The sequence below is a fragment of the Micromonospora sp. NPDC047527 genome (assembly GCF_040643015.1).
GTDB lineage: Bacteria > Actinomycetota > Actinomycetes > Mycobacteriales > Micromonosporaceae > Micromonospora.
On record NZ_JBEYTK010000006.1, the window covers coordinates 305,642 to 490,206 of the forward strand.

Below are 184,565 nucleotides of genomic sequence, written 5' to 3' on the forward strand. Positions count from 1 at the left end.
CCGCAGTCGCGAGCGAAGGTGGCAGTGTGAGCGACGAGAACCCGCTGCAGCCACCGTGGCTGAACGCGCCGCCGGTCGAGGAATACCCGTACGAGGAGAGCCACGACCTACGGGTCGGGCCGAAGCTGCACCCCGCGCTGGACGGACTGCTGCCCTACATCGGCCTCTGGCGTGGCCGGGGCAAGGGCGGCTACCCCACCATCGAGGACTTCGACTACGCCCAGGAAATCCGGATCAGCCACGACGGCCGGCCGTTCCTGCACTACGAGTCCCGCGCCTGGATCCTCGACGAGCAGAGCAGGCCGGTCCGCCCGGCCGGGCGTGAGGTCGGCTGGTGGCGGCCGGTGATGGTGGACGGCCGAGCCACCGACGAGCTGGAGGCCCTGATCACGACCCCCACCGGCGTGATGGAGCTGCACCTGGGCAAGCGCACCGGCACCCAGGTCGAGTTCGCCACCGACGCGGTCGTCCGGTCGCCGACCGCCAAGGAGGTCACCGGGGGGCACCGCCTCTTCGGCATCGTCGAGGGCGCGCTGCTCTACGCCCAGGAGTTGGCCGCGGTGGGGCAGCCGCTCAGCCCGCACCTCTCCGCCCGGCTCATCCGGGTCGGCGGCTGACTAGACGGGGAAACCCAGCAGGGCGTGTAGGGCGGGGGTGCGTGGGCAGGGAGCCCGACGCACCCCGTCCAGCGTGTGGACCTCGGCGGCCCCGCGTACCGACGAGGTGAGCCAGACGCCGTCCGCCGCGTGCAGCTCGGCCGTGGTGACCCTCCGCTCGGCGGCGCTCAGGCCCAGGTCGGCGGCGTGGGCGAGCAGCCAGGCCATGGTCGTGCCGGGCAGGATGCCGGTGGTGGCGGCCGGCACCGTGCAGAGCGTGTCGCCGGCGAGCCACACGACGTTGGCGGTCGGGCCCTCCAGCGCGTAGCCGTCGGAGGAGATCCAGAGCACGTCGTCCACGCCGGCACGGACGGCCCAGCGGCGGGCGGCGCTGTTGGCCGCGTACGACGTGGATTTGATCCCGGCCGGCAGCCAGCTCAGCCCGTTGCGGGCGTCGGCGGGCATCCCGAGTGGCAGGGTGGCGACACTGATCCCCTCCCGTCGGGCCGTCCGGGACGACGTCGGCACCTCGTCGAGCGTGGCGTAGATCGTCGGCGGGCCGCCGGCCGGGCCTCGGGTGCAGACCAGCCGAAGTGCCCCCTCCACCTGCGTTGGCCAGCCCGCGCGTACCTCGTCGAGCAGGTCGACCAGCTCGGCGGTGGGGGGCAGGGTCAGCTCGATGGTGGCGGCCGAGGCGGCCAGCCGGGCCAGGTGCTCGTCGCGCAGCCACGGCCGGCCCTGACGCAGGTGCATGGTCTCGAAGAGCCCGTCGCCGCGCAGGACGCCGAGGTCGTCGCCGCGCAGGACGGGCTCGGTGGCCGGGACCAGGCCGCGCCCGAGCACGGCGATCCGGGCGGCCGGATCGGCCACGATCTCCCCGTCGGACGACATCGCCATGACCGTGGAGCGTAGCGGTGGTCCGCCGCGCGGCGGAGACAGCCGTGACAACCGAACTATGATCGGACGGTGTCCGAATCTTCCCTCGCGGAAATGCTCCGGGCCCGTGGGCTGCGGCTGACGGCCCAGCGGCAGCTTGTCCTCCAGGCGGTGCTCGATCTGGGCCATGCCACGCCGGAGCAGGTGCACACCGCGGTCCGGGAGGTCGCCGCCGGCGTCAACATCACCACCATCTATCGCACGCTGGAGCTGCTGGAACGGCTCGGCCTGGTGACACACACCCACCTCTCGCACGGTTCGCCGACCTATCACGCCGCGGGTGAGCACCAACACGTCCACCTGGTCTGCCGTGAGTGCGGCGCGATCGACGAGATCGAACCTGAGCTGCTCCGCCCGCTGGCCGACCAGTTGGCCGCGCAGCGGGGTTTCCGGGTGGACATCGGGCACGTGTCACTCTTCGGCGTCTGCGGTCGCTGCGAGAACGGGGACCAGACATGATCGACATCGCGGGCGCGGTGGCCGTCGAAAGCATCGACGAGGCCAGCCGCGACCAGCCGGAGCCGGCGCACGCGGCGGCCGGGGTGCGGGGGGTGGCCGCGCACTACGGCGACCCGCTTCGTGAGCAGCGTGTCCTCGACACCGAGGTCGGCCTGGTCGACCGGTCGCACCGGGGGATCATCGCGGTGCCCGGCGAGGAACGGGCCGGTTGGCTGCACACGATCACCTCGCAGCACCTGGCGACGCTGGCCGCCGGAGAGGGCACCGAGTTGCTGGTGCTCTCCCCGCACGGTCACATCGAGCAGCACGCGCTGGTCGCCGAGGACGGCGAGACCACCTGGCTGGACACCGAACCAGGGGCGACCGAGGGCCTGCTCACCTATCTGGAGAAGATGCGGTTCTTCAGCAAGGTCGAGCCCCGGGACGCCACCGCCGAACGGGCGTTGCTGTCGCTGGTCGGGCCGGCGGCGCCGGAGGCCCTGGCCACGCTCGGGGTGACCGGGCTGGCCGCCCCGGATTTGATTCCCGTTCCCGGCCCGAAGTTCGCCGCCGGCGCCGTGCCGCCCCGGGCTGGCGTGCGGTACGACGTCCGACCGTTGCCGACGGGCGGCTGGGCCCGGCGCGGTCCGCTCGGGGTGGACCTGCTGGTGCCCCGGTCGGCGATGGAGCAGGTGGTGGCGGAGCTGCGCGGCGCGGGCGTGCCGGTCGCCGGCCTCTGGGCGTACGAGGCGATCCGGGTTGCCGCCCGGCAGCCTCGGGTCGGGGTGGACACCGACCACCGGACCATCCCGGCCGAGGTGGACCTCATCGGCCCGGCGGTGCACCTGGACAAGGGCTGCTATCGCGGCCAGGAGACGGTGGCCCGCGTGCACAACATGGGCCGGCCACCGCGCCGCCTGGTGCTGCTGCACCTGGACGGGGTGACCACCGACCAGCCGCCGGCCGCCGGTACGCCGGTGACCCTCGACGGCCGGGCGGTGGGTTTCGTGGGCTCCGCCGTGTTGCACCACGAGTTGGGTCAGGTCGCGCTCGCCGTGCTGAAGCGCAACGTCCCGGACGACGCCGCCTTGCTGATCAACGAGACCGCTGCGGCGATCGACCCGTCCTGAGCGGGCCGTCTAGGATCGCCGGCATGACGACAGGGACGTTGATCACGGTGGCTCCGACCGGCGCGGAGTCGGCCAAGGCGGAGGTGCCGGCGCTGCCGGTGACGCTGGACGAGCTGCTGCTCACCGCCAAGGAGTGCGAGGCGCTCGGCGCTGCCGTGATCCACGTCCACATCCGCGACGACGCGGCGCGGCCGACCCTCGACCCGGTGCGCCTGGCCGACACGGTGGCGGCGCTGCGGGAGAGCACCGACCTGATCGTGCAGCTCTCGTCCGGTGGCGCGGTGACCGACCCGGAGGCCTCGCGGCTCGCCGTGCTCGACGCCCGTCCGGACATGGCCTCCTGCACCATGGGCACGGTCAACTTCGGCGACGACGTCTTCCTCAACCGCTGGGAGTTCATCGTCGACCTGCACACCCGCATGCAGGAACGCGGGATCGTGCCGGAGTACGAGATCTTCGACCTCGGCCACCTGGCCGCGTTGCAGCGGCTTCTCGGCAAGTACGGGCTGCCGGCCGGTGGGCACGTGCACGTCGACTTCGTGATGGGCGTGCCGGGCGGCATGCCGGGCACCACCGAGACGCTTGTCGCGGCGCACCGGATGCTGCGGGACCTGCCCGAGGGCACCACGTTCGCGGCCACCGGCATCGGCCGCAGCACGATCCCGGTGCTGCTGGCCTCGCTGTCGGCCGGTGGGCACCTTCGGGTCGGCATGGAGGACACGGTGACGTACGCCAAGGGCCGCCCGGTGGAGTCCAACATGCAACTGGTGGCCCGCGCGGTCGCCTTCGCCCAGCTCGCCCAGCGTCCGCCGCTGACCACCGTCGAGGCCCGCGCGCTGCTCGGGTTGTAGGGCCCGCCACGCCCCGGCTGGTGTAAGGACGGCTCCGCCCTGGGCCCCTGTCACCCGGGCGGAGGACCTCCTGGTCACCCCGCCGCCGGGCGACCCCGGACCGTCGGTACCGTCCAGCCGTGACGAAGACGTACGAGGGCGGCGTGCCGCTCGCCGAGGTGGTCCGGTCCGGGTTCGTGGAGGGCGCACACCGCGGCTCGGTGGTGGTGCTGAACGCCGCCGGGGTGCCGGTGGCCGCCGCCGGAGATGTGACCGCACCGATCTTTCCCCGTTCGGCCAGCAAGCCGATGCAGGCGATCGGGATGGTCCGTGCCGGCCTGTCGCTGACCGACCCGGCCGACCTGGCGTTGGTCTCGGCCAGTCACGCGGGTGAGGCCTTCCACCTGGCCCGGGTCGACGCCCTGCTGGACCGGGCCGGGCTGGACTCCTCGGCCCTGCACTGCCCGCCCGATCTGCCGGTCGGCGCCGCGGCCCGGGAGGCGGTCCTGCGCGCCGGGGGCGGCCCGACCCGGGTGCAGATGAACTGCTCGGGCAAGCACAGCGGGATGATGCTGACCTGCCAGGCCGCCGGGTGGCCGCTGGACGGCTACTGGCGGCCGGAGCACCCGTTGCAGCAGAGCCTGCGGGCTGCCATCGAGGAGTTCACCGACGAGCCGGCGGCGGCGGTGGGGGTGGACGGCTGCGGCGCCCCGGTGCTCGCGGTGTCGCTGACCGGCCTGGCCGGCGCGTACCTCCGGCTGGTCGACGCCGAGCCCGGCTCGGTGCCGCGTGCGGTCGCCGAGGCGATGCGTGCCCATCCGGAGATCGTCGGCGGCACCCAGGCCGACGACACCCGGTTGATGCGTGGCGTCCCCGGTCTGCTCGCCAAGGTCGGCGCCGAGGGCGTGATCGCGGTGGGGGTGCCGGGCGTCGGCGCGGTGGCCCTGAAGATCGACGACGGAGCCGACCGGGCCCGGATGCCGGTGCTGGTCTCCGCGCTGCGCCGGCTCGGCGTGGACGCCCCCGTGCTGGCCGAGTACGCCGAGGTGCCGCTCTTCGGCGGCGGCGTCCCGGTCGGCGCGATCCGTCCGCTCTGGTGAGCGGCGGGTCCGGGCTGTCGGGGACGGTGGCTCGCGGATGAGCACCCGCCCCGTGGGCTCGGATTCGGGCCGGTCAGCAGGTCGAGCCGCTCCTGGTCGGCCGGGCCGGTCAGCTCAGGAAGTCGAGCAGGGCGGCGCTGACCGGCTCGGGGCGCTCCAGGGGCAGCAGGTGCGCGGCGTCCGGCACGTCGGGCAGCCGTACCGCGTCGGGCGCCTCGGCGGCGATCCGGTCGGCGAGCCGGCGGATGTCCGGCACGTCGGCCGCTCCTGCGGTGACCAGGACGGGCACCCGCAGTTCGCCGAGGCGGCCGATCGCGGGTGGCGCCAGCTCGCCCACCTCCACCGCGCCGAGCGCCAACTCGGCGGCGAGCGCGCGCTGATCCATCTCCTGCGCGAACGTGATCAGGTCGGGGTCGACGTCGGTCGGCTGGCGGGTCGGGCCGACCACCCAGAACCGCACCTCGCCGGCCGCTCCGGCGGCGAAGTCGTCGGGGTCGACCTCGCCGACGAGGTCGTCCCAGAGGTCGTTGGCCTCCTCGGACCACTCGTTGCCGGACACCGCCGTGCCGAAGAGCGCGAGCGCGCTCACCCGGTCCGGGTACGCCAGCGCGGTGTCGATGGCGACCGACCCGCCGAAGGAGCAGCCGACCAGGGCGGCCCGGGGCAGGTCGAGCGCGTCGAGCAGACCGGCCACGTCGTCGTGGTGCGCGAACGGCGTCGTCGGCAGCTCCGAGTCTCCGTACCCGCGCAGGTCGGGGACGATCACCCGGTGGTGGGCGGCGAGCGCGGGCAGCACGCCCCGCCACATCCGGCGGTCGGCGATACCGGCGTGCAGGAGTACGACGGGGGAGCCGGTGCCGGCCTCGTCGTAGGCGATGGCTGCTCCGTTGATTGTGATCTTGTCCACGGGACGGACCGTACGGAACGTGCGAGTGGCACGCAAACGGGATGTTGAGACGTTGCTAACTCTGGTTAGCATTTTGCTTGCAGGAGCTAGCAGGGCGGATTAGCGTCAGGGTCATGGCCACACCAAAGGACCTCCCCGACGTCGGCGGGTTCATTCGCGATCTGCGGCGCAACGCCAAGATTTCGCTACGGCAGCTCGCCGAGCAGGCGGGGGTCAGCAACCCGTACCTCAGTCAGATCGAGCGCGGCCTCCGCAAGCCCAGCGCCGAGGTGCTCCAGCAACTGGCCAACGCGCTGCGGGTCTCCACCCCGGCCATGTACCTGCGGGCCGGGCTGCTCGACGACAAGGAGGGCCACGGGGTGCTCGCCTCCATCGCGGTGGACCCCGACCTGACGATGGCCCAGAAGCAGTCACTCAGCCAGATCTACGAGACCTTCCGCCGGGAGAACGCCCGGCTGGCCGAGGCCCAGGCCGCCGCCGAGGGCGCCCGCGCGGAGGCCACCGCCGACGCGGCCCGGGCGACCACCCCGACCGACGTCGCCGACCAGCCGGCCGACGTGGCCAACCTGGCCGCCACCGGCCCCACCACCGCAGGCGGCACCCCGACCGAGGCCGTGCTCGAATCGGTCGCCGTCACCGAGGCGGGCACCGCCCCCGCCCCGACCCGCACCAACACCCCCGAGAAGAAGGCCGCCGAGACGGCCGAGGAGGAGACGTCATGACCGAGCCGAAGACCAACCGCATCCCCGCCCCGATCTACGCCGCCGCAGGCGCCGGTGAGCTGGCCCTGGAGCACCTGCGCAAGCTGCCGGCCGTGGTCGGTGTCCTCGGCACCCGGGTCGTCGCCGACCTGGGCGGCCGGGCCGTGCTGACCGGCTTCGAGCTGCGCCAGAGGGCCACCGAGACGCTGCGTACCGCCAACGAGACCGCGGAGACCCTGCGGGGTCGCGCGCAGGCCGAGCTGGACCTGGCCAAGCTCCGCGAGTCCGCCGACCTGGTCAAGCTGCGCGAGGTCGCCGACCTCGACAAGTTGCGTGCCGCCGCGACCCGCAACGCCGCCGTGGTCGTCGCCAGCGCCCAGGCCGCACAGGAGCGGGCGTTCGCCGCGTACGGCGCGCTCGTCGCCCGGGGTGAGCGGGTCGTCGGCGCAGGCGTGCTGGAGGCCGCCGAGACGGTCAACGCCGACATCGAGGCCACCGAGGGCGTGCCCGCGGCCACCACCCCGGCTGCTGTCGCCACCCTGGCCGAGGTGAAGGCCCCGGCCGAGGTGCCGACCCCGGCCGAGGTGGCCGAGATCGCCAACGCCAAGCCGGCCGTCGCCAAGAAGACCGTGGCCAAGCCGACCGTGGCCAAGAAGACCACTCGGGCGAAGGCCGTCAAGCCGGCCGAGACCCCGTCGGCGAAGCTTCCCCGGGCCACCAAGCGGACCCGCCCGGCCGCCGAGTAGTTCGTGGTGTCGACGACCCCGGCGGCGTCCTTGTCGGACGTAGCCGGGGTCCTCGACATAAGCTTGCCGGCATGGCAAACGCCGCGCCGCTCTTCGCGTTCGAAGTCCGTTACGTGATCGAGCTGATCCTGCTCGTCTTCGCGCTGATCATCCAGGGTGTCGCGCTGGTGCACGCCGTCACGCAGCGCTCCGACGGCTTCTCCGCCATCGGGACGCTGCCCAAGGGTGGCTGGATCGCCATCCTGGCGGTCTGCCTCGTGTTGACGCTGCTCGGCTTCGGCCCGATCAGCCTCTTCGGACTGATCGGCATCGCCGCCGCGCTCATCTACCTGCTCGACGTCCGGGTCGGTCTGCGCGACCTCAGTGACGGCAAAGGGTTCTGGTGAGAGGTTTCCGCTGGCCGCCACCGCCCGACGGTGGTCCCCGCACCTGGGGGCCCGGCCCGGGCGGGCCGCGTACCGGCCGACCGGCGTTGCCGGAGCCGGAGACCGAACTGGTCGCCACCCCGCACGGCGTCCGGCTGGAACGGCTGGTCACCGGCACCGGTGATCCGGTCACCGTGTTCGCGCACGGGCTGGGCAACGGCATCGCCACCACCCGACCGTTCGGCAGCGGGGTGACCGGCCGCAAGGTGTTCTTCCAGTTCCGTGGGCACGGCCGCTCCGAAGCGCCAGCCGGCCCGTGGAACTACCTCGACCTCGCCCGGGACCTGCGCGCCATCGCGGATCTGGGCAGCGCCAGCCGGGCGTTCGGGGCGAGCCTCGGCGCCGGTGCGCTCTGCCGGCTGCTGGCCGAGAGCCCGGAGCGCTTCGAGAAGCTGGTCTTCTTCCTGCCCGCGGTGCTCGACCAGCCGCGCGGCCCGGTCGCCTCCGAACGCCTCACCGCCCTGCTGGACGCCGTGGAGAGCGGGGACGCGTCGGCGGTCGCCGACGTCGTCTCGCTGGAGCTGCCCCCAGCGGTCCGCAACACCCCGGCCGGCTGGGCGTACCTGCGGCAGCGACTCGACCAACTGCTCCGCGACGGTCTGTCCGACGGCCTGGCCACGCTGCCCGAGCAGGCGCCGCTGCGCGACGCCGCCGCTCTGGCAGCCGTCACCGCGCCGGCGCTGGTGATCGGCTGCGCGGGCGACGACCTGCACCCGGTCGAGGTCGCCGAGCAGCTCGCCGCCGCGCTGCCCCAGGCCACCCTGCACGTGTACGACCGGCCGGGCGTGCTCTGGTCGGACCGCGCCGACCTGCGGGAGCGCGTGTCCGGCTTCCTGAACGAGTAACGCCGCCCGGTCATGTCATCAGGCGCGGCAATTCGGACGGCGGTTGTCAGGTATTGCTGACAACGTCGCTGGCATGACACAACCGCTAATCGGAAAGATCGCGCTCGTCGCCGGTGCCACCCGGGGTGCCGGGCGGCAGATCGCCGTCCAACTCGGCGCGGCCGGAGCCACCGTGTACGCCACCGGCCGCAGCACCCGGGCCGGCCGCTCGGAGATGGACCGGCCGGAGACCATCGAGGAGACCGCCGAGCTGGTCACCGCTGCCGGCGGCACGGGCATCGCCGTGCAGGTCGACCACCTGGTCCCCGAGCAGGTCCGCGACCTGGTCGCCCGGATCGACGCCGAGCAGGGCCAACTCGACGTGCTGGTCAACGACATCTGGGGCGGCGACCCGCTGGTCACCTGGGAGAAGCCGGTCTGGGAGCAGCCGCTGGACGCCGGCTTCCGTACCCTGCGGCTGGCCATCGACACGCACATCATCACCAGCCACTTCGCCCTGCCGCTGCTGATCCGCAAGCCCGGCGGGCTGGTGGTGGAGATGGGTGATGGCACCAAGGCGTACAACGACGACAACTACCGACTCTCGGTCTTCTACGACCTGGCAAAGGTCTCGGTCAACCGGCTCGCCTTCAGCCAGGCGCACGAGCTGAAGCCGCACGGCTGCACAGCGGTCGCGCTCACCCCCGGCTGGATCCGCTCCGAGGCGATGCTGGAGCACTTCGGCGTGACCGAGGAGACCTGGCGCGACGGGGCGGCCACCGACCCGAACTTCCTCATCTCGGAGACCCCGGCCTTCGTCGGCCGCGCGGTGGCCGCGCTCGCCGCCGACGAGGAGAAGGCCCGCTGGAACGGCAGGTCCGTCGACGCCGGCACGCTGTCCAAGGTGTACGGGTTCACCGACGTCGACGGCAGCCAGCCAGAGGCGATCCGGTACATCGTCGAGGTGGTCGACGCGGGCAAGCCGGCGGACGTCACCGGTTACCGGTAGAGCGCACGGAGCCGCTCGGCCGCCCCGGCGAACAGCTCCCGCAGCTCGGGTGGGTCGAGGACCTCCACCTCGGGGCCGAGCCCCAACAGTTGGTGGTACGCCACCCCGACGGACTCGACGGGCAACCGGGCCACCACCCAGCCCTGCCCGTCGGGTGCGCCGGCGGCGGCCACCACCTCGTCGTACACGAAGGGGGCATCGACCAGGTGCCGGAGCTGGCGCAGGCCGGCGGGGCTGAGCCGGACGGTGACCTCGGCCCGCAGCATGGTCCGCAGGAACGATCCGGCCTGCTCGCGCCAGTGCCCGGCCAGGTCGAAGCCCTCGTCGCGCTCGAACTGCTCCTCGCCCACCTCGACCCCGGTGACCCGGTCCACCCGGTAGGTGCGCGTGTCGTCGCCGACCCGGCCGACCAGATACCAGACGCCACTCTTGAGGATCAGCCCGTATGGCTGGACCCGGCGGGTCACCTCCCGGTCGCCGCGTCGGTAGCGCACCTCCACCACACGGTCTGCCCAGACCGCCCGGGCCAGCTCGGCCAACCACGGCGGCGGGCCGGTCTCCCGGAACCAGCCCGGCACGTCCAGGTGGAACCGCTGCCCGGCCCGGGCCGGGGCGTCCCGCAGGGCCGGCGGCAGCGCGGCGAGCACCTTCAGTTCGGCGGCGGCCACCGCGTCGGCGAGCCCCATGTCGCCGGCCGGTCCGGGCAGGCCGGCGAGGAAGAGTGCCTCCGCCTCGTCCCGGTTCAGCCCGGTCAGCCGGGTCCGGTAGCCGCCGAGCAGGCGGTAGCCACCGGCCCGACCCCGATCGGCGTAGACCGGCACGCCAGCGGCGGAGAGGGCCAACACGTCCCGGTAGACGGTCCGCTCGGAGACCTCCAGCTCCCGCGCCAGCTCGCCCGCGGTCATCGACCCACGCGCCTGTAGCAGCAACAACAGCGAGATCAGTCGGGACGCGCGCACCCGCCCATCCTGCCCGGCCCCGCTCAGCGTCCGCCGGGGGTCAGCAACCCCCTGTCGTAGGCGGCGGCCACCGCGGCGGCGCGGTCGTTGACGCCGAGCTTGGCGTACAGGTGCAGCAGGTGCGTCTTGACGGTGGCCTCGCTGATGAACAGTCGAGCCGCCGCCTCCCGGTTGGAGGCGCCGCGGGCCACCAGGGTGAGCACCTCCAGCTCACGCTGGCTGAGCGGCTCTTCGACCGGTGCGCGCAGCCGGCCCATCAGCCGGCCGGCGACGCTCGGCGCGAGCACCGACTCGCCCCGCGCGGCGGACCGGACGGCGCGGACCAGGTCCTCACGGGGCGTGTCCTTGAGCAGGTAGCCGGTGGCACCGGCCTCGATCGCCGGCAGCACGTCCGCGTCCGTGTCGTAGGTGGTGAGCACCAGCACCCGGGCGGCGCTGCCGGAGCGGGCCAACCGGCCGATGGCGGTCACCCCGTCCATCCCGGGCATCCGCAGGTCCATCAGCACCACGTCGGGCCGCAGCGTCGCGACCAGGGCCAACGCCTCGGCCCCGTCGGTGGCCTCGCCCACCACGTCGAACCCCGGGTCGCCGGTGAACATGCCGCGCAGCCCGTCCCGCACCACCGGATGGTCGTCGACGATCAGCAGTCGTATCGAGGTGGTCACCCGGCACCTCCGGGTAGCGCGGGGATGGACGCCGAGATGGCGGTGCCGCCGCCCGGCTCCGACTCGACGGCCAACTCGCCACCGACCCGGGTCACCCGCTGCCGCATGGCGGCCAGCCCGTAGCCGCCAGTCGGCATCCGGGGCGCCGGCTGGTCGGTGACCTCGAAGCCGGTCCCGTCGTCGCGCACGTCCAGGGTCACCACGTCCGCCATGTACGACAGGGTCAGCCCGACCCGTGAGGCGGAGGCGTGCCGGGCCACGTTGGCCAGCGCCTCCTGGGCGGCCCGGAGCAGGGTCACCTCGATCTCCGGGTGCAGCGGACGGGGCGTACCGGTGGTGGCGACCTCGGCGCGTACCCCGTGCAGGGCCGACCAGCGCCCGCCCAACTCGGCCAGCACGTCCGGCAGCCGGGCCGTCTCCAGCGACTCGGGGCGGACCGCCCGTACCGAGCGGCGGGCCTCGGTGAGGCTCTCCCGGGCCAGCGCGAGCGCGTTGTCGACGTGCCGATGCCAGTCGCCGGATCTGTCGCGGGTCTGCTCGGCCGCCTCCAGTTGAGTGATGATGCCGGCCAACCCCTGGGCCAGGGTGTCGTGGATCTCCCGCGCCATCCGTTGGCGTTCGTCCAGCACACCTGCCTCCCGTGCCTGGGTGAGCAGTTGGGCGTGCAGTCCAGCGTTCTCCCTGGCCGTCTCGGTGAGTTGGCTGTTGGCCTCGCCGAGTTCGGCCACCAACCGCTGGCGTTTGGCGTCCTCCTGTTCGGCGACCATCGCGAACCAGCTCACCGAGCCGGCCACCACCAGGTTGAAGAGCACCAGCAGCAGCCAGAGCAGCCAGTGCGACATCGCCACTGTCAGACCGCCGGCGTGGGAAGTGGCGATGAGGGCGGCCGTGGCGACCACCCCGGCGATCCGCCAACGCCTGGGCAGCACCGGAAAGGCGTGGATGTAACCGATCCAGGCGAAGAAGCCGTACCACGGGCTGACGGCCACCAGTGCGGCGGCGAAGGTGAGCAGCCCGACGTAGTAGACCGCCATCGGCCTGAGTCGGCTCTGCCAGCCGGGGTGCAGGGTGATGAACCAGGCGACCCAGCATCCGGCCGCCACGGTGACGGCGAGGGTGGGCATCACCCCGAGACTGCGGGGTGCCGGTGCGACGAGGGCCAGCAGGGTGCCCAGAGCCAGCCCACCGTAGGGAAACACCCGATAGAGGCTCGCCTCGTGCTTTCGCCAGTGGGTCAGGCGGTCGTGCCCACCGCTGCTGGTCATCGAATCCCCGCTCACTCCCAGCGGAACAGTTTCGCCGCGCCGGTGCCGGCGGCCACCGCGATCACCGCCATTATCCCCAGGTGCAACGGCTGCGGTGGAGTGCCCGTCCAGGCGTCGAGTAGCGCCTGCACACCCGGTGGCGTGTAGTCGCCGATCCGCGCCACGAAGTCCGGGAGCAGGAACCGGGGAAGGTAGACCCCGCCGAAGAACATGGTGATCAGGAACAGTGGCACGGCCAGGGCCTGTGCCGCTCTCGTCGTCCGGGCCACGGCGGCGACCAGAAGACCGAGTGCCAGCAGCGCCGCCGTGCCGAGCACGAAGGCCACGGTGAAGCCGAGCGGGTGCCGGGGGAGCGGCACCCCGAACGCCAGCCGGGCGACCAGCATGAGCAGCACCGCGCTGGCTAGGATGCCGGTCAGGGCCAGCGCCAGTTGAGCGGCGAGCAGGGCTGCCGGGTTCGCCGGGGTGGTCGCCAGCCGGCGCAGCACGCCGCGTTCCCGGTAGGTGGCCAGGACGGAGGGCAGGACGTTCACCCCGACCATGGCGAGCGTGACCACCAGCAGCGACGGAGCGAAGTAGCCGACGAAGGTCTGCCCGTCGAAGTTCGGATCCGGCTCACGGAGCGAGGGGATCAGGCCGATCACCACCAGGATCAGGGTGGGCAGCCCGACGGTGGTGAGCAGCGTCGGCAGGTCCCGCAGGTAGAGCCGCGCCTCGATCCTCAGGATCTGGCGGAAGGCGTGCATCCTGGTTCCCTCTCAGTCTGCGGGCCGGTGCCCGGTCAGCTCGACGAAGGCGTCGTCGAGGGTGGACTGCTCCAGCCGCAGGTCGGCGGCGACGATCTGGTTGCGGGCGAGCACCGAGGTGACCGCGTGCAGCAGCTCACCGGTGCCGGTCACCACCACCTGGCTGCCGGTGCGCCGCACCTCGGAAACCTCTGGCAGGTCGGTGAGGAGCCGGTCGTCGATCGGGGCGGACGGCCGGAACCGGACGTGCTGCTCCGGAGCGACACTCGACACCAGGCCCGCGGGGCTGTCCAGGGCCGCGACCCGTCCCCTGTCGATCACCGCGACCCGGTCGCAGAGCCGCTCGGCCTCCTCCATGAAGTGGGTGACCAGCACGATCGTCACCCCACTGTCGCGGACCTGCTCGATGAGGCCCCAGGTGTCCCGTCGGGCCTGCGGGTCCAGCCCCGTGGTCAGCTCGTCGAGGATGGCGATCTCCGGGTTGCCGACCAGCGCCAGCGCGATGGACAGTCGCTGCTTCTGACCGCCGGAGAGTTTCTTGTACGCGGTGTTCCGCTTGTCGCCGAGGCCCAGCTTCTCGATCAACGCGGCCGGATCGGCCGGGTCGCGGTAGAACGAGGCGTACAGCTCCAGGGCCTCAGCCACCCGGAGTCGGTCCGGCAGTTGGCTCTCCTGAAGCTGCACCCCGACCCGCTGCCGAAGCTGGGCCGCGTCCCGGCGGGGGTCGAGTCCGAGGACCGACACCCCGCCCCCGTCGGGGACGCGCAGCCCGGCGACACACTCCACGGTGGTGGTCTTGCCGGCACCGTTCGGGCCGAGGACGCCGAAGATCTCGCCGGCCTCCACGGTGAACGACACGTCGTCCACCGCCACCAGATCGCCGTACCGCTTGTGCAGTCTGGTCACCTCGATGACCGGCATCGCGCCGCCCTTCCGCCGCTGGCTTCGTACCCCCTCAAGGGTTGTCGGGGTGACCCGGCGGCGAATCGACCGGTCGGCGATGATCGCCGGCGTCCCCGGTTGATCGCGTCCGTCCGTCAACCGGTTGATGTGCACGGCGGGTGTCGCTGCTAGCGCTCCGCCCGGCGGATTCGATGACCGCTCGTTAGGCTGCTCGATCGTGGACGTCAGCAGAATCGCCAGCCCGGTGACCGGGGTCGTCGGACGCTTCCTCGGCGGGGCGGGGCTGCTCCTGCGAGGGCTGGGTCTCTACGTCCGCAGCCCCGGTCTCATGCTGCTCGGTGTCGTGCCGGCGCTGATCTCCGGCGTGCTGTTCCTCGGCGCGTTCGCCACCCTGGTGTACTTCGTGGACAACCTCGCCGCGCTGGTCACCCCGTTCGCCGACGACTGGTCGGGCACCGCACGCGGCCTGGCACGGGTGGTCGCCGGGCTGGCCATCCTCGGCCTCGGTGGGCTGGTCGGGGTGCTCACCTTCACGGCGGTCACCCTGGTCATCGGCGACCCGTTCTACGAGAAGATCTCCGAGCGGGTGGAGCAGCGGTACGGCGGCACGCCCAACGAGGTGGAGGTGCCGTTCTGGCCGTCGCTGCGCCGCAGCCTCGCCGACTCGGTACGCCTGGTCGCGCTCGCCGCGCTGATCGGCATCCCGCTCTTCCTGGCTGGTTTCATCCCGGTGGTGGGGCAGACCGTGGTGCCGGTGATCGGGGCGGCGGTGGGCGGCTGGTTCCTCGCCGTCGAGCTGGTCGGCGCGCCGTTCTACCGACGGGGCATGCGGCTGCCGCAGCGCCGGGCGATCCTCAAGGCCGACCGCCCCACCGCGCTGGGCTTCGGGGTGGCGGTCTTCCTCTGCTTCCTGATCCCGTTGGGTGCCGTGCTGGTCATGCCGGCGGCGGTGGCCGGCGCCGCCCTGCTGACCCGCCGTTCGCTCGGCCAGCCGATCGACGGCCCGCTGTCCGCGCCGCCCACCGGCCGGCCCGTCGAGGAGGGCTGACGTGGAGATCATCCTGGTCGAGGGGGCCCGCCTGGTGCTGTTCGGAACGGACATCCACGCCGTGGTCCGCCACGTCCTCGACGCCGCCTGATCACTGCGTCGGGCGGTGGTGCCGCCTGGTCACTACCGGCCTGTCGGGCGTCGGCGGCCGGCTGTTTCCGCAGGCTCTGGTGTGGTGGGGGTGACAGCGGGGGCGTCGTCTTTGCCGACAGCGTGTTGATAACATGCCGACATGATGTCGACAATCCACGAGGGCGGGCGCTGATGTTCCTCGCGATTCGTGAGCTGAACTTTGCCCGGATGCGGTTCGCTCTGATGGGCGCCGTGATCGCGCTGATAGCCGTGTTGATGGTGATGCTGTCGGGGCTGTCGGTCGGGCTGGTCCGCGATGGCGTGTCCGGGCTGCAGAACCTGCCGGTCACGTCATTCGCCTTCCAGCAGGACGTCCAGCGCGACTCCGCGTTCTCCCGCAGCGTCGTGGACCTGTCGGCGGTGGACGAGTGGGCTGCCCAGCCGGGCGTCGCGGACGCGACCCCCTTCGGCAACACGCTGGTGAACACGCGTACCGATCGGGGAACGGAGGCCGACCTGGCACTGTTCGGCGTCCAGCCCGACTCGTTCCTGTCGCCCTCGGTCAGTCAGGGTGAGCGGTTGGGCACGGCGGACGGCATCGTGGTGAGCCCCACCGCGCTGGACGCGGGGCTGCAGATGGGCGACGTCGTCACCATCGATCGGCTCGGCTCGCGGTTGCGGGTCGTCGGCGTCACCGAGCAGCAGGACACCTTCGGGCACGTGGACGTGGCGTACGTGCCGCTGGCGGCGTGGCAGGCCATCAAGTCCGGCACGGCCCCCGGCACGGAGCTGCCGCAGCGTGCCGCGACGGAGATCACGGCGGTGGCGGTCCGCGCGGATGACGGGAAGTCCGTCGACCTGGCCGCGGGCGACACCGCGGCAGGCACCGAGAGCCTGACCCTGAAGGAGTCCTACGGCGCCTCGCCGGGATACACCGCCGAGACGACGACCCTGCAGCTGATTCAGGGATTCCTGTACGCGATCTCGGCGCTGGTGGCCGGAGCGTTCTTCGCGGTGTGGGCGATCCAGCGCAAGCCCGAGGTGGCCGTCCTGCGGGCGCTGGGCGCCTCGACCGGCTGGGTGCTGCGGGACGCGCTGACGCAGGCGTTCGTGCTGTTGGCCGCCGCCGTCGCCGTCGGTGTGGGGGTCGGGCTCGCGCTCGGTGCCCTCATCACCGGCAGCGGTATCCCGTTCGCGTTGAGCATGCCGAGCATCTCCGCCGCCGGGGTCGGCCTCGTCGTTCTCGGCCTGGTCGGAGCCGGCGCGGCGGTCATCCGCATCACCTCTGTCGACCCGGCCACCGCTCTGGGAGGAAACCGATGAGCAGCCGTCCCGCTCCGACCGCTTCGACCACACCCGCCGACGACGCGCCCGAGCGGCTCGGATTGGTGATGCGCGCGGTGTTCCTGCGGCACGGCAACGCCGCCGAGACCGTGCAGGCGCTCGACGACGTCAACCTGACGGTGCGACCCGGTGAGCTCGCCGCGGTCGTCGGTCCGTCCGGTGCGGGCAAGTCCAGTCTGCTCGCCGTCGCCGGCGGCCTGGCCCGGCCCGACCAGGGGACCGTCACCGTGGCCGGTCAGGACATGACCGTGTCGAGTCGTCGCACGCGGACGGAGCTGCGCCGCCAGCATGTGGGGTTCGTGTTCCAGTCGGGCAACCTGCTGCCCGCGCTGACCGCCGCCGACCAGTTGCGGCTGCCCCTGCGGCTGGGGCCGCGGTCGGAGCGGTCCGGCCGTGACCCGCTGGAGCTGCTCGCGGACGTCGGCATGGCCGACAAGGCCGACCGGCGTCCGCACCAGATGTCGGGCGGCGAACGCCAACGTGTCGGGATCGCCCGGGCACTGGTCACCGAGCCCAGCGTGCTGTTGGTCGACGAACCGACGGCGGCGCTGGACCGGGCACGCAGCCACGAGATCGTGCAGTTGCTGGCCCGCGAGGCCCGGCAGCGGTCGGTCGCGGTGGTCATGGTCACTCACGACCACGATGTGCTGCAGTACTGTGACACCGTTTACGAGATGGTCGACGGCAAGCTCGCGGCCAGCGACTGACCACGACGGCAGGGTGCGGGCGCAGGACCAGGCAGGTCACGTCCGTCCGGAACAAGGGGGGGCGGCGTGCCGAAGATCCAGGCCTCGACCGTCGCCGAGCACCGGGCGTCCCAACGCGCCGCGCTGCTCGACGCCGCCCGCACCCTGCTGTCGCAACACCCCGAGCGGATCCCTGGCCTGGCCGAGGTCGCCCAGCACGCCGGTCTCGCCCGATCCAGCGTCTACTCGTACTTCAAGTCCCGCGCCGACATGTTCGACGCCCTGGTCACCGACACGTTTCCCCGCTGGTCGGCGTACGTCGAGAAGCGCATGGACGCCGCCACCACGCCCGGGCAGAAGATCCAGGCGTACGTGGATTCCAACTTGCAACTGGTTGCCCGAGGCGATCACGCGCTGGCTCGCGCGCTGGCGTCGGCTGGCAGCAGCGAGATCCTCGCCAGCTCCAGCCAACTCATGCACGACCGCCTGGAAGCCCCGCTGCGCGCCGCACTCACCGACCACGGCTCGTCGGACCCGGTCTGCATGGCCGAACTGGTCCAGTCGATCGTCTACGCCCTGAGCCGGATGATCGAGGGTGGGCTTCCCCTGCGCGCGGCGACCAGCCTCGCCCGCGAGTTCCTCACCCCGTACCTCGATCGCGACAGCGACTAAGGCCCGGTCAGGTCGGCCAGGCAGGACCACTCGGCCGCGACCGGCCGGTAGCCCAGGAGGGCGTTGATCGCCAGCATCGGCGCGTTCGCCTCGTCGTTCGAGGTGTACGCGACGCGGACACCCGCGGCGGCGGCCCGGTGCAGCGCCGCCGTCTTGGCCAGCCGGGCCAGACCGCGACCCCGGTACGCCGGGACGCTGCCGGTGTAGTCCGACCACATCCGGTCACCGTCCCGCTTGACCAGGCTGAAGGCGGCCACCTCGCCGTCGACCTCGGCGGCGGTGCTGGCCGTCCGGTCCAGCCCGAGGTTGTCCCAGACGTCGTTCTGCCAGATCTGGTAGCTGATCGCGTCGACAGGCACGTCGCCCGGCTCGTCAAGGGCCGAGACCACGTCGGCCGCGTAGAGCACGTGTGGGTCCAGTTCGGCGACCGGCCGCAGGCGTACGCCCGGGGGTGGGTCGGGAAACGAGGGCACCGGGTCCAGGTCGAGCGCGGAGTAGCGCATCCCGCGGCTGGGCTCGAAGCCGTGCTGGCGGGCGAACGGCAGCGCGTCCGGCTGTGCCATGGCGCGCACCCGGCGGACTCCCAGCGGGCGAAGGTGGTCGGTCGCTGCCGCCAGCAGCGCGTTGCCGATACCGCGTCGCCGGTGCTCCGGATGCACGTGCAGCAGGTTGATGTCACCGAAGTTCGCCGTCGAGGTTCGGCCGTTGGGTTCGGCGGACACCCAACCGACCACCCGGTCGTCGACCTCGGCCACCAACGCCGTCCAGCCCGGGGTGGGAGGCGGGTCGGCGATCATCTTGCGGGTGGACTCGACCCCGCGCACCAGGTACGGGTAGACCGTCGCCCGTAGCGCCACCACGGCCGGCGCGTCGTCGGGCCGTGCCACGCGGATCCGCATGTCAGACCCCCGTCCGTACGGCGGCTACGGCTTCGACCTCGACAAGTTTGTCACCGGCGGTGAAGGCCAGGCGGGCGGGTGGCGCGACGGTGGCCGCGTAGGCGTACTCGGCGACGTTGGAGAGGGCGGGGACGTGCAGCAACGCGACAGCATCCGGCATGTCGGCGAGGCTAACGACGACCGGCGAGCGACGCCATGGATTAACCGTCGCGCGGGCGTGCGGCACGAGGGCTCGCGCGGCGGCACTGTCCGTCACGTACGGGTCCAAGCCGCCCGACGTCACTCGGTGTAACGACCGTCAGCCGTCCTCGGCCGTCCCTCGCAGCCTTTGCTCTGCTTCAACCCACGCAACAGCGTGCTGAGCAGCGGGTTTTCTGGTGGAGGAGGTCGCCGCAGCGACAGCGGCGGTGACGATCCGTCTCTGTTGCGTCCGTTGAAGCAGAGCAAAGGCGGGGAAGGGGGTGGCCGGGCGGTGGACGAGCGTCACGCACAGTTGGCCTGCGCGCGTCGGGGGATGTGGGTGGGCGGTGTGGGTTGGCGGTGCGATGGCCGTGCGCGCCGAAGCGGTCAGGCGGAGTCGCGCAGGATCAGCTCGGTGGGGAGCATGATCGCCTGCTCGATGGTCTCGCCGGCGGCCAGCCGAAGCAGCTGCCGGGTCATCCGTCGGCCGAGCTCCACGATCGGCTGCCGGACGGTGGTCAGGGGCGGCTCGGTGTACGCGGCGGTTTCGATGTCGTCGAAGCCCACCACCGCCACGTCCTCGGGCACCCGCCGGCCGGCCTCGCGCAGTGCGCGCATGGCCGCGTGCGCCATCAGGTCGGAGGCGGCGAACACACCGTCCACGTCGGGGTGCTCGCTGAGCAGTCGGCGCATGGCTGCCGCACCGGATTCCCGGGTGAAGTCGCCGACGGCGACCAGCTCGGGCAGCCCGGCGGCGGTGACCGCCTCCCGGTAGCCGCTCAGCCGTTCGATGCCGGCGACCATGTCCTGTGGACCGGCGATGGTGGCGATCCGCCGGCGACCGTTGTCGATCATGTGGCGTACGGCGGCGGTGACACCGCCGACGTGGTCGACGTCCACGTACGGCACGGGCACGTCGCCGAGCGGTCGGCCGCTGCACACCACCGGAATGCCGAGCCGGGCCAGCGTCCCGGGCAGCGGGTCGGCGCCGTGCAGCGAGGCGAAGAGCACCCCGTCGACGTGCCGGCCGGTGGTGAACCGCTCGACCCGGTGGTGCCCGGCGGGGGAGCCGGCCAGCATCAGCACGAGCTGCTTGTCGGCGGCCTCCAACTCCTGGCTGACGCCGCGGATGATGCCGGGGAACACCTGGTCGTCGGAGAAGACCCGGGTGGCCGCCTCCGGCATGACCAGGGCGATGGAGTCGGTGCGCTGGGTGACCAGGCTGCGGGCGGCCAGGTTGGGCACGTACCCCAGCTCGGCGACGGCCCGGTTGACGGCCTCCCGGATGGGTTGGGCGACGGTGGTGGAGCCGTTGACCACCCGGGAGACGGTGGCCCGGGACACCCCGGCCCGTGCCGCCACCGCCTCGAGCGTCGGCCGTTGCGCCGTCGTCATCGCGACCCCACCCCCGCTCGTCACAGCCCGTTCCGGGAGATCACCTCCTGGTACCACCGGGCGCTGGCCTTCGGTGTGCGCCGCTGGGTCAGGTAGTCGACGTGCACGATCCCGAACCGCTTGCGGTAACCCTCCGCCCACTCGAAGTTGTCCAGGAACGACCATACGAGATAGCCGCGCAGGTCCACGCCCCGGGAGATCGCTTCGTGCGCAGCCCGCAGGTGCCCGTCGAGGTAGGCGATCCGGTCGGTGTCGATCACCTGTCCCGGCCCGTCGGCCTGGTCGGCGCCCGGCTTGTCGGGGAATGCGGCGCCGTTCTCGGTGATCAGGAGCGGCACCCCGGGGTAGTCGGTGGCGATCCGTTCGAGGAGCCGGGTCAGCCCGGCGGGCTCGATCATCCAACCCATGTCGGTGAGCGGCCCGGCCGGCGGCAGGAAGTGCACCGCGCCCTCGGTGCCCGGGTACGCGCCGTTGCCCTCGCCGTCGGGTCGACCGGCGACGTAGGTGGGTGCGTAGTAGTTGATCCCGAGCAGGTCGATCGGGGCGGCGATCAGCTTCTCGTCGCCGTCCCGGATGAACGTCGGCTCGACGATGCGGGCCACGTGCTCCCGTACGTCGTCCGGGTAGCCGCCGGCCAGCAGCGGGTCCAGGAAGATCCGGTTGTGCAGGCCGTCGACGAGGCGGACGGCGGCGGCGTCGGCCGCGCTCTGCGGGTCCGCCGGCCGTACGTCGGCCGGGTTGAGGGTGATGCCCACACTGCGTGCGCCGGCCGACCGCAGCGCCCGCGCCGCCAGGCCGTGCCCGAGCAGCAGATGGTGTACGGCGGTGAACGCCGCCGCCGGGTTCTGCTCGCCCGGGGCGTGCACCCCGTTGCCGTAGCCGAGGTACGCCGAGCACCACGGCTCGTTGAGCGTGGTCCACACGTCCACCCGGTCGCCGAGGCGGGCGTACACGGCGGTGGCGTACGTGGCGAAGTGCTCGGCGGTCTCCCGGTTGGTCCAGCCACCGCGGTCGCCGAGGGCCTGCGGCAGGTCCCAGTGGTAGAGGGTGACGATCGGGTCGATCCCCCGGGCGAGGAGGGTGTCGGTGAGCCGGTCGTAGAAGTCCAGCCCGCGCGGGTTGACCGGGCCGCTGCCGTCGGGCTGGATCCGGGGCCAGGCGACCGAGAACCGGTACGCCCGCAGCCCCAGCTCGGCCATGATCGCCACGTCGTCGACGTACCGGTGGTAGTGGTCGCAGGCGACGTCGCCGGTGTGACCCTGGTAGACCTTGCCGGGTGTGCGGCTGAAGGTGTCCCAGATGGACGGGCCGCGTCCGTCGTCGCGGGCCGCGCCCTCGATCTGGTAGGCGGCGGTGGCCGCTCCCCAGAGGAAATGCTCGGGAAACCGGAGTTCGTTCACGCCTTGACCGCACCTTCCATGATCCCACCGATGATCTGCCGGCCGAACAGCACGAAGACCAGCAGTAGGGGTAGCGTCGCGATGGCCGTCCCGGTGAACACCTGGGACATGTCCTGGTAGTAGCCGTCCGACAGCGCTCGCAGGGAGAGCTGCACGGTCGGGTTCGCCGGGTCGTTCAGCACAGCGTACGGCCACAGGAAGTCGTTCCAGGTGGTCATGAACGTGAGTAGACCGAGCACGGCGGCGGCCGGGCGCAGCGCGGGCACCACCACGTGCCACCAGACCCGGGCCGTGCCGCAGCCGTCCATTCGGGCGGCCTCGATCAGTTCGTCGCTGATCGCCTGGCCGGCGTACTGCCGCATCATGAACACGCCGAACCCGGTGACCAGCACCGGGACGATCACGGCGGGCAGCCGGTCGTTCCACTGGAGTTTGCTCATGAGCATGTAGAGCGGAATCACGCCGAGCTGGGTCGGCACCATCATCGTCGCGATGATGACCAGCAGCAGCGCGTTGCGACCCCGGAACCGCAGCTTCGCGAAGGCGAAACCGGCCAGGCTGGAGAAGAACACCACGGATACGGTCACGGTGGTGGCCACGACCGTCGAGTTGATCAGGCCGGTAAGGAAGTACGCGTCGGTGTTGTCGAAGAGGCGGGAGATGTTCGCGCCGAGGTTGCCGCCGGGGGTGATCGGGGGTGGGAGTTGGCCCATCGCGTCGTTGGTGCGGCTGGCGACGACGAACATCCACCAGATCGGAAAGATCGACAGGCCGGCGGCGACCACCAGGGCCAGGTAGGTGAGCGGGCTGGCCCGCCAGAGTCGGCTCATCGGGTGGTTCCCTTCCGGGCTCCCGGCCGGGAACCGCCCAGCCGGCGCAGCACCAGCACGTTGACCGCCGCGACGACCGCTATGAGCGCGAAGAGCAGCCAGGCGACCGCCGAGCCGTAGCCGAAGTTGTAGTGCGGCGCGAAGGCGTTCTCGAACATGTACATGGTCAGCGTCTGCGACTCCCGCAGTGGCCCACCGCGGATCGGGTTGGTGCCGGAGTTGAACATTCGGGGCTCCGTGAAGAGCTGCAACCCGCCGATGGTGGCGATGATGGTGCAGAAGAGGATCGTCGGTTTGAGCATCGGCACGGTGACCGACCAGAACTGTCGGGCCCGACTGGCGCCGTCGATCGCCGCCGCCTCGTACAGGTCGCGGGGGATGGCCTGCATCGCGGCGAGCAGGATCAGCGCGTTGTAGCCGGTCCACCGCCAGTCGACCATGGCGGAGATGGCCACCCAGGAGGCGAACCGGTTGGATTTCCACTCGATCGCGTCGATCCCGACCAGGTCGAGCATCCAGTTGATCATGCCGAACTCGCGGCCGAAGAGCACCCCGAAGACGATCGCCACGGCGGCGGTGGAGGTGACGTTCGGGACGAGCACCGCCATCCGCCAGCCGGTGCGGGCGCGCAGTCCCCGGTTCAGCAGGTTGGCCAGCCAGAGCGCGGCGAGCAACTGCGGGACGGTGGAGATCACGAAGATGCCCAGCGTGTTGACCAGCGCGTGCCAGAAGTCGACGTCGGCGAGCAGTCGGGTGTAGTTCTCCATGCCGACGAACGGGTGGTCGGAACCGAGCAGGTCCCAGTCGTGCAGCGACACCCAGAAGGTGTACGCCAGTGGGTAGACCCCGAAGACCGCGAAGAGCAGGAAGAACGGGGCGATGTAGAGGTACGGCGAGTAGCGGGTGTCGAGCCGGCTGAGCCGACCCGTCGATCGGCGGTGGGGCCCGGTTGCCGGTACGGCTGGCGGGCGGGGATCGAGCTGGACGGTCATGCCCGGGAACTCCTCTCACCGTGTGGGCGGGCCTCCGGCGGCCGGGGGCCCGCCCGCACGCTCGGGCTACTTGGCGGCGGCCTTCTTGGCGTTGGTCACCGCGTCCGTCCAGCCCTGCCCGGGGTTGCGCTGGCCCAGCTCCACGGTCCGCACGGCGTTCTCCACCTCGGTGCGGACGGCCTGGTTCTTGGGGCCCATGTAGACCGGCTTGAGGCTCTTCGCGCCGGCGCCGAAGATCGTGCCGACCGGAGCCCCGGAGAAGTACGCGTTGGTCGCGCCCGAGATCGCCGGGTCGTCGAGCGCCTGCGGCGAGGAGGGCAGCGGACCCTTGGCCTTGAACGCGCCGATCTGGCCCTTGGCGCTGGTCAGGAACTTGGCCAGCTCGATCGCCTCGGCCTGGTGCTTGCTCTGCTTGGGCACGGCGAGGTGCGAGCCGCCCCAGTTGCCGCCGTTGCCGGGCACCTGGGCGATGTCCCACTTGCCCTGGGCGCCCGCGCCGGCGTTGCTCTCGATGACCCCGGTCATCCAGGCGGGGCAGGCGATGGTGGCGAACTTCGACTGCTTGAAGGCGGAGACCCACTCCTCGGACCAGGAGCCGTACTTGCCGGAGAGGCCCGAGTCGACGATGTCCATGGTGGTGTCCCAGGCCTGCCGCACGGCCGGGTTGCTGTCGACGACCAGGTTGCCGCTGGTGTCGTAGTAGCTGTAGCCGGTGGTGTTACCGGCGGTCTGGAGCAGGATGGTGTTGAACGTGTTGGTCGCCGCGTCGAGGAAGGACGCCCCGGTCTTGGCCGCGACGAACCGTTCGCCGGTGGCGATGTAGTCCTGCCAGGTCGGCCAGAGCTTGGAGACCTCGTCCCGCGCGGTGGGCAGGCCGGCCTTTTCGAAGAGGTCCTTGCGGTAGCACATGGCGATGCCGCCGACGTCGGTGCCGAGGCCGATGAGCTGCTTGCCGTCGGCGGTCAGGCCGGCGTTCCACTTCCACTCCAGGAAGTTGCCCTTGAGGTCGGCGGCGCCGTGGTCCAGCAGGTTGACGAAGTTGTTGGGGTTGGCCTTGTACTCGACCAGGAGGCCCTCCTCGATGGCCACCACGTCACCGGCGCCCCGGCCGGCGGCGAGCCACTGGGTCAGCTTCGGTGAGTATTCGTCGAGGTTGGTGCCGGTGCCCCGCTCGACGATCTTCACGCCGGGGTTCGCGGCCATGTACTCCTGGTAGAGCTCTTCGTAGCCGAACTGGCCGAAGACGTCGACGGTCAGCGTGACCGGCCCGTCTCCTTCGGCGTCGTCGCCACCGCCGCAGCCGGCGGTGACGAGCAGGGCGGTTGCGGCGGCGACGGCCACCGCGGCGAGGCGGCGGCGTGGGAAGACAGCCATGGGATATGGACCTCTCTCAAGGTGGTCAGGTGATGGCAGATAGCCAAGAGAGCGCTCTCACGACAGGGTGGTGTCTCCTCGACCCCCTGTCAAGAGAGCGCTCTCTTGGCTTCTGACCAACCCCCGGATACGCGACGAGGGCGCCACCCCGTCGGGGTGACGCCCTCGTCGAGCCGGATCGGCCCGTTACCAGGTCAGCGGGTACGCAGGCCGTCGAGCAGAGCGCGATCGCCGGTCACGTCGAGCGTCTCGAAGCTGACCCGGCCCCAGAGCGCCAGCAGCAGGTCGCTCGCGGTGCCGCTGGCCTGCGCTCGGGCGTGGTGGTCGTCGTGGTCGAAGATGGTCGCCGTGTCGAGCAGCGCCACCCCCTCGCCGCGCAGCCGCAGGAACCACTGCTGGTCCGCGTCGGTCGACGCGAGCTGCACCACCCCGTGCCACTGGCCGCCCGGCACCCGACCCCGGCCCGACGGCAGCCAGGTGTCCAGCACCTCACTCACCCCGTCGGCCGCCAGCTTGGCCTCGATCGGGTCGCCAGCGCCGATGGCGAGCTGGGCGTCCCAGCGGTGCACCGCCGTCTCGTGCGCCATCCGGCGCGGCCAGAAGCCCGCCCTCTTCGGCTGCGGTGCCCAGTTCCACGCCGGCGCCTCCGGGTCGAGCCCGTCGAAGAGCGTCAGCAGCTTGTCGTACCCCTGCTGCCAGAACTGGAGAGGGCTCAGCCCCGGCGCCACCTCCGGCGGCTGCGGGCGGGCCGGCGGCGCGCTCGTCTCGCCGGACCCGGCAAACGAACACACCCAGTGGTAGATGCCGGCCAGGTGCAGAGTGAGATCATTGACCGTCCAGCCGGGACAGGACAGCACGGGTGTCTCCGGCGGTGCCTCGGCGACCGCCGCGGCGAAGGCCGGACCCTCGGTCCGGAGCGCCCCGATCCAGAAATCCTTGCTGCCCTGCAGTCTGCTCATCGCCATCCTCCCGGGGGTGCCGAGCGACCAGTGGGTGCTGCGGCTGCACATCAGCCTAAGGTGAGATACGTGTCAGACGCCCATGCCCAGCAGACAACCGAAGCCGATCGTGCCATCCCTGGTCCACTGGCCAACCACACCACGCTGCGGATGGGCGGCCCGGCCCGGCGGATCGTGGCAGCGAGCGACGCCGACGAGCTGGTGCGGGCGGTCCAGCTCGCGGGCGAGCCGGTCCTGATCCTGGCAGGCGGCAGCAACGTGGTGATCGGTGACGCCGGCTTTCCCGGCACCGTCGTGCTGGTGCGCTCCCGGGGCCTGCGGGTCGTCGCCGAGGACGCCGGGTCGGTCACGGTACGCGTCGAAGCCGGTGAGCCGTGGGACGACCTGGTCGCCGCGACCGTGGCCAACGGCTGGGCCGGTCTGGAATGCCTCTCCGGCATCCCCGGCTCGACCGGCGCCACCCCGATCCAGAACGTCGGCGCGTACGGCCAGGAGGTCGCCGAGACGATCACCGGGGTCGAGGTGTACGACCGGGTCGCCGGCACCCGTCAGGCAATCCCGGCCGTCGACTGCGGGTTCGCCTACCGGGGCAGCATCTTCAAGTACCAGACCCGCTGGGTCGTGCTGTCGGTCGACTTCCGGCTGGCCAGGTCACCGCTCTCCGGGCCGGTGCGCTACGCCGAGCTGGCTCGGGCGCTCGGTGTCGAGGTGGGCGACCAGGTGCCGCTGGCCGACGCTCGGGCGGCGGTGCTGCGACTGCGCGCCGGCAAGGGCATGGTGCTCGACGCGACCGATCCGGACGCCCGCTCGGTCGGCTCGTTCTTCACCAACCCGGTGCTCGACCGGGCGACGTACGAGCTGCTCCGGGAGCGCGCGACCGACCTGGGCGAGCCACCCGCCTGGCCCGGGCGCGACGACACGGTCAAGGTGAGCGCGGCCTGGCTGATCGACAAGGCCGGCTTCACGAAGGGGCACCCCGGCCCAGGCGGCGCGGCCATCTCCGGCAAGCACACCCTCGCCCTCACCAACCGCAGCGGCACGGCCAGCACCAGCGACCTACTCACCCTGGCCAACACCATCCGCGACACGGTGCACGCCCGCTTCGGCGTGACCCTGCACCCCGAGCCGGTCCTCATCAACTGCGCCCTCTGACCACCGCCGACCTGTGCCAGCGGGGCCGTACCAGCCGGCCTTTGCCAGCGGGACCGTCCGGTCAGCCGGACGGTGGCCAGGGGAGGGTCAGCTCGCCGTGACGCCAGCGGCGCGGGCCGTGGAGGATGGGCCAGCCCGTCTCGCGCAGGTGGGTCACCGATCTCAGCCAGCGTTGGCGCGGGCCGAAGGGGGCGTAGGGGGCGGCGGCCCGCCAGGCGTCGTCCAGCGCCCCGATCAGGTCGTACACCGGCTCACCGGGAACGTTGCGGTGGATCAGCGCCTTCGGCAGCCGTTCGGCCAGCTCGGCGGGGCTGCCCAGGGTGGGGAGCTTCGCGGCCAGGGTCAGCGTCCGAGGACCGTTGGCGTCGATCAGCAGCCAGCACGCGAGCCGGCCCAGCTCGTCACAGGTGCCCTCGACGAGCGCACCGCCCGGGGCGAGCGCGGCGGTCATCGTCCGCCACGCGTCGGGCACCTCGCGCTCGTCGTACTGTCGCAGGACGTTGAACGCGCGGACCAGCACCGGCCGGAGCCCGGCCAGCTCGAATCCACCCCGGGCGAAGGTCAGGCCCGGCGGGTCGGCGGCCGGTGTCGCGGCGGCCACCCGGGCCGGGTCGATCTCCAGCCCGACCAGGCGTACGTCCGGACGGACCCCGGCGGCCAACCGTGCCCGCAGCTCCACGGCGGTCACCGGGGTGGCACCGAAGCCGAGATCGACCACCAGCGGGTCCGCCGCGGCCCGCAGCCGGTCGGCGCATGTGGCGACGATCCAGTTGTCCACCCGGCGGAGCCGGTTCGGGTTGGTCGTGCCCCGGGTGACCACGCCGAGTGGCCGACGCCGCGCCGCCCCGCTCATCGTGGCCTCCCGTCCCGGCTCACAGCCCACGCCTCACGGGTTGACGCGGTGCACCTTGTGCTGCGCGGCCTGCGCCCGGGGGCGGACCACCAGCCGGTCCACGTTGACATGCTCGGGCCGGGTGGCGCACCAGGCGATGCAGTCCGCCACGTCCTCGGCGACCAGCGGATCGGGCACCCCGGCGTAGACGGCGGCGGCCCGGTCCGCGTCGCCCTCGAACCGGACCAGCCCGAACTCGTCGGTCTTCACCATGCCCGGGTCGATCTCGATCACCCGCAGTGGCCGGCCGCACAGCTCCAGCCGGAGCGTTCCCGCGATGGCGGTCTGCGCGTGCTTCGCCGCGGTGTAACCGCCGCCGCCCTCGTACACGGTCAGCCCGGCCGTGGAGGAGACCACCACGATGGTCCCCGAGCCGGACGCCTCCAGCGCGGGCAGCAGCGCCTGGGTCACCCGCAGCGTGCCGAGCACGTTGACGTCGTACATCCACTGCCAGTCGTCGATCGAACCGGACTCCACCGGGTCCAGGCCGCGAGCGCCGCCAGCGTTGTTGACCAGCAGGGTGACCGGCCCGGGTGCCCGCGCCGCCGCCTCGGCGAGCCCGGCCACCGACTCGTCCGAGGTGACGTCGCAGGTCACCGCGGTGGCCTGACCTCCGGCGGAGGTGATCTCGGAGACCAGATCGGCGAGCCGGTCGGTACGGCGGGCGGCGGCGAGTACGTGGAAACCGTCCGCGGCGAGCCGGCGAGCGGTGGCCGCCCCGATCCCGCTGGACGCTCCGGTGACGATGGCGACAGAGGTCATCGGATCATTGTCGCCTCGGCCGTCCGACTCGTTCCGGGCGGGCGTGGATGTGAGCGTGAACGGGCAGGACGGGGGCGGACGTGATGAGGTCCGTCACCCCGGCGGCCCGCGCCGACGAATTTCCGTGGTCCGGTGGGGAAGATGACACCCGGCGTACCGGTTGACCGAGAAGCGCCGGTCGTGCGGGACGGCATTAACCGTGGCAGAGGGAGCGGACGTGGCGGAAATGCACACCGGTGTCGGTCGTCAGCGAGGTATCCAACCGTGGCCCCGGCCCCGCCGCATCGCCACCCTGTCGGTGCACACGTCCCCGCTGCACCAGCCCGGCACGGGCGACGCCGGCGGGATGAACGTCTACATCCTGGAAGTCGCCCGGCGGCTCGCCGAGGCCAACGTCGAGGTGGAGATCTTCACCCGGGCCACCTCCGGTGACCTCCCCCCGGTGGTCGAGATGGCTCCCGGTGTGCAGGTTCGGCACATCACCTCCGGCCCCCTGGAAGGGCTGACCAAGGAGGAGTTGCCCGGCCAGCTCTGCGCCTTCACCGCCGGGGTGCTGCGCGCCGAGGCCTCCCGCCCGCCCGGTCACTACGACCTGATCCACTCCCACTACTGGCTCTCCGGCCAGGTCGGCTGGCTGGCCAAGGAGCGCTGGGGAGTGCCGCTGGTGCACACCGCGCACACCCTGGCGAAGGTCAAGAACGCCCAACTCGCGGCCGACGACCGACCGGAGCCCAAGGCCCGGGTGATCGGCGAGGAGCAGGTGGTCGCGGAGGCGGACCGGCTGGTCGCCAACACCCGGGTGGAGGCCCGCGACCTGGTCGAGCGGTACGACGCCGACCCCGCCCAGGTCACCGTCGTGCAGCCGGGCGTCGACCTGGCCCGGTTCCGGCCCGCGCCGGGTGACAGGTACGTGGCCGCCCGGTCCGCCCGTCGCCGGCTGGGGCTGCCGGTCGACGGGTACGTGGTGGCCTTCGTCGGCCGGATCCAGCCGCTGAAGGCGCCCGACGTGCTGATCCGCGCGGTCGCCGCGCTGCGCGAGCGTGACCCTGCCCTCGCCGACCGGGTGACCGTGGCGATCTGTGGTGGGCCGAGCGGCAGCGGCCTGGACCGGCCGACCGCACTGATCGAGCTGGCCGGCACGCTGGGGGTCTCCGACCGGGTCCGCTTCCTGCCGCCGCGCACCGGCGACGACCTGCCGGCCCTGTACCGGGCCGCCGACCTGGTCGCGGTGCCGTCGCACAACGAATCCTTCGGGCTGGTCGCGCTGGAGGCACAGGCCTGCGGTACGCCGGTGCTGGCCGCCGCCGTCGGCGGGCTGGTCACGGCCGTGCGGGACCAGGTGAGCGGGGTGCTCATCGACGGGCACGACCCGGTTGACTGGGCCCGGGCTCTGGGTCGCCTGCTTCCCGACCGAGCCCGCAGGGCCGTGCTGGCCCGGGGCGCCGAACAGCACGCCCGGCACTTCTCCTGGGACCGCACCGTCTCCGGCCTGCTCGACGTCTACGGCGAGGCGATCGCCACGCGCCGAGCACGGCTCGCCGCCGACCTGGCGGGCGACCCCGCGCTGTCCTGCTCCTGGTGACGACGGCACCGGTTTCTCATCCGGTGCGCCGACCGGACCGGTCGTAGAGTGGGGCCGGTGAGCCCGAAGAGTGATCTCGCGTCCCTGATCGAGTCGGTGTGTGCCGAGCGTGACCTGGCCTGGGAATCGACCGGCCCCGGCTCGTACGCGGTGACCCTTCCGGGCACTCACAAGCTCAAGACGATCTGCAATCTGATCGTCGGGGAGCACGCGCTGCGGATCGAGGCGTTCGTGATGCGCCAGCCCGACGAGCGGCGCGAGGAACTGTGGGCCTGGCTGTTGCAGCGCAACGCCCGGATGTACGGCGTCTCGTTCTCCACCGACGCGGTGGGCGACGTGTACCTGACCGGGCGGGTCAACCCGGCTGGTGTGGACGCCGACGAGCTGGACCGGTTGTTCGGTGCCGTTCTCACGTACGCCGACGAGTCCTTCGACACGATGCTGGAGATCGGCTTCGGCAGCTCGATCCGTCGGGAGTACGAGTGGCGGGTCAAGCGCGGCGAGTCGACCGCCAACCTGGCCGCCTTCGCCCACCTCTTCGAACCGTCCGGCACCGGTCCCGATCCGGCCTGAAGCCTGCCTCCGACCCTGCCTGACCGCTCAAATTCCAGCTGGTCGGTTGCCGGTGGTTCGGACTGCTCCTGACGGGTATGCCGCACCGCGCGGTGCGGCACAGGGACCCCCGCGCGCCGAGGACGGAGTGTCGAGGAGCGGAGCGTCCCATGGCTCAGCGGAACAGCTCAGGTCGCGGCGGGACTGCGACCACAACCAAGCGGCAGGCCGGCAATCAGACGCCGGGTACTCCCGGGGTCTCCGAGTCGGAGATCTCCCGGATGCGGGTGGACGACATCCGCGGTCAGTTGCGCAAACGCGGGGTCTCCGGGATCTCCGCACTGCGCAAGCCCGACCTGGTGAAACAGTTGGTGCGCTCGCTGCGGTCCGAGGGCGGTGGCGCGGGCCGGCGCAGCACGGGCCCGGCCGGTCGGGCCACCGGCAGCAGGGCGTCGGCCGGTCGTGCCGCCGCGACGAAGAAGTCGGCGTCGAGGGCCGCGCCGAGCCGCGCGAAGGCCGCGCCGGCCAACAAGAGCGCTCCCGCGAAGCGGGCCGCCGCGAAGAAGACGACCGCCGCGCGTAAGTCGACGGCGGCGCGCAAGACGGTCGCTGCCAGGAAGACGACGACGGCGGCGCGCAAGACGGCTCCTGCCCGGAAGACGACGACCGGGGCGAAGGCGACCGCCGCGCGCAAGACCACCGCCGCGAAGAAGACGGCCACCGCGCGTACGACGGCGACGGCCCGTACCGCGTCCGCGCGCAAGGCACCGGCGAAGAAGGCACCCGCGAAGAAGGCCCCGGCGCGGCCGGCGGCCAAGCGGGCGGCGCCCGCGAAGCGCGCTGCCGCGAGCCGTCCGGCCAGCGGTGGCACGGCGGCCGGTGGGATCCGGACCGGACGGGGCACCGGGCGATCGGTCAGCGGTTCGCAGGTGATTGCGTCGATCGCGGACCGGCCGGAGCGACCGGGGCGGAGTCTGATCACCGCGAACCACGAGGTGATCCAGCGCTGGGCTCGGGAGCGTGGCGCGAAGCCGGCCACCATCGCCGGCACCGAGCGGGACGGTCGGGCGGGTGTTTTGACCTTCAACATCCCCGGATATCGCGAAAGCAGCCGGATTCGTGAGATCACCTGGGATCAGTGGTTCCACACGTTCGATCTGCGGCGGCTGAACCTGATCTATCAGGAGCAGATGCGCGACGGCCGGCAGAGCAACTTCTTCCGGACCGAGTCACCCGATCGGGAGGACGGCTAGGTGTTTACGGGAATGCCGGAGGGGTACGCGCTTGTTGCCAACGACCGAGGCCCTGACTGGGGATACTCGCCAGTTGTGATCGGCAAGACAACCCATTTGGGTTGATCCCAGAATCCGGGCGAACTAACTTTATTGCACCGCGCCACGCTTGGAAACGTTCGGGGGAGCGGCGGATCGATCAGATCCGCGCACCAGGCGAGGCGCGAGGGAACGGGTGGATCAACCGTTGGGGGACGGTGCCCACCTGTTTGGACCGGCGGCGTGAGCGGGCGATGCTTACGGGGGTGAGTGTTGCCCGCCGCCGCCGGCCCCACCGGCGGGCGCCCACCATGACCTTAGGGACATGGTGGGCGCTTTGCGCGTGTCGTACCGCCTTGGTTACGCGGTCGGCACCCGGTCCAGGGCTGGTGCCGGCTCCCGGTCGGCGATCCGGCGCAGCGCGGCGACGTGCCGCTCCCGGGGCGGCCCGGCCAGCAGGTGCCCGAGCGCGGCGAGCAGGCCCAGGCCGCCCACGATCAGCCAGTGCCGGTGGCCGAGGTGTTGCAGGCTCACTCCGCCCAGCGTGGGTGCGACGAACGCCGCCGCCGGGAACGTCAGGTAGAAGACCGACTGGTACCGGGCGCGTAGCTGCGGCGGTGCCAGATCCGCGTTGATCTGCGCGTTGGGTGGGGCGGCGAGCATCGAACCGACCGTCCAGACCACTGCCGCGCCCAGATAGACGCCCAGCCCGTCGGCCACGGCCAGCACACCGAAGCCGATCGCGAGCAGAGCCGTGGAGACCGCCAGTACGACGTGCTTGCGGTGCCGGTCGATCAGCCGGGGCACGAACAGTTGCCCCAGCACGATCATCGCGCCTCCGAGCGCCACGACCACCCCGTACGCCGAGGGACCCAGACCGTCCGCCCGCATGGCCAGCGGCATGATCGTCGACGTCTGCATGGTGAGGACGGCCAGCACGAAGGTGAGCCCGACGAAGACCAGGAAGGTCCGGTCGGTGAGCGCGGTGTGCAGGCCTGGCCGGCGGGGCCGGATCGCCCTCGACGGGGTGGGCGGGCGCAGGTCAGCGGTGCGGCGAAGCGTCTCCGGAACCTTCCAGCCGATGACGGCGGCGGCGGTCAGTGTGGCGCCCGCGTCGACGAGGAACAGCGCGGTGAAGCTCGCCTGGGCCAGGACCCCGGCGAGCAGGGCGGCGACCGCCATGCCCAGGTTGAACGCCCAGAACTGGAGGTTGAACGCCCGCGAGCGACGCTCTGCGGGCACCACGTCGACGATCGCCGCGACAAAGGCCGGGCTGGGCATCGAGTGCACCACGCCGACCAGCGCGGAGAGCACCGCGATCAGCAGCAGGGGGCGGCTGAACGCGAGCGCCACCATCAGGGCGGCGGTGGCCAGGTGGGCGGCGAGCAGGGTGGCGCGTCGGCCCTAGCGGTCGGCCAGCACCCCGCCGAGCAGCACCCCGGCCGCGCCGCCCGCTCCGTACGCCCCGACCACCGTGCCGGCCAGCGACTCGCTGGCTCCCCGCGCGTCGGTGAGATAGAGCGGCAGGAAGAGCATCGCGAACGCGCCGGCCCGGTTGATGAGCAGGCCGGCCCAGAGGTACCAGAAGGTGGCGGGGAGCCCGCCTGCGGTGTCGTGCCACAAGTGCCGCAGGGCTCGCACCTGACCTCCCGACAGTTCAGTTTCCTAACCGTTTCCCCTGGACGGTAGGAAGTCAGGCCCGGTCGCGCCAGTCGGTTTCCTGATCATGGGCCGTTCGTCACAGCGCCGCACAGGATCAGGCTGCCGACTCGGCGGGCTGTGGTGCTGGTGGCCGGGCGCCGACCGGTGCCAGCGTCGCCCCGGAGTGGCGTAGCTCGGCGGCCCGACGCTCCCGGGCGGGGCCGGACACCAGGTGGGCCACCGCGGTCAGCACGCCGAGCGCGGCACAGCCGAACCAGAGGGCGGCGTTGCCGGCGTGCTCACGGACCAGGCCACCGAGGATCGGCGCGCCGGCCCCGGCGATCTGCCAGGACAGGGAGAACACGCCCTGGTATCGGCCGCGTAGCTCGGCCGGGGACAACTCGGCGATCAGGGTGGAGTTGGACGGCGAGTTCAGCATCTCGCCGACCGTCCAGATCAGCACGGTCAGCCCGTAGAACCAGGCGGTGCCGGCGAATGCGGTCAGCCCGAACCCGACCCCCATCACCACGGCGGCCAGCGCGAGCACGTGCGAGCGGCTCCGGCCCCGGATCAGCCGGGGCACGAAGAGTTGGCCGACGACGATCAGGACGCCGTTGAGCGCGATCACCGAGCCGTAGGTGGCCGGGCTCAGGCCGGACTCACCCATGGCGATCGGCAGCATCGAAATGTGCTGGAGGAAGACCAGCGCGGCGAACAGGTTCAGGGCCACGAAGCCGAGGAAGACCCGGTCGCTGAGGATCGTGCGCAGGGCGCCGCGCGGTGCCGTGACCGCCGCGACTGTCGCTCCGCCGTGGCGGGTCTCCGGCACCCGGACGAAGATGATCAGCGCGGTGACCAGCATGGTCCCCGCGTCGACCACGAACAGCAGCAGGTAGTTGGCCTGCGCGGCGAGACCGGCCAGGATGGCGGCGCAGGCGAAGCCCAGGTTGATCGCCCAGTAGTTGAGCGAGAACGCGCGCAGCCGGTCCTTCGCCGGCACCACGTCGATCATCATGGCCCCGAACGCGGGCCGGGCCGCCTCGGCGAACATGCCGAGCAGCAGCGCGCCCAGCGCCACCGCCCAGAGGTCCCGGGCCAACCCGAGGGCGACCATCATGACGGCCGCGCCGACATGTGCGGTGAGCAGCGTCGGCCGGCGACCCCACCGGTCGGCCAGGGTGCCACCGGCGGTGGTGCCGACCGCGCCGCCGACGCCCCACAACCCGAGCACCAGGCCAGCCTGGGAGGCGGAGAAGCCGCGCTCCTGGGTCAGGTAGATGGCGAGGAAGACGAGGACGAACGAGCCGAGCCGGTTGATCAGGGTGCCGGCCCACAGGTACCAGAAGGTGGTGGGGAGTCCGCCGGTGGTGTCCCGGAACCAGTTCCGCATCGTCCGCACGTCGTGCCCCCGCTTGCAAGTAATGACCGAAGTGACTGTTGCGCCTTACGACCCTAGTGGTGGCCCGATCGGCGGGTCACCTTCTTTTTCACGTGGCGGTCGTCACGACGGGTGCCCGCGTGTCCGGTGCCGGGTTGAGGCAGGATGATCCGCATGACTGCGAGCGAGGGGCCCACCATCGGGACGCTGGTCCTGCTGCGGCACGGCGAAAGTGACTGGAACGCCAAGAACCTCTTCACCGGCTGGGTCGACGTCGACCTGACCGAGAAGGGCGAGGGCGAGGCGCGGCGCGGCGGCGAGCTGCTGCGCGAGCACAGCCTGCTGCCGGACGTCGTGCACACCAGCGTGATGCGCCGGGCGATCCGCACCGCCGAGCTGGCGCTGAACGCCGCCGACCGGCACTGGATCGCCGTGCGCCGGTCGTGGCGGCTCAACGAGCGGCACTACGGCGCACTGCAGGGCAAGGACAAGAAGCAGACCCTGGAGGAGTACGGCGAGGAGCAGTTCATGCTCTGGCGCCGGTCGTACGACACCCCGCCGCCGCCGATCGCCGACGGCGACGAGTGGTCGCAGGTGGGCGACCCGCGCTACGCGCTGCTGCCGACCGAGCTGATGCCGCGCACCGAGTGCCTCAAGGACGTCGTCCACCGGATGCTGCCCTACTGGTACGACTCGATCGTGCCGGACATCCTGGCCGGCCGGACGGTGCTGGTGGCCGCGCACGGCAACTCGCTGCGCGCCCTGGTCAAGCACCTCGACCAGATCTCCGACGAGGCGATCGCCAAGCTGAACATCCCGACCGGCATCCCGCTGCGTTACGACCTCGACCCGCAGTTGCGTCCGCTCAGCCTGGGCGGCACCTACCTCGACCCCACAGCAGCGAAGGAAGCCGCCGCGGCGGTCGCCAACCAGGGCCGCTGACACGTCGGCAAAGGGCCCCCGGTCATCGCGTGACGCGTCGACCGGGGGCCCTTTCGCACGCGGATCAGCTGGTGGTGGTGCTCTGGCCGGTGATCAGGTAGATCACGTGCTCGCCGGCGTTGACCGCGTGGTCGGCGAAGCGCTCGTAGTAGCGGCCCAGCAGGGTGGCGTCGATCGCGGTCTCCACCCCGTACGGCCAGTCGTCGCCGAGCAGCACCGCGAACAGGTTCTTGTGCAGCTCGTCCATGGCGTCGTCGTCGTGGTCCAGTTCGCTGGCGAGGTCGGCGTCGGGCTTCGCCAGCACCGAACCGATCTTCACGGCCATCCGGTCGGCGATCTCGGACATCTCGGTGAAGACCGTCCGCAGCTCGGCCGGGACGGCGGGGGAGGGGTGCCGGCGCAGCGCGGTCTTCGCCACGTGCTCGGCGAGGTCGCCCATCCGCTCCAGGTCGGCCGCCACGTGCAGTGCGGTGATCATGGCACGCAGGTCGGAGGCGACCGGTGCCTGCCGGGCGAGCAGGTCACACACCCGCTCCTCGACGTGCCGGTAGAGGTCGTCGATCTCGGCGTCCCGCTCGATGACCGTCTCGGCGGCCTGCCGGTCGGCGGTGAGCAGGGCCCGGGTGGCCTGGCGCATGGCGGCGCGGACGCCCTCCGCCATGTCCACCAGCAGTTGGCTGACGATCTGGAGGTCGGCCCGGAACTCGTCGCGCATCATCACGTCCTGTGGTCGGTCGCCGCCGACGGGTGCCGGCGCAGGGGGCTGAGCAGGGAGGGCTGAGCAGGTGCGACGCCAACGGTAGGGGGCGTGGGCGGATCCCGGATGAACCACGATGAACGACGCCAGACGTGCGGGTGAACAGTTTCGGAAGTGAGGGTGGTTCGTCCCGTTATGTGTGGTAGCCAGGTTAACAATGACCCTACGATCGCCGGGTGGAGTGGGCAGTGGCGGTCGTGGTGGCGGTGGTGTTGGTGGCCGGACTGGTCGCCGGCCTCCTGCTGCCCCGGATCCGGCCGGCGCGTGACGCCCGGTCCACGTCGACGGGGAGCGTGAGCTCCCGCTGGAGCAGGGGGAGGCCCGCGATAACCGACGAGCAGCAGGCCGGGCTCGGTCGACGGACGATCGATTCGCTCCGCGCCGGTGTCGTGGTCCTGGACGACAACGACGTGCCCGTGCTGATCAACCCGGCGGCCCGTGCGATGGGTCTGCTGCGTGCCGGCGGCGCCCCCGGTTCGATCGCCGCTCACCCGCTGATCCGTACCCTCGCCGGCCAGGTGCGGCGCACGGGCGTGCGGCGCGAGATCGAGCTGGACCTGCCCCGGGGCCGCGACAGCGCGGGGGAGAACCCGCTCGGCGTGCACCTGCGGGCCATGGGCATCGGCAACGGCTTCATCGCGGTGGAAGCTGTCGACGTGACCGAGTCACACCGGCTGACCCGGGTACGCCGTGACTTCGTGGCAAACGTGAGCCACGAGTTGAAGACCCCCATCGGGGCGCTCCAACTGCTCGCCGAGGCGCTGCTGGACGCCACCGAGCCGGCCGGCGCCGCGGCGCCCGACCTCTCCGAGGACCTGGTCGCCGCCCGCCGGTTCGCCGAACGGATCCAGCACGAGTCGACCCGGCTGGGCCGACTGGTGCAGGAATTGCTGGAGCTGACCCGGCTCCAGGGCGCCGAGCCGCAGCCGCCTCCGGAGCCCGTCGCGCTCGACTGGGTGATCGCCGAGGTGGTCGACCGGACCCGCACCACGGCAGCCGCCCGGAACGTCGAGGTGACGGTGGACGGCGAGCGCGGGCTCACCGCCTACGGCAGCGACAGCCAACTCGCCACGGCCGTGGCGAACCTGGTGGACAACGCCATCAACTACTCGGAAGAGGGCACCACGGTGCGTGTCACCCTCCGCAGTGGCGACGAGCACGTCGAGATCGCGGTCGCCGACCAGGGCATCGGTATCGCCCCGACGGACGTGGGCCGGGTGTTCGAGCGGTTCTACCGGGCCGACCAGGCCCGCTCGCGTGCCACCGGCGGCACCGGGCTCGGCCTGGCCATCGTGAAACACATCGCGAGCAACCATGGCGGTCGGGTGGAGGTGTCGAGCACTCTTGGGGGTGGATCGACGTTCACCCTCTGGCTGCCCGCAAGTCCACCGGACGACCTGCTGGCGACACTGCCGCCGGCTGGGATCGAGGCCGGTCCGGCCGAGCTACGGCAGGTCTGACAGCAATGAAAGGAAACCCCCCGTTGAGCCGCGTTCTGGTGGTCGAGGACGAGGAGTCGTTCTCCGACGCCCTGTCGTACATGCTCCGCAAGGAGGGCTTCGAGGTTTCGGTCGCCGCGACCGGCACCGACGCCCTCACCGAGTTCGACCGGACCGGCGCCGACATCGTGCTGCTCGACCTGATGTTGCCCGAGATGTCCGGGACCGAGGTCTGCCGGCAGCTCCGGCAGCGTTCGGCCGTGCCGATCATCATGGTCACCGCGAGGGACAGCGAGATCGACAAGGTGGTCGGCCTGGAGATCGGTGCCGACGACTACGTCACCAAGCCGTACTCGCCCCGGGAGCTGGTCGCCCGGATCCGCGCGGTGCTGCGACGGCAGAGCCCGGAGGTGGCCGACTCCGGCACCCCGACGCTGGCCGCCGGCCCGGTGCGGATGGACATCGAGCGGCACGTGGTCACCGTCGAGGGCGGGACGGTGCAGCTGCCGCTGAAGGAGTTCGAGCTGCTGGAGCTGCTGCTGCGCAACGCGGGTCGGGTGCTGACCCGGGGCCAGCTCATCGACCGGGTCTGGGGTGCCGACTACGTCGGTGACACCAAGACGCTGGACGTGCACGTCAAGCGGCTGCGCTCCAAGATCGAGCCGGAGCCGTCCGCGCCGCGCTTCATCGTCACCGTCCGAGGGCTGGGCTACAAGTTCGAGCCGTGATCCGCAGGGGTCTCGTCCGTTCGTGTGCGACCGGCGGGGCGTGCGCTTGCGGGATGTCTTTGGAGCTGATGTCGCAGATGAATCATCCGTTGATGTCGTCAGCGATTCAGCTCCAAAGGCTCACGACCCCTACCTCCAGCCGCGCGCGGGCGGCCCTCAGCTGGGTTCGTCGGCGGGGTGCGGGGCGATCATGCCCTGCTTCACCCGGGCCGCGCACAGCTCGGCCAGCCGCTCGTACGCCGCCGCACCGATCAGCGCGGTCAACTCGGGCCCGTACGACAGGTACATCGGCTCGGCGCCCACGTGCGCGTCCGTCGAGGAGGTGCACCACCAGTCCAGGTCGTGCCCGCCGGCACCCCAGCCCCGCCGGTCGAACTCGGAGAGCGTGGAGACCAGCACCTTCGAGTTGTCCGGCCGCTTGACCCAGTCCTGGTCACGCCGGATCGGCAACTGCCAGCAGACGTCCGGCTTGTAGTCCAACGGGTGCACCCCGTCGCGCAGCGCCTGACCGTGCAGGGCGCAGCCACCGCCGCCGGGAAAGTCGGCGTCGTTGAGGAAGACACACGGCCCGTCCGCGCCCTGGGTGGCGGTGCGGCGCGCCGGGTTCTTGCCGTCGATCGTGTCCTCGTCGGTCCAGTTCTTGAACCCGCGCCGGAAATGCTGCCAGGTCGACGGGGTGAGCAGCTTGACGGCGGCGCGGACGCGCTTCTCGTCGTCGGAGTCGGTGAAGAACGCCCCGTGCGAGCAGCAGCCGTCGGCGGACCGGCCGGCGATGATGCCGTGGCAGCCCCGGCCGAAGATGCAGGTCCAGCGGGAGAGCAGCCAGGTCAGGTCGGCCCGGATCAGGTGGTTGTCGTCGGCCGGATCGGCGAACTCGATCCACTCCCGGGGAAAGTCCAGCGGCACCTCGCGGCTGCGCGGGTCGCCCGGATCGTCCACCAGCACGCGGAGCTCCATCGTCACCCGGCCCAGCGTACGCCCGGTGTCCCTGATGGGCCGGCGAGCCGCGCAAACATGTTGCACCTAGTGTCTTCACCATGCGACTGGGTGTCCTCGACGTCGGATCCAACACCGTGCACCTGCTGGTGGTCGACGCGCACCACGGCGCGCACCCCTGGCCGGCGCACTCCGAGAAGGTGGTGCTCCGCCTCGCCGAGCAGATCGGCCCGGACGGCGCGCTGACCGAGGCGGGTGCGGACGGCCTGGTCAAGGCGGTCGGCATGGCCAGGGCTGCGGCCACCGGTCTGGAGGCCGACGACCTGATCGCGTTCGCCACCTCCGCGGTCCGCGACGCCACCAACGCCGCCGACGTCCTGGCCCGGGTCCGCGACGAGGCCGGCGTACGCCTGGAGGTGCTCTCCGGCGCGGACGAGGCGCGGATGACCTTCCTGGCGGTGCGGCGTTGGTTCGGCTGGTCGGCCGGGCGTCTGCTGGTGCTCGACATCGGCGGCGGCTCCCTGGAGATCGCCGCCGGGATCGACGAGGACCCGGACGTCGCGATCTCGTTGCCGCTCGGGGCCGGCCGGTTGACCCGGGAGCGGCTCCGGGTCGACCCGGGCAGCGCGGCGCCGCCGACCACCGAGGCCGTCGACAAGCTGCGGGAGTACGTGGACGGCCGGCTGGACAAGGTGGTCGACCAGATGACCCAGGTGGGCTGGGAGCGGACGGCGGCCACCTCGAAGACGTTCCGCACCCTGGCCCGACTGGCCGGGGCGGCGCCGTCGGGGGCCGGGCTCTGGGCGCGGCGCAGCCTGACCCGCGCCGGGCTGCGGCAGGTCATCGGCTTCATCCGGCACATCCCGCCGGCCCAGTTGATGGAGCTGGAGGGGGTCAGCGCGGGTCGGGCCCATCAGTTGTTGGCCGGCGCGGTGGTCGCCGAGGCGGTGATGCGCAAGCTGGACCTGGACTCGCTGGACATCTGCCCGTGGGCCCTGCGCGAGGGCGTCATCCTCCGCCGGCTCGATCAACTCGCACCGATGTGAGGGCAGCGTCTGCTTACGGGCGTTTTGTCGATGCTCGTCCTGATGGTCCCGTGACAGCCGGGCTACCCTGGCTGATGTGACTTCCCGCGTTCCCGTGCTCCTGTCCAGCTCGTCGGTCTTTCCCGAGCCGACCGCAGCGGCGTTCCAACTGGCCGCGCAGCTCGGCTACGACGGCGTCGAGGTGATGGTCTGGACCGACGTGGTGAGCCAGGACGCGGGTGCGCTGCGCGGCCTCTCCGAGCACTACGGCGTGCCGGTGCTGTCGGTGCACGCGCCCTGCCTGCTGGTCACCCAGCGGGTGTGGAGCCCGGACCCGTGGGAGCGACTGCGTAAGGCCGCCGAGCTGGCCGAGACGTTGGAGGCGCCGACCGTCGTGGTGCACCCGCCGTTCACCTGGCAGCGCGACTACGCACGCGGGTTCGTCGACGGGCTCGCCACGGTCGCGGACCAGTTCACCGGGCTGCACCTCGCGGTGGAGAACATGTACCCGGTACGGATGGCGGGTCGTCAGTTCGTCCCGTACGTGCCGGGCTGGGATCCCACCGACGCCGGCTACGCGTCGTACACCCTGGATCTGTCGCACTGCGCGGCCTCGCACAGCGACCCGCTGGAGATGGCCGACCGGATGGGTGACGGTCTGGTCCACGTGCACCTCGGGGACGGCACCGGCGAGGGCCGCGACGAGCACCTGGTGCCCGGGCGTGGCACCCAGCCCTGCGGTGAGCTGCTCTCGTCCCTGGCCGGGCGGGGCTTCACCGGCTCGGTGGCGGTGGAGGTGGCGACGCGGGGCGCGAAGAGCCGCGCGGTGCGCGAGGCGGATCTGCGCGCCGCGCTGGAGTTCGCCCGCCAGCACCTGAGCACGCCGTCCCCGGTCGACGTCTGAGCGTCCGCGCGGTCGGCGCACCGACCCGGCGTAGGCCGGGGCGGGCAGCCGGCGGCTAGCTGATCGGGGTGAGCGAGTCGGCGCCGGCCGTCGGCTGCGGGGCGACCGTCACCTGCTCGCCGATCGCGGCCCGCTTCCGAGCCCGGTGCGCCGCCACGTGCGAGCGGGTGGCGCAGCGCTCGGAGCAGAACCGCCGGCAGCAGTTGGACGACGTGTCCAGATAGACGTTGCCGCACCGCTCGTCGGCGCAGACGCCGAACCGGGCGCTGCCGTACTCGCAGAGCCACACCGACAGCCCCCAGACCGCGCCGGCCAGGTATTCGGCGCTGACCGACGCGCCCCGGCTGGTCACGTGCATGTGCCAGTCGCTGGAGTCGTGCCCGGAGATGCGCGGCTGGACGGGGAACGCCTCCAGCAGCGCGTTCAGTTCGGTCACCGCCTGGGCGTCGCGCCCCGAGGTGCCGTACTCGAAGACGTCCCGGAGCCGCTTCTGCGCCCGCCGGAAGATCGCCACATCCCGTTCCACGACCTCGTCGCTCATCCAGGAATGGTCGTCGGTGAAGAGGGCCCGCAGGTCGTCGAGGTCGTCCAGGCGGGCGTTGACCAGGTCAACGCCGGTCCGGGCGTACGCGTCGAAGTTCACGCCCCCAACGGTAGACGACTCACGCGGTGCGCGGCGCGTCGATGTAGTGGGGCAGGAACCGCGCGTAACCGTCGGTGATCAGGCTGGCGCTTTCCCGCACCCCGACACCGGCCGACTCGCCGTCGACGATCCAGCTGCCCAGCACCATCCGATTACCGGCGAACTGCGGCAACGCGCGGAACTCCTGGTAGCACCAGCCCTCGTCGCCGTAGATCCCCGGGTTGGTGATCTCCTCTTCGGCCGTCACGATGCGTACCGATCCGCCCTCGCGGCCGAGCAGCGGTTTCGCCACGTACTCCGTCATGCCGCGCGGCGAGTCGAGGTACGCCGGGAGCAGGTAGTCGTGACCCGGGTACAGCTCCCAGAGGACCGCGAGCAGCGCCTTGTTGGACAGCAGCAGCTTCCAGGCCGGCTCGATCCAGGTGGTCGGGGTGCCCGGGGCAAGGGCCAGCGGCCCGTACGGCTCGGCCAGCATCCACTCCCACGGGTAGAGCTTGAAGCAGGTGGTCACCGGGCGGTCCGCGGCGTCGACGAAGCGCCGGCCGTCCCAGCCGATCTCCTGGATCGGCTGCAACTCGACGCTCAGGCCGGCCTGCCGGGCGGTCTCGGCGAGGTAACCGGCGGTCATGTGGTCCTCGCCGGACTCCTCCTCGTTCGACCAGAGCACGTGGACCCGGGGCTCGTGCAGCCCGGCCCCGATCTTCGCCCAGGCGCCGACCAGCCGCTCGTGCAGGCTGTTCCACTGGTCAAGCTCCGGGCGGGTCTGCTCCAGCCAGAACCACTGGATGATGCTCGCCTCGACCAGCGCGGTGGGGGTGTCGGCGTTGTACTCCAACATCTTCGGGGGCCAGGTGCCGTCGTACGCCAGGTCGAAACGGCCGTAGAGGGTGGGTGGCGCCTCGCGCAGGGACCGGGCCACCGCCTCGGCCGCCCACTGCGGGATGCCGAACTCGGCGTACCGGCGCTGCGCCACCACGTGCTCGGCGGCGGCCACCGACATCCGGTGCAGTTCCTCGGTGGCCTCCTCCAGGCGCAGCACCTCGTCGAGGTCGAAGGCGTACGCGGCGGTCTCGTCCCAGTACGACATGATCCCGCCGTCGGGCAGTTCGGTGTCGACGTAGACCAGCCCTTGCGCCCGGATGGTGGCGTCCCAGTCGGGCCGTGGCGTGACGGACACGCGCCGCACGTCAACCCCCGCAGGCGGCGAGGTGGGTGCCGAAGCCGCCGCGCTCGGGCACGGCCGTCGTGGTCGGCTCCGGGCCGGTGCGACCTGCGGCCGAGTCGGGGACGCGCATCGCCAGCGCGACCGTGCCGCCCCCGCCGACCGGGCCGAGGGCGCAGTCATCGTCATCGTCGTCGTCCGAGGTCATGTTGCAGCCGGAGAGGGCGAGCGCCAGGGCCGTGAGGGCGCCAAGCTGCACGGAGGCCGACCGGAGTCGGCGGCGGGGGCGTTGGTCCACGGCATCGTTGTAGCCGATCGACGCCAGCAGCGTCACCCCGCCCCGGCGTCGGATTGAGCACCCGGCTGTCGGATCGGCCGCGCGACGGCCCTCCCAACCTGGGAAACGGCGGCCTCGGCCGCCCCCCGGCGAGGGTGCTGGCAGGGGCGATACGCTCGGCTCATGCTCCGTTCCGTCATCCTCGCCGCCTCCCGGTCATCCCAGGTCGAGCGGCTCGTCGCGACCGCCCCGTACACCCGGGATGTCGTTCGCCGGTTCGTCGCCGGCGCCGCCACCGACGATGCGTTGCGCGCGACCCGCGGGCTCATCGACGACGGCCTGGCTGTCACCCTCGACCACCTCGGCGAGGACACCGTCACCCCCGAGCAGGCCATCGCCACCCGGGACGAATACCTCAAGCTGCTGAAGATGCTCGCCAGCGCGGGGCTCACCCCGGCCGCCGAGGTGAGCGTGAAGCTCTCCGCCCTCGGTCAGATGTTCGACGAGCAGTTGGCGTACGACAACGCGCGGGCGATCTGCGCGGCGGCCGACGCGGCGGGCACCACTGTCACCCTGGACATGGAGGACCACACCACCACCGACTCGACGTTGGAGGTGCTGGCCAAGCTGCGCAAGGACTTCCCGTCGACCGGCGCGGTCCTCCAGGCGTACCTGCGTCGCACCGAGTCGGACTGCCGGGAGCTGTCCTCGGCGGGGTCGCGGGTGCGGCTGTGCAAGGGCGCGTACAAGGAGCCGGAGTCGGTGGCGTACCAGTCGGCTCGCGAGGTGGACAAGTCCTACGTCCGCTGCATGAACATCCTGATGTCCGGCGACGGCTACCCGATGCTTGCCACCCACGACCCCCGGATGATCGCGATCGGCGAGGACCGGGCCCGCTGGTTCGACCGGGGGGCGGGGCGCTTCGAGTTCCAGATGCTCTTCGGCATCCGCCCGGAGGAGCAGGCCCGGTTGGCCGGCGAGGGCTACACCGTGCGCACGTACGTCCCGTACGGCGACCAGTGGTACGGCTACCTGATGCGCCGGCTCGCCGAGCGCCCGACCAACCTGGTCTTCTTCGGCCGTGCCCTGATCTCCAAGAAGTAACCCCCCCTCCACGGCTGTGACGACTAGCCGGGTTCGGCGCGACTAGGCGGGGTGGGGGGTCCACGGGTTGGGTCGGGGTTGGTGGCGGTTCGTTCGATCGGCCGAATGGTCGTAACCTTCGGCGGGTGACTGACGGGGTGCATCAGCCATCGTCGCGGCGGCTCTGGCCGCTGTGGACGGTGCTCGTGGTGGTCGTCCTGCTGCTGGGCTGCGGGCTGCCCGCGCTGCTGGTCGTCGGGGTGGTGCGGGAGTCCGGCGACCAGGCCACCGTCCGCCGGGCCGGCGCCTCGGCGACCGACGACCCGGCGACCGCTGTCGCCCGAGGGCTGTCCGACCGGATCACCGCGCAGCTTCAGCGGCAGTCCACGGCGCTGCTCGGTGGTGACCAGGATGCCTACCTCGCCATCGCCGACCCGGCCGCGCACACCGACCTGCGCCGCCGCTTCGGCGCGCTGCGCGCACTCAAGGTCACCGTCTGGCGGGCCGAGCCGAGCGGCCTGCCCGCACCGATCGTCGGCCGGCCGGGCGAGTGGCGGCTGCTGGTGCGCTTCCAGTACTGCTTCGTGGCGCCGGACTGCCGGCCGAGCCCTGTGTTGATCGGCACCCGCTGGCGGGAGAACGGCGACCAGCCCCGACTGGTCGCCCTGGAGGAGTCCAAGTCGGCCGAGACCGGCACCCGACCGTGGGAGATCAGCGACCTGGTCGTGGCGGTCGGCGAGCGGACCATCGTGGCCACCACACCGGCGCTGCGCGGCAAGCTGCCCGGCCTGCTGGCCCAGGCCGAGGCGGCAGCCAGGGTCGCCGACGGGTACGCGGTGGCAGGCTCGCCGCCGGACCGCTACCGCATCTTCTACGCCGGCCGCACCGAGTGGCAGCGCTGGTATGGCGGCGGCCGACCACAGTGGACCGGCGGTTACGCGGTGACCGTCGGCGGTGGTCACCACGAGGTGGTGCTCAGCGCCGACGGTCTGCCGAGCAGCGGCACCGACGACCTGCTCCGGCACGAGTTGACCCACGCCGCGTCGCTGCCGGAGCGTGGCTATCCGGGCAAGACGACCTGGTGGCTGGTCGAGGGCCTGGCCGAGTTCGCCGGTGCCGGTGGTCAACCGGTCGAGCGGTACGAGGGGCTCGCCGAGGTGCGCAAGCTGGTCCGTAGCAGCTGGGACGGCCGGTTGGAGGGGATCACCCCCACCGACGACGCCGCGGCCGAACGGGTCGGCGGCAGCTACGGCGTCGGCTATCTCGCCGTCCGGCACCTCGTCGACCGGTTCGGGCCGGACCAGTTGCTCGCCTTCTTCAAGGCCGTGGTGCACGAGCGCAAGGCCCTCGACGTCGCCGCCGAGCAGGTGTTCGACGAGCCGTGGTCGACGTTGCACGACGAGTGCGTGGCGTACGTGCGCGCTGTCGCCGCCTGAGACCGCCCGGCAGCGCCGCGAGCGGGCGGCGGCGGTCGCCGACGACCCCGCCGAGCTTCATGATCGACCGCTGTCCGTTGATCACGGTCGACCTGAGACACTGGTCCCCGCTCCCAGCGCGGAGCCCCGGTCCGTGTCCGGAAGCGGCCCGGGGCACCCGTCCGGTGGCTCTGGTGGCGCCGCCGGAGCCACCGGGCGCCTTCCGCGGCCCGCCGCTCGACACAGCGGCGACGGGAACGCCGGCCAGCGCCTTGGACGACTCTCCCGGGCGCAACCGGACGACGGACCCAGGCGGGGAGAATCCGGGAGCACGGATCGGGTGAACCGGCGAACCAAACATGATCAGTTGTAAGAAGGGATCGCGCCGGTCACAGCCGCCCCGCTACCGTACTGATAACACGCGCGTCGCCGCCCGGCCCGGAGCATCCGTCGGGTTGGCACGCGCCGGGCATGGGATTGGTCGGTGAGCCATGGCCGGGTCACAGTCCGACGGACGGCTGTCGGAGGTCAAGTTCCTGACCGTCGCAGAGGTCGCGACGGTCATGCGGGTGTCGAAGATGACGGTCTATCGCCTGGTGCACAGCGGTGAGCTCACCGCTGTCCGGGTCGGCCGGTCCTTCCGGGTGCCCGAGCACGCCGTGCACGAATATCTCCGGGGCGCGTTTCAGGAAACCGCCTGAGCCACCGGCTCCCTGATCGAGTGCGACGTAACGGGCGTCGACGGGGGCGCGTTGGTCCTGCTGACGCTCTCCCGCTACCCTGGAGCCCGACCGAGACCCACCGGTGCGCCCCGCCGCCCTGACTGGTCCGGTCCGTTGTCCGCATGCGGTCGCCGTCGCCACCTGCGTGGTGTCATCCGGCCCGCCCCGCACGTTGTATCGAAAGGCTGTCGTATGGGCTCGGTGGTCAAGAAGCGCCGTAAGCGCATGGCTAAGAAGAAGCACCGCAAGCTGCTGCGCAAGACCCGCGTCCAGCGTCGCCGTCTCGGCAAGTGATCGCCGCCGGGCTCACGGCCCGGCGTTCGGCGTCTCTTGCCTAACTGTCGACTTCCGGAGGCTCAGGTGATCAGGCCGTGGTCGTCCCGGCTCGATCCCCCCTGCCGGCGTAGGTGCGTCAGATGACCCCCGGTAGCACCCCAGGTGCTCCGGGGGTTGTCGTCGTCACCGGCGTCGGCCGGTACCTGGGCGCCCACGTGGCGGCGCGACTGGCGGCCGACCCGCGTATCGAGCGGGTCATCGGGGTGGACGTGCCGGAGCCCGGCGCCGAACTCACCGACCTGCTGGACCGGGTCGAACGGGTTCGCGTCGATCCCGGCTCACTCGGCGGGCTCCTCGCCGACCTGGACGTCGACGCGGTGGTGCACCTCGCGCTGGTCAGTTCCCCGGACCCGCAGCACGGTGGCCGGTCGGCCATGAAGGACCAGAACGTCATCGGCACCATGCAACTGCTCGCCGCCTGCCAGCGAGCGCCCCGGCTGCGCAAGCTCGTGGTCCGGTCGTCGACCGCCGCGTACGGGGTGTCGTTCCGGGACCCGGCCGTCTTCACCGAGGAGACCGAACCGCGCGAGGTGCCGCGCGGCGGTTTCGGCCGCGACATCCTCGACCTTGAGGGGTACGTCCGGGGCTTCCGGCGCCGCCGGCCCGACGTCACGGCGACGGTGCTGCGCTTCGCCCCGTTCATCGGCTCGACCGCCGACACGACGCTGACCCGCTACTTCTCGCAGCCGTTCGTGCCCACCGTCTTCGGCCGCGACCCCCGGTTGCAGTTCCTGCACTTCGACGACGCGTTGGAGGTGCTGCACCGGTCGATCGTCGAGGACCATCCGGGCACCTACAACGTCGCCGGTCCGGGTGTGCTGTCGCTGTCCCAGGCGATCCGGCGGGCCGGCCGGGTGGCCGTGCCGGTGCTGGAGCCGGGCCTATCCGGCGCCGCCGCGCTGGCCCGCAACATGGGCTTCGGCGGCTACGGCCTGGACCAGGTCGATCTCTTCGTGCACGGCCGGGTCGTCGACACCACCCGGCTTGAGCAGGAGTACGGCTTCACGCCCCGCTCCACGGCCGCCGCGTTCGACGACTTCATCCGCGCCCACCACGGCGGGGTGGTGCTCAGCCGGAATCAGTTGGCCGCCGCCGAGCAGTTCGTCCTGGACGGCATTCGGCAGGTCCGTGCCGCCGTGCGGGAGCGCTCGTCGTGACCGGGCCGGAGACGGGCCGCGAGCCGGCGGGCAACGGGCGTTTCGACGTACCCCCGGGGTTGGTGCCGGACGTGGAGCCGGCGCGGCGCAACGGGCACCGACCGGCGGCACAGCTCGCGCCGGCCTCGACGCCGGCCGACGAGGTCGACACCGCGGCCACCGACGAGCCCTCGGTCGAGAGCGGCACGACCGCCGGTGGCGCGCCGGGCACCGGTCCGGCGGTGCCGGACCGGCCGGGCGACCCGTGGGACCGCCGGGTCGCGAACGGCCTGGCGTTCCTGCGCCGCCGGCTGTCCGGGGAGTACGAGGTCGACGAGTTCGGCTTCGACCCGGAGCTGACCGACGCGGTCTTCCACCCGCTGCTGCGGCTGCTCTACCGGGACTGGTTCCGCACCGAGGTCAGCGGTGTGGAGCACGTGCCGGTCGACGGGCCGGGCCTGGTGGTCGGCAACCATTCGGGCACCGTGGCGCTGGACGCGTTGATCCTCTCTGCGGCGCTGCACGACAAGCACCCGGCGCACCGCTACCTGCGTCTGCTCGGCGCCGACCTGGTCTTCCGGATGCCGGTGGTGTCGGAGATCGCCCGCAAGACCGGCGGCACGGTGGCCTGCAACCCGGACGCCGAGCGGCTGCTCGGCGGCGGCGACCTGGTCGGCGTGTTCCCCGAGGGGTTCAAGGGCATCGGCAAGCTCTACGCCGACCGGTACAAGCTGCAACGGTTCGGTCGGGGCGGTTTCGTCTCGGCGGCGCTGCGGACGGGCACCCCGATCGTGCCGGTCGCCATCGTCGGCGGCGAGGAGATCTATCCGATGCTCGCCGACATCAAGCCCCTCGCGCGGCTGCTGAAGCTGCCCTACTTCCCGGTCACGCCGACCTTCCCGTGGCTCGGGCCGCTGGGCATGGTGCCGCTGCCCAGCAAGTGGCTGATCGAGTTCTGCCCGCCGATCCCGACCGCGCACCTGACCGACTCGGCGGACGACCCGCTGGTGGTCTTCAACCTCGCCGACCAGGTGCGGGAGACCATCCAGCAGACGCTGCACTCGCTGTTGGAGCGGCGGCCCGACCCGTTCGGCCCCTGAACCGACGCCTCAGCCGGCGCGACGGCGGCGCTGTAGCGCCAGGCCGGCGGTCACCGCCCCGGCGACCAGGCCGGCTGCCGCCGTCGACGGCACGGCGATCTTGACGGCTCGGCGGCCGGTGCGGAAGTCCCGTACCTCCCAGCCGTGCTGCCGGGCCTGCCGCAGCAGGGTGCCGTCCGGGTTGACCGCCACCGCCCGGCCCACCGCGGAGAGCAGGGGCAGGTCGTTCGCGGAGTCGCTGTAGGCCGCGCAGCGGGCCAGGTCCAGCCCCTCAACGGCGGCGAGCTGGGTGACCGCCTCGGCCTTCGCCGGCCCATGCATGAGGTCGCCCACCAACCGCCCGGTGTACGCCCCGTCCCGCACCTCGGCCACCGTGCCGATCGCACCGGTCAGGCCGAGCCGGGTGGCGATCACCCGGCCGATCTCCACCGGGGCGGCGCTGACCAGCCAGACGCGCTGACCAGCGTCCAGGTGGCGCTGGGCGAGCTGGTGGGTGCCGGTCCAGATCCGAGGTGCCATCAGCTCGTCGAAGATCTCCTCCGACAGCCGTTCGACGTCGTCGACCCGCCAGCCCTCGACGAAGGCCAGCGCGGCCTCCTTGGCCTGGGACATGTCACCGGCGTGTTCCCGGGCGAGCACCCGGAACCGGAGCTGCTGCCAGGCGAAGCGCGCCAGGTCGGCGGTGGTGAAGTAGTCCCGGGCGGCGAGCCCACGAGCGAACCAGTAGATCGACGCGCCCTGCATCATCGTGTTGTCGACGTCGAAGAAGGCGGCGGCGGTCGGGTCCGGAGCGGGTGGGGTCACCGGCGCCAGTTCGGTCTCCGCCCAACCCGCGGTGTGACCCTGGGCGTCGGTGCTGACCGTCACCTTGCGGCTGCGCGCCACGCGACTCCCCTCCTGACCAGGTGCAACGGATGCCTCCAGCGAGGGTATCCGGCGGGCACGGATGATCGACCACGCACACGGGGAACTGTGGCGTGGTCGGTCGGACGTGCGGTAGAGGGCTCCGGCGGATCAGCGGGCGCCGGGGCAGGTCGTCGGCGCGGGCCCGAGTGTGTCGCTGCCGGTCGGCGCCGGCAGGCCGCAGGCGATCGCGGCGCGCAGCGCGTCCGAGCGCTCCCGGGCGGTGTCCAGCAGCTCCAACGACCGCCGGGTCCGGACCCGGTCTGCCCGGGTAGCGCCGTCGAGGAGGTTGCTCACCGCGCGGCGCTGGCTGGCGACGAAGGCGTTGACGGTGTCCAGGCTGCTCGGCTCGGCGCGCTGCACGGCGGCGGTGGTGAGCAGGCGGATGCCCTGCCGGGTGTCGGCGTCCATGTCGTCGAGAACGGCGCTGTAGCCGATCGGGTCGCCACGCAGCTCGGCGGCCTCGCCGAGCCTGGTCCGGGCGAAGTCCAGGAAGAGCTGACCCCGGCTGATGTCCGAGCTGGCCAGGGCCAGCTGGGCTCGCTCGGTCGAGCGCTTCATGCCGTAGAGCGCGTCGCCGGGCACCGCGTTCTCGCTGGCGGCGGAGATCCCGGAGACGGCGACGGCGCCAGCGGCGATGCCGATCAGGATCGCGCCCCGGGCGCGGGCGCGTCGGGCGGTGACCGCCGGCAGCAGCGACCCGCGGGTCGTGGCGGCGGGACGCTTGGCGGCCGGCTCGGCGGTCGCCGGGGCGGTGGCCATCGCCTCGCGCTCGGCGGTGGCGAGCAGCATCGCTCGCAGGCCGGTGCGGAAGTCAGGGTCCACCTCGGTCGTGGGCGGATCGACGCTCAGCCGCTGGCCCACCGCGACGAGCGGTGCCAGTTGGCCGTCCACCCGGGACCGTACGTGGTGCCGCCGGCCGCCGTTGGCCTCGTCGAGAAGCTGCGCGAAGCGCTCGGCGCGCCGGCGGGAGAAGAGGATGTTGTCCACCGCTGGCACCTCCTCTCGCTGGTCACGGCCGGTCGGCCGCCGTCGTTGCCAGCGACCGGGCGGCAGTGTGACACCACGGAGGTGAGGTGCCGCCCGGTGTGCCGGTCGGACCTCGGTGACCCGGGCTTGCCGGGACAACCACCGGTCGCACCCGGAGAAACGCGGCGGACCGGGCACGGGTTACGGGCCGGGCGGGGCGGAAATCACGGAAAGTGATCGCCGTCACCGGACGAGACCGGCCCTGAGCTGCGCAAACGCCGATCAGTGCCGACCGCCCCGCCGAACAACCTATGGCTGGAAGCCGTCCGGCAGGAGCCGCGCCAGCGCCCGTACGGCCCGGTACTGGAGTGCCTTGATGGCGCCCTCGTTCTTGCCCATGGCACGTGCCGTCTCGGCGACCGAGAAGCCCTGGAGGAACCGCAGCACGATGCACTCCTGCTGCTCCGGGTTGAGCTGCTTCACGGCGGTGAGCAGCGCGACGTTGGTGATGTGTTCGACCACCGCCGCCTCCGGGCTGCCCTCCGGACCCCGGTCCTCCCGGTCGGCGTCGAGGACGTCGCCGGTGGTGACCTCCAGCCGGTACCGGCCGGACTTGAAGTGGTCCGCGACCAGGTTGCGGGCGATGGTCACCAGCCAGGCACCGAGGTCGCGGCCCTGCCAGGTGAAGCTGCCGATCCGCTTGAGAGCGCGCAGGAAGGTGTCCGAGGTGAGGTCCTCGGCGAGTTGGCGGTTGCCGACCCGGAAGTAGACGAACCGGAACACGGTGTCCACGTACCGGTCGTAGATGAGGCCGAACGCCTCGGACTCGCCGGCCTGGGCCCGCTCGATCAGCGTCCAGACCTCGGTGGCCGGGTCGGACGGGTCCGGTCGGCTGGGAAAGCCGGTCGGTGTGGTCGGGGTGGTCGTGGTGGTGGCCTGGACGGCGGGGATCACCGCGGTCTCGCCCGCCGCCGGATCGCTTGTCACCGCCGGTGTGTCACCGACGCGACGGCCCTGGGCCGGCATGGTCGGGCGGGCCGGCGCGGCGACCCGGCCACCGGTCGGCATCGCGTTGCCGCCGGGAACCGCCGGTCTCGGTGGCGGCTCGTTGGTGTGTGGACGATTGCGGGTCCGCTGGGCCGCGCTGTGCTGGTCGTCCGGCGGCGTGCGGGCCGCCGGACGTTCGTTGACCTGGGCGCGGGTCGTCTGACCGGTCAGGCCGACCGGGCGTTCCGCGTAACCGAAGGCGGTCATCGCACAGCCCCCGTCCCGTTGGTCGCCGGACGGGCCGGTCTGCGGGCCATCAGTGTGGACCGACCGGGCATCCGGTCGGGCAGGACGGTTCCGGGGTGTGCCGACAGGCGGCAGTTCCCCTTGAGGTGCTGGTCCAATGCGCTCACAGGCACGGGGGCCTCCTCGGGCTGAGGGGTGTCGACTCACGGCAAATGGGGTGAGCCGACCCGAGTGATAATAGGGCCAACGTCACCCGCGCGTGGCAAGTCCGTTACACAGGGCGGAAGTATTTCCGCCGGTGTCGCACCGGCGGCGGACCAGTTGTCCGTCGTGTGCGGTTGACTTTCCGTCGGGCCGGTGTTCCACGATGATCCCCTGCTCGAGGGCACATTGGCCGATCGCCTGACCCTCCGCGCCTGGCGGTGGCGAGGGCGTGGCCGAATCGTCGGGCGGAGTCGACGATCGTCCCATCAGGGGGACTTGATCGCATCGCCGGCGGCACAGTGGGTGGTCCCGCTGGCGGGACCTGAGCGGCACTCGCGACAGCCCTTCGCCCCACCTGTCGGGGCGTGGCCTGACACCGCCCGCTGTGCCAGACTCGACCACCGTGCAGGACGCAGCCCCAGACTCCGCGCCGAACCTCGCCGACCGGCTCCACCGGGCGGCCCACGACCACGGTGACCGGCCCGCGCTGCACTGGCGGGACCGGAGCATCAGTTGGTCCGAACTGGACGCCGCCGTGACCGCCGCCGCGCACGGCCTGGCCGCCGTCGCGCCGCACACCGAGCTGGGCGACACACCTCCCCGCGTCGCGATCGCGCTGCCCAACACCCCCGACTTCGTGATCGGCTGGCTCGGTGCCCTGCGGGCCGGGCTGGTCGCCGTCCCGGTCAACCCCGGCCTCACCGCCCCGGAGTTGCTCCACGTGCTGGCCGACTCCGGCGCGTCGGTGCTGATCGGCACCGACCGGGTCCGGAGCCTGGTCGCCGAGGTGGCCACCGAACTGCCCGCGCTCACCGCCGTGTACGGCACACCGCCCACCGCAGACGCGACCGCACCGCCGTCGCGCCCACACCGAGGCGGCGACGACCTGGCCGTACTGCTCTACACCTCCGGCACGGAGGGCCACCCGAAGGGGGCGATGCTCTCCCACGGCGCGCTGGTGGCCAACCACGAACAGGTCGACCGGATCGACCCGCCGGTCGTCGGCTCCACGGACACCGTGCTGCTGGCCCTGCCGCTGTTCCACGCGTACGGGCTCAACGCGGGGCTCGGCGCGGTCGTCCACCATGGCGCGACAGGTGTGCTGCTCGACGAGCCGGGGCCGGAGGCGGGGCTGGACGAGATCGCGCGACACCGAGTCAGCGTGCTGGTGGGCGTACCGTCGATGTTTCTGACCTGGGCCGACGCGCCGACGGTCCGCGCGGCGACCTCGTCGGTGCGGGTGGCGGTGTGCGGCGCGGCGCCGCTGGAGCCCGCGGTCGCGGCGCGCTTCGCCGAGGCCACCGGCCATCCGGTGCACATCGGGTACGGCCTCACCGAGACCGCGCCGGTGCTCACCTCGACCCTGGTCGGCGGGCAGGCCAAGGCCGGCTCGATCGGACGGCCGCTGCCCGGCGTGCGGCTGCGCCTGGTCGGCCCGGACGGGGTGGACCTGTGGCGCGACGGCCAGGCCGTCCTCGACGACGACCCGGATGAGCTGGACATCTCCGACGTCGCGCCGGGCACCGACCCGGGGCAGATCGTCGTGGGCGGCGCCAACCTCTTCGCCGGCTACTGGCCCGACGGTCGGGGTGGCCCGGACGCCGACGGCTGGTGGAGCACCGGCGACATCGCGTACGCCGACGAGGACGGAGACCTCTTCCTGGTCGACCGGCTCGGCGAGCTGATCCTGGTCAACGGGTTCAACGTCTATCCGCACGAGGTCGAGTTGGTGCTCACCGGGCACCCCGGGGTGGCCGAGTCGGCGGTACTGGGTGTGCCGCACCCGCGGACCGGCGAGACTGTGCGGGCGTACGTGGTGCCGGCACGGGGGCGACCGGTGACAAGCGAGGAGTTGCTCGCCCACTGCGCACGGAACCTGGCCCGGTTCAAGTGCCCGACCACCGTCGAGTTCGTCGATGCCCTGCCACACTCGGCGATCGGCAAGGTACGCAAGACCCAGCTCCGGCCGGCGACACCAGCCGGCCCGTCCGCATCCGCCGACACCCGCACGGAGGTAACCGATGGCCACTGACGCCCGGCTCGCCCTGATCACCCGGCCCGGCTGCCACCTGTGCGACGACGCCAAGGCGGCGCTCGACCGGGTGGTGGCGGTCACCGGGGACAAGTGGGTCGAGTGGGACGTGAGTGACGACCAGGAGCTGGAACGGGAGTACGGCGACCGGCTGCCGGTGGTGATGCTCGACGGCAAGGAGCACGGCTACTGGCGGGTGGAGGAGGACCGGCTGCTGCGGGACCTGACCACCCCTCAGCTCTGAATGGTGCCTATGGTGCTCGGATGAGCCCTGCGCACCCCCACCTGGTGTGGGACTGGAACGGCACCCTGCTCAACGACCTCAGCCTGGTGGTGGCCGCCACCAACGCCGCGTTCGCCAGCGTGGGCGGGCCGACGGTCACCCCCGAGGAGCACCGGACGCGGTTCCGCCGCCCGATCGCCGACTACTACGCCGACGTGCTCGGCAAGGCCGTGGACGACGAGGCGTTCGGCCGGCTGGACCGGATCTTCCACGACGCGTACCGCAACGGTCTGACCACCTGCGAGCTGGCCGCCGACGCGCAGACCGCGATGGCCACCTGGGAGGGCAGCCAGAGCCTGCTGTCCATGTGGTTCCACGAGGAGTTGGTGCCCACCGTGCACACCTACGGGCTGACCGGGCACTTCACCCGGGTGGACGGGCTGCGGGCCACGGTCGGCGGCGGACCCAAGGCCGAGTCGCTCCAGCGGCACCTGACCGAGCTGGGCGTCGACGGCGCATCGGTGGTGCTGATCGGCGACTCCATCGACGACGCGGACGCGGCCCTCGCGGTCGGCGGCCGGGCGGTGCTCTACACCGGCGGCTTCACCGACCCGGCGCGGCTGCGCGCCTCCGGCCACCCGGTCGCCGACACCCTCACCGACGCGGTGGCCCTGGCCGCCGGGAAGGTCAGTTCCGCAGGTAGGTGAGGACGGCCAGCACCCGCCGGTGCTGCTCGGTGTCCGGTGGGAGCGTGAGCTTGGTGAAGATGTTGCGCACGTGCTTCTCCACCGCGCCGTCGCTCACCACCAGGGCACGGGCGATGGCCGTGTTCGAACGCCCCTCGGCCATCAGGGAGAGCACCTCCCGCTCGCGCGGGGTCAGCTCGCGCAGCGGGTCGTCCCGGCGCCGTCGGGCGAAGAGCTGGCCGACCACCTCCGGGTCGAGCACCGTGCCGCCCGCCGCCACCCGCCGCAGCGCGTCCAGGAACTCGTCGATCGCGGCCACCCGGTCCTTGAGCAGGTAGCCGATCCCGCCGCCGGACCCGCCGGTGGTGTCCAGCAGGTCGTCGGCGTACGACACCTCGACGTACTGGGAGAGCACCAGGATCGGCGTACGCGGCACCAGCCGACGGGCCTCCACCGCCGCCCGCAGCCCCTCGTCGGTGTGGGTCGGCGGCATTCGGACGTCGACGATCGACACGTCCGGCCGGTGCTCCACCACCGCCTCGACCAGCGCCTCGCCATCCCCGACGGCGGCCACCACCTGATGCCCGCTCTCAGTCAGCAGCCGCACCAGCCCTTCCCGGAGGAGGACGGCGTCGTCGGCGATCACAATGCGCATGGTTGTGCTGTCTACCATGTCCGGCCTGTCGCGCAGGCTCGGTGCGGGCACGCTCACAGCGGCAGCTCCGCGCGGATCTCGGTGGGCCCCCCGGTCGGGCTGACCACGGCCAGCTCACCGCCGGCAGCCCGCACCCGGTCGGCGATTCCGGCCAGCCCGTGCCCCTTGGCCAGGTGCGCGCCACCCTGTCCGTCGTCACCCACCCGCACCTGGAGGTGGCTGCCCTGCCGGGTCACGGCGACCACGGCCTCGGTGGCCCGGCTGTGCTTGGCGATGTTGGTCAGCGCCTCGGCCACCACGAAGTACGCGGTGTTCTCCACCGCCGGGTCGAGCCGCCCGCCCGCCGTGCCGAGCTGCGGGTCCACCTCCAGCTCGATGGGGATCAGCCCGCGGCCGGCGAGCGCGGCCAGGGCGCTGGGCAGACCACGGTCGACCAGGATCGGCGGGGCGATGCCCCGGGACAACGCCCGCAGCTCGGCGAGGGTGTCCCGGGTCTGGGTGACCGCCTCGTCTATGGTCCGGCCGGCGGCCTCCGGGTCGGAGGCGAGCTGCATCCGAGCCCGGCTGAGGTCCATCGCCAGCCGGACCAGGCGCTGCTGGGGGCCGTCGTGGATGTCACGTTCCAGCCGGCGCAGCGCGGACGCCTCGGCGGACACGGCGGCCCGCTTCTGCTCCTCCAACACGGTGATCCGGTCGCGCATCTCGGCCACCCCGGTCAGCATGGCCTTGGCGAAGCTGGCCTGGAGCAGCGCGCAGCCCCGGACCACGATCGGCAAAGTGATCAGGAAGAACACCCCGAGCGCGGTGTGCAGCCCGATCCGGGCGGTGGTCGAGTCGCCCAGGCCGAGTAGTTGTGCCAGGTCCTGGTCGCCATCGGCGTCCGCCCGGGGCAGTGCCCAGTCGTAGGCCCAGTAGAGCGAGCCGGCGATTGCTCCGGCCCACCAGACCACGGTCACCACGAAGGTGCCCAACGCCGCGATCAGGCGCAGGATGCCGTGTGCCAGGTCGAGCCAGGACTGGGCGTCCCGGATCGGTACGAAGATCCGCCGCCAGGCGTTCGCTCCCGCCTCGGGCTGCCGGTAGTGCGGCCGGATCCGGGGCTGCCGGAGCACCGCGGACAGCCGCATTCGCTCGATGTCGGCCAGACCGCGGGCGGCGTACAGGGTGCCGGCGAGGATCGGCAGGCCGATCACGGTGACCACCAGGCCGACGCCGACCGCGAGGCCGACGACGAGGACGACGAAGCTGGCCAGGGCCAGGGGGAGACCGAGCAGCACGTACCGGGAGTCGACGAACAGCTGCCGGGGGATGCTGGGCGCCAGCATTTGTTGATCATTGGTGGCAGTAACGGTGGTCATGCCAAAAGGCTAGGCATCTGGGGTTCTCCCACCCATCCCGAAACCCCGCCTCTCTCCCGTAGTGCTGCCCCTACCCCAACCCCCCGCAACGCGTCGATCTTGCATTTGTGGTCGCCGAATCGCCCGGTATGGGAATGATGCGGGGGCGGCAACTGCAAGATCGACGCGTCCGAGCGGGTTGGCGACGCGCGGCGCGCGATTGGTCAGAGAAGTCGGGATTGAGCAATAATCGCCCCGGGCGGCCGAGGGTCGGACGGCTGCTGAATCGATCTTGTGAAAAGGAGGTGCTGGTGGGGTCGCGCCACGGAGCGACAAGATCGCGATTTGTGCACGTCTTCACAAGCGCCTACTCTGTAGTTCCGACGCGCCCTGCTAGCACAGCCGGCAATCTCGGTCGCCAGCGGGAGTCCACAAACGGCCGACCAGCGACGTTGGCCGAGGATCGCACCGCACGGAGTCTCATGAGTCAGCACCGTCACCCAGGCGCGTCCGGCCGCGCCGGTGCCGTACCGACGCTCCCGGACCTCCCCGAGGCGACCGTCGCTCGGCTCCCGGAGTACCTACGCGCGCTGCACAACCTCGCCGACGCCGGCCACGAGACGGTCTCCAGCGAGGGCCTCTCCGCCGCCGCCGGGGTCAACTCCGCCAAGCTCCGCAAGGACCTCTCACACCTCGGCTCGTACGGCACCCGGGGCGTCGGCTACGACGTCGCGCTGCTGATCGAGCAGATCGAGTATGTGCTCGGGCTCACCCAACGTCGTGCCGTCGCCCTGGTCGGCGTGGGTAATCTCGGTCACGCTCTGGCCGGCTACGACGGCTTCGCGGGCCGGGGTTTCCGGATCGTCGCGCTGCTCGACGCCGACCCCTCCCGCGTCGGCGAAGAGATCAACGGGCTGATTGTCCGACATGTCGACGAGTTGCCGGCGGTCGCCGCCGCGGAATCCGTCGCGATCGGCGTGATCGCCACCCCCGCCGCCGCCGCACAGAGCGTCGCCGACCAGCTGGTCGCGGTCGGCGTGACGAGCATCCTCAACTTCGCGCCGTGCGTACTCTCGGTGCCGGAGGGGGTCGACGTGCGCAAGGTCGACCTCGCCATCGAGCTGCAGATTTTGTCTTTCCACGAGCACCGCAAGGCGTCGCTGACCGCGCTGCCCGCCACCGGCGGGTCCGCTCTCACCGCCCTGCCGGGCGGGCTCGCGACCACCGACACCCAGGAGGCGATCGGCACGTGAAACTGCTCGTCGTCGGCGCGTCCTACCGGACCGCCCCGGTCGCCACGCTGGAGCAGCTGGCCGTGCCCCCCGCCGACCTCACCCGAACCCTCGACCGCCTGGTCGCCCAGCCGTACGTGAGCGAGGCGGTGCTCGTCTCCACCTGCAACCGGGTGGAGGTCTACGCCGCCGTGTCCGGTTTCCACGGTGGGCTCGGCGACATCTGCGCCGTCCTGGCCGAGCAGGCCGGCAGCGCGCCGTCGGCGCTCGCCAGCCACCTCTACGTGCACTACGACACCGCCGCCGTGGACCACGTCTTCCGGGTCGCCAGCGGGCTCGACTCGATGGTCGTGGGCGAGGCGCAGATCCTCGGCCAGTTGCGTGACGCGTACCACTGGGCCAGCGGCGCCGACTCGGCCGGCCGGCTGCTGCACGAGCTGATGCAGCAGGCGCTGCGCGTCGGCAAGCGGGCCCACTCCGAGACCGGCATCGACCGGGCCGGCCAGAGCGTGGTCACCGCCGCGCTGGAGTTGGCCGCCGGGCACTTCGACGGCGACCTCGCCGGCCGCCCCGCACTGGTGATCGGTGCCGGCGCGATGGGATCGCTCGGTGTGGCCACCCTGTCGCGACTGGGCGCCGGGCCGCTCACGGTCACCAACCGGGGTGCCGACCGGGCCGTCCGGCTCGCCGAGTCGTACGGGGCGGGCGCCGCGCCGATGGCCGAGCTGACCGACACCCTCTCCACAGTGGACATCGTAGTGGCCGCCACCGCGTCCACCGAACCGGTCCTCACCCGCGCGGTGGTCAGCGCCGCACTGGCCGAGCGGGACCCGGCCCGGGGCCCGCTGGTCCTGCTCGACCTGGCCGTCCCGCGTGACGTCGGGGAGGGCGTCGCCGAGCTGCCCGGCGTCGAGGTGATCGACATCGACCGGATGGCGGCGCTGCTCGCCGACGGTCCCGCCGCGGCCGACGCCGCCGCCGTCGAGCGGATCGTGCTCGGCGAGGTGGAGAGCTTCCTCACCTGGCTGCGCGGCGCCGACGTGGCACCCACCGTGGCCGCGCTGCGCGGCAGGGCCGACGACGTCGTCACCGCCGAGCTGCGCCGGCTGGCCCAGCGCCGCCCCGACCTCGGCGACGACCTGCGAGCCGAGGTGGCCCGCACGGTGCACCGGGTGGTGCAGCGGCTGCTGCACCAGCCCACCGTCAAGGTCCGCCAGCTCGCCGCCGAGCCCGGCGGCGACCAGTACGCGGCCCTGCTGCGTGAGCTGTTCGACCTCCAGGTGCCACAGACCTCACCGGTGGACACCGTCCCCGACGTGATGACCCCCGACCTCGGTGTGACGTTCGCCAACGCCGACCCGGCGGCCGGCGTGGACGCCGACGACCCCACCCCGCCCACCGGAGGTGCCCGATGACCGCCCCCCTGCGACTCGGCACCCGGGGCAGCGCCCTGGCGATGGCCCAGTCCGGCCAGGTCGCCGAGGCGTTGACCGCCGCCACCGGCCGCCCGGTCGAGCTGGTCGAGGTGATCACCGCCGGCGACCGGTCCAACGCGCCGGTGCACCGGCTCGGCGTCGGGGTGTTCGTCTCCGCGCTGCGCGACGCGCTCACCGCCCGGACCATCGACTTCGCGGTGCACTCCTACAAGGACCTGCCCACCGCGGTCCCCGGCGGGCTCCTCGTCGCGGCGGTGCCGGCCCGGCAGGATCCGCGCGACGCGCTTATCGCCCGGGACGGACGGACGCTCGCGGAGTTGCCCCCCGGGGCCACCGTGGGCACCGGCGCGCTGCGCCGCGTCGCCCAACTGCACGCCCTCGGCCTGCAGCTGGAGGTCACCCCGATCCGCGGCAACGTGGACACCCGCCTGGCCCGGGTGCTCGGCCCCGAAGCCGACCTCGACGCCGTCGTACTGGCGCGGGCCGGGCTGGCCCGCCTCGACCGGGCCGACGTGATCACCGAGACGTTGGACCCGATGCTCATGCTGCCCGCACCCGCCCAGGGCGCGCTGGCCGTGGAGTGCCGGGTCGACGATCAAGACCTGGTCGAGTTGCTCGCGCTGCTCGACCACGCACCGTCGCACGCCGCGGTCATCGCGGAGCGCGCGTTGCTGGCAACGCTGGAGGCCGGGTGCAGCGCACCCGTCGCCGCCTATGCGGAACTCGCCGAAGGTGACGCCGGCGATGAGATTTACCTGCGCGGGGCGGTGATCAGTCCGGATGGCACTCGTGACCTTCGGCTGTCCCGCACCGGAACGCCCGCCGACGCGGCGGAGATCGGTAAGGCACTCGCCGCCGAACTCCTCGAACTCGGCGCCGACTCGATCCTCGGCCACGAAGGACACACCGGCCCGGGGACCCAGCAATTTGGGAGCACAGAATGACCCGCACCCGTAAGCCCGTCGGCCGTATCGCATTCGTCGGGGCGGGCCCCGGTGACCCGGGCCTGCTGACCCGTCGGGCGCACGACGCCCTGGTCGACGCCGACCAGGTCATCTACGACCGGGGAGTCCCCGATTCCCTGCTCGCCGTCGTCCGCGCCGAGGCCAGGGAGGACGCCCAGTTCACGCCGGCCGAAGGCGCGCCGGGCGACGTGGCGAAGGTGCTGATCTCCGCCGCCCGGTCCGGGCTGAACGCGGTGCACCTGGTCGCCGGCGACCCGTTCGGCCACGACTCGGTGGTCAAGGAGGTGCAGGCCGTGGCCCGCACCGCCGCCCACTTCGAGGTGGTGCCCGGCGTCGGCCAGGCCGAGGGCGTGGCCACCTACGCGGGTGTTCCGCTGCCGGGCGTGCGTACCGCCGCCGACGTCGAGGACGTCTCCGCGCTGGACTTCGAGGCGCTGGCCGCAGCCGTCGGCCGGGGCTCGCTCGCGCTCGCGGTGGACGCCGGTGACCTTGCCGCCGTCCGGGACGGTCTGCTGGCCGCCGGGGTCGACGGCACCACGGGCGTCGGGGTGACCGGCGACGGCACCGGCGAGACCCAGTACACGACCACGTCGACCGTGGACAGCTTCGTGGCCGCCGCGCTCGGCTTCACCGGTCGGGTCGTGCTCACCGTGGGCGTGGGCGTGGGCCAGCGCGACAAGCTGAGCTGGTGGGAGAACCGCCCGCTGTACGGCTGGAAGGTGCTCGTACCGCGGACCAAGGAGCAGGCTGGCGCGATGAGCGCCCGGCTGCGGGCGTACGGGGCGATCCCGTGTGAGGTGCCGACCATCGCGGTCGAGCCGCCGCGCACCCCGGCGCAGATGGAGCGGGCCGTCAAGGGTCTGGTCGACGGCCGGTACGCCTGGGTGATCTTCACCTCGGTCAACGCGGTCCGCGCGGTCTGGGAGAAGTTCGCCGAGCACGGGCTGGACGCTCGGCACTTCGGTGGCGTCAAGATCGCCTGCATCGGTGAGGCCACGGCGGACGCGGTCCGCGCGTTCGGCATCCAACCGGAGCTGATCCCCGCCGGGGAGCAGTCCTCCGAGGGGCTGCTGGCCGAGTTCTCGCCGCACGACGAGATCCTCGACCCGGTGGGCCGGGTGCTGCTGCCGCGCGCCGACATCGCCACCGAGACGCTCGCGGCCGGGCTCACCGAGCGCGGCTGGGAGGTCGACGACGTGACCGCCTACCGGACGGTGCGGGCCGCGCCGCCGCCCGCCGAGATCCGGGACGCCATCAAGTCGGGCGGGTTCGACGCGGTGCTGTTCACGTCATCCTCCACCGTGCGGAACCTGGTCGGCATCGCCGGGAAGCCGCATGCGCGGACCGTTGTTGCCGTGATTGGGCCCAAGACGGCGGAGACCGCGACGGAGTTCGGCCTGCGGGTCGACGTCCAGCCGCCGCACGCCTCGGTGCCCGACCTGGTGGAGGCGCTCGCCGCCTACGCCGTCGAGTTGCGCGAGAAGCTGGCCGCCATGCCGGCCAAGCAGCGCCGTGGCTCGAAGGTGCAGGGGCCTACCGCCCTGCGCTTCCGGTAGCCGTCCGAGGAGGCCTCCCATGTCGTACCCCGAGATCCGGCCGCGCCGGCTGCGCCGCACCCCGGCGATCCGCCGGCTGGTCTCCGAGACCCGGGTCGACCCGGCCGAGCTGGTCGTGCCGATGTTCGTCAAGGAGGGGCTGACCGAGCCCCGGGCCATCGCATCGCTCCCGGGGGTGCTCCAGCACTCCCGGGACTCGCTGCGCAAGGCGGCGACCGAGGCGGTCCAGGCCGGTGTCGGCGGGATCATGCTCTTCGGGGTGCCCGAGCGGCGTGACCCGACCGGCTCCGGCGGCATCGACCCGAACGGCATCCTGAACGTCGCCATCCGCGACGTGGTGGCCGAGGTGGGCGACGCCACGGTGGTGATGAGCGACCTGTGTCTGGACGAGTTCACCTCGCACGGGCACTGCGGCCTGCTCACCCCCGGCGGTGAGGTGGACAACGACGCCACCCTGGCCGCGTACGCCGAGATGGCGGTGGCCCAGGCCGCCGCCGGGGTCGGCATGGTCGGGCCGTCCGGGATGATGGACGGCCAGGTCGGCGTGGTACGCCGGGCGCTCGACGCGGCCGGCCACCAGGACGTGGCAGTCCTGGCGTACGCCGCGAAGTACGCCTCGGCCTTCTACGGCCCGTTCCGTGAGGCGGTGGAGTCGGCGCTGGAGGGCGACCGGCGCACCTACCAGCAGGACCCGGCCAACCTGCGCGAGTCGCTGCGCGAGGTGGCGCTGGACGTCGCCGAGGGCGCCGACCTGGTGATGGTCAAGCCGGCGCTGCCGTACCTCGACGTGGTGTCGGCGGTGCGGGCCGCGGTGGACGTCCCGGTCGCCGCCTACCAGGTCTCCGGGGAGTACGCGATGGTCGAGGCAGCCGCCGCGAACGGCTGGATCGACCGGGAGCGGGTGATGCTGGAGACGCTCACCTCGATCAAGCGGGCCGGCGCACAGATCACCCTCACGTACTGGGCGGTCGAGGCCGCCGGTCTGCTCCGCCAGCGCTACTGAGCAGCCGGTAGAGGGCCGCACGGTTCGGCCCGGACTGCCGCTCACGAGTGGCCACCCCGCTAGACCCCGCTAGACCCCGGTACCCTGTTGCGCCCCCTTTGCTCTGCTTCAACGGACGCAACACTTTTGGGATCGGACTGTTGCGTCCGTTGAAGCAGAGCAAAGGACGCCAACTGTGGCACCGGCCCCGGGCCGGCGCGGCACCCCATGGACGTTGTCCACAGGTTTATCCACAGGGATTGAGCCCGGGTGGCGTCGCGGGCATGGTGGGCGGATGGCGTCGGCGCTCGATCCTCCTCCGTCCCCCGGTCCCACCGTCGGCCGGTCTCCCATCGCCGGTCTGGTTCGCCGGTCACGTCGAATCGTGGGGCTGAGTCAGCATCAGATGGCTCGTTTCGCCAAGGTCTCGCCCTCGACGGTGGGCCGGGTCGAAGCGGGCAGCCTGACGCCGAGCCTGGCCGTGCTGGAGCGCCTCCTCGGCGCGGCCGGGCTCTACCTGGTCGTCGTGGACCAGGAAGGCCGGATCATCCAACCAATGGCCGACCGTGAGGACGTTCATGATGGCGCGGGTCGCCGTTATCCCTCGCACCTCGACACCATCCTCGACCCCGAGCCGGGGGAGTGGTGGGGGGACATCTACGGGCTGGCCCGACCTCCGGAGACCTACCACCGCAGCTCGGCGGATCGCGAGGCGCGCCGCCGTCGCAGCCAGTGGGAGGTGCGGGTGGCGCAGCACCGCAGCGCACCACCTCCGCCGATAGTCCATGACTACTACTGACCGACATGGTTCACCTGGCACATGCGAGCGGCCCGTCGTGCAGGCGTCAACCTGGACGACGGGCCGCTGACACGGCGCCTGAGGGTCAGTCGTCGTTGGTGATGGTGCCGACCGCCAGCGGATCGGCCAGGCGCAACCCGGGCACACCCGCCACCAGCAGCGTCAGCTTCTCGTCCGACTCCCGCTTCCGGTCACCGCGCACGGTCACCGGGAACGTCAGCGAGGTCTGCCCGGCGGCCAGGGTCCGGCAACCGGCGTACGGGTCGAAGTCCGAGCCGATCTGCGCCGTGAGGCCGACGGTGGCGGCGCACAGCAGCACCGGCTGGGACAGCGGCCGGGACACGGTGGCGGTGAAATTGAGCTGCCGGGTGCCCTGGTTGCCCTCGACCACCGTCGCGTCGGCAACGGTCAACGACGCTCGGGACCGGAACCGGGCCACCTGCGGGTCGTGGTCACTGGAACCGCGCGACCCGTCGCCGGTGAACTCCGCCGGCCAGTCGGCGTTGATGTGCGCCGCCCGCACCTGCACCAGATCGCCGTAGAGCGCGTCGTTCACGAACAGGTGGTCGAGTGTCTGCGCCTGCCCCTCGAAGCTGTACGAGTACGCGGACGACGGCACGTCAGCGACGAGGTTGTCCCACAGGTTGTGCAGACCCGCCTCGTAAAGCGGGGCGAGTTGGTCCGACGGGGTGGGCTGGCTACCGGTGGCGATCGGATCATCCGGACGGGGGAAGACGTTCAGGTCCCCGCCGTACACCACCCGCGCGTGCGCGTCGGCCGCCTCGATGGCGGTGACGATCGCCGCACCGTACGCCGCCTGCTCCCGACGCTGCCCGATCCGGCTGTCCGGGCCGGATGAGTAGTGGTTGCTCAGCGCGTAGAGGGTGAACCGCTCGGTCGAGCCGGGCGTCGCCGCCACGCTGAACTTGCCCAACTGGGGAGCGCGGGTGAAGACGTTGTTGCCGTCCTTGCCGGTCGAGGTGTCCGCGTCGGAGGGGAGCACCGCGTTGAGCGCCTTCGGGTTCTGCACGTCGGCGTTGGCCGGCAGCCCCGCACTGCGGTACTGGACGGTCGGCGCCGACCCCAGCAGCGGGTCGCCCGCCGTCGCGGCCGCAAGCGAGAGCCTGTCGGTGCGGTACAGGAACGCGGCGGTGATACCGCGGGCGTCCGCGCCGGTCCGGTCATAGGCGGCGGCGTACGCCGGTCCGCCGGCCGCAGCCACCGCGAGCGCCAACTCCTGGATGCTGTCCGGCGCACCGTCGGCGTTGTTGGTGTCACCGCAGGCCAGCGCGGCCCCGGACACCGTGCAGATGTCCTGGTCCTCGGCCTCCTGCACAAGGATCAGGTCCGGTGCGTGCAGGTCCTTCACGATCTGGTCGGCGAGCGCGGCGAGCTGCTGCCGGTAGTCCGCCTCGCTGCCCGGCACGTAGTCGAACGGCGGGCTGACCCCGGTGCAGCCGGCGTTACCGGCGAAGTCGCAGCCGTCGAACGGGTCGTCGCGGTAGTCGTACAGGTTCTCCACGTTGTAGGTGGCGACCGCCACCTCCTGCGACCGGTCGGCCGGCTTCGGAGGGTTGTTCTTCGACGGGTCGGCCCCGGCGGCGAAGTCCGCCCGCTCGACCTGCACCCCGTACTTCTCGAACGAGTAGTAGACGCCGCCCACCACGTCGGCGCGCAGCGTGTCGAAGGTGTGCGCCGGCGGGAGCAGCGCGGTGCTGTCCCCGGTGGTGGCCTTCACGCCCATGCTGCCCAACAGCACGCGCTGGCCGTTGCCGTCGTCGAAGCGGCGGGTCGGGTCATTGTCCAGCGGGTGGGAGTCCCGGAAGACCCGCCGGGCGTACGGGTCGGTGCGGTCCAGCAGCGGGTCGTCCCGGTCGACGACCCACAGCTCCGCGTCGGCGGTGGACGAGAAGACGTCCCGGCCGCTCACCGCGCCGCTGCCCGCGCGTACGCGCATCCGGGAGCCCTCGTGCCGCTCCCAGAAGCGCTGCGCGTCGGCCAGCTCGACCGGCGGCACCGCGTCGGTCACCGCGACCGTGGAGTCCACGTCCAGGCCGGTGGCGACCCGGCGGACCAGCGAGGCCCCGGAGAGCTGGGTGAAGTTGAAATACTCCGACACCCGGGCCCGCAGCACCACCTCGTCGCCGACCGTCGGCACGTAGCCGCCGATCAACGACGTGAACGTGCCCATGAACACGAAGATGCCGTCGGAGCTGGTCGGGTCGCCGTCGGTGTCACCGGTGCGGCTCTGCAGGAAGAACCCGTGTTGCTCCGCCCCAGCCGACGTGCGCGCCAGGGTCAACTGGGTGACCACGCCGCGTACGTCGTACATGGTGCTGCTCGTGCCGTTGCCGCTCGCCGGCGCGAGCGGTGACCGGTCGGCCGGCCCGGACTCGGCGTCGGTGGTCGGGCCCTGCACCTCGCCGACGGTCAACTCCCGGGTCACCTGCACGGCCAGCGCGCAGCTCGCGCTGCCGCCGCCCGCGTCGGTCGCGGTGACGGTGACGGTGTACGCCCCGGCGGCGAGGTCGGCGCTCGCGCCGACCGTGGCGCGGGCGGTGCCGCCCACCCCGTCGGCCGGGGTGACCGCGGTACGGGTGATCGAGCCGGTGGCCGGGGTCGGGCTGACCGCGGTCACCGCCAGGTCGACGATCGTGTCGTCGGGGTCGGTGGCGGTGATCTCGCGGGTCGCGGCCGTCCCCGCAGCGGTCACCAGCGGCCCGCCGCAGGTCAGCGTGGCGGGCACGTCGACCGGCCCACCGCCGTCCACGGTGTGCGTGCCGAGCCCGTCGAACGTGTCGACCGGGAAGCCGGCCCACTGCGCGGCCGGGTCGAACGCGTCCGACGGGTCGGTGTCACCAGCGGTCACCGTCGGCAGCCGGCGCAGGGTGTTGTCGGCCGTGCTGGTGACGCCGGCACCCCATTCGGTGCCCGGGTCGACGCCCACCTGACCGATCGAGTCGAGCACGGTGGAGCCCCGCCGCAGCACGATCGCGTCGTCACCGTTGAACAGGCTCGCCCCGGTGGTCTGGTCGGCCTGGGCGAGGATGGCGGCGCCGGCCGAGGCGCTGGCGAACACGAACGCGTCCCCGGCGGCCACGCTGCCGGTCAACGCGATGGTCGTGGCCGTGGTGGAGCCGTTGAAGTAGAGCTGGAGCTGGTAGCCACCAGCGGTGAGGTCGACGGCGGCTCCGGTGCCGTTGAACAGCTCGATCGCCTTGTTGTTCGACGAGCCTTCGACGTACTCGGAGATGAAAAGGTCGGTGGGCGCGGCGCTGGCCGCGGTGGGTGCGACGCCGAGAGCCGAAACGGTCACAGCGGCGGTGGCGGTCGCGAGCACGGCTATGGTGCGGCGCGGGCGCATAGGGCCTCCACGATGGGTGGATGGGAGTCAACGCACGTTAAGGTGCGCGGCTGTCCACCGTCCATCCCTCATTGGACAGTTTCGTGAATTCCTCAGCGCGGCGGGTCGAGCCGATGCACCAGCTCCGCGACGTCGACGCTGTATTCACACCAGTCTCGGTCGGGCCGGTAGCCCAGCTCCGCGTTGACCTTGAGCATGGCCTCGTTGGCCTGCGCGTTCCAGGTCTGCACCTCGGCCAGCTCCGGCTCGGCGGAGCGCAGCTCCAGCAGCATCCGGGCCTTGATCGCCCGGTCGATGCCGTAGCCCCGGTGGCTCTGCACGACGATCGTGTCGTACTGGTCGGCGCGGGTCGGGTGCTGTGCCGGCACCACCACCTCGGTCAGGCCCGCCACCTCGCCGCTCTGCTCGTGCTGGGCCAGGACGATGTACGGCTTCATGCCGCGGCGGTGCAGGGTGTTCAGGCTGTCCCGCAGCCGCTCGGGGTCGTAGGAACTGGGGCGCAGCTCGCCGTCGTCCACGTCGCGCACCTCGGCCTTGGCCCGCGCGTACGACTCGATCAGGTCGTCCGGCGGCCCGCCGGGGAAGAACTCCAGCTGGTAGCCCGACCCGATCCCGGTGGCCATCTCGGTCAACTCGGCCCAGTCGACCGCAGCCAGGTCGAGCACGCTGCGCGTCTCCACGTACTCCCGGGTGAAGCCGAGCGACTCGTAGAAGCCCACCGCCGGCGTGTCACCGACCACCTCGACGCCGATCGACTGGAAGCCCTCCTGGTAGACCCGGCGGGCGGCGCGCAACACCAGGTCACGGCCGAGACCGCTGCGCCGCACGGACGGGTGCACCAGCACTTCGATCACGCCGATGTCACCCAGGAGCAGCACGTGGACCTGCCCGAGGACCGCGCCCGGATCGTCCGGGTCGGTCGGCTCGGCCTGGGCGATCCAGGAGATCCGCCGCTCACCGGGCATCACCTCGGCGAGGTATTCCCTCAGGGAGGTCTCCCGCCACGGCGGGTCCTGCGGAAGATCGGCCGCCAGAACCGCGTTCAGCGTGGACAGCAGCGACGCGATCTCGGCGGACGACGCCGTCCTAGGGTCCCACTCGCGCACCATCACTCGTCTAGCTTGCCGCTAACAGCTGCCGGGGGGAAGTGTCCAGACCTCCAATGTATGCGGACGATCACTTCACGTACGGCTTGCCTGTCCGTATCGGTTCGCTGTGTCGTAGACGGCCTGGGCGTACCGGCGCACGTCGTTGTACGACAGGATCGCGTTCCACCAGTCGCCCGGGATGCTGAGATTCCGGCCGCCCTTGCACAGGTAGTTGCCGGCCGCCAGCGCGGCGTCGTCCAGGTCGTGCGGGTCCTTGATGCCGTCGTTGTCCGCGTCCGCGCCGATTTCCTGCCAGGTGGTCGGAATGAACTGCATCGGGCCGATCGCCCGGTCGTAGGTGGTGTCCTTGTCGAGGGACCCGCGGTCGGTGTCGATGATCCGCATCCGGCCGCCGTTGCCGTCCAGCGGTAGACCGATGATTTCGGGCAGCGCCTTGCCGTCCTGTCCCAGCCGCGCGCCGTTGGCCGAGCCGTGCCCGGATTCGACCTGGCCGATCGCGGCGAGCGTGGTCCAACTCAGCGCGCAGCTGCGGTTGGTCTGGGCGAGCACCCACTCGGCGTACCCGTACGCCTGCATGGCGGCCGGGGGGATGCCGACCTTGGCGCCGACCTGCTGAGCCCAGCCGGCCAGGGCGTCCGAGGGGCGACCGCCGCCCGGCAGCCCGGCGCCCGGACCGGTGGGCAGCCCGCCGCCTGGCAGCGGGCCGGTGGGGAGCGGGGCGGTCGGCAGTGGCCCCGTCGGCAGTGGGCCGGTGGGCAGCGCGGACGGCATCGCCGGCGGTACGGGTGCGGTCGGCGTGACGGAGGCGTCGGCCGCCACGGGCCGGGGCGCGCGGATGGTCGCCGGGACGAGTAGCGCACCCGCCGCGGCGGTCGCCGCTACCAGGGCCAGCAGGAAGAGCCCGGGGAGGGTGAGCCGGCCGCTGGGTCGGCGGGACCAGTCGCGGGTCGCCCGGACGGCGGTCGCCGCTGCCTGACGCGGCGGTGGCAGGCGAACCGCGTGCGCGAACGGCACCCGCCGCCGCCGGCCGCCTGCGGGCGCTGCCGGGACGGCGACGCCGTCCACCTTGGTCACCGCAGGGTCCGCCACGGCGGCACCCGCCGCAGGCACAGCCCGCGCCTCGCCGGCCCCGTCGTCGGTCTCGGCGTCGGCGGCCTTCGCGTCTCCGTTCTCGGCGTCGGCGGCCTTGGCGTCGGCGGCCTTGGTATCGGCGGCCTTGGTGTCGGCGGCCTTGGTATCGGCCGTCTTGGCGTCACTGGCCTTCGTGTCGGCGGCCTTGGTGTCGGCGGCCTTGGTATCGGCCGTCTTGGCGTCACTGGCCTTCGTGTCGGTTGACGTCTCGGTGCTCGGATCGGTTGGCGGGGTCGCGGCGTCCGATCCGCTGTCGGGCGGGTCGGCCTTCGGGGCGTCGGCAGGGACGTCGGCCGTCGGGGAACCGGCCGCGCTGGCGTCGGTCGGGGCGGCCCCGCTGGTCGGGCCGGCCGCCGCGTCCTTTCTGCTGTCGCTCAACCAGGGTCGGCGAGGCCGGGGCAGCTTTCGGGTTGCCGGATCCGGTGCGGCTCCCGAACCGTGGAGCGGTCCGTCCAGCGGCGCGGCGGGTCGCAGCGGTTGCACACGCGTCTTGTCCTCGCCGTCCACCACCCGTCGAGTATCACTCATGTCACCGGTGGGCGTCAGGTCCACGTACCCTGGTTGTCATGCCCCGGTACGAGTTCCGCTGCCGCGCCTGCGGCGACACTTTCGAGGTCAACCGCCCGATGGCGGCGGCCAGCGCGCCGGCGACCTGCCCACAGGGTCACGCCGACACGGTCAAACTGCTCTCTGCTGTCTCGGTCACCGGCCGCGGTGCCGGCGGTCCCGCCGGTGGTGCACCGGCTTCAGCCGGTGGTGGCTGCTGCGGCGGCGCCTGCGGCTGCTGATCTCCCCCGATCGCGGCCGACAGGTGGGCCTGTCCTTGCCGGGATTGGGCCCGAGTGGCACCTTGAGGCGGCACGTGCCCGGCCGTTCTCACGATGCGTGACCGCTCGGACTCAGGCAGCATGAACCCGACGTCACGGGCGGAGGTTCCACGCATGTCGCCACGGATCCAGCTCCCGAGCGGTTGGGTGACCTTCGTGTTCACCGACATCGAGGGCTCGACCCGACTGGCCCAGCTGCTTGGCGCGGATTACCGCCCGGTGCTTGCCGAGCACCGCCGGCTGCTGCGCCGCACACTGGCCGCCACCGGTGGCGCGGAGCTGCTGACCGAGGGCGACTCGTTCTTCCTGGCCTTCGACGACGCGGCGGCGGCGCTGACCGCGTGCCTGACCGCCCAGCGAGCGTTGGCGAGTCACGACTGGCCCACCGAGGAGGCCGCCCCCCGGGTGCGGATGGGCCTGCACACCGGTTATGCCGAGCCGCGCGACGGTGAGTACGCCAGCCCCGAGGTGCACCGGGCTGCCCGGGTGGCCGCAGCCGCGCACGGTGGGCAGGTGCTCTGCTCGGCGTCGACCGCCCGCCGGGCCGACCCGCTGCCGCCCGGTGCCACCCTGCTCGACCTGGGCCTGCACCGGCTGCGCGGCTTCGACGACCGGGAACGGCTGTTCCAGCTCGTCGCGCCCGGCTTGGAGCGGCAGTTCCCCCGTCCTCGCACCGCCGACGCGGTGGCGCACAACCTGCCGACCCAGGTGACGTCGTTTGTTGGCCGGAGGGTCGAACGGGCCGAGCTGGGTCGGCTGGTGGAGCAGCACCGCCTGGTCACCGTGCTGGGTGCGGGCGGCGCGGGCAAGACCCGGCTCGCCGTGGAGGTCGCTGGTGGGGTGGTCGAGGCGTACCCGGACGGGGTCTGGTTCGTCGACATCGCCGCGGTGACCGACCCGGGGTTGGTGGCGTTCGCCGTCGCCGCGGTGCTCGGCCTGCGGCCCGAGCCGGGCCGGCCCATGCTGGACACCCTGGTCGAGTACGCGGCCGGTCGCCGGATGCTCGTCGTGCTGGACACCTGCGACACGCAGCCGTCCGCCTGCGCCGAGGTCATCTCGCGGTTGCTCTCCGGCGGGAGCGGCGTGCGGGTGCTGGCGACCAGCCGCGAGTCGTTCAGCCTGCCCGGCGAGGTCGTGTGGCGGATCCCGCCGCTCTCGGTCGACCCGCGGGCGGACGGCGCGGAGAGCGACGCGGTGGCGTTGTTGCTGGACCGTACGGCGGCGGCGCGTGGCGGCCGGCAGCCGGAGGCGTCCGAGTCGGCCGATCTGCGTCGGGTGGTGCAGCGGTTGGACGGGTTGCCGCTCGCCATCGAGTTGGCGGCGGCCCGGCTGCGGGTGCTCTCCGTGGGTCAGCTCGCCGAGCGGCTGGACGACGTGCTCGGAACGTTGGACGCGGGCCGTGCGGACCCGGAGCCGCCGCCGGTGGAGCGGGGTTGGTCGGGTAACCAGCAGGACACCGTGGATCTGGTGGCCGCGGCGATCGGGACTCCACCGCCCACCCCGGCGAGCAGGGCGGTGCACCGCTCCGCCACCGAACGGCACCTGACCATGCAGGCCACCGTCACCTGGTCGTACCGGACGTTGGGCCCTCGGGCCGCGCGGCTGCTGCGGTGGCTGGCGGTGTTCGCCGGGCCGGTGGATTTGCCGACGGTGGAGTGGCTGCTGGGCGACGACCCGCTGGATCCGCTGTCGGTGCTGGTGGACAAGTCGATGGTGTTGGCCGAGCCGCGCGCCGCCGGCAGCTCGTACCGGATGCTCGATCCGATCCGGGCGTACGCCGCGCGGCGGCTGGTCGAGGCGGGTGAGGAACAGGCTGCCCGGGACCGGCACGTGGCCTGGTCGGCGCACGCGGTGGAACGCGCGCACCTCGGGCCGGACGGTCGGCCGGTGACGCTGTCGCTGTACACCCTCGACCCGCTGGCCGACGAGCTGCGGGCCGCGCTGCGGTGGTGCGCCACCGGTGGCAGCGCCCGTGACGGTCTCCGGCTGGCCGGGGGCCTGGACCAGTGGTGGCGCGAGCGTGGGCTGGCCCGGGAGGGTCGGCTCTGGCTGTTCCGGCTGTACGGGCGGATCGCCGAGACGGGCGAGTGGATTCCGGAGTCGGAGCTGGCGGCGGCGTACCACATGCATTCGCTGCACGCGGGCGCCGACGGGGAGTTCGCCGAGGAACTGCGCTACTCACAGCGGGCGGAGGCGGCGGCCCGGCAGGCTGGTGACGCCGGGCTGCTGGCGAGGGTGCTCGCTGGCCGGGCGGCGCCGCTGGTCGACATGGGCCAGTTCGTCGAGGCCGAGCGGGTGTGCCGGGAGGTCATCGACTGGGCCCACGAGCAGGACGTGGTCGGCGAGGCGCTGTTCGCGGTGTTCGGCTTGGCGCAGCTGCTGTGGCGGCGCGGCGCGCTGGAGGAGGCCGCCGAGTTGCTGGGGGCGGCGCGCCCGGTGGAGGCGGCGCGGCCGGTGGAGCGGGGCCGGCGTTCGGTGGACATGCTGCTGGGGATGGTCGCGTTGGCCCGGGGCGACGTGATCGCCGCGCATGAGCACCTGCTGGTGGCGTTGCGTTCCCGTATGTACCACGGTTACCACGGTCGAGCCTGCGACACGTTGAACGCGATCGCGGTGCGCTGTGCGTTGAGCGGGGAACGGTCGACCGCCGCCCGGTTGTTCGGGGCGGCGCAGGCGACCCGGTCGAGCATGCGGGGGACGCCGGGAGTCTACGGCGAATACTGGGCTGACCAGCAGGCGGAGCTGCGTGGGGTGTTGGGTGACGCGGCGTTCGACGACGCGTACGGCGAGGGTGCCGAGTTGGGGTTGGACGAGGCGGTCACGCTGGCGCTCGACGTGGAACACCCGGACCTGGCGGCGGATTCGACCCGGTTCAGCACCGGTCTGTCCCAGCCCACACCGCGCCGCCCTGCCGACCCCGACCGCCACCCCGCCACCAGAACCGAGCGCGCCTAACAAACCCACCCCAACCCGGCCCATCCCCACCCGGCCCATCCCACCCGCCGTCGTTGACCATGAAGTTATTGCTGCGACACGCCGGGCGGACGGGCAATAACTTCATGATCAACGGACGAAGGGGGGTGGGGTTGGGGGTGGGTTGGGGTTAGGCGCGGGCTGCGGCTTCGGCCTTGGCCTTCATCCGGGCGGCACGGTCGATGTCGGCCTGCTGCACGGCAGCCACCGATCCGAAGATGTTGACCGCTTGGTAGTAGGTCCAGGCCAGGCTGTTGCAGGCCGGGCGGACGACCGCGTTGTAGGTGGCGCAGACCCGCTTCAGGTCCTCGTAGAAGGCGCTGTCCAGGCGGGACTTGTTGGCCGGGAACTGGCTGACCGCCTTGTAGTTGCGGTAGCCGAAGTCGTGTCGGTAGCAGCTCAGGTTGAAGGTGAACCCGAGCGGGTTGTCCGGGCTGGACGAGCAGTAGTCGGTGGACCAGTTGAAGTTGTACTCGGCCCACGGTGCCCGGTTGACCCGGGCGCTGTTCCACGAGTTGTAGCTGGACGCGCTGGTCTGCGTCCAGCTGGAGAGCACCGACAGCTTCTGCTGGGGGGTGACGGCTGCGGCGGCGGGGGAGGCGACGGCGATGGTGGCGAGCAGTGCGAGCGCGCCCGAGGCGAGCATGGTGGTGAGACGTCGGGGCACGGGTTACCTCCGCGGGGGTGAGCGGGGAAGTTACCGGCGGGTTACCGGGTGTCGATAAGTTTCGATCAACTGATCAACTGGTCGGTATGCGTCCCGCCAACTATTGGTGACATGCGTTGAAACAGACGAATGCCCCGGGTGCCGTGGCACCCGGGGCAGTCCGGCGAGGATCGGAACGGTCAGCGCAGAACGAAGGCCGGCGGGCTGGCCGGGCTCTCGTTGGCGGACCGGTCCAGCGCGGTCACCTGGTAGGTGTAGCGCCGGCCCGGCTCCGCCGAGGTGTCCACCCAGGACTGCGCCCCGGGCGTGGCCCGAACGGTGTCGATCAGGTGCGCGGCGTCGGCGATGCCGCACCGGCCCGCCAGCGTGGTGCCGTCGAACCGGTAGATCGCGTACGAGGTGGCCGTGCCCAGCGGGCCGGCGCCGTCGGCGGGCTGGCGCCAGGTCAGCCGTACGCCGTCAGCCTCCCGGGCGGCCTTGGTCACCACCGGGAAGAGCAGTGGCCGGGCCGGCAGGTGCGGCATGGTCGGCACCAGCGCCGGCCGGGAGTAGTGCTCGGCGGCGTAGATGTCGGTGGCGCCGAGCCGGTTGGCGCGTACCTGCACGGCGGAGAAGTGCACGTTGCCCTGCACCTCGGGGTACGACCGGTTGAGCGTCAGATGGTCGGACAGCTCGCGTGGGTTCTGCCAGAACGGCCCGTACGCCGGGTCGCCGCTCTTGTAGTCGGCCTGGCCGATGTAGAGCTGCACGCGGGTGCCGCGCACCGTCTCGGCCCACCACGGGACCAGTCGCGCGTAGTCGGCGGCCGGGTACTGGCCGATGTACCAGTAGAGCTGCGGCACCACGTAGTCGATCCACTCCTGCTTGATCCACTTACGGGTGTCGGCGGAGATGATGTCGTACGACTGGCTGCCGGTGGTGTCCGAACCGAGCGGGTCGGCGGTCTGGTTGCGCCAGATGCCGAACGGGCTGACCCCGAACTTCACCCACGGCTTCGCCGCCTTGATCTTGCCGTTCATCTCCTGAATCAGCAGGTTGATGTTGTCCCGCCGCCAGTCCGCCCGGTCGGTGAACCCCCGGTTGTACGCGGCGAACGTGGCATCGTCCGGCACCTGGTGAGTGCCGCTGGGGTAGGGGTAGAAGTAGTCGTCGAAGTGCACGCCGTCGATGTCGTACCGCTTGACCGCGTCCATCATCGCGGTCTGGACGAACTCGCGTACCTCGGGAATGCCGGGGTTGTAGTAGAGGCGGCTGCCGGCGACGCCGGCCGGCGGGTACGCGAAGGTCCAGTCCGGATGCTGTCGGGCCGGGTGGCCCGGGGCGAGTTGGGCGAGGTCCGCGCCGGCACCGCCGGGGGCCGGCATGGAGACGCGGTACGGGTTGAACCAGGCGTGGAACTCCAGGTTGCGGCGGTGTGCCTCGGCGACGAGGAAGGCCAGCGGGTCCCAGCCCGGGTCCTGTCCGCGTACGCCGGTCAGGTACTCCGACCAGGGCTCGTGGGGTGAGGGCCAGAGGGCGTCCGCGGTGGGCCGGACCTGGACCACGACGGCGTTGTGGTGCAGTCGCTCGGCGAGGTCGAGCAGTTCCCGGTACTCGGTCTGCTGGGCGGCGATCCGGTCCGGGCTGCTCTGAGATGCCTTGCTGGGCCAGTCGATGTTGACGACCGACGAGATCCACATCGCCCGGAACTGCCGTTTCGGCGTGGCCGGGTTGGTGACGCAGGCGGTGGAGGTCTCGGCGCTGGCGGGGGTGGCGGCGCTGGCGGGGGTGGCGGCGACGAGCGTGCCGAGCAGAGCCGCGACCAGCCCGGCGGCTCCGAGTCGAGGTGCCTTCATGCGGTGTGTCCCTTCGTTGGGGCTCCCGGTGTTCTGGGCGACAGGTCCGGCAAAATTCGCCGTTGCCTATTTGCCTCTGGTAGGAAATTTTCACACTCCGGGTTGCCGGCGCAAGAGGTTCTTGGGAGCCAGCCGTCGACAGCCGATCCCGACGGTCAGGAAAGGTGCCCGCGCAAGCGTCTTTCAACGTTGTAGGCAACGTTGTAAGAGGTTGGTGACCAGGTATGGTGCGCTGGGTCACAGTGGGGAGGTTGCGGAGTGCGACACAGGCTCAAGGACGTGGCCGAGCGGGCTGGCGTGTCGGTGAAGACCGTCTCGAACGTGGTGAACGGCTATGTCCACGTGCGGCCCGACACGCGGGCCAGGGTCGAGCAGGCCGTCGCCGAACTCAACTACCGGCCGAACCTCTCCGCTCGCCACCTGCGCAAGGGGCGCACGGGTGTCATCGCCCTGGCCGTGCCGGAGCTGGACATTCCGTACTTCGCCGAACTGGCCCGCCACGTCGTCACCGCCGCCGCCGACTACGGCTGGACGGTGCTGATCGACCAGACCGGCGGCCGGCGCGAGCAGGAACGGGTGGTCGCCTCCGGCATCACCGACCACCTCATCGACGGGCTCATCTTCAGCCCGCTGGCGCTCACCGCAGAGGACCTGACCGGCCTGGACGGCGCCCCGATGGTGCTGCTCGGCGAGCGGGTCGACCACGGCCCGGCCGATCGCGTGGTCATCGACAACGTGGCCGCCGCTCGGGAGATCACCAACCACCTGATCCAGCTCGGCCACCGCCGGATCGCGGCCATCGGCTCGCAGCGCACCGACGAGGGCGCCAGCGCCCGGCTGCGCCTCGCCGGCTACGCCGACGCGCTGCGCGCCGCCGGCCTCGACTTCGACGAAGCCCTGGTGGCGCCCGCGTCGGCCTGGCACCGCGCGGACGGCGCCGCCGCTATGCGCGGCCTGCTCACCTCGGGGGTACGCCCCGACGCCGTGTTCTGCTTCAACGACACGCTCGCCCTGGGGGCCCTGCGCGCCCTGCACGAGGCCGGTCTGCGGGTGCCCGGGGACGTGGCGGTGGTCGGCTTCGACGACATCGAGGACGGCCGGTTCTCGATTCCGACGCTGAGCACCATCGCGCCGGACAAGGAGCGGATCGCGCGTCTCGCCGTCGAACTGCTCGCCAACCGCCTCGACGGCGACCGAGCCGCCCCCGCCCGGGAGCTGTCAGCCCCGTACCGCCTGGAGATCCGCGAATCCACCCACCGCGCTGCCGGCGGTTAGTCGAAGAAGCGGGCCAGGTGGGACTGGGGTGCCGGGTCCTTGTCGGGGGGTAGCGGGGTCAGGTCGGCGAAGATGGAGGCGCCGTCGCAGCCGGCGTGCAGCGGATACCAGCGCGGGGTGCCCGGAGGCCTCAACTGGCAGATCCCCTTGAACGTCTGCACGTCCATCAGCCGGACGTGGGTCGGGTCCGCCACCGCGTTGACGTGCCCCCACCACGGGCTCATCACATGCAGTACGCCGCCCGGACGAAGCACCCGGTGGCACTCGTCCACGAGGGGCAGGAAGTCGATCAGGTGCTCCAGGATGTGCACGGCGAAGAGGACGTCCACCGAGTTGTCGGCCAGCGGCAGAGAGCCGGACAGGTCCGCCACCGCGTCCACGCCCGGCGCCGGGAAGATGTCCAGCCCCAGGTTGCCCTGCCACTGCTTCGTCGGCCCGCAGCCGAGGTCCACCACCACCGGCTCCCGCCCGCCGACGCCGACCCGACACCAGACGCCGTAGACGCCGGCCAGCCGGCCCACCAGATCCCGCACCAGCCGTAGGTCGTCGGGCTTGGCCACCTCACCACTGAGGTGGGCCACCCCCCGGTCGAACCGCACCTCGACCGCCAGAGGGCGCAGCCGGTCGTCGTTCCGGACCTGGTCCGCCCACGCCTGTGCGAGGAACTCGTCGATCGCCCGCAGCCGGTCGGCCGAGGGCGGAGTCTGTGCCAATGCAACCATTGGGGCCACCTCCCGCCGCGCGTTACCCGCATCCGCGCCCGGTATGCCCCACTCGTGCGCGGCGCCGGCGTGCCGGTCTGTCGGCGTGTCGCAGGGCCGAGGGGACACTGCGGCGAGCGTGATGTCTGAGAGTAATCAAAATGTCTCAGAGACATCACGCCCGACGATGACCCCCGACCCCCGACCCCCGACCCCCGACCCCCGACCCCCGACCCCCGACCCCCGACCCCCGAGCCCTGGGCGCGAGCCGTGAACCACGAGCCGCAAACCGTGAGCCGTGAGTCGCGTCCGGGTGCGGCGGATCGAGCCGGGGCGGCAGGGCGCTCGGCGGGCGGCCGGAACGGTGTGCGGCAGGTCAGCCGGAGAGGGTGCGGCGGCCCGATCGGCCCCCGGCGCGCATTCGCTGCCGGGGCGGCGGGTCGGCCGGCTTCGGCCGCTTGAGGTGGTAGCGGTGCAGTTCGTGGTTGCCGGGCAGGGACGGGTCCTCGCTCATGGCGACCAGTTCCCATCCCTGGTCGCCGGCCCGGTTCAGGTGGGCCAGCGAGGTGTCGCCGTAGGGCGTCACGTCGACCATCGAGCCGTCCGGGCCGTACCAGACGAAGACGACCTCCCAACCGAGGTCGGTGGTCGCGGCCTGACGGCGGCGGACCAGCAGCGCGTACTCCCACTTGAGCATGGCGTCATTCTCACCCCGGGCTGGCCCGCGGGCACGGATCAATCCTCGGCGATCCGCCCGGCGTCGACCCGCAGGCGGCGGTTCGTCTCGATGGCGGCCAGCATCCGCCGGTCGTGGGTGACCAACAGCAGCGTGCCGGGGTAGCTGGCCAGCGCCGATTCGAGCTGCTCGATGGCGGGCAGGTCCAGGTGGTTGGTGGGCTCGTCGAGCACCAGCAGGTTCACCCCACGGCCCTGGAGCAGGGCCAGCGCCGCCCGGGTCCGCTCGCCGGGGGAGAGGGTGGCCGCCGGGCGCGGCACGTGCGCCGCCCGCAGCCCGAACTTGGCCAGCAGGGTCCGCGCGTCCGCCGGCGACATGTGGGGTACGGCCGCGTGGAACGCGTCGATCAGTGGCGCGTCGCCGAGGAACAGGCCTCGGGCCTGGTCCACCTCGCCGACCACCACACCCGGCCCGAGCGAGGCGGTGCCCGCGTCCAGCGGCAGCCGGCCCAGCAGCGCGGCCAGCAGGGTGGACTTGCCCGAGCCGTTCGCCCCGGTCACCGCCACCCGGTCGGCCCAGTCGATCTGGAGGTCGATCGGGCCGAGGGTGAACCCGCCACGACGTACCACCGCACCTCGCAGCGTGGCCACGACGGCGCCGGCGCGGGGCGCGGCGGCGATCTCCATGCGCAGCTCCCACTCCTTGCGGGGCTCCTCGACCACGTCGAGCCGTTCGATCAGCCGCTCGGTCTGCTTCGCCTTGGAGGCCTGCTTCTCGGTGGCCTCGCTGCGGAACTTGCGGCCGATCTTGTCGTTGTCGGTGGCCTTGCGCCGGGCGTTCTTCACGCCCTTCTCCATCCAGCCACGCTGGGTGCGGGCCCGCGCCTCCAGACCGGCCTTGGTGTCGGCGTACTCCTCGAAGTCCGCGCGGGCGTGCCGGCGCGCCACCTCGCGCTCCTCCAGGTAGGCCGCGTAGCCGCCGCCGTACTGGTTGATCTGCTGCTGGGGCAGGTCCAGCTCCAGCACGCGGGTCACCGTGCGGGTCAGGAACTCCCGGTCGTGGCTGACCAGCACCGTGCCGGCGCGCAACCCGGTGACGAACTCCTCCAGCCGTTCCAGCCCGGCCAGGTCCAGGTCGTTGGTCGGCTCGTCGAGCAGGAACACGTCGTAGCGGCTGAGCAGCAGCGACGCGAGCCCGGCGCGGGCGGCCTGACCGCCGGAGAGCCCGGTCGTCGGGTGGTCCAGGTCCACCGCGAGCCCCAGGTCGGCGCTGACCTGCTCGGCGCGTTCGTCCAGATCCGCGCCGCCGAGGGCGAGCCAGCGCTCCAAGGCATCGGCGTACGCGTCATCGGCACCTGCGGCTCCGGCGGTCAGCGCCTCGGTCGCCGCGTCCAACGCGGCCTGCGCGGCGGTCACCCCGGTCCGCCGGGCCAGGAAGTCGCGTACCGTCTCGCCCGGTCGCCGTTCCGGCTCCTGCGGCAGGTGCCCGACGCTCGCGGTGGGCGGGCTGAGTCGGACGCTGCCGGCCTCCACCGGCAACAACCCGGCGAGGGTACGCAGCAGCGTCGACTTGCCAGCGCCGTTCGGCCCGACCAGGCCGACCACGTCGCCGGGGGCGACCACCAGGTCCAGTCCGGCGAAGAGTGGGCGGTCGCCGTGCCCGGCGGCCAGGTCCTTGACGATCATCGTGGCGCTCATCAGGACGGCAGCCTATCCGGCTGCCCGCATGAGGACCGACGGCAGCGGGCACACTCAACGGCGTGGTGACCACTCTGGCGATCGACTGCGGTGGCGGCGGCATCAAGGCGTCCGTACTCGACGAGGCCGGCACGATGCGCGCACGGCCGCTGCGGGTGCCGACCCCGTACCCGCTGCCGCCCGCGCTGTTCGTCCAGACGCTGCTGGACCTGGGCGGGCAGCTACCGACGGCGGACCGCCTGACCGTCGGCATGCCCGGCATGATCCGGCACGGAGTGGTGGTGGCCACCCCGCACTACGTCACCAGGAACGGGCCTCGCACCCGCGTCGACCCCGACCTGTTGGCCGAGTGGTCCGGCTGGGACGCGCGAGGGGCGCTGGCCGACGCGTTCGGGGTGCCGGCGCTGGTGCTCAACGACGCCGAGGTGCACGGCGCCGGGGTGGTCGCCGGCACCGGCTGCGAACTGGTGCTGACCCTGGGGACAGGGCTGGGCAGCGCCCTCTTCGACGGAGGATTGCTCGCGCCGCACCTGGAGCTGTCCCACGCGCCGGTGCGGTGGGGCACCACCTACGACACGTACGTGGGTGAGCCGGAGCGCCGGCGGCTCGGCGACGCCTTCTGGTCCCGCCGCATCCGGCAGGTGGTGGACGGGCTCCGCCCGGTGTTCCGCTGGGACCGGCTCTATCTGGGCGGGGGCAACTCGCGGCTGATCCGGCCCGAGCAGTTGACCCGGATGGGTGATGACGTGGTGGTGGTGCCGAACACCGCCGGGATCGTCGGCGGCGTCCGTGCCTGGGAGCTGTCCGCCGGCCGCCGCAACGCCCGCACCTGAGCCAAAGTGGCCTGGATCTCGACCCCGGGAACAGTCGCCAAACCTCCGGTGTTGTGCCAGCGTCGGGACAAGGTGACGGCGCGACCGAGGAGGCGGGCAGATGGATCTTCTGGCGGACTACCGGCGGGCGACCATGTTCTTCGAGACCGGTGACCCGAGCGGAGCGGCCCGACTGTTGGAGCCGATCGTGGACGCCGAACCCGGCAACGCGGCGGTCCGGCAGCTGCTGGCCCGGGCGTACTTCCAATCGGCCCAGCTCAACCGGGCCGAGGAGCACCTCCGGGAGCTGGTCGACCGGGACCCGAGCGACCACTACGCGCACCACGTGCTGGGCCGGACGCTGGAGCGGCTGAACCGGCACTCGGACGCGCTGCGGCACCTGCGGATCGCCGCCGCGATGCACGCGGCCAACGACGACTACCGGGTCGCGCTGGAGCGGGTGTCGACCCGCGTGGGCGGCACGCGCTGAGCGTGAAACGGTGACGACAAGGGCGGTCCTGCGGGGCCGCCCTTCGTCGTACGGCGGGCCACCCGCCGGGCATGCCTAGGATGGCGGGCATGGGACCTGACCGGCCGGGGGCTGCGGCATGAAGCTCAAGCTGGACCTGCACGAGATCTTCAACAAGGGCCAGGACATCGACCGCGCGCTGCGCGGGATCATGGACGAGGCGGTGGCGAAGAAGGCCACCCTCGTCGAGATCATCCCTGGCAAGGGGTCCGGCCAGCTCAAGAAGCGGGTGCTGCGGTTCCTCGACCAGAAGGACGTCAAGCAGCTCTACCACCGGGTGGAGAAGGATTCGAAGAACTTCGGCCGCCTCTTCGTCCACTTCCGCTGGAAGTAGCGAGCACACGGCCGCTGACCTGCGTCTCAAGGCTCTGCCAAGGCCGTCGAACCATGATCATGCCGTGTCCAGGCCGTCAAGGGCTCGCGGAGCGTCTGCGTCGGCCTGGTCTCCACCGAGTGCCTTGTCGATGGCCCGGCGGGTGCGATCCTCGCTGGCCGGCAGTAGGTGGGTGTAGGTCCGGAGGGTGAAGCCCGGGTCCGCGTGGCCCAGGTAGGCCGACAGAGCCTTGATGCTCTCCCCGGCGTCCAGGAGGACCGAGGCGTAGGTGTGGCGCAGAACGTGCATCCCGTTGTGTCGGTCATCGGGGATGCCGGTCGCCCGGATCGCGGGCTTCCAGACACCGGAGTTGAACATCGAGCGGGACAGCGCCAGACCGACGGGTGTCGTCAGGTACAGCTCGACGGTTCGCGGCTCGCCAGTCAATGTCTCCCACGGCAGGGTCACCGCCACCGGCGGGCAATCCCGCGCGTGTTGTCTCAGCCTGCCCGCGACCGAGTCCGGTAACGGAACCTCACGGGACTTGCCGCCCTTCGGCGGTGCGAAGATCAGCGAGCCACGAACGAGCTTGATCTGCCGAGTGATGTGCAGGACCGGGCGGTTCGGGTCGAGGTCCCCGGGGCTGACCGCGAAGATCTCTCCTTGCCGTAGGCCGCATCCCGCGCCCAGATCCACTGCGATCCGATACCGGGGGCGCACGTTCTCCCTGAACGCTGTCAACCGGGTGACCGGCCACGGCACGACCTTGGTCGGAGCGGGTTTCGGCCGGCGAATGCTCTTGACCGCGAACGGGTTGCTAACGATCATCTTGTCGTCCACCGCCGCGTTGAAAATCATCGACACGTCAGTGAAGAGGACCCGGCGGTACCCCACCGACAGCCCTTTCTCCTGGATCTTCCGCGCCCACTCCCGAATCGTCGTCGGCTGGATAGATGCGATCGGCCTGTGCCCGATGATCGGGTACACGTGCAGCCGAAGTTCGTACTCGATCCGGTCCCGGGTGAGTACGTCGGTGGTCGCGGCAGCGAGCCATTCGTCGGCGTACTGCTTGAAGGTCATGCGCCCGGCGTCGGGATCAACGTAGGTGCCCTTGAGGATGTCGGCCTGGACGTTGGTGAGGAACGCCTGTGCCTCGCGCTTCTTCTTGTCGGGGAACGACTGCGATTTCTCTTTCCCGTCCGGGGAGAGGTACCGAACGCGGTAGCGCATTCCCTGCCCGCACTCTGGCTTTGGTTCCTGCCGGGACTTCCCATCCGGACCGACAACCGTCTTGTACCAGCGGTCAACGATGTGCGCCATGTCAGGCCGCCGTCGACTGGTCGATGAACCAGGCCCGCACCGAAGCCGGGTCGTAGCGCAGATGGCGGCCGACCCTGGCAGCGGGTGGGCCGTACTTGCGTTTGCGCCACTGGTACAGCGTCTGCACCGGGACCCGCAGGTAAGCGGAGACATCCTCAACTTCCCAGAGCGGTTCGGGCGTAGGCGGTGCGGTCATCGGGGCTCCTTCCGACTGATGGTGATGTAGGTGCGGCTTTCGCCGCTGTAGCCGGCGGGGCGGGTGCTGGTGCGACAGGTGACCCGCTCGCGGCCGTAGTAGGCGGTGAGCTGAGCCGCGATGGTCGCGGCGTGGGCGGTGACGGTGGCGGTCGGCCCGATGAGTCGGACCGCGACCAGAGGGCGGGGGCGTGTGGGCATGGCTCTCCTTCCGAGGGCTGTGGGGTGGTGATGTTGCTTGCGCTGTGGAGTTGTCAAGGAACGGCTTCACGGGCGTTGACACGTACGTGTCAAGCGGCCAGGGGTTGGGCCGCGCGGGCGGCGGTGAGTTCGTCGGTCAGGGCGTCGATGCCCGCTTGGTGTTGTGCGCGGGCCATGGCGGCGGCGGTGTTGGCGAGTAGGGCGTCTCCGGTGGTGATCCAGCCGGTGGCTTGGTAGCCGAGTTCGTAGATGACCCGTTCGGTCTGCTCGTCGTCCCAGGTGTGGGGGTGGCCCTCGGTGCGCCGCCAGATGGTGCGCTGGAGGCGCAGGAAGCCGAGGGTGACGGAGAAGGCGCGGCTCTTGGTGGCGATGTGTCCGCCGTAGCCGAACTGGTGCGCCCACCGGCGAAGCCGGGCGTAGTCGGGGTGCTCGCCGAGGTCCCAGCAGGCGCGGATGAGCCGTCCGAGGTGGGTGGTCGGGTCGCCGTGGATTTCGACGGAGAGGTCGTCGACGCGGCGCAGGCTCAGGCCGGTTACCTCGGTGCTCTTGGTGACGTACTTGGCGATGTAGCCGGTGATCTGGGCGAGGTTGACTTCATGGCCGGGGGCGTTGACGTGCTTGAGGTCCAGGCCCTTGTCACCCCAGGCGATGTGCCAGCCCTGCCCGCCGATGGCCGGGTGGCCAGCGGAGGTGTAGGCGGTCTTGACGAATGCGGTCCGGACGGCGTGCTCGAACATGTCCCGGGTGATGACCCGGGGCGGCGGCACGATCGCCTCAGGGCAGTCGGGGTTGTAGCCGTCGAGGCGGATGAGGGCGTGGTAGTGGATGACGCCGCGTACCTGGAATTCGTAGACCTTGATGTAGCGGCGGCGCAGGTCCACGCCGAGACTGCGGCCGAGGCGGCGTAGCTCCCGGTCGGCTTGTTGGATGGTGCGGCGCCACAGCTCGGGTGCCTCGTGGTTCCAGACGACCTGTCCGGCGTGGTCGTAGCAGTCCAGGCACAACGGCTGCCCGAGGTGGGCGTCGGCGGCCTTGTGCCGAGCGCCGCAGCGCAGCTCGACGCCATGCGGGCAAGTCCGGCCAAAGGGGTGGCACACCGAGGCCCGGCAGGTGCAGCCGTCCTTCTTGCGGCAGTCCGCTGCGTGGACCTTTACCACCCGGTGGTGCACCGGCCCGAACGATGGGGCGGTGGCGGTCAGGAAGATGGCGATGTGCTCGTTGAGCGGCGGCAATCCCCACCGGTCGCCCTGCAAGCCCGCCTTGATCAGGTGGTAGGTGTCGCGGCGGTACAGCTCAGCGCACGACGGGCAGACCGCAGCGCGACGGTTGCCGCACGGCGTGTAGATCGCCCCATCGGGCATGTCCTCGGTGTCGACGGTGGCCATCCGGTTGCCGTCAGCGTCGTTGACGTGGATCTGCCCAGCGAGCCGGATCGGGTGCTTGCACGCCGAGGCCGCGCGGACGTGCCCGAGCCATTCCGGGTAGTCGGGGTCTTGGGCGCGGGCACGGCCGGACGCGACGGTGCGGGGGTCGTGGCCGCGTACCCACCCGTCGGCGGTCAGGTCGCGGGTGGTGCGGGTGGGGGTTGCCCAGGGCCAGTAGCCGGCGGACTCAGCGGAGGCTCCCGTGCCCGAAACCGTGGTGGTTTCGGGCGCGAGAGGCAACGTCGAGGACGTCACGCGGTGGCTCCCACAGCGGTGCCGTTGTGGGTCTTGTCGTTGATGGTCGGTTGGGTGTTGAGGGCCGTCAGGATGTCGGCGGCCGTGGCGGTGGGGACGCGCAGCCGCACAGCGAGTTGGCCGGGGGTGATCGGTTCACCGTGGGCTTTCTCGTGAGCCGTGGCGACGATGCGGGCGTTGGACAGCACTGCCGGCGGAGGGCCGGTGGTGACCGTCGCGGGTGCTGCTGGTGCCGGGATCGGGTCCTTCTCGGTGGTGTCCGGGGTGGGCTCGACCGTCGTCGGGGTGTCGGTGTCCTCGCCAGAGGTGGGCAGGGCGATGGGTTCGTGGACAGGCGTTGTGATCTCGGTTGTGGGGTTGGTGGCCGGGGTCGCGGCGGCCGGGCGGACCGTCGGCGAGGCGGGGATGTCGGGTGACGACGCCTCGGCGAGGGTGGCCGGCGCAGGTGCCGGGACGAGTTCGGTGGGCCGGGTGTTGGCGTGTTTGGCGGCGAGCAGGGCGGCGGTGGCCATGAGCATCAGGCCATCGACGGCGATGGGACCGAACCAGATGACGAGGGTTCCTTCGTCGTAGTGACGCAGGAGTCCGGACAGGTGTTGGTAGGACACGAACGCGGCGACCAGGGCGACGGGCGGCATTCCGACCCAGCGCAGGACGTCCCAGCCCCAGCCCGAAGGCCACGGGGTGCGGGCAAGGATCTCGATGGCGATGAACAGGAACAGCGGCCAGACGATCGCGGAGACAACCGCGCCGGGCTCAGGACTCCAGTCCTGCGGTGCGCCCTTGGGCGGGACGAAGGAGTGGGCGATGTTCGCGGCGACGGACACGAGTCCGCCGAGGACAAGGCCGAGGTAGGCCCAGCGGGTGGGACGAAGGTTCGTCGTGGTCATGGGGTCACCTCAGGGGTGCAGTCGAGGCAGGAGCCGGTGCGGCGGGGGATGTAGTAGGGCTTGACCTGCCGGCAGTCGGGGCAGGTGCGCCGGGCGGTGAGCGCCTTGGCGATGGCCGCCTGTTGGGCGGGGGTCGCGGTCCGCTTCGGAAGAGCGAGGTCAAGGCGGAACAGGTAGGCGACGCGCTTACCGCGCCGCCAGAGGATCTGCGCGGCGGGTTCCTGGCCGCCGGGGCGCAGGTTGCGCGTGCGCAGTTGCCGGCGGGTCAGCAGCCCGTCGGGGGCGAACTTGAACGGGTAGGTCGGCAGGCCGTAGCGCTCGCCGGTCGGGTCGTAGAACACCATCGGGTCCTCCGCGTCGGCGTCGTCCTGGTCCTGGTCGTCGTCACCGCCGGCAGGGGTGCCGGTGGTGAAGGTGGGATGTTCGTAGGTGTCGCGGTCGATGTCCTCGGGCAGGAACGCCGCCGAACACAGGGCGCAGACAATCGGCCCTTCCTCGAAGGCGGCCTTGGAGATGCGCAGCTTGCGCGGGCACTCGCACTCACACGAGACGCCGTTGTTGTTGTTCGTGCGGGCTTTGCCTTCCCCGGTCGGTTCCGGGTGGCGGTAGAAGCGCAGCGCCACGGACAGCCCTGCGATGGCGGCCTTGTAGCGGGCGCGGGTGAGGTCGGTCAGGGTGCAGGGCGAGTAGCCGAGCTTGTCGTCCTTGGTCGTGGACAGGCCGAGTTCAGCGGCGAGGGTGGCGAACTTCTTGTTGTGCCAGCGGCCCTGCCGGGACGTGTCCTGGATGCCTCGCACGTCGGCGAGGGCGTGGGTGGCTTCGTGCAGGAGCGTGGTGAACACGGCTTCCGGTTCGCGGGACAGGCCCTCACCGGAGATGAGGATCTCGGGCAGTTGCTGCTCGCCGGCTTGCCAGCGCAGGGCGGCGAAATGGCCCCACTTCATGCCCTGACTGGGCTTGGTAGGGGAGCCGGAGCCCACCACAAGGACGGCGGCCGGGACGTCGGCGTGCTGGTCGCGGATCGCAGACCAGGCGGCTTCCAGTGCGCCGACGAGTGCGGCGGTGGAGACGGAGTCTTGACACGTACGTGTCAGGTCGGGGGTGTGGGCGGCGGTGCTCATGCGGCCCTCCGGATGGTGTGTCGGCGGTAGGCGGTGGCGGCGGCGCACAGCGCCTCGATGACGTCGGCCGGCGTGCGGCCAGGGGTGCTCTCCCAGGCGAAGACCGGGGCGTGAAGGCCGGCGTGGCCGACCGCGATGAGGTAGGTGTTGAACCACTCGACGGCGGCCGAGTAGGTGCGCTGGTCGGCGTCGGTAATGCCGGTCAGGTACCAGCGGGGGCGGCCGAACACGGCGGCGCGGATCGCGCCGAGGATCGACGCCGGGTAGGTGCCGATGCGGTGACAGGCGCACTTAGCCGGGCAGGCGTCGTGGGCGTCGTAGAGGCCGGTCGGAGTCCAGCCGTAGCGGCCCAGGTAGAGGGCGGCGCGGTCGAGGACGGCGTGAACGTTGCCGGTCGGCAACGCGGCAACGGTGCTCATCGGGTAGCCCGCCAGACGAGGAACCCGGCGCGGGTGGGCAGCCGCTCTTGGCTGTACTCGTGGTCGGCGTAGGTTTCGAGCTGGTCTTCGGTGGCGTGGGTCCAGTCGTAGTCCTCGGCGCAGTCGCGCAGGACGTCGAGAATGCCGGGCAGGGTTTGGGTTGCGTCGTCGTTCCAGTCGGCGACGGTCTCCGTTGCCGAGGTCGAGGGCGTGTTGTCGTCGAAGTTGGGCGTGCGGCCGTCGTGCCGGAGGAAGTCCGCCAGGCAGGTGACGGTGGTGTCCCAGAGGTCGGCGGCGACACCGTCGCCGCAGTGCCGGTCCTCGATCGCGATGGGACGGCCGTAGACGGCCATGGCGATGGCACCGAGGGTGCAGGCCGGCGGGAACGAATCGTGCTCGCCCAACTCGTACGGATCGCCCTGAGTCCAGCCTCGGATCTCCAGGTAGCGGGCGGCGCAGCGCAGGGTGTCGGCCGGGGTCAGGTCGGCCAGCGCGCCGGGGGTGTGGATCGGTTTTTGGGTAGGGTTCATGGCGGCCACGTCCTTTCGTGGGCGGTGGTTGGGTCGGCGGTCCGGGTTCGCTTTCCAGGGCTTGGTCCGGGCCGTCGACCGCTTCTATCGGTGGTGCAGGTGGAGCCGGAGAATCACCCGCTGCCTGCCGTCACTGACAAGAGCGGGTGCGGAGCGAAAGACCAGGGCGCCCGCGTGTCGGGCGATAGCGGTCAGGGCGGCGATGTCCTCGCCGGTCCCGACGAGCACCAGGTCCAGGACGCGAGTCGGGGTAGCGGTCGTGGTCTTCATGCCGCTGTCCGCAGGTCAGCAGGGGCGACGAGCCCAGAGCGGCGGCGGGTCCAGGTGGCGTAGTCGGCGACGCGGATGATGTCGGCGTCGGTCATGTAGGCGGCTTTGACGCGGTTGGGGGTGCCGCCTTCGGCGATGAGGTAGCCCTCGCCCTGGTTGTTCGGGTCGATGCTGTTGGAGGAGAAGCCGCGGGCGTACCAGCCGTGGCCGAGGACGATGTCGGAGGACACGTCGTTGGTGCAGCGGCCGGCGAACCGCCACGCGAACAGGTCCCGCAGTGACGGCGGGATGATGTCCGACGAGGGTCGCTGGGTGGCGGCGGCGACGATGATGCCGACGGCGCGGCCCCGGGCGACGATGTCGCGTAGCAGGGCGGCGAACAGGTCCTGGTCTTTCTTGTCTCCGGCGGTGGCGGAGAAGTAGGCGATCTCGTCGCAGGCCACGAGGATCTGACCGAACAGGTCGTTGGGTCCGATCTTGCGGCGGCGGTGCGACAGCAGGAACGCGTACCGGTTGTCCATCACCGTCTGGACGCGGCGCAGGGTGCGGATGGCGTGGTCGATGTCGGGGCCGACGAACACGTCGGCGGCGTCCTTCCACAAACCCAGCTCGACCTGCTTGCCGTCGAGCAGGCACAACCTGACGTCCGGGCACAGGGCGGCGTGCCCGACGATGGTGTTCAACAGGCTGGATTTGCCCGCGCCGGGTTCACCGCCGATGAGGATGTTGCGGTAGATCATCGGCAGGTAGGCCGGGTGGCCGAACTCGTCGATGCCGAGGAAGACCGGGTCGAAGATGGACAGGCCCGCGCCGACCGGCACCGTCTGTGGCGCATCCGGTTGCGGGGGCAGTTCGATGGTGTCCGTGAGGTCCATGGCAGGGCTCCCGGGGTCGGTTGACACGTACGTGTCAAAGCGGGTGAGGGGGTGGGAAGGGCGCGGACGCTCGACCCGTCGTCGGGTGCTTGGTCCGCGCCGTCCCGGAGGTTGGTTAGGCGTAGTCAGAGGGGTCGAACCCGCTCGGGTTCGTGGTGTTGGTGGTGGGGTTGTTGCGCGGCTTGCGCTGGCGGGGAGTGTCGGCCGGTGCGGTGGCCGGCTGGTCGGGCACGTCGGGCAGGTCCAGGCCGACAGGCGGCATGCCCGGTGAGGTGGGGGCGTTGGCCGGGATGTCGGTGGGGACGTAGTCCGGCAGCGGCGACACGACCTTGCCCGCGAGGGGTTCGCGGCGGGTGATGTCGATGCGGATCAGTGCGGCGTACTTGCGGCCGGCGCGCATGACGCGGACCTCGTTGGCCCAGCACGCCACAGCGAGTTTCTGCATCTGGCCGTCCTGCTCCAGATCGCGCAGAGACAGGCCGGGGCGCAGCCACACCCAGACCCGCTCGCCGGCCGGGGTTGGCTTGGCGGGCAGGATCAGCGGGAGTGAGCCGTGCCGGTTGGTGGCGATGAACGCCGCGAAGCACATCCGCAGCCGATGCCGCACGGTCAGGCACCAGATCCAGGCCATGACCCGACGACGGATCGGGCTGATGGCGGCGGGGACGCCGACGACCAGGGCGACGACGAGCAGCGAGCCCCACAGCGGGGTCGACTGCATCACCGTGGTCCAGCCGTAGACGGCGGCCAGGCCGAGCAGGATCTCGGGCAGCCAGTGCCAGAAGACGCGCAGCACCGGCCACGCCACGATCAGCGCGAACACCACCGCGCCGAGCACCGCGCCGAGGACGACGCCGAGCAGTCCACCCACGATGGGGTGCGTGTAGTGCGAGGCCACGGTGGCGGCCAGGAGGCCGACCACGCCGAGGGTGACCCAGAACGCGATGATGGCCCGACGACGATACGAGCGGGCGATCGGCGCTTCGATGACAGTGACGTGACCCCCACGGTTCGACCAGCCGAACGGGGACCTCTGGCTAGACTTGGACACGACAAGTCCTCCCTAGTAGGGACCTTGTTGGACAGGACGCGGGGTCGCAGACGACGCCAATCAACGGCGACCCCGTGTCCACCTCTTCGCTTCTGTGGAGCCGATCTCGCACGTCCGCCGCTAGGCGGCGGCGGTGTCCAGCGCGGTCAGGGCCGAGGCCCGGAACGCGACACCCGAGCGGACCTTTCCGTCCCGGTCGTTGACCCAGGGCAGCGCCTCCAGGTTCACCGGCACGACCGGCTGACGAACCGTGACGGCCGGCATCACCGGGCTGACCACGGTCACGTTGATGACCTCGGCGCTACCGTCGGCGAGGGCGTAGAGCTGCACCGCCCACATCGGGGCCTTCGTCTCCCGGTCGAACTTCTGCTGACCCGACTGGTCCAGCTTCGGAACCGGGTTCACCGCGACCTCGTACGACACCCGCGAGGTGTCCAGCAGCAGACGTCCCATGACTGACTCCTTTTGCTCGTGAGCAGGGCCCCTACCGTCGGGCCAGTCGCGTCCTTCCTGGACGCCAGCTCTTCTGGAATCAGAATGCTTCGATCGGTAGTGACGAGTTCACCACGAGACATGGACGACTAGGGACGTCTTTGGTAAGGTAAGTCGTCCCTGTAAGTCGTCACCCCACGCGCCAAGGAGTCGAGATGCCGAACGACCGCCTACGCGACGGGATGTTCAAGAAGGGCCTGACGCCCACCGCCCTTGCCGAGAGGCTCAGCGTCGATCCGAAGACGGTCGAGCGTTGGGTAACCCAGAATCGGAATCCCTATCCGCGCTACCGCCACTCCATCGCGGAGCTGCTGGAGGAAAGCGAGTCGTACCTCTGGCCGGACGCGCTGCCGACGCAGCGGGCAGTGCAGGTCAGCCAGTCGGAGGTGGTCCACATTTACCCTCGCCGCGGAGCCGTGCCAACCGACCTCTGGCAACGGCTGTTGGACCAGGCGACTCGACAGGTCGGCGTCCTGGTCTACGGCGGGCTGTTCCTGCCCGAGTTCAACCACCGATGGGTGCCGACGCTGCGTGAGAAGGCGATGGCCGGGGCGCAGGTCGAGTTGTTGTTCGGTGATCCGGAGGGCAAGCACATCGCCGAGCGGGGAAACGACGAGGGCATAGGTTCGGCGATGTCCAGCAAGATCCTCAACTCTTTGGCGTTCTACAAGGAACTACGCGACTTGCAGAACGTAGGGATCTACTATCACGACACGATTCTCTACAACTCCATCTACCGGTTCGACGACGAGATGCTGGTCAACACCCACCTCTACGGCACGCCAGCGGCCTACGCGCCGGTCGTGCACCTGCGTCGCCTCGGTGGTGGAGAACTCTTCGACAGCTACCTCGCGAGCTTCAACCAGGTACTCGGCGTGAAGCGGGCTGTCTGGCCCGAGCACTAGCCCGCCGATGGTGAGAGGCTGATGACATGGCCCGGACCGAACACTTCAACAACCCCGAGGCACCCAAGGCGAACACGATCGTCGTGGCAGTGACCGTCTTCGTTCAGGACGAGCAAGGGCGCGTGCTGCTGATCCAGCGCACCGACAACGGCCTGTGGGCGCTGCCCGGTGGCGCCCAAGACTTTGGGGAGTACATCGCCGAGACAGCCGTGCGTGAGACGCGTGAGGAGTCTGGCGTGCAGATCGAGGTAATTGGGGTCATCGGCATCTACACAAACCCGAACCACGTCGTGGAGTACAGCGACGGCGAAGTGCGGCAGCAGTTCTCCATCTGCTTTCGCGGGCGTTACGTCAGTGGCAACCCGATGACCAGCGACGAGTCATCCGCCGTCCGGTGGATCGCACAAGGTGAGCTAGACGATCTCGAAATCCACCCGTCAATGCGGCTCCGCATTCAGCACGGCTTTGAAAGGCAAAGCCAGCCCTACATCGGTTGAGCTGCCATCCGCGACTCAGTCCGTCGCACCGCTTCTAGTAGGGGCCTTTCTGCCTTCCGCCAGAAACGCGTCACGAGATGGTCAGGACCGTACCGCTCACGAATCTCGGCCAGTCGCTCCTGCACAGTCAAATCTTGGCCGTCGGGTCCGGTTGTCATGTCAGAGTATGAGAGGGCATCTGATACCGCTGACGCCTCGTCCGGGAACTCGGAGGAAAGTGCTTGACCGAGACCACGTTCGTCCGCCTCATAGGAAGCGCATGAGTGGTGAGCGACCAGGCTAGCAAGGCGTATATCCCACCCGTTCCGGACGAGCCATCGCGCACCGTCCAACGAATGGAAACCCGAATCAACGATCTCAGGCGCGTAACCGATGTCGTGAAGCCAAGCAGCTGCTACAAGCAGGTCGGCGTCGGACCCAGCCACTCGACTCAGGTGCTCCGCCTTCGCCCCTACCCCTCTCACGTGGCACCAACGACGCGGAAGGTCGCCCGCTAGGTGTCGCTCCGCAGTCCGCGACGCCTGCTCTCGGATGCTCTCCACGTGACGATCGTAGGCGGGCCGACCGCTCCACGCCAGATCCTGGGACCGGAAGTGCGCTGGATTCGACACTATTGTCCAGTGGGTTGAGTTGGACCGGTGGGGCTAATGCGTTCAAGCAACGCTTGTCGGGCCGCCTGGACTTGCTCAAGTGGTAGATGTAGTTCTCCGCGCCCAATTCTTTGCAGTTTATCCTGGTACCAGGCCTCTACCACCTCGGGCGTTACTCCCCAATCAGTAATGGCGGCAGCGCCGATGGTTGAAGACAATCGTTCATCCACGTCCTGAAAAAGCCTACGTGCGTCGATGAGGAAGGAGATCATCCGTGCTCGGCCTTCGTCGCTGCAGAAATCTTCCGCCCGATCACGCCAGAAGGCGTGCGCAAGGTGGTTTCGCAGCCTCAGCGCTCTCGTGAGATCCGCCGCTAGCTGGGGATCGTCCTGCACTTTCGGACCCAGCTTCTTGACGAGGGCGCCCATGGTGGACTTGAAATTGTCGTCCCAGGGGTCTGAGAGCAGACGCTGAGCATCTTGTCGTGCGGCCAAGAGCCGAGTGGCGGCAAGGATATTGACTAGTTCATGTTCGAGTACCGCCGCTCGGTAGAAGGCAAGGCCGAAGTGTGCAAACGTCGTCTTTTCGTCGGGATCTTCATCCTCCTCGCCAGTTTGGTTGACGTCGTCGGATACCGCGATCGGCGATCCAGGCGACCCGAATCGCACTACGTATAGATCGTCCATCGATCCAGTATCCAGTGAGGCGCAAGTGTTCGGCACGTCACGCTAGCGAGGCTCCACGATGGCGATCTGCACCAGGACGCACCAGGACGGGACGGGACGGGGCACCAGGACGGGCACCAGGACGGGAGGGTGTGAGAACTTTCTGTACGGGATCAAGGCGGCCCGCTTCGCAGGCCGCTCGCGCCGCCGACCAGGGGCCGACCAAGCTCGGTCGCCGATCGGGGACCCCGCGCCCTTAGCGCAAGCGCACGGGCGCACCCCGAACGGTTGCAGCCCCGCCGGCGGCGCGACATACGAAGAAGCCCCGGGCCGCCATGAGTGGTGGCAGATCCGGGGCTTGGGTTTGGTCAGGTGCAAGAACAGTGCCTCTGGCGGGGCGCTCGGGCGCTCCAGGATGGTTGGCGCCATCCCGACAACCTCCGTCCGGGCGGAGCCGAGCAGGTGGGGCCTGCCCGGTCAAGGTCGTTCAGACGGTGGTGTGCTCCACCTTGACCGGGCAGGCCCCACCCGCTCCACGAAGTGCGGACGAAGGCCGACGGGATGGCTGATGGCGAGCCGGAACGACGAGAGCGGACTACCAGCGCGCAAGCGCCACCCCAACGAAAATGTTCATCGGGCAGCTGCCTTCGCTCGCATATACGAATTCCGCAGTCCGTCGAAGTCCAGATGTCCAAGACCCAGAGCCGCGCCGGGCGTGATACCCGCCTTCATGTAGTCCTCGACAAGGAACATCAGAATCAGATAAAAGATAGAAATGCCACGAGGTATGCGGGTGGTAGACACCGAATCGTCATCGGCGCTCGGTCGCTTCAACCAATCCGACGCGAAGCGCCAGAGTAGGTCAGAGTGCGCCTTCATGAGTCGATCCACTTCCGAAATGTCAGAGATACCTAAATGCTGCAACTCCTCCGCTCGCGCCGCCGCGTAGCCGAGGTCAATGGAAGGCCGCAGTTGCTTCTCAATAGACCGAGCAACTTTCTTGTCAAGGTCAGAAACCAAAGAGGTTGAGATGTAGGCGGCGAGGGACTCATCGTCCAGTGGAACATTATCCAAGCGTTGCTCGCTCACTGCCACCTGCACAGTGTCGCGGTGCTGGGTAAGTTCCGACCTCAACTTCGTGAACTCGCTGTCGGCCAGCTCAAGTAGGCTGGCGAGTTGGGAGAAGCGTCGCTTTGCCTGATCCGGCACCACGCCGCCAGGCTTGTAGCCGAGGTCATGTTCCACTTCTGCCCAAGCGTGTTGAAGGACGGACCTGATTTGAATTTCAAACCGTACATCTGCGAACCGGCGATATTCGACAAGGTGGCTTCGCTTGTCGTGTAGCCGAACAATGTAATGTAGCGAAAGGTATCCGAATCTGTCCGGGGCAAGGGTCTTCCGCTTGTCTATCGAGTTTTCCCAGTCGATCTCGAAGTCGTTCTCAATCAGACTGGCAACCTTGTCGACCTCGTCTTCGAAGTATGTGATCACTCGGACGCCCAAAAGATCCGTCAAATCCATCAGGGAGCCGTAACGGCCACTCTTGTTCTGGAACTTGCGAAGAGCGCTTGATTTCTCCTTGACTCTGTAGTCAATTGAATGCGGACGGATGTCTACAGATTCGAGAAGGCTAGAAACTAACCCCTTCACCAGTGGCCCAAGCGCGTTCAGGCGAGCCACATTAGCGTCCCACGGCGGTTCATCTGCTGCCATGGCCACACGGTAACGACGGGCTGTTGCGGTGTCACTCCGCAGGGCGGTGGAGTTCGATGCTGGCCCAATGTCCGGCGAGGCCGACCGGCCCGGTGGGGATGAGGGACCAAGATCATGCCGTTTCCAGGCCGTCGAACGAGAGCCAGCAGTGACCATCGCTGACCATCCATGCCGGGTATAGCAGCAGGCCAGAGGTGCAGTCGTCCGGTTTGATCGACTACGCCCCCGCCCTAGATCAATACCGCTGGAAGTAGCTCTCCCGGCGGCGGGGGTGGCGACCACTCTCGCGTTGATCGGTTGATGAACCACCCGATCAACGAGTGCCACCGGTCGCGCCGCGGATGCGGCTGCCTCGGCGAGACGGTGTCGATCAGGGACTCAGCCGCCGGGCTGACCTGACGGCAGCGGCGGTGCCACGGTGACGAGCCGGGCCGTCGGTTCCAGGTTGGCGCAGAGCTTCCGGGGGAAGGCGGGTGCGGCTTTCACGACCGCGTCGCACCCACCCGACGTGGTCCGGGCGACAGTCGACCATCCGGCCGGCTCGTTGCGCAGGAAGTAGCGCCGGACGGCGGTGTTGGCCTCACACCCCGGGCGAGGCTCGGCGCCGCACGCGGTCGGGTCGTCGGGCACGGTCATGATCAACCAGTTTCCGTCACAGGCTTCGACGTGGCCCTGCGAGTGGCGGGACACGTCCATCCCCCGTACGGCCGCACGCGTCCAGGTCGGATCGCAACGGTCCTTCGGTGGGTTGCAGCCCAGGTTCTCGTCACAGCGGGTGTAGGCGCCGTTCTTCAGCGCCCACGTCTTCTGGTTGAGCGAGAGCGGGCGGTTGCCGATCGGCTCCTCCGACGTGAGGGTTACCTCGGCGGGCTCGAAGGTCGGGCAGGCGCCAACGGTGGCGGACTCGGCCGAATCCTGCACGATGTTGGCGAAGATGACGCCGTTCTCTTCTGTGTGGTAGCCGACCCGTACGTTGCGGGAGCAACCATCGTTACCAGCGAGCGCCTTGACCTGCACGGTCACCTCCCGGGCACCTGGACCGGGCGTCACGCCGCTCACCTCGGCCTCGTAGGTGCCCCACACGGCGGACGCGCTCGGGGCGGCGTCTCCGGGCCGGGTCTGTGGCTCCGCGCAGGCAGCCACCGTGGGCACCGCGGCGGTCAGCAGGCAGAGAACGGTTGCGAGGCGGCGCATGGCTGGCATTCTGCCCGGCCGCGCCACGTCCCGCGGTCCCTGTCGGGCTGCGGTTCGCAGGCTCGGGACTGCCGCTTAGGTCATAGATCGAGCACGCCGACGGTCTGACCACCGCTCTGCTCGCCGGTCGGCCGGAAACCCAGTTTCAGGTAGAACTCCTCTGGTCCTCCTGGCCGGGGAGCCCAGGTGACATAGGCGCGGGTGCCGCCTCGCGCGCGGATCTCCGCGCAAACGGCCTCGGCGGCGAATCGGCCGTAACCCTTTCCCTGGGCGTCCGCCGCGATATTCAGCCGCCAGAGGCCGGAGCGCAGGTCATCCGGATTGTGGCTCCATTGGATGTCCAGGAAGGCCATCAGAAAGCCGACCACCTGATCACCGTCACAGATCAGCCTCGGCCAGGCGTTCGATGCGAAGACGTACGCCTCGGCGAGCGACTTGACCACCGGCGCGACGAGGTCCTCCTGATCGGGGCGCACCGACAGTTCGAGAGCCGCCTCGTAGTTTTTCGGCGTGACTTTCTCCAACCGCATGTCGTGGACCATAACGGGCGGATGTGGAATCAGCGAATGGCTATCGAACAGCATTCAGTGCGTCGTGGAAGTCGGCGGTGGCTTGCTCGTGGGGGTAACGGCGGTGGAGTTCGACGTCCACTTCGCCGGCGACGAGCAGCAGCGAGGGCAGGGACCGGCGAGACGCGGCGAACGCTGTCACCCCCTGCTCGACGGCCCGGTCCAGGTCGCCAGCGCGCAGGGCTGTGGCGGCGAGAGTGAGCCTCGCTTCGGCCATCCGCATGGGTGACCGATCGATGCCGTCCGGCCCGGTGCCGAGACGCAGGACCTCGTTGGCGTAGTGCTCGGCGAGAGTGTCGTGTTCAGCGAGCCGGTAGGCGTCCATCGCGTAGAACAACCATTTGCCCGGATCGACTTCGAAGTGGTTGTCGGGTCGTTCTGGTGCACCGAGTTCGTCGAGGAGCCGCCGACCACAATCGAGTGCCGTCCGCGCACCGTGGAGATCGCCGAGCCGTGCGAGCGCCTTGGCTTCCTGCGCGACCAGTTGCACGGCCACCCTCTGCCGCCCAGCAACCTCCTGCCCGGCCCGGGCCGCGGTCAACGCCGCCTCGTGGCGGGACTGGGTGAGTGCGAACCAGGCCGTCATCTCCCACGCCCAGCCGGTGATGCCGGCGTGAGCGGCTTCGTCGCCGAGTTGACGGGCAGCAGTACGGGTGGCCTCGGCGCTGGCGCGCATCCCGAGATCGTATTCAACACAGCCGATCAACAGTGCCAACCAGCCGGCGCACACCAGCAATTCGCGGTGCTGTCGTAAGCCGGTCGGTCGTTGCAGCAGCCGGGCGACCTCACGCAGCCAACTCTGACCTTCGGCGCGGAGTTCCCTCGCGTCGCGCCATCCGTACTGGCAGCACAACTCGGTCACGGTCGCCTGCAACGTCTCGATGGTGGCGGGGGCGGTGTCGCTGGCGTGCATCCGATGTAGCAGCTCGACGGTCTCCGACGGCCTGGTGTCGGTAGCGGCGGCGACATCCAGGGCGGCGCAGGCGATCAGCTCCCCGCGAGCGGCGAGGACGTCGTCGATCCGACGGGCCAGATCCTCGCCGGGCCGGCGACGGCCGTTCTCAAGCCGGGAGAGGTGCCCCTTGTCGGCGGGCAGCAACTCGGCAAGAGCGGCCAGGCTGAGCCCACGCGCCTCCCGCGCTGTCCGCATCCGGACGCCGAATGTTGGCATGTCTCGCGCCTCCCGCCGGAGTTGCCGGGTTGCCGGCGCTGGCTGGCAACGCGCAACCCGTCGACCGATGTGAGCGTACCGCCGCACGGTGTACGGGACGAGCACGCGCAGTGATCGGTGGGAGGCGTGGTGGCAATGCGGGAGCGATTCAAGCGCTGGTGGCGCAGACGGCATCTGGTCCAGTTGGACCGAACCGGAGCAGCGACCTGCTACCCGCAAAGGTCCGGCGCGCGTCGGATCACGACGCGGGACGGCAGTCCCGGTGGGCGGGCAGCTCTGTGATGGCCGGCGTGCCCCAGATGGCACGTGCGAGCCAGGCTGAGCGGTTGGTGTCAGCGCTGGATCGCCGGATGAACGGGGAGCACCTGCCGCGCCGGCCGCAGTGGCACTGTCAGACGTGTGCGGCTGACCCGCCCTGGCCGTGCCACCCCGCGCGGGTACGCCTGGCCGAGGCGTACGCGCGTGACCGCATCGGCCTTTCCATGTACGTCGGTGGCCTGCTCTTCATCGTCGTTGTGGAGTTGTCCGAGGTGGCGCCGGCCGAGTTGTACGAGCGGTTCGTGGCGTGGACGCGCTGATGGGCAGCATCCACCCGGGCGATGAGGGCATGCACTACTCCGACTGGTCGCACCGATGGTGCGGCGGGCCGATCGACGAGGCCGGGAGTAAGGCCTGGCAGGCGGCGTTACGGGAGCACTTGGAGGCGCACCGCCGAGGGGAGGACGCGAGGCGGCCCACCACCTCGCTCTCCACGGAGCGACGCCCTGTCGACCGGACGTGAACCTCGGGCGGGTCAGAGGCTGAAAGTGAGGAGTCCGCACACGGCCAGCGGCACCACTGCGGACAGGGTCCCCACGAGGACCGCCGAGCCGATCCGGGTGCGGGAGGCGAGCACCGCGAGCGACGCCAGGCTGACCAACAACGCGAGGAACATCGCCGGTAGGGCGACGTAGAGCCCGATGAGCAGCATCCGGGATCGTTCCGAGTCGCACACCTCGCCGCAGTCCGCCGGGACGGCCCCGGAAAGGGTGCCGAGAAACAGGCCGAACGCCACGACGACGGCCGCGTACCAGCCGATCAGAACCAGGAACGAGATGCGCGGGTCGGCCATGCGAACGAGGCCGGGCCACCGTGGGGGCGACAGCGTCATGGCGGAAGTATCCGCCATCGCACGAGCGGAGTCAGCGTCCGGCATATTGCGCCGCTACTCGCGCTCGGTTGTGCCGGATCTGTGTCCGGCCATGACAGCCGCGGATTGCCGGCGCGGCCCTCGCTGACGGCACCCTCGCGGAGTACCAGAGAGTCCAGCAGCAGCCCCGCATTGCCACGTGACCCCCGGGACAGCAGGCGGTCAGGGGCTGTTTACGCTGCTGTCGGTTGCCTTTTGCACTCACGCGCGCGCGTATTCTAGCGATATGGCCGCCTCTAAGCAGCAGATCGAGCGCGAAATCCTGCGCATCCTCCGTGCTGCGCGTCAAACCACAGGTGAGCGCCGCACGATCCTGCTGCGCGACCTCGCCGAGCAGATGGTCGACCTGCGCGAGCACTACCTGACCACGTCCGGAGACCCTGACTGGACCGGGCGCACCGGGTTGTACCGGTACGCCGTACGCGAGCTGTACGCCCAGGCTGGCTACAGCCCCGACGAGCGGAAGACCACCCAGACCTCCACCCGGTACCACGTCGGCAATCTGGTCCGCACGCGTGTGTCTCAGGAGACCGCCGACGCTCTCGGTCTGGGACGCGCCAGCCCGCAGGACCGCAGCCGCATGCGGAGCCGACGCGACCGCGACGAGCTGCGCGAACTGCTGGCCGAGGCCCGCGAGCTGCTGGCCGCGCAGAAGAAGAACACCGGAGGCGCACAGTAGCTACACCTCGGCGCATTAGTTCGTGCCCTACTCGCTCGACCTGGCCTCCTACTGCCCGCGGTCGACTGTGCTGCTGGTCGCGGGGCGCGTTGTCGACTGTCGTTAGGGTCGAGGGCGTGGAAGCCGTCCGGCGCTATCCGAAGGCTCTCGCCAGCACTGCCGTCCACATGCTGGTCGTTGTCGTCGTCTTCGATGGGTGGGCGATCGGCCTCTTGGTGCTTGCCGAGCACTTTCGCGATAGCTGGCTTGTCGGCCGACTGTTGGCCATGATCGGGTTCTATCTCGCGTTCGGCGGTGCGCTGCTCGTCACGCTGCTCCTTCTCACGGCCGTGTTGGGGCCGAGCCTGGCCGCGAAGTTGTTCTTCGTGCGCAACAAGGCGCTCAGCCCGGACGTGGTGCGCGACCTGACTGCGAAGGAGGCTGCTCCTGTCACGGTTCCGATCGCATCGGGGCAAGGCGTGCTGCGGGTCATTCCGGTCAAGCCGCAGTGGTGGCTCGACGACGACGCCTTATCCGACGACGTCGCGCCGATCGTCGCAGTGGAGGACGTCGAGTATCGGTTGCCTGGGTGGGATCCGTACGACGTCGCAGTTCCAGCCGGCGCCGTTAACGTCGTGGCTTGGGTGCCGCGTCGCAACGGGAATTCGGGGCGACGAGTCCGGAACTCCTTCCCGGTGCCTGAGGGGCGTGTCGGTGCGTTGGTATTCCGACCTTCCTCGATACCGGAGCTCCCCGGCACGGTGGAGTCGCTGAATAGCGAGTTGACGGGAACTCTTTCGTTGTTCCGGCTCGCGTTAGCAGCCGCGCTGCTCATCGGGGTTGCCTATGCGGCATGGCGGCTAGCCACCGGGTAGGCCACAGCCAGCCCCGGAGGCGCAATGCGTTCATGACGGCGACACCATCTTCCATCTCCGTAGACCGGATCGAAGTAAGAGTCGATCTAGCTTCCGAGGGTCGACGTTCGTCTGCCCGCGGAGCTGGCGAACGTTGCGATGGGCGCGACGTTCTCCGCCGCCAGTGGTCAGGTGGCTACCTGATCGCGCTGACGGCCAGCATCCACCCGATGGGGTCAGAGGCTCGCGGCGAGGACGTCGCACACGGCCAGTGGCAGCACCGCGCTCAGCGTTCCCACCAGGGTCGACGAGCGGATCCGGGTGCGGGACACCAGCACCGTGAGCATCGTGAGACCGGCCAGCACCAGGAACGCGGTGCCGGGGTCGGCCCTGCCCGTCTCGGCGAGGGCGGGGAGTGGCGCTGACAGCGTCATGGCCGAAGTATCCGACATCGCGCGAGCAGCGTCAGCCCTCGGCGTGATGCGCTGGCGTCGCCGGGTCGACCGGGACCACGTCCGCGAGGAGTGGGTGGCTACTAGGTTTCGGAGCATGTCTCCTGGACCTTCGCGCCACCGCCCCGGCGTCGGTTGGCTGGTGCGTCGGCTGCCGACCCGGGCGGTCGAGGCGGCGTCCCACCTCCAGGCGTTCGTGCTCTCCGGCGTGGTCACGGTGCTGGCCGTGCGGGCGTACCTGGAGGCTGCCGACTATCCGCAGCTCGGCGGCGGCGGGCTGCACATCGCGCACGTGCTCTGGGGTGGCCTGCTGCTCGCGGTCGGCCTGGGGATCCCGCTGGTCTTCCTGGGCGAAGGGCCACGCACCGCCGGGGCGATCGTCGGCGGCGTCGGTTTTGGCCTGTTCATCGACGAGGTGGGCAAGTTCGTCACCACCGGCACCGACTACTTCTACGCCCCGGCGGCCGCCATCATCTACGTCGCGTTCGCGCTGCTCGTCCTGCTCACCCAGGCGGTACGCGGGCGTACCGGCCGATCGCAGTTGACCCCGGCCGAGCGTACGGCCAACGCGCTGGACGTGGTGCTCAGCGGTCTGCCCGCCGGGCTGACCGACCGGCGCCGGGCGGACGTGCGGCGTCTCGTGCGGGGCACCGGGCCTGCCGCCGAGGCGGCCGTGGAGCATTTGCTGGACGCGGTGCCCCGACGCGAGCCGCCCCCGGTCCGGTTCTGGCAGCGGGCGGCGGACCGGGCCCGGCGTCTCGCCGCCTGGGCGACCCGGCAGCGCTGGCTGGTCTGGCTGGTGGTGGTCTACCTGGTGGTGGAGCCGGTGCTGATCGTGGTGGGGGTGCTGCTGGACGGTGTGACCGGAGAGCTGGACCAGGAGCGCGAGTGGGGCGCGGTGCTCGGTGTCACCGCCACCGCGCTGGTCACAGCGGTGCTCAGTCTGCGGGCGGCGTGGCTGCTGCGCCGGAGCCGGCTCGACGCGTTCCGACTGTTCAAGCTCGCACTGCTCGTCGACCTGCTGTTCGGGCAGATCTTCAACTTCACGGTCAACCAGTTCAGTGCGGTCGCCGTGGTCGCGATCGACCTGGCCCTGCTGGGGGTGGTGACCGCCGAGCACCGCCGGTTGCGGCGTGCCGCCGACCAGGGTGCCATCCTCGCCGCTCCCTAGGATGATCACCGAGGACGGTCGTAATGAAGGGCGTTTCCCATGGTGAACAGAAGCGACGTCGAGGCGGCTGCCGCGCTGGTGCAGGGGCGGGTTCGGGAAACCCCGGTCATCGCCGTCGACGGCGTCGACCTGGGCGTGCCCGGGCAGCTCAGCCTCAAGCTGGAGCTGCACCAGCACACCGGCTCGTTCAAGCCGCGTGGCGCGTTCAACCGGATGCTCCAGGGGCCGCTGCCGTCGGCGGGGGTGATCGCCGCCTCTGGGGGCAACCATGGCCTCGCGGTCGCGTACGCGGCCCGCGCGCTGGGCGTACCGGCGGAGGTCTTCGTGCCGGTGACCTCCTCGCCGGTCAAGGTGCAGCGGTTGGCTGGGCTGGGTGCCCAGGTGCGGCAGGTGGGTCAGCACTACGCCGAGGCGTTGGCGGCGAGCACCCAGCGGGCTGACGAGACCGGCGCGTTGGTCGTGCACGCGTACGACCAGCCGGAGGTGGTGGCCGGTCAGGGCACCGTCGGCCGGGAGCTGGAACGGCAGGTGGACGGGATCGACACCGTGCTGGTGGCGGTTGGCGGCGGCGGTCTGGTGTCCGGCATCGCCAGTTGGTTCGACGGGTCGGTACGCGTCGTCGCCGTCGAGCCCGAGCAGATCCCCACGCTGCACTCCGCTCTGAAGGCGGGCGGACCGGTCGACATCGAGGTGGGCGGCATCGCCACGGACTCGTTGGGTGCCCGGCGGATCGGCGAGATCGCCTTCGACACCGCTCGCCGTACCGCGGTGGAGTCGGTCCTGGTGCGCGACGAGGATCTGGTGCGGGCCCGCCGGCTGCTCTGGTCGGAGCTGCGGGTCGCCGCCGAGCTGGGCGGTGCCACCGCGCTGGCCGCGTTGGTCGGTGGCGCGTACGTGCCGCAGGCGGGGGAGCGGGTGGCGGTGATCATCTGCGGTGGCAACACCGACCCGAGTGACCTGGGCCCGGCCGCGCCGCACTGACCAGGTCCGGCGGGGAGCAACCCCCGCCGGACCATCGGCCCGTCCGTCAGATGGGGTAGGTGCGGGCGACGGCCAGCATCTCGGAGCTGTGCGACCCGACGACGCCGACGTCCGGCGGCCGGGGGCGGAACCCGGGCAGCGCGTCCAGCCCGTCGCTCGCGTCCATGGCCCGCAGCGCCACCTGCCCGCCGTTCGGGCGCACGGTCAGGGTGACCTCGAAGCCCTCTGTCGGTGGGGCGTGGAACACCAGCCCGAAGCCCCACTTCCCCTCCCGGGGCTCCACCGGCACCGAACGGCCGGCGACCTCGGCCCGCAGCACCGTGGCGGTCGACGCGTCGACGTGCAGGGTGGCGAGCCGGACCGCCCGCTGCGGGGTGAGCCGCAGCCGCAACGTGCGCTCGGCACCGGAGGTGCTGTCGGCCAGTACCTCCAGCTTCGGCGCCGGCAGGTTCGCCGCCGCCGCCGGCCCGGCCCGCAGCTCACCGTCGCCGAGCCCGGGGAAGTCGTCCTCGACGCTTGTCAACCCGTCCACGTAGCCGGCGGTCCACGGCTGCGGACCGCTCTCGTGGCTGAGCCAGCGGGCCTGGCCGGTGCCGGCGTCCATGGCGTACATCAGGTGGGTTGGCGCGGGGTGCTCGGCGTCGAAGCGGTCCACGACCAGCCCGACCCCGGCGAGCACCACCGCCGCCAGGGCGGCGGCACCGGCCGGCAGCACGGCGAGCCGCCGGGCCCGCAGCGCCCGCATCCCACGTTGGCCGCCGGCCTGCGGGTGCAGCAGGTCGACCACCGGCAGGGCGGTCAGGCCGAGCAGCACCGCGACCAGCGCGGCGACCCCGCCCATCGCCATGCCGAGCGCGGGGAAGAGCAGCACCACGGTGGGCAGCAGGATGACCACACCGACTGCGGCGGCGGCGGTCACCGCCACCACGGGCCACGGCCCGGTCTGCCGGGTCCGCAGCGCGACCAGCCCGCCGAGGGCGCCGGCCAGGGCCGGCAGGGTGGTGAGGTACGCCCCGCCGGGCACCGCCACGGCGAGCAGCACCCCGAGCAGGGCGAGCCAGGCCAGCCCGCCGACCGCGAGCGCGGCCGGGCCGATCCGGCGGCGGGTCAGCGCGTACCAGGTGAACAGGATGGCGGCGGCGAGCGCCAGCACGGCCAACCGATACCAGATCGGTCGGTACGGGTCGAGCAGCTCGGCGTACCCCGGACGGATCGTGGTGATCGCCAGCCAGAGCAGCTGCGCGGCGACCGGCGCGGCCACAATCGGCACCAGGGCCAGCCCGAACCCGGCGGCCAGCCGGCCGGTGCTGGCCCGGCCACTCCGGCGGGTCAGCCAGCCCAGCGCGGCCACCGCGAGCACCGCCAGCAGGGCCAGCGGCAGGGTGAGCCAGCCGGGATAGCGGACCAGCCCGCCGGGGACCGGGAAGTAGGTGGCGTCCTGGCCGGAGCGCAGGTCGGTCAGGTCGGTGCGGCCGAACTCCCGGGCCAGACCCAGCGCGTTGTCCCCGTGCTGCTGGAGGCTGCCCTGGTCGATCGACGCCGGGGTGTCCAGCGGCGTGTGGTAGATCGCGCCGCCGTCGATGTACGCCGAGTTCAACCCGACGAACTTCTGGTCCAGGAACGCGGTGAAGTCGGTGTCGTTGGGCAGCGCCCGGTAGATCTCCACCGCGAACGAGGTGCCGACCGGGTGCGGGGCGGCCCGGCCGAAGACGTCCACCAGCTTCGCGTTGTTCCGGGACGTCTCGAACATGATCACTGGCCCGGTGGACCCGCGCGCCTCCAGGTTGAGCACCACCCCGCCGTCGGCGGCGAGCGGATGGCTGGCGGCGAACGCCGCCGCGCCGCAGAGGCACGCCTCCTCGGCGTCGGTCAGCACGAAGACGATGTCGTTGCGGGGCCGGGGGCCGGTGGTCAGCGCGCGGGCCACCTCCAGGATGGTCGAGGTGCCGGCCGCGTCGTCGTTGCCACCCGGCCCGGTCTGCACCGAGTCGTAGTGCGAGACCAGGAAGACCCGGCCAGTCGGGTCGGTGCCGGGCAGCCGGGCCACCACGTTGCGGACGCGGGCCAGGGTCGCACCGCCCGCCGCCCCGCTGAGCTGGCCCGCCTCCGGTGCCACGGTGTCCTGCACCTCGGTCTCCAGGCCCAGCCCGCGTAGCCGCTGCTCAAGATGCGCGCGGACCTGGTCGTTGGCCGGGCTGCCGGCGACGTGCGGCCGGGCGGCGATCACCTGCACGTCCTCGTACGCCCGGCTGGCGCTGAACTCACCCGCCGGCGCGTCGGCCGGCGCCGGGGCCGGGGTGCGCAGGTCGAGCAGGCTGCCGGCGCCGACGGCGACCAGCGCGACCAGCGCCGCAGCGGCGGCCACGAGCCGCCGGCGCGGTCGGGCCAGCGCACGATCGGCAGCGGGTACGCCCGGACCCGGACGGACCGGTGTGCCCGCCGTGGCAGGGGTGGGGGGTGCGCCCACGGGAACTCCTCGATGGTGGTGGTGCCTGGGGTGGCACCATCCTGCCCTCCGCCACCATGGGACGGCACACCCGGACGTCCATCGATCGCCGGCCCGTCGGCGAGCAGTGACCCGGCCCATCCCCGCCCGTGCCGCGCCCGTCGTGTTGTGTGCGACCGTTGTCTAATACAGGATCAGCGGGGCACTCGGAAGGAGCCCGACATCACCAGCGAACTCCCGCGTCTCGCGGCGGTGACCCGGCCGCAGCGGGGAGCCGGCCTGGCCGGTTCCCCCGTCGTGCCGTACCCGCACGGTGGCCTGGGGCGACACGCCAACCTGCCGCCCGGTGAGCGGTTGCGGGTGCTGCTGGTGGAGGACGACGAGGGCGACGCCTTCCTCGTCGGTGAGCTGCTCGCCGAGACGAACTCGATGATCGACCTGTTGGTCGCCACCAGCCTCAGCGAGGCGCGGCAGCAGATCACGAACGTCGACTGCGTCCTGCTGGATCTGGGCCTGCCCGACGCGCAGGGGCTGGACGGGCTGCGCCAGGTGCTGGAGATGTCCAGCGGCGCGGCGGTCTGCGTCCTGACCGGCCGTTCCGACGAACATCTCGGCATCGTGGCGGTCGCCGAGGGCGCACAGGACTACCTGGTCAAGGGTCAGGTGGACGGCGTGCTGCTGACCCGGGCGCTGCGCTACGCGGTGGAGCGCAAGCGCGCCGACGTCAACGCCCGCCGGCTGCGTGAGGTCGAGCTGCGCCAGGCCGAGTCGGCCCGACTCGAACGTGGCCTGCTGCCCCAGCCGCTGATGACGACCGACCAGGTGGCCGTGCACACCTTCTATCGACCCGGCCGGCATGCCGCGCTGATCGGTGGGGACTTCTTCGATGTGGTGCAGACCCATCCCGACCGTCTCGACCTGATCGTCGGGGACGTCTGCGGGCACGGGGTGGACGAGGCCGCGCTCGGCGTGGAGCTGCGGGTTGCCTGGCGCGCCCTGGTGCTCGCCGGGGTGCCCGACGACGAGGTGCTGCCCGCGCTGGAGCAGGTGCTGATGAGTGAGCGCCGGCTTCAGGAGATCTTCGCGACGGTGGCCACCACCCGGCTCGACCTGGACGCCAACCGGGCCACCGTCCGGCTCGCCGGGCACCCGCCGCCGCTGCTGCTCTCCGGTGGCCGGGTCACCCCGGTGCCCGCGCCCGGTGGCCTGCTGCTGGGGGTACGCCCCCGCCGGCCGATCGCCTACGACCTGGAGTTCGACACCGATGACTGGTCCCTGTTGATGTATACCGACGGCCTGATCGAGGGGCGGGTGGGCGCGAGCGACGAGCGGCTCGACGTGCCGGGTCTGGGCGGGCTGCTCGACGAGCCGGCCAACCGCCAGGTGCCGCTGCCCGAGCTGCCGGCCTGGCTGGTGGGCCGGGCCGAGCAGCTCAACGGTGGTCCGCTCGCCGACGACGTGGCCATGCTGCTGGTCAGCCGGGGTGATGGCCGGTGAAGCCGATGGTCGGCGGCTGGAGTCTGCGCCGCCGGGTCATGACCATGCTCGTCGTCGTGGGCCTGCTGCTGATCGGCCTGGCCGGCGCGGAGGCGGCGGTGGCCGCCCGCAACCGCACCCAGATCGACGCGATCCTGAACAAGACCGCCCCGCTGCGGGTGCAGTCGCAGGAACTGCTCAACGCGCTGCTCGACCAGGAGACCGCAGTCCGCGGGTACGCGGTGAGCGGTGACCCGGCCGACCTGGGCCCGTACCAGGAAGGGCTCGACCAGGAGCGGGACACCATCGCCTCGATGCGGACGCTGCTCGACGACTACCCGCAGATCGGGCAGGAGCTGCGGGTGGTCGAGGAGCGTACCGAGCGGTGGCGGCAGTCGGTGGCGGAGCCGGTGATCACCGCCACCGAGGAGCGGGGCACCAGCGCCGGCCAGGCGTTGGTCACCGACGAGGCCCGGCAGCAGTTCGACGAGTTGCGGTCCGCGGTCGGCGATCTCCAGGAGGAGATCCTGACCGCCCGGGAGCAGTCCGCCGGAGACGTGCGCCGCAGCAGCAACCTGCTGGTCGTGCTGTTGATCGTCGCCGCGCTGGTGGTGGTCATCGCCGGCTCGATTCTGCTGCTGTCCCTGGACCGGATGGTGATCCGGCCGTTGATCGGGCTCGCCAGCCAGGTCCGGGAGGTCGCCGAGGGCGACTACCAGCACCGCATCGCCGCCGTCGGCCCGCCGGAGTTCATCCAGCTCAGCAGGGACGTGGACGCGATGCGCCAGAAGATCGCCTCCGACCTGGCCGAGGTGCGGGAGGCCCGCGAGCGCATCGAGTGGGTCAACAGCCAGCTCCAGAAGCAGGCCGAGGAGTTGACCCGGTCCAACCGCGACCTGGAGCAGTTCGCGTACGTGGCCTCGCACGACCTTCAGGAGCCGCTGCGAAAGGTCGCCAGCTTCTGCCAACTGCTCCAGCGCCGCTACTCGGGGCAACTCGACGAGCGGGCCGACCAGTACATCGCCTTCGCGGTGGACGGCGCGCAGCGGATGCAGCGCCTGATCAACGACCTGCTCGCGTTCTCCCGGATCGGCCGGCTCACCACCGGCTTCGTCGACGTCGACCTGAACAAGGTGATGGGTGACGTGGCCGGTCAGACCGAGGCTGCCCGGCAGTACGCCGACGCCGAGCTGACCTGGACCGAGATGCCGGTGATCCGGGGTGAGGAGCCGCTGCTCACCAACCTGCTGGCGAACCTGGTCAGCAACTCGATCAAGTTCCGCCGTCCGGACGTGCCGCCGAAGGTGCACATCTCGGCTCGCCTCGTCGACGGCGAGTGGGAGGTCAGCTGCCAGGACAACGGCATCGGTATCGAGCCGGAGTTCGCCGACAAGATCTTCGTGATCTTCCAGCGGCTGCACTCGAAGGACGCGTACCCGGGCACCGGCATCGGGTTGGCGATCGTCAAGAAGATCGTGGAATATCACGGTGGCCGGGTGTGGGTGGACACCGATGTGCCGGAGGGGACGGCGATCCGGTTCACCCTGCCGGCGCGGCCCGAGGACGTGGAGGCGGCCGTTGCCGCCGACCCGGCGGACCAGCCGGAGGCGATCGCCGCGGCGGAGACGACCCCCTCGGACGAGTCGCCGGCCGCCCCGCCGGAGCAGTCCGCCGGGCCGGACCGGCCGGACCGGGCCGACGGGTCTCCGGAAAGCGGTAGAACGGGTGACATGAGGGAGACGGTGGGATGACCGCGCCGGCGGACGGCAAGAGCCCGATCGAGGTCCTGCTCGTGGAGGACGATCCGGGTGACGTGTTGATGACCCAGGAGGCGTTCGAGGAGCACAAGCTGCGCAACCGGCTGACCGTCGTCTCCGACGGCGCCGAGGCGCTCGCCTACCTGCGGCAGGAGGGTCAGTACGCCGACGCGGTGGCGCCCGACCTGATCCTGCTCGACCTCAACCTGCCCCGCCGGGACGGCCGGGAGGTGCTCGAAGAGATCAAGAAGGACGAGGAGCTGCGCCGGATCCCGGTGGTCGTGCTCACCACCTCGCAGGCCGACGAGGACATCCTGCGCAGCTACCAGCTGCACGCCAACGCCTACGTGACCAAGCCGGTGGATTTCGAACGCTTCATCTCCGTGGTCCGCCAGATCGACGAGTTCTTCGTCAGCGTGGTCAAGTTGCCGCCGCGTGGCTGACACCCTGCTCGACGACGTCGGAGACCTGCTCCTGGAGGCCGCCGACCAGGTCGTGCTGCCGCTGTTCCGCAAACTTGACGAGTCTGACGTGTCGGAGAAGGCGCCCGGTGAGATCGTCACCGTCGCCGACCGCCGGGCCGAGGAACTGCTCTCGGCCGGCCTGCGCCAGCTGCGGCCGGGCTCGAAGGTCGTCGGCGAGGAGGGCGTCGCCGACGACCCGGGGTTGCTGCGGCACCTGCGCGACGGCGGGGACGTGTGGCTGGTCGACCCGGTCGACGGCACCGCCAACTTCGCCGCCGGTCGGCGCCCGTTCGCCCTGATGGTGTCGTTGCTGACCGACGGCCGTCCGACCGCCGGCTGGATCCTCGATCCGCTGGCCGAGACGCTGGCCGCCGGCCGGGCCGAGGACGGCACCCTGCTCAACGGTCGGCCGGTGGGCACCGCCGCATCGGTGCCACAAGTGGGCGACCTGCGGGGCGCGGCGATGACCCGGTTCCTGCCGCCGGAGACCCGGGACCGGGTCCGCGCCGGCGGCCGGCGGCTCGGTGAGCTGCTGCCCGGCCAGCACTGCGCCGGCCGGGAGTATCTGGACATCCTCACCGGTGAGCAGCAGTTCGCCCTCTTCTGGCGCACCCTGCCGTGGGACCATGCCCCGGGCACCCTGCTGGTCCGCGCGGCCGGTGGCGTCGCCCGCCGGTTCGACGGCGTCGACTACCACCCCGCCGACGACGGCCGGGGTCTGCTCGTCGCGGCGAACGAGCAGGTCTGGGCCGAGGTCCACGAAGCCCTTCTCGGCTCCTGATCCGCGCACTGCGCGACGGCGTTGGGACGCTCCGTCGACATCGGTGCGGCCCGGAGTTCCGGGGGCTGGTCACCGGCCTACAGTCCGGTATCGTGACCGACGGTCTCCGCCAGCAGGCCGCCGACCGGCGCCGGCGGGGACGCCGCCGCACAGTGGTTCACCGGGGGCCGGCGGTCGACGGAAGGACGCTTTGGTGCCCAGGACCAGGCTCAGCCCGCGGCTCGGTCGCCGCGCCCTGCTCGCTATGCTCGCCGCCGTCGCGCTGGTGCTCGGCGGCACCGCCGTGCCCGCGTACGCGGAGCCCGACGAGGGCGGCAGTAAGAAGCTGCGGGACGCGTTGGAGTCGACCGCCAAGGGGCACATCGAGGCCAAGGCGAAACTGGACAACTCCAAGCGCCGGCAGACGGCGCTCACCGGTGAGCTGACGACGATCGAGGCTCGGCTGGTCGGGCTCACCGCCCAGGTTGGCGAGGTGGCCGCGCAGTCGTACCGTGTCGGCCGGCTGACCCCGGCGTCGATGCTGCTCAACACCGCCACGCCGCAGGCGTTCCTGGAACGCGCGAGCGACCTCGACCTGATGGCCCAGCGGGACAGCAAGCGGCTGCGTGATCTCGTTGACGCCCGGCAGCAGGCGCAGCAGGCCAAGGTCGCCATCGACACCGAGGTCCGCGAGCAGCAGAAACAGCTCGCCGTGATGGCGAAGAAGAAGAAGGAGGCCGAGGCGGCGCTCGCCGAGGTCAGCTCGGGCAGCAGCAACGGTTTCAGCGGCGGCAGCTCCGCCTCGGCGAAGCCGGCGCCCCGCAACTCCGACGGATCCTGGCCGTCGGAGTCCTGCTCGGTGAAGGACCCGACCACCTCCGGCTGCATCACCCCGCGCACCCTCAACGCGCTCAAGCAGACCCAGGCGGCCGGCTACAAGCGGCACGTCTCCTGCAAGCGCAGCGGTGGCGGCGGTGAGCACCCGAAGGGTCGGGCCTGCGACTTCGCGGCAGCCACGAACGGCTTCGAGGATCGCAACGCGACAGGCGGCGACAAGGCGTACGGGGACAGCCTGGCCGCCTGGCACGTGCGCAACGCCGACCGGCTCGGCGTGCTCTACGTGATCTGGTACAGGCAGATCTGGCATCCCGGCACGGGGTGGCGTGCCTACAGTGGCAGCGGCAGTCCCGCCGCGTCCCACACGAACCATGTTCATCTCTCGATGTACTGACCCGGAGCATCAGCTTCGCTGCGTACCATCGCGACGATGAGCTCCCCACCGTCCGACGTAGCGGCCCCGCCGGCCCCCTCGTCCCCGTCCGCGCCGGTCATCGGCCGGGCACTGCCCAACGGCCTGGCCGCGTTCCTCGTCTTCTTCTCCAGCGGCGCCGTGCTGGTGCTGGAAACCGTCGCGCTCCGCCTGGTCGGCCCCTATGTCGGGGTGACCCTCCAGGTGACCAGCTCGGTCATCGGCATCGCGCTGGCCGCGATCGCGTACGGGGCGTGGTCCGGTGGTTGGCTGGCCGACCGGCGCAACCCACGTGGTCTGCTGGCGCCGGCGCTGGTGCTGGCCGGCATCGCCACTGCGGTCACCCTGCCCGTCGTCCGCTACGCCGGTGAGGTGCTGCGCGGCGGCGCGGCCAGCGGCATCCTGATCCTGGTGGCGCTCGCCGTGTTCGTGCCGGCGGCGCTGCTGGCCGCGGTCACCCCGCTGGTCGTGAAGCTCCAGCTCGCCGACCTGCGCCGCACCGGCCAGGTGGTCGGCCGGCTGTCCGGCATCGGCACCCTGGGCGGCATCACCGCCACCCTGCTCACCGGCTTCGTGCTGGTCGCCGCACTGCGCAGCACGGTCATCCTGCTGGCACTGGCGATCGCGCTCGGGCTGGTCGGCCTCGGCCTCGGCTGGTACCTGCGCCGGCAGGAGCCCACCGAGCTGCCCGGCCCGGCCCGCACCCGGGCCGCGCTGGCCGTGCTCGGCCTGATCGGGGCGGGGCTGAGCACCGTCGCGCCGAACCCGTGCGACATCGAGACGGCGTACCACTGCGCCCGGGTGACCGCGGACCCGGACCGGCCCAGCGGACGGACGCTGCTGCTCAACTCGGCCCAGCACTCGTACGTGGACCTGGCCGACCCGAAACACCTGCAGTACGCGTACACGAAGTGGATCGGCGCGGTCGCCGACGTGGTCGCGCCGGCCGGGCAGCGGCTGGACGCGCTGCACCTGGGCGGCGGCGGGTTCACCGTGCCGACCTACCTGACCGCCACCCGGCCGGGCACCGAGAACGTCGTCTTCGAGATCGACGGCGGGCTCGTCGAGCTGGGCGAGCGGGAACTGGGCGTACGCCCGGGGCCGGACCTGCGGGCGGTGGTGGGTGACGCCCGGATGCTGGTGGCCGGCGAGCCGTCGGACAGCCGGGACCTGGTCGTCGGCGACGCGTTCGGGCACCTCGTGGTGCCCTGGCACCTGGCCACCCGGGAGATGGCCGCCGAGGTCCGGCGGGTGGCCCGCCCCGGCGGGGTGTACGTGCAGAACGTCATCGACTACCCGCCGCTGCGGTTCATCCGCGCCGAACTGGCCACGGTCGCCGCCGAGTTCACGCACGTCGCGTTGATCGCCCCACCGGAGGCGCTCGCCGAGGAGCGGGGCAGCAATTTCCTCATCGTCGGCTCCGACGCGCCGCTGCCGCTGGCCGCCGTCCGCGCCCGGCTGGACCAGGTTGACCCGACAGTCAGCCTGCTCTCCGGCGCGGAGCTGACGAACTTCGTCGGCGATGCGATCGTGCTGACCGACGACTACGCCCCGGTGGACCAACTGCTGGCGACCGCCTGAACGAGTGAACTTCGTGACCGATTCCGATCCTTCAGGTGTAGTCCGGGTGCGTACGGGCAACAACGGCCACCATGGGTGGTGGGGATCGGAACGGTGCGCAACTCCTCGATGAGCGGTACCGGCTGGTCGAGCAGCTCGGCGCGGGCGGCATGTCGGTGGTCTGGCGCGGCTACGACGAGGTGCTCGGCCGCCAGGTCGCGGTGAAGGTGCTGGCCTCCCGGCTGGCCAGCGACCGGGCCTTCCGGCACCGGATCCGGATCGAGGCGCAGGCCGCCGCGCGGCTCTGCCACCCGAACATCACCAACGTGTACGACTACGGCGAGTCCCAGCAGGTCGGGCTGACCGTGCCGTACGTGGTGATGGAGCTGGTCGACGGCGGTTCGCTGGCCGCTCGGCTGGGCCGGGAGGGGCAGCTGCCGTGGCGCGAGGCGGTGACCATCGGTGCCGAGGTCAGCTCGGCGCTGGCCACCGCGCACAGCCGTGGCGTCGTGCACCGCGACGTCACACCGGGCAACGTCATGCTCACCCCTACCGGCGTCAAGGTGGTCGACTTCGGCATCTCCGCGCTGGTGGGGGAGAGCGAGAAGGGGCCGGACGGCACACTGCTGGGCACGCCCGCCTACCTGGCGCCGGAGCGGCTGGACAACGGCCAGGTCTCCCCGGCCACCGACGTGTACGCCGTGGGGCTGCTGCTCTACCGGATGCTCACGGGCCGGCTGCCGTGGGAGGCCAACACCACCACGCAGATGCTGCGGGCGCACATGTACAGCGACCCGGATCCGATGCCGACGGTGCCGGGGCTGCCCGACGAGGTGACCGACCTGGTGCGCCGCTGCCTCGCCAAGCAGCCCGGCGACCGGCCTGCCACCGGCGAGCTGGCCCGGACCCTGGCCGAGGCGGCCGGAATGTTGGCGGCCCTGCCGGTGTCGCCGGCCGGCCCACTGGATCCGGCCGCGCTGGCCAGCGCGGGCACCACGATCCTGCCCTGGTCGGCGGAGACGGACGCGCTGCCGCTGTCGCGTACCCGCAACCGGGGCCGGCAGGTGAGCCGGCGCCGGCGGGTGGAGGCCGGGGTGGCCGCCGTCGGGCTGATCGCGGTCACCGGGGCGATGTGGGGGCTCACCTCGCGCAGCCCGGCCAACGGGCAGGAGCGGCCCACGACCCAAGCTCGCATGGGCCTGCCGGAGGCCGCGCCGTGCGAGGTGGCGTACGCGCTGCGCACGGACTCCGGCAAGGACTTCACCGCCGAGCTGACCCTGACCAACACCGGCGACCGCGACCTGCGCGACTGGACGATGAAATTCACCTTCCCGGGCCAGCAGACGGTGACGAAGGCGGAGCCGACCACGGTGGACCAGCAGGGGAGCACGGTCCTGATCCGGCCCGTGGCCCAGCGCGCCACCCTGGCGCCGGGTGCGGCCGAGAAGCTCACCCTGACGGGGAAGTACAGCGGGGCGAACCCGCTGCCGGTGGAGTTCCGGCTCGGCGACGCGACCTGCGGGGTACGCGTCTCCGGGGTGGCCGGCAGTGCACCGTCCACCGCCCCGCCGAGCAAGACGTCGCCGCCCAAGGCGAAGACTCCGGCGAAGGCCGCGACGAAGACCGCACCCAAGGCGCCGCCGAAGGCCGCGCCGAAGCCCGAGAAGCCCGGCAAGGGGAAGGGGCCGGGTGGTGGCCCGGGAAAAGCGGAAAAGTGACAAAGGGTGAACGGAAGGGGCCGGGCGGCGGGAAGAAGTGAGCAGCCTCAGCGGAGCCCCGCGAACCGCTGCACCTGGTCGATCCCGCCCTCCACGACGAGCACCCCGTCCCGGGGGAGAGCGGTGCTGTCCGACGCGTACTGGAAGCGCTCGCCCGGCATCTTGGCGCCGATCACCCGTACGCCGTAGCGGTCGTTCGGGCGCAGGTCGAGCAGGGTGCGACCGACCAGGGACTCCGGCACCCGGACGGCGGCGATCGCGAAGTCGTCGTCGAGTTCGACGAAGTCGAGCAGCCGGCTGACGATCAGGTGCGCCACCCGCTCGCCGGTCTCCGCCTCCGGAAAGATCACATGATGCGCGCCCACCGATGACAGGATCTTCGCGTGCTTCTGTGAGGTGGCCCGCGCCCAGACCTGTGGCACGCCCAGCTCGACCAGCGCCAGCACGGTGAGCACGCTGGCCTCCATCGACGCCCCGATGGCCACCACGGCCCGTCCGAAGCCGGCGACGCCGAGTTGCCCCAGCGCCCCCTGCTCGGTCGCGTCGGCCTGGACCACCCGGTCGAGCTGCGCCGACCAGCGCTGCACCAGCTCCGGGCTCCGGTCGATGGCCAGCACCTCGTGGTTCATCCGGGTCAGCGACCCGGCCAGGTGGGAGCCGAACCGACCCAGCCCGATCACCACGACGCCGCCGTCGTCCGCACGCCTAGCCGACACCTCGTTCCCTCCTCATCGCTAGCCGACAACGGGTTGCTCCTGGGGGTAGCGGTAGAGCCGATGCCGGGTGTTCAGGGCGATCGCCGAGCCGAGGGTGAGCGGCCCGACCCGACCGATGAACATCAGCACGGTCAGAGCCAGTTGGCCGCTGGCCGGCAGCGTGCCGGCCAGCCCGACGGTCAGACCGGTGGTGCTGAACGCGGACGTGATCTCGAACAGGGCCGAGACGAAGGGGACGCCCTCGGTGAGCAGCAGCAGCGCCATCGTCCCGGCCGTGACCAGCGCGACGCTGAGCAGTGCCACGGTGATGGCCTGCCGCTGACTGGCGGTGGCCACCCGGCGGTGCCCGACCGTCACGTCGGGCTCGCCGCGCAGCTCCGCCCAGATGGTGAACCCGAGCAGGAAGAAGGTGGAGACCTTGATCCCGCCGGCCGTGCTGGCGCTGCCACCACCGATGAACATCAACACGATCAGCAGCGGGTAGCTCTCCTCCTGCAACGCGCTGATGTCCAGCACGCTGAAACCGCCGGTGCGGCTCAGCGCGATCTGGGTGAACGACGCGAGCGCCTTGCCCCCGGCGTCGTACGAGCCGATCGTTTCGGCGTTTGTCCACTCGGCGGCGAGCAGACCGGCGAAGCCGAGCAGCAGCAGCACGGCACTGCCCCAGATGGTCAGCTTGGTCGCCACCGCCCAGCGGGCCGGCTGACGCCACTCGCGGACCGCCTCGAACAGGGCCGGGAACCCGAGCCCGCCGACGATCGCGCCGAACGCCAGCGGCAGCGACACCCACGGGTCGCGGCTGAAGGCCAGCAGGCCGTCGGAGTAGAGCGCGAAGCCCCCGTTGTTGAACGCCTGGACGGCATGGAAGACGCCCGACCAGAGGGCACGCCCGGGTGAGTAGTCGTAGGCCAGCCAGAGCCGGCCGGCCACCACCGCGGTCATCACTGCCTCGCAGGCGAAGACGGTCACCGCGATCCGGCGCAGCAACCGGCCCACGTCACCGATGCCGAACTCCGCCGTCTCGGCCTGCACCAGCAGCCGGTTGCGCAGCCCGAGCTGGCGGGAGACCACCAGGATGACAAGCGCCGCTGCGGTGAGGATGCCGAGACCGCCGAGCTGGGTGAGCAGTGTGATCACCAGCAGTCCCCAGCCGGACCAGTAGTTGGGGGTGTCGGTGACCGCCATGCCGGTGACCGACACCGCCGACGTTGCGGTGAACAGCGCGGTGACCAGGGGCGGTCGCTGGTGGTCGACGGTCGCCCAGCGCGCCGTCAGCAGCCCGGTGCCGAGCAGGATCGGCACCAGGAAGGCGAACGGCACCAGCCGCACGGGGTTGCGGAAGAACCGGCGCACCAGACAATCTTCCTTTTCCGCACCCCGTCGAGAGCAGGAACGCTCATTCCGGTGTCCGCCGGGCCGGCGACATGTCCGCGGGCGGGTTCAAGATCGCGCTCGATCCTGGAAACAGCGGTGTCGGGGTGCGCCCGAGGCCACTACATCCACGATCGAGCACGCGATGGCGGAACGCGACACGGCATTCGCGCCAGCATGGAGGTGGCGGCCATCGCGGCCCCCTGCGGCACGGTGCCCAGCGCCCGTGTTGTCAGGGCCGGCCACCCCCCTCCTGTTACTTGTGTGTTTCCGCCACATAGCTCGTGGGTGACGTCACTTCTAGCGTGAGCCGTCACGAAGAAGTTCTCTCCCTCCGAGTCCTCATGTGGAGTCGCAATGACGGTCCGGACGACGCGGCGGGTGTTCCTCTCCGCCGCCACGATGATGGCCGCGGCGCTCGCCGCCACGGCCTGTGGCAGCCCGCAGGACACCGCCACCGGCGGCGGCGACAGTGCCGCGCCGGTCAAGGTCGGCCTGGTGTACTCCCAGTCGGGTGCGCTGGCCAGCTACGGAAAGCAGTACATCGAAGGGTTCAAGGCGGGGCTCGACTTCGCCACCCAGGGCACCGGCAAGGTCGGTGACCGCACGATCGAGGTGACCGAGGTCGACGACGCGGGTGATCCCGCCAAGGCGGTGTCCGCCGCGAAGGACCTGATCGGCAAGGGCACGAAGATCATCGCCGGTTCCACCGCCTCCGGCGTGGCGCTCCAGGTCGCCCCGATCGCGGCGCAGAACAAGGTCCTGTTCATCTCCGGGCCGGCCGCCACCGACGCGGTGACCGGCGCCAACAAGTACACCTTCCGCTCCGGCCGGCAGTCCTACCAGGACGTGGTGACCGCCAAGTCGTTCATCGGCGACCCCACCGGCAAGAAGGTCGTGGTCTTCGCCCAGGACGGCGCGTTCGGCGACGCCAACGAGGCGGCCGTCAAGGCGGTCATCGGCGGCGCGGGCGCCACCGTCAGCAGCGTCCGGGCGCCGGCCAGTGCCACCGAGTTCACGCCGTTCGCCAGCCAGATCAAGACCGCGAAGCCGGACCTGCTCTTCGTCGCCTGGGCCGGCACGACCGCCCCGGCCATGTGGCAGACCCTCGACCAGCAGGGCGTGCTCTCGTCCACGACGGTCGTCACCGGCCTCGACATCCGGGCCTCCTGGCCGACGTTCGGCGCGGCCGGCGCGAAGATCTCCTTCCTGTCGCACTACTTCGACGGTGCCAGCGACACCGAGGCGAGCAAGGCGCTGAAGGCCAAGGTCGGCACCGTCGACCTGTTCCACCCGGACGGCTTCGCCGCCGCCCAGATGGTGGTCCGCGCCGTGCAGGAGGGCGGGGACGACGCCGACAAGATGGTGACCGCTCTGGAGGGCTGGAGCTTCGACGGGGTCAAGGGCAAGATGACCATCCGGGCGGCGGACCACGCACTGCTCCAGCCGATGTACCAGGCCAAGCTGACCGGCAGCGGCACCGCCTTCACGGCCACCGCGCAGAAGAGCCTCACCGGTGACGAGTCGGCACCGCCGGCCGTGGCCATGAAGGGCTGACCCATGCTCGCCACCCGCGGTCTGACCTGGCGGATCGGTGAGGTCGCCATCGTCGACAGCGTCTACCTCGACCTGGCGCCCGGGGAGTTCCTGGGCGTGATCGGGCCGAACGGCGCCGGCAAGACCTCACTGTTCAACCTGATCACTGGCCTGCGCCGGGCCACGGAGGGCCGGATCACCCTGGACGGGCAGGACATCGGGGCGCTCCCGCCGCACCGGCGGGCGCGCCTCGGCCTGGGCCGTACCTTCCAGGCGTCCTCGGTCTTCGGTTCGCTCAGCGTGCGGGAGAACGTCCGGCTCGCCGTGCAGGCGCACCGCGGGGGCTCGATGGCACTGTGGCGGCGGGCGGCGGCCGACCGGGAGGTGGCCGCCGCCGCCGACGCGGCGCTCGACCGGGTCGGCCTCGCCCACCGGGGTACGGCGCTCGCCGGCACCCTGGCCCACGGCGAGAAACGCAAGCTGGAGATCGCCCTGCTGCTCGCCGGTGAACCACGGGTGATGCTGCTGGACGAGCCGATGGCCGGTGTCAGTGCCGAGGACGTCCCCGAGCTGGTCGCGGTGATCAAGTCGTTGACCGGGGACAGCGGCCGGGCGGTGTTGATGGTCGAACACCACATGGACGTCATCCTGGAGTTGGCTGACCGGATCGCCGTCATGCACCACGGCGCGCTGCTGGCCTGCGACACCCCGGAGACGGTGATGGCCAACCCCACGGTCCAAGAGGCGTATCTCGGGGAGTCGCTGTGAGTGAACCCATCCTCAGTGTGGAGGACCTGTCGGTCCGGATCTCCGGGCTGCACATCCTCCAGGGGCTGTCCTTCACGGTCGCCCCGACCGGCGTGACAGTCCTGCTCGGCCGCAACGGCGTCGGCAAGACCACCACGCTGCGCGCGATAGTCGGCCTCACCCCGCCCGCCGGGGAGGTGCGCGGCGTCATCCGGATGGGCGCGCAGAGCCTGCTGTCCCGCCCCACCCACCGGCTGGTCCGCGGTGGGCTGGGCTACGTGCCCGAGGACCGGTGCGTGTTCGCCGGGCTCACCGTCGCCGAGAACCTGCGGCTCGCCGAGCGGCGCGGCACCAGCCCGGCGTACGACAAGGTTTTCGCGCTCTTTCCGGAGCTGGACCGGCGCGGACGGCAACGGGCCGGTTCGCTCTCCGGCGGGCAGCAGCAGATGCTCGCGATCGGTCGGGTGCTGCTCAACGACAACCGGCTGCTGCTGGTCGACGAGCCGACCAAGGGGTTGGCGCCGAAGGTGGTGACCGAGGTGGCCGAGGTCCTGGAACGGGTCGCGGAGTCGGTGCCGGTGCTGCTCGTGGAGCAGAACCTGGCAGTGGTACGCCGGCTGGCCCGCGACGCGGTCGTGTTGGCCGCCGGCAAGGTGGCCTGGACCGGCGACGCCCGTGAGTTGCTGCTCGAGACGGCGCTGACGAAGTCGCTGCTCGGGGTGGGCACCGGCGAGGCGCACCGCCCGACCGGGCCGGACCGGGCCCCGGTGGCCGGGAAGGACGCACGCTGATGGGGACCGTGATCCTGTTGGCGTTGACCGGGCTCGGCCTGGCGGCGCTGTACTTCCTGGTCGCCTCCGGGTTGTCCCTGGTCTTCGGCCTGGCCGACGTGCTCAACTTCGCGCACGGGCTGTTCCTCGGTGTGGGCGCGTACGGCACCTGGTGGGCGGCGGGCAATCTGCCGGGTGCCGGTGGCGACGGGTTCGGCTTCGTGCTCGCGGTCGCCTTCGGGGTGGCCGCCGGCACGCTGGTGGCGATCCTGGTCGAGTTGGTGCTGATCCGCCCGCTCTACTCCCGCACCATCGAACAGGTGCTGGTCACCGTCGGCCTGTCGCTGGCCGGGGTGGCGCTGTTGCAGGCCACCTGGGGCGCGGACGCCCGGCCGTTCCCCCGTCCGGACTGGACCCGGGAGGTGACCGGGATCCTCGGCGCGCAGGTGCCCAACGGCGGCCTGCTGCTGATCATCGCGGCGGTGCTGGTGCTCGGCGCGATCCTGGCGTTCCTGCGCTGGACCCGGTACGGCCTGGTGATCCGGGCCGGTGTGGAGAACCGGGAGATGGTGACCGCGCTGGGCATCGACGTCCGCAAGGCGTTCACCCTGGTCTTCGCGATCGGTGGGGCGGCTGCCGCGCTCGCCGGTGCGTTGGGCGGGGTCTACTTCGGCACGGTCTCGCCCGGGCAGGGCGGCTCGTTGCTGATCTTCGCGTTCATCGTGGTGGTGATCGGCGGGATGGGCTCGGTGGTCGGCTCCGCGTACGCGGCGGTCGTCGTCGGGCTGGTGCAGCAGTTCGTCAACTACTACGGCACGTCCGGGCTGGGCGACATCTGTGTGGTCGGTCTGCTGGCCGTGGTGCTGCTGCTGCGCCCGCAGGGCATCGCCGGAAAGGTGGCAACGGCATGACGCTCCTCGACGTAACCCCGGCACCGGCACCCACCGCGCCGAAACCAAGCCGTGTGCACCGGGTCCGCCCGTTCCTGCCGCTGGTCGCGCTGGTCGTGCTGGCGATCCTGCCGTACTCGACGATCTCCCTTCCGGGGATCTTCGAGGGGCCGGTCAACTCACCCGGCACCCTGCAGATCCTCGCCATCTGCCTGATCTTCGGTGGGCTGGCCGCCGGGTACGACCTGCTCTTCGGCCGGACCGGGATGCTCTCCTTCGGGCACGCGCTCTATTTCGCCGCCGGTGTGTACGGCACCGACATCCTCATCACCCGGGCCGGCCTGCCGCTGTGGCAGGCGGCGCTGCTGACCGTCACCGGCGGCACCATCCTCGCCGCGCTGCTCGGCGCGGTGGCGCTGCGTACCGTCGGCATCGCGTTCGCCATGGTGACGCTGGCCTTCGCCCAGGTCGGGGCGATCCTGGTGGCGCGGGACTTCGGCGGGCTCACCGGCGGCGAGGAGGGCCTGCCACTGGACGTGTCCGGGCTGCCCGCCGGGCTGGTGGGAGTGACCAACACGGTCAACCTGTACTGGCTGGCGCTCGCGTACCTGACCCTGGCGGTCTTCGTGGTGCACAGGGTGAGCGGTTCACCCACCGGCAGGGTGCTCGCCGGGCTGCGTGACGACGAGCGGCGGATCGGGGTGCTCGGGCTGGACCCGTACCGCTACAAGCTGGTGGCGTTCACCCTGGCCGGCGGGTTGGCGTCGGCGGGCGGGGTGGTCTACGTCCTGATCGTCGGCGGCGCGTCGCCGCACATCACGTCCTCCGAGCTGACCCTGTCGCTGCTGGTCATGGTGGTGCTCGGCGGGCCGGGCACCAGGTGGGGGCCGGTGCTCGGCGGCGTCCTCTACATGTACCTGGACCACCGGCTCACCGCGTTCGGCACGAGCGACGCGGTGGACAACCTGCCGGCCTTCCTCAGCCGCCCGCTGAGCCAGCCGCTGTTCGTCCTCGGCACGGTCTTCATCCTGGCGGTCTACTTCTTCCCCGGCGGCCTGACAAGCCTGACCCCCCGCCTAACCCACCTAACCCGCGCCCTCCGCCAAACCCCCCGCCCCTAGGCCCCCCACCCCAACCCCGTTGATCATGAAGTTATAGCCGCGACACGCCGACGTCGACGGCGATAACTTCATGATCGATGGGGTTTTCGGGCAATGGGGAGGGCGGGCGATGGGCGGGCGGCTTGCGGTTGTCAGTGGGGGCGGGACGGGGATTGGCGCGGCTGTTGCGGGGGCGCTCGCGGGGGATGGGTACGACGTTCTGATCGTCGGGCGGCGAGCGGACGTGTTGACGGATACCGCTGCGCGGATCTCCGTCGACTGTGGTCGTACCGACGCCGTTTCCGCTGTCACCGCCGATCTGACCGACCCGGACCAACTCGGTCGGGTTCTCGCGGCGATCAGCGACCGACCGGTCGACGTGGTGGTCAACAACGCCGGCGGCTACCTCGCCGGGGACACCGGCACGCTCGCCGGAACCGCCGCGTACTGGAGGGCCAACCTGGACGCCAACGTCCTCACCGCCGTGCTGCTCACCGAGGCGCTGCGGCCGGCCCTTCGTCGACCCGGTGGCCGGGTGATCCTGGTCAGCTCGATCTCCGCCCAGCGTGGCGGTGGTGGGCCGTACTCGGCGGCGAAGGCGGCACTGCACGGCTGGGCGTACGACCTGGCGGCGCAGCTCGGCCCGGAGCAGATCACGGTCAACGTCGTGAGCCCCGGGTACGTCGCCGAGACCGAGTTCTTCGGTGATCGGATGACCGCCGAGGGGCACGCGAAGCGGGTGGCGGCGACGCTGGTCGGGCGGGCCGGAGTGCCGGACGATGTCGCGGAGGCCGTTCGCTACCTGGCGAGTCCGGCTGCCGGATACGTCACCGGGCAGGTCCTCGGCGTCAACGGGGGCTCGGTCCTCGGCCGCTGAGCCCGCCAGACACGACGCAGGGACGGCGGCCCCCCGTGTGGCCGCCGCCCTCCTGTGTCGTGGGTCAGCCGTTCAACAACTCGTACGCCAGGGCCGGTGCCTTGGTGGTGGCGGCGCCGGTCGGCACGCTGATCTTCGGCGCGCTGCCGTAGTCGGTGTAGTTGACGACGTAGTCGTACGCCTTCGCCTTGCCGGCGGCCGGGATCTTCAGCGTCAGCGAGGCCAGGTGCTTGTCCGCGCCGACCACGGCGGTGAACGGCACCTTCCTGGCCGCCTCGCCGAGCGCCGCCGCCGCATCGTCCTCCAGCGCCTTCGCCGCCTCTCCGCCGCTCACGTCGATGAACCCGACGTACCGTCCCGGGCTCTGCTCCTCCACCGACGTGGCCGCCTGGATGAGCGGGCCGGCGTTGCCCTGGTCCGCGCCGTCGTAGGTGGGGATGGAGGCGGCGTCGGTCAGCTTCGCGGGGTCCAACTTCATCCACTTGTCCGGGAGCTTCGGCAGGCCCGGACGGCCGGTGAACTTCGCCTTCATCCAGGTCTCGTCCCCGATCACGAGGAACGACATCTTCACGGCGATACCGTCGGAGTCCGGCGGCAGCGTGGTGTTGAGTTCGAACGCCTTCGACTCGTGGTCGATCAAACCGGTGAGCGTGCTGGACGCGTCCTTGCCGCTGAACCGGAACGTCCCTTCGGTGCCGTCGGGGACGGCCTCCAGGAGCGCCTCCTTGGGGCTGGCACTCGGGCTGGCGGCCGGGGTGTCCTGCGGCGCCGCTGCGGGCTCGCTCTTCGCCCCGCAACCCGCGAGCAGGGTGGTCGTGGCCAGCACGGCGGCGACCGTGCCGAACGTCCGTCGGATGGTGCCGGCGGTGCCCGTTGCCTGTGTCATCACACTTCTCTTTCTCGATGCGTGGCTTCTGCCGGCGCCGATGCTGCCCGCCGGCACGGCGGCCCGGCTGCCGATATGCTGCCGTCCGGCTGCCGGGCACTGCCGTCTGGTGCTCACGGGGGTGTCAGGAGCGGAAACTCGCATGTCAGGAACGCTGCGTTTCGAGATCCTCGGGCCTCAGCGGGCCTGGTACGCCGACCGGGAGATCGACCTCGGCCCCGGCAAGCAGCGTGCGGTGCTGGCCGTGCTGCTGCTCTCCGCCGGCCGGCCGGTGCCCACGGGGCAGATCGTCGAGGCGGTCTGGCCGGACGATCCACCCGCGAACGGCCCCAACGTGGTGCAGAAGTACGTCGCCGGGTTGCGCAGGGTGCTGGAGCCGGACCGGTCACCGCGTACGCCGGGGCAGGTGCTCAGCCTGACCGACGCCGGGTACCTGCTGCGGGTCGGCCCGGAGGCGCTCGATGCCGTCCGCTTCGAGCGGGGCATCCACCGGGCCCGGCAGTGGCGCGCCGAGGGGCGTGCCGTCGAGGCGCTGAGCGAGTTGGCCGCAGCGCTGGAGCTGTGGCAGGGGGAGCCGTTCGTCGGGTTCACCGGCCCGACCTTCGAAGCCGCCCGGCAGCGGCTGGTGGAGTTGCGGGCCGTGGCGCTGGAGACCCGGGCCGAGCTGACGCTGGACCTCGGCCGGCACCACGAGATGATCGGGGAACTGCGGGAGTTGGTGGCCGAATTCCCCGTCCGGGAACGGCTGCGGCGCCAGCTCATGCTCGCTCTTTACCGCAGCGGCCGGCAGGCGGAGGCGCTCGCCGCCTACCGGGAGTTCGGCGGCCTGCTCCGGGACGAGTACGGCATCGAGCCGGGCGAGGCCCTCCAGGACCTGCACCGGCGCATTCTCCGCTCCGATCCGACGCTCACGGCACCGGCGAAGTCGTCGGACGATCGGCAGCCGCCCTCGGAACCGCCGACGTCGCCTGCCCCGTCGGCCAGCGGGTTCGCCCCCTCCGCGGCGGGGCCGGTGTGGCCGCACACCGTGTTGGCGCAGTTTCCGAACGCTGTCGCCTGGGGAGCGCCGACCGGGTCGGGCCACATCCCGAGCGGCGTCACCTATCCGCCGCCGGCCCTGCTCCCGCCGCCGGTGGCCAACGGTCGGCCTCCGAGGCCGCAGTCGCCGCGCTGGGCGAGCAGGATCGCCACCCTCGCCGGTACGGTGCTCGTCCTGCTCTCCTTCGGTTGCCTGACCTGGCTGGTGATCCTGGCCTACGCGGTCTGGCGGCGTAGCTGGCGCCTCGCCGTCGCCGGCATCGGCTACCTGGTGATTCTCGTGATCGAGGTGGCCCTGCTCGACATCGAGCACCCGGACGCCGAGGTGCCCGACCTGGAGGCGGTGACGTTCCTCGGGCTGGCCGTCGTCACCTGGATCTTCGGCGCGGTGCATGTGATCCTGCTCAGCCGAGGGCTGTGGGCGGCGATCACCGGCAGCCTGGGCGGCAGCGCGAAGCAGCGCGCCGAGGAGGAGCGGCGCATCCGTCGTGAGCACGCCCGCTACCTGCTCTACCACCACCCGGCGGCCCGCGGTGAGCTGCGCCTCGGACGGCCCGACATTCCCCGGGCCTTCGACGACGGCGGCCTGGTCGACGTCAACGCGGTTCCGGAGCAGGTGCTCACCGGCCTGCCCGGCCTGACGCCCGAGCAGTGCCGGCAGATCGTGGTGGACCGGTGGCTGCGCGGCCCGTACACCTCGATGGAAGAACTCGCCGCGCGTTGCCTGCTGCCGCCCACGGCCACCGAACCCCTGCGCGACCTGCTGCTCTTCCTTCCCCCGGCCGTGCTGGCCGACGAGGCGCGAGCGACCGGATCGTGACCGCCACTTCCCGTGCGGGCCGGGGTTCTGACGCACGGCGCTGGTAGAAATGCCGGATGGGCGACGAGCGGGCGGCGGTACGGGAACGGGCCGAGGCGGTGCTGCGCCGGCTGGCCGGTGAGCACGCCCGGCTGCGTGAGGACCAGTGGCGGGCCATCGAGGCGCTGGTCGTCGACCGGCGGCGGGTGCTCTGCGTGCAGCGCACCGGTTGGGGCAAGTCGGCGGTCTACTTCGTGGCCACCGCGCTGCTGCGCGACAGCGAGCACGGCGGCGAGCACGGCCCGACCGTCATCGTGTCGCCGCTGCTGGCGCTGATGCGTAACCAGGTGGAGGCGGCCGCGCGGGCCGGCATCCGCGCTCGCACGATCAACTCGGCGAACCTCGACGAGTGGGACGCCATCACCGCCGAGATCCAGACCGGCGCGGTGGACGTGCTGTTGATCAGCCCCGAGCGGCTCAACAATCCGGACTTCCGCGACGGCGTGTTGCCGAAGCTGGCCGCGACCACCGGGCTGCTGGTGGTCGACGAGGCGCACTGCGTCTCCGACTGGGGGCATGACTTCCGGCCGGACTACCGGCGGCTGCGCACGTTCCTCGCCGAGCTGCCGGAGCGCACCCCGGTGCTGGCCACCACCGCCACCGCGAACTCCCGGGTCACCCAGGACGTGGCCGAGCAGCTGGGCGACGCCCTCGTCCTGCGCGGCACCCTGGACCGCGAGTCGCTGCGCCTCGGTGTCCTCGACCTGCCCACCCCGGCGCACCGGCTGGCGTGGCTCGCCGACCACCTGGACGAGCTGCCCGGCTCGGGCATCGTCTACACGCTGACCGTGGCGGCAGCGGGGGAGACGACCGAGTTCCTGCGGTCCCGGGGCTACCCGGTGGCCTCGTACACCGGGCAGGCCGACGACGCCGACCGGCGGGCCGCCGAGCAGGACCTGCTCGACAACAAGATCAAGGCGTTGGTGGCCACCAGCGCGCTGGGCATGGGCTTCGACAAGCCCGACCTGGGCTTCGTCGTCCACCTCGGCGCGCCGCCGTCCCCGATCGCGTACTACCAGCAGGTCGGCCGCGCCGGCCGCGCCGTCGAGCACGCCGAGGTGCTGCTGCTGCCCGGCGTCGAGGACGCCGCGATCTGGCGCTACTTCGCCTCGCTGGCGTTCCCACCCGAGCAGCAGGTCCGGGCCGTGCTGGCCGCCCTGCACACCGACCGCCCGCTCTCCACCCAGGCCCTCGAACCCCTGGTCGACCTGCGCCGAGCCCGGTTGGAGCTGATGCTCAAGGTGCTCGACGTGGACGGCGCGGTCCGCCGGGTGCGCGGTGGCTGGCTCGCCACCGGCGAGCCCTGGGTCTACGACGAGGCCCGGTTGCGCCGCGTCGCCGAGGCGCGCACCGTCGAGCAACAGGCCATGCGGGAGTACGCGTCGACGCCCGACTGCCGGATGCGGTATCTACGGGAGCGCCTCGACGACACCGGGGCGACCGACTGCGGCCGGTGCGACAGGTGCGCCGACCCGCTGTTCTCCGCAGACGTGTCGACGGCCGCGCTCACCGCCGCGCAGGCGTTCCTGGGCCGCCCCGGCGTGGAGATCGCGCCGAAGAAGCTCTGGCCGACCGGTTTGGAGGCGGTGGGCGTACCCCTGAAGGGCCGGATCGCCCCGGCGGAGCAGGCACTGCCGGGCCGCGCGGTCGGGCGTCTCTCCGACCTGGGCTGGGGTGGCCGGCTGCGCGAGCTGGTCGGCCCGGAGGCGCCCGACGCGCCGGTGCCCGACGACGTGGCCGGCGCCGTGGTGGAGGTGCTCAAGGCGTGGGCGCACGGCGACGACCCGTGGCCGCGCCGTCCGGTGGCGGTGGTCGCGGTCGGATCCCGGCGACGGCCCCAACTGGTCGGCTCGCTGGCCGAGCGGATCGCCGCCGTGGGTCGGCTGCCGCTGCTCGGCGAGGTCGCCTCGGCTGCTCCGGGCGGCCCCGGTGGGCCGCGCGGCAACAGCGCCCAGCGGGTACGCGCGCTGCACGACACCTTCACCGTGCCGGCCGACCTGGCCGACGCGCTGGCCGGGCTGGACGGCCCGGTGCTGCTCGTCGACGACCTCGTCGACTCGGGCTGGACGATGACGCTGGTGGGCCGGGCACTGCGCCGGGTCGGCGCGCCGGGCGTGCTGCCCCTCGCCCTCGCGGTGGCCGGCTGAACGGGTCGCAGCCCTATCCTGGAAAAGTTCCCGGGGCGGGCGGATTGCGACGGTCGCCACGCCGTCGCGGCGTCGACCGGGGCTGGCCAGCAGCGGCGGTACCGTGGGCGACATGACCGATCCGCACTCCGTCACCCGCTCGTACGCCGTCACCGGCATGACGGGCAGCGTGTTGGACGACGGCGGTGCCTGACTCGATCTCCGCCGCGCCGGACCGGAGCACGATCCGGCTGGCGCTGGTGGTCGGCGGTCTGGTGCTCGCCGTGCTGCTCGGCTTCGGCCTCGGTCGCCTGAACACCAACAGCCCCGTCGCCACCGGCGGAATGTCATCGACCGCCGACCACACCCACCCGCCGGGCACCGGCATCCACGATCACGGTGCCGTGACGGGCAGCGACCAGGGCGCGGGCACCGAGCCCGCCGGCCTGTCGATCAGCTCGGCCGGGTACACGTTCGCGCCGCTGGCCAGCGAGTTCCCGGCCGGCCAGCAGGGGCGGCTGCGCTTCCAGGTGCGGGATGCGCAGGGCCGAGCGGTCACCCGCTTCGCCGTGGTGCACGACAAGCCGATGCACCTCATCGTGGTCCGCCGGGATCTCACCGGCTACCAGCACCTGCACCCGACCATGGCGCCCGACGGCACCTGGTCGGTGCCGTTGACCCTCGCCCAGCCCGGCGTCTGGCGGGCGTACGCCGATTTCACCGTGGTCGCGGACAACGGTGGCCAGGCTGCGGTGACCCTCGGCGTGGATCTGGTCGCGCCCGGCGGCTACCAGCCGCGTCCGCTGCCGGAGCCGGCCACCTCGACGACGGTGGACGGGTTCACCGTCGGCTACCAGGGCAGCCCGCAGGTCGGGGCGACGGTGCCGGTCACCTTCCGGATCGAGGGTGCGGGCGGCGTCGCGGCGCTGGAGCGCTACCTCGGGGCGTACGGGCACCTGGTGGCGCTGCGTGAGGGTGACCTCGGCTATCTGCACGTGCACCCGGAAACGGAACTCGTGGACGGGCAGGTGAAGTTCTGGCTGACCACCCCCGGGCCCGGCCGCTACCGCCTCTACCTCGACTTCCAGGTAGCCAACAAAGTCCACACAGCAGAGTTCACCCTCACAGTCCCCTGACCCCCAGGCCTTCCCGGGCCCCCCGCCGCGTCGATCATGAAGTTAGCGACGCGACTCGCCGACACCGCCGCCGCTAACTTCATGATCGACGCGGTGAGGGTGGGTGAGGCGGGGTGGGGTGGGGGGGGTTAGCCGGCGCGGCGGATGGGGCGGCGGGCTAGGTAGCGGAGCAGGTCGCGGATGTGGTGCTTCTCCTCGGCCGGGACGGTGGGGTCGGCCAGCCGGTCCAGGATGGCGCGGACGTCCGCCTCGACCGGGCCGTCGTCGGTGCGTCGTCGGGGCACCGGCCCGGCGTCGGGGAGCCCGAGCGCCCGGAACGCGGCTGCCACCGGCAGATCCAGTGCGGCGCAGAAGCCGCGCACCTTGGCCAGCTCGGGGTAATCCTGCCAGTCGCCGGCCAGCCAACGGAACACGGTCGATCGGCCCACGCCCGTGTGCGAGGCGAGGTCGGTCACGGTCCAGCCGCGCTCGTCGCGGGCGTCATCGATAGCGCGACGGACGAAGCGGGCGAAGGCCATCTGCGGTGTGACGTCTGCGGATCCCATCCGTGTGTGTTTGTTCCCTCCCGGCTGGGCACTGGGATGGTGCCTCACGAGAGTAATACGCCCGCGGCCGGAAACCACTGACTGACCGCACAAACTGTCCCATGGGTGAGACTCTGTCGCCCCGCCGTACTGATGCCAGCACCGAGCGATCATCGTCGTTCTCCACTAGGCTCGGGGCCCGTCCCGGCAGGGCGCTTGTTCGCCTGTCGCCTCCGATCGGACCACCGCCCGAGGAGCACCATGGCTGAACCGAGCCGCCCGCAGCCGTACCAACCCGGTGCGGTGAGTCTCTTCTTCGTCGCCAAGGCCGGCGTCTTCGCCGCCGGGTTCTGGATCTGGTTGCTGCTGCTGGTGCTCCGCACCGACGCGGCGACCGGTGCACACGTGCTGGCCGCCACCGGCGCCATCACCACGACGCTTGTCGCAGTGGTGCTGGGCGCTCGGATGGCGTTGCAGCACAACGCCGCCATCCGGCACGCCGAGATGAAGAAGCTGCTCGTCGACATCTCGTGGAACGCCTTCGCTGCGGCTGGCAATGCCGAGAGCGCGGGCAAGGTGGTGCCCTTCCCGACCATCCCGGCCGAGAACGACCGGGCCAGCCAGCGGTCCGGGGACCGAATGTCGGTCTTCGATCGTGGCCCCGGCGGTCGCAGCAGCAACGGCGACCGGCGACGCTGAGCCGTCGTGCGCGGGACCTGCTAGGCGACGGGCGGCTCGTCGGCAGCGAGCAGGGATTCCAGGCGGGGTGTGACACGCCACTGGTCGACCAGCTCGCGGTACTCCGCACGCTGGGGGTCGGTGGCGCCGGTGCCGGTGCGGCGGGCGCGGATCAGCAGGTTGCGCGGGGTGTGCTGGGAGTCCACGAACTCCACCACCTCGGCCCGGTAGCCGTGCACCCGCAGCAGCCCGGCGCGCAGCGCGTCGGTGAGCACGTCGGCGAAGCGCTCGCGCAGGATGCCCTGTCGGGTCAGCAGCTCGTACGGCGTCGGGGCGGGCTGGGCGCGTAGCTGCTTCGCCAGGTCGTGATGGCAGCACGGCGCGGCCAGCACCCAGCGGGCCTCCCAGCGCACCGCGCGGGCCAGCGCCTCGTCGGTGGCGGTGTCGCAGGCGTGCAGCGCCAGCACCAGATCCGGCGCGGGGTCGACGACCGCGTCGGCGATCGACCCGGCCACGAAGCTGACCTTGTCGGCCCAGCCCAGTCGCTGTGCCAGTTCGGTGTTGCGCCGTCGCTGGTCCTCCCGGACGTCCACACCGATCAGCTCGACGTCGAGCCCTCGCCCGGACAGGTAGCGGTACGCGGCGAAGGTCAGGTAGGCGTTGCCGCAGCCCAGGTCCACCACCCGCAGCGGGCCGGTCAGCTCGTCGGGCAGGGTCGCGGCCAGGGCCCGCAGGAACGCGTCCACCTGGCGGCGCTTGGCCGCCGAGCCGCCGATCTCGGCGAAGATCGCATCGCCCGGGTCCAGCAGGTACTCCTTCGCCCGGTCGTGCCCGCCCGGCGTCTCCGCCGGTCGGGCCGTCGCCGCGCGGTGCACCTGCGCCTCGCCGGACTTGGTCACTCGCAGTTGGAGCGTCGCGTCGGTCGTCTCGACGTGCCAGTTACCGAACGGCTCGGCCAGCAGTTCGTCGACCGCCGCGGCCGACTCCGGACCGAGGGCGACATTGCGGGTGTACGGGCGTGCGCCGTCGGTGGTGGCGATCTGGAGCCGGGGCCCGGCCTTGAGCGTCACCGGCCGCAACTCGGCCCGGATCACCGTGGGACGGCGACCCCGTCGACGCCCGGCGGCGACTGCCCGGGTCAGCGTGGGGTTGAGCAGCAGCGTGCGGACCTCGGTCAGGGCGGCGTCCAGTGGTTCCGGCATCGTTCCATCTTCGGCAGGTGGGGCGGGAAGGGAACATCCCCCGTACCGCGCGCAGGCGGTGCGGGGGATGTCGAGTGGATCGGTGAGTGTCAGTCTGCGGTCGCCTCGGCCGGCGTACCCGCGCCGGAACCGCCAGCACGACGGCGCCGGCGGCGACGCGGCTTCGACGGCTCGCCGTCTGCGGCTGCCGCCGGCTCGGCCGGTGCCGTGTCGGCGGAGATCACCGCAGTCGCCTCGCCTGCGACCGGCTCGCCGGCCCGGCGGCGACGCCGACGGCGCGGGGTACGGGTGGCTTCGTCACCGGCGGTGTCCACGGGTGCCTCGGCGGCCGGCGTGCCGGCGTCGGTGCGGTCGCGGCGGCCGTCGCCCCGGCCACGGCGCTCGCCTCGGCCCTCGCTCCGACCCTCGCTCCGACCCTCGCCCCGGCTCTCACCGCGTCGGGACCCCCGACCACCGCTGTCGCCCCGGCGGGAGCGGGTCGTCCCACCCAGGTCTTCCTCGATCTCGGCGGACAGCCCGGCCCGGGTGCGCTCGGCGGTGGGCAGCGTGCCGCTGACCTCGGTGGAGATGTGCAGGTCGGTGTAGAGGTGCGGCGACGTGTGGTACGTCTCCGGCGGCTCGGGCATGTCCAGACCGAGGGTCTTGTCGATGATCCGCCAGCGGGGCATGTCGTCCCAGTCGACGAAGGTCACCGCGACGCCCGTCGCTCCGGCCCGGCCGGTCCGGCCGATCCGGTGGGTGTAGGTGTCCTGGTCTTCCGGGCAGTCGTAGTTGATCACGTGGGTGACGCCCGTGACGTCCAGACCTCGGGCTGCCACGTCGGTGGCGACCAGAATGTCGATCTTGCCGGCCCGGAAGGCCCGCAGCGCCCGCTCCCGCGCGCCCTGGCCCAGGTCGCCGTGCACCGCGGCGACCGCGAACCCGCGGAAGTCGAGGTCCTCGGCGACCCGGTCGGCGGCCCGCTTGGTACGCGTGAAGATCATGGTCAGCCCGCGCCCCTCCGCCTGGAGGATGCGCGCCACCACCTCGACCTTGTTCATCGAGTGGGTGCGGTAGACCAGCTGCTGGGTCTGCGGCGACGGGCCGGTCTCGGCGGTGTGCCCGGCGTGGATCGTCATCGGCTGGCGCAGGAAGCGCCGGGACAGGGTGACGATCGGGTCCGGCATGGTGGCCGAGAAGAGCATGGTCTGCCGGTCTTCCGGAAGCATCGCGAGGATCTTCTCGACGTCGTCGAGGAAGCCCAGGTCGAGCATCCGGTCGGCCTCGTCGAGGACGAGTGCGCGCACCCGGTCCAGTCGGAGGTGCTTCTGCTTCTGCAGGTCCATCAGTCGACCGGGGGTGCCGACCAGGATCTCGACGCCCTTGCGCAGCGCGTCGATCTGCGGCTCGTACGCCACGCCGCCGTAGATCGGCAGCACCCGGACGCCGCGCGTGCGGCCGGCGGCGGCCAGGTCCTTGGCGACCTGGATGCCCAGCTCACGGGTGGGAACGACGACCAGCGCCTGGGGGACGCCGTCGCTGCCCTCGCTCGGCGCGAAGACCCGCTCCAGCAGCGGGACGCCGAAACCGAGGGTCTTGCCGGTGCCGGTGGGGGCCTGGCCGATGAGGTCGACGCCGCGCAGCGCGATCGGAATCGCGTACTCCTGGATGGCGAACGCGCGGGTGATGCCGGCCGCGGCCAGCGCCTCGACGGTCTCGTCGCGGGCGCCGAGTGCGGCGAAGGTGGGTGCCTCCGGCCGAACCGGGGCGGTGGGTGCCAGTTCCTGGCCGTCCATCAGATCTTGAATCAGCTCGCTCATGTGGATGTGGGGGTGCCCTCTCGTGGGTGCGCCCCGTCATGTCCTCAGGGCGCGTTCGGTATGACGCGGGCCACACGGTCGGGGGCAGACTGCCGAGCCGGACCGGGCCGCACGCGCGCCGCGGGCTGAGCTTCGATCAGATCGGCGCCCACGGCAACTGCTCTATGCTACCTGAACAGGCAACCTCACGTCCCGATTCCCGGGCGGCCAGCCGCCACGCGGGGGCAACAATTGTGACCTGTGCCACACATTCTGCGACGCCGTTCCGTGCCCCGCACGGGCCACCCGGCCGCGCCCGCACGGTAGCCTGCGCTCGTGTCCGCGCCGACCACCCCCGGTCCCGCCGTCGCCGACCTGCTGGGCCTGGTCGCCTTCGGTGAACTGCTCGCCTTCGAACGGATGGCCGGCGACGCCCGACTGGCCCCTGACCTGCACCGCCGTGCCGGGCTGAGCGAGATGGCAGCCGCCGAGATCGCCAACTACCGCCGGCTCGCCGACCGGCTCACCACGCTCGGCGTACGACCGCAGGACGCGATGGCGCCCTACGTGGAGCCGTTGCAGGCGTACCACGACTCGACCGAGCCACGGGACTGGGCGGAGGCGGTCACCAAGGCGTACGTCGGCGACGCGATCACCGACGACTTCATCCGGGAGATCGCTGACGCCCTCGACGAGCCCGACCGGGCGCTGGTGCTGGATGTGCTGCACGGCTCACGCTATGCGGAGTTCGCCGCCACGGAGATCAGGGCGGCCGTAGTCGCCGACCCCCGGGTGGCCGGTCGGCTCTCCATGTGGGCGCGGCGGCTGGTCGGTGAGGCGTTGTCCCAGGCTGGCCGCGTCGCTGCCGAGCGGCCCGCACTCACCGCGCTGATCGCGCACGGCGACCGGGTCGACGTGCCGGGGCTCTTCGGGAGACTCACCGCCGCGCACACCGCACGGATGGCGAACGCCGGGCTGAACAACTGACCACTGCGGTCCCGGCCCGCGGCAGGTGGGCGACGCCGACCTGCCGCGATGGCCGGACCAGTCAGCGGACGGTGAAACCGACCGATCGGGGCGACGCCTCGGCGATCTCGACGTAGGCGACCTTCTCGACCGGAACGATGACCCGCCGGCCCTTCTCGTCGGTCAGGGAGAGCGTGCCGCCATTGCCGGCGAAGGCGTCGGTCACGATCTGCTCGATCTCGGCCGGCGACTGCGCGCTGTCCAGAACCAGCTCGCGCGGCGCGTACTGCACGCCGATCTTGACCTCCACTGTGCCTCCTCAACTGGGGCGAAAGAACCGCCCTGCGAAGGCTATCCGATCAACGGGGCAGTGGTCAGGCTGACTCACCTTGCAGCGGGAAGCTGGCGATGCCCCGCCACGACAACGCCGCCACCAACGCCTCGGCCTCGGCCTTCGGCACCTGCCGGCCCCGGGCCAGCCAGAACTGCGCGGCCGTCTCCGCCGCGCCCACCAGGCCGGAGGCGAGCAGCTCGGCGTGCGACCGGCTCACACCGGTGTCCGAGATGATGGTGTCGGTGATCGCCGCGATGCAGCCCTGCTCGACCCGCTCGACCCGCTGCCGCACGGCCGGGTCGTTGCGCAGGTCCGATTCGAAGACGAGGCGGAACGCCTCGCTCTCGTGGTCGACGAAGTCGAAGTACGCCCGAACCGAGGCGCTGACCCGCTCCTTGTTGTCGCTGGTGCCGTGCATCGCGTCCTGCACTTTGGCGACGATCGCGTCACAGTGCGTGTCCAGCAGGGCGAGGTAGAGCTCCATCTTTCCCGGGAAGTGTTGGTAGAGCACCGGCTTGGAAACCCCGGCCCGCTCGGCGATGTCGTCCATTGCCGCGGCGTGGTAGCCCTGTGCGACAAACACCTCCTGCGCGGCCGCGAGCAGCTGCTTACGCCGCGCCGAGCGGGGCAGGCGGGTGGGCCTGCCGGCGGTTTGTGCACCGTTCCCCACTGCGGTCATGGGATCCTCCGAGTTCTCCGTACGAGCCGGCATTTTCCCCCCAGACCGAGACGGCCCGCGACCGCGTCGTGGAAATGGCCCGCCGCTGTAACTTATCGCCACTCTCCCCACACGGTAGCCTCAGCGAGGGCGACCAAGGAGCGCGCGGTGAGTGAAACAGGGCAACCCGGAGCCGCCATCCCGGGAGAGCACGGTGACGGAACGGGTCAGCACGACGACCCGGGTCGTTCCGGCGGCGGGTGGGCGCCCCCGGCGGGCGGGTGGTCCCGGGCCGCCGAGCGCGAGGACGCCCGGGAGCAGGCGCCGCGCTGGCAGCCCGACCCCGCGTCCGGTTGGCGCGCCGCCTCCGCGAGGCACGGCGACCTGCCGGCCCCGCTGGGCGGTTTGTCCGCTGCCGAGTCCGAGCCCCCGGCGCGTGTCAACGGCCACCACACCAACGGCGTCCACGCGGACGCCGAGGCCAACGGGGTGGGGCAGGCCAACGCCGACACCCATGGGGTACGCCATCCCGGTGCCGACCTTTCGTCGGGCCGCCCCGCGCCGGTGAGCGCGCCGCCCGGGCTGACCGCCGAGGCCCGGCCCGACGCGGCCGGTGACCGACTGGTGGTGCCGGCCCAGCGGCCCGCACCGCCGCCGGAGCAGGCACCCGACGACACCGACCAGACGCGGCACTCCGCGGCCGATCCGGCCGGCCCGCGCAACACCCGCTGGGCCGATCCCGGGCTGCCCACCTCGACGCCGCCGGCCGTCCAGGTGCCGCCCGTCGGCACCGCCGCCTCGGGCTTCGAGGTCCCGCCGGGTCTCCGCGCGCCCACCGGCGAGCGGTCGGCCGCCGACGCCCCGCGCGCCTGGCGTGAGCCGCTGGCACCCGAGGCTTCGGCCGAGCCGGACCGGTCAGCCGGGCACGCCGACGACTCCGTGCCCGACCGCCCCGCCGGGGACGTGCACCGGGCCGGGGAGTCGGCGACCATCGAACCGGACTGGTCCGGGCCGAGCTGGAACCAACCGAGCCGGGGCAGTGGATGGGCGCCGCCCTGGTCTCGCCAGGATGGTGAGCCGGCCGATCGTCAGGCGCGGGACGCGCCCACGCCCGACTGGGTCGCCGAGCCCAACGTGCCGTACGAGCCGGTGCGGGTGGATCCGCACCGGGCGTACGACATGGCCCGGGACGACCCGGCGACCGAGCCCGGCGCGCCCGCGCGGCAGCCCTGGGCCGGCGAAGGCTCCGCGACCACCACGCCTGCCCAAGCGTCCCGACCCGAGCCTGTCGAGCGGCGCTCGTGGGCCGGCGGGGCGGCACCCGAACGGACCAGCGCGCCGCCCGGGGAGCGACCGTCCTGGGCCGCCCCGGCTCCGACGAGCGCGCCGGTCGACCGGCCGCCCCGCGCAGAGGGCGCGGATCCCACTCCGACCAGTGGCCCGCCCGTGTCGCCGCGCAGCCCGTCGCCGGCCGCCGAGCGCCCCACCTGGGCCGACGGCCGCGCGCCCACCAGCGGCCCACCCGCCGACCGGCCGTCCTGGGCTGGGGGTGCGGATTCGGCGCCGATCAGTGGCCCGCCGTCCCGACCTTCCTGGGCTGGGGGCGCGGATTCGGCGCCGACCAGTGGCCCGCCGTCTCGGCCGTCGTGGGCTGGGGGTGCGGACTCCGCGCCGATCAGTGGTCCGCCGTCCCGGCCGTCCTGGGCCGGTGACCCGACGCCCATCAGCCCGCCTCCCGGTATGCGGCCGTCCTGGGCCGGCCCGGCGCCGGACGACAGGCCAGCGCCGACCGACCCGCCGCCGGCGCCCGCCGGCCCACCCCCGACGCTTACCGACGCGCCACCGACGCCGGTCGTGCCGCCGGTCGCGTCGCCGCCGGTCCGAGCGGCGGAGCGGCCCTCCTGGGCAGGCGGATCGCCGACGACCCCGGCGAGTTCGGGTGTCGAGCGGCCCGACTGGTCTGAAGGGCGCATTCCCGCCACCTCGACCGAGCGGCCGTCCTGGCCGGCTGTCCGGCCGCCAGACCCCCGCGCGAGCGACGCCGGCGAGTCGCCCGGCCCGCTCCGGCCGGAGGCGCGCCCGGCCGCCGCACCGTTCCGGCTCCGGCCGGCGACTCCCGAGCCACCCGGTCCGCCCCTCGCCGAGCCGCCCCGCACCGCCTCCTCGGCGACCGGTCCGTTGCCCACCGGCTCTCAGCCGCCCTTGGCCGGTGCCGCCCCAGCTCCCGCCATCGGCGGGCCCGGGCGTCACGACCGGCCCTCATCCGCGTCCGCCCCCGCCTACGCTGCTCGCCGGTCCGCCCCCGGCCCGGCGTCGCCGGCCGACCCCAGCGACGGCGGCCCACGGCAGGACACGACGGCGGTGCTGCCGCAGCGCGTCCCCGCGGAACCGGACGTGCCCGTCGTGCCGGAGCCGCCAGCCGTGGAGCCACCCGCCGAAACCCCCGAACTCGCTCGCATCGCCACCCACCTGCGACGTGACGACGAACCCGCACCGCTGCGGGAGCGCCCCGAAGGGTTCGACGTCAACGCCATCCTGGACGCCGTACGGGAGGTGGCCGGTGTGCGCGACGCCGCGCTACGGCGTACCCCGGCCGGCGCGCACAGCCTCCGACTGGACCTGGCCGACGGGGCCGACCCGGCCGAGGTGAGTCGGCAGGTCGCGCGGTTGCTCCAGGAGCGGATGGGGCTTGCCGCCGCCCCGCAGAACGTGCCCGGCCTGCCGACCACCCCGCCCCCACCGATCCGTCGCCGCGCGGCCGAGCCCCGCTCCGTCGAGCGGCCTGCCGCGGTGCCCACGGGCGTCGACCCTCGCGACATCGCCGCGCAGGCGCGACCGGCCACCGAGGGGTCGGCGGCCGGTCGGCCGGTGGGGGGTCGGGTCGAGGCCGCGCCGGTTGATCCGGAGCGGTGGGCCGGGTCGGACGCCGCGCGTCGACGCCGGGCGGGCACTCCGCACCGGGGCCGGGCGACAGTGGAGGAGCCCGGCTCGGTCTCGGCCGCGCCCGCCGGTGCGGCCACCGGCAGCCCGGCGACGGCGGGTACGTCGTACTCCGGTGGTCAGGTGACCACGACGGAGTCGGCGCCCTCCCGCCCGCTGGACACCGGCGGCGCGCCGGGGCCGCGGGTGGTCATCGACCATGTGCAGGTCAGCACCTTTGGCCTGGACGCCAACGTGGAGGTCCGGCTGCTGGCCGGCGCCGACAGCGCCGCCGGGTACGCGACCGGGCCGGCGGTGGACGGCTACGTGCTGCGGCTCTGCGCGGTAGCAGCCGCCGCAGCGGTGGACGAGTTGCTCAGCAGCGCTGAGAACGCCGAGCGCGGGCGCTGCTTCGTCGAGCACGCGGCGGTGGTGCCGTTCGGCAACTGCGAGGTCGCCACCGTGGTGGTGCTGCTGGTCTGTGAGGGCTGGGTCGAGCAGCTCGCCGGCTCGGCCCTGGTCGCCGGCGACCCGCGACAGGCGGTGGTTCGGGCGACGCTGGCGGCGGTCAACCGTCGGCTGGAGGCGCTGCTGTCCTGAGTGGTCCGGGGCAAACTAGAGGTATGAAGCGCGCGACGCTCTGGCCGGACCATCTCCTCCCCGAGGCCGCCGTCCCGCCGCCGTGGCCGGGTCGGGAGGTCCGCCTCGACGGCGTGGTCACGTACGTGCGGGACACGCCCGCCACGACCGTCGGCGCGGAGCCGGCGCTGTACGTGCACGGGCTGGGCGGTTCTTCACAGAACTGGACGGACCTGGCCGGCCTGCTCGCTGACCGTCTGGACGGTCAGGCCATCGACCTGCCGGGGTTCGGTCGTAGCGGGCCGGGTCGCCGCTACACGATCCCGGCCTTCGCCGATCTGGTCATCCGGTGGATCGAGCACTCCGGTCGGGGGCCGGTCCACCTGTTCGGCAACTCGCTGGGCGGCGCTGTCTCGGTGCAGGTGGCCGGGCTCCGGCCCGACCTGGTCCGTACGCTCACACTGATCTCTCCGGCGCTGCCGTTTCTGGACTTCCGGCGTTCGTTGCAGGGTCGGATGCTGCCGGTGCTGGTCATTCCCGGTGGTGAGCGGTTGGTCGCGCGGCACCTCACCCAGCTCGCACCCGAGGTGATGGCCCAGCAGGTGTTGGAGGCGTGCGTCGCCGACCTGAGCCGCATCTGTGCCCAGCGCCGGGCCGAGGCGTTGGAGGAGATCCGGGTTCGCTACCAGGCGGCGCACTACGCGGCCGCGTACGTCCGGACGTTCCGTGGGCTGGTCTCCAGCTTCCTGCGGGCGTACCTGCCGGGGCCGGGCTCGCTGTGGCGGCTCGCCGGGGCGGTACGCGCGCCGACGCTGGTGGTGGGTGGCCGGCAGGATCGCCTGGTCGACGTGCGGGTCGCGCCGCAGACCGCCCGGGTCATCCCGGACAGTCGGCTGCTGATGCTGAACGGCGTCGGCCACGTGGCGCAGTTGGAGGTGCCCCGGCTGGTCGCCCGCGCGGTGGTCGGTCTGCTCGCCGAAACGGAGGAGGCCGGCCGGCGGCCTGATCTGGCAGGCTGAGCGGGATGCCCAGTTCCGCTCGCCGTCACCGACGCTTCGCGCTGATCGCCCAGTTGGTGGCGGTGGTGGTGGCTGTCGTCGCTGCGGTGACCGTGGTCGCCGAGGGGCCGGGCAGGAAGCCCGATCGGCTGGCCGCCGAGGAGGTCGGCCCGCCGCCGCTGGTGGCCGGGCCGCTGCCGCCGTCACCGTCACCGTCGGCGGAGCCGTCACCGTCGGCGACAGCCGTGGCCCCGTCGAGCCCGCCGCCGGTGCTGCGGATGCCCGGTGCGGTGCCGACCGCGGGGACGGGTCGGTTCGGTTACGACGACCGCACCGGTCCGGTGCTGGGTCGTGCGGGTGGGCTGCGCACCTATCGGGTGGCGGTCGAGGCGGGCAGCAACGAGGACGTCGCCGCGTTCGGGCAGGCGGTCGAGACGGCGCTGACCGGCCCGGGCAGTTGGGTCGACAGCGGCCGGCTGCGGTTGCGGCAGGTGCCGGGGGCTGCGGCCAGGGACTTCACGGTCTATCTGGCGACCGCCCGCACGGCGGGCCGGATGTGTGCCGCCGGTGGGGTGAACATCTCCGTCGGCGGACGGCCGTACACGTCCTGCCGTGCGCCCGGTCAGGTGATCATCAACCTGGATCGGTGGCGGCTGTCCGTGCCGCACTTCGTCTCGGAGGGCGTGCCGCTCTCGGTCTATCGGACGTACGTGGTCAACCACGAGGTGGGTCACCAGTTGGGCCACCGGCACGAGCGCTGCCCGGGTGCGGGCCGACCGGCGCCGGTGATGATGCAGCAGACGCTCTTCCTCAAGGGGTGCCGGGTCAACCCGTGGCCGTACCTCGACGGTCGGCGCTATGCCGGCCCTCCACTCTGAACCGCTAGCAAATCGCCCTCCATCAGGTGTCTTGCGTTAATAGCGGTAAAAGCGGAGAAATGCCCGAATAATCTGGCACGCTGGACATCATGACGCCGTCGTCCCCTTACGGCCCACCGGAGCCGCCCGACCCATCGGGCCGACCGGCGTACGGGAGTGTGCGTCCCACGCTCGTCCGTATGCGTCGGCGACGCCGCCGCAGTCTGCTGCTCGGCGTGCTCGTGCTCGCCACCGCAGTCGGCGTGACACTGGGCCGAGGCGGCGAACCACCGGCCGAGGTGCCGGCGGAGACCCAGGGCGGGATGGGCCACGGCGGCGGGGTGGGCGCCCATCCGGCACCCACCGGTTACCCGTCGGTGGGCGCGGGCCGGTTCACCGCGGCCGACGGCGAGACGCCCGTGCACGGCGAGGACGGGCCGTTGCGCCGCTACCGGGTCGTCGTCGAACGCGGCGCCGGCCAGGACGCCGCCGCGTTCGCCACCAGGGTCGACGAGGTGCTGGGCGACCCGCGCAGCTGGATCGCCTCCGGTGAGCTGCGGGTGCAGCGGGTGGCCGACGCCGGCGCCGCCGACTTCACCATCTACCTGGCCACGCCGGTCACCTCCGAGCAGATGTGCGCCGAGGGCGGGTTGACCACCGAGCGCTACACGTCCTGCCGGCTGCCGGGCCAGGTCATCATCAACCTCGCCCGCTGGCAGGAGGCAGTGCCCGACTACGGTGCCCCGCTGGAGACGTACCGCACCTATGTGATCAACCACGAGGTGGGCCACGAGTTCGGCGAGGAGCACGAGGCCTGCCCGGGCCCGGGGGAGCCGGCCCCGGTGATGCAGCAGCAGACGTACGGGCTGCGGGGCTGCGTGGCGAACGCCTGGCCGTACGTGGACGGCCGTCGCTATGGGGGCGACATCGTCCCCTGATCGACCTGGTTGGGTTATTCCCGCTCCCGCATCGCGGGCCACGTGTCCTCCCTCATGGCCGAGAGGGGGTCCGGCGAGCAACAATGGCGCGGTTCACGCCGCCGATTCCGGGGAGTCCACCGTGTCGTTGCCCCCGCTCGTCGAACCCGCCGCCGAGCTGACCGTTGACGAGATCCGCCGCTACTCCCGCCACCTGATCATCCCCGACGTCGGGGTGGCCGGGCAGAAGCGGCTGAAGAACGCCCGGGTGCTCTGTGTCGGCGCTGGCGGCCTCGGCTCGCCCGCCCTGCTGTACCTCGCCGCAGCCGGTGTCGGCACCCTCGGCATCATCGACTTCGACACCGTCGACGAGTCGAACCTGCAGCGCCAGGTCATCCACGGTGTGTCCGACATCGGCCGGTCCAAGGCCGAGTCCGCCGCCGCGTCGATCCGCGAGATCAACCCGCTGGTCAACGTGGAGATCCACAACACCTCGCTGGACCGGGAGAACGTCCGGGAGATCTTCGCCCAGTACGACCTGATCGTGGACGGCACCGACAACTTCGCCACCCGGTACATGGTCAACGACGCCGCGGTGCTGCTCGGCAAGCCGTACGTCTGGGGCTCGATCTACCGCTTCGACGGCCAGGCGTCGGTGTTCTGGGCCGAGCACGGCCCCTGCTACCGGTGCCTCTACCCGGAGCCGCCGCCGCCGGGCATGGTCCCCTCCTGCGCCGAGGGCGGCGTGCTCGGTGTGCTCTGCGCGTCGATCGGGTCGATCCAGGTGAACGAGGCGATCAAGCTGCTCACCGGCATCGGCGAACCGCTGGTCGGCCGCCTGATGGTCTACGACGCCCTGGAGATGGAGTACCGCAAGATCAAGGTCCGCAAGGACCCGAACTGCGCGCTCTGCGGCGAGAACCCCACGGTCACCGACCTGCTGGAAGACTACGAGGACTTCTGCGGCGCGGTCTCCGAGGAGGCCCAGGAGGCGGCGATCGACTCGACCATCACCGCCCTGGAGCTCAAGGAGTGGCAGGACGCCGGCAAGGACATCTTCCTCGTCGACGTGCGCGAGCCGGCCGAGTACGAGATCGTCCGGATCCCCGGTGCCACCCTGATCCCCAAGGGCGACATCATCTCGGGTGAGGCCCTGGCGAAGCTGCCGCAGGACCGGCAGATCGTGCTGCACTGCAAGTCCGGTGTCCGCTCGGCGGAGGCGCTCGCCGCGCTCAAGGCCGCCGGGTTCCGCGACGCCGTGCACGTGCAGGGCGGCGTGCTCTCCTGGATCAAGCAGATCGACCCGGCGCTGCCCGCGTACTGACCGGTCGGCTCGGGGCGGTGGTGTCCACCGCCCCGAGCGGTCCCGGGTACGGCGAAACCGACCGGGCGGCCTGCGTCGCCGTGGCAGGACCGTCGACAACGCGGCAAATCGGCGCGGAAGGGCTCCGAGCAGCCCTGTGACCGAAGCGTCGCAGCCATACCGGGCTGGCCGATTCACCGAGGCGGTATGACGTCTGCGCAGGTAGCGTCACTGCCGTGGTCGACTTGAATGCCGCGATCGGGTTCGTCGTGGCGCATGGGGATGCGGTGGAACGCGCCCGCCTCTCCTGGCTGCGCAACGGCATGCCGCCGCCCCCGGAGGTGTTGGAGACGGCTGAGGTCGGCCAGGCGCCCGACGGCGGTTGGCCCGCGACGTGGGGCGGGGAGGTCGCCTCGGTCGACGCCACGTGCTTCCGGCTCGCCGAGTTGGACGATCTGGGCGGGCTGGCCCGTCCCGCCGCGCGCCGCGCACTGGACTGGTTGGCCTCCCGGCAGCAGGCCGACGGCGGCTGGGACGAGGATGCCTCGCTGGTCGGCTCGGCTCCCGAGTGGGCCCGCCCCGGCGACCCGGAGGCCAAGCTCTTCCTCACCGGCAACGCTGGCTTCTGGCTCACGGTCGCCGGCCTGGACGCCCGCTCCTCGGGTCCACTCGATCACCGCGTCGGCGGGGCGTACGCCGGAGTGGTGCAGGCGGCGGCCCACTCGATCGCCGCGCGGCTGCGACCGGACGGCAGTTGGCCGTCGTTCCTCGCCGCCGGCTGGCTGAGCGCTGCCGTCCTGCACCGCCAGGACATGTTCCAGGAGTCGGCGCGGATCCAGGTGGTGCTCGCCGAACGCATGCCGACGATGTCATCGGGCGACGTCGCCTGGCTGGCGGCGACGCTGCGCCGGGTCGGCATCGACCTCCAGGACTGGATCATGGTGCGGGCCCTGCGGCGACTGACCGAGACCCAGCGCAGCGACGGCGGTTGGGAGAGCGCGGACGGGCACCAGTTCGACGTGCACTCCACGCTGGCCGCGATCCGGGCCTGCCGCCCGGCGACGGTGCCCGGCCAGAAGTTGCCCCGCCAGGCGGCCAGGCCAGCCGCCCGTCAGGCCGCCGGGCCACCCGCCCGCCAGGCCGTGCACCCGCCAGGGCTGGCCGAGACCGCCGGCTGAGCCGCCGCCGCCGAGCCCGGCTGAGCAGCCGGCCGCACGTGCGCCGCTGCGGCTAGCGCAGGTGACCGTCCCCGGTGACGACGTACTTGGTGCTGGTCAGCTCGGGCAGGCCCATCGGGCCACGGGCGTGCAGCTTCTGTGTGGAGATGCCGATCTCCGCGCCGAACCCGAACTCGCCCCCGTCGGTGAACCGGGTGGAGGCGTTCACCATCACCGCCGCCGCGTCCACCCGGGCCACGAAGTCGCGGGCCGCGGTCGCCGAGTCGGTGAGGATCGCCTCGGTGTGCCCGGTGCCGTACCGCCGGATGTGTGCGACCGCCGCGTCCAGCGAGTCGACCACCGCGACGGAGATGTCGGCGGACAGGTATTCGGTGGCGTAGTCCTCGTCGGTGGCCGGCACCACTGCGGCGGAGTACGCGGCCACCTCGGGGGAGCCGTGCACGGTCACCCCGGCCTCGGCGAACGCGGCCAGCATCGGCGGCAGGAACGCGTCGGCGACACCGGCGTGCACCAGCAGCGACTCGGCCGTGTTGCAGGTGGACAGCCGCTGGGTCTTGGCGTTCAGCGTCACCGCCACGGCCTTCGCCACGTCGGCGGCGGCATCCACGTAGACGTGGCAGTTGCCGACCCCGGTCTCGATCACCGGCACGGTGGACTCCTCGACCACCGTGCGGATCAGCGACGCGCCGCCCCGCGGGATCAACACGTCGACCAGCCCTCGGGCGCGCATCAGTTCCTTGACCGACTCGCGGGAGCTGGCGTCGAGCAGTTGCACCGCGTCGGCAGGCAGCCCGGCCCCGGCGACCGCGTCCCGCAGCACCGCGACCAGCGCGGCGTTGGAGTGCGCGGCCGAGGACGACCCGCGCAGCAGAGCCGCGTTGCCGGACTTCAGGCAGATCCCGGCGGCGTCCACTGTCACGTTGGGGCGTGCCTCGTAGATGATGCCGACCACCCCGAACGGCACCCGGATCTGGCGCAGCTCCAGGCCGTTGGGCAGGGTCGAGCCCCGGACCACCTCGCCGACCGGGTCGGGCAGCGCGGCCATCTGGCGCAGCGCGTCCGCGATGCCGGCCACGCGGCCCGCGTCGAGGGCGAGCCGGTCCAACACGGCCGCGCTCAGCCCGGCCTCCCGACCGGCCGCCAGGTCCGACTCGTTCGCGGTCAGGATCTCCGGGGTACGCGTGACAAGCGCGTCGGCCATCGCGACAAGTGCGGCGTCCTTGACCGTACGGGTGGACACGGCCAGTGTCGCGGCGGCTTCCCGTGCTCGCCGCGCCTGCTCGACGACGCTCATCCTGCGCTCCTCACGTGTGCCGTTGCTTACAGCAGTACGAGATCGTCGCGGTGGACGACCTCCCGTTCGTACGCCGGGCCGAGCGCCGCGGCGAGTTCGGAGGTGGAGCGACCGAGCAGCCCGGGCAGCTCCACCGCGTCGTAGTTGACCAGCCCGCGGGCGACCGGAGCGCCGGCGGTGTCGACCAGGTCCACCGGGTCGCCGGCGGTGAACGTGCCGTCCACGGCGGTGATGCCGGCGGGCAGCAGCGACTTGCGTCGACCGACGACGGCGGCCACCGCACCCGGGTCGAGGTGCAGCCGTCCCCGTGGCGAGGTGGCGTGGGCCAGCCAGAACAGCCGGGCCGTCGGGCGCTGCCGCTGCGGGTGGAACAGGGTGCCGACCGGTTCGCCGGCCAGCGCCGGTGCGGCCAGGTCGGCGGCGGTGAGCACCACCGGGATGCCGAAGCCGGTGGCGATCCGGGCCGCCTCGACCTTGGTCACCATGCCACCGGTGCCGACGCCGGACCGGCCGCTGCCGCCGATGGTGACCCCGGCGAGGTCCGCGTCGCTGCGGACCTCCGTGATCCGGGTCGACTGCGGGCGGGTCGGGTCGCCGGTCCAGAGCGCGTCCACGTCGGAGAGGAGCAGCAGCAGGTCGGCGTGCACCAGCGCGGCCACCAGGGCGGCCAGCCGGTCGTTGTCGCCGAACCGGATCTCGTCGGTGGCGACCGTGTCGTTCTCGTTGACGATCGGCACCGCGTGCAGGTCGAGCAGCTTGCGTAGCGTCCGGTACGCGTTGCGGTAGTGCGCCCGCCGGGTCACGTCGTCGACGGTGAGCAGCACCTGCCCGACCGTGCGGCCGTGCCGGGCGAAGCTGGCGGCGTACCGGCCGATCAACAGGCCCTGCCCGACGCTGGCGGCGGCCTGCTGGGTGGCCAGGTCGCGCGGGCGTCGGGTCAGCCCGAGCGGGGTGAGCCCGGCGGCGATCGCGCCGGAGGACACGAGCACCACCTCGCGCCCCTCGGCGGTGAGTCGGCCGAGGGTGTCGACCAACGCGTCGACGCGCTCGTCGGCCAGCCCGCCGGTGGCGGTGGTCAACGAGGAGGATCCGATCTTGACGACGACCCGCCGGGCCGTCGTGACTGCGTCGCGCACCCGACCATTCTGCGTGGTCACGGCCGCGTCGCCCGGAGGCCTTCCCATATGGTGGCCGATTGTGACACCTGACGAGTACGTCGAGGCGGTGCTCGACCTGGTTGAGCGGATCCCGCAGGGGCGGGTGATGTCGTATGGCGGGGTCGCCGACGCCCTGGCCGAGCGCTCCGGACGCACCTCGCCCCGGCTGGTGGGCAGCATCATGGCCCGGCACGGTGGCTCGGTGCCCTGGCACCGGGTGGTCAACGCGTCCGGCCGGCTGCCGCCGGGGCACGAGCGGGAGGCGCGGGCGCGGCTGCGGGCCGAGGGAGCACCGTTGCGCGGCGAGGGCGTGGACATCCGGGCGGCGGGCTGGTCGCCGGATGAGGGGATGTGACCACCGTCATAACGTGAGTAACATTCGGCCCCATGAACCAGCCGCCGGGTGCTGTCGACCCGCCCGCCGTCGGTCCGCAAGCTGCCGGCTCGCCAGCCGTCGACCCGCCGGTCGGTGGCCCGCTGCCCCGCCCGGTGCACGCCGGCTACGCGCTCGGATCACTGGCCACCGGTGCGTTCGGCACCGTGCCCGGCCTGCTGCTGTTGCCCTACCTGACCGACACGCTGGGCGTGGCCGCCGGGCTGGCCGCCCTGCTGGTGCTGCTGCCGAAGGCATGGGACGTGCTGGTCAACCCGGTTGCCGGGCGGATCTCCGACCGCACCCGGTCGCGCTGGGGTGCCCGCCGGCCGTACCTGCTCGTCGCGGGCCTCGCGCTCGCCGTGCTCTTCGCGGCCATCTTCGCCGCGCCGTTCGGCAACGGCCCGGCTGCCGCCGCGTACGTGGCGTTCGCCTTCCTGGCGACCGCCACCGCGTTCGCCTTCTTCCAGGTGCCGTACGTGGCGATGCCGGCCGAGATGACCGACGACTACACCGAGCGCACCCGGCTGATGACCTGGCGGATCGCCGTACTGGCGCTGGCCATCCTGGTCTCCGGCGCGGTGGCCCCGCTGGTGGTGACCGCCGGCGGGGACGGGGTGGCCGGGCACCGGTGGATGGGCCTGTTCGTGGCGGCGCTCATCGCCATCGGCGCCGTCGGGTCGTTCTTCGGCACCCGCTCCGCGCCGGGCGGCGTGGTGGGTGCCAGCGAGCCGACACTGCGCGCCCAACTCGCCGTGGCCAGTGCCAACCGGCCGTTCCGGGCGTTGCTGATCTGCTTCGTGGTGCAGTCCGCCGGGGTGGCGACCATCCTCGCCGGGGTCAACTATTTCGCCGGGCAGATCCTGCGCGACGAGCGGAGCGGCCCGACCCTGCTGTTCGTCTGCTTCGTCGGGCCGGCACTGCTGGTGATGCCGCTCTGGTCCCGGGTCGGCGCCCGGCTGGGCAAGCGGGCCGCGCTGATCGCCGCCGCGCTGATCCTCGCCGCCGGGGCGCTCGCCCTGGTCGCCGCCCCGGTGCTGCCAGCGGTCGCCGTCTACCTGGTGGTCGCGGTGATCGGCGTCGGGTACGCCGGTCAGCAGGTGTTCGCGCTTGCCATGCTGCCGGACTGCATCGCGTACGACACGGCGCGCACCGGCCGGCGGCAGGCCGGTGTCTTCACCGGCCTCTGGACCGCCGGGGAGACCTTCGGCCTGGCCCTCGGCCCCGGCATCTACGGGCTGGTGCTCCAACTCTCCGGCTATGTCTCCTCCGACACCGGCACGGCGGCGGCCCAGTCCGACACGGCCAGGCTGGGCGTCCTGCTCGGCTTCACGATCCTGCCCGCCCTCCTGATAGCGCCGCCGCTCCTGTTCCTACGCCACTACACCCTCACCCCCGCCGTCCTGGCCGCCGCCACGAACCACCGCCGCGTCGATCAAGGAGTTGTGGTGGGGGACGAAAGCCGCTGACCATCACAAGAAGGGCACCACGACTCCATGATCGACGAGAGCAGGGTTGGGGCTGGGGCTTTGTTCGCCGGCGGGGTTGCTGCGGAGGTTGCTCTTGCTGAGGTTCGGGGACTGCGGGCCGGTGATGCGCCGACGCACGGGGGGCGGTTGTTCGCGTACGTCTACGACCCGGCGGTGCCTGGGCTGGACGACCTCGCCGCGGCTGCGCACCGGGAGAGCGCGCACGTCAACGGGCTCGATCCGACCGCGTTCCCGTCCCTGCTCGCCATGGAGAACGCGCTGGTCGGCGCTGCCGGGCGGGTGCTCGGCGGCGGGCCGGGAACGAGCGCGCCGGACATGGTCGGCAGCGTCACCAGCGGCGGCACCGAGTCGCTGATCCTCGCCGTCAAGACAGCCCGGGACGCCCACCCGGAGATCACCGCACCCCGGATCGTGGTTCCGGCGAGCGGGCACGCCGCGTTCGCCAAGGCGGCGCACTACCTGCGGGTGGCGCTGGACGTGGTGCCCGTCTCGCCGGACACGCTGCGCCCCGACCCGGCCGCGATGGCCGCCGCGATCCGCCCGGAGACGGTGCTGGTGGCCTGCTCCGCGCCGTCGTACGCGCACGGGGTGGTGGACCCGGTCGCGGAGATCGCGGCGGCGGCGGCCGACGCCGGGGTGCGCTGCCACGTCGACGCCTGCTTCGGCGGCTGGACCCTGCCGTACCTGCGCCGCCTCGGTGAGCCGGTGCCGGCGTTCGACTTCGCGGTACCCGGGGTCACCTCCATCTCGGTGGACCTGCACAAGTACGCGTACGCGCCGAAGGGCGTGTCGGTGCTGCTGCACCGCGACGCCGCGCTACGCGCCCCGCAGTACTTCGCGTACGCCGACTGGCCCGGCTACACCATGATCAACCCGGTGATCGCGTCCACCCGCTCAGGCGGGCCGATCGCCGCCGCGTACGCCACCCTGCGACACCTCGGCGACGACGGCTACCTGCGACTGACCGCCGCCACCCGGGACGCGGTCGCCGGCCTGGCCGACGCCGTCCGCGCCGTCGACGGCCTGCGGCTGATGGCCGAGCCGGAGTCCACCGTGGTCTGCTTCACCGCGACCGAGGGCGGCCCCGACCTGTTCGTGCTGGTCGACGAGCTGACCGCGCGTGGCTGGCACACCCAGCCCCAGATGTCGTACGCCGGCCTTCCGGCCAGTGTGCACCTCACGGTGACGGCCGCGGTCGCCCCCCGGGTGGCCGAGTTCGGCCCGGACCTGGCCGACGCGGTGGCCGCGGCCCGTGCGGCGGGCCCGGTCGTGCTCCCGCCCGAACTGACGGCCCTTGCGACGTCGCTGACACCGGACGCGCTCACGCTCGAGGTGGTCGCCGGGCTCGCGGCCGGGCTCGGGCTCGGTGCCGGGGACGCGCCGACGCCGGCCCGGATGGCTGTGGTGAACACCCTGCTCGACGCCGCTGCGCCCGCGCTGCGCGAACGGCTGCTTGTGGAGTTCGTCGGGTTGCTGCAACGCCCCACCTGGTAGGCCGGCGCGCGAACCGCCGGTGCCCCGCCCTCACGGGCGGGGCACCAGCAGCTCTCAACCGAGATCGAGGGTCACCCCGTTGTCGTTCTGTGCGAGGTCGCGCCACCTGCGGTCCTGCCGGTCCCAGTGCGAGACGGCGATCACCTGCGGCGCCATGTCCCTCTGCCGCGCCCCTCCGGGAATCAACTGCTGGAACGTGTACCGGCGACTCTCACCGGCAGGTACTCCGGGAAGCATGCACCCGGAGCCCTCAGGGTCCGACGCCGGCGGCTTCCCACACGTCGACCAGTCGCCGCCGGTCGGCTCGCCCAGGCCCAATCCTCTGAGCATGATCCGCTCCGCGTCGTGGGAGCCGGCGTTCTTGACGGTCAGGACGGTGGTGAGATATTGCCGAGCGTCGGACTCGACGAACGCACCCAGCTTGTATGTCATGGACAATCGCAGGTCGGTGAGCCGGGGGTCCTTTCCGAACTTCGTCGGACCGTCGGTCTGGGTGAACCGGTCACCCTCCCACCGGTACGTGCGCAGCTGTTCCTGGGCCCAGTACGCCGGGGTGTCACAGCACGGTTGGAGATCGGCCACCCGCACCTCGATCGAACCGGCGGTGCTCACCTTCAGGCCGCGGATGTCCTCGACCCCGTCGGTGGTCCGGACGACGCGACCGAGTGTCACGATCTGCCCACTGTCGTTTCGGTCGAAGGCGACGACCTGCTTCGCCAACGCCTCGCCGTAGCGGCAGGCGACGACGGCGACTGTCTCGTCCGCGCCGTCACCGTCCAGGTCGGCGTGGCCCACGGGTAGGTCGGTGAGCAGCGGCACGTAGTCCTTGTTCGAACTGGTCGCCAGTCGCACCCTCGAGGTGGTGCAGCTGTCCGGCGCGACCGACGGCCAGGCCGGCAGGTCGAGGCGGGCGGCGAGCAGTTGCGCCCGACTGATCCGGCCGTCCGGGGCGCTGGGAGCGGTCGAGGGTGTCGAGCTCGGTGACTCGGTGGGGGACGTCGTCGGCAGCGGCTCCGTCGTCGGCGGGGCCGTCGGGTCGACCGACTCCGCCGGGACCGGCGCCCTCCGCTCGCTGTTGAGCGCGGCGTTCGCGACGACCGGTGCCAGCGCCAGGACGACGGCCGCCGCGGCAACGGCCACCGCCGTCGTCCGCCGACGACGGCGCAGGGTGCGCCGGGCCTGGTCGGGACCGGGACCGACGACGCGGGTGGTGACATCGGTGCGGTAGACGGTGAACCGCTCGCGCAGCCGAGGATCGAGATCAGACATCGGAAACCCCCTCGGTGTTCTCGTCGAGCAGTCCGGCCAGGGCGGTCCGACCACGGTGCAGCCAGGACTTGACGGTGCCCTCGGCCACGCCTTCCTGAAGTGCGATCTGGTGGACCGACAGGTCGGCCAGGTAGTGCAGGATCACGGCCCGACGGTGGTTGGCGGGCAGCTTCGCGAGCGCCGCGTCGATGGCCACCCGGTCCGGTGTGGGGCCGTCCACCTCTGCCTCGGTCCGTCGCTGCCGGATGAGGTGGTTGCGAGCGGTACGCAGCCGGCGCCAGCGGCTGCGGGCCAGGTTCCAGGCGACCCGCCGCACCCAGGCCACCGGATCGTCGTACCGCACGAGGCGGTCCCAGCGGGCCAACGCCCGACAGAACGCCTCCTGGGCCAGGTCCTGAGCGCCACCCAGATCCCCCGTGTACGCGCACAGTTGGGCGGTGATACTCCGGAAGTGCGCGTGGTAGAACTCGTCGAAGGTGATCGTCACCGCGTTCAGACCCCTGGCGGTCAGCGCCGCAGGTGGTTCGTTGGCACGGGCTCCCATCGTTGCTGTCACTGCCCCTCCCCGTCGCCCCCGGGCCGGTGCCCCTGGGCGCCGGTAACACTCCACAGCAGCGGGTCTGGTTGCGCACCGACCTGCCGCGAATCCGACTGTTCCGCCGCTTACGTCCGTGTCCCCACCGGCACCGGGTCGCGCCCGAGGGGCTGTGGTTGACTGTCGGTGGGGACAGGAGGGAGGCGGTCGTGCAGCTACCGGCAGTGCTCGGCGAGCCGATCCGGTTCGTGCTGAACTGGGGGCGCCGCTACTCGCTCTGGGTGTTCAACTTTGGTCTCGCCTGCTGCGCGATCGAGTTCATCGCCACCAGCATGGGTCGGCACGACTTCATGCGGCTCGGTGTGATCCCGTTCGCCCACGGGCCCCGGCAGGCCGACCTGATGGTGGTCTCCGGCACGGTCACCGACAAGATGGCCCCGGCGATCAAGCGGCTCTACGACCAGATGCCCGAGCCGAAGTACGTCATCTCCTTCGGCGCCTGCTCCAACTGCGGTGGCCCCTACTGGGACTCGTACTCGGTGACCAAGGGCGTCGACCAGCTCATTCCGGTCGACGTGTACGTGCCCGGCTGCCCGCCCCGGCCGGAGGCGCTGCTGCACGGCATCCTGCGCCTCCAGGAGAAGATCGCCGCGGAGCAGGCCGGCATCGGTGGCGTGGCCCGCCCCGACGTGCTCGCCGCGCCGCTGGACACCGCACCCCGCGAAGCCGCCGCGCCGCGCTCCGTCGACTCGCTCACCGCCCCGCCGGTACGCCCACCCACCGCGAGTTGACGCCCGGGCTGGCGGGGCGGGGTTAGCCTGCGCAGCATGAGCAACTCCGTGGACCAGCGGTCCGCCCACATCATCGACGTGCTCACCGAGGAGTTCGGGGCGTCGATGGCGGTGGACCCGGCCGCCTTCCGCCGCAAGTTCCGCAAGATGGCGGCGTCGCCGTTCGCCTTCTACCGGGGCAGCGCCGCGCTCTTCTACGCCGACCAGCGCGGCGACTTCGCCGACGACCGGTTCCTTGACGAGCGGACCGGCCGGGTGTGGATCCACGGTGACCTGCACGCGGAGAACTTCGGCACCTACATGAACGCCTCCGGGCAGCTCGTGTTCAACGTCAACGACTTCGACGAGGCGTACGTCGGGCCGTTCACCTGGGACCTGCGGCGGTTCGCGGCCAGCGTGGCGTTGCTCGGCTACAGCAAGGCGCTCTCCGACACGGTGATCGGTGAGCTGGTGGCCGGCTTCGCCCGGTCGTACCTGACCGAGCTGCGGGCGATCGCCGCCGGTGGGGACGACGCGATCGGCTCGATCACCCTGGACAACGCCGACGGGGTGCTGCGTCGGGTGCTCCAGCAGGCCCGGCTCAACACGCGGGTCGACCTGCTCGCCGAGCAGACCACCGTGGACAACTACGAGCGCCGGTTCTCGATCGGCGACGGGGTCTTCGAGGTCGACGGTGACACCCGGAGCAAGGTTCTCGCTGCCTTCGAGGAATATCTGGGCACCCTGCCCGCCACCTCGGGCCGGCCCCGCCCGCTGGCGGCGCGGATCAAGGACGTGGTGCTGCGCAAGGGGGTGGGCATCGGGTCGGCCGGGCTGCCGTCGTACAACCTGCTGCTGGAGGGGCACACCCAGGCGCTGGAGAACGACGTCGTGATCTACATGAAGCAGGCGCAGGTGCCGGCGGTGGCCCGGTACAGCACCGACGAGTCGGTGCGGGGCTACTTCCGGCACCAGGGTCACCGGACCGCCGAGTCGCAGCGGGCGTTGCAGGCGCACGCCGACCCGTGGCTGGGCTTCACCGAGTTGGACGGGGCCGGCCAACTCGTCGCGGAGGTCTCCCCGTACGCCGCCGACCTGGACTGGGCCGACGTCAACGAGCCCGAGGAGCTGACCGGAATCCTGGCCGACCTGGGCCGGGCGGTGGCCCGGATGCACTCGGTCGCCGACGACGAGTCCAGTCACGACCTGGTGGACTACTCCACCGAGGAGGCGATCGTGGCCGCGGTGGACTCCGACGAGTCGGGCTTCGTCACCCACCTGGTGGACTTCGCGCACGCGTACGGGGTGCGCGCCCGGCAGGACCACCAGCTCTTCGTGGACCTGTTCCGCAACGGGCGGCTGCCCGGCATCTGACCGACGGGCCGCCCGTTCAGGAGGCGAAGTCCAGCACCACCTTGATGTCGTCCGGCCCGGCGGTGTACGCGTCGGCGTACCTGTCCACGGTCACCCGACGGGTGATCAGTGAGCTGAGCCAGACCTGGTCGGCTCGGGCGAGCGCCTGCGCGGCGAGGTCCCAGTGCCGCCGGTTGGCGTTCACCGAGCCGAACACCACGTTGTTCTCCAGCACCAACTCCCGATTGAGCGCCCCGGCGTCGAAGTCGATTTTCCGGCCACCACTGGACACCCCGGCCAGGCAGACGATGCCTGTCGGGGCCGCCTTGCACATCACGTCGAGGACCACCGTGGGCGCGCCGGTGCACTCGACCACGACGTCCGGCTCGAAGGGCAGATCGTTGACCGGCACCGTGTGGTACGTGGCGCCGAGCGCGGCGACCAACTGCGGCTTTGGCCCCGACGTCGCCCGGTCCAACACGTGGACGGAGAGCCCGCGCTGCGTGCCGAGCAGCGCGGCCAGCAGCCCGATCGGCCCGGCGCCGGTCACCAGGACCGTTTGCGGCTGCCACTCGGCCCGGTGCCCGATCCGCTCGATGTGGTCCCACGCCTTGGCCACCACGCTTGTCGGCTCCAGCAGCACGCCGACCTGGGCCAGCGCCGGGTCGAGCCGGACCGCGAACCGGGGTTCGATCCGCCAGCGGTCGCGGGCGAAACCGGGCAGCGCCTTGATGCCGTGCTCGGTGAACTGCCCGTTGCGGCACATGTCCCACTCGCCGATTGCGCAGTTCGGGCAGGGCACCGGATCGGGGTGTCGGACGACTCCGGCCACCAGGTCACCGGCTTGCAGGGTGCCGCTCGGGTCCTCGATCACCCGTCCCAGCGACTCGTGCCCGATGACCAGGAGGTCCGCGCCGGGCGGCGCCTCGCCGTACCCGCCGGAGATGATCTCGTGGTCGGTGCCGCAGATCCCCACCGCCAGCGCCTCGACCAGGACCGAGCCCTCCTCGGCAGCCGGCTCCGGCTGATCCTCGACGAGGCGCAGCGAGTTGGCGACCCCGGGTTTCACAGTCACAGCGCGCACGCCCCCATCCTTCCCGCCCGAGGGCTGTGCCGCGCCCAAAGCCGGCAGATCGTCGGGCATCGGCGACCAACCGGCGTGGGTCGAGCCCGCACTAGGATCAGCGGCATGACTCCCGAAGAGGTCGGCGCTCGGCTGGTCGCGCTGCTCGCGCCGGTCGAGGCGACCCCGTCGGTCTCCGGCGGGCAGCGGTACGCCCGGGCCACCGTCGACGTACCCCCGGCGAGCTGGTCGGCCGCGGTGCGCGCGGCACGCGACGACACCGAGCTGGCCTGCGACTTCTTCGACTGGCTGTCGGCGGTGGACGAACTGGCCGAGGGCTTCGACGTGGTGGCGCACCTCTGGTCGACCCGGCTGCGGCACGGCGTGCTGCTGCGCACCCGGTTGCCGCGCGGCGCGCCGACCGTGGCCTCGGTGGTCGACGTCTACCCGGGTGCCGCGTGGCACGAGCGGGAGACCCACGAGATGTTCGGCATCGGCTTCGACGGCCACGGTGAGCTGCGACCGCTGCTGCTGCCGCCGGAGTTCGAAGGTCATCCGCTGCGCAAGGAGTTCGTGCTCGCCTCCCGGGTGGCCAAGCCCTGGCCGGGTGCGAAGGAACCGGGCGAGTCGGAGGCCGGCGGTGGCCGTCGACCGATCCGCCCGCCGGGCGTGCCCGCTCCGGGCGAGTGGGGGACCGTCCCCACCCCTGCCGGCGCGGGCGGCGTGGGGGAGGGTCCGCGCGGCGGCACCCCGGCCCGACCCGCCGGTGAGCGACCCGCGCGGCCGTCGCCGGGGGCCCGTCCGGCGCGTACTCCCCGGGCCGCCGGCACCGCCGACGGCCCGGCCCCGGCCGGCAAGCCCGCCCCCGACGCCGGCCCGGCCGGCAAGCCCGCCCCCGACGCGGCCGCACCTGACAAGCCCGCGCCCGAGGCCGGCCCGGCCGGCAAGCCCGCGCCCGACGCGGTCGCGGGCGAGAAGCCCGCGCCGGGCGTCGAGCCTGTCGCCGACCCGGCGGGACGCGACGACCGGACCGACCACGACGGGGGTACGGCCTGATGCCGCTCTGGGTGGAGTTGGTGCTCCGGATCGGCGGCGTGGTGGTCGCGTTCCTCACCCTGCCGCTGCTGGTCGGCCAGGCCGAGCACAAGGTGATGGCGCACATGCAGGGCCGGCTCGGTCCGATGTACGCGGGCGGCTTCCACGGCTGGGCGCAGCTCGTGGCCGACGGCGTCAAGTTCGTGCAGAAGGAGGACATCACCCCGCGCGAGGCGGACCGGGCGGTGTTCCGGCTGGCGCCGGCGGTGGCGCTGGTGCCCTACCTGCTGGTGCTGCTGGTCATCCCGCTCGGCCCGAACGACCTGGTCGGGCAACCGTTGGACATCGGCCTGTTCTTCGTGCTGGCCGTGGTCGGCGTCGGTGTGGTGGCGGTGCTCATGTCGGCGTGGGCGTCGGCCAACAAGTACAGCCTGCTCGGTGGGCTGCGCGGTGCCGCCCAGTTGCTCGGCTACGAGCTGCCGCTGGTGTTGGCCGCCGCGTCGGTGGCGATGGCGGCGGGCACGCTCAGCCTGTCCGGCATCGTCGAGGCGTGGCAGCCGTGGTGGCTCATCTGGCAGGCACCCGCGATGATCATTTTCTTCGTCGCCGGGCTGGCCGAGATCCGTCGGCCGCCGTTCGACATGCCGGTGGCCGACTCGGAGCTGGTCTTCGGGTATATGACCGAGTACACGGGTCTGCGCTTCGCGTTCTTCCTGCTCGCCGAGTACGTGGGCATCGTGGTGATCGCCGCGTTGACCACCGTGCTGTTCCTCGGCGGCTGGCACGGCCCGTTCGCCGACGATCAGTTGGGTTGGCTCTGGACCCTGCTGAAGGTCTTCGCCGTGGCGTTCGTGATCATCTGGCTCCGGGTGTCCTACCCCCGGCTGCGTGAGGACCAGCTCCAGCGGCTCTGCTGGCTGGTGCTGGTGCCGGCGTCCCTCGCCCAGCTGGTCCTCACGGCGGCGGTCCGCGTCGCCCTGTAGAGCCCGGTGATCGCGCTGCGCCCCGTGCCCCACACCACCCACCCCCCACCGCGTCGATCTTGCACTTTCTGCCTCGACGAATGTGGTCAACAGGGCATATCGGCGTCACAAAGTGCAAGATCGCGGGAGGGCTCGGGGTGCCGGGGTGCGCCTGCCGCTCAGCGCAGCGGGGTGTGCGCCGGGTCGACCGGCTCGGCCGGCGGTGGTGGCGGGGTGCCGTCACCGAAGGGGCGGCCACCGAGGGCTTCCCGACCGTGCGGGGTGAGCCAGTTGGACAGGTCGGGGCCGAGCGGGACGATCCCGGTCGGGTTGATGTCCCGGTGCACCTCGTAGTAGTGCCGCTTGATGTGGTCGAAGTCGATGGTGTCGCCGAACCCGGGGGTCTGGAACAGGTCCCGGGCGTACGCCCACAGCACCGGCATCTCGTTCAGCTTCTGCCGGTTGCACTTGAAGTGGCCGTGGTAGACCGGGTCGAACCGGACCAGGGTGGTGAACAGCCGCACGTCGGCCTCGGTGATGGTGTCGCCGACCAGGTAGCGCTGGTCGGTCAGCCGCGCGGTCAACCAGTCCAGCCGGTCGAAGAGCCGGTGGTACGCCTTGTCGTACGCCTCCTGGCTGCCGGCGAAGCCGCACCGGTAGACGCCGTTGTTGACGTCGGCGAACACCACGCCGTTGACCTCGTCGATCTGTGCCCGCAGGTGCTCGGGGTAGAGCTGCGGGGCGCCGTCGCGGTGGTACGCGGTCCACTGCGTGGACAGGTCGAGGCTCATCTGCGCGTAGTCGTTTGTCACCACCTGCCCGGTCGGCACGTCCACGATCGCCGGCACCGTGATGCCGCGCTCGTACCCGGGGAAACGATTGAAGTAAGCCTCCTGGATGCGCTCGATGCCGAGCACCGGGTCGCGCCCGCCCGGGTCGAGGTCGAAGGTCCAGCTCCGGGCGTCGTGGGTCGGGCCGGCCACCGCCATCGAGATGGCGTCCTCCAGGCCGAGCAGCCGCCGCACGATGATCAGACGGTTGGCCCACGGGCAGGCCCGGCTGACGGCCAGCCGGTACCGGCCCGGCTCGACCGGGTAGCCGTCCCGCCCGTCCATGGTGATCCGGGTGGCGATGTACCGCTGGTCCCGGGTGAACTCGCCGCCCGGCTCGACGTATTTGCCGCCTGCTTCCTCGCCCACGTCACCCTCCTGGTCAGTCAGTGTCTGTTCCCATCCTTGCTGATCTCCAACCTGCTGATGCGTTGAGTCCGGCTACCCTGCCGTCATGACGGATGTGGAGGCGGCGGCGCGCCGCTTCATCGCCGATGTGTGGAACGCCCGCCGGGAGGAGTCGGCGTACGAGTTGATCGCCGACGAGTGCCCGGGGCTGGGCGGCACCGGCCCGGAGGCCACCCTGGCCTGGCACCGCGAGCGGCGGGCGGCCTTCCCGGACCTGCGCTACAAGATCGTGGACGTGGTGGCGGCGGGTGAGCGGGTGGCCGTGCACTGGCGGGCGGCCGGCACCCACGCGGGGCAGTTCGGGCCGGTGCCTCCGACCGGGCAGGTGGTCAGCTACTCCGGGGCGACGTTCCTGCGCTTCGACACGGCGGGCCGGATCGTCGAGGTGTGGAGCTGCAACGAGCTGTTCCAGCTGCTCCAGCAGCTCGGCGTCGAGATGCTCCCACCGACCGTCGTCAGCGGACCCGGGGCCTGATCCAGCGCGTTCGTTCTCCCCACCGACCACGGTACCGCCGCAACCTGCGGGGGGTGGTCGCGCGCACGGGGGCCACAGGGCAGGATGGTCGACATGACCGACCCCAGCGAGCACGGCGACCCGGCCGGTGACGCCCGCGAGCGCGGCCTGCCCGGCTCTGGCCTGGTAAAGGGGCTGGCGGTCACCCTCAAGACGATGACCAGCCGCTCGACCACCCAGCAGTACCCCGATGTCGTCCCCGAGTTGCCACCCCGTTCGCGCGGCGTGATCGCGTTGTCGGAGGAGAACTGCACCGTCTGCATGCTCTGCGCCCGCGAGTGTCCGGACTGGTGCATCTACATCGACTCGCACAAGGAGGAGGTGGCGGTGCCCGGCGCCGCCCGCCCCCGCCAGCGCAACGTGCTCGACAAGTTCGACATCGACTTCTCCCTCTGCATGTACTGCGGCATCTGCATCGAGGTCTGCCCGTTCGACGCGCTCTACTGGTCCCCCGAGTTCGAGTACGCCGAGTACGACATCAAGGACCTGCTGCACGACAAGGACCACCTCGGCCAGTGGATGGCCACCGTTCCGCCGCCGCCCGCGCACGACCCCAACGGCGAGCCGGCCAAGGAGGAGACCGCCGCCGCGCGCAAGGCCGCCGCGCGTCCGACCGCCCCGGCGGTACGCCCCGAGCCCGGCTCCGCGTCGTGACACCGCAGAAGGTGGATCGCGCCGGGAGGGCGGCTCGGTGACCGGCGCGGATCTGCTGCTGCTCGCCCTGGGCGCCGTCGCGGTCGGTGCCGGTGTGCTGGTGGTGACCACGAAGCACCTCGTCCGGGCCGGGTTGTACCTGGTGGTCTGCCTGGGCGCGTTGGCCGGCGACTACCTGGTGCTCAGCGCCGAGTTGGTCGCCTGGGTGCAGGTGCTGATCTACGTGGGCGCGGTGGTGGTGCTGCTGCTGTTCGCGGTGATGCTGACCCGGGCTCCGATCGGCGCGTCCGACGACCTGGACCGGCCCGGCTGGCCGGCCGCGTTGATCGGTGGTGGCGCCGGGCTGGGGCTGACCGTCCTGTTGGTCGACGCGTACCGCTGGAGCACTGTCACGCTGCCCGACGCGGGCACTGCCGAACGGCTCGGGGAGCAGATCTTCGGGGCCTGGGTGCTGCCGTTCGAGGTGCTCTCCGTGCTGCTGCTGTCCGCCCTGGTCGGTGCGGTGGTGCTGTCCCGGCCGGACATCGGCCGACCGGGCCCGCAACGCGATGGCACGGCAGCGCCGACCGGCACGGCGGCCGACGTGGACTCCGGGGGGCGCCGGTGAGGCCGGTCATCCCGTACGTCACCGCCGCGCTGCTGTTCGGTCTCGGCGTGTACGGCGTGCTGCGCCGTCGCAACGCCGTGCTGGTGCTGATGGCTGTCGAGCTGATGCTCAACGCGGTGAACCTCATCCTCGTCACCGCGGACACCACGGCCCGCGCGGTGCTGCCGCACTCCGGTCAGGTCTTCGCGCTGTTCGTCATCGTTCTCGCCGCCGCCGAGATCGGGGTGGGGTTGGCGATCGTCCTACAGCTCTACCGGATGCGGACGACCGTGGCGGTGGACGAGGTGCCGCTGTCCGAGCCCGCCGACCCGCCGCAGGCGGTCGCTGGGCGGGAGCCGGCAACCGCCGGCCGGGACGCGGAGGTGGGCCGGTGAGAGGGCTGCTCGGGGCGCTGCTGCCCGCCGTGCCGCTGGTCGCCGGTCTGGTCGGTCTGCTGCTGCCACCGGCCCCGCGTCATCCCGGTGGTGCGGAGAGCGGCGACCGCGCCCGGAGGTTGGCCGTCGCGCTCGGCGTGACCGGCGCTGCCGGCGCGCTGGCACTGGCCGTCGCGCTGCTCGTCACGGTGGACCGCCCGACGGAGACGTCGACGACCTGGATCGACCTCGGTGGGCTGACGGTGACCCTCGGCGTACGGCTGGACGGCGCCGCCGCGCTCGTCGCCGTCGCTGTCACCGCGGTCGCCCTGGCCGTGCAGGTCTACTCGATCGGCTACCTGCGGCGAGGCCCACACGACGACATCGACGTCGACCACCGCTACCCGCCGTACGCCGCGCAGATCAGCCTGTTCACCGCCGCCATGCTGCTGGTGGTGGTCGCGGGCGACCTGGTGATGCTGCTGGTCGGCTGGGAGGTGATGGGCCTCTGCTCGTACCTGCTGATCGCCCACGACCGCCGACTGCCCGGCGCGCCGGCCGCCGCGATGAAGGCGTTCCTCGTGACCCGGGTCGGTGACGTCGGTTTCCTGCTCGGCATCGCGCTGCTCGGGGTGTCGGCGGGCAGTTTCCGGATCGCCGACGTGCTCGCGCACGACCACAGCGGCGCGACCCTGACCGCCGCCGGTCTGCTGCTGCTCGCCGGGGTTGCCGGCAAGAGCGCCCAGTTCCCGCTGCACACCTGGCTGCCGGACGCGATGGCCGGCCCGACGCCGATCTCCGCGTTGATCCACGCCGCGACGATGGTCGCCGCCGGGGTGTACGCGGTGACCCGGCTCTACCCGCTGTTCACGGCGGCGCCGGTGACGCTGACCGTGCTGGGGGTGATCGGCTCGATCACCCTGCTGCTCGGCGCGCTCGCCGCCACCGCGCAGGACGACCTCAAGCGTGTGCTGGCCTGGTCGACCGTCTCCCAACTCGGCTACATGACCGGAGCGCTGGCGGTCGGCTCGCCGTCGGCGGCGCTGTTCCATCTGCTCACCCACGCGGCGTTCAAGGCGCTGCTGTTCCTCGCCGCCGGCGCGGTGATCCACGCGGTGGGCAGCACGCTGATGTCGGAGATGGGCGGGCTGCGCCGCAGCATGCCGGTGACGTTCTGGTGCACGGTGGTGGGCCTGGGCGCGCTGGTCGGAGTGCCTCCGCTGGCCGGCTTCTGGAGCAAGGAGGGCGTGCTGGCGGTCGCCGAGTCGGCCGCCCGGGAGGGCACCGGGCCGGCACCGTCGTGGGTGGGCTGGCTGGTCTGGGTGGCCGGTCTGGTCGGCGTGGCGATCACCGCCTGGTACGCCGGCCGGCTGCTGCTGCGGGCCTTCTTCGGCGAGCCGCGGCTGCCGCTGGTTCGGCCACACGACCCGCCGGCGGTCATGCGGTGGCCGGTGCTGCTGCTGGCCGTGCCGGCCGCGCTCCTCGGCCTGGCCGGGTTCGTCGGGGCGTTCGCCAACCGGCTGCGCTTCGCCACCGTGCCGGTGGCGGGCGCCGAGGACGGCCTGGTCCACATCGGGCCGGGTCTGCTGTTGCCGCTGGTGTTGCTGCTGGTCGGAGCGGGGCTGGTCTGGCTGGGCTGGCGGCGGGACACCGCCGCCGACCCGGCGGCGGCGCTGGGCCCGCTGCGGCCGGTCTTCGCCCGCGCGTTCCGGCTCGACGACGTCCAACACACCCTTGTCGTACGCCCCATCCGGGCGCTCGCCCGCGCCGCGCGCACCGGCGACGAGTCGGTGGTGGACGGGGCGGTCGAGGGCAGCGGGCGGGTCGCGTCCGGGCTGGGCGCCGGGTTGGCCGCCCTGCACCGCGCGGCGCTGCCCCGCGCCGCCGCCGGGGTTCTGGCCGGTGCGCTGCTGATCGGCCTGGCGGCGACCCTGATTGGAGTCACCCGATGACGTTCGGGCAGGTGTTGCTGGTCGCCGTTCTGGTGGTGCCGGCGCTCGGCGCGGTCGCGGTGGCGGCGACGCCCCGGGACCGGGCGGCCCGGCTGGTCGGCACGGTCGCGGCGGCGCTGACCCTGCTGGCGGCGGTGCCGTTGGTCTTCGGGGGGCGGGGGTGGTTCGCCTGGTCGGCGGGTGCGCCCGCGGTGCGCCCGTGGCATCAGGTGGACCTGCCGTGGGTGCCCGGCCTGGAGTTGCGCTTCCACCTCGGCGTCGATGGCATCTCCTGGCCGCTGGTGGTGTTGACGGCGCTGCTCACCCTGCTGTGCTGCGCGTACACGATGTGGCGGGTGCCCGACGGCGGCAGCGGCCGGGCGCTGGTGGCGTTGCTGCTGGTGGTCGAGGTGGGCATCCTGGGCACCTTCCTCGCTCTGGACCTGGTGCTGTTCTTCCTCTTCTTCGAGGTCGTCCTGCTGCCGATGTACGCGATCATCGCCGGCTGGGGTGGCGCGGACCGGCGTCGGGCGGCCCGCAAGTTCGCGCTCTACACCCTGTTCGGGTCGGTGTTGCTGCTGGTCGGCGTGTACGTCGTGGTCGCCGCCGCCGGCACCGCCGACGTGGTGGCGCTGACCGGTGGCGGCGGGCTGTCCCGGGGCACCCAGCTCGCGGCGTTCACGCTGCTCGCTCTGGCGTTCGCGGTGAAGAGCCCGCTCTGGCCGTTGCACTCGTGGCTGCCCGACGCGCACACGCAGGCCCCGACCGTGGGCAGTGTGGTGCTGGCGGGGGTGCTGCTGAAGATGGGCACCTACGGCCTGATCCGGGTGGCGGTGGGGGTGGCGCCGGAGGGTGCCCGCTGGGCGGCGCCGGTGCTGGGCGTGCTGGCCGTCGCCGCCATCCTGGTCGGTTCGCTCGTCTGTCTGGCGCAGACGGAGGTAAAGCGGCTCATCGCGTACTCCAGCGTGGGGCACATGGGTTTCGTGCTGCTGGGCGTCGCCACGTTGACCGCCACCGGCATCCAGGCCGCATTGATCGGCAACATCGCGCACGGGGTGATCACCGGCCTGCTGTTCTTCCTGGCCGGTGCGGTGAAGGACCGTACCGGCACGGGCACTCTCGCCGAGTTGTCCGGGCTGCGGGAGACCGCACCTCGGCTGGCTGGTCTGCTCGCGTTCGCGGCGGTCGCCTCGCTCGGCCTGCCGGGGCTGGCCGGCTTCTGGGGGGAGGCGTTCGCGGTGGTCGCGGCGGTGCAGGTGGGCGGCCCGCTGTGGACCACCCTCGGGGTGCTGGCGGCGGTCGGCGGCGCGCTCACGGCCGCGTACTTCCTGCGGTTGTTGCGTCAGGTTACCCACGGCCGGCCGAGTCCGGCGGTGGGCCGGGTCGGTCCCGGCCTGGCCGGCGCGGAGGTGACCGCGTGGGCGCCGCTGGTGCTGCTCGCGCTGGCCATCGGGCTGGTCCCGGCGCTGGTCCTGGGCGTCGCCGAGGCGCCGGTCGACGCCCTGATCGCGGTGGTTTCCCCGTGAGCGCGAGGAGTGAGCCGGGTTTGCGAGCCCCGCAGTCGCAAATGAAGGTGGCTCAGTGAACGCCGTGCAGAGCGTGGACAGCGTGGCGCTGCTGCCGGCGTACCTGGCGGCTGGCACCGCCGTACTCGTGCTGGTCATCGACCTGCTGCTGGCCCGGCCGGCGGCGACGATCGTGGTGGCCGCGCTCGGCGCGGTCGGCACCGCCGTCGGCTCGGCCCTGGTCGGCGCGGGAGCGCAGCGGCAGACGTTCTGTGTCGGCGCCGACTGTTCCTGGATCTTCGGTGGGCGGGCAGCCCTGGTCGGCGTGGCGGTGGCGCTGCTCACGCTCGGTGTGCTCGGGTTGTCGGTGCCGGCGCTGCGGGCCGGGCGGTCGCCGGTGGGGGAGTACTGCTTCCTGCTCGCCTGCTCGATGACCGGTGGCGTGGTGCTCGGCGCGGCCGGTGACCTGATCACCCTGATCGTGGCCCTGGAGACGTTGACCCTGCCGCTGTACGTGCTGGTCGGCCTGCGCCGGGGCAGCCTGGCCAGTGCCGAGGCGGCGGTGACGTTCTTCGTGGTCAGTGTGGTGGCCACCACGCTGACCCTGCTCGGTGCGGCGCTGCTGTACGCGGTGACCGGCGGGCTGCACCTGGACCGGCTCGGCACGCTGCTCGCCGAGCGGTCGGAGCTGCGGGAGCTGCCGCTGACCACCGCCGCCGTGGCGTTGCTGCTGCTCGGGCTGGCGTTCAAGGTGGCGGCGGTGCCGTTCCACGCCTGGGCCCCGGCCACCTACGACGGGGCGCCGCTGCCGGTGGCCGCGTACCTGTCCACGGCGTCGAAGCTGGGTGGCCTGGTGGCGCTGCTGGCCGTGGTGCAGCGGGCGCTGCCGGCGGACCAGACCGGCCCGGTGCTCGCCCTGCTGGCGGTGCTCACGATGACCGTCGGCAACCTGGTCGCGCTGCGCCAGAGGCGTACGGTCCGGCTGCTCGCCTGGTCGTCGGTGGCCCAGGCCGGCTACATCCTCGCCCCGCTGGGCGCGCTGGCGCTGGCCGCCGGCCGCACGGACGAGGCACGGTCCGCCGCGTACGCCGCCGCGATGGCGTACGCCGTCTTCTTCGTGGTGTTGGAGCTGGCGGCGTTCGCCGCGGTGACCGCGCTGCGCCCGGTGGGGGCGGACGGCGGCACGCTGGAGGACCTGCGCGGGGCGGCTCGCCGGCACCCGTGGCGGGGGGCGGCGCTCGGTCTCGCGCTGGTGGGCCTGGCCGGCCTGCCGCCGGGCCTGGCCGGGCTGTTCGCGAAGGTGACAGTTGTCCGGTCGCTGCTGGACGGCGGGGCTGCCTGGCTGGCGCTGGTGGTGGCGCTGAACGCGGTGATCGGGTTGGCCTACTACCTGCGGGTGACCGCCGCGCTCTGGGCGCCGCCGCCCCTCGCCACACCGACAAGCGGTGGCGGCGCGGCGGCCGTACCGGTGGTGGGTGTGGTGGCAGTGGTGCTGGCGGTGACGACGGTGGCCGCCGTGGTGCTCGGCGTCGCACCGCAACTGGTGCTCGACCTGGCCGGCAGGTGACGTGACCTGCGGATCCAGTCTCAGTGAACTCTCAGCGTTGAGATGGATGGTTGGTGGGTACCGGGTTGTTGAACCGGTCAGCGGATCCCGGTGATCCGTGCACCGAAGGAGAGATCGTGCACCACAACCGTCTGAAGACCGCCGCGCTGCTCGGCCTGCTCACCTCGCTGATCCTCGTGGTGGGCTACTGGTTCGGCGGCAGTGGCGGCCTGGTCATCGCTGTCGTCATTTCCTTGGCCATGAACGGCGTTTCTTACTTCTACTCCGACAAGCTCGCACTGCGCTCGATGAAGGCGCAACCGGTCAGCGAGGCGCAGTTCCCCGAGCTGTACCGGATGGTGCGGGAGCTGGCGGCCGACGCGCAGCAGCCGATGCCGCGCCTGTACGTCAGCCCGACCGCGCAGCCCAACGCGTTCGCCACGGGCCGTAACCCGCAGAACGCGGCGGTCTGCGTGACCCAGGGCATCACCGAGATCCTCGACTACCGCGAACTGCGTGGTGTGATCGGGCACGAGCTGTCACACGTCTACAACCGGGACATCCTGATCTCCAGCGTGGCGGCCGGCCTGGCCAGCATCATCACCCTGCTGGCGAACCTCGCGTTCTTCATTCCGCTGGGCGGCGGGGACGACGAGGACCGGCCCAACCCGGCTGTGTTGCTGCTCACCCTGATCCTGGGCCCGATCGCGGCCAGCATCATCCAGTTGGCGATCAGCCGGAGCCGCGAGTTCCAGGCGGACGCCTCGGGTGCGGCGCTGACCCGTGACCCGCTGGCCCTGGCCAGCGCCCTGCGCAAGATCGATGCGGTGGCCCGACGTCGGCCGTTGCCGGCCCAGGGCCAGCTCACCAGCACCGCGCACCTCATGATCGCCAACCCGTTCCGGGGTGGTGGCATGTCCGCGCTCTTCGCCACCCACCCGAAGATGGAGGACCGGGTCGCCCGGCTGGAGCAGATGGCCGCCAACTCGGGGCCGGTGCAGTTCCAGCGCTGACCCGCTGATTCCCGTACTCCGCCCGCGACCGGTCGCACCGGTCGCGGGCGGAGTGCTGTGTCCCGGGCGATATCCGGTTCCTGCCCGCCGACCGGCGGCGTTAGGGTCATGACGGCTTACGCTCATTACATCCTCGGAGGTTCATGGTGGCCGCGCTGCGTCAGTACCTGGGTGTCTGGCGGATCCCCGGAGCGCCGATGCTGCTGCTCGCCGGCATCATCGGGCGGCTCGGGATCGGCATGACGCCGCTGGCGCTGCTGCTGGTGGTCGAGCAGGTGACCGGGCGGTACGCCCTCGCCGCCGTGGCGGGCGGGACCTACGCCATTGCCGGCGCCGTGCTCAGCCCGGTGGCCGGGCGGGTCGCCGACCGGGTCGGCCCGACCCCCGTCCTGCTGGTCACCGCCGTCGCCCACCCGCTGGCGCTCACCGGGCTGCTGCTGGCCAGCCGGTCGGGCGAGGACGCCCTACCGGCCATCTACCTGGCGGCTGGCATCGCCGGTGCGACGTACCCGCCGCTCAGCGCCGCCATCCGCGGCGCCTGGAACGAGCTGACCAGCGTCAACTCCGGCCGGTACGCCCTGCGCAACACCGCACTGGCCGCCGAGACCTCGCTGTTCGAGATCGTCTTCGTGCTCGGCCCGCTGCTCGTGGCCGGTTTTGTCATCTTCGCCGACGCCGCCGCCGCGCTGATCGGGGCAGCAGTGGTCACCCTGGTGGGCACCACCGCCGTGGCCCTGGGCCGGGTCATGCGCGGCTGGCGCCCGCACCCGCGCGAGCACCACGCCCGAGGGCTCGGCCCGCTGCGGGTCGCCGGATTCCCGGCCCTGCTGTTCTGCGTGGCAGGCCTCGGCATCGCGTTCGGCGCCGCCGGGGTGACCGTCCCGGCGTACGCCGGCAACTCCACCGCCGACGACCCGGAGAGCCTCGCCGGGATCCTGCTGGCGGTCTGGGGGGTCGGCAGCGCGGTCGGTGGGTTCTGGTTCGGCGTCCGGCGGCCGGCGGCGAACATGACCCGACAGTTCGCGCTGCTGCTCGCCGCGGTGGCTGGCTCGTTCGTGGTGTTCGCGCTGATGCCCACGCCGCTGGCCCTGGGCGTCGCGCTGGTCGTTGGTGGGGCCACCATCGCGCCCGCGCTGACCCTGGAGAACACCCTGGTCGGCCGGATCGCCCCGACAGGCATGCTGAACGAGGCGTACACCTGGGTGGTCACCGTGGCCGTGGCGGCGAGCGCCGCCGGCGGCGCGGTGGCCGGCCTGATCGTGGATGGTGCCGGCGGCGTGCCGTGGGCCTTCGTGTTCGCCGGGGCGGCGGTCGCCGTCGCGGCCGCGGTCGCCGCGCTGCCCGCCGGGCCGATCGCCCGCGCGGAAACCTCGACGGTACGCGCCGAGGAGCCGGTCACGGTCTGACCGCCTCTTGATCGACTCGACGTCCGTGATGTCGGGGTGTCCCCGTCGCGGGGATGCCCCGACATCCAGGAACCCGAGTCGACCTCAGCCGCGCCTGGGCTCGCCCCCGAGGGCCGCTGGCAGGGCCTCTGCGAAGGGCAGCGGACAGCAGGGGCTGCCGGCGCAGGCGACCAGGTCGTCGCAGCCGGCCGAGATGGCCTCCCGCAGCGTGTCCCGGACGGCCGTGAGATCGGCCAACCTGCCCTCCACCTCGGCCAGTTTCGCCGTGACACGGGCCGACAGGCCGGCACCCGAACGGCGACGCCGGCCCGCGTCGAGCAGGTCGGTCACCTCGTCGAGGGTGAAGCCGAGCCGTTGTGCCGTCTTGATGACCCGCAGCCGGGTGACCGACTCCGACGGGTACAGCCGGTGCCCGCCCGGCGACCGCCGTGGCGCTCGGAGCAGGCCACGGCGCTCGTAGTAGCGCAGCGTCTGTGGGTTGACCCCCGCGGCGTCGGCCAGTTGGCCGCTCCGCAACCAGGACCGGTCCGCTGCGTCTGTGCTGTCGGGCGGGCGCGTGCTGTTGGGCGCGACCGTGCCGTTCTCCGCGATGTTGCCGTTTTCCGCGACCGTGCCGTTTTCCGCGACCGTGCCGTTGGGGGCGACCGTGCCGTTGGGGTCGACCGTGCGGTTGGGTCGCACGCGTTTGGCGAGGGCGTCGAGGATGCTCGCGTGCGACGCCGGCACCCGTACGTCCAGGGTCACCGCGTCCGGGGCGGTCCGGGTGATCTCGAAGGTGAAGAACGAGCAGCACGCCGACTCCCGGGCGCTCAGGTCCCGCGCCACGCGTTCCACCTCCGGTGTGCCGGTCAGGTATAGCCGCAGGCACCGTGCGGACGGCCGGTCGACGCGCCGGACGGCCGTGGCGAAGAACCGATCGAACTCGGCGACGCGAACGGGCCGCTCAGCGGTGGGTAGGCGGCAGGACTCGGGAACCCACGAGTCGTTAGCCGCTGGGTGTTCGTCGGTCACCATCCGACGGTAAGCCCGTACCCGGGTACCGGATGCAAGCCTCGTACCGGTGCCGCTGTGTCCGGTGGGCCCGACGCCCCTGTTCTGACTTCTCCGGCCGTCGACGGTCCGCCAGACTGGCCACCGACGAAGGGGGAACCATGGCCAAGCTGCTGTACTCGGCGACGGCGTCGCTCGACGGCTACATTGCCGGTCCCGGCGGAGACATGTCGTGGCTGACCGAACACCTCGCGGGCGAGAACCCGACCGCGGAGCGACTGCTGGCGAACGTCGGCGCGATCCTCGCCGGCAACCGCACCTTCGGCGGCGACGACCCGAACCGTGGCACCGACAGTGAGGGCGCGTTCGGCGGCCAGTACCACGGGCCGGTGTTCGTGCTCACCCACCGGCCGCCAGTCGAGCCGCCCGCAGGCGTCACGTTCGTCGGCGACCTGCACAGCGCCGTCGCACAGGCCAAGGAGGCCGCCGGCGACAGGTACGTGAACGTCCTCGGCGCGGACATCGGCATGCAGTGCCTTCGGGCCGGGCTGCTCGACGAGATCCTGGTGTTCTTCGCTCCAGTGCTGCTCGGGGGTGGAGTGCACATGTTCGACAATCCGGGTGACGGCGGCCAGGTGCGACTGGTGCCGATCCCGGGCGAGACCGCCCACTGGTACCGGGTCGTCCACTGAGCGAGCCTGGCCGACTGTCGATCATGCTGGCGCTGGATTGTTGAGCCGGCGTGCCGTGCGGTCTCGCCCGTGCGGCGACGCTCTCGCCGCTCCAACCATGCTGTAGTCCGCCCCGGTCGGGAATCGAACCGTGGGGGTCGGCCGCCCGCAAACGGCGGCCGACCTGCCTAGCGGTAGTTGGTGAACTGGAGGGCGACGCCGAAGTCCTCGCCCTTGAGCAGCGAGATGACCGCCTGGAGATCGTCCCGCTTCTTGCCGGTGACCCGCAGTTGGTCGCCCTGGATCTGGGCCTGGACGCCCTTCGGGCCCTCGTCGCGGATCTTCTTGCCGATCGCTTTGGCCTTGTCCGTCTCGATGCCCTGGATCACCTTGCAGTCGATCTTGAAAACCTTGCCGGAAGGGCGAGCCTCGCCAGCGTCCAGCGACTTCAACGAGATGTTCCGCTTGACCAGCTTCTCCTTGAACACGTCCAAGGCTGCGAGGACCCGCTCCTCAGTCTCCGCCTGAAGGCCGATCGCCTCCTCACCCGACCAGGAGATCTCCGCGCCCGTGCCGCGGAAGTCGAACCGCGTCGCGAGCTCCTTCTCCGCCTGACGGAGGGCGTTGTCGACCTCCTGGCGGTCAACCTTGCTCACGATGTCGAAAGACGGGTTCGCTGCCATTCGTCTGCTCCTGCTGTCCGGCGGTCTGGGCCTGCCGTCGGCCACCGACCAGCGGCACGACCCTCTGACCGTACCCGGTTGCACCGGTGCCGGGGTGAGCCGCTATCCTTGCTTCCGCCGCCGCGTTGCGACGCGGTGGGGTGCCCTGGCGGGTTGCCCGAGCGGCCAATGGGAGCGGACTGTAAATCCGTCGCGAAAGCTTCAGAGGTTCGAATCCTCTACCCGCCACCAGGTGCAGACACGGCCCCTGACCAGCAGAGATGCTGATCAGGGGCCGTCGTCGTTTGTCTGACCGAGTCCGGCTCAGTCCAGCCGGTGACGACTGGTTGTGGGCAGATGGTGGGCAGGTCGATCTTGCCCGCTGAGGGCTCTTCTGAGGCTGCGAACGCTGGGGTTGGTGTCTGGGTCTTCGCCTGGCGGAGTCCGTTCGTGTGGCGAGGCTGAGGGAGCCGCGGTGAGGCGTCGCCGGCTGCGGGAGAGGACCGGGGGCAAGCCAGTCCCGGGGTTGGACTGGCGCGGCAGTCGGAAGCCCTGACCCTCGATCAGATCGACCTGTCGGCTTCCGTGCCGCCTCGCCGTGTTCGCACTGGGCGTAGATCATCGAAGTTCGGGGCGGCGGTCCGGCGGTAGTCGGTGGCTCTCCGCCCCGGTGCCGGAGGCGACCGGGGCGGCTTGCCGCCGGCCGGTTCACCGCCTGCGCCGCGCGGAGCGCGGCGTCTTGATCCAGAACAGAGGAAATCGGCAGCACCGTGAGGCATGTGCAACGAGATATCTGGACAAAAATGAACGAAGAATTCTCGTTTTCAGAGCCTAGGCGCGTCGGCCGACTGCGTCCGCCCGTCTCGGCCGACCTCGGGCGGCTGTTCATTTCCGTCGGCTGACGGCTGTCCTTGGCCCGGTCGGTTGCTGACACCGTTGCTGTCGACAGCTATCCAGCCAGCACGCTGTCGCCCTAGCAGAGGCTTTGAGGGCCGAGAAGTTCACCGAGCTGCACCAACCAGCTGGCGCGATCGCCGGCTGGAAGCCAGTACGGTTGATGCTTCCACCTCGACGAGGCAAGCTGACGGCTGACTAACTCTGTTGGAGCTAAAGGACCTTGGCCGACTACGACTTCCGCACTCTCTCACCCAGCGACTTCGAGATACTGATCCGCGATCTTCTCGAAGCCGAGCATCGGTGGCGGTTGGAAGCGTTCGGGCGCGGCCGCGACGGAGGCATCGACTTACGGGCGGTCACAGCGGGGGGGAAGGTGGTCGTCCAGTGCAAACACTACCTGGGATCGACGTTCTCGGACCTCCGATCGTCAGCCCGCCGGGAAGTTCCGAAGATGGACAAAGAGCAGCCTGATCGCTATCTCTTCGTCACGTCCCAGGATCTCAACCGGACCCAGAAGGACACGCTTGCAGGCGACCTCCAGCCGTGGCTTTCCGACACCGCCGATCTATTGACCCAGCTCGACGTCAATGCTCTAATCACGCGCCACCCGATGGTAGAGCAGCAGCATTTCAAGCTGTGGCTCGCCTCGACAACGATTTTGGAGCGAATTGTCCAGAGCGGTATTTGGGGGCGCAGTGAGGCACTGCTTGAAGATATTAGGGACCGGGTCAAACTGTATGTCCCAACCAGCAGTTTTAAGACGGCCCGCAAACTACTTGACGAGAAGCACATAGCGGTTTTAACGGGCTCGCCCGGAGTGGGCAAGAGTATGCTTGCCGAGATGCTCGCTCTAGGTTACTGGCACGAAGGTTGGCAGATCGTCTCGGTAGGGACTGACGTCGATGATGCGTGGGGCGCGTACAGGTCGGAGCGTAAGCAAGTGTTCCTGTACGACGATTTCCTGGGACAAACGGACCTCAGCGAACGGCGGGCAAAGGACAGCTGGGTGGTTCGTTTCATGGATCGTGTCGCGCGCAATCCGGATAAGCGACTCGTAATGACAACGAGGTCGCAAATTCTTCAACAGACCCGGCTGGTCAGTGAGCCGATCGCCCATGCCGACTTTCGAGTTGTCGAATGCGTTGTCAAAATTGCAGAATACGGGTCAATTCAGCGCGCACGAATGCTATATAACCACCTCTACTTCTCCGCGCTTTCACGCGAGGTCGTCCGAGAGTACGCCATGGGCTCCTCTTATTGGCAGGTAGTTAATCACAAAAACTTCTCTCCACGGATCATTGAATTGGTCTTAAAGCGCCACCACTCGTCAGCGGATGGCCTCGCGCGCGCACTGAACCACACGCTTGATCGCCCGTTGGATCTCTGGGGAATCATCTTCAATAATGGACTGTCTGATCTTGGTCAACGAATAACGCTCACGCTCGCTTCATTCTCTTTGAACGGCGCTAGCTCTGACGACCTAAAGACATTGGTGCAAAAAGAGGCCAAGCCGACAGAATTTACGAGCGCACTCCGCGTCTTAGAGGGCACCTTTATTCGCGTGGAAAAAATGGATGCCGGGATCACAATGGTCTCGTACGCCAATCCAAGCGTACGAGATTTCACTCTGGCCTTTCTCGACGAGGAGCCGGACTACCTGTTGGGGATTATTAGAGACGCGACGCACCTTGCCCAGGTGAGCATGCTCCTAGGATATGCGGTGTCCGAGGTCGACGAGAAGCTCCGGTTCCCTAACTGTGCCGACATTGTGACCAGCCAGGAAGCCGTCATTGTCCGAAAAATTATGCAGCTGGTCAACGCAGAGGACGAGGCTTACGCGTCCGATTCGGGCAAACCGTCGAGGATCTACCAACGTACTGTCAGGCCCCTCCTCGACTTGCTGCATCCGGCGCTTCTCCTAATGAGGAACTCGTTCGACGAGATATTCGCGGTGATAACCGCCCTCCTCAAGGGGCCGGCCTCCGGCTATCTGGATCCTGACGACTGGAGGGCTTTCAACCTTGCGTTGATGACGCGGCACGTCGAAGATCCAGATCAGGTTCGAGATGAGCTGAAGTGGGCTTTCGACAGCTGGGGCGAGCTCCTATATACCATTGATGACGTAGCTGCGTTCGAAGAATTCTATGGAACACATGGGCCACTTCTTCAACGGCTGTTTGACGCCAGCATCAAATTCTACGAGAGCGTCGAGTCGGGGCTACGACAGGAGCTTGAAAATCTGTCCGGCAACGAGCAGGATCGGGACTCCGACCATCAATGGGTCGACGAGGTCGAAACGGCAGCGACGAGGACCGGAGTCTACGATGATCTTAGAAAGGACATCGAATCCGTCCGAGAATCAATAGAACACCGCTACGCAGGGGACGAATATCCCCACAGCAGGCCAACCTCTGGTGGCGGCTATGGCTTCCCGCGACCGTTCGTCTCGGCAGCCGAGCGCGTGGAGATTGAGGGAATGTTCCGCGAACTCTCATAGCCTCGGGCTTTGCCTCAGCCGTGCGCATTTAGCGAAGGAGGCATGCCCCACCCGACGCGCGTCCAGTAGGACCGCCGGCTGCGGACATCCTCGGCGTGGCGGTTGCCGTGACAGGTGTTGGCATGGATGTTGCAGGTCGACTCATCCGTCACCCCTCCAGCTCAGCCACGGTCAGATGATGGTCCACATGCTCTTTGGGCTACTCTGGCCGTTCCTATTGGTCTCTTTGATTGACGTTTGACGGCCCCAGCGGGCCGGCGTGCTGCCGAGCAGACTGGGCGATGAAATGTCGGCAGACGTAACTTATCATCGACACCCTAACCTGGACCGAGACTAAGGGAGGGCGCATGCACCTAGGCCTCAACCTGGCCGCCGGCTGCAAGGTAGCCATTGATGAGATGTACGGAGACTGGTATCGCGACCCCTGGGGCTGGCCTGAGTTCCAGTGGTTCGGGAAGAACCTGGCTAAGGTGGACATCAGTCCGTTCATTCGAAAGGACAAGGGGGAGGGCTACGTTCTGTCCAATCCAGCAGCCTTTCACTTGATGGAGGTTCCAAAAAACCGCCTGGCGGTCAGGCCGGCCGTCGTCCAGGACTCCATTTCGCGCCTACTCTATGCAACGGCGGTTGCGTCCAACGGCCAGCGACTCCACGGCGATCTAGCTGATTGGGCCTTTGGCTGGCGAACAAGAGGTGGCGATTCCTTCGTCAAGAATCGTGATGAATGGCGCAATTACATCGACAGCTTCGCCGACAAAGAAGTGCGCGGCCTTGCTGGCCTCCACGTCGACATTGCATCCTGCTTTGCCTCTGTCAACGTCGATCGACTAAGCGAAATTGTGTACGGCAAACTTGGCAAGACCGCTGCCGCTGGCCTTATTTCCGACATTATTCGGCGACACGACTCCCTGATAACTCGTAGTGGGATACCTCAGCGGAGCTTTTCTTCCGCGGCACTTGCTCATTTATATTTTCAGCCGATAGACGATGCGCTCCGTCTTGCGAGTCAAACTGGCTTGCATGTGGTTCGGTGGATGGATGACATCACAGCGATCGGCTCGGAAGAGGCTCTCTACGGGCTCTACCTGAATCTTCAGGACAAGGCGGCACAGTTGGGCCTAACTCTAAATGCCGCGAAGAGTCGCCTCGTGGACGCAGACCACGTGGTTGGGTTCGTGCGGGATGAGGACCTCAAGGAGATTCAGACAGACAAGGTGGTGGAGGGTGGTTACGATGGCCTTGCGGTCGTTAGCGACTCCACGCATCTGCTTGAACTGCAAGACGAATGCCTCGAAGATCCTGGCGTAGTTCCGCGTACGAAATTGAGGGCTTTGCTGACTTCTCTTGTGCGCTGCCACAAGTTTGAACGCTGGGAAGACTGGATGAATGTGGCACACCGGATCCCTCATGCCGCAGACGCGCTGGGTCGGTACCTGGAAAAGGGCTCTGAGCACCTTGCGTTGCCCGGCCTGGTCGAATCTCCCCGATGGGAACCTCTGCAAGAATTCGTCGTAGACTTCGCTCACCGGGAGTTCGGTAAGGTCAACTGGGTTATCGCACAACTTGCTCTCTCAGTGCCGGCCGGAAAGATGGGTCCTCGTATGACTGACATGATGAGGGACTGGCTCGCAGAGAGTGACGACGTGCAAAAGGTGGCAATCTCGGCCCAGCGTCTAGCCGCAGAGCGGCCGGTGGACTGCCGAGACATTATTCGCAACAAAATCGATCGGACTTCGGACCCAGTCTTACTCCGGATTTTGGCCTTAGGTTTGGTAGCGGCCAAAGATGAGCGCCGGCTCATTCGGTCAGTCCTTGAGCGAGACGTGAGAAACTCGCTCGTCTTGTCGATGCTCGATGACACGAATTGGAAGGCGCCGGATGTAGCCAAGGACTTCGATCTTGAAAGCTCGGACTGAGCGGCTCGCAGAGATGCCGTCCGCCATCTACCCGCCCACCGCGAAGTGGGACCGTCGCCCACCTCAAGCAGACTTTGACGCCCACGCGCGCAGGTGGGCCCCGACGGCCCCACCGGTGGCTACTTCGACGCCGAGGGTCACCTCCCCTGGTAGGAGGAGGGGCAACCAGGTGGAGGGAATCGGCCTGGCCGGCCCGCGTGTGCACGGGCCGCCCAGACCGGTCTCCTTCGGCTGAGTGTGACGCCGATCGGGACCAGCACGACGCCGGCCAGGATCGCGGGTGCGCGGGCTTCGCGGAGGACGAGCCATCCCAGGATCACGGCGACGATGGACAGCTCATTCCCTCGGCGAGGGGGCAAGTTGTGCGGAGTCGCTCAGGCGGCCGGTCTCTGCGGGGCCGGGACACGCATGCCCGCGACGAGACGGCGGACGACCTCGGGATCGCCGCTGATGACGGCCCCGGCCGCGGCGAGTCCGGCCAGGTCGTCGCTGCCGAAGGCGGCGAGGAGTGCGTCGGTCGTGGTGGCCAGGGCGGCGCCCGGCTGGTCGGGCGGCTCGTCGGTGATGTCCGCGCCGGCCGATGTGAGGTGGACGCCGAACACCCCGGCGGGACCGTGGTCGCGAAGTTCGATCCGGAGCGTCACCTCGGGTTGCTCCGGCGTTGGCACATAAAAGCTGCGGATGCTCAGCATGGCGCTGTCCGCGCTCACGAAGAGCTGTTCCGCGGTGGGCGGAGCGGCCAGTGCCCAGGTGCCGAGCGCGACCACGATCGGCTCGAGACCGCGACCCCAGGTGGTCAGCTCGTAGACCCGTGCGTTGCCGGGCGGAGGTAGCTGCCGGCGGCGTAGGACGCCCGCGTCGGCCAACTCGCGCAGCCGGTCGGACAGTGCGTTCGGGCTGGCGTGCGGTAGCGCCTGCTGGAGGTCGGTGAACCGTTTCGGCCCGAGCAGCAGCTCGCGCACCACGAGCAGCGACCACCGTTCGCCCACGATGTCGAGGCCGCGCGCGACGCCGCAGGCCTGCCGATAGCCCCGCTGGATTGGCATGGGACATCTCCCTTTCCTGCTTGCTCGATGCTAGCAGTCGCTATTAGGCTCATAGCCTTAAATGCGAGGAGGGGCCCTATGACCGAGCCTGCGACACCCCCGCTCACCGACCGCGAAACCTGGCAGAAGCAGCTCGACGAGCTCGGGCTCCGCGAGAGGGCGCACACGCGCGAGGGCGATGCCATCGCCGCGGCCCGCCGACGGCTGCCGATGGTCGAGGTCGATCCGACCGCCCTTCTGACCGGTGCCGACGGTCCGGTGCCCCTGCTCGACGTCTTCGAGGGGAGGACCCAACTGCTCGCGACGTACCACATGTGGCACGCGGGCAGGTCGGCCGCCGACCAGTGCGAGGGCTGCACGTTCTTCACCGGTCACGTGCACGAACTGTCCTACCTGCACTCGCGCGACGTCACGTTCGCGGTCTTCTGCCAGGGGCCGTTCGACGAGACGTTGCGCTACCGGGACTTCATGGGCTGGCAGGCGCCGTGGTATTCGGTGCCCGAGGCGTCGCTCGACTCCCTCGTCGCCGGGCGTGGCTTCGGTATGAACGTGTGCTACCTGCGCCAGGGCGACCGGGTGTTCGAGACCTACTGGACGACCGGGCGGGGCGTCGAGGCGATGGCGCCGTCGTACGGCCTGCTCGATATGACCGTCTACGGTCGCCAGGAGGTCTGGGAAGACTCGCCGGAGGGCTGGCCGCAGCCCTTCCGGACCGACGGCGACCAGTTCCGGCTCGACGGCCGGCCCACGTCGCAGTGGTCGCGCCTCGCGGCCGGTCGTGATGACGACCTGGGTGTCACGGGGCCCGCCAGCGGCGAGCACCACTGCCACTGAGGCCACCGCGACTGTCGCTGTCAAGATCCACGTCCCTGGTTGAACCGGGGACTCTCGTCTTCTTGTGCCGAGCCGGATAGAAGGTATGGTGGTCGATGTCTGGGTTCGCGTCGGGGCGCTTCCAGTCCGCCACGACAGCTACGGAGAGTAACCCGGTCCGATCAGGCTGGCGGGTGTCTCAGTGGTGCGGGCGAATTGTGCCGAAGGTCGCATCAAGCGCTCTGCGAAGCCCTGATGTCGCAGGAAGGGGCCCTGATCTGGCCCAGCTTGTCGAGGTGGAGTGGGCCGAAGGTCGCAACCTCGCAAACGCTCGGACCGGTCCAGCCCTCACCGCTTTTCTGTGTACCGACGGTGTGGCACGATCGTGGAATCTCCACCATCCCTGTGACACTTCCCCGACAGGAGCAAACATGTCTGGTCGAAGGCTGGGCCGGCTGCTCGGCTCGCTCCTCTTGCTCGCCGCCGTCCTCGGTGGACTCGGCGCCGGTTCGTTGTCCGGCGGTAAGGCTCAGTTGGCTGACGTCGTCTGGGGCGCGGGCCAGGACGGTGACGTCGTCTGGGGCGTGGGCCAGGACGGTGACGTCGTCTGGGGCGCGAGCCAGGGTGACGTCGTCTGGGGCGCGAGCCAGGGTGACGTCGTCTGGGGCGTCGACGCTTCCCGGTAACTCGCGAGGTCGTCGCCCGTGAGGGCAGCACCAGCGGGCGGCGTCTCTTCGAGGGAGCGGTATGGCCAGGCGTGACCAACGACGTAAGTCCACGGACCACGCTTGGTTCATCACTGGCCCGCTGGCTCTGATCGCCGTCCTCTGCTGCACCGCCATCAGCGTCATCGCCGACCACCCGTTCGGTGACTGGGGTCTGGCGTTCCTGATATTCCTGGCGATGGCGGGCATCAGCATTCCGGTGCTGAACTTCGTGGTCCGCCGGCAGTCGGTGGGCGTGACGCTCACCGAGATCCCACTGGTGGTGGGGTTGTTCTTCCTGCCGCCGCTGACCGTGGTCCTGATCTACACGCTCGCCTCGTTGATCTGGAGCGCCTCGCAGCGCTTCCCACCGGCGAAGTTCTGGTTCAACGTCGCCAAGGCCGCCGCCGCCACGTCGCTGGCGAGCCTGCTGCTCCTGCGGCTGCCGCCGCTGCAGGACGTCGGCCCCGGCACGTGGGGCAGCCTCTTCCTCGCGGTCAACACCATCACCCTGGTCAGCCTCATCTCGGTCGTCGGCGTCCATGTCCTGCTGCAGGGCTGGCAGGCCGGCCGGGAGGCCCTGCGGACCACGCCGTCGGTGTTCCTCACCACCTCGATCAACGCGTCCGTTGGTCTCCTCGTGCTGATCGCACTGCATAACACCTGGTGGTCGGTGTTGCTGCTGGGGGCGCTGTTCGCCGCCCTCGCCCTGGTCTACCGGTCCTATGCCCAGTTCTTCCGGCAGCACCGCACCCTGACCGGGATGTACGACCTGGCCCGAGTGATCACTACCAGCGGTGCCGACGCGGCGCTGGCCGACGTTCTGCTCGACCGGGTACGCGCCCTCATGCAGGCGGAGTCGGCCACCCTCTGGCTGCCCGCCCAGGGCCGGCATCCGGAGGTGCTGTTGACGGCCCGGGTCGACACGCCGGGGCTGCTGGACGTCGCTCCGACCCCGGCGATCCTTCGGGAGCGGACGCGGCAGTTGGCGAAGACGTTGTCGATGGGGCGTCTGCTCGGTGACGAGAGCGCGCTACGCCGTGAGATCAGCGCCCGCGAGATCAAAGACGTGATCGTGGTGCCGCTGCGCTCCGGGCAGGCCGTGATCGGCACCCTGGAGGTGGCGAACCGGCTCAGCGACATCGGGCACTTCGCCCCCGGCGACATCCCCATCTTCGAGACGGTGGCGGCGCACGCGGCGGTCGCGCTGGAGAATTCCCGGCTGGTCGACCGGCTGCGGCACGACGCGTACCACGACACTCTGACGCGGCTGCCCAACCGGCGCCGGATCATCGGGGCGCTGGACGAGTCGGTCAAGATCGGAGCGCCCGACGAGGTGGTGGCGCTTCTACTGTTCGACGTCGACGGGCTGCGCCAGGTCAACGAGTCCCTCGGCCACGCGGCCGGTGACAAGGTCCTCGTCGAGGTCGCCAACCGGTTGCGGGCCAGCGCGCCGTCGTCGGCTCTGGTCGGTCGGGTGGGCGGCGACGAGTTCCTGGTGACGCTGCGGCTGGAGAGCGCCGAGGCGGCGTTGGAGCTGGCCGGCCAGCTGCGCGACCAGATCCGCGACGAAATGGTCTTCGACGCGCTCACCCTCGACGTGAACACCGCCGTCGGGGTGGCCGTACACCCGGATCATGGCAGCGATGCCGCGACCCTGTTGCTGCGGGTCGATTTGGCGGCGACCGCCGCCAAGTCGGTGCCGGGCAGCGTGCAGCTGTTCAACCCTGCCCTGGAGTCGCGGTCGTTGCGCCGGCTGGGCCTCGCCGGCGACCTACGCCGGGCACTGGACCAGGACGAGCTGGAGGTCTACTTCCAGCCCAAGGTGACCTTGCGGGACCGGCGACTGGTCGGTGTGGAGTGCCTGGCCCGGTGGGAGCATCCAACGCACGGCACGGTCGCTCCGGAGGACTTTGTCGCGGTGGCCGAGCACACCGGCCAGTTGAGCCGACTCACCGAGGTGGTGCTCCGCGAGGGGCTGCGGCGGAGCCGGGACTGGGCCCAGGCCGACCAGACGCTGCACATCGCGGTCAACCTCGCCGCCCGTACGCTCACCGACCAGCACTTCCCGGACCGGGTGCAGGAGCTGTTGACCGAGTACGGGGTGCCGGCGCAACGCCTCACACTGGAGATCACCGAGGCGGGGGTGCTGGACGGCACCGACCGGCCCATTCCGACCCTGCACCGGCTGCGCGATCTCGGTGTCCGGCTGTCGGTGGACGACTTCGGCACCGGTGACTCGTCGCTCGCCCACCTGCGCCGGCTGCCGGTGCACGAGGTGAAGGTCGACCGTTCCTTCGTGCAGGGCATGGCGACCGACCCGGGGGACCTGGCGATCGTCAACGCGGTGGTGACGCTCTCCCAGCAGTTCGGTCTGGCCGTGGTCGCCGAGGGCGTGGAGAGCGAGCTGACCCTGGAGCTTCTGCAGGACATCGGCTGTGAGATCGGTCAGGGTTTCCTGTTCAGCCGACCGCTGCCGTACGAGCGGCTGGCGGCCTGGTTCGGCGCCCAGGCCGACCCGGAAACGATCTCCGGCACGGAGCTTCCGCGCCTTCGTGTCGTGCCCTGAGCTGGGCGTAGAGGACCACCGGGGATCCGATTTCACCTGCCGGCGGGTGCCGTGTACTCTTACTTCTGCGCGCCCCACGGGGATATCGCGCAGGCCCCCTTAGCTCAGTCGGCAGAGCGTCTCCATGGTAAGGAGAAGGTCTACGGTTCGATTCCGTAAGGGGGCTCGAGGGTTCAGCTGGACCCACCGCGGCGGTGTAGCTCAGATGGCAGAGCAAGCGGCTCATAATCGCTGTGTCGCCGGTTCAAGTCCGGCCACCGCTACTCTCGTCTTCCGGGCTCGTTCCCGGTGGTCGTGGGGATGGGCGCCACTGGCGCCCACTTTGCATGTCCGCGCTGTCAGCGTCTAGGCTGACGCGTCGTAGTTGTTTCCGTTAGCGAGGAAGGCACTCCGCCGTGGCGAAGGCTACCGATGTCCGGCCGAAGATCACTTTGGCGTGTGTGGAGTGCAAGGAGCGCAACTACATCACGCGCAAGAACCGCCGGAACGACCCCGACCGCATCGAGCTGAAGAAGTTCTGCCCGCGCGACGGTCGGCACACCGTTCACCGCGAGACCCGCTGACCCGTGGCCGGCTCCGCGCCGGCCACCGTCGAAGCTCTTCCGATCGCCGATCTGACCGGTACGACGCGGCTCTGCCGTCGTCGACCGACCAGGTCGGCGATCGTGTTGTGCGTGTAGGTTCGCGGCATGTCTCTGGACCCTTCCTTCGTCGGCCGGACGTATCCGCCGACGGCCCCCTATCAGGTGGGCCGAGAAAAGATCCGCGAGTTCGCCACCGCCATCGGCGCGACCGACCCGGCTCACCATGACCCGGCGGCGGCCCAGGCGCTGGGCCACCCGGACGTGGTCGCCCCGCCGACCTTCCCGGTGCTCATCACGATGGCGGCGAGCCAGCAGATCGTCGAGGACCCGGCGCTGGGCGTCGACTACAGCCGCGTGGTGCACGGTGACCAGCGTTTCGCGTACACCCGGCCGGTCGTCGCCGGCGACGAGCTGGTCTGCGTCAGCACCGTCGAGGACGTCACCACCCGGGGCGGGCACGGCTTCCTGACCACCCGCACCGACGTGAGCACCGTCGCCGGCGAGCCGGTGGTCGCCGTCTGGTCCAAGATCGTCGTACGCGGGGAGGGCTGAGATGGAGCTGCCAGCCAAGACGTTCCGGGTGACCCGCGCGGACCTGGTCCGCTATGCGGGCGCCTCGGGTGACTTCAACCCGATCCACTGGAGCGACCGGGTCGCCACGAAGGTGGGGCTGCCCGGGGTGATCGCGCACGGCATGTTCACGATGGCGCTGGTCGGCCGGGCGGTCGCCGAGTGGGCCGGCGCGCCCGACGCGGTGGTCGAGTACGGGGTGCGGTTCACCCGGCCGGTGGTGGTCCCCGACGACGACGAGGGGACCGAGATCGAGGTGACCGCGGTGGTCCGCGAGGTGACCGAGGACGGCCTCACCCGACTCGACGTGACGGCCACCTGCCTGGGGGAGAAGGTGCTCTCGCAGGCGCGGGCGACCATCCGGACGACACGCTGAATCTGGTCCGCCACGCGTGGCGGGCAGACCGGTTGGGAAAGTCGGGCGGCTACCCGTACACTGGTCCGCCGTGGGGCAAGTGACCCCTGCTCGGTCGTCTGTGACCGCGTGGGGCGAGTGTTGCCGCACAGGGGTGTAGCTCAATTGGCAGAGCAGCGGTCTCCAAAACCGCAGGCTGCAGGTTCAAGTCCTGTCACCCCTGCGCCTCAGGCCTGACCGTTCCCGTGGGTCGCGCCGCCGAGATGGCGGCGTCCGGCCCGTGGTGGTGGCATCGGCGGGGTGGCTCCGAGGCATTCGGGCCCTCCGGTTGATCCACCGGCCGCGGCCCGTCGCGGGACGGTTTGGCCCGGCCGGCGTGACCAGCGCCGCGTACGCCACCCGGCGTGCGACCCGAGATTCCGCGACGGAGGGCGAAGTGGCCGACAACAAGCGGCGCGGCGACGACGACGGCGACGATCGTCTGGACGACGAGATCGTCGACGAGGTTGCCGACGACGACGACGACTCCAGCGCGGACGAGCCTGTCTCCCGGGGGGGCACCGCTACGCGGTCCCGCGCCCGGGCCGAGTCGGCCGACAGCCGGCCGACCACCCGCTCGGAAACGTCTCGGGTGGGCGTGTTCGGTCGCATCGCCCGGTTTTTCCGCGAGGTCGTTGCCGAACTGCGTAAGGTCATCTGGCCGACGCGCAAGGAGTTGCTGACCTACACCGGGGTCGTGGTGACGTTCGTCGCGGTAATGCTGACGATCGTTGCCCTGCTGGATTACGGGTTCGCCAAGGTCGTGCTGTTTGTCTTCGGCAACTCGGACTGACCGGCTGCCTCCAGAGCCGATAGTGACGGAAGTGAGCGAGCGTGCCTGAGTACGACGAGACCGCCGGACCGGTGGACGAGCAGTCCACCGTCGCGACGGCGGCTGGTGACGAGTCGGTTGAGGCCGCCAGCGAGCCGGAGTTCCCCACCACCGAGCCTGCGCCGGACGAGGAGTACGACCCGGTAGCCGAGCTGAGGCAGAAGCTGCGCTACGCGCCGGGTGACTGGTACGTGGTGCACTCGTACGCCGGCTACGAGAACAAGGTGAAGACCAACCTCGAGACCCGGATCACGAGCCTCGACATGGAGGACTTCATCTACCAGGTCGAGGTGCCGACCCGGGAAGAGATCGAGGTCAAGAACGGTAAGCGTTCCCAGATCCAGGCCAAGGTCTTCCCGGGCTACATCCTGGTCCGGATGGAGCTGACCGCCGAGTCGTACTCGTGTGTCCGTAACACCCCCGGTGTGACCGGTTTCGTCGGAGCGACCGACCGGGCTGACCGCCCCGCGCCGCTCTCCCTCGACGAGGTGCTGAAGTGGCTGGCGCCGGCCGTCGAGACCGAGCAGAAGAAGGCGAAGCCGGAGATCAAGGTCCTCGACTTCGAGGTCGGCGACTCCGTCACCGTCACCGACGGCGCGTTCGCGTCGCTGCCGGCCACGATCAGCGAGATCAACGCTGACCAGCAGAAGCTCAAGGTGCTGGTGTCGATCTTCGGTCGCGAGACCCCGGTGGAGCTCAACTTCAACCAGGTCGCCAAGATCTAACTGGTCGTCGGCGGCGGGCCCGGCCCGCCGCCCCCCGCCCCGGACCCCCACCCCCCCCCCCACCGCCGGCCAATGTGCTGGGGGCCGGGCGCCACTAGTAAATAGCCCCAGTCGCACCCCC

The 184,565-nt window shown here is 71.3% G+C and carries 173 protein-coding genes, 4 tRNA genes and 5 pseudogenes; 107 read left to right on the forward strand and 75 right to left on the reverse strand.

Annotated elements, in window-relative coordinates:
- The first annotated feature begins 26 nt into the window (after positions 1 to 26).
- Positions 27 to 617: an FABP family protein gene (locus ABZ808_RS23585; protein ID WP_357010283.1), complete on the forward strand. Its 591-nt coding sequence runs from the start codon at positions 27 to 29 to the stop codon at positions 615 to 617.
- Here the strand turns inward: ABZ808_RS23585 and ABZ808_RS23590 are convergent, their stop codons facing one another.
- Positions 618 to 1,493 (reverse strand): aminotransferase class IV, encoded by an 876-nt coding sequence (locus ABZ808_RS23590; protein ID WP_357010285.1) that lies wholly within the window; start codon positions 1,491 to 1,493, stop codon positions 618 to 620.
- 69 nt (positions 1,494 to 1,562) lie between these two features.
- On the opposite strand from ABZ808_RS23590, the gene ABZ808_RS23595 reads away from it, so the two are divergent.
- The 4 genes from ABZ808_RS23595 (at position 1,563) to ABZ808_RS23610 (ending at position 5,030) form a co-directional block, all read left to right on the forward strand.
- Positions 1,563 to 1,991 (forward strand): Fur family transcriptional regulator, encoded by a 429-nt coding sequence (locus tag ABZ808_RS23595; RefSeq protein WP_357010288.1) that lies wholly within the window; start codon positions 1,563 to 1,565, stop codon positions 1,989 to 1,991.
- The gene (locus ABZ808_RS23600; RefSeq protein ID WP_357010291.1) at positions 1,988 to 3,100 is read left to right on the forward strand and encodes a folate-binding protein; all 1,113 of its coding nucleotides are present in this window, start codon (positions 1,988 to 1,990) and stop codon (positions 3,098 to 3,100) included. Before ABZ808_RS23595 ends, ABZ808_RS23600 begins: the two co-directional genes overlap by 4 nt.
- Before the next feature lie 23 nt (positions 3,101 to 3,123).
- The gene (locus ABZ808_RS23605; protein WP_357010294.1) at positions 3,124 to 3,951 is read left to right on the forward strand and encodes a 3-keto-5-aminohexanoate cleavage protein; all 828 of its coding nucleotides are present in this window, start codon (positions 3,124 to 3,126) and stop codon (positions 3,949 to 3,951) included.
- Positions 3,952 to 4,070: 119 nt separating this feature from the next.
- Complete coding sequence (locus ABZ808_RS23610; RefSeq protein ID WP_357010297.1) at positions 4,071 to 5,030, forward strand: asparaginase; 960 nt, start codon at positions 4,071 to 4,073, stop codon at positions 5,028 to 5,030.
- A gap of 109 nt (positions 5,031 to 5,139) precedes the next feature.
- Here ABZ808_RS23610 and ABZ808_RS23615 read toward each other — a convergent pair whose 3' ends face one another.
- Positions 5,140 to 5,937 (reverse strand): alpha/beta hydrolase, encoded by a 798-nt coding sequence (locus tag ABZ808_RS23615; RefSeq protein WP_357010300.1) that lies wholly within the window; start codon positions 5,935 to 5,937, stop codon positions 5,140 to 5,142.
- 113 nt (positions 5,938 to 6,050) lie between these two features.
- Between ABZ808_RS23615 and ABZ808_RS23620 the strand changes: the two genes are divergently transcribed.
- The 5 genes from ABZ808_RS23620 to ABZ808_RS23640 all read left to right on the forward strand — a co-directional run bounded on the left by ABZ808_RS23620 (position 6,051) and on the right by ABZ808_RS23640 (position 9,642).
- On the forward strand, positions 6,051 to 6,659 hold the full coding sequence (locus ABZ808_RS23620; RefSeq protein ID WP_357010302.1) for a helix-turn-helix transcriptional regulator: 609 nt from the start codon (positions 6,051 to 6,053) through the stop codon (positions 6,657 to 6,659).
- Positions 6,656 to 7,384 (forward strand): hypothetical protein, encoded by a 729-nt coding sequence (locus tag ABZ808_RS23625; protein WP_357010305.1) that lies wholly within the window; start codon positions 6,656 to 6,658, stop codon positions 7,382 to 7,384. Before ABZ808_RS23620 ends, ABZ808_RS23625 begins: the two co-directional genes overlap by 4 nt.
- Before the next feature lie 71 nt (positions 7,385 to 7,455).
- Positions 7,456 to 7,770, forward strand: coding sequence for a DUF2516 family protein (locus tag ABZ808_RS23630; protein WP_357010307.1), 315 nt, complete (start codon positions 7,456 to 7,458; stop codon positions 7,768 to 7,770).
- Entirely contained in the window at positions 7,767 to 8,654 is an 888-nt protein-coding gene (locus ABZ808_RS23635; RefSeq protein WP_357010310.1) for an alpha/beta hydrolase, read from the forward strand. Before ABZ808_RS23630 ends, ABZ808_RS23635 begins: the two co-directional genes overlap by 4 nt.
- 73 nt (positions 8,655 to 8,727) lie before the next feature.
- Entirely contained in the window at positions 8,728 to 9,642 is a 915-nt protein-coding gene (locus ABZ808_RS23640) for an SDR family oxidoreductase (RefSeq protein WP_357010313.1), read from the forward strand.
- On the opposite strand, the gene ABZ808_RS23645 is transcribed toward ABZ808_RS23640, so the two are convergent.
- The 5 genes from ABZ808_RS23645 to ABZ808_RS23665 are packed head-to-tail and all read right to left on the reverse strand — an operon-like array spanning position 9,633 to position 14,198.
- A complete protein-coding gene (locus tag ABZ808_RS23645) occupies positions 9,633 to 10,601 on the reverse strand; it encodes a YafY family protein (RefSeq protein ID WP_357010316.1) in 969 nt (322 codons plus the stop codon). The two genes, ABZ808_RS23640 and ABZ808_RS23645, sit on opposite strands and share 10 nt — an antisense overlap.
- A 23-nt stretch (positions 10,602 to 10,624) precedes the next feature.
- Complete coding sequence (locus ABZ808_RS23650; protein ID WP_357010318.1) at positions 10,625 to 11,266, reverse strand: response regulator transcription factor; 642 nt, start codon at positions 11,264 to 11,266, stop codon at positions 10,625 to 10,627.
- Positions 11,263 to 12,531, reverse strand: a complete 1,269-nt coding sequence (locus ABZ808_RS23655) for a sensor histidine kinase (RefSeq protein ID WP_357010321.1) — start codon at positions 12,529 to 12,531, stop codon at positions 11,263 to 11,265. Before ABZ808_RS23655 ends, ABZ808_RS23650 begins: the two co-directional genes overlap by 4 nt.
- A gap of 11 nt (positions 12,532 to 12,542) precedes the next feature.
- A complete protein-coding gene (locus ABZ808_RS23660) occupies positions 12,543 to 13,277 on the reverse strand; it encodes an ABC transporter permease (protein WP_357010324.1) in 735 nt (244 codons plus the stop codon).
- 12 nt (positions 13,278 to 13,289) lie between these two features.
- Positions 13,290 to 14,198: an ABC transporter ATP-binding protein gene (locus ABZ808_RS23665; protein WP_357010327.1), complete on the reverse strand. Its 909-nt coding sequence runs from the start codon at positions 14,196 to 14,198 to the stop codon at positions 13,290 to 13,292.
- Between the two features lie 199 nt (positions 14,199 to 14,397).
- Here ABZ808_RS23665 and ABZ808_RS23670 point away from each other — a divergent pair, with 199 nt between their 5' ends.
- The 4 genes from ABZ808_RS23670 (at position 14,398) to ABZ808_RS23685 (ending at position 18,002) form a co-directional block, all read left to right on the forward strand.
- On the forward strand, positions 14,398 to 15,228 hold the full coding sequence (locus tag ABZ808_RS23670) for an EI24 domain-containing protein (RefSeq protein ID WP_357010329.1): 831 nt from the start codon (positions 14,398 to 14,400) through the stop codon (positions 15,226 to 15,228).
- A gap of 264 nt (positions 15,229 to 15,492) precedes the next feature.
- Entirely contained in the window at positions 15,493 to 16,623 is a 1,131-nt protein-coding gene (locus tag ABZ808_RS23675) for an ABC transporter permease (RefSeq protein ID WP_357010332.1), read from the forward strand.
- On the forward strand, positions 16,620 to 17,351 hold the full coding sequence (locus ABZ808_RS23680) for an ABC transporter ATP-binding protein (RefSeq protein WP_357010334.1): 732 nt from the start codon (positions 16,620 to 16,622) through the stop codon (positions 17,349 to 17,351). The genes ABZ808_RS23675 and ABZ808_RS23680 overlap by 4 nt, the downstream gene beginning before the upstream one ends.
- Positions 17,352 to 17,417: 66 nt before the next feature.
- Positions 17,418 to 18,002, forward strand: a complete 585-nt coding sequence (locus ABZ808_RS23685; RefSeq protein WP_357010336.1) for a TetR/AcrR family transcriptional regulator — start codon at positions 17,418 to 17,420, stop codon at positions 18,000 to 18,002.
- On the opposite strand, the gene ABZ808_RS23690 is transcribed toward ABZ808_RS23685, so the two are convergent.
- The 8 genes from ABZ808_RS23690 to ABZ808_RS23725 form a co-directional block, all read right to left on the reverse strand.
- Positions 17,999 to 18,901 carry a GNAT family N-acetyltransferase gene (locus ABZ808_RS23690; RefSeq protein ID WP_357010338.1) on the reverse strand — a complete coding sequence of 301 codons (903 nt, stop codon included), beginning with the start codon at positions 18,899 to 18,901 and terminating at the stop codon, positions 17,999 to 18,001. The two genes, ABZ808_RS23685 and ABZ808_RS23690, sit on opposite strands and share 4 nt — an antisense overlap.
- Before the next feature lies 1 nt (position 18,902).
- Positions 18,903 to 19,061: a hypothetical protein gene (locus ABZ808_RS23695; RefSeq protein ID WP_357010341.1), complete on the reverse strand. Its 159-nt coding sequence runs from the start codon at positions 19,059 to 19,061 to the stop codon at positions 18,903 to 18,905.
- A gap of 407 nt (positions 19,062 to 19,468) precedes the next feature.
- The gene (locus tag ABZ808_RS23700) at positions 19,469 to 20,476 is read right to left on the reverse strand and encodes a LacI family DNA-binding transcriptional regulator (protein WP_357010344.1); all 1,008 of its coding nucleotides are present in this window, start codon (positions 20,474 to 20,476) and stop codon (positions 19,469 to 19,471) included.
- Positions 20,477 to 20,496: 20 nt separating this feature from the next.
- Positions 20,497 to 21,876 (reverse strand): GH1 family beta-glucosidase, encoded by a 1,380-nt coding sequence (locus ABZ808_RS23705; RefSeq protein WP_357010347.1) that lies wholly within the window; start codon positions 21,874 to 21,876, stop codon positions 20,497 to 20,499.
- Complete coding sequence (locus tag ABZ808_RS23710) at positions 21,873 to 22,706, reverse strand: carbohydrate ABC transporter permease (RefSeq protein WP_357010349.1); 834 nt, start codon at positions 22,704 to 22,706, stop codon at positions 21,873 to 21,875. The genes ABZ808_RS23705 and ABZ808_RS23710 overlap by 4 nt, the downstream gene beginning before the upstream one ends.
- A complete protein-coding gene (locus ABZ808_RS23715) occupies positions 22,703 to 23,698 on the reverse strand; it encodes a sugar ABC transporter permease (RefSeq protein ID WP_357010352.1) in 996 nt (331 codons plus the stop codon). Before ABZ808_RS23715 ends, ABZ808_RS23710 begins: the two co-directional genes overlap by 4 nt.
- Positions 23,699 to 23,764: 66 nt before the next feature.
- Positions 23,765 to 25,072 (reverse strand): extracellular solute-binding protein, encoded by a 1,308-nt coding sequence (locus ABZ808_RS23720; RefSeq protein ID WP_357010355.1) that lies wholly within the window; start codon positions 25,070 to 25,072, stop codon positions 23,765 to 23,767.
- 194 nt (positions 25,073 to 25,266) lie between these two features.
- Positions 25,267 to 26,031 carry a maleylpyruvate isomerase family mycothiol-dependent enzyme gene (locus tag ABZ808_RS23725; protein ID WP_357010358.1) on the reverse strand — a complete coding sequence of 255 codons (765 nt, stop codon included), beginning with the start codon at positions 26,029 to 26,031 and terminating at the stop codon, positions 25,267 to 25,269.
- Positions 26,032 to 26,100: 69 nt separating this feature from the next.
- On the opposite strand from ABZ808_RS23725, the gene ABZ808_RS23730 reads away from it, so the two are divergent.
- On the forward strand, positions 26,101 to 27,183 hold the full coding sequence (locus tag ABZ808_RS23730) for a UDP-N-acetylmuramate dehydrogenase (RefSeq protein WP_357010360.1): 1,083 nt from the start codon (positions 26,101 to 26,103) through the stop codon (positions 27,181 to 27,183).
- Between the two features lie 61 nt (positions 27,184 to 27,244).
- Here ABZ808_RS23730 and ABZ808_RS23735 read toward each other — a convergent pair whose 3' ends face one another.
- Positions 27,245 to 28,036, reverse strand: coding sequence for a class I SAM-dependent methyltransferase (locus tag ABZ808_RS23735; protein WP_357010363.1), 792 nt, complete (start codon positions 28,034 to 28,036; stop codon positions 27,245 to 27,247).
- A 33-nt stretch (positions 28,037 to 28,069) separates the two neighbouring features.
- Positions 28,070 to 28,837, reverse strand: a complete 768-nt coding sequence (locus tag ABZ808_RS23740; RefSeq protein WP_357010366.1) for an SDR family oxidoreductase — start codon at positions 28,835 to 28,837, stop codon at positions 28,070 to 28,072.
- Between the two features lie 217 nt (positions 28,838 to 29,054).
- Between ABZ808_RS23740 and mshA the strand changes: the two genes are divergently transcribed.
- The 3 genes from mshA (at position 29,055) to ABZ808_RS23755 (ending at position 32,224) form a co-directional block, all read left to right on the forward strand.
- The gene (gene mshA, locus ABZ808_RS23745; protein WP_357010369.1) at positions 29,055 to 30,419 is read left to right on the forward strand and encodes a D-inositol-3-phosphate glycosyltransferase; all 1,365 of its coding nucleotides are present in this window, start codon (positions 29,055 to 29,057) and stop codon (positions 30,417 to 30,419) included.
- A gap of 57 nt (positions 30,420 to 30,476) precedes the next feature.
- The gene (locus tag ABZ808_RS23750) at positions 30,477 to 30,992 is read left to right on the forward strand and encodes a YbjN domain-containing protein (protein ID WP_357010371.1); all 516 of its coding nucleotides are present in this window, start codon (positions 30,477 to 30,479) and stop codon (positions 30,990 to 30,992) included.
- A gap of 260 nt (positions 30,993 to 31,252) precedes the next feature.
- The gene (locus tag ABZ808_RS23755; protein WP_357010374.1) at positions 31,253 to 32,224 is read left to right on the forward strand and encodes a hypothetical protein; all 972 of its coding nucleotides are present in this window, start codon (positions 31,253 to 31,255) and stop codon (positions 32,222 to 32,224) included.
- A gap of 378 nt (positions 32,225 to 32,602) precedes the next feature.
- On the opposite strand, the pseudogene ABZ808_RS23760 reads toward ABZ808_RS23755, so the two are convergent.
- Positions 32,603 to 33,883 (reverse strand): annotated as a pseudogene (locus ABZ808_RS23760) (MFS transporter).
- A gap of 115 nt (positions 33,884 to 33,998) precedes the next feature.
- Positions 33,999 to 35,282 (reverse strand): MFS transporter, encoded by a 1,284-nt coding sequence (locus ABZ808_RS23765; RefSeq protein ID WP_357010376.1) that lies wholly within the window; start codon positions 35,280 to 35,282, stop codon positions 33,999 to 34,001.
- Between the two features lie 153 nt (positions 35,283 to 35,435).
- Here ABZ808_RS23765 and ABZ808_RS23770 point away from each other — a divergent pair, with 153 nt between their 5' ends.
- The gene (locus ABZ808_RS23770; protein ID WP_357010379.1) at positions 35,436 to 36,203 is read left to right on the forward strand and encodes a phosphoglyceromutase; all 768 of its coding nucleotides are present in this window, start codon (positions 35,436 to 35,438) and stop codon (positions 36,201 to 36,203) included.
- 64 nt (positions 36,204 to 36,267) lie between these two features.
- Here ABZ808_RS23770 and phoU read toward each other — a convergent pair whose 3' ends face one another.
- Complete coding sequence (gene phoU / locus ABZ808_RS23775) at positions 36,268 to 36,918, reverse strand: phosphate signaling complex protein PhoU (protein ID WP_357010382.1); 651 nt, start codon at positions 36,916 to 36,918, stop codon at positions 36,268 to 36,270.
- Positions 36,919 to 37,136: 218 nt separating this feature from the next.
- Here phoU and ABZ808_RS23780 point away from each other — a divergent pair, with 218 nt between their 5' ends.
- Positions 37,137 to 38,420: an ATP-binding protein gene (locus ABZ808_RS23780; protein ID WP_357010385.1), complete on the forward strand. Its 1,284-nt coding sequence runs from the start codon at positions 37,137 to 37,139 to the stop codon at positions 38,418 to 38,420.
- Positions 38,421 to 38,443: 23 nt separating this feature from the next.
- Positions 38,444 to 39,127 carry a response regulator transcription factor gene (locus ABZ808_RS23785; protein WP_357010388.1) on the forward strand — a complete coding sequence of 228 codons (684 nt, stop codon included), beginning with the start codon at positions 38,444 to 38,446 and terminating at the stop codon, positions 39,125 to 39,127.
- Positions 39,128 to 39,283: 156 nt separating this feature from the next.
- Here the strand turns inward: ABZ808_RS23785 and ABZ808_RS23790 are convergent, their stop codons facing one another.
- The gene (locus tag ABZ808_RS23790; RefSeq protein ID WP_357010722.1) at positions 39,284 to 40,084 is read right to left on the reverse strand and encodes a hypothetical protein; all 801 of its coding nucleotides are present in this window, start codon (positions 40,082 to 40,084) and stop codon (positions 39,284 to 39,286) included.
- Positions 40,085 to 40,164: 80 nt separating this feature from the next.
- On the opposite strand from ABZ808_RS23790, the gene ABZ808_RS23795 reads away from it, so the two are divergent.
- Entirely contained in the window at positions 40,165 to 41,109 is a 945-nt protein-coding gene (locus ABZ808_RS23795) for a Ppx/GppA phosphatase family protein (protein WP_357010391.1), read from the forward strand.
- A gap of 76 nt (positions 41,110 to 41,185) precedes the next feature.
- A complete protein-coding gene (locus ABZ808_RS23800) occupies positions 41,186 to 41,992 on the forward strand; it encodes a sugar phosphate isomerase/epimerase (RefSeq protein ID WP_357010394.1) in 807 nt (268 codons plus the stop codon).
- A 55-nt stretch (positions 41,993 to 42,047) separates the two neighbouring features.
- On the opposite strand, the gene ABZ808_RS23805 is transcribed toward ABZ808_RS23800, so the two are convergent.
- From ABZ808_RS23805 to ABZ808_RS23815, 3 genes are read right to left on the reverse strand one after another with little or no spacing between them, the layout of a single operon-like run.
- Positions 42,048 to 42,635: a CGNR zinc finger domain-containing protein gene (locus tag ABZ808_RS23805; RefSeq protein ID WP_357010397.1), complete on the reverse strand. Its 588-nt coding sequence runs from the start codon at positions 42,633 to 42,635 to the stop codon at positions 42,048 to 42,050.
- A gap of 19 nt (positions 42,636 to 42,654) precedes the next feature.
- Complete coding sequence (locus ABZ808_RS23810; RefSeq protein ID WP_357010400.1) at positions 42,655 to 43,821, reverse strand: glutathionylspermidine synthase family protein; 1,167 nt, start codon at positions 43,819 to 43,821, stop codon at positions 42,655 to 42,657.
- A gap of 1 nt (position 43,822) precedes the next feature.
- Positions 43,823 to 44,131, reverse strand: coding sequence for a hypothetical protein (locus ABZ808_RS23815; protein WP_357010403.1), 309 nt, complete (start codon positions 44,129 to 44,131; stop codon positions 43,823 to 43,825).
- 126 nt (positions 44,132 to 44,257) lie between these two features.
- Between ABZ808_RS23815 and ABZ808_RS23820 the strand changes: the two genes are divergently transcribed.
- The 7 genes and pseudogenes from ABZ808_RS23820 to ABZ808_RS23850 all read left to right on the forward strand — a co-directional run bounded on the left by ABZ808_RS23820 (position 44,258) and on the right by ABZ808_RS23850 (position 49,866).
- Positions 44,258 to 45,178, forward strand: a complete 921-nt coding sequence (locus tag ABZ808_RS23820; RefSeq protein ID WP_357010406.1) for a proline dehydrogenase family protein — start codon at positions 44,258 to 44,260, stop codon at positions 45,176 to 45,178.
- 125 nt (positions 45,179 to 45,303) lie between these two features.
- Positions 45,304 to 46,593 carry a hypothetical protein gene (locus ABZ808_RS23825; protein ID WP_357010408.1) on the forward strand — a complete coding sequence of 430 codons (1,290 nt, stop codon included), beginning with the start codon at positions 45,304 to 45,306 and terminating at the stop codon, positions 46,591 to 46,593.
- Between the two features lie 58 nt (positions 46,594 to 46,651).
- Positions 46,652 to 46,792 (forward strand): annotated as a pseudogene (locus tag ABZ808_RS23830) (ABC transporter ATP-binding protein); the annotation flags it as partial.
- 271 nt (positions 46,793 to 47,063) lie between these two features.
- On the forward strand, positions 47,064 to 47,273 hold the full coding sequence (locus tag ABZ808_RS23835) for a helix-turn-helix domain-containing protein (RefSeq protein WP_007465625.1): 210 nt from the start codon (positions 47,064 to 47,066) through the stop codon (positions 47,271 to 47,273).
- 213 nt (positions 47,274 to 47,486) lie between these two features.
- Positions 47,487 to 47,588, forward strand: a complete 102-nt coding sequence (locus ABZ808_RS23840; RefSeq protein ID WP_007465623.1) for an AURKAIP1/COX24 domain-containing protein — start codon at positions 47,487 to 47,489, stop codon at positions 47,586 to 47,588.
- Between the two features lie 122 nt (positions 47,589 to 47,710).
- Entirely contained in the window at positions 47,711 to 48,787 is a 1,077-nt protein-coding gene (locus ABZ808_RS23845) for an NAD-dependent epimerase/dehydratase family protein (protein WP_357010411.1), read from the forward strand.
- Between the two features lie 221 nt (positions 48,788 to 49,008).
- Positions 49,009 to 49,866, forward strand: coding sequence for a lysophospholipid acyltransferase family protein (locus ABZ808_RS23850; RefSeq protein ID WP_357010724.1), 858 nt, complete (start codon positions 49,009 to 49,011; stop codon positions 49,864 to 49,866).
- A 9-nt stretch (positions 49,867 to 49,875) separates the two neighbouring features.
- On the opposite strand, the gene ABZ808_RS23855 is transcribed toward ABZ808_RS23850, so the two are convergent.
- The 3 genes from ABZ808_RS23855 to ABZ808_RS23865 form a co-directional block, all read right to left on the reverse strand.
- Positions 49,876 to 50,751: an HAD-IB family hydrolase gene (locus tag ABZ808_RS23855; protein WP_357010414.1), complete on the reverse strand. Its 876-nt coding sequence runs from the start codon at positions 50,749 to 50,751 to the stop codon at positions 49,876 to 49,878.
- 129 nt (positions 50,752 to 50,880) lie between these two features.
- Positions 50,881 to 51,759, reverse strand: a complete 879-nt coding sequence (locus tag ABZ808_RS23860; protein WP_357010417.1) for a DUF5667 domain-containing protein — start codon at positions 51,757 to 51,759, stop codon at positions 50,881 to 50,883.
- 288 nt (positions 51,760 to 52,047) lie between these two features.
- Positions 52,048 to 52,992 (reverse strand): ECF subfamily RNA polymerase sigma factor, BldN family, encoded by a 945-nt coding sequence (locus tag ABZ808_RS23865; protein WP_357010420.1) that lies wholly within the window; start codon positions 52,990 to 52,992, stop codon positions 52,048 to 52,050.
- A 586-nt stretch (positions 52,993 to 53,578) separates the two neighbouring features.
- Between ABZ808_RS23865 and ABZ808_RS23870 the strand changes: the two genes are divergently transcribed.
- The 3 genes from ABZ808_RS23870 to ABZ808_RS23880 are packed head-to-tail and all read left to right on the forward strand — an operon-like array spanning position 53,579 to position 56,137.
- Positions 53,579 to 55,207: an AMP-binding protein gene (locus ABZ808_RS23870; RefSeq protein WP_357010423.1), complete on the forward strand. Its 1,629-nt coding sequence runs from the start codon at positions 53,579 to 53,581 to the stop codon at positions 55,205 to 55,207.
- Positions 55,197 to 55,451 (forward strand): glutaredoxin family protein, encoded by a 255-nt coding sequence (locus ABZ808_RS23875; RefSeq protein ID WP_357010425.1) that lies wholly within the window; start codon positions 55,197 to 55,199, stop codon positions 55,449 to 55,451. The genes ABZ808_RS23870 and ABZ808_RS23875 overlap by 11 nt, the downstream gene beginning before the upstream one ends.
- 20 nt (positions 55,452 to 55,471) lie before the next feature.
- Positions 55,472 to 56,137, forward strand: coding sequence for an HAD hydrolase-like protein (locus ABZ808_RS23880; RefSeq protein ID WP_357010428.1), 666 nt, complete (start codon positions 55,472 to 55,474; stop codon positions 56,135 to 56,137).
- Here the strand turns inward: ABZ808_RS23880 and ABZ808_RS23885 are convergent.
- Together ABZ808_RS23885 and ABZ808_RS23890 are read right to left on the reverse strand one after the other, a co-directional pair.
- Positions 56,118 to 56,771 carry a response regulator transcription factor gene (locus tag ABZ808_RS23885; RefSeq protein ID WP_357010431.1) on the reverse strand — a complete coding sequence of 218 codons (654 nt, stop codon included), beginning with the start codon at positions 56,769 to 56,771 and terminating at the stop codon, positions 56,118 to 56,120. The genes ABZ808_RS23880 and ABZ808_RS23885 overlap by 20 nt on opposite strands.
- A 53-nt stretch (positions 56,772 to 56,824) precedes the next feature.
- Positions 56,825 to 58,129: a sensor histidine kinase gene (locus ABZ808_RS23890; protein ID WP_357010433.1), complete on the reverse strand. Its 1,305-nt coding sequence runs from the start codon at positions 58,127 to 58,129 to the stop codon at positions 56,825 to 56,827.
- 461 nt (positions 58,130 to 58,590) lie between these two features.
- Here ABZ808_RS23890 and ABZ808_RS23895 point away from each other — a divergent pair, with 461 nt between their 5' ends.
- The 6 genes from ABZ808_RS23895 to ABZ808_RS23920 all read left to right on the forward strand — a co-directional run bounded on the left by ABZ808_RS23895 (position 58,591) and on the right by ABZ808_RS23920 (position 65,078).
- The gene (locus ABZ808_RS23895; RefSeq protein ID WP_357010435.1) at positions 58,591 to 59,361 is read left to right on the forward strand and encodes a redox-sensing transcriptional repressor Rex; all 771 of its coding nucleotides are present in this window, start codon (positions 58,591 to 58,593) and stop codon (positions 59,359 to 59,361) included.
- A complete protein-coding gene (locus tag ABZ808_RS23900) occupies positions 59,358 to 60,755 on the forward strand; it encodes a glutamyl-tRNA reductase (protein ID WP_357010438.1) in 1,398 nt (465 codons plus the stop codon). Before ABZ808_RS23895 ends, ABZ808_RS23900 begins: the two co-directional genes overlap by 4 nt.
- A complete protein-coding gene (hemC, locus tag ABZ808_RS23905; protein WP_357010440.1) occupies positions 60,752 to 61,720 on the forward strand; it encodes a hydroxymethylbilane synthase in 969 nt (322 codons plus the stop codon). The genes ABZ808_RS23900 and hemC overlap by 4 nt, the downstream gene beginning before the upstream one ends.
- The gene (locus ABZ808_RS23910; RefSeq protein ID WP_357010443.1) at positions 61,717 to 63,297 is read left to right on the forward strand and encodes a uroporphyrinogen-III synthase; all 1,581 of its coding nucleotides are present in this window, start codon (positions 61,717 to 61,719) and stop codon (positions 63,295 to 63,297) included. The genes hemC and ABZ808_RS23910 overlap by 4 nt, the downstream gene beginning before the upstream one ends.
- A gap of 19 nt (positions 63,298 to 63,316) precedes the next feature.
- Positions 63,317 to 64,300, forward strand: a complete 984-nt coding sequence (gene hemB / locus ABZ808_RS23915; RefSeq protein WP_357010445.1) for a porphobilinogen synthase — start codon at positions 63,317 to 63,319, stop codon at positions 64,298 to 64,300.
- A 340-nt stretch (positions 64,301 to 64,640) separates the two neighbouring features.
- Positions 64,641 to 65,078 (forward strand): helix-turn-helix transcriptional regulator, encoded by a 438-nt coding sequence (locus tag ABZ808_RS23920; protein ID WP_357010726.1) that lies wholly within the window; start codon positions 64,641 to 64,643, stop codon positions 65,076 to 65,078.
- Between the two features lie 85 nt (positions 65,079 to 65,163).
- On the opposite strand, the gene ABZ808_RS23925 is transcribed toward ABZ808_RS23920, so the two are convergent.
- From ABZ808_RS23925 to ABZ808_RS23935, 3 genes are all read right to left on the reverse strand, one after another.
- Entirely contained in the window at positions 65,164 to 68,442 is a 3,279-nt protein-coding gene (locus ABZ808_RS23925) for a lamin tail domain-containing protein (RefSeq protein ID WP_357010448.1), read from the reverse strand.
- 92 nt (positions 68,443 to 68,534) lie between these two features.
- The gene (locus ABZ808_RS23930) at positions 68,535 to 69,551 is read right to left on the reverse strand and encodes a GNAT family N-acetyltransferase (protein WP_357010728.1); all 1,017 of its coding nucleotides are present in this window, start codon (positions 69,549 to 69,551) and stop codon (positions 68,535 to 68,537) included.
- A gap of 72 nt (positions 69,552 to 69,623) precedes the next feature.
- Complete coding sequence (locus ABZ808_RS23935; protein ID WP_357010451.1) at positions 69,624 to 71,210, reverse strand: lytic murein transglycosylase; 1,587 nt, start codon at positions 71,208 to 71,210, stop codon at positions 69,624 to 69,626.
- A gap of 38 nt (positions 71,211 to 71,248) precedes the next feature.
- Here ABZ808_RS23935 and ABZ808_RS23940 point away from each other — a divergent pair, with 38 nt between their 5' ends.
- Both ABZ808_RS23940 and ABZ808_RS23945 read left to right on the forward strand, forming a co-directional pair.
- The gene (locus ABZ808_RS23940) at positions 71,249 to 71,470 is read left to right on the forward strand and encodes a zinc ribbon domain-containing protein (RefSeq protein ID WP_357010454.1); all 222 of its coding nucleotides are present in this window, start codon (positions 71,249 to 71,251) and stop codon (positions 71,468 to 71,470) included.
- A gap of 153 nt (positions 71,471 to 71,623) precedes the next feature.
- On the forward strand, positions 71,624 to 74,464 hold the full coding sequence (locus ABZ808_RS23945; protein ID WP_357010457.1) for an adenylate/guanylate cyclase domain-containing protein: 2,841 nt from the start codon (positions 71,624 to 71,626) through the stop codon (positions 74,462 to 74,464).
- 148 nt (positions 74,465 to 74,612) lie between these two features.
- Here the strand turns inward: ABZ808_RS23945 and ABZ808_RS23950 are convergent, their stop codons facing one another.
- Both ABZ808_RS23950 and ABZ808_RS23955 read right to left on the reverse strand, forming a co-directional pair.
- Positions 74,613 to 75,149, reverse strand: coding sequence for a phospholipase (locus ABZ808_RS23950; protein ID WP_357010460.1), 537 nt, complete (start codon positions 75,147 to 75,149; stop codon positions 74,613 to 74,615).
- A 179-nt stretch (positions 75,150 to 75,328) separates the two neighbouring features.
- Entirely contained in the window at positions 75,329 to 76,984 is a 1,656-nt protein-coding gene (locus ABZ808_RS23955; protein WP_357010463.1) for a family 10 glycosylhydrolase, read from the reverse strand.
- A 258-nt stretch (positions 76,985 to 77,242) separates the two neighbouring features.
- On the opposite strand from ABZ808_RS23955, the gene ABZ808_RS23960 reads away from it, so the two are divergent.
- Positions 77,243 to 78,259 (forward strand): LacI family DNA-binding transcriptional regulator, encoded by a 1,017-nt coding sequence (locus tag ABZ808_RS23960; RefSeq protein WP_357010466.1) that lies wholly within the window; start codon positions 77,243 to 77,245, stop codon positions 78,257 to 78,259.
- Here the strand turns inward: ABZ808_RS23960 and ABZ808_RS23965 are convergent.
- The 3 genes and pseudogenes from ABZ808_RS23965 to ABZ808_RS23975 form a co-directional block, all read right to left on the reverse strand.
- Positions 78,256 to 78,981 (reverse strand): methyltransferase domain-containing protein, encoded by a 726-nt coding sequence (locus ABZ808_RS23965; RefSeq protein ID WP_357010469.1) that lies wholly within the window; start codon positions 78,979 to 78,981, stop codon positions 78,256 to 78,258. The genes ABZ808_RS23960 and ABZ808_RS23965 overlap by 4 nt on opposite strands.
- A gap of 430 nt (positions 78,982 to 79,411) precedes the next feature.
- Positions 79,412 to 79,657, reverse strand: a pseudogene (locus tag ABZ808_RS23970) (hypothetical protein); the annotation flags it as partial.
- Positions 79,658 to 79,695: 38 nt separating this feature from the next.
- On the reverse strand, positions 79,696 to 81,333 hold the full coding sequence (locus ABZ808_RS23975) for an ABC-F family ATP-binding cassette domain-containing protein (RefSeq protein ID WP_357010471.1): 1,638 nt from the start codon (positions 81,331 to 81,333) through the stop codon (positions 79,696 to 79,698).
- Positions 81,334 to 81,395: 62 nt separating this feature from the next.
- Between ABZ808_RS23975 and ABZ808_RS23980 the strand changes: the two genes are divergently transcribed.
- From ABZ808_RS23980 to ABZ808_RS23990, 3 genes are all read left to right on the forward strand, one after another.
- Positions 81,396 to 82,166: an ROK family protein gene (locus tag ABZ808_RS23980; protein WP_357010474.1), complete on the forward strand. Its 771-nt coding sequence runs from the start codon at positions 81,396 to 81,398 to the stop codon at positions 82,164 to 82,166.
- Between the two features lie 100 nt (positions 82,167 to 82,266).
- Positions 82,267 to 82,635 (forward strand): tetratricopeptide repeat protein, encoded by a 369-nt coding sequence (locus tag ABZ808_RS23985; RefSeq protein WP_357010477.1) that lies wholly within the window; start codon positions 82,267 to 82,269, stop codon positions 82,633 to 82,635.
- Between the two features lie 118 nt (positions 82,636 to 82,753).
- A complete protein-coding gene (locus ABZ808_RS23990; RefSeq protein ID WP_007465523.1) occupies positions 82,754 to 83,008 on the forward strand; it encodes a Smr/MutS family protein in 255 nt (84 codons plus the stop codon).
- A 57-nt stretch (positions 83,009 to 83,065) separates the two neighbouring features.
- Here the strand turns inward: ABZ808_RS23990 and ABZ808_RS23995 are convergent, their stop codons facing one another.
- The 12 genes from ABZ808_RS23995 to ABZ808_RS24050 form a co-directional block, all read right to left on the reverse strand.
- On the reverse strand, positions 83,066 to 84,217 hold the full coding sequence (locus ABZ808_RS23995; protein WP_357010480.1) for a site-specific integrase: 1,152 nt from the start codon (positions 84,215 to 84,217) through the stop codon (positions 83,066 to 83,068).
- Positions 84,218 to 84,308: 91 nt separating this feature from the next.
- Complete coding sequence (locus ABZ808_RS24000; protein ID WP_357010483.1) at positions 84,309 to 84,503, reverse strand: helix-turn-helix domain-containing protein; 195 nt, start codon at positions 84,501 to 84,503, stop codon at positions 84,309 to 84,311.
- Positions 84,500 to 84,703: a hypothetical protein gene (locus ABZ808_RS24005; protein ID WP_357010486.1), complete on the reverse strand. Its 204-nt coding sequence runs from the start codon at positions 84,701 to 84,703 to the stop codon at positions 84,500 to 84,502. The genes ABZ808_RS24000 and ABZ808_RS24005 overlap by 4 nt, the downstream gene beginning before the upstream one ends.
- A gap of 89 nt (positions 84,704 to 84,792) precedes the next feature.
- Positions 84,793 to 86,382, reverse strand: a complete 1,590-nt coding sequence (locus tag ABZ808_RS24010) for a replication initiator (protein ID WP_357010489.1) — start codon at positions 86,380 to 86,382, stop codon at positions 84,793 to 84,795.
- Entirely contained in the window at positions 86,379 to 87,272 is an 894-nt protein-coding gene (locus ABZ808_RS24015) for a hypothetical protein (protein WP_357010492.1), read from the reverse strand. The genes ABZ808_RS24010 and ABZ808_RS24015 overlap by 4 nt, the downstream gene beginning before the upstream one ends.
- Positions 87,269 to 87,616, reverse strand: a complete 348-nt coding sequence (locus ABZ808_RS24020) for an RRQRL motif-containing zinc-binding protein (RefSeq protein ID WP_357010730.1) — start codon at positions 87,614 to 87,616, stop codon at positions 87,269 to 87,271. The genes ABZ808_RS24015 and ABZ808_RS24020 overlap by 4 nt, the downstream gene beginning before the upstream one ends.
- Positions 87,617 to 88,389: 773 nt before the next feature.
- Positions 88,390 to 88,812 carry a hypothetical protein gene (locus tag ABZ808_RS24025; protein WP_357010494.1) on the reverse strand — a complete coding sequence of 141 codons (423 nt, stop codon included), beginning with the start codon at positions 88,810 to 88,812 and terminating at the stop codon, positions 88,390 to 88,392.
- Positions 88,809 to 89,342 (reverse strand): hypothetical protein, encoded by a 534-nt coding sequence (locus tag ABZ808_RS24030; RefSeq protein WP_357010497.1) that lies wholly within the window; start codon positions 89,340 to 89,342, stop codon positions 88,809 to 88,811. The genes ABZ808_RS24025 and ABZ808_RS24030 overlap by 4 nt, the downstream gene beginning before the upstream one ends.
- A gap of 84 nt (positions 89,343 to 89,426) precedes the next feature.
- Positions 89,427 to 89,612 (reverse strand): hypothetical protein, encoded by a 186-nt coding sequence (locus ABZ808_RS24035; protein ID WP_357010500.1) that lies wholly within the window; start codon positions 89,610 to 89,612, stop codon positions 89,427 to 89,429.
- A complete protein-coding gene (locus tag ABZ808_RS24040; protein ID WP_141908912.1) occupies positions 89,609 to 90,487 on the reverse strand; it encodes an FtsK/SpoIIIE domain-containing protein in 879 nt (292 codons plus the stop codon). The genes ABZ808_RS24035 and ABZ808_RS24040 overlap by 4 nt, the downstream gene beginning before the upstream one ends.
- Before the next feature lie 115 nt (positions 90,488 to 90,602).
- On the reverse strand, positions 90,603 to 91,538 hold the full coding sequence (locus ABZ808_RS24045; RefSeq protein ID WP_357010503.1) for a hypothetical protein: 936 nt from the start codon (positions 91,536 to 91,538) through the stop codon (positions 90,603 to 90,605).
- Between the two features lie 120 nt (positions 91,539 to 91,658).
- A complete protein-coding gene (locus ABZ808_RS24050) occupies positions 91,659 to 91,991 on the reverse strand; it encodes a hypothetical protein (RefSeq protein ID WP_357010507.1) in 333 nt (110 codons plus the stop codon).
- Between the two features lie 194 nt (positions 91,992 to 92,185).
- Between ABZ808_RS24050 and ABZ808_RS24055 the strand changes: the two genes are divergently transcribed.
- Both ABZ808_RS24055 and ABZ808_RS24060 read left to right on the forward strand, forming a co-directional pair.
- Positions 92,186 to 92,935, forward strand: a complete 750-nt coding sequence (locus ABZ808_RS24055; RefSeq protein ID WP_357010510.1) for a helix-turn-helix transcriptional regulator — start codon at positions 92,186 to 92,188, stop codon at positions 92,933 to 92,935.
- 26 nt (positions 92,936 to 92,961) lie between these two features.
- Positions 92,962 to 93,432 (forward strand): NUDIX domain-containing protein, encoded by a 471-nt coding sequence (locus ABZ808_RS24060; RefSeq protein ID WP_357010512.1) that lies wholly within the window; start codon positions 92,962 to 92,964, stop codon positions 93,430 to 93,432.
- On the opposite strand, the gene ABZ808_RS24065 is transcribed toward ABZ808_RS24060, so the two are convergent.
- The 6 genes from ABZ808_RS24065 to ABZ808_RS24090 form a co-directional block, all read right to left on the reverse strand.
- Positions 93,420 to 94,043, reverse strand: a complete 624-nt coding sequence (locus ABZ808_RS24065; protein ID WP_357010515.1) for an HD domain-containing protein — start codon at positions 94,041 to 94,043, stop codon at positions 93,420 to 93,422. The genes ABZ808_RS24060 and ABZ808_RS24065 overlap by 13 nt on opposite strands.
- On the reverse strand, positions 94,043 to 94,708 hold the full coding sequence (locus ABZ808_RS24070; protein ID WP_357010517.1) for a hypothetical protein: 666 nt from the start codon (positions 94,706 to 94,708) through the stop codon (positions 94,043 to 94,045). The genes ABZ808_RS24065 and ABZ808_RS24070 overlap by 1 nt, the downstream gene beginning before the upstream one ends.
- A gap of 609 nt (positions 94,709 to 95,317) precedes the next feature.
- Positions 95,318 to 96,400 (reverse strand): hypothetical protein, encoded by a 1,083-nt coding sequence (locus tag ABZ808_RS24075; RefSeq protein ID WP_357010519.1) that lies wholly within the window; start codon positions 96,398 to 96,400, stop codon positions 95,318 to 95,320.
- A 378-nt stretch (positions 96,401 to 96,778) separates the two neighbouring features.
- The gene (locus ABZ808_RS24080) at positions 96,779 to 97,594 is read right to left on the reverse strand and encodes a hypothetical protein (RefSeq protein ID WP_357010521.1); all 816 of its coding nucleotides are present in this window, start codon (positions 97,592 to 97,594) and stop codon (positions 96,779 to 96,781) included.
- Between the two features lie 80 nt (positions 97,595 to 97,674).
- A complete protein-coding gene (locus ABZ808_RS24085) occupies positions 97,675 to 98,124 on the reverse strand; it encodes a GNAT family N-acetyltransferase (RefSeq protein WP_357010523.1) in 450 nt (149 codons plus the stop codon).
- Between the two features lie 40 nt (positions 98,125 to 98,164).
- Positions 98,165 to 99,334: a helix-turn-helix domain-containing protein gene (locus ABZ808_RS24090; protein WP_357010525.1), complete on the reverse strand. Its 1,170-nt coding sequence runs from the start codon at positions 99,332 to 99,334 to the stop codon at positions 98,165 to 98,167.
- Between the two features lie 350 nt (positions 99,335 to 99,684).
- Here ABZ808_RS24090 and ABZ808_RS24095 point away from each other — a divergent pair, with 350 nt between their 5' ends.
- A complete protein-coding gene (locus ABZ808_RS24095) occupies positions 99,685 to 99,912 on the forward strand; it encodes a hypothetical protein (protein ID WP_357010528.1) in 228 nt (75 codons plus the stop codon).
- A gap of 215 nt (positions 99,913 to 100,127) precedes the next feature.
- Here the strand turns inward: ABZ808_RS24095 and ABZ808_RS24100 are convergent, their stop codons facing one another.
- Positions 100,128 to 100,484: a hypothetical protein gene (locus ABZ808_RS24100; RefSeq protein ID WP_357010531.1), complete on the reverse strand. Its 357-nt coding sequence runs from the start codon at positions 100,482 to 100,484 to the stop codon at positions 100,128 to 100,130.
- Between the two features lie 265 nt (positions 100,485 to 100,749).
- On the opposite strand from ABZ808_RS24100, the gene ABZ808_RS24105 reads away from it, so the two are divergent.
- Together ABZ808_RS24105 and ABZ808_RS24110 are read left to right on the forward strand one after the other, a co-directional pair.
- Complete coding sequence (locus ABZ808_RS24105; protein WP_357010533.1) at positions 100,750 to 101,202, forward strand: hypothetical protein; 453 nt, start codon at positions 100,750 to 100,752, stop codon at positions 101,200 to 101,202.
- A gap of 116 nt (positions 101,203 to 101,318) precedes the next feature.
- Entirely contained in the window at positions 101,319 to 102,056 is a 738-nt protein-coding gene (locus tag ABZ808_RS24110) for a hypothetical protein (RefSeq protein ID WP_357010536.1), read from the forward strand.
- 215 nt (positions 102,057 to 102,271) lie between these two features.
- On the opposite strand, the gene ABZ808_RS24115 is transcribed toward ABZ808_RS24110, so the two are convergent.
- Positions 102,272 to 102,469, reverse strand: a complete 198-nt coding sequence (locus ABZ808_RS24115) for a hypothetical protein (RefSeq protein WP_357010538.1) — start codon at positions 102,467 to 102,469, stop codon at positions 102,272 to 102,274.
- Between the two features lie 169 nt (positions 102,470 to 102,638).
- On the opposite strand from ABZ808_RS24115, the gene ABZ808_RS24120 reads away from it, so the two are divergent.
- Complete coding sequence (locus ABZ808_RS24120) at positions 102,639 to 103,658, forward strand: hypothetical protein (RefSeq protein WP_357010732.1); 1,020 nt, start codon at positions 102,639 to 102,641, stop codon at positions 103,656 to 103,658.
- Between the two features lie 39 nt (positions 103,659 to 103,697).
- Positions 103,698 to 104,639 carry a threonine/serine dehydratase gene (locus ABZ808_RS24125; protein ID WP_357010540.1) on the forward strand — a complete coding sequence of 314 codons (942 nt, stop codon included), beginning with the start codon at positions 103,698 to 103,700 and terminating at the stop codon, positions 104,637 to 104,639.
- Between the two features lie 46 nt (positions 104,640 to 104,685).
- Here the strand turns inward: ABZ808_RS24125 and ABZ808_RS24130 are convergent, their stop codons facing one another.
- On the reverse strand, positions 104,686 to 107,004 hold the full coding sequence (locus ABZ808_RS24130; protein WP_357010734.1) for a M28 family peptidase: 2,319 nt from the start codon (positions 107,002 to 107,004) through the stop codon (positions 104,686 to 104,688).
- A gap of 333 nt (positions 107,005 to 107,337) precedes the next feature.
- Here ABZ808_RS24130 and ABZ808_RS24135 point away from each other — a divergent pair, with 333 nt between their 5' ends.
- The 7 genes from ABZ808_RS24135 to ABZ808_RS24165 all read left to right on the forward strand — a co-directional run bounded on the left by ABZ808_RS24135 (position 107,338) and on the right by ABZ808_RS24165 (position 116,069).
- The gene (locus ABZ808_RS24135; protein WP_357010543.1) at positions 107,338 to 108,582 is read left to right on the forward strand and encodes a fused response regulator/phosphatase; all 1,245 of its coding nucleotides are present in this window, start codon (positions 107,338 to 107,340) and stop codon (positions 108,580 to 108,582) included.
- Between the two features lie 5 nt (positions 108,583 to 108,587).
- On the forward strand, positions 108,588 to 110,312 hold the full coding sequence (locus ABZ808_RS24140) for an ATP-binding protein (protein WP_357010736.1): 1,725 nt from the start codon (positions 108,588 to 108,590) through the stop codon (positions 110,310 to 110,312).
- Positions 110,309 to 110,761: a response regulator gene (locus ABZ808_RS24145; protein ID WP_278141818.1), complete on the forward strand. Its 453-nt coding sequence runs from the start codon at positions 110,309 to 110,311 to the stop codon at positions 110,759 to 110,761. Before ABZ808_RS24140 ends, ABZ808_RS24145 begins: the two co-directional genes overlap by 4 nt.
- Entirely contained in the window at positions 110,754 to 111,563 is an 810-nt protein-coding gene (locus ABZ808_RS24150) for an inositol monophosphatase (protein ID WP_357010545.1), read from the forward strand. The genes ABZ808_RS24145 and ABZ808_RS24150 overlap by 8 nt, the downstream gene beginning before the upstream one ends.
- Before the next feature lie 244 nt (positions 111,564 to 111,807).
- Complete coding sequence (locus ABZ808_RS24155) at positions 111,808 to 112,773, forward strand: hypothetical protein (protein WP_357010738.1); 966 nt, start codon at positions 111,808 to 111,810, stop codon at positions 112,771 to 112,773.
- Positions 112,774 to 112,809: 36 nt separating this feature from the next.
- Positions 112,810 to 114,372 carry a fused MFS/spermidine synthase gene (locus tag ABZ808_RS24160; RefSeq protein ID WP_357010547.1) on the forward strand — a complete coding sequence of 521 codons (1,563 nt, stop codon included), beginning with the start codon at positions 112,810 to 112,812 and terminating at the stop codon, positions 114,370 to 114,372.
- Between the two features lie 71 nt (positions 114,373 to 114,443).
- Complete coding sequence (locus tag ABZ808_RS24165) at positions 114,444 to 116,069, forward strand: serine/threonine-protein kinase (protein WP_357010549.1); 1,626 nt, start codon at positions 114,444 to 114,446, stop codon at positions 116,067 to 116,069.
- Between the two features lie 47 nt (positions 116,070 to 116,116).
- On the opposite strand, the gene ABZ808_RS24170 is transcribed toward ABZ808_RS24165, so the two are convergent.
- Both ABZ808_RS24170 and ABZ808_RS24175 read right to left on the reverse strand, forming a co-directional pair.
- Positions 116,117 to 116,785 carry a TrkA family potassium uptake protein gene (locus tag ABZ808_RS24170; protein ID WP_357010551.1) on the reverse strand — a complete coding sequence of 223 codons (669 nt, stop codon included), beginning with the start codon at positions 116,783 to 116,785 and terminating at the stop codon, positions 116,117 to 116,119.
- 18 nt (positions 116,786 to 116,803) lie between these two features.
- Positions 116,804 to 118,138 carry a potassium transporter TrkG gene (locus tag ABZ808_RS24175; protein WP_357010554.1) on the reverse strand — a complete coding sequence of 445 codons (1,335 nt, stop codon included), beginning with the start codon at positions 118,136 to 118,138 and terminating at the stop codon, positions 116,804 to 116,806.
- Between the two features lie 375 nt (positions 118,139 to 118,513).
- Here ABZ808_RS24175 and ABZ808_RS24180 point away from each other — a divergent pair, with 375 nt between their 5' ends.
- The 6 genes from ABZ808_RS24180 to ABZ808_RS24205 all read left to right on the forward strand — a co-directional run bounded on the left by ABZ808_RS24180 (position 118,514) and on the right by ABZ808_RS24205 (position 124,076).
- On the forward strand, positions 118,514 to 119,713 hold the full coding sequence (locus tag ABZ808_RS24180; protein ID WP_357010557.1) for a substrate-binding domain-containing protein: 1,200 nt from the start codon (positions 118,514 to 118,516) through the stop codon (positions 119,711 to 119,713).
- Positions 119,714 to 119,716: 3 nt separating this feature from the next.
- Positions 119,717 to 120,460: an ABC transporter ATP-binding protein gene (locus tag ABZ808_RS24185; RefSeq protein ID WP_355027708.1), complete on the forward strand. Its 744-nt coding sequence runs from the start codon at positions 119,717 to 119,719 to the stop codon at positions 120,458 to 120,460.
- Complete coding sequence (locus ABZ808_RS24190) at positions 120,457 to 121,230, forward strand: ABC transporter ATP-binding protein (protein ID WP_357010560.1); 774 nt, start codon at positions 120,457 to 120,459, stop codon at positions 121,228 to 121,230. The genes ABZ808_RS24185 and ABZ808_RS24190 overlap by 4 nt, the downstream gene beginning before the upstream one ends.
- Positions 121,230 to 122,120 carry a branched-chain amino acid ABC transporter permease gene (locus tag ABZ808_RS24195; protein ID WP_357010563.1) on the forward strand — a complete coding sequence of 297 codons (891 nt, stop codon included), beginning with the start codon at positions 121,230 to 121,232 and terminating at the stop codon, positions 122,118 to 122,120. The genes ABZ808_RS24190 and ABZ808_RS24195 overlap by 1 nt, the downstream gene beginning before the upstream one ends.
- Positions 122,117 to 123,220 (forward strand): branched-chain amino acid ABC transporter permease, encoded by a 1,104-nt coding sequence (locus ABZ808_RS24200; protein WP_357010566.1) that lies wholly within the window; start codon positions 122,117 to 122,119, stop codon positions 123,218 to 123,220. Before ABZ808_RS24195 ends, ABZ808_RS24200 begins: the two co-directional genes overlap by 4 nt.
- A gap of 109 nt (positions 123,221 to 123,329) precedes the next feature.
- Complete coding sequence (locus ABZ808_RS24205) at positions 123,330 to 124,076, forward strand: SDR family oxidoreductase (protein WP_357010568.1); 747 nt, start codon at positions 123,330 to 123,332, stop codon at positions 124,074 to 124,076.
- 64 nt (positions 124,077 to 124,140) lie between these two features.
- Here ABZ808_RS24205 and ABZ808_RS24210 read toward each other — a convergent pair whose 3' ends face one another.
- Positions 124,141 to 124,962, reverse strand: coding sequence for a hypothetical protein (locus ABZ808_RS24210; protein WP_357010571.1), 822 nt, complete (start codon positions 124,960 to 124,962; stop codon positions 124,141 to 124,143).
- A 142-nt stretch (positions 124,963 to 125,104) separates the two neighbouring features.
- On the opposite strand from ABZ808_RS24210, the gene ABZ808_RS24215 reads away from it, so the two are divergent.
- From ABZ808_RS24215 to ABZ808_RS24225, 3 genes are all read left to right on the forward strand, one after another.
- Complete coding sequence (locus ABZ808_RS24215; RefSeq protein ID WP_357010573.1) at positions 125,105 to 126,820, forward strand: BTAD domain-containing putative transcriptional regulator; 1,716 nt, start codon at positions 125,105 to 125,107, stop codon at positions 126,818 to 126,820.
- A gap of 56 nt (positions 126,821 to 126,876) precedes the next feature.
- On the forward strand, positions 126,877 to 129,006 hold the full coding sequence (locus ABZ808_RS24220) for a DEAD/DEAH box helicase (RefSeq protein WP_357010576.1): 2,130 nt from the start codon (positions 126,877 to 126,879) through the stop codon (positions 129,004 to 129,006).
- Positions 129,007 to 129,191: 185 nt separating this feature from the next.
- Positions 129,192 to 130,121, forward strand: a complete 930-nt coding sequence (locus ABZ808_RS24225; RefSeq protein WP_357010579.1) for a hypothetical protein — start codon at positions 129,192 to 129,194, stop codon at positions 130,119 to 130,121.
- 128 nt (positions 130,122 to 130,249) lie between these two features.
- Here ABZ808_RS24225 and ABZ808_RS24230 read toward each other — a convergent pair whose 3' ends face one another.
- Positions 130,250 to 130,666, reverse strand: coding sequence for a helix-turn-helix transcriptional regulator (locus tag ABZ808_RS24230; RefSeq protein WP_357010582.1), 417 nt, complete (start codon positions 130,664 to 130,666; stop codon positions 130,250 to 130,252).
- 240 nt (positions 130,667 to 130,906) lie between these two features.
- Between ABZ808_RS24230 and ABZ808_RS24235 the strand changes: the two genes are divergently transcribed.
- Positions 130,907 to 131,344 carry a hypothetical protein gene (locus ABZ808_RS24235; protein ID WP_357010585.1) on the forward strand — a complete coding sequence of 146 codons (438 nt, stop codon included), beginning with the start codon at positions 130,907 to 130,909 and terminating at the stop codon, positions 131,342 to 131,344.
- 20 nt (positions 131,345 to 131,364) lie between these two features.
- Here the strand turns inward: ABZ808_RS24235 and ABZ808_RS24240 are convergent, their stop codons facing one another.
- Both ABZ808_RS24240 and ABZ808_RS24245 read right to left on the reverse strand, forming a co-directional pair.
- Entirely contained in the window at positions 131,365 to 132,525 is a 1,161-nt protein-coding gene (locus ABZ808_RS24240; protein WP_357010588.1) for an SAM-dependent methyltransferase, read from the reverse strand.
- 89 nt (positions 132,526 to 132,614) lie between these two features.
- Positions 132,615 to 134,324: a DEAD/DEAH box helicase gene (locus ABZ808_RS24245; RefSeq protein ID WP_357010591.1), complete on the reverse strand. Its 1,710-nt coding sequence runs from the start codon at positions 134,322 to 134,324 to the stop codon at positions 132,615 to 132,617.
- Positions 134,325 to 134,639: 315 nt separating this feature from the next.
- Between ABZ808_RS24245 and ABZ808_RS24250 the strand changes: the two genes are divergently transcribed.
- Positions 134,640 to 135,290: a ferritin-like fold-containing protein gene (locus tag ABZ808_RS24250; RefSeq protein WP_357010594.1), complete on the forward strand. Its 651-nt coding sequence runs from the start codon at positions 134,640 to 134,642 to the stop codon at positions 135,288 to 135,290.
- Between the two features lie 61 nt (positions 135,291 to 135,351).
- On the opposite strand, the gene ABZ808_RS24255 is transcribed toward ABZ808_RS24250, so the two are convergent.
- Both ABZ808_RS24255 and ABZ808_RS24260 read right to left on the reverse strand, forming a co-directional pair.
- Positions 135,352 to 135,579: a DUF3107 domain-containing protein gene (locus tag ABZ808_RS24255; protein ID WP_110563159.1), complete on the reverse strand. Its 228-nt coding sequence runs from the start codon at positions 135,577 to 135,579 to the stop codon at positions 135,352 to 135,354.
- Between the two features lie 64 nt (positions 135,580 to 135,643).
- Positions 135,644 to 136,282, reverse strand: coding sequence for a TetR/AcrR family transcriptional regulator (locus tag ABZ808_RS24260; protein ID WP_053654060.1), 639 nt, complete (start codon positions 136,280 to 136,282; stop codon positions 135,644 to 135,646).
- 1,701 nt (positions 136,283 to 137,983) lie between these two features.
- On the opposite strand from ABZ808_RS24260, the gene ABZ808_RS24265 reads away from it, so the two are divergent.
- The 6 genes and pseudogenes from ABZ808_RS24265 to ABZ808_RS24290 all read left to right on the forward strand — a co-directional run bounded on the left by ABZ808_RS24265 (position 137,984) and on the right by ABZ808_RS24290 (position 145,012).
- Complete coding sequence (locus ABZ808_RS24265) at positions 137,984 to 139,780, forward strand: hypothetical protein (RefSeq protein ID WP_357010740.1); 1,797 nt, start codon at positions 137,984 to 137,986, stop codon at positions 139,778 to 139,780.
- A gap of 23 nt (positions 139,781 to 139,803) precedes the next feature.
- Complete coding sequence (locus ABZ808_RS24270; RefSeq protein WP_357010597.1) at positions 139,804 to 140,778, forward strand: alpha/beta hydrolase; 975 nt, start codon at positions 139,804 to 139,806, stop codon at positions 140,776 to 140,778.
- A 5-nt stretch (positions 140,779 to 140,783) separates the two neighbouring features.
- Positions 140,784 to 141,635, forward strand: coding sequence for a DUF3152 domain-containing protein (locus ABZ808_RS24275; RefSeq protein ID WP_357010600.1), 852 nt, complete (start codon positions 140,784 to 140,786; stop codon positions 141,633 to 141,635).
- Between the two features lie 179 nt (positions 141,636 to 141,814).
- Positions 141,815 to 142,552: a DUF3152 domain-containing protein gene (locus ABZ808_RS24280; RefSeq protein ID WP_357010602.1), complete on the forward strand. Its 738-nt coding sequence runs from the start codon at positions 141,815 to 141,817 to the stop codon at positions 142,550 to 142,552.
- 54 nt (positions 142,553 to 142,606) lie between these two features.
- Positions 142,607 to 143,855, forward strand: a pseudogene (gene moeZ / locus ABZ808_RS24285) (adenylyltransferase/sulfurtransferase MoeZ).
- 215 nt (positions 143,856 to 144,070) lie between these two features.
- On the forward strand, positions 144,071 to 145,012 hold the full coding sequence (locus ABZ808_RS24290; RefSeq protein WP_357010605.1) for a prenyltransferase/squalene oxidase repeat-containing protein: 942 nt from the start codon (positions 144,071 to 144,073) through the stop codon (positions 145,010 to 145,012).
- 52 nt (positions 145,013 to 145,064) lie between these two features.
- Here ABZ808_RS24290 and ABZ808_RS24295 read toward each other — a convergent pair whose 3' ends face one another.
- Both ABZ808_RS24295 and proB read right to left on the reverse strand, forming a co-directional pair.
- A complete protein-coding gene (locus tag ABZ808_RS24295; RefSeq protein WP_357010608.1) occupies positions 145,065 to 146,306 on the reverse strand; it encodes a glutamate-5-semialdehyde dehydrogenase in 1,242 nt (413 codons plus the stop codon).
- A 26-nt stretch (positions 146,307 to 146,332) separates the two neighbouring features.
- Positions 146,333 to 147,442, reverse strand: coding sequence for a glutamate 5-kinase (proB, locus tag ABZ808_RS24300; protein WP_357010611.1), 1,110 nt, complete (start codon positions 147,440 to 147,442; stop codon positions 146,333 to 146,335).
- Positions 147,443 to 147,503: 61 nt separating this feature from the next.
- Between proB and ABZ808_RS24305 the strand changes: the two genes are divergently transcribed.
- From ABZ808_RS24305 to ABZ808_RS24315, 3 genes are read left to right on the forward strand one after another with little or no spacing between them, the layout of a single operon-like run.
- A complete protein-coding gene (locus ABZ808_RS24305) occupies positions 147,504 to 147,818 on the forward strand; it encodes an MGMT family protein (protein ID WP_357010614.1) in 315 nt (104 codons plus the stop codon).
- A gap of 32 nt (positions 147,819 to 147,850) precedes the next feature.
- Entirely contained in the window at positions 147,851 to 149,305 is a 1,455-nt protein-coding gene (locus ABZ808_RS24310) for an MFS transporter (RefSeq protein ID WP_357010617.1), read from the forward strand.
- A gap of 27 nt (positions 149,306 to 149,332) precedes the next feature.
- On the forward strand, positions 149,333 to 150,820 hold the full coding sequence (locus ABZ808_RS24315; protein WP_357010620.1) for an aminotransferase class V-fold PLP-dependent enzyme: 1,488 nt from the start codon (positions 149,333 to 149,335) through the stop codon (positions 150,818 to 150,820).
- A 54-nt stretch (positions 150,821 to 150,874) separates the two neighbouring features.
- On the opposite strand, the gene ABZ808_RS24320 is transcribed toward ABZ808_RS24315, so the two are convergent.
- Both ABZ808_RS24320 and ABZ808_RS24325 read right to left on the reverse strand, forming a co-directional pair.
- The gene (locus ABZ808_RS24320) at positions 150,875 to 152,089 is read right to left on the reverse strand and encodes a hypothetical protein (protein ID WP_357010623.1); all 1,215 of its coding nucleotides are present in this window, start codon (positions 152,087 to 152,089) and stop codon (positions 150,875 to 150,877) included.
- Positions 152,082 to 152,645 carry a SigE family RNA polymerase sigma factor gene (locus ABZ808_RS24325; protein WP_357010626.1) on the reverse strand — a complete coding sequence of 188 codons (564 nt, stop codon included), beginning with the start codon at positions 152,643 to 152,645 and terminating at the stop codon, positions 152,082 to 152,084. The genes ABZ808_RS24320 and ABZ808_RS24325 overlap by 8 nt, the downstream gene beginning before the upstream one ends.
- Before the next feature lie 188 nt (positions 152,646 to 152,833).
- On the opposite strand from ABZ808_RS24325, the gene ABZ808_RS24330 reads away from it, so the two are divergent.
- Positions 152,834 to 153,415: an NADH-quinone oxidoreductase subunit B family protein gene (locus ABZ808_RS24330; protein ID WP_357010629.1), complete on the forward strand. Its 582-nt coding sequence runs from the start codon at positions 152,834 to 152,836 to the stop codon at positions 153,413 to 153,415.
- Between the two features lie 36 nt (positions 153,416 to 153,451).
- Entirely contained in the window at positions 153,452 to 154,768 is a 1,317-nt protein-coding gene (locus ABZ808_RS24335) for a DUF2252 domain-containing protein (protein WP_357010633.1), read from the forward strand.
- A gap of 16 nt (positions 154,769 to 154,784) precedes the next feature.
- Here the strand turns inward: ABZ808_RS24335 and ABZ808_RS24340 are convergent, their stop codons facing one another.
- Positions 154,785 to 155,831: a glucose 1-dehydrogenase gene (locus tag ABZ808_RS24340; RefSeq protein WP_357010636.1), complete on the reverse strand. Its 1,047-nt coding sequence runs from the start codon at positions 155,829 to 155,831 to the stop codon at positions 154,785 to 154,787.
- A gap of 105 nt (positions 155,832 to 155,936) precedes the next feature.
- Between ABZ808_RS24340 and ABZ808_RS24345 the strand changes: the two are divergent.
- Positions 155,937 to 156,503: pseudogene (locus ABZ808_RS24345) on the forward strand (NADH-quinone oxidoreductase subunit C); the annotation flags it as partial.
- Between the two features lie 362 nt (positions 156,504 to 156,865).
- Positions 156,866 to 157,828 carry an NADH-quinone oxidoreductase subunit NuoH gene (gene nuoH, locus ABZ808_RS24350; protein ID WP_357010638.1) on the forward strand — a complete coding sequence of 321 codons (963 nt, stop codon included), beginning with the start codon at positions 156,866 to 156,868 and terminating at the stop codon, positions 157,826 to 157,828.
- Between the two features lie 158 nt (positions 157,829 to 157,986).
- On the opposite strand, the gene ABZ808_RS24355 is transcribed toward nuoH, so the two are convergent.
- Positions 157,987 to 159,006 carry a glutathione S-transferase C-terminal domain-containing protein gene (locus ABZ808_RS24355; protein WP_357010640.1) on the reverse strand — a complete coding sequence of 340 codons (1,020 nt, stop codon included), beginning with the start codon at positions 159,004 to 159,006 and terminating at the stop codon, positions 157,987 to 157,989.
- Positions 159,007 to 159,091: 85 nt separating this feature from the next.
- On the opposite strand from ABZ808_RS24355, the gene ABZ808_RS24360 reads away from it, so the two are divergent.
- The 9 genes from ABZ808_RS24360 to ABZ808_RS24400 all read left to right on the forward strand — a co-directional run bounded on the left by ABZ808_RS24360 (position 159,092) and on the right by ABZ808_RS24400 (position 168,574).
- Entirely contained in the window at positions 159,092 to 159,520 is a 429-nt protein-coding gene (locus tag ABZ808_RS24360; protein ID WP_357010642.1) for an ester cyclase, read from the forward strand.
- Between the two features lie 84 nt (positions 159,521 to 159,604).
- Positions 159,605 to 160,213, forward strand: a complete 609-nt coding sequence (locus tag ABZ808_RS24365; protein WP_357010644.1) for an NADH-quinone oxidoreductase subunit I — start codon at positions 159,605 to 159,607, stop codon at positions 160,211 to 160,213.
- Between the two features lie 37 nt (positions 160,214 to 160,250).
- The gene (locus ABZ808_RS24370) at positions 160,251 to 160,820 is read left to right on the forward strand and encodes an NADH-quinone oxidoreductase subunit J (protein WP_357010648.1); all 570 of its coding nucleotides are present in this window, start codon (positions 160,251 to 160,253) and stop codon (positions 160,818 to 160,820) included.
- Positions 160,817 to 161,194 (forward strand): NADH-quinone oxidoreductase subunit NuoK, encoded by a 378-nt coding sequence (gene nuoK, locus ABZ808_RS24375; protein ID WP_357010651.1) that lies wholly within the window; start codon positions 160,817 to 160,819, stop codon positions 161,192 to 161,194. The genes ABZ808_RS24370 and nuoK overlap by 4 nt, the downstream gene beginning before the upstream one ends.
- Positions 161,191 to 163,125, forward strand: a complete 1,935-nt coding sequence (locus tag ABZ808_RS24380) for an NADH-quinone oxidoreductase subunit L (RefSeq protein WP_357010654.1) — start codon at positions 161,191 to 161,193, stop codon at positions 163,123 to 163,125. Before nuoK ends, ABZ808_RS24380 begins: the two co-directional genes overlap by 4 nt.
- Entirely contained in the window at positions 163,122 to 164,630 is a 1,509-nt protein-coding gene (locus ABZ808_RS24385) for an NADH-quinone oxidoreductase subunit M (protein WP_357010657.1), read from the forward strand. The genes ABZ808_RS24380 and ABZ808_RS24385 overlap by 4 nt, the downstream gene beginning before the upstream one ends.
- Positions 164,631 to 164,685: 55 nt before the next feature.
- Complete coding sequence (locus tag ABZ808_RS24390) at positions 164,686 to 166,176, forward strand: proton-conducting transporter membrane subunit (RefSeq protein WP_357010659.1); 1,491 nt, start codon at positions 164,686 to 164,688, stop codon at positions 166,174 to 166,176.
- A gap of 116 nt (positions 166,177 to 166,292) precedes the next feature.
- On the forward strand, positions 166,293 to 167,168 hold the full coding sequence (gene htpX / locus ABZ808_RS24395; protein WP_357010661.1) for a zinc metalloprotease HtpX: 876 nt from the start codon (positions 166,293 to 166,295) through the stop codon (positions 167,166 to 167,168).
- A 146-nt stretch (positions 167,169 to 167,314) separates the two neighbouring features.
- A complete protein-coding gene (locus ABZ808_RS24400; protein WP_357010663.1) occupies positions 167,315 to 168,574 on the forward strand; it encodes an MFS transporter in 1,260 nt (419 codons plus the stop codon).
- A gap of 84 nt (positions 168,575 to 168,658) precedes the next feature.
- Here the strand turns inward: ABZ808_RS24400 and ABZ808_RS24405 are convergent, their stop codons facing one another.
- Positions 168,659 to 169,585 carry a MerR family transcriptional regulator gene (locus ABZ808_RS24405; protein ID WP_357010666.1) on the reverse strand — a complete coding sequence of 309 codons (927 nt, stop codon included), beginning with the start codon at positions 169,583 to 169,585 and terminating at the stop codon, positions 168,659 to 168,661.
- Between the two features lie 140 nt (positions 169,586 to 169,725).
- Here ABZ808_RS24405 and ABZ808_RS24410 point away from each other — a divergent pair, with 140 nt between their 5' ends.
- Positions 169,726 to 170,256 carry a dihydrofolate reductase family protein gene (locus tag ABZ808_RS24410; RefSeq protein ID WP_357010669.1) on the forward strand — a complete coding sequence of 177 codons (531 nt, stop codon included), beginning with the start codon at positions 169,726 to 169,728 and terminating at the stop codon, positions 170,254 to 170,256.
- Between the two features lie 167 nt (positions 170,257 to 170,423).
- Here ABZ808_RS24410 and ABZ808_RS24415 read toward each other — a convergent pair whose 3' ends face one another.
- Positions 170,424 to 170,918 (reverse strand): YajQ family cyclic di-GMP-binding protein, encoded by a 495-nt coding sequence (locus tag ABZ808_RS24415; RefSeq protein ID WP_357010674.1) that lies wholly within the window; start codon positions 170,916 to 170,918, stop codon positions 170,424 to 170,426.
- A gap of 147 nt (positions 170,919 to 171,065) precedes the next feature.
- Here ABZ808_RS24415 and ABZ808_RS24420 point away from each other — a divergent pair.
- The 3 genes from ABZ808_RS24420 to ABZ808_RS24430 all read left to right on the forward strand — a co-directional run bounded on the left by ABZ808_RS24420 (position 171,066) and on the right by ABZ808_RS24430 (position 176,207).
- Positions 171,066 to 171,149, forward strand: a tRNA-Tyr gene (locus ABZ808_RS24420).
- A gap of 865 nt (positions 171,150 to 172,014) precedes the next feature.
- Positions 172,015 to 174,291 carry a restriction endonuclease gene (locus ABZ808_RS24425; protein WP_357010677.1) on the forward strand — a complete coding sequence of 759 codons (2,277 nt, stop codon included), beginning with the start codon at positions 172,015 to 172,017 and terminating at the stop codon, positions 174,289 to 174,291.
- 347 nt (positions 174,292 to 174,638) lie between these two features.
- Positions 174,639 to 176,207 (forward strand): RNA-directed DNA polymerase, encoded by a 1,569-nt coding sequence (locus ABZ808_RS24430; RefSeq protein ID WP_357010680.1) that lies wholly within the window; start codon positions 174,639 to 174,641, stop codon positions 176,205 to 176,207.
- Positions 176,208 to 176,581: 374 nt separating this feature from the next.
- Here ABZ808_RS24430 and ABZ808_RS24435 read toward each other — a convergent pair whose 3' ends face one another.
- Complete coding sequence (locus ABZ808_RS24435; protein ID WP_357010684.1) at positions 176,582 to 177,253, reverse strand: helix-turn-helix domain-containing protein; 672 nt, start codon at positions 177,251 to 177,253, stop codon at positions 176,582 to 176,584.
- A gap of 78 nt (positions 177,254 to 177,331) precedes the next feature.
- On the opposite strand from ABZ808_RS24435, the gene ABZ808_RS24440 reads away from it, so the two are divergent.
- The 11 genes from ABZ808_RS24440 (at position 177,332) to nusG (ending at position 184,444) form a co-directional block, all read left to right on the forward strand.
- Entirely contained in the window at positions 177,332 to 178,087 is a 756-nt protein-coding gene (locus ABZ808_RS24440) for a DUF899 family protein (RefSeq protein ID WP_357010686.1), read from the forward strand.
- A gap of 410 nt (positions 178,088 to 178,497) precedes the next feature.
- Complete coding sequence (locus ABZ808_RS24445; RefSeq protein WP_357010688.1) at positions 178,498 to 178,752, forward strand: hypothetical protein; 255 nt, start codon at positions 178,498 to 178,500, stop codon at positions 178,750 to 178,752.
- Between the two features lie 61 nt (positions 178,753 to 178,813).
- Entirely contained in the window at positions 178,814 to 181,339 is a 2,526-nt protein-coding gene (locus ABZ808_RS24450) for a bifunctional diguanylate cyclase/phosphodiesterase (protein ID WP_357010690.1), read from the forward strand.
- Between the two features lie 93 nt (positions 181,340 to 181,432).
- Positions 181,433 to 181,505, forward strand: a tRNA-Thr gene (locus ABZ808_RS24455).
- Between the two features lie 24 nt (positions 181,506 to 181,529).
- Positions 181,530 to 181,602, forward strand: a tRNA-Met gene (locus tag ABZ808_RS24460).
- A gap of 132 nt (positions 181,603 to 181,734) precedes the next feature.
- On the forward strand, positions 181,735 to 181,902 hold the full coding sequence (rpmG, locus tag ABZ808_RS24465; RefSeq protein ID WP_007073056.1) for a 50S ribosomal protein L33: 168 nt from the start codon (positions 181,735 to 181,737) through the stop codon (positions 181,900 to 181,902).
- A gap of 126 nt (positions 181,903 to 182,028) precedes the next feature.
- Positions 182,029 to 182,475, forward strand: a complete 447-nt coding sequence (locus ABZ808_RS24470; RefSeq protein WP_357010692.1) for a MaoC family dehydratase N-terminal domain-containing protein — start codon at positions 182,029 to 182,031, stop codon at positions 182,473 to 182,475.
- Between the two features lies 1 nt (position 182,476).
- Complete coding sequence (locus ABZ808_RS24475; RefSeq protein WP_357010694.1) at positions 182,477 to 182,869, forward strand: MaoC family dehydratase; 393 nt, start codon at positions 182,477 to 182,479, stop codon at positions 182,867 to 182,869.
- Positions 182,870 to 182,998: 129 nt separating this feature from the next.
- Positions 182,999 to 183,071: transfer RNA gene (locus ABZ808_RS24480), tRNA-Trp, on the forward strand.
- 213 nt (positions 183,072 to 183,284) lie between these two features.
- Positions 183,285 to 183,680, forward strand: coding sequence for a preprotein translocase subunit SecE (gene secE, locus ABZ808_RS24485; RefSeq protein WP_357010696.1), 396 nt, complete (start codon positions 183,285 to 183,287; stop codon positions 183,678 to 183,680).
- Between the two features lie 41 nt (positions 183,681 to 183,721).
- A complete protein-coding gene (gene nusG, locus ABZ808_RS24490; RefSeq protein ID WP_354854322.1) occupies positions 183,722 to 184,444 on the forward strand; it encodes a transcription termination/antitermination protein NusG in 723 nt (240 codons plus the stop codon).
- Positions 184,445 to 184,565 lie beyond the last annotated feature (121 nt).

What these genes read in the sequence shown, in the direction of transcription:
- ABZ808_RS23940 (WP_357010454.1), top strand. Translation starts at nt 71,249, where the DNA reads ATGCCCCGGTACGAGTTCCGCTGCCGCGCCTGCGGCGACACTTTCGAG.
- ABZ808_RS24240 (WP_357010588.1), bottom strand. Translation starts at nt 132,525, where the DNA reads ATGCCGGAACCACTGGACGCCGCCCTGACCGAGGTCCGCACGCTGCTG.
- ABZ808_RS23840 (WP_007465623.1), top strand. Translation starts at nt 47,487, where the DNA reads ATGGGCTCGGTGGTCAAGAAGCGCCGTAAGCGCATGGCTAAGAAGAAG.
- hemC (WP_357010440.1), top strand. Translation starts at nt 60,752, where the DNA reads ATGACCGCCCCCCTGCGACTCGGCACCCGGGGCAGCGCCCTGGCGATG.
- phoU (WP_357010382.1), bottom strand. Translation starts at nt 36,918, where the DNA reads ATGCGCGACGAGTTCCGGGCCGACCTCCAGATCGTCAGCCAACTGCTG.
- ABZ808_RS24475 (WP_357010694.1), top strand. Translation starts at nt 182,477, where the DNA reads ATGGAGCTGCCAGCCAAGACGTTCCGGGTGACCCGCGCGGACCTGGTC.
- ABZ808_RS23835 (WP_007465625.1), top strand. Translation starts at nt 47,064, where the DNA reads ATGGCCGGGTCACAGTCCGACGGACGGCTGTCGGAGGTCAAGTTCCTG.
- ABZ808_RS24360 (WP_357010642.1), top strand. Translation starts at nt 159,092, where the DNA reads ATGACGGATGTGGAGGCGGCGGCGCGCCGCTTCATCGCCGATGTGTGG.
- ABZ808_RS24185 (WP_355027708.1), top strand. Translation starts at nt 119,717, where the DNA reads ATGCTCGCCACCCGCGGTCTGACCTGGCGGATCGGTGAGGTCGCCATC.
- ABZ808_RS23755 (WP_357010374.1), top strand. Translation starts at nt 31,253, where the DNA reads ATGCGGGTGGACGACATCCGCGGTCAGTTGCGCAAACGCGGGGTCTCC.
- ABZ808_RS23880 (WP_357010428.1), top strand. Translation starts at nt 55,472, where the DNA reads ATGAGCCCTGCGCACCCCCACCTGGTGTGGGACTGGAACGGCACCCTG.
- ABZ808_RS24030 (WP_357010497.1), bottom strand. Translation starts at nt 89,342, where the DNA reads ATGAACCCTACCCAAAAACCGATCCACACCCCCGGCGCGCTGGCCGAC.
- ABZ808_RS24155 (WP_357010738.1), top strand. Translation starts at nt 111,808, where the DNA reads ATGCTCGCCGCCGTCGCGCTGGTGCTCGGCGGCACCGCCGTGCCCGCG.
- ABZ808_RS23675 (WP_357010332.1), top strand. Translation starts at nt 15,493, where the DNA reads ATGTTCCTCGCGATTCGTGAGCTGAACTTTGCCCGGATGCGGTTCGCT.
- ABZ808_RS24315 (WP_357010620.1), top strand. Translation starts at nt 149,333, where the DNA reads ATGATCGACGAGAGCAGGGTTGGGGCTGGGGCTTTGTTCGCCGGCGGG.
- ABZ808_RS24060 (WP_357010512.1), top strand. Translation starts at nt 92,962, where the DNA reads ATGGCCCGGACCGAACACTTCAACAACCCCGAGGCACCCAAGGCGAAC.
- ABZ808_RS23865 (WP_357010420.1), bottom strand. Translation starts at nt 52,992, where the DNA reads ATGACCGCCTTCGGTTACGCGGAACGCCCGGTCGGCCTGACCGGTCAG.
- ABZ808_RS23640 (WP_357010313.1), top strand. Translation starts at nt 8,728, where the DNA reads ATGACACAACCGCTAATCGGAAAGATCGCGCTCGTCGCCGGTGCCACC.
- ABZ808_RS23625 (WP_357010305.1), top strand. Translation starts at nt 6,656, where the DNA reads ATGACCGAGCCGAAGACCAACCGCATCCCCGCCCCGATCTACGCCGCC.
- ABZ808_RS24260 (WP_053654060.1), bottom strand. Translation starts at nt 136,282, where the DNA reads ATGACCGCAGTGGGGAACGGTGCACAAACCGCCGGCAGGCCCACCCGC.
- ABZ808_RS24310 (WP_357010617.1), top strand. Translation starts at nt 147,851, where the DNA reads ATGAACCAGCCGCCGGGTGCTGTCGACCCGCCCGCCGTCGGTCCGCAA.
- ABZ808_RS24115 (WP_357010538.1), bottom strand. Translation starts at nt 102,469, where the DNA reads ATGACGCTGTCAGCGCCACTCCCCGCCCTCGCCGAGACGGGCAGGGCC.
- ABZ808_RS24200 (WP_357010566.1), top strand. Translation starts at nt 122,117, where the DNA reads ATGACGCTCCTCGACGTAACCCCGGCACCGGCACCCACCGCGCCGAAA.
- ABZ808_RS23630 (WP_357010307.1), top strand. Translation starts at nt 7,456, where the DNA reads ATGGCAAACGCCGCGCCGCTCTTCGCGTTCGAAGTCCGTTACGTGATC.
- ABZ808_RS24450 (WP_357010690.1), top strand. Translation starts at nt 178,814, where the DNA reads ATGGCCAGGCGTGACCAACGACGTAAGTCCACGGACCACGCTTGGTTC.
- ABZ808_RS24040 (WP_141908912.1), bottom strand. Translation starts at nt 90,487, where the DNA reads ATGGACCTCACGGACACCATCGAACTGCCCCCGCAACCGGATGCGCCA.
- ABZ808_RS23690 (WP_357010338.1), bottom strand. Translation starts at nt 18,901, where the DNA reads ATGCGGATCCGCGTGGCACGGCCCGACGACGCGCCGGCCGTGGTGGCG.
- ABZ808_RS24160 (WP_357010547.1), top strand. Translation starts at nt 112,810, where the DNA reads ATGAGCTCCCCACCGTCCGACGTAGCGGCCCCGCCGGCCCCCTCGTCC.
- ABZ808_RS23720 (WP_357010355.1), bottom strand. Translation starts at nt 25,072, where the DNA reads ATGGCTGTCTTCCCACGCCGCCGCCTCGCCGCGGTGGCCGTCGCCGCC.
- ABZ808_RS24070 (WP_357010517.1), bottom strand. Translation starts at nt 94,708, where the DNA reads ATGGACGATCTATACGTAGTGCGATTCGGGTCGCCTGGATCGCCGATC.
- ABZ808_RS24075 (WP_357010519.1), bottom strand. Translation starts at nt 96,400, where the DNA reads ATGGCAGCAGATGAACCGCCGTGGGACGCTAATGTGGCTCGCCTGAAC.
- ABZ808_RS24335 (WP_357010633.1), top strand. Translation starts at nt 153,452, where the DNA reads ATGAGCAACTCCGTGGACCAGCGGTCCGCCCACATCATCGACGTGCTC.
- ABZ808_RS24210 (WP_357010571.1), bottom strand. Translation starts at nt 124,962, where the DNA reads ATGACACAGGCAACGGGCACCGCCGGCACCATCCGACGGACGTTCGGC.
- ABZ808_RS23725 (WP_357010358.1), bottom strand. Translation starts at nt 26,031, where the DNA reads ATGAGCAGACTGCAGGGCAGCAAGGATTTCTGGATCGGGGCGCTCCGG.
- ABZ808_RS24440 (WP_357010686.1), top strand. Translation starts at nt 177,332, where the DNA reads ATGACCGAGCCTGCGACACCCCCGCTCACCGACCGCGAAACCTGGCAG.
- ABZ808_RS23910 (WP_357010443.1), top strand. Translation starts at nt 61,717, where the DNA reads ATGACCCGCACCCGTAAGCCCGTCGGCCGTATCGCATTCGTCGGGGCG.
- ABZ808_RS24000 (WP_357010483.1), bottom strand. Translation starts at nt 84,503, where the DNA reads ATGACCGCACCGCCTACGCCCGAACCGCTCTGGGAAGTTGAGGATGTC.
- ABZ808_RS23925 (WP_357010448.1), bottom strand. Translation starts at nt 68,442, where the DNA reads ATGCGCCCGCGCCGCACCATAGCCGTGCTCGCGACCGCCACCGCCGCT.
- ABZ808_RS23665 (WP_357010327.1), bottom strand. Translation starts at nt 14,198, where the DNA reads ATGCCGGTCATCGAGGTGACCAGACTGCACAAGCGGTACGGCGATCTG.
- ABZ808_RS24365 (WP_357010644.1), top strand. Translation starts at nt 159,605, where the DNA reads ATGGTCGACATGACCGACCCCAGCGAGCACGGCGACCCGGCCGGTGAC.
- ABZ808_RS24275 (WP_357010600.1), top strand. Translation starts at nt 140,784, where the DNA reads ATGCCCAGTTCCGCTCGCCGTCACCGACGCTTCGCGCTGATCGCCCAG.
- ABZ808_RS23845 (WP_357010411.1), top strand. Translation starts at nt 47,711, where the DNA reads ATGACCCCCGGTAGCACCCCAGGTGCTCCGGGGGTTGTCGTCGTCACC.
- ABZ808_RS23895 (WP_357010435.1), top strand. Translation starts at nt 58,591, where the DNA reads ATGAGTCAGCACCGTCACCCAGGCGCGTCCGGCCGCGCCGGTGCCGTA.
- ABZ808_RS23935 (WP_357010451.1), bottom strand. Translation starts at nt 71,210, where the DNA reads ATGAGTGATACTCGACGGGTGGTGGACGGCGAGGACAAGACGCGTGTG.
- ABZ808_RS23975 (WP_357010471.1), bottom strand. Translation starts at nt 81,333, where the DNA reads ATGAGCGCCACGATGATCGTCAAGGACCTGGCCGCCGGGCACGGCGAC.
- ABZ808_RS23820 (WP_357010406.1), top strand. Translation starts at nt 44,258, where the DNA reads ATGCTCCGTTCCGTCATCCTCGCCGCCTCCCGGTCATCCCAGGTCGAG.
- ABZ808_RS24105 (WP_357010533.1), top strand. Translation starts at nt 100,750, where the DNA reads ATGGCCGCCTCTAAGCAGCAGATCGAGCGCGAAATCCTGCGCATCCTC.
- ABZ808_RS23790 (WP_357010722.1), bottom strand. Translation starts at nt 40,084, where the DNA reads ATGGAGCTCCGCGTGCTGGTGGACGATCCGGGCGACCCGCGCAGCCGC.
- ABZ808_RS23965 (WP_357010469.1), bottom strand. Translation starts at nt 78,981, where the DNA reads ATGGTTGCATTGGCACAGACTCCGCCCTCGGCCGACCGGCTGCGGGCG.
- ABZ808_RS23770 (WP_357010379.1), top strand. Translation starts at nt 35,436, where the DNA reads ATGACTGCGAGCGAGGGGCCCACCATCGGGACGCTGGTCCTGCTGCGG.
- ABZ808_RS23955 (WP_357010463.1), bottom strand. Translation starts at nt 76,984, where the DNA reads ATGAAGGCACCTCGACTCGGAGCCGCCGGGCTGGTCGCGGCTCTGCTC.
- ABZ808_RS23875 (WP_357010425.1), top strand. Translation starts at nt 55,197, where the DNA reads ATGGCCACTGACGCCCGGCTCGCCCTGATCACCCGGCCCGGCTGCCAC.
- ABZ808_RS24050 (WP_357010507.1), bottom strand. Translation starts at nt 91,991, where the DNA reads ATGGGACGTCTGCTGCTGGACACCTCGCGGGTGTCGTACGAGGTCGCG.
- ABZ808_RS24470 (WP_357010692.1), top strand. Translation starts at nt 182,029, where the DNA reads ATGTCTCTGGACCCTTCCTTCGTCGGCCGGACGTATCCGCCGACGGCC.
- ABZ808_RS23600 (WP_357010291.1), top strand. Translation starts at nt 1,988, where the DNA reads ATGATCGACATCGCGGGCGCGGTGGCCGTCGAAAGCATCGACGAGGCC.
- ABZ808_RS24035 (WP_357010500.1), bottom strand. Translation starts at nt 89,612, where the DNA reads ATGAAGACCACGACCGCTACCCCGACTCGCGTCCTGGACCTGGTGCTC.
- ABZ808_RS24280 (WP_357010602.1), top strand. Translation starts at nt 141,815, where the DNA reads ATGCGTCGGCGACGCCGCCGCAGTCTGCTGCTCGGCGTGCTCGTGCTC.
- ABZ808_RS24085 (WP_357010523.1), bottom strand. Translation starts at nt 98,124, where the DNA reads ATGCGGTTGGAGAAAGTCACGCCGAAAAACTACGAGGCGGCTCTCGAA.
- ABZ808_RS24140 (WP_357010736.1), top strand. Translation starts at nt 108,588, where the DNA reads ATGGTCGGCGGCTGGAGTCTGCGCCGCCGGGTCATGACCATGCTCGTC.
- ABZ808_RS23995 (WP_357010480.1), bottom strand. Translation starts at nt 84,217, where the DNA reads ATGCGCTACCGCGTTCGGTACCTCTCCCCGGACGGGAAAGAGAAATCG.
- ABZ808_RS24005 (WP_357010486.1), bottom strand. Translation starts at nt 84,703, where the DNA reads ATGCCCACACGCCCCCGCCCTCTGGTCGCGGTCCGACTCATCGGGCCG.
- ABZ808_RS24320 (WP_357010623.1), bottom strand. Translation starts at nt 152,089, where the DNA reads ATGTCTGATCTCGATCCTCGGCTGCGCGAGCGGTTCACCGTCTACCGC.
- ABZ808_RS24435 (WP_357010684.1), bottom strand. Translation starts at nt 177,253, where the DNA reads ATGCCAATCCAGCGGGGCTATCGGCAGGCCTGCGGCGTCGCGCGCGGC.
- ABZ808_RS24230 (WP_357010582.1), bottom strand. Translation starts at nt 130,666, where the DNA reads ATGGGATCCGCAGACGTCACACCGCAGATGGCCTTCGCCCGCTTCGTC.
- ABZ808_RS23710 (WP_357010349.1), bottom strand. Translation starts at nt 22,706, where the DNA reads ATGAGCCGACTCTGGCGGGCCAGCCCGCTCACCTACCTGGCCCTGGTG.
- ABZ808_RS23655 (WP_357010321.1), bottom strand. Translation starts at nt 12,531, where the DNA reads ATGACCAGCAGCGGTGGGCACGACCGCCTGACCCACTGGCGAAAGCAC.
- ABZ808_RS23740 (WP_357010366.1), bottom strand. Translation starts at nt 28,837, where the DNA reads ATGACCTCTGTCGCCATCGTCACCGGAGCGTCCAGCGGGATCGGGGCG.
- ABZ808_RS24090 (WP_357010525.1), bottom strand. Translation starts at nt 99,334, where the DNA reads ATGCCAACATTCGGCGTCCGGATGCGGACAGCGCGGGAGGCGCGTGGG.
- ABZ808_RS24145 (WP_278141818.1), top strand. Translation starts at nt 110,309, where the DNA reads ATGACCGCGCCGGCGGACGGCAAGAGCCCGATCGAGGTCCTGCTCGTG.
- ABZ808_RS23985 (WP_357010477.1), top strand. Translation starts at nt 82,267, where the DNA reads ATGGATCTTCTGGCGGACTACCGGCGGGCGACCATGTTCTTCGAGACC.
- ABZ808_RS23990 (WP_007465523.1), top strand. Translation starts at nt 82,754, where the DNA reads ATGAAGCTCAAGCTGGACCTGCACGAGATCTTCAACAAGGGCCAGGAC.
- ABZ808_RS23890 (WP_357010433.1), bottom strand. Translation starts at nt 58,129, where the DNA reads ATGACCACCGTTACTGCCACCAATGATCAACAAATGCTGGCGCCCAGC.
- ABZ808_RS24055 (WP_357010510.1), top strand. Translation starts at nt 92,186, where the DNA reads ATGCCGAACGACCGCCTACGCGACGGGATGTTCAAGAAGGGCCTGACG.
- ABZ808_RS24095 (WP_357010528.1), top strand. Translation starts at nt 99,685, where the DNA reads ATGAACGGGGAGCACCTGCCGCGCCGGCCGCAGTGGCACTGTCAGACG.
- ABZ808_RS23695 (WP_357010341.1), bottom strand. Translation starts at nt 19,061, where the DNA reads ATGCCGGATGCTGTCGCGTTGCTGCACGTCCCCGCCCTCTCCAACGTC.
- ABZ808_RS24125 (WP_357010540.1), top strand. Translation starts at nt 103,698, where the DNA reads ATGGTGAACAGAAGCGACGTCGAGGCGGCTGCCGCGCTGGTGCAGGGG.
- ABZ808_RS23660 (WP_357010324.1), bottom strand. Translation starts at nt 13,277, where the DNA reads ATGCACGCCTTCCGCCAGATCCTGAGGATCGAGGCGCGGCTCTACCTG.
- ABZ808_RS24410 (WP_357010669.1), top strand. Translation starts at nt 169,726, where the DNA reads ATGGCCAAGCTGCTGTACTCGGCGACGGCGTCGCTCGACGGCTACATT.
- ABZ808_RS23795 (WP_357010391.1), top strand. Translation starts at nt 40,165, where the DNA reads ATGCGACTGGGTGTCCTCGACGTCGGATCCAACACCGTGCACCTGCTG.
- ABZ808_RS23680 (WP_357010334.1), top strand. Translation starts at nt 16,620, where the DNA reads ATGAGCAGCCGTCCCGCTCCGACCGCTTCGACCACACCCGCCGACGAC.
- ABZ808_RS24245 (WP_357010591.1), bottom strand. Translation starts at nt 134,324, where the DNA reads ATGAGCGAGCTGATTCAAGATCTGATGGACGGCCAGGAACTGGCACCC.
- ABZ808_RS23605 (WP_357010294.1), top strand. Translation starts at nt 3,124, where the DNA reads ATGACGACAGGGACGTTGATCACGGTGGCTCCGACCGGCGCGGAGTCG.
- ABZ808_RS24430 (WP_357010680.1), top strand. Translation starts at nt 174,639, where the DNA reads ATGCACCTAGGCCTCAACCTGGCCGCCGGCTGCAAGGTAGCCATTGAT.
- ABZ808_RS23620 (WP_357010302.1), top strand. Translation starts at nt 6,051, where the DNA reads ATGGCCACACCAAAGGACCTCCCCGACGTCGGCGGGTTCATTCGCGAT.
- ABZ808_RS24295 (WP_357010608.1), bottom strand. Translation starts at nt 146,306, where the DNA reads ATGAGCGTCGTCGAGCAGGCGCGGCGAGCACGGGAAGCCGCCGCGACA.
- ABZ808_RS23735 (WP_357010363.1), bottom strand. Translation starts at nt 28,036, where the DNA reads ATGAGCGGGGCGGCGCGGCGTCGGCCACTCGGCGTGGTCACCCGGGGC.
- ABZ808_RS24080 (WP_357010521.1), bottom strand. Translation starts at nt 97,594, where the DNA reads ATGCGCCGCCTCGCAACCGTTCTCTGCCTGCTGACCGCCGCGGTGCCC.
- ABZ808_RS24220 (WP_357010576.1), top strand. Translation starts at nt 126,877, where the DNA reads ATGGGCGACGAGCGGGCGGCGGTACGGGAACGGGCCGAGGCGGTGCTG.
- ABZ808_RS24020 (WP_357010730.1), bottom strand. Translation starts at nt 87,616, where the DNA reads ATGGTGTTCTACGACCCGACCGGCGAGCGCTACGGCCTGCCGACCTAC.
- ABZ808_RS24100 (WP_357010531.1), bottom strand. Translation starts at nt 100,484, where the DNA reads ATGACGCTGTCGCCCCCACGGTGGCCCGGCCTCGTTCGCATGGCCGAC.
- ABZ808_RS24270 (WP_357010597.1), top strand. Translation starts at nt 139,804, where the DNA reads ATGAAGCGCGCGACGCTCTGGCCGGACCATCTCCTCCCCGAGGCCGCC.
- ABZ808_RS24015 (WP_357010492.1), bottom strand. Translation starts at nt 87,272, where the DNA reads ATGACCACGACGAACCTTCGTCCCACCCGCTGGGCCTACCTCGGCCTT.
- ABZ808_RS24215 (WP_357010573.1), top strand. Translation starts at nt 125,105, where the DNA reads ATGTCAGGAACGCTGCGTTTCGAGATCCTCGGGCCTCAGCGGGCCTGG.
- ABZ808_RS23590 (WP_357010285.1), bottom strand. Translation starts at nt 1,493, where the DNA reads ATGGCGATGTCGTCCGACGGGGAGATCGTGGCCGATCCGGCCGCCCGG.
- hemB (WP_357010445.1), top strand. Translation starts at nt 63,317, where the DNA reads ATGTCGTACCCCGAGATCCGGCCGCGCCGGCTGCGCCGCACCCCGGCG.
- ABZ808_RS24205 (WP_357010568.1), top strand. Translation starts at nt 123,330, where the DNA reads ATGGGCGGGCGGCTTGCGGTTGTCAGTGGGGGCGGGACGGGGATTGGC.
- ABZ808_RS23700 (WP_357010344.1), bottom strand. Translation starts at nt 20,476, where the DNA reads ATGACGACGGCGCAACGGCCGACGCTCGAGGCGGTGGCGGCACGGGCC.
- ABZ808_RS24025 (WP_357010494.1), bottom strand. Translation starts at nt 88,812, where the DNA reads ATGAGCACCGTTGCCGCGTTGCCGACCGGCAACGTTCACGCCGTCCTC.
- ABZ808_RS24445 (WP_357010688.1), top strand. Translation starts at nt 178,498, where the DNA reads ATGTCTGGTCGAAGGCTGGGCCGGCTGCTCGGCTCGCTCCTCTTGCTC.
- ABZ808_RS23885 (WP_357010431.1), bottom strand. Translation starts at nt 56,771, where the DNA reads ATGCGCATTGTGATCGCCGACGACGCCGTCCTCCTCCGGGAAGGGCTG.
- ABZ808_RS24385 (WP_357010657.1), top strand. Translation starts at nt 163,122, where the DNA reads ATGACGTTCGGGCAGGTGTTGCTGGTCGCCGTTCTGGTGGTGCCGGCG.
- ABZ808_RS24235 (WP_357010585.1), top strand. Translation starts at nt 130,907, where the DNA reads ATGGCTGAACCGAGCCGCCCGCAGCCGTACCAACCCGGTGCGGTGAGT.
- ABZ808_RS24180 (WP_357010557.1), top strand. Translation starts at nt 118,514, where the DNA reads ATGACGGTCCGGACGACGCGGCGGGTGTTCCTCTCCGCCGCCACGATG.
- ABZ808_RS24195 (WP_357010563.1), top strand. Translation starts at nt 121,230, where the DNA reads ATGGGGACCGTGATCCTGTTGGCGTTGACCGGGCTCGGCCTGGCGGCG.
- ABZ808_RS23945 (WP_357010457.1), top strand. Translation starts at nt 71,624, where the DNA reads ATGTCGCCACGGATCCAGCTCCCGAGCGGTTGGGTGACCTTCGTGTTC.
- nuoH (WP_357010638.1), top strand. Translation starts at nt 156,866, where the DNA reads ATGCCGCTCTGGGTGGAGTTGGTGCTCCGGATCGGCGGCGTGGTGGTC.
- ABZ808_RS24165 (WP_357010549.1), top strand. Translation starts at nt 114,444, where the DNA reads ATGGGTGGTGGGGATCGGAACGGTGCGCAACTCCTCGATGAGCGGTAC.
- ABZ808_RS24415 (WP_357010674.1), bottom strand. Translation starts at nt 170,918, where the DNA reads ATGGCAGCGAACCCGTCTTTCGACATCGTGAGCAAGGTTGACCGCCAG.
- ABZ808_RS23715 (WP_357010352.1), bottom strand. Translation starts at nt 23,698, where the DNA reads ATGACCGTCCAGCTCGATCCCCGCCCGCCAGCCGTACCGGCAACCGGG.
- ABZ808_RS23930 (WP_357010728.1), bottom strand. Translation starts at nt 69,551, where the DNA reads ATGGTGCGCGAGTGGGACCCTAGGACGGCGTCGTCCGCCGAGATCGCG.